We start from the raw sequence: 229728 nt of genomic DNA, 5'->3' as shown, positions 1-229728 counted from the left end.
GAGGTCGCCCTTGGCGTCCTTGTTGGCGACGATCCTGGGGTGTTCGGCGAGCCGCACCATGGTGTCCGTGTTGATCGGGACGCCGCTGCGGCCGGGGATGTCGTAGAGCATCACGGGCAGGTCGGTGGCGTCCGCGATCGCGGTGAAGTGGCGCAGCAGGCCCTCCTGCGGGGGCTTGCTGTAGTACGGCGTCACCGCGAGCAGGCCGTGCGCGCCGGCGTCCTGCGCGGCGCGGGCCAGCTCAAGGCTGTGCCGGGTGTCGTTGGTGCCGGCTCCGGCCACGACGAAGGCCCGGTCGCCGACAGCTTCGACCACGGCGCGGACCAGTTGGGCTTTCTCCGCATCGCTGGTGGTCGGGGACTCTCCGGTGGTGCCGTTGACGACGAGGCCGTCGTTACCGGCGTCCACCAGGTGGGCGGCGAGCCGCTGCGCGCCGTCGAGATCGAGAGCGCCATCCGCCGTGAACGGCGTGACCATGGCGGTCAGCACCCGCCCGAAGGGGGTCTGCGGTGTGGAAGTCGGAGCCATGGGTCCCACGCTACTCGTAGGGCGCCGTGGGGTGCTCCTCTGGGGAGCGGGGAGGTGGACTCCGGCACTGCCTGCTCGGGGGTTCAAGCAGTGCCGGGTCCGTTTGTTCAGCGTAGATGAACTTCTCAAAATGCCGCAATCCGGACACTTCGGACGGGTATTGCGGTGGTCGGCGTCCCGTCCGTCGTGGCGATGTCGGCGTGCCCTGCGAGAGCGGGGTCCTTACGGGGCAATGCGGCCGTTCGCATTGAAGGCGGCGTAGGTGAGGGGCATGAGCTTGGCCCAGTGGGCCTCCATCTGCTCGCCCACCATCTCGATCTCGCGCTGCGGGAAGGACGGGACCTTCGCCTGCTCGTGCTGGGTGCGCAGCCCGAGGAAGTGCATCAGGGAGCGGGCGTTGCAGGTGGCGTACATCGAGGAGTAGAGGCCGACGGGGAGGACCGCGCGGGCCACCTCGCGGGCCACACCCGCGGCGAGCATCTCCTGGTACGCGGCGTACGCCTGGCGGTAGGAGTCCTCCATCACGCGGCCGGTGAGCTCGGACTGCGCCGGAGTGCCCTCGACGAACTCGTACTTGCCGGGGCGGCCCTGCTGGACCAGCTTGCGGGACTCACCGGGGACGTAGAAGACCGGCTCCAGCTGGCGGTAGCGGCCGGACTCCTCGTTGTACGACCAGCCGACGCGGTGGCGCATGAACTCGCGGAAGACGAAGATCGGGGCGCTGATGAAGAACGTCATGGAGTTGTGCTCGAACGGGCTGCCGTGCCGGTCCCGCATCAGGAAGTTGATCAGGCCCTTGGAGCGCTCCGGGTCCTTGGTCAGCTCGTCGAGGGACTGCTCGCCGGCCGTCGAGACCCGGGCCGCCCACAGCACATCGCTGTCTGCTGCGCTGCGCTTGACCAGCTCGACCGTCACCTCGCTGCGGAAGCTGACGGGGGCGCTCTCAGCGCTGTCGGGGGTGTGGGACACCGGCGGTTCCTTCCGTTCGATCCTCGTGCGCGCCAAGCCTACGGCCCGCCACTGACAGCCGAGGAAATGGCGGCTGATGCCGCGTTAGCGGCAAAACGGACAAACGTTGACCCCGACTGCGGGGCGGCGGGCGGCAGTTGATATTTTTCACAGAAGTAACGGAAAACGGGCACCAAACGGACGCCTCACACGTCTCTACCTGTGACAGTGCCCACTTCGAGGTTCCAAGGAGAGCCCCCTCATGTTCCGCCGGCGAGAGCCCGTCCCGTTCGCCTTCGTTGCCGAGGCAGACCGGTTCCGCAGCAATGTCACTCCCCCGCCGCGTCCGCGTCCTTCGCGTACGCAGCTCGTCGGCCAGTTCCTGATCACCCTCACCGTGGTGGGTGGCCTGACGGGTTCCCTGCTGTTCGGCCTGCCCGCCCTCCAGCAGGACACCTCCGGCGCGACCGGGGTGCACCAGTCCGAGGCCGCGCACCGCTGACCGGGCGGGCGGGGCGGGCCACCGGGTGGTTCCGCTCCGCCGCTCCCGATAGCCTCACCGCTCACAGCTTCCGTCGGCATGCCCTGCGTGCTGACCAGCCCCGAGTGAGGACCAGCCGTGCCCCTGCCCTTCCTGACGGCCGACCGCGCCCTCCAGGCCGACGGCCGCGCGGATCCCGTACCCCCGTCGGATCTCGGCCCCGACCATTGGCGCCGTCCCTACCGCCCCGGACCGTGGCGGGTGGGGACGGCGGCCGTGTTTCTGCTGCTCGCCTCGTTCGTGCTGCTCTCGGCGCTGATCATCGCGCTGGCCGGGGCGCCGGTCGGGGCGGCGGTGTGTGCGGCGGTGGGGCTGTTGGTGATCGCGCTGGCGCTGCGGCTGGTGCGGGTCGGGATCTGGGTGAGCGCCCAGGGTCTGCGGCAGGTGAACCTGCTGCGGACCACGACCCTGCCGTGGTCCGCGGTCGCCGCGGTCCGCACCGTCCAACAGCCGGTGCGCTGGCTGGGGTTGCCGCGGACGGTGCAGGGCCAGGCGCTGCGCGTGGACCGGGCGTCCGGCGAGCCGCTGCGCGCGGTGGTGACCGACCACAGCGGGGACTTCCTCGGCCGCGCGGAGACGTTCGAGAGCGCCGTCGACGCGCTGGAGGCGTGGGCGGCGGAGTACCGGTAGGGCCTTAAGGGGTGGGGGAACGGATCCCGTAGGGGATGCGAGGCCCCCGCCGCCAGGCAACCGCGCCTCGGCCGTCCCCGTCGCCGCACCCGCCCGAGCAACCTCAACCTCAACCTCAACCGCCCGGCCCCGTACGGCAGTTGTGTACGGGGCCGGGCGGTCGGGGTTGCGGGGCCCGCTGGTCAGGTGGTGTGGGCGGGGAGGGGGCGGCCGTCGTGCAGGGCGATGGCGCGTTGCATGGCCTTGCGGGCGCGGGGGGTGTCCCGGGCGTCCCGGTAGGCGACGGCGAGGCGGAACCAGGTGCGCCAGTCGTCGGGGGCCTCCTCGGTCTCGGCCTGGCGGCGGGCGAAGGCCGCGTCCGCCGCGTCCCGGTCGATCCGGCCGCCGGGGGTGCGCGCGAGGTCCTCGTCGGGCAGGCCACCCTCCGCCGCCAGTTCCTGGGCCAGCCGGTTCGCGTCGCGGGCGAAGCGGGTGTTGGCCCACAGGAACCAGCCGCCCAGGAACGGCAGGACGAAGGCCACCGCGCCCATGCCCATCGCCGCCGGTTCGCCGGTCAGCAGGAGGAGCACGCCCTCCATCGCCACCACGCCGAAGACGAGCACCAGCACGGTGGCGAGGAAGACGTAGGTGATCTTTCCGCCCATGGTCAGTCCAGGTCGAGGAAGTTCTCCAGGCCCATCGTCAGGCCCGGAGCGGACACCACGCGGCGCACGCCGAGCAGGATGCCCGGCATGAAGCTGCTGTGGTGGAGGGAGTCGTGGCGGATGGTGAGGGTCTCGCCCACCCCGCCGAGCAGCACCTCCTGGTGGGCCAGGAGGCCGCGCAGCCGGACCGAGTGGACCGGGACGCCGTCCACGTCCGCGCCGCGGGCGCCGTCCAGCGCGGTGCTGGTGGCGTCCGGCTGGGGCGGGCAACCGGCCGCCGCGCGGGCCTCGGCGATCAGCCGGGCGGTGCGGGCGGCGGTGCCGGACGGCGCGTCCGCCTTGTTCGGGTGGTGCAGCTCGACGATCTCCGCGGACTCGAAGAAGCGGGCCGCCTGCTGCGCGAACCGCATGGTGAGGACCGCACCGATGGAGAAGTTCGGGGCGATCAGCACGCCCGCGCCGGGGGCGGCGTCGAGCCAGCTGCGCAGGCGCGCGAGGCGCTCCTCGGTCCAGCCGGTGGTGCCGACCACGCCGTGGATCCCGTGCCGCAGGCAGAAGTCGAGGTTGTCCATCACCGCGTCGGGGGTGGTGAGTTCCACCGCGACCTGGGCGCCGGTCTCGACCAGCGTCTCCAGCTTGTCGCCGCGGCCCAGGGCCGCGACCAGCTCCATGTCGTCGGCGGCCTCGACGGCCCGGACGGCCTCGGAGCCGATGCGCCCCTTGGCTCCGAGGACGGCCACGCGCAGCTTGCTCATCGAATCTCCGCTCTCTTTCGTGGTGGGGCTGCCCGCCGACACCGCCTAGGCGACGGCGTCGTCCAGGCGGGCCGCCTGCCGGTCCTTCAGGGGGCCGATGACGGACAGCGAGGGGCGTGCGCCCAGGACATCACGGGCCACCGCGCGGACCTCGTCCGGGGTCACCGCCGATATCCGGGCCAGCACCTCGTCGACCGACATGTGCTCGCCCCAGCACAGTTCGCTCTTGCCGAGCCGGTGCATCAGGGCGCCGGTGTCCTCCAGGCCGAGGACCGTGGAGCCGCGCAACTGACCGATCGCGCGCCGGATCTCGTCGTCGGTGAGGCCCTCGGACGCCACCGTGTCGAGCTCGTCGCGGCAGATCTTGAGCACGTCGTGCACCTGGTTGGGCCGGCAGCCGGCGTAGACGCCGAACAGGCCGCAGTCGGCGAAGCCCGAGGTGAAGGAGTACACGCTGTAGGCCAGGCCGCGCTTCTCGCGGACCTCCTGGAAGAGACGGGAGCTCATCCCGCCGCCCAGGGCGGTGTTCAGCACGCCCATCGCCCAACGCCGGTCGTCGTTGCGGGACATGCCGGGCATGCCCAGGACCACGTGGGCCTGTTCGGTCCGGCGGTTGAGCAGTTCGACCCGGCCGGCGGTGCGCAGCGGGCGGTGGCCGCCGCGCGGGGCGAGCGGGGCGGCCTCCGGGCGGCCCAGCGCGCCGGCCCGCTCGAAGGCCCGGCGCACCAGCCGGACGACCTTGGCGTGGTCGACGTTGCCGGCGGCGGTGACGACCAGGTGGGTCGGGTCGTAGTGCTTCTTGTAGAAGCGGCGGATGCGGTCGGGGGTGAGCGCGTTGACGGTGTCGACGGTGCCCAGGACCGGGCGGCCCAGCGGGGTGTCGCCGAGCATGGTGTGCGCGAACAGGTCGTGCACGCAGTCGCCGGGGTCGTCCTCGGTCATCGCGATCTCTTCGAGGATCACCCCGCGCTCGGCGTCCACGTCCGCGGCCTCGATCAGCGAGCCGGTGAGCATGTCGCACACCACGTCGATGGCGAGCGGCAGATCGGTGTCGAGCACCCGCGCGTAGTAGCAGGTGTACTCCTTCGCCGTGAAGGCGTTCATCTCGCCGCCGACCGCGTCGACGGCGGCCGAGATGTCCAGGGCGGAGCGGCGCTCGGTGCCCTTGAAGAGCAGGTGCTCCAGGTAGTGGGTGGCACCGTTCAGGGACGGCGTCTCGTCGCGGGAGCCGACGTGCGCCCAGATCCCGAAGGTGACCGAACGGACGGTGGGCAGCGTCTCGGTGACCACGCGCAGGCCACCGGGGAGGGTGGTGCGGCGGACCGTGCCGGCCCCCGCGGTGCCCTTCAGAAGCGTTTGGGTACGGGCGACGGCCCGCCCCTCAGAGGAGGTGCGGGCCGTCGTCGCGTGCGTGCGGGACGTCACTTGGCGGCGTCGTCCTTCGTGTCGTCCTTGGCGGCGTCCTCGTCCTCGATCACGGGGATCAGGGAGAGCTTGCCGCGCTGGTCGATCTCGGCGATCTCGACCTGGACCTTGGCGCCCACGCCGAGCACGTCCTCGACGTTCTCGACGCGCTTGCCGCCGGCCAGCTTGCGGATCTGCGAGATGTGCAGCAGGCCGTCCTTGCCCGGGAGCAGGGACACGAACGCACCGAAGGTGGTCGTCTTGACGACGGTGCCCAGGTAGCGCTCGCCGACCTCCGGCATGGTCGGGTTGGCGATGCCGTTGATCGTGGCGCGGGCGGCCTCGGCGGCCGGGCCGTCGGCGGCACCGATGTAGATGGTGCCGTCGTCCTCGATCGTGATGTCGGCGCCGGTGTCCTCCTGGATCTGGTTGATCATCTTGCCCTTGGGGCCGATGACCTCACCGATCTTGTCCACCGGGATCTTGACGGTGATGATCCGCGGCGCGTTCGGCGACATCTCGTCCGGGACGTCGATGGCCTCGTTCATCACGTCGAGGATGTGCAGGCGGGCGTCGCGGGCCTGCTTCAGCGCGGCGGCCAGGACCGAGGCGGGGATGCCGTCGAGCTTGGTGTCGAGCTGGAGCGCGGTGACGAACTGCTTGGTGCCGGCGACCTTGAAGTCCATGTCACCGAAGGCGTCCTCCGCACCGAGGATGTCGGTGAGGGCGACGTAGTGGGTCTTGCCGTCGATCTCCTGGGAGATCAGGCCCATGGCGATGCCGGCGACCGGGGCCTTGAGCGGCACACCGGCGTTCAGCAGCGACATCGTCGAGGCGCAGACCGAGCCCATGGACGTCGAGCCGTTGGAGCCCAGCGCCTCGGAGACCTGGCGGATCGCGTAGGGGAACTCCTCGCGCGTCGGCAGCACCGGCGCGATGGCGCGCTCGGCGAGCGCACCGTGGCCGATCTCGCGGCGCTTGGGCGAGCCCACGCGGCCGGTCTCACCGACGGAGAACGGCGGGAAGTTGTAGTTGTGCATGTAGCGCTTGCGGGTCACCGGGGAGAGGGTGTCCAGCTGCTGCTCCATGCGGAGCATGTTGAGGGTGGTGACGCCCAGGATCTGGGTCTCGCCACGCTCGAACAGCGCGGAGCCGTGCACCCGCGGGATCGCCTCGACCTCGGCGGCGAGCGTACGGATGTCCGTGACGCCGCGGCCGTCGATGCGCTTCTTCTCCTTGATGACGCGCTCGCGGACCAGGGACTTGGTCAGCGCGCGGTACGCGGCGGAGATCTCCTTCTCGCGGCCCTCGAAGTCCGGGAGGAGCTTCTCGGCGGCGAGCGCCTTGACGCGGTCCAGCTCGGCCTCGCGCTCCTGCTTGCCGGCGATGGTGAGCGCCTGGGCGAGCTCGCCCTTGACGGCCTTGGTGAGCGCCTCCAGGACGTCGTCCTGGAAGTCGAGGAAGATCGGGAACTCGCCGACCGGCTTGGCGGCCTTGGCGGCCAGGTCCGACTGGGCCTTGCACAGGACCTTGATGAACGGCTTGGCGGCCTCCAGGCCGGCCGCGACGACCTCTTCGGTCGGGGCCTCGGCGCCGCCCTTGACCAGCTCGATGGTCTTCTCGGTGGCCTCGGCCTCGACCATCATGATCGCGACGTCGCCGTCGGGCAGCACCCGGCCGGCCACGACCATGTCGAAGACCGCGTCCTCCAGCTCGGTGTGGGTCGGGAACGCCACCCACTGGCCGTTGATCAGGGCGACGCGGGTGCCGCCGACGGGGCCAGAGAAGGGCAGGCCGGCCAGCTGCGTGGAGCAGGAGGCGGCGTTGATGGCGACCACGTCGTAGAGGTGGTCGGGGTTGAGCGCCATGACCGTCTCGACGATCTGGATCTCGTTGCGCAGGCCCTTCTTGAAGGACGGACGCAGCGGCCGGTCGATGAGGCGGCAGGTGAGGATGGCGTCCTCGGAGGGGCGGCCCTCACGGCGGAAGAAGGAGCCGGGGATCTTCCCGGCTGCGTACATCCGCTCCTCGACGTCGACGGTCAGCGGGAAGAAGTCCAGCTGGTCCTTCGGCTGCTTGGAGGCGGTGGTGGCCGACAGCACCATGGTGTCGTCGTCCAGGTACGCGACGGCGGAGCCGGCGGCCTGCTTGGCCAGGCGGCCCGTCTCGAAGCGGATGGTGCGGGTGCCGAACGAACCGTTGTCGATAACGGCCTCGGCGTAGTGGGTCTCGTTCTCCACCAGGAATATCTCCTCGTCTGCGTCCGCTGCCCGTGTGGCAGGGGACCGTCTTCGGTGGAGCGCCGGTGCGGGCCGGTCTTCGATCGAAGCACCCGGAGTGCTGCCTCATGGGGTGACCACGGGCGGTCCGGGGGCCACTACCGAGGACCGGCGGCCAAAGGGCGCTCTACCGCGTTCGCTTTTGCGATATGGCACCAGACTACAAAGCATCCGTCCACCATGCGGTGGTACCGGTGTCCGGTGCGTACGGCAAAGGGAGCGGCCCCCGGCGGGAACCGCTCCCTCTACGGCGTCTTACTTGGCGCCCGCCGCGCCGCGGCGGATGCCCAGGCGCTCGACCAGCGCGCGGAAGCGCGTGATGTCCTTCTTCGCCAGGTACTGCAGCAGGCGGCGGCGCTGGCCGACGAGCAGCAGCAGACCACGGCGGGAGTGGTGGTCGTGCTTGTGGGTCTTGAGGTGCTCGGTCAGGTCCGAGATGCGGCGGGAGAGCAGCGCGACCTGGACCTCGGGGGAGCCGGTGTCACCCTCCTTGGTGGCGAACTCGGCAATGATCTGCTTCTTCGTGGCGACGTCGAGCGACATCCGTACTCCTTGGGGTTCCGGTCCACGAGCGCCCCTGGAATTACTACACAGGGAATCTTCGATTACTCCAGTGGACCGTCACACAGCGTACCAGCTGGCGACGGCCCCCCGACCGGGTGGTCGAGGGGCCGCCGTGGGGTCCGATGTCGCGGCTAGTTGCCGGTCAGGCCGCGGACGGTGCTGTAGACGTTCAGCACCGCCAGGCACAGCGGCACCAGGGACAGCAGGACCAGGCCGTCGAAGATGTCGAAGATCCGGCCCCAGAAGGGGGTGACGCCCTTCTTCGGGACGATCAGTCCGACGCCGACGAGGATGGCCGCGCCCACCGCGATGCTGCTGGAGAACCAGACGGTGCGGACGTTCAGCGGGCCGGAGTCCTGGAAGCGCTCCAGGTTGACGAAGATGTCCATCGGCGGGTGCAGCGCGATGCCCAGGACGAGCAGCACGATGGTGAGGATGCCGGCGATGGTCAGGCAGGCGACCTGCGCGGTGTAGTCGAAGAGCCGGGCGCGCAGCATGATCGTGATGCCCGCGGCGAGCGCCATGACCTGGGCCCAGACGTTGTCCGAGAAGCCGAGGACGACGCCGGCGGAGCCGACGACGAGGGCGGAGCAGCCGGCGACCAGGCCCAGCAGCAGCTCGTGGCCGCGCTTGGCCTGGTTGCCGATCTTCACGAAGTCGACGGACTCGGCCTCGGAGCCGCTCTCCAGGGCGCCCTTGGCGATCTGGTCGGGCGACTGGTAGCCGATCGGGAGTCGGGCGAAGCGCGCGGAGAGGCTGGGCAGCCAGGCCACCAGGGCGATGGAGACCACGGCGGTGACCGCGGCGACCTCGATCGGGGCGGCGTCGGTGAGGATCGCGGCGAAGACCGAGAGGGTGCCGATGGCGGAGAGGAACGCGGCCGCGACGAAGGGGGCGTCACCACGCGGCAGCATGACCACCAGGAGCACGGACGCGATCAGTACGGTCACGCAGCCGACGAGCAGGTGGAGCCGGCCGGGGCCGCCGCCCGTATCGACGGGGAAGATGCCGGAGCCGGCGATGAGCAGGTGCGGCAGCGACGCCAACCCCAGCGCGATCGAGGAGGCGTGGTCGTCGTAGACCCGGGCGCGGACGCCGGACAGGGCGACCAGGACGACGCCGACCACGCCGGCGATGATGCCGGGCAGCCGGTGCATGTCGCGGTTGACCGGGTTCGAGAACCACAGCGCGAACGCCATCATCACCAGCAGCAGCACGCCGGCGCTGAGGCCGACGACCCGCATCAGGTCATCGCTCCAGCGGCTGCGGTTCTGCTTGACCGCGGAGGCGATGGCGTCCGAGACGTCGTCGAAGACGGGCAGCGGGAGCGACTCCGCGAACGGCTTCAGCAGCAGCAGGTCGCCGTCGAGGATCTGCTGCTGCGCGAGCGACTGCCCGGCGTCGAGGACGGTGCCGTCGCGCCGTACGAGGTGGTACCCGGTCGGGGCGCCCTCGGCCTGGGACTGCCCGGAGAGCCGCAGGATCTCCGGGTAGATATCGACGAGTGCCACGTCCTCCGGCAGCGCCACGTCGATCCGTGCGTCCGGCGCGGCGACAGTGACCCGGCAAAAGCCGGTGCCAGTGCTCGTGCTCACCTGGCGGTTCCCCCTATCCGTTGGGCGTTTTGTCGCGTCGCGCGCCCTATATATAAGGCCGTCCGTACGGGGCTGTGGCGCGCTCGCGGGGCGTCAGCGTACCGTCCGATCGGGGCACTGCCCCACCCACCCCTTGACTTGACGCCTAACAGTAGGATCAACGCCTGCGTCGGGCCAAGGACTTGGCTCGGGGGACCGTCGAATCCAACGGGGGCGGTCCGAGACTGCGAGATGCATGAAGGACTGATGCCTCGGTGAGCGTTGTCATCGTCAAGCGCCCGCCCCGCGCGCTTCCACCTGAAGTCCCCTCGGAGGAGGTGGTACTTGAGGCACCTCCGGAACTCCCCCGACAGGGAGAGCCGGAGAGTCTGCTGATGACCTTCATGCCCATGATGGGCATGGCGTCTTCGGCGGGCTTCCTGTTCATGGGGAAACAGCCGTTCATGATGGTCATGGGCGGCTTCATGGTTGCTGCCACGCTGTCGATGGCGATCATGCAGATCGTCAAGTCCCGCCAGGGGCCTTCCGGACAGATGCTCCAGGAGCGCCAGGACTACCTCAAGTACCTTGCGCAGAAGCGGAAAGAGGTGCGCCGCACCGCGCGCAGGCAGCGGGACGCGCAGCTGTTCACCCATCCCGACCCGAGCCAGTTGTGGTCCGTGGTCGCCGAGGGCAAGCGGGTGTGGGAGCGCCGGGTGAACGACCCGGACTTCGCCCAAGTGCGCCTGGGATTGGGGCCGCAGCAGCTCGGCACGCCGCTGCGCGCACCGGAGACCGCGCCGGTCGATGAGCTGGAGCCGCTGACCGCGCACGCGATGAAGGAGTTCCTCGACAAGCACGGCCATCTGGAGAACCTCCCGTTGGCGGTGTCGCTGCGCGCCTTCTACCACCTGACCGTCTCAGGTGACCCGGACACCGTCTACGGCGCCTCCCGCGCCATCATCGCCCAGTTGTGCACCCTGCACTCGCCCGAGGACCTGGTGGTGGCCGTCGTTGCCGCGCCGGGTGCGCAGGCCGAGTGGGAGTGGACGAAGTGGCTGCCGCAGGTCCAGGACAAGACCACCGACGGCGCCGGCACCCGCCGGCTGGTGGTCTCGGACCTCGGTGAGATCGAGGAGTTGCTGGCGGACGAGCTGGAGGGCCGCGGGCGGTTCAACCCGCAGGGCCAGCCGGTGACCGACACCCCGCACGTCGTCATCGTGCTGGACGGCGGCGACGTCCCGATGGACTCGGTGATCGCCGGGGCCGAGGGCCTCCAGGGCGTCACCATCCTGGAGATCGTGCCGGGCGACCTCGACGAGATCCGCGGCGGCCTGGCCGTGCAGGTGTGGCCGGAGAAGCTGGTGCTGGAGTCCGCGAGCGGCGCGGTCTACCACGGCGTGTGCGACACCCTGTCGATCGCCGAAGCGGAGGCGCTGGCCCGGCAGTTGGCCCCCCTGCGGGCCGGTGCGGGGGCGGACGGCGAGGAACCGCTGCTGTCCGCACTGGACTTCACCGACCTGCTCAACATCGGCGACGCCGGCACGCTGGACGTCTCGCGCACCTGGCGTCCCCGGACGCTGGCCGAGCGGCTGCGGGTGCCGATCGGTGTCGACCGCGACGGCCAGCCGGTCATGCTGGACATCAAGGAAGCCTCGCAGCAGGGCATGGGTCCGCACGGCCTGTGTGTCGGCGCGACCGGTTCCGGTAAGTCCGAGGTGCTGCGCACCCTGGTGCTCGCGCTCGCGGTCACGCACTCCTCGGAGACCCTGAACTTCATCCTCGCCGACTTCAAGGGTGGCGCCACCTTCACGGGCATGGCGGACATGCCGCACGTCGCGGCGGTCATCACCAACCTCGGCGAGGACGTCACCCTGATCGACCGCATGCGCGACTCGATCACCGGTGAACTCCAGCGCCGTCAGGAGCTGCTGCGCTCGGCGGGCAACTACGCCAACATCACCGACTACGAGAAGGCGCGGGCCGCCGGCGCCCCGCTGGACCCGCTGCCGTCGCTGGTGATGATCATCGACGAGTTCTCCGAACTCCTCGCCGCCAAGCCCGACTTCATCGAGATGTTCATCCAGATCGGCCGCATCGGCCGGTCCATGGGTGTGCACATGCTGCTCGCCTCGCAGCGTCTGGAAGAGGGCAAGCTGCGCGGTCTGGACACCTTCCTCTCCTACCGCCTGGGTCTGCGCACCTTCTCGGCCGCCGAGTCGCGCACCGCGATCGGTGTGCCGGACGCCTACCACCTGCCGAACGTCCCCGGCTCCGGCATCCTGAAGTACGACACCGAGACGATGGTCCAGTTCAAGGCCGCCTACGTCTCCGGCACGTACCGGGGGCCGAACGGCGGCGGGCGCGCCGGCGGTGGCGGTGGCGGGTCGAACCGGCTGCCGGTGCCGTTCACCGCGGCCCCGGTCATCGAGCAGATCATCGAGGACCCGACCCCGATCGAGCCGGACCCCAACGAGGTCGACGACGCGCTGGCCGACACCGTCCTGGACGTCATGGTCCAGCGGATGCAGGGGCAGGGCCCGCCGGCCCACCAGGTGTGGCTGCCGCCGCTGGAGGAGCCGCCCACGGTCAACCAGTTGCTGCCGGCCCTGGCCGTCACCCCCGAACGGGGCGTGCACGCACCGGAGTACACCGCGCTGGGCAAGCTGGTGGTGCCGGTCGCGCTGGTGGACAAGCCGTTCGAGCAGCGGCGTGACGTGATGTACCTGGACTTCTCCGCCGGTGCCGGTCACGGCCTGGTCGTCGGTGGTCCGCAGTCCGGCAAGTCGACCCTGATCCGGTCCACGATCGCCGGGTTCGCGCTCACCCACACCCCGGCCGAAGTGCAGTTCTACTGCCTGGACTTCGGCGGCGGCGGCATGCTGAGCATGGAGGGCCTGGCGCACGTCGGCGGGGTCGCCTCGCGACTGGACGCGGAGAAGGTCCGCCGCACAGTCGCCGAGGTCACCGGCATCCTCAACGAGCGCGAGGAGTTCTTCCGCTCCAACAACATCGACTCCATCGCGACCTACCGCCAGCGGCGGGCCGCGGGCGCCTTCCCCGACCAGAAGTGGGGCGACGTCTTCCTCATCATCGATGGTTGGGGCACGTTCAAGACCGACTACGAGCAGCTCGACCCGGTGATCCTGGACATCGCCGGCCGGGGTCTCGGCTTCGGTGTCCACCTGGTCATCGGCGCCTCCCGCTACACCGAGGTCCGTCCCGCCCTGCGCGACCAGCTCCTCAACCGCGTCGAGCTGCGCCTGGGTGACCCGATGGAGTCGGAGTTCGACCGCAAGCGCGCGGAGAACGTCCCGATGGGCAAGCCGGGCCGCGGTCTCTCCCCGGACAAGCTGGACTTCCTGGCCGCGCTGCCGCGCCTGGACGGCATGCAGGACCCGGAGACCCTCAGCGACGGCGTCGCCAACCTGGTGCAGACGGTCAACGAGCACTGGCAGGGCGAGCACGCCCCCAAGGTGCGGATGCTGCCGACCATGCTGCACGCCTCCGACCTGCCCCGGGGCGGCGACTACCCGGAGCACGGCATCGCGATCGGCGTCGACGAGACCACGCTGTCCCCGGCGTTCATCGACTTCGAGACCGACCCGCTGCTGGTCATCTACGGCGAGAGCGAGTCCGGCAAGTCCTCGCTGCTGCGCCTGCTGACCAAGCAGATCGCGGAGCGGTACGCGTCCGACAAGGCGCTGATGGTGGTCTCCGACTACCGGCGCGCGCTGCTCGGCGAGCTCCCCGACTCGCACGTGTACAAGTACTGTGCCGCGGGGCCGCAGTTGCAGGAGGTCATCTCCGGGCTGGCCGGTTCGCTGGGCCGGCGGATGCCGGGCCCGGACGTCACGCCGGAGCAGCTGCGCAACCGCAGCTGGTACGACCTGCCGGACGCGTTCGTGATCGTCGACGACTACGACCTGGTGGCGACCAGCAGCGGCAACCCGCTGCAACCGCTGCTGGAGTACCTGCCGTTCGCCCGTGACCTGGGTCTGCGCCTGATCCTGGCGCGCAGCTCCTCGGGTGCCGGCCGGTCCTCGTTCGAGCCGGTCATGCAGCGCTCCAAGGAGCTCGGCGCGCAGGGCCTGATCCTGTCCGCCGACCCGGCCGAGGGCCCGCTGATGGGCAACGTCAAGGGTCAGCAACTGACGCCGGGACGAGGCATGTTCATCACGCGCAAGCGCGGTGCGCAGCTGGTCCAGACGGGCTTCCTGCCGTTGAGCGGGCAGTGACCGGGGGCCGGTAGACCGGTATAGCCGGTCGTCGTGACCGGTGGCCTGTGGCCCGTATGACGGCGGTGGGGCGCCCCTCTTGGGAGGGGCGCCCCACCGGTGTTTTGTACGCGGGTGACTTGTGCGCGGGTGTGTGGTGCCTGTGTGTGCGGTGTCTGTGTGCGGTGTCTTATGTGCGGTGTCCGTGTGTACCGCTTCGGGTCAGCCGAAGGCGCCGTGTTGGGTGACGTCGGGGCCGGGGGCCTTGTCGGCGCTCTGCTCCCCGACCTTGTCGGTGGCCGGGGTCTGCTTCTCCTCGGCCGGCTTCTCCCCGGCCTTCTCCCCCGCCTTCTGCTGCGGCGCGGTGGCCTTCGTCTCCTGCTGCTCCGCGTCGCGCTGCGCCTCGGCCGGGTTCGTGCGAACGCCCTTGGCCAGGCCCTCGCCGCCGCGCGTCGCGGCCTCGCCGTCCCGGGGCGTCCCGAACGGGTCGGGCCCGTGGGCGGCCGAGGACGACTCCCACTGGTGCCGCAGCTGCGGCGCCTGGCTCTGACCGCCCCCGCCGCCGCCCCGACCGCGCTTGCCGAGCGCGCCGCCGAGCCCGTTGGCGAGCTGACCCAACGCCATGAAGCCGTAGGCGACTTGGGGGCCGGACGACTGGCCGCCGCCCTGCTGCGCGGCGCCCGTGGCGGCGGCGTCGTGGCTGTCGTCGGCGCCGCCGGTGTGGTGGGTGGCGGCCGCGCTGTCCAGGTCGGCCGCGGCCAGTTCGAAGGCCGGCAGGGAGTCGTCGACGGACCGCTTGAGCTGGTGCCACTCGGCGGCGAACGCCTCACCGGCCGGGCCGTGCCAGTCGGCCGCGGCGGCGGTGCCGACGTGCCGGTCGAGGTCGCGGACCAGCCCGTCCAGGTGCTTGCCCATGTCCCGCCAGCCGGCCGCCGCCTCGTGCAGCGCGTGGGGATTGCGTCGTGGTTCGGTCACTTGACGCTCCGCATCATCTCGACCAGCTCGTCCTCGGCCGCCTGCGCGTTGGCGGCGGTCTCCTTGATGTCGCTGCCAACCTCGGCCAGCCGCTGCTGGAGCTGCGCCAGCGCGCGCTCGGCCTCCTCGAACAGCTCGCGGTGCGGCCGGGCCTCCTCGTCGCTGCCGAAACCGTCGCGCAGCGCCTCCGCGTCCGCGCGCCGTCTGAATGCGTCCAGTTGCCGGCTCAGTTCTTCCGCACGGATCTCAAAGGTCGTACCGAGCTTGTGCAACGCCTCGGTACTGAGCCGGACTTCATCGGACATCATTTCTCCCCGAATTGAATGACAGCGACCTGCTGAACATCGCCTCAGGTCTAGCACACCCGCAATACCCGTGAAGCCCCGCGCGGAACGGATTCCGGGCGCGCGCGAAGCGACCCCGGAGCAATATGCGGCAATAGCGACAACCCTGCCTTGACGACCCGTTCACATCCGTCATTACACTCGGGACGCCGGTACAGCACGCGCGGTTGCTGTGCCACCACGTACAAGGGGGCAGTGATGAGCAATGAGCGGCAGATCCAGGACGAGGATCTGATGGATGTCGCCCATGACCAGGAGCAGGCGCACCGGCTGCGGAAGGCGCTGAAGGTGCTCGCGGAGAACCCCAATGTGGGTGGCAAGCTCCAGGAGATGGCCAAGGAGGTGCTCTCGGGCCGGATGGGCATGAAGGAGGCCATCGAGACGCCCGGTTACATGGACGCGCTGGGCGACCGGATGAGCCAGATCCGGCGGGCGGCCGAGAACCAGACGGCGGAGGAGCGGGAGGCGTCCCACGCCAAGTTCGTCGAGTGGCAGAAGAAGCAGGAAGAGGAGGAGGACCGCGAGCGCGCCGAGCGCGACGGCCCCAGCCTCAACCTCGTCACCGGCCCGCGCCGGGGTGCCACCGGCCGCGGCCACCGCTGAGGCCCGCGGGCGACCAGGACGATCCGCCCCCGTCGGGCCGGCGCGCGAGGCGACCGGCGCGGTGGGGGCGGACGGTTTTCCGCCGTGATCACCAACGCCCTGATCATCAAACACCGTGATCACCAATCGCCGTGATCACCCGCTCTGCCCGCAATCACTCTGTCCGCAATCATCCGGATTTCGCGCCCAGTTCGGGGGCGAGGTTCGGCATACGACGTGACGTTCGGCATCCCGCACCTGAGAGGTGCGTCAAATCCCCGCTGGGGGATCACGTTCCGAATAGCGCCTCATAGCGCGTCGGCAAACGCTCCGGCGCGCAAACGCACGACACCGCCGCCGGCGCCGCGACCGTCCGGAATTTGCAAATCGGGAATAGCGGAACCAAGAGGACTTAAAGGTGGTTCAGCAGGGTCAACGGGATCAAGAGGCGTAAGGCGGTTAGGGCGAGTATCGCTCCCGTCCCCCGACTCGGCTCCACTCCACTCCCACCCGCTCCACCGGCAACACCCCACTCCACACCGGTTTCTGCCCCACCCGCCGGCCCGGATTCTGTCCCGGTTCCGGAACAGCCACCCCTCGGCCGTCCCACCCACCCGACCCGGATCATAGGATCTAGCCAGTACACGCACGGATCCACGGAAGTGGAAGGCGGGATCAATGGGGGACGAGCCAGTCATGAACTCCTCGGCCGAAGCTGCCGGCAAGACGGACCACTACGTGCCCCACCCGTTCATCGGCGGCCGCACCGCGGTCCTCCGCGCGCTCGCCGCCTGGCGCATGCGGTGGCCGGGCGCCCCGCGCGTCGTCGTGCTCACCGGCAATCCGGGCAGCGGGCGTTCCCGCCTGGTCCTGGGCTTCCTGATGATGTGCGACCCGGACTACCGCAAGCAGCTCCCGCTGGACGACATGGACCCGGCGACGGTCCCACCGGACCTCCCGGCCCCGGCGGTGCCCGACCCGCGGGGCCGCACGGCCGCGCAGACGCTGTGGCTCCTCGCCGACCATTTCGGCCTGGCGGCCGGCCGCGCGGCGGACGTCTTCCCCGAACTCGCCGCCCGCGAGGAGCCGTTGACGGTCGTCGTACCGGACGTGGACCTCGCCGGCCCGGTGCGCGCCGCCGACGAGCCGACGCGCCTGGTGCGCGAGGTCCTCGCCCCGCTCGCCGCGACCCCGACGGTCCACCTGCTCGCCGACGTCCCCCGCGAACTCGCCGCCGAGCTGGCCGGTGCGCTGCCGTCCGGTCAGGTGCAGGTGATCGACCTCGACGAGCCCGAGTGGGCCGACCCCGAGGGCCTGGTCCTGCACGCCGAGACCGCGCTCACGCCGGAGGCGGGCGCCCCCGAGCTGCCGTTCACCACCGACCCGGCCGCCCGTAGGGAGCTGGCCCGGGCGTTGGCCCAACGGGCGAACGGCAGCCGGCTCACCCTCCATCTGGCCACGCGCGCACTGTTCACCCACTCCGAGGGTTTCGACTCCGAGGGTTTCGACCCGACCGACCCTGCCGACCTGGCCCAACTGCCCGGCAGCGTCGGCGAGGTGCTCGATCTGCACGCCCGCCGCCTCGGCTCCGACGGGTCGACGCTCCGGCAGATGCTGGCCCCCCTCGCGTTCGCCGAGGGCGACGGGCTTCCGGTCCACCTGTGGCACCCGTTGGCGAACGCCGTCACGGGGCGCGACATGGGCCAGGTGCTCGCCGAGGGGATGCTGCTCGCCGCCCCGTTCGTGGAGCCGGTGGAACACCCGGCGGACGCGGACTCGGATGTGGACGCGGGCGCGGACTCTGATGCGGGCGCGGGCGCGGACTCTGATGCGGGCGCGGACTTCGCTCCCGCCGCCGCCCCGACCCGCACGCTGATCCGCCTGACGCACCCGGCCCTCGCCGCCGAGATCCGCTCCGGCATCCCCGACCCCCGGGGCGCCCAGACCAGGATCGCCATGGCGCTACTGGAGGCGGTCCCCCAGCAGGACTGGTCCCGGGCCGACCCCTACGTCCGCGACCACCTGGCCGCGCACACCCTCGACGCCGGGCTGCTCCCCCAACTCCTCACCGACCCGGGCCTGTTCACCTATGCCGACCCGGTAACGCTGCGCACCGCCATGGAGGCCGTGCCGCTCGACCAACTGGGCGCGCCGGCCCGCACCTACCTGCGCACCGCGCCGCTGTTCACCCGCTCCGAGGCCCCGGCCGAGATGCGGGCCGCGCTGCTGGAGACCGCGTTCGTCGAGGACGACCTGCCGGCGTACGCCGAGGCGCTGCACGGCCTGAACCTGGCCCTGCCGTGGCGCACCCTGTGGAGCCTGCCGATCCAGGGCGTCGCCTCGGTGACGACCGGCTACCTCCCGCCCCAGGAGCCGACGACGCCCGACGAGGCCCAACCGAACGCCCCCCGTCCCGTCGCCGCGCTGATCGTCCCCGCCGGTACCCCGGGCTCCCGCCCGCTGCCGACCCCGACGACACCTCCGGCCCCGGAGGACGCACCGGCCCCGACCGACACTCCGGCCCCGGCGGACGCCTCGGAAGCACCAGACGCATCCGTCCCCTCCGACACCACCACTACCGCCCCCGTCGCCCTCCTCCTCCACGATCTGCTCCGCCCCGGCTACGTCGAGGCCGACCCCGCCCAGGTGTTGGGCCCGTCGGAGGAGCAGCGGGCGGCGGCCCGGTACGGCATCAGTCGCGGTGCCGACTACCTGCGGGTGTGGTCCAGGGACGGCGGCGAGGTGGTCACCGCGCTGCTCTCCGACTCCCCGTTCCAGGACGCCGACCTCTCGTCGGAGGGCATCCTGCTCGCGGCCACGGCCCGCGGCGTGACGGCCCGCCAACTCCTCGCCCCGGCCCCCACCTCCCCCTCAACAGAGGCCCCAGAGGCCACAGAAGCAACCGGGTCCACCGGAACCACCGAGGCTTCCCCCATTCCCGCCCAACCCACCGCGTCCCCCGACGCCGCCGCTGCCACCGGCAGCGCCCACGGCCCCGAAGGAGACCCCTCGTGAACACCCAGGCACCGGCCGACGCCGCCGCCCAGCCGCCGGTCACCGGGCCCGGCAACACCGCCGTGGCGACCTACGTCGACCCGTCCACCGGCGAGGAGAGCAGCCTCGCCAAGGTCTCCCGGCCCGGCCTGCCGCCCGCCGAGTACCAACTCCACGACGAGCTACGGCGGTTGGGCGTCGACGGGGCCTCGGTCCGCGCGGTCCACACCGACCTGCGCCCGACGATGCTGCCCGGCGGTTACACCGGCGACTTCGTCCTACGGGCCTTCCCCAACGCCGCGTTCTCCTGCACCGCGGAGTACGGCATCCGCCCCGAGGAGCGCGCCGCGGGCATCGCCGACCTGCTCGGGCACATCCAGACCATGCACCAGCTCGCCGGCCGCCCGGCGCCGCCCGCGCCGCACCGCGCGCCCGTCCCGCAGGCCGTCGCCCCCGCGCCGCCGCTGTCCCCCGCGGACCTCGGCGCGCACCTGGCCGAGGTCTTCGGCCCCGACGGCATCCGCCGCCCCGACGCCGAGGCGCTGGCCGCCACCACGCTCCCCGAGGACACCCAGACCACCCTCACCGAGGCCGGCCTCCCCACCCGCGTCCCCTACTTCTTCACCGCGGACGCCCCCGAAACCCCGCCGGCCGGCGGCCTGTTCACCGACGTCGCCACCCACCTCCGGGAATCCGGCACCGACGCCCGACCGGAAACCCTCGACATCCTCACCGGATACGTCCGCCTCGGCACCGACGGCCTCTACACCCTCGCCGTCCAGTGCACCGCCCCGGAAGACGACCCGAGCCAGCTCGGCACCGTCTGGGCGATCCAACCCGGCACCGGCGGCGCCCGCTTCGTCAACCGCTCCCTCGCCGCCTACCTCCGCTCCCTCGCCCTCCTCGTCACCACCCGCCAACAACTCCCGCCCCTCGACCCCTACGCCTCAGGCGCCACCCTCGCCACCTTCCAGGAACACCTCATCTCCCTGGACACCTGGTCCCTAGACAACCCCGACAACTGGTGGTCCCTGGTGACCGAGCAGATGTGGCACGGGGTGTTCTGACTGCCCTGCGCCGACGCAGTTTGCTCAAGCCGGCGCGGGTCGAGACGACCCGCGCCGGCTTGAGGACTGGCCCCCGGGGGAGGAAGGGCCCTACCCCTCCTTCTGCATCTGTTCGGTGAAGGTCTTCGACAGCTTGCTCAGCGTGGCGTCGACGGCGTCCCGCTTGCCGCTCCCGAGGTAGTCCACCGTGCCGACGAAGGAGCCCTCGCGGAGCACGACCCCCTGGTCGTCCTGGCTCGCCCCCTTGGCGCCCACGAACGCCACGCTCTCGGACCCGAACGTCTCGCCGTTCAGGATCCGGTACTTGGACGAGTGGCTCTCGATGTAGGTCTTCCACTTCCGGAAGGCCTTCTTGGCCGCGGTGTCATTGTGGTAGAGGACCGCGTCGAAGACAGCCCGCTTGCTCCGGTCACCGTTCCCGTACGCGACATGGCCGTCCGCCACGGCGCTCGTGCACCAGCCCGAGGGCCGGTCCGCGGTGGATCTGCACTTCTTGGCAGGCACCGTGCTGGACGGCTTGTTGGTGAGGTTCCTGAGCTCCGTCGGCATGCTCCCACTCGGCGGCAGGACGCTCTCGGCCGTCTGCTTCGCGCTCGTCCCGCACCCCGCCAGGGCGAAGGACATGGCAAGTACCACGGCTCCGAACCCCTGCGCCTTCTGACGCCCACCGAACCACACAGCAACTCCTCGGATCTCGACACACCGGTTTCACTTGTATCAGGAGGGGATGACACCGCCGCGGCCGTCCGTGGTTCCGCTCCCTGTGCGCCCGGGCATTCGGGGGCAGTTCTCCCCGCCCACATCCGTACCCCGGCTCAAGCCTCTTAGGGCAGCAGCAACCAGTCCGCCGCCAAGGCCGCGGTCAGCCCGATGCCCAGCAGCCAACTCCCCAGTCGGGTACGCCCGTTACGCGCGAGTTCGATGACGACGCCGCAGAGTATGAGCGCCGCCCCGTACACCCCGACGACCAATACCGACCCGCGGGACGCCAACCGCAGCACGAGCAACACCGCCATCGCGGCCATCATCACCGAGGCCAACGCGACCCGTAGGACGCGCGCTTGACGGGGCGTCAGTTCACTTCGGCGCCCGCCTTCGCCCTCCGCCTCGCACCCGCCCTCCGGGAGTGCCTGATCGCGCCGATCGGGCTGATCACTGTCGGTCGCGTCGGGTATGTCCATGAACGGAAATGCTACGGGACGCCATGCAGCCCCTTGCTGCGACTTCGCCGCCAAACGTCAGTATCGCCACCGTCCCCGCCCCGGGCGATACGACCGGACGCTCGCATACACCCCGTCCCCACCCCACGCATCAACCTGACGGCGAAGGACGAATGCGTAGAAGCCATGGATGACTGCCACACGGCGCCCCCGTCCGCCACTTCAAGATGCAGAAGCAAAAAATCCGCCCCTTATTCACATATCAGTTGCCCCAACCCAGAATACCGACCCACTGTCACGTTTTCTGACGGGCGTACAGATAGTGTTAAGGTCCACCGAGCGGTAGTGACAACTCGCCTACCATCACTGCGCTTTCAGGGGGACTGATACGAGCATGGGTATGAACAATGACGGCTTTCGCGCTGACCCAGCAGAGCTCAGAAGCGGCGCATCAGACATTCTGAAGTGCTTGGAGCCGGCCAGGGATATCGAGTTTGGCGATCTGAACGACAGCTTTGAGAGCTCGGATCAAGGAGACGTAGTCCTCAGCGGGAAGTTTGAAAAGTTCTGCGATACCTGGGACGTGGCCCACGTGACACTTGAGGACCGCTCGGAGGAAGCCGCGTCGAAGCTCAAGACGCTGGCCCAGAACTACGAGCAGGCGGACGCCTTCGCGGAGGGGCGCTTGGACCCGTTCGGTGTTCGCCAGTAGGGGCGGGGGAAAGACATGGCAGCAGAGCTGGGCGAGACAACGGATCCCAAGCAGCTCATTCCCGGGGACGCGGGGACCTTGGAAGAGGTCGCGGGGGCGCTGAGGAAGCACTCCGGGAAATTCGAGGATGTCGGGAACAGACTGGGCGCCGTCCGCATTCCCGGCTGGTCCGGGAAGGCCAGCAACGAGTTCTGGGACAGCTTCTCCGGCGAGAAAAAACAGTGGCTCTACGCATCCGACGCGATGTCCGACGCGGCTGCGGCAGTCAGCAAGTACGCCACGGCACTCACCACTGCGCAGCAACAGGCCGCAGAGGCAATCGAGCTATGGGCCGCCGGCGCCGAAGCCCCGGCCCAAACGACGTTGCAGAACGCCCGCCAGTACCTGCGGGAGGAGGGTGAAGCTGCCGGTAAGAAGCTGGAGGAGCTGGCCGGCGGAGGTTCCAACGCACCGGACTGGCTGGTGAAGGCGGGCAAAACCGCCGAGCAGCAGAAGGAGTCCGGGAAGTCCACTCGGGAATGGAAGAAGTGGCACGAATCCGATCCGCTGGGCGACCCCCAACGGGATCAGAGGCGGAACAAACACCGAACCTTCGGCCAGCGTCCCGACGAGCGCTCAGGCGGCAAGTCCTGGGAAGCCAAGCTGTGGGAGCGGAAGGGCGATGCGAAGGTATGGGGCGCCGAGGCCAGCGGTGAGACGCAGGTCGGAGACGGAAAGGCGTCCGGAAAGGTCGGCCTCGATCTCCTCGGAGCGGAGGGCTCCATCGGCGGCTCCGTCAAGGACGGCAACCTCGAAGCCAAACTCAGCGGTTCCGCCTACCTTGCCAAGGCATCCGCGGAAGGCAGCTACGAGAACGGCGCCTTTACCGCCAAGGCAGAAGGCTCGGCATTCGCGGGTGCTGAAGCGTCGACAACAGCGTCCGTGGGCAAGAGCGGCGCGCACCTGGGCGCTGAGGCATTCGCAGGTGCCAAGGCGACAGGAAGCGCCCACGCGGACCTCGGCGGTATCGGAGCTGGTGTCAACGGCGAGGCATGGGCTGGAGTCGGCGCCCAGGCCAAGGTGGATGCCGGAATGAAGGACGGCAAGTTCGTCATCGGTGGCTCGGTGGGTGTCGGACTCGGTATCGGTGGCAAGGTCGGCGGACAGATCGAGATCGACCCGGGCAAGGTCGTGGACACGGCCAGCGATGTGGCAGACGCGCTTGGCGACGGCATTGAAGCGGTTGGTGACGGCTTGGAATCGCTCAATCCCTTCGGATGACGTTAGCCTCGAACCTTGCACACTAGGGAGTTGATCCACAATGGCGACCACGCTGCCGGTGAAGATTGAGTTTTCACTGCCGGAGGGCTGGCAGTCGGCGCCCCCCGATGAGGTAGGCGCCCCCGGGGCGGCATTTGTCGCGCTCCACCCTGAGTCGAGGGAGGGGTTTACCGCGAATATCACGATCGCCGGCACGTTGCAGGACGAAACCGACCTGGTGACGATCGCCGAAGAGTCCGTGCAACGACTGCGCGAGGCAGCGACGGTGAATATCGCCGAGCGAAAGCAAGTGGGAAACCCAGCAGCGCCCGCGTTGACGCAAACGCTGCGCATCTCCACCTCGCTGCGCGGGCGGCTCCTGGATTTGATCCAAAGCCAGGTCTACCTGGTCATGCAGGATGTGCACGACCCGACCCAACGGGCGGTGATCGAGATTGCCTTGACGGCCAAGCCGACCCAACTCGATCTGGTCGCGGAGGACTTCAAGGACTTCGTACGGTCTCTTCGCCCGGCGGATCCAGCCGAGGCGTGAAATCTCACGCGGCTTGACCTCATGGGTGAGCCCCTCGCTGACACCGCATAGGCGAGGGGCTCACCCATGAACCATGCGTCACCCGGGTCGGCCTTCAGTGTGCATCGGCAGGCGATCCAAGACGTCACACAGATAGTTCAGCTTCGCTTCGACCTGTTCCACTCGAAGCCTTCCCCTGTACGAGGTCGCGAGGATGTTCTGATCGAGCCGAAGTGGCTCGTGTTGGGCACGAGGGTCGGAGACGAGGAAGTGCGCCAACCCCCCGGACAGGACCTGCCGCGCAAACTCCTCGTCGTGACCGATGACACGAAACGCCTCGTCGAATTCCGGGTCGCCCAGCTTCACCACTTTGCTACCACCGAACAAACGGACCTCCGTAGTATCCAGTGGACGGCGCCGCTTGATCGTCGTGTAAGGCACTGCCATCGGCAGTTCCAGCTCGAACGTCGCATTAATCAATGTCGAGTTCGGACCGTCCGCATTGACTGAGCGGTGACGCCGTTCGAAGCAGCGGAAGGAGCGCCCACGGAACGTGCCGGTTATGAAGTCATGCGCATCGGAGTCATACACCTTCACCTCTTCTGCTGCTTTCCCAGTGAAGTAACGCCCGTTCTTACTCTTCGCGGAATCCGCGTAGCGCCATCCTCGCTGCTTCGCGAACCGGACAAGTTCCTTCAACTGCTCCTTGTTTCGCCCCTCTTTCCTGCTCTTCCACCAACTCCAGCCAACGAGGCCAAAGATGATGGCCCCGAACAGGTACGCGCCAAGTTCAATGAGTACTGCCCATACACCATCGATCACGCTGCACGAGTATGGCGCATTGCAGAACGCGATGCACCACCCGGAGAACCGCCTCTGCGGTTACCTTGCGCAAGCCCCGAAGACTCTGCTGGCGAACTTGACGGCCTCACACAACTGGGCACAGCCCTGGGCGACTTGGTCTGACAGCACCAGGCCAAGTCGCCCAGCGGGTGGAGGAGCAGACGGCTGGGCCGCGGCTTCGACAGTGAACGCCGTTGACGCCACCGCTCCTTATCCTGGACCGTGTATCCGGACGCTGGCACACAACTTGCCCACCTCACACCCACACATCGGCCACGCCAGCCACCCTCATCATCCCAAAACTAACTGATTTCACGAGTATCCACTAAAGCCCCAGACCAGCCCAATTCGCCAAAAAACCAGCGCCGTTACCCCTCGCCCCAGGGCCGACGGCGACCGCATCGGTCGCCTTGACATGCCTCCACACGGATCGCCTAATGTGAGACCGTTAGGCGTGACGAGCAGGGTGCGGAGTGCACCTGAAACACGGGGGCGATGATGGCCGGCCAGGAATTTGACGTAGATCCGGACGTCCTGCGGACGCAGGGAAACGCTTTTGTCCAGATCGGCAACGATTTCACCAAGGCGTCGAAGAAACTTCAGGACGACCTGAAGGCCATGGAAAGCCCTTGGAAGGATTGCGACTTCGGCGATCTCTTCGACACGATCTACGTCCCCGTCCGGGACGGCATGTTCACGTCGATGGACTCCCTCGGTGAGCGCCTCCAAGGCATCGGCCACAACCTCGACACCATGGCCCGTTCGTACACCGAGTCCGATGAGCAGGGCATCCACACCATCAGCGCGGCCGGCCGCCCGCAGATCTGACGCACCCCCGCCTCCACTCTCTCCATCCCAGTAACAATCGACTACCACCGCGCGGGGGACAAACACCGTGGCATTGACACTGCCAAGCGAGGTCAGTTGGGTGCTGAACCTCCTCGGCTACGACTGGCCGGGCGCCGACGAGGACAAGCTCCACGAATGCGCCCAGATCTGGCGCAACTTCGCCGAATCGGTAAACCAGACCCAAGAGCAGGGCTCGCTGGCAGCCAATCAGGTCGTCTCCGCCAACTCCGGTGACGCCATTGAAGGCTTCACCAAGGAATGGGGCGCATTCGGTGGTGGCGGCGCCGGCGGCAGCTCCGGGGACCACTATCTCCGTGACGCCGCGGAGGCCGCCGGGATCATCGCCGACGCGTTCGACGCGGCGGCCATCGCCGTGGTCGCCGGCAAGATCGCGGTCATCGTCCAACTCGTCATGCTGGCCGCCGAAATCATCGCGGCACAGGCCGCCGCTCCCTTCACTTTCGGGACGTCCGAAATCGCCGCCGCCGGCGCCACCCAGGCGACCCGCCTGATCGTTCGTCAGATCCTCGACAAGATCAAGCGCGAGGTCATGCAGGCGGCGACCAAGGCCATGGAACACGCCACCATGGACGCCATCAAGAAGTTGGCGAAGAAGGCGGTCTCCAAGGAGGCCCGCAAGGTCGTCACCGACTACGCCAAGAAGCAGGTCAAGGAAACGGTCAAGGACACCGTCAAGGAAAAGGTCGTCGACGCGGCCAAGGAGAAGGCCAAAGAAGCCGGCAAGGAGATGGGCCAGAACATCGCCCAGCAGACCATCGAAACCCACTTCGGTGAACGCGATGGCATCAAGCTGGACGAAACCGCCGACATCGCAAAGGACAAGGCCGGCGAATACGTCAAGGGCGTCAAGGAGGGTGCGGACGATCTCACCAACCCCAAGACGTATACCGATCACGCCCGGAAGGACCTCACCGACCGCGGCCTGAACGAGACCCAGAAGCAGGTCGACGCCCGGACCGGCGGTGCCGCCACCCGTCACCAGGGAGCCACCGACGCCGTCAAGGAAAAGGTCAAGGGCAGCGTCGAAGACGTCTTCGGCTGAGCCCCCGCCACTCCCGCAGAGCCGCTGCATCCCGACCGCCCTGGCCGGTGACGCAGCGGTTCTGTCGTCGTTTCGGGCCAACTCCGCCTGGATCGGGGCGACTTCTCTCGCGTCACTCAGTCCCCCCCGGCCGCGCCGACCTCGACGAGAGGCCCCCGCCCAGCCGGTCTCCGCGGGCGACGCGGAATCAGAGTGCACCGCCCACCCTGGACGCCTCAGGCACAGCGCGAAATCCCGCCCCTGGATTCTCAGCGGAAGCCCCCTACTTCCTCCCCTCCCCCAGTGTTAAGCAGGAGCAGGTGGCGGCCCCTGCGCCTGGCGCCAGCCCCGTCGTGCCGGAGGACTCCCGCCTCGCGCTGATGGCGCCGCCCACCGGGCCCTCACAGCCCGGCAACCCTTTCGGCTGACCGCCCCCTCGGATGGCACGGTCGGCGCGGGCAGTCATGCGCCCGGGCCGGCGGACTTCCTCAGTCCACCGTCCTCCTCGGCCCCTTCAGTGCCCGGCCGCACCCACCGCAGCGACGTACTCCGCCCACACGGTCTTCCCCGGGCCACCCGGCCGCGGAAGAACGCCCCAGCGGTCCGCGAGGCTCCCGACGATCAGCAGCCCGCGACCGCTCTCCGCGAGCACACCGCGCTCCTCCACCCCGGCCTCGCCCTCTCCGCCCGAGCCGACGACGGGCAGCCGCTCGCTTCGGGTGTCGGACACCTCGACGCGGAAGCGGACGGCGCCGCCAGCGCGGGTCACCGTCAGGCACAGCGCGAAGTCCCGTCCCGGGACGTGGCCGTGCCGTACGGCGTTGGCGGTGAGTTCTCCGACGAGGGCGGTCACGGCCTCGTTGATCTCGCCGTCGTAGGGATACCCCCACTCGTCGAGCCGGTGCGACGTCAGACGGCGGGCCAACCGGGCGCCGCGCGGTGTGGAGGTGAAGCGCATCGCGAACTCGCCCACCCCGGCGTGGGTTTCGCGGATTCGGGAAGATACCCCGGAAGAGCGGACTGTGCTGTTCATGGGCCCAACCCTCCCGTCACGGACCTACCTTTGACGAGGAGTGATGCGCTGACCACGGTGCGTTGTACGTACCGGGAGGCGCGGGTACGCGGCGGGAGTCAGCCCCGGGAAGGCAACGGACATGGACAACGGCGGCCGGCAGACGGACGACGAGGAACAGGCGGAGCACGAGCCCGAGTCGGGCATCCTGCGGGTGTTCGGACGCCAACTCAAGCGCCTACGGGAATGGGCGGGCATGGAACGCACCGAATTCGGCGCGCGGATGGGCTACTCCCCCTCCACCATCGCCTCCTACGAGCAGGGGCGGCGCATTCCACCGCCCGAGTTCATCGACGAGGCGGACGAGGTGCTGGACGCCCGCGGCGTCCTCGTGGAAATGAAGGAGGAGGTGGCGCGGGCCCGGTATCCGGCGTTCTTTCGGGATGCGGCGCGGTTGGAGAGCCAGGCGGTCGAGTTGCACGTGTACGCGACTCAGGCCGTGCCCGGGCTTTTGCAGACGGAGGAGTACGCGCGGGCGGTGTTCGGAATGATGCGGCCACCCCTGGACGAGGAGATCCTCGAACAGCGCGTGGCAGGACGCCTCGCGCGGCAAGAGATCTTCGTCCGTCGCCCGGCCCCCCTGTTCAGCTTTGTGATCGATGAGTCCGTGCTGCTGCGCCCCATCGGTGGACGGGAGGTACTCCGCGGCCAGTTGGAGCAGATCCTGCTCATCGGCCAGAAGAGCACCGTCGAGATCCAGGTCATGCCGCTGAGCCGAGAAGAGAACTCGGGGTTGGCCGGCCCCTTCACCTTGATCGAGACCAAGGAGGGGCACAGGATCGCGTACGTGGAAGTGCAGAACGTGAGCCGTCTCCGCACAGACCGACGTTCGGTCCGGGCTCTTGAGAACAAGTACGGGATCCTTCGTGCTCAGGCCCTCACGCCCAGCGAATCACTGACCTACATCGAGAAGGTGCTGAAAGCGACATGAACGCCGACATCACTGCGCAAGGCCCGTACCCGTTGTCATGGTTCAAGAGCAGCTACAGCAGCGAAGAAGGCGGTGAATGCATCGAGGTCGCGTCTGGTGCCACCACAGTGCACATCCGCGACTCCAAAGACGTGACGCGGTCGGCGCTGGCCGTGCGGCCCGCCGCCTGGACGGCCTTCGTCAACTCCGCCATAGTTCAGGCAACTTGAGCGAGACAAACGAATTGGGGTCCGCGGCCCAAAGGCCGCGGACCCCAATCCATTTCCGCTACTTCTTGCTTGCGCTAGCTCCGAGCCCTACTGACCGGGCGGCTGCGTGGGCGGACCCTGCGGGTAGGAGCCGGGCGCACCGGGCTGCTGCTGGTACGGCATCTGCTGGTTCGGCATGTAGCCGCCGGGCCCACCAGGACCGCCGAAGCCACCCGGGCCACCGGGGGGCGGACCGTTACGACGGTTCTTCTTGGCCACCAACACCACCACCAGGACGATGGCCAGGATCACGATCACGACGACGGCGATGAGAATGAGGAAGGGGGCGCTCAGCCCCTTGTGGCTCGCGATCTTCACGCCGCCAGTGTCGCCGGCCGCGTTGCTGGGGTCGGAGGACGGGCCGGACGAGCCACCGCTCAGCGCGGGGAACGGGCCGTCCTTGGAGCCGGCGGGAACGTCCTTGGTCAGGGCGCTGAGCGGGTTGATCGAGCCGTAGCCGTAGTGCTGGTCCGGCAGCGAGATGCCTTGCTGGTCGGACGGGAGGCTGGCCGTCTTGATGAGGCGGTTCGCGATCTGGCCGGCAGTCAGGTCCGGGAACTTGGCCCGGAGAAGGGCGGCGGCGCCGGAGACATAGGCGGTGGAGTCAGAAGTACCGTCGGCCAGGCGGTACTTGCCGTGGATGTCCTCCACAGGACTGGCGGACCTGATGTTCACGCCCGGTGCAGTCAGCTTGACGTTGGGGCCGTAGTTGGACTTTTGCCAGATGCGGCCCTGATTGTCCACCGCCCCCACGGTGAGCACTTCTGGAAGCGAACCCGGGTTGCCGAGATTTGCACTTCCTTCGTTGCCTGACGCAGCAACCAAGAGCACGTCATGCTTTCGCGCATAATCGATGGCTGATTTCTCGTCAGGCGTGAAATCACCATCGAAGCCGAAAGACATGTTCACAACTTTTGCACCGTTGTCTACGGCATATCGGAGCGCCTGGGCATATGTCCCCGTACCTCCCCCTATCGGTGCCGCATTAGAGTCAGGAATCCGCATTCCAACAGGAAGAATTTTGGCGTCAGGCGCTAGACCCTTAACGCCATCGTTTCCTCCTGCGCCATGCCCATGCCCAGCGATGAGCGAAGCCATGGCTGTCCCGTGTGCGAGCTTCCCGTCCGGGTGATCGGCTGTTCCTCCGGCGTACAGGTTCTTGCCTGGCAGCACATTTCCCTGAAGGTCGGCGTGGCTTCCGTCCACGGGCTCATCGATGACTGCAACAGTCACCCCCTTGCCCGTCGAGACCTTCCAGATCGACTCAGCGTCGAGCTTTTGCAACGGCCACTGTTCGTTTCTGATTTGGTCTGCCGAAGCAACCGGCGCGGTGCCGAAGAGCAGCGCTCCCGCCACTACCGCGCCGCCCACCGCACGCAGCGTCCGCGTGAAGCTCATGCCATTACACCTTCCTCACAGAACTGGGGCCCGCAGCCCGAGAGCTGCGGGCCCCAAGCATGTCTGCCGATTGCTTGTCCGGCCGTTCCTACTCGATGACCCGGGGAGCCACATTACGCTCCGGCGTCCAGGTCTCCTCGTCCTCCACAAGGTAGTCGGGGCGGTTTCCGTTCTGGCCCTCGCCCTTCCCCTTGCCGCCGTGGGCACCATGGGCGCCGCCCATCATGCCCGCCGGACGCCGTCCGCCGCTGCCGGAGTTGGTACCGGCCGCAGCGCCACCACGGCTACGGTGCAGGCCCGAACCTCCCTGGGCTCCGCCACCGCTGGCCTTGCCGCCGGTCGCGCCGACGATCCCGCCCTTCTGCCGCGCCATAGCGCCGCCGGCGCCGCCAGCCCCGCCGGCACCCTTTCCGGCGCCCTTCCCGGCACCTCCGGCGTGCGCGCCGCCCATGCCTCCCGGCATGCCGGGGCGACCAGTGCCGGTGCCGCCGGGGCCGCTCTTCACACCGCCCGTGCCACCGGGGCCATTCTTCACGCCGCCCGTGCCACCGGGGCCGCCCTTCAGGCCACCCGTGCCACCGGGGCCACCCTTCACGCCTTGCAGGCCGCGAGGAACGCCACCGGGCATACCGCCGCCGGGAATACCCGGCATGCCGCCGCCGGGGCCACCGCCACCGGGCACGTGAAGGTTGCCGCCGCCGGGGCCACCGCCCATACCCGGGCCTGGGCCGCCCGCGTTGGGGATTTTGACCCCAGTGCCACCGTTGAGGCCGTCCAGCCCGGTCTTCACATCGGGCGTGTGGGGCTTCATCGAGCCCAGCCCGCCGCTGATGCCCTGCTGGTCCGGCATCTTGGGCGTCTCGGGCATCTTGGGGGCGGACTTCATGCCACGCGTGGGGATCTTGAGACCACCGCCGCCGGCGCCCCCACCACCGCCCAGGCCACCGCCGGTAGGCATGGGCATGGGCATACCGCCCAGATCCTTCTGATCGGGCTTCTCGCGGTGCTCGTCGTCTCGGAAATCCCCTCCACGCCCCGCCCCCGGCTTCTGCAACCCAGTAGCCCGCGCCCGATAAGCCGTCCCCAAGGTCTCCATCGCCACCGCGGCCTCAAGCCGCTTCTTCTGGTGGCCGGACAAGTTGTCCTTGTTCGCCTCAAGGATGCCGCTGGTGCTGGCGCCCGACTTCAGCGCCTTGTTCAGGTCGTCGTCGTCGATCTGGTCCGACCAGGGCATCTCGCCCCAGACGTCATCGCTCCAGTTCCAACCGTCGTCGACCGGAGTGACCTTGTCGATGGCCTTCTGGAGGTCGTCGGCCGTCGCGCCCATGATCTTCGCCGTATGAACGGCGAACGGCGCGCCGTTCTGGAAGTTCTCGACGATGTCCTGGGCCTTCTTCTGGAAGCGGTTGGCCGCTTCGCCGTGCCAGGACTCCATCACCTTGTTCACCGCGTCGGTGAACCGCTTCTGAATGCCGCCCTTGCCGTCCTCGCCGACCAAGTCGTCGTGCAGGCCCTGCCAGTTGTTCGCCACGTCCCGGACCGTCTGGACGCTGGCACCGTCCAGCATCTTCTTCAGTCCGTCGAGATCGTTCAGATTGAACTTGGTGTAGAACCTGGTGTCCACGTACCGATCCGTGGGCACGCCGCCCGTGTCTCCGCTCACCCCTCGGCCCCCTTCTCCTTCACCTAACCGTCAACGCCATCAACACAGTTGTCATTGCCGCAGTGTCATCGCCGCAGTTGTCCTCACTGCAGTGTCATCACCGCAGTCATGCAGTCATGCAGTCATCATCACCGCAGTGATCAGTGATGAATCTTGTTGCGCTGCTCGGCGTCGTCGTAGGCTTCCTTCGTCTTCTTGGACTTCTGACCGAACTCGTCGATCAGATCCGTGATCTTCTTGACGATCTGTTCCTGGATGTACTGCTGCATTTCGGTGTGAGCCTTGTGCAGGTCATTCTGCTCACCGAACGAGTTCCCCAGGGCCTTGGGCGGCAGATACGTCTGGTTCTTGGCCCGGTTGTTCGGACCGCCCATGTCCTTCAGGATCTGGTTGAGCTCCTTGACCAGCTGGTCGAGGGCGTCCAGGTCAACGCCGTATTCCTCTTTAGCCATGCTCGGCCTCCCCGTGTGATGTCAGTCCGGTCTTGCGGCGCCAGTCGCGTAGCGCGACCGAGGAGCCCACGACCGCGGCGACGGCAAGGAGGCCGCCGCCGACGATGTAGATGGCGATGCGGGCGCGTCGCTGCTCGGTGGTTTCTCCGAGGGTGGCGACGGCCGGCAAGATGGTGGAACCGTCGGCCACGCCCTTGAACTTGTCGGGCGTGGGCGCGGCGGTGGGCCGGGTGTCGTCGTTCAGGGCGGCCATCGGATTGACCACGCCCCAGCCGATGTTGTTGTCCCGGCCCCTGCGGACGCGGTCGGCGGTCTGCTCCAGGTGCCAGATGATCTGCTGCGGGCCCCACTTCTCCTTGTCGCTCTTGTGCTTGGCCATCAGGAGCGCGGCGGCACCCGTGGCGTACGGAGCGGAGAAGCTGGTGCCCTGGTCGACGCAGTTGCCGCCGAGCGGGACGGTGGAGACCATGTCGACGCCGGGAGCGGCGATGCCGACGAAGGGCCCGGGCTGGGAGAAGGCCGCGCGCTCGTTGTTGCGGTCGGAGGCGGCAACGGCCATCACGTTGTCGAACTCGTCGCTGAACGCGGCGGGGTAGATGTTCTTCTCCGCGCCGCTGGCGCCGCTGTTGCCGGCCGAGGCGACGATCAGGATGCCGGCGTCCTGGGCCCGCTTGACCGCGGCCTTGAGCTTGGGCAGCAGCGACTCGCTGGCCGCGGTGCCCTGCGAGATGTTGATGATGTCGACCTTGGCCGCGACCGCGTCGTCGATGGCGGTGGCGAGGGTGTCGGCGGTGCCCGCCTGCTCGTCGCTGGTCTGCTGGAACGGGAGGACCTTGGCCTCGGGGGCCAGGCCGTAGAAGCCGGAGCCCACGCGGGGGCGGGCGGCGATGATGCCGGCGACCTTGGTGCCGTGGCCGACCTTGTCCTGGGTCGGCTTGCCGTTGACGTAGCTCTTGCCGGGGCCCTCGATGGCGTCCTGGAGCTGCTTGTTGCCCGCGTCGACGCCGGTGTCGATGACGGCGACCCGGATGCCCCCGCCCTTGTTGCCGCCCGCCCACATCTGGCTGTTGATCAGGCGCTGGAGGGACCAGGGGGTCTCTTTGATGTCGCTGGTGCCGAACTTGCACTCGCCGCTCTGCAGCGGGACGTTCCCGTCGTCCGCGACTGCCGGCGGGGCGGCGACGCAGGACAGGCCGGCGACGCAGGCCGCGGTGACCAGTGCGCCCGTCGCGCGGCGGCGGTGCCCGGCTCGTAGACCAATGGCGCGAGATCCCACGGGTTGTCTGCTCTCCCTAGGTGGGTGGGGATGGGGCGGGGCGAGGGGTGGTGGGAACGAACAGGGGCGCGGGGACGGGCAGTTGGGGGTATGGACGGCCGAAGGGCGAGCGCACTGGTGCAGCGCGCTCGCCCTCTTTGACCACTGTGCGAGCCGTCGGGGGCTGCTCAGCCGTGTGCCGTCCGTGCTGCGTCCTCGCGCGGGGCGAGGTCAGCCGCCCCAGATGCTGGCGTTCTTGCTCTCGGTGCTCTGGTAGTTCTGCGCGGCGGTGTCGAGAGCCTTGGCGATGGCCTCCAGCGTCTGCTGGAGGTGCGCGGCGCGCTGGTCCCACTCGCGCTGGCGGGCCTGGTAGCCCTCCTGCGCGGCACCTTCCCAGCTGGACGCGATCCGCTTGACGCCGGACTCAAGGTCGTCCAGCTGCTGGCGGATGTTGTTCGCGGTGTTGCGCACGTCTTGGCTTGCCTGGCTGATCGTCTGGAAATTGACGAGGATCTGGCCGGACATGGGGTCTCCTCAGGAGTTGTTGCTGACTAGTCGATTCACTTCAGCCGTGGCGAGGCTCCGCACCGGCACTGACCGGTGGGCCTGACCACGGCGGTTGGGCGAGTGCGCCGGGGTCAGCGGCGCGGCCCCATCATCCGAACGGGGAAGCCTGGGCGGTGACGTGCGTAATCGACTGAGCCTGCTCTTCTTCGGAGGAGCTGTAGTTGCCCGTGGTCTGGTCGATCGCTTCCTTGATCTCGGCCAGCAGCTGGTTGATGCGGTTGGCGTCCTCGTTCACCTGCGACTGGAGCTGGTGGTAGGAGGAGGCCGCCTGACCCTTCCAGCCCGAGGTGATGGTGTCGACGACCTGCTGCAGACGCTGGATCTCGCCCTTAATCGCCTGGTTCACCGAGTCGATTTTGCCGCTGAACGCGACCATCTCCTCGTGAGTGGTTGTGAACTGACCAGCCATGGTCAACGTCCCCCATGAGACTCGTACGTCGGCCGCGCGGCGCCGGCGAGGGCAGTGCGCGGGTGGCATCTCCTGCTGACGCCCCCTGCCACATTACCTACTCCACACGCCTGTTCCCAACAGGGGTGCGGCCGTTGTGACGGGATCACAACAATGTCAACTGGGCGTCGAGAAAACGCCGTTCAGGGGAAACGGACAGATGGGGCGGTTTCCGGCAAGCGGTAGTGAAGGTTCCGGGGAGAGGTAGGGGCGAGATGGAGCGGTTCCGGAGGAGACGCGGAATCGCCGACTCCCCTGTGACGCAAGGGATTTGGGCACGGCGACGTGAGGAGCGGAGCGCCCCGTGACGGGCGAGGCCGCGCCCGGCCCGCGAACGGGTGCCGGGCGCGGCCTCGAAGCGCGCCAGATTGGCCGTGGACGACCCCTCGGTGGGGGCGCGGACGGTCAGGAAGCCTGCGGCTGCTTGGCGCTGTTGACGTCCAGGGACGGGCCGGCGGAGAGCAGCTTGGACCACGCCTCCGGGAGGAGCGGCGGGTGCGCGTCCTTGTAGCCGAGGTGGATCTGCGCCTGGTCCTGCTCCTGCTTGTCGCTACCGGCCTTGTTGGCGGAGTCGTTGTTCCGCGGGACCGAGTAGCGCAGGCCGGTGTCGGTGACCAGGAAGAGGCTGCCGGAGGTCGCCGCGGGGGTGGCCGCCTGCTGGTAGAGCAGGCCGCTGCCGGGGGTGACGTAGGCGGAGGCACCGGGGGCGATCTGGGCCGGGTAGTCCTTGCCGACCCAAGTGCTCATGTCCGGAATGCCGTTGGGGAAGCCCAGCTTGTCGACGCCCGGGTACTTGCTGTTGGTCCCCTTGTAGACGCTGCACGAGACGCCGTCCTGGGTGGGGGTGGTCATTCCGCCGGTCTGGGAGCCGTGCGAGAAGTCGTTGGCCGCGGTGACCGTCTCCTTGGGCCACGGGTTGTCCAGGTCCGTGCCCAGGACCTTGCCGTAGAAGGTGACCGCGTGGCCGGTGGAGTCCGTCTGGGGGCTCACGCTGCCGGTGGCGACGTTCACCGGCTGGAGCGCCTTGCCCGGGGAGCCGGTCACCTTCTCGCCGTTGGGGCCCTGCTCCAGGAGGTTGGCCACGAAGTTGCTGACCTGCTGGACGCCGCTCTTGAGGACCACGTACTTCACGCCGTCGCCGACCTGGAGGATCGAGCCGACCTTCCGCGCCTCCGCGGGGATCGCCGAGTTGGAGACCGGCTCACCGGCGCCGTCCACCTTCGGCATGCTGATCGGGAACGGGCTCTTGACCAGCGTGTTCATGAACTCCGCCGAGACCTTCTGCGGTTCGGCCTGGGAGCCGAAGACGATCCGGCGCAGCGCGCGGTCGGCCTCGGTGTCGACGTGCTTGGTGTTGGTCTTGGCCTCCATGAGGGCCTGCGTCTCGTCGGCGATCATCTGGAACGCGAAGCCGTTCTGGTCCACCAGCCACTTCACGCCGTCCGGGTCCTCGACGTACAGCGCCTGGTGGAGGTCGAGCTTGCCCTTCTTGGGGTTGTTGACCTTGTCCAGATCCTTGCCCGCGAGGACGAACACCGCCTGCTGCGACTTGTTGTTGGTGCCGCTGCCGGGACGGTCGCACACCGCCCACGTCTTGGGCTTGTCCACGTCGCCCGCGGTGGGCAGCCGGTCCGGGGCGTAGGGAATGCCGATCGCCGCGCCGCGCGGCACCTTTCCGCTGTCCAGTTCCTCTTCCTTGACCTTGACGACGTGAAACTTGCTCGGGTCGACAAGGAGCCTGGCGGAGGCCAGATTCAGAACGGGATGCAGCAGATTCTTCTGATTGCCTTTGCCGTCCTTATTGGGCAGGACGACATAGCGCGTGGTGGATTGATCCCCAACGAGGACATTTCCCCCTACCTGATCCCAACCCTCCGGTGCGGCCGGCTGGATAATGCCCCACGCGCCGAACCCCACGACCATCACGATCCCCATCACCACGCTGGGCAACACCGCCTTCAGGGGCTTGGGCGCGCTCTCGATCGAGCCGTTCGGCAGCGGCTTCAGGAATGCCGCATTCGTACGCTTTCGCGCAAACGAATACGCATTCAGCTCGTCCCGACGTGATGCCATTGTCGCTTTCTCTCCCCGCCTGTTGGATCCACATCGACCGCCCCCGGCACTCACGCCGTAGCGCCCTCTACTATGCCGTGTATCGATCGAGCCGTACCGTACGGGTGTCACCTTCCGACGCACCAGTCCGAGCGACGACCGATACGCCTAAGGCACACACCAGTAGAGGAGCAGGCCGGGGGATGTCCAGCGCCACCAGGGCTCGACGCCGCAACGGGCGGCAACAGCAGCAACAGCCTTCCGCTGCACCGCAGTACGCGGAAAACGAGGGCCAAAACGGTACAGCTCCGGGCAGGAGAGAGGGCGCTTCCGGACCGGTGTCGCCCCGGCTGCGCCAACAGGCCGGAACCATCGGCGGCGTCCGCGTCCAACAACTGGCCATCATCGAACTCGCCGCCGCGCTGGTGCTGGTGGGCCTGGCGGCGCACAACCCGGTCGTGCTGACCGTGGCCGCGGTGGTGGCGGCCGTCCTGGTCGTCTTCGCGCTCGGCCGACGCCGCCGGATCCCGCTCCCCGAGTGGATCATCACCGTGCGCGCGATGAACCGCCGCTCCAAGCAGACGAGCGAAAACCTCACCGCCACCCAGGGCGTGGACCCCGCCTTCGCCCCGGTGGTGGAGTGCGATCCGGCGCTGCGCACCTACGAGTACACCGACAACGAGCAGCGCGCGGTCGGCTTCGTCGGCGACGGCACCTTCCTGACCGCCCTGGTCCAGGTCGACGCCCGCGACGAACCGCTGCGCCCGCAGCGCGGCAGCCACATGGTGCCGTTGGAGCTGCTGCACACCGCGTTGGACGTCGAGGACATCCACCTGGAGTCGGTGCAGTTCGTCCAGTACACCCAGCCCGCTCCGGCGCCGCACCTGCCCGAGCAGGCCGTCGCCGCGCGCTCCTACGCGCCGCTCCAGGCCCAGTCTCAGACCCCCGCCGTCCAACTCACCTGGATCGCCCTGAAGTTGGACCCGGAGCTGTGCGCAGAGGCGATCGAGGCCCGCGGTGGCGGCATGGGCGGCGCCCAGCGCTCCCTGCTGCGCGCCGCCGACCAGCTCGTCAGCCGGCTCACCGCGCGCGGCGTGCGCGCCAAGGTGCTCGACGAGCGCGAGGTGGTGGCCGCGGTCGGCACCGCGGTGTGCGTCAGCCCGCGGGCCGCGAACGGCGCGATGGGCCGGGACGGCCGGGCCGCCCGCCGCACCCAGGAGACCACCCGCGCGCTGCGCTGCGACGACCGCTGGCACTCCACCTACTGGATCGGCCGGTGGCCCCAACTGGGCTGCGGTGGCGCCCCGTTGGCCGCCATCACCCAGCTGCTGACCAGCACCCGCGCGATGGCCAGCACCTTCGCGCTGACCGCCACGCACGGCGGCGGCCGGATGCCGGCGATCTCCGGCTACGTCCGGCTGTCGACCCGCAGCGACAACGAACTCTCCGCCGCCCAGGACGAGTTGGAGCGCCGCTCCGGCTCGGTCAAGGTCGGACTGGTCCGGCTCGACCGCGAGCAGCTGCCCGGCCTGCTGGCCACGCTTCCCCTCGGAGGTACCCGCTGATGGGCACTCCCACGTACCAGCCCCGCGTCAACGTCACCAGCGACGGCTGGCGCAACCCGACGAACCAGGGCGTCTCCGGCGGCCGGCTCTCGCACCAGCCGCGCCCGGACGAGGAGCAGTCCGGCCCCAACGGGCCCACCCCGCGGCCCGGTTACGGGCTGCGCGGCCCGCGGCGCAACCCGCACGTGCTGACGCCGGAGTCGCTGGCCGCGCTGACCCTGCCGGTCGGCGACGACGGCGTCATCATCGGCATCGACCCGCAGAACCAGCCCGCCGTGCTGAGCCTGCTGCGCCCGGCGCCGATGGAGGTCGCGCTGGTCGGCAGCATGTGGATGGCGCAGGTGCTGGCGCTGCGCACGGTCGCCGCCGGCGCCCGGGTCGCGGTGGAGACCGCCCGCCCGCCGGCCTGGGGGCAGATGGCACAGGCCGCCGGCGGCGGTCAGCAGTGCGTCTCGGTCTTCGACGTGCGCCAGATCGCCCCGCAGGGGCCGTCGGTTTCCAGCCCCGTGCTGGTCGTCCGCGACATGGGCGCGCGCCCCCCGCGCAACCAACTCGCGCCGAGCCCCTGGCAGACCGTGCTGACGGTGCTGCCGTTCCTCGGGCCGCGCTCGCCGCAGATGCTCAGCCGGGTCGACCTGGTGGGCCTCCAGCGGCTGTCGCCCGAGGAGGCGGAGGTTGTGACGCGGATCATGCGGCTGCCGGAGAACGTCGGCGCGGTACTGCCGACGCTCAGCGACAACGCCATGTTGTGGTGCCGGCGGGACGGCGGCCACCAGTTCGTCATGACCCAGCCGACGGAGGCGGAGACCAACCTGCTGGGCGGCCCGCGCCGCATGGACTGACCGCGCACGCCGGCCGGTTGTCCGCACGGGCGCCTTGGGCGCCGGTCGCGGGACCGGCCGCCGGGCACGAGCGACGGGCGCATCCAGCGGGGTGCGCCCGTCGCTCGTGCCGAGCGGGCTTGAAGACGACATGGCATCGACTGCCGTTATGGGCCGACTGTTGATTAGGCTGTGGGGAGAGCCGCACGAGCACATCACCTCGGCAGTGCACGACGGCAGTCGATACGGGGATGGAGAGTTGAGCAGTGGTGGCGCAACCCCGGGTGGCGTGCTCCGACTTCCGTGATATCCGATCGATCCGCCTGTATCCGGTCCTGCCGTTCAGGTGCGTTGCAGTAGACCAGGAGGCACAGTGAAGGACCAGGAGGCTTTCCGCCCGGACGGGAACGATCCTGACGACGACCAGTCCGAGTTCGACCTGACCGGCGAGTTCAAGATCGATTTCGCGGCTCCGGCCTGGTACGGCAGCAACGACACCAGTGGCGGCGCGGGCGGTGCGGCCCCCTCCGGGGCGCCGGCCGCCGGCGCCCCGACCGCGGGCCCGTCGCCGACCGGCCAACCGTCGTCCGGCCCCGCGCAGGGCGTGCCGCAGCAGGCCGCGCCCGGCCCGGCCCCGGCCCCCGGTTTCCCGACGCTGCGCCCACAGGACGGGACCAACGCCGGCACGCCGACGGACGGGTCGACGCCCCCCAGTGCCTCCGGGAGCGGCCCGACCGCGGACGCCAACGAGGGCGGCAACATCCGTTCCGGCAACGGCCCGGACCCCTCCGCCGACCTCTGGGGCGACGACGATGACGCGGAGCCGGCGCCCGAGCCGCAGTCCGCCGCGGCACCGCAGCCGGAGGCCGCGCCCAACACCCCCGCGGACGGCGCCACAAGCCCCGCAGGACAGCCCGCGCCGGCTCCCGGGCCGGAGACCTCCGCCCCGGCCGCCGCGGCGGCCACACCGCCCGCACAGCCCGTCCAGGGCCAGCCGCAGCAGGCCCAACAGCCCGCCCCGCAGGCCCCGCAGCAGCCCAACCCGCAGGCGCAGCAGCCCCAGCAGCAGCCCCAGCCTCAGCAGCAGGGCACGCACCCGCAGGGCACCCCCGCCCAGGGTGTGCCGCAGCAGGGCGTCGCCCCCCAGGGGATGCCTCCGCAGCAGGGCGCACCGCAGGGCATGCCGCAGCAGGGCGCGCCCTGGGCCGGCGCCGAGGGCCAGCAGCCGGGCGTGCCCGCCCAGGGCGCCCCCGCGCAGGGTGGACTGCCGCCGCTGCCGCCGGAGTTCCAGCCCGCCGACCCGCGGATGGCGCAGCAGCAGGCCGGCCAGCAGCAGCCGGCCGCTCCGCAGCAGCAGGCCCACCCGCAGGCTCAGCCGCAGCAGGGCTACCCCCAGCAGCCGCAGCAGCCCCAGCAGCAGGGCTACCCGCAGCAGCCCCAACAGCCCCAGCAGCAGGGCGGATACGGCTACCCGCAGCCCGCCTACGGCTACCCCCAACAGGCCCAGCCACAGCCCCAGCAGGCCCCGCAACAGCCCAACCCCCAGGCACAGCAGCCCGCTTACGGCTACCCGCAGCAGGGTTACCCGCAACAGCAGCCCCAGCCCCAGCCCCAACAGCAGGGCTACCCCCAGCAGCCCCAACAGCCCCAGCAGCAGCCCCAGCCGGGCCAGCAACAGCAGCTCCCGGGCCAGCAGTTCGGCGACCCCAACGCCGCGGCCAACTACGCCCAGTACTCCCAGCCGGGCCAGCAACAGCCGCAGCGTGCCACCCCCGGTGCCCCGCTCGGCTACAGCGCCGCCGTCGAGCTGACCTCCGACCGCCTGCTGCGCAACCAACCCAAGAAGCGCAAGCCGGGTGCCAACGCCCAGCCGTCCAAGTTCAAGTTGGGCGCGAAGAAGGAGATGGAGGAGCGGCAGCGCAAGCTGGAGCTGATCCGCACGCCGGTGCTCTCCTGCTACCGGATCGCGGTCATCAGCCTCAAGGGCGGCGTCGGCAAGACCACGACCACCACCGCGCTCGGCGCCACCCTCGCCTCCGAACGCCAGGACAAGATCCTGGCGATCGACGCCAACCCGGACGCCGGCACCCTCGGCCGCCGGGTCCGCCGCGAGACCGGTGCCACCATCCGCGACCTCGTGCAGGCCATCCCGCACCTGCACAGCTACATGGACATCCGCCGGTTCACCTCGCAGGCCCCCTCGGGCCTGGAGATCCTCGCCAACGACGTCGACCCGGCCGTCTCGACGACCTTCAACGACGAGGACTACCGGCGCGCGATCGACATCCTCGGCAAGCAGTACCCGGTCATCCTCACCGACTCGGGCACCGGCCTCCTCTACAGCGCGATGCGCGGAGTCCTGGACCTCGCCGACCAGTTGATCATCATCTCCACCCCGTCCGTGGACGGTGCGAGCAGCGCCAGCACCACCCTGGACTGGCTCTCCGCGCACGGCTACGCCGACTTGGTGCAGCGCGGCATCACGGTCATCTCCGGGGTCCGCGAGACCGGCAAGATGATCAAGATCGAGGACATCGTGTCGCACTTCGAGACCCGCTGCCGCGGCGTCGTCGTGGTGCCCTTCGACGAGCACCTCGCCGCCGGCGCCGAGGTCGACCTCGACATGATGCGGCCCAAGACCCGCGAGGCGTACTTCAACCTCTCCGCCCTGGTCGCCGAGGACTTCGCGCGCCAGCAGCAGGCGCAGGGGATGTACGCGCAGGCGCAGATGGGCCAGCAGCAGCCGATGGCCGGCGACCCGTACGCGCAGCAGCAGGACCCGTACGCGCAAGCGCAGTACGCCCAGCAGGCCCAGCAGCAGCCCCCGCAGCAGGGCCAGCCGCCGGCCGGCTACCCGCCGCAGCAGGGCGGTTGGCAGCAGCCGCAGGCCCAGCCGCCCGCCGGCTGGCAGCAGCAACAGCCCGCCCCGGACGCGCCGTTGCCGGAGCAGGGCGGCTGGACGCAGCAGCCGCCCCCGCAGTAGGCGGGTGCGAACGAAGGGGCGGGGCCCGGCAGTTGATGCCGGGCCCCGCCCCTTTGACGCGTCGGTGTCCCCGCCACGGGCGGGCCGCGCTACGCCAGCCCCGACTCCGCGATCAGCCCGCGGGCCTGCTTCACGTCCACCGCCATCCGCTCCAACAGCGCGTCCAGCGTGTCGAACTTCTCCTGGCCCCGGATGTAGGCGAGGAAGTCCACCGCGACGTGCAGCCCGTACAGATCGAGCCCGACCCGGTCGATGGCGTACGCCTCGACCGTGCGCACCTTGCCGTCGAACTGCGGGTTGGTGCCGACCGAGACGGCCGCCGGCATCGCCTCGCCCTCGACGTGCAGCAGGCCGGCGTAGACCCCGTCGGCCGGGATCGCGGTGTGCGGCAGGGTCTCCACGTTGGCCGTGGGGAAGCCCAGTTCGCGGCCGCGCTGCGCCCCGCGTACGACCACGCCCTCGACCCGGTGCGGCCGCCCCAGGACCTCCCGCGCGCCCGCCACGTCGCCCTCGGCGACCAGCCGGCGCACGAGCGTGGACGAGAACGGCACGCCGCCGCCCGCGCTACCGCGCTCGACGAGGTCGATGACCTCCACCGTGTAGTCGTAGGTCCGGCCGAGCTCGGCGAGGATCTCGACGGTGCCCTTCGCCTTGTGCCCGAAGCGGAAGTTCGGTCCCTCCACGACGAGTTGCGCGTGCAACTTGTCGACCAGCACCTTCACCACGAAGTCGGCGGGCGCCAGTTGGGAGAACTCCTTCGTGAACGGCAGCACCAGCACCGCGTCCACGCCCAGCTTGGCCATCAGCTCGGCCCGCCGGTGGTGCGGCGCCAGCAGCGGCGGATGGGTGCCGGGGCGGACCACCTCGCTCGGGTGCGGGTCGAAGGTGACGACCACGGCCGGAATGCCCAGCTCGCGGGCGCGGGCCACCGCCCGCCCGATGATCAGTTGGTGGCCGCGGTGCACTCCGTCGTACGAGCCGATGGTGACGACGCTGCGTCCCCAACCCTCGGGGATGTCCTCCAAGCCACGCCAGCGCTGCACTCTGCCCGCTCCTCGCCCGAACTCTTGTCCGTCCACTGCGCCATTTCGGCATGGCGCAGGACTAAGACTGCCATGCCGGGAGCACGGCTTCGCGCGAAGGGGGGCCTGGCCGCTGTCGCATCGGCCACCCCGCGGCGCCGTCCGGGCCCCGTCCGCCGCGCGCAGCGCTCCCCACCGGGTCGTGCAGCGGCGGTCGCCCCCACCACGCAGGGCCGCTCCCCCGCCGCGCCCCGACCCTCCGCACCGCCGCCGGCTCGTCCTCGGCGAGCGCGTCCAGCAGCTCCACGGCCCGGGGGTGCGCGGTGCCGGCCAGTGTCTCGACGAGGGCGTCCAGGGCCCGGGTGCGATGGGTGTGCAGCAGCGCCTGCGCGGCGTCCGCGACGGTGATCACGCGCGGCGCCCCGGGCGCCGTCCGCAGCGGCCGGACGTCGTCGAACCAGCCGCACAGCAGCGGCTGGATCCGCTCCGGGTCGGCCTTGAGCAGCTCGGCCACGAGGTCCAGGAAGCGGGCGGGGGGAAGCTCCGGGCCCCCGGGGCGGAACGCTTCTGCGCCCGCCGCACACGAGGCCCCGCCCGCCCCGACCGGCCACTCCCGCGCGTCCACCCACCCGTCAGCGGCCCCGGCGTCGGCGGCGTGCACCCGCACCCGCGGCGGCCGGGCGAAGGACCGCGACGCCGTGGCCGCCCCGGCCGCGCGCGGCCCGTCCGCCGGCAGCAGCCGGCGCAGCAGCGCCATCCGGTCCCCCGCCGCCAGCGCCAGGCACCGCCAGAACACCGGCCCGAAGACCGCCAGCCCGGTGGCCGCGAAACCCCCCGCCGCGGCCGACCGCTCGGTGATCCGGTCGGCGAGCAGCCGCAGCACGCCCAGATACGGGGTGGCGTCCGGAACCCCCAGCAACACCCCGCTCAATCGACCGGCGGCCCCGCCCCCGTGGCCCGCCCCGGGAGCCGTCGCCGCCCACACCAACTCCCGCCACTGCGCGCCGAGATGTCCGTCCCCACCGGTCTCGCCCGCCACCCCGCACGCAGGGCCGTCAACGTCCAGCACCACCATCGCGATCCTCCCCACCGGTCACTGTCCGTGCTCAACGGCGACGACGGTAGACAGACAGTGATCGCCACAACAGGGTGATCGGCAAACGCGCCCCCATGCACGCCGGTGATTCACTCCGAGCGCCTGCTCGCTGGGGTGAATCACCGGTCCGTGCTGGACAGAGAGTCAAGGAGGGGGATGGTGGAGCGCGGGCCGAGGGCCCGAAGCCCGTCCGCGCGGCCCGCGTTCCACCACCTCACCCGGACGTCCCTAAAGCCTGTCCGCCGGGGCAGGACCTAGGCGAAGACCGCCAGGCTCTTGGCCCGCCCCCCCTGGTTCTCCACCAGCGCCAGGAACGTCCCGTCCGGCCCGAAGGCCGCCACGGGCCCCTCGCCCTCGAAGGACGGCATCGGAATCCGCGCCCCGTTGAGCAGCTGCCGGCTCTGCGCCTCGGTGACGTCCCAGCAGGTGAACGCGGCGGCCGCCGCGGCCCCGAGCGGCATGATCGGCACCCCGCCGCCCTCCGGGTCGTCCACGGCCGCCTGGAGCTCCTCCAGCGTCCGCGCCCGGTCCAGCTTGTACGGGCCGACCCGGGTCCGGCGCAGCGCCGTCAGATGGCCGCCGACGCCGAGCCCGGCGCCCAGGTCGCGGGCGAGCGCCCGGATGTAGGTACCCGAGGAACAGACGACGGAGACCAGCAGATCGGTCACCGGGGTGCCGTCCTCGGCCTCGGTCTCGTGCACCGAGTGCACCAGGAACGAGGAGACCGTCACCGGCCGGGCCGGGATCTCCACGTCCTCGCCGTCCAGCACCCGCTTGTAGGAGCGCTTGCCGTCGATCTTGATGGCGCTGACCTTGGACGGCACCTGCATGATCGCGCCGCTGAGCTTGGCGACCTCCGCGTCGATGTCCGCGCGGGCCAGGCCGTGCGCCGCCTTGGAGCCGGTGAACTCGCCCTCGGCGTCGTCGGTGACCGTGGTCTGGCCCAGCCGGACCGTGCCGACGTACTCCTTCTCCGTCAACGCGAGGTGCCCCAGCAGCTTGGTGGCCCGCTCCAGGCCGAGGACCAGCACGCCGGTCGCCATCGGGTCCAACGTGCCGGCGTGCCCGACCCGGCGGGTGCGGGCCATCCCGCGCATCTTCGCCACGACGTCGTGCGAAGTGAAGCCGGAGGGCTTGTCGACGATGACAAGACCCCCCGGCTTGTTGCTCTGCCGCTTCATTCTGCCGCTGCGCCCTCGTCGTCCTCGTCCTCGCCCGGCTTGCGGTACGGGTCCGCCTCACCGGCGTACGCGGCGCCCGAGGACGCCTCGCGCACCTTGGCGTCCGAGGCCCGCGCCCGGTCGAGGAGGTCCTCGATCGTCTTGGCGTTCTCCGGCAGCGCGTCCGCGACGAAGGTCAGCGTCGGCGTGAACTTGGTGCCGGCCGCGGCACCCACCGCGGAACGGAGCACGCCCTTGGCGCTCTCCAACCCGGCGGCGGCGCTGGCCCGGTCCTCGTCGTCGCCGTAGACCGTGTAGAAGACCGTCGCCTCCCGCAGGTCGCCGGTGACCCGGGTGTCGGTGATGGTCACATGCGTGCCGAGCCGCGGGTCCTTGATTCCACGCTGCAGCTTCTGGGCGACCACCTCCCGGATGAGGTCCGCCAGCTTCTTCGCCCGCGCATTGTCGGCCACTGGTCCGTCTCCTTCTTTTTCCACAATTGTGCTTCCACCGACGATGGCCCGCCCGATCGCGCGGGTTCAGTCATCGTCGCCGTGCAGCCGCCGGCGTACGGACAGCAGCTCCACTTCGGGCCGTGCGGCGACCAGTCGCTCACAGCGGTCCATGACGTCGGTCAGATGCCCGGCGTCCCCGGACACCACCGCCAGGCCGATGGTGGCCCTGCGGTACAGGTCCTGGTCCCCCACCTCGGCGACGCTCACCGCGAACTTGCGGTGCAGCTCGGCGACGATCGGGCGGACGACGGAGCGCTTCTCCTTCAGCGACCGTACGTCGCCGAGAAGCAGGTCGAAGGACAGTGTCCCTACGTACATGCAAGACGGGTAAAGCCACCCGCGGGGCCTTGGAGGGCACGCCCCCGGCACGCGCCGGAGCCGTACGTGTCATGCGAAACCGTACACGGAACGGCCGGGGCCGATCGACGGAAATTCCCGCCGACCGGCCCCGGTCCGCCCACCGCACGTCCACCGGGAACGGTGGCCGCGCGACGGGCGGAAAGTCGCCCGCCCGTCGCCCGGACCACCACCCCGGATGGTCCGCGCTACGCGCGGGCTGTCGCCCGCATCAGGTGCGCGGCTTCTCCCGCATCTCGTAGGTCGCGATGACGTCGTCGACCTTGATGTCGTTGAAGTTGCCGAGGTTGATACCGCCCTCGAACCCTTCGCGGATCTCGGTGACGTCGTCCTTGAAGCGACGCAGGCCGTCGATGTTGAGGTTCTCCGCGATGACCTTGCCGTCGCGGACCAGGCGGGCCTTGGTGTTCCGCCGAACCTCGCCGGAGCGGATGAGAACACCCGCGATGTTGCCCAGCTTGGACGACTTGAAGACCTCGCGGATCTCCGCCGTACCGAGCTCGACCTCCTCGTACTCCGGCTTGAGCATGCCCTTGAGGGCCGCCTCGATCTCCTCGATCGCCTGGTAGATGACCGAGTAGTACCGGACGTCGACGCCCTCGCGCTCGGCCATCTGCGTCGCGCGGCCCTCGGCCCGGACGTTGAAGCCGATGACGATCGCGTCGGAGCCGGACGCCAGGTTGATGTCGGACTCCGTGACCGCACCGACGCCGCGGTGCAGCACCCGGATGTCGACCTCTTCGCCGACGTCGAGCTGGAGCAGCGACGACTCCAGGGCCTCGACCGAACCGGACGCGTCGCCCTTGATGATGAGGTTGAGCTGCTGGACCTCGCCGGCCTTGAGCACCTTGTCCAGGTCCTCCAGGGACACCCGACGGGTGCGCTTGGCGAAGGCCGCGTTGCGCTCGCGCGCCGCGCGCTTCTCGGCGATCTGACGGGCCGTGCGGTCCTCGTCGACGACCAGGAAGTTGTCGCCGGCGCCCGGGACGTTGGTCAGACCCAGGACCAGGACGGGGGTCGACGGACCCGCTTCCTCGACGTGGTTGCCCTTGTCGTCGAGCATCGCGCGAACCCGGCCGTAGGCGTCGCCGACGACCATCGTCTCGCCGACGCGGAGGGTACCGCGCTGGACGAGGACGGTGGCCACGGCACCACGGCCGCGGTCGAGGTGGGCCTCGATCGCGATGCCCTGGGCGTCCTGGTCGGGGTTGGCCCGCAGGTCGAGGGCGGCGTCCGCGGTGAGGACGACGGCCTCAAGCAGCTGCTCGATGTTGGTGCCCTGGCGCGCGGAGATGTCGACGAACATGGTGTCGCCGCCGTACTCCTCGGCCACCAGGCCGTACTCGGTCAGCTGACCGCGCACCTTGGTCGGGTCGGCGCCCTCGACGTCGATCTTGTTGACCGCGACCACGATCGGCACCTCGGCCGCCTTGGCGTGGTTCAGCGCCTCGATCGTCTGCGGCATCACGCCGTCGTTGGCCGCCACCACGAGGATCGCGATGTCGGTCGACTTGGCACCACGGGCACGCATGGCGGTGAACGCCTCGTGACCCGGGGTGTCGATGAAGGTGATGCGACGCTCTTCGTCGTTGACCTCGGTCGCGACCTGGTAGGCACCGATGTGCTGGGTGATGCCACCGGCCTCGCCCGCGACCACGTTGGTCTTGCGGATCGCGTCCAGCAGGCGGGTCTTACCGTGGTCGACGTGACCCATGACGGTCACCACCGGCGGACGGGCCGCCAGCATCTCCTCGCCGCCCTCGTTCTCACCGAACTCGATGTCGAAGGACTCCAGGAGCTCGCGGTCCTCCTCCTCCGGGCTGACGATCTCGACGGTGTAGTTCATCTCGTCGGCGAGCAGCTGGAGCGTCTCGTCGGAGACGGACTGGGTCGCGGTGACCATCTCGCCCAGGTTCAGCATGACCTGGACCAGCGACGCCGGGTTGGCGTTGATCTTCTCCGCGAAGTCGGTCAGCGAGGCACCGCGCGAGAGGCGAACGGTCTGACCGTTGCCGCGCGGCAGCATGATGCCGCCCACCGACGGGGCCTGCATGGCCTCGTACTCCTGGCGACGCTGCCGCTTCGACTTACGACCACGACGCGCCGGACCGCCGGGGCGACCGAACGCACCCTGCGTGCCACCACGGCCACCGGGACCACCCGGACGACCGCCGAAGCCCGGACGACCGCCGAAGCCGCCGCCACCACCGGGACCGCCGCCACCGGGACGACCGGCGAAACCGCCGCCGCCACCCGGACGACCGCCGCCACCACCACCGGGACGACCGGCGAAGCCGCCGCCACCGGGACGACCGCCACCGCCGCCGGGACGACCGGCGCCACCGGGACGACCGCCGCCGCCGGGGCCCGGACGCGGGCCGGCAGCCGGACGCTGCGGCATCATGCCCGGGTTCGGACGGTTACCGCCACCGGGACGCGGGCCGGCGCCACCGGCCGCGCCACCCTGCGGGCGCGGCATGGAGCCGGGAGTCGGACGCGGGCCACCCTGGCCCTGCGGACGGGGACCACCCTGGCCGCCGCCCTGCGGACGCGGGCCGGGCTGACCGGGACGCGGGGCGCCACCGGGCCGCGGGGCCTGCGGACGGGCCATGCCCGTCGAACCACCGGACGTGAAGGGGTTGTTGCCCGGACGCGGACCGGACGGACGGGGCCCGCCGGGACGCTGACCCTGACCACCGGGACGCGGGGCACGCTCGCCACGCTGCTGGCCCTGGCCGGGGCCGCCCTGACGGCCACTGGGACGCGGACCCGGGGTGGCACCCGGGCGCGGGCCCGGCTGCGCGGCGGGCGCCGGCGACGGCGGGGCCTGGAACTCCGGCTGCGCGGGCGCGGCCGGACCGGGCTTGGGCGCCGCCGGGCGGGCCGCCGGGGTCGGCCGCGGGCCCGGGGTGGGGCCGGCAGCAGGCTTGGGGGCCTCCGGGGCAGCGGGCGCCGCGGGGGCGGCAGGCGCCTCCGGGGCGGCCGGTGCCGCGGGGCCCGGCTTGGGGGCGCCCGGCTTCGGGGCAGCCGGACGGGCCGCCTGCGCCGGAGAGGGCGCGGACGGCTTCGCGGGGGCCGACTTACGCGGCGCCGCGGGCTTGCCGGCGGAACGACCGCCGCCGCTGCCCGCCTGGAAAGCGTCGGTCAGCTTGCGAACAACCGGCGCCTCGATCGTCGAGGACGCCGAACGGACGAATTCACCAAGTTCTTGGAGCTTGGCCATGACGACCTTGCTCTCAACGCCGAACTCCTTGGCGAGTTCGTAAACCCGGACCTTAGCCACTTCGCTCCTTCTAGGTCCGGGGTGTCCACCGGACCGTCGCTACTTCATGGGCGTACTCATCGCGTACTCATCGAGTGCTCATCGCAATCTCGACCTACTTCCGACTCGCGAGGTACCTGACCGCACGGTTTTCCGTGCGCTGTGCATTTCCTGCTGTGCCTTATTGCCATCGCGGCTGCTCAACGCGCGCCCCCTTCGATGAACCGGCGCAACTCCGCCGTCTCGAACGGGCCACGGCCCCGGTAGGCCCGGGGGAACGCCCGACGGCGAACCGCCAGGTCGAGGCAGACCAGTGTCCGGTGCACATAAGCACCCCGGCCGGGCAGCGTACCGCGAGGATCGGGGACGCACTCGCCCTCGATCACCACGATGCGCAGCAAATCGCCCTTGGCCGCTCGCTCCCGGCACCCCAGACAAGTGCGCTCAGGGCATGCGCGGGCATGCGTCCGGCCAGACACTGCTTAAGTCTACCTCCCCACAGCGGCTCCACCCCGATGGGGTAAAGCCCGATCCCTGCTCAAGAATTCCCCGCGGGGCGGTGCGGCACCACTCTTTTTCGTCCGCCGCCGCCCCGCGCGCTGCCCGGTGGGCTCAGCCCTGCTCCGCCGCCACGTGCTCGGTGTCCGGGCGGATGTCGATCCGCCAGCCGGTGAGCCGGGCCGCGAGCCGGGCGTTCTGCCCTTCCTTGCCGATGGCCAGCGACAGCTGGTAGTCGGGGACCGTCACCCGCGCCGAGCGCGCGTTCAGGTCCACCACCTCGACCTTGCTGACCCGGGCCGGCGACAGCGCGTTCGCCACCAGCTCGGCCGGGTCGTCGGACCAGTCCACGATGTCGATCTTCTCGCCGTTGAGCTCGGCCATCACGGCCCGCACCCGGCCGCCCATCGGACCGATGCACGCGCCCTTGGCGTTCAGCCCCGAACGCGTCGACCGCACCGCGATCTTCGTCCGGTGCCCCGCCTCCCGCGCGATGGCGGCGATCTCCACGGACCCGTCCGCGATCTCCGGCACCTCCATGGCGAACAGCTTCTTCACCAGATTGGGGTGCGTGCGCGACAGGGTCACCGAGGGGCCCCGGACGCCCTTGACGACGCGGACCACGTAGGACCGCAGCCGCGTGCCGTGCGTGTACTCCTCGCCCGGGACCTGCTCCTGCACCGGCAGGATGGCCTCCAGCCGACCGATGTCGACCAGGACGTTCTTGGGGTCCTTGCCCTGCTGGACGACGCCGGTGACGACATCGCCCTCACGCCCGGCGTACTCGCCGAACGTGACCTCCTCCTCGGCGTCCCGCAGCCGCTGCAGGATGACCTGCTTGGCGGTGGTCGCCGCGATCCGCCCGAAGCCGGACGGGGTGTCGTCGAACTCGCGCGGCTCGGCACCCTCCTCCAGGTCCTCCGGGTCCTCCTTCGCCCACACCGTCACGTGCCCGGTGTTGCGGTTCAGCTCCACCCGCGCCCGGCGGCGGCTGCCCTCGGTGCGGTGGTACGCAATGAGGAGGGCCGACTCGATCGCCTCGACCAGCAGGTCGAACGAGATCTCCTTCTCCCGCACCAGACCCCGCAGGGCACTCATGTCGATGTCCACGGCTACGCCTCCTCCTTGTTCTCGTCGATCTTCTCGTCCTGCTGCGTGTCCTTCTCGTCCTGCGGCGCTTCACGCTTGGCAGGTCGCGCGGACTTGGGGTTGAACTCCAGCTCGATCCGCGCCTTGGCGATCTCCTCGAACGCGACCCGGCGCTCGGTCGGCTTCCGCCCCTTGACGCCCGGCACCTCAAGATCCAGGCCGGTGTCGTCCATGGCGATGATCCGCGCCACCAGGTCGCCGCCCTCATGGAGGCGGGCCTTGATCAGTCGGCCGACGGCGCGGCGGTAGTGCCGCGGCTCGGTCAGCGGCCGGTCGGCGCCCGGCGAGGACACCTCAAGGGTGTACGGGGCGCCGCCCATGGCATCGGTGTCGTCCAGGACCTGCGACGCCTCGCGGCTCAGCTCGGCGCACTCGTCCAACTGGACGCCCTCATCGGAATCGACCACGATCCTCAGCACCCGACTCTTGCCGGCCGGTGTCACCTCGATCTCTTCCAGATCCAGGTCTCGCGCGGCGACGAGCGGTTCAAGCAGTCCGCGCAGCCTCTCGCTCTGGGTGGTGCTCATCCGGGTGACTCCTCGGCCGCGTGTGCTGTTGTGGGTAGGTCGCGTGTCGGGTCAAAGCCTATCGGTTCCGGCGGGGTACTGACGATTCGGTGGGCGGTCACGGATACCCTCGCCTGCGGTGATCACTACGGAAGACCCCGGGAAGTGCAACGTGCCGAAAGTGGCGCTCACACGCAGAACGACCCTGCTGGCCGGCGCCGCCCTGGGAGGTGCGGCACTGCTCTCCGGATGCGCCGACGCCGCCGGTCCTAACCCCCGCGCCGCCGAACGCCTCCGCAAACGGGCCGCGCACGACAGCGCAACGCTCCTCGCCCGCTACGACGCGACGCTCTCGGCGCACCCCGCCCTGGCCCCCCGCCTGCGCCCCCTGCGCGCCGAAGTCGCCCGCCACACCGAGGCGTTCACGCCCAAGCCCCCCTCCCCCGCCCCGGGCGGCACCCCCCGCGTACCCACCGACGAACGCGAAGCCCGCACCACCCTGGCCGACGCGGAACGCACCCTCTCCGACACCCGCACCAAGGCACTGCTCTCCGCACCTCCCGAACTGGCCCGCCTCCTGGCCTCGGTAGCCGCCGCCGGCGCGGCCCACGCCTACCTCCTGACGCAGGAAGGGCAACCCAGTTCAAGCTGACCGGCACCCCGGACCGCACCCGGCAACGGACACAAACCAACCCGTTCGCGTAGCCGTCCGGCACCGAGATGACGGGTCAGCCGCCCACGGCGCCGGGTCGGAGGGGATGTCCCGAGGTGCGTCCGCGGGATCCGGAGCAAACACCCGGGCATTCCTCAACTGACAGACCAGAGGCGCCCGCACCGAGGACGCACCCCGGGACAGCCCCCTCCGCCCGTAGGCGAAGCGGCCCCAGCCACCCCACCACCGAGAGAGAACCACGATGGCGACGACCACGAGCAAAGACGCGCCACGCGAGGAACTGGGCGCGACCCAGGCCGCGTTGGCGGCCGAACACGCCGCCGTCTACGGCTACGGCGTGGTCGGCGGCCGGATCGGAACCGACCGCCGCCCCGAGGCGCAGAGCGCCTACGACGCGCACCGCGCCCGCCGCGACGCCCTGCGCCGCACCGTACGGGAGCTCGGCGGCGCCCCCCAAGCGGCGGCCGCCGCCTACGAGTTGCCGTTCCCGGTGCCGGACGCGGCCGCCGCCGCGCGCCTGGCGGCGGAGCTGGAGGACCGGGTGGCGGCCGTCTACGCGGACCTGGTGCGGGCCGCCGACGGCGCGCACCGCAAGGACGCCGCGGCCGCGCTCCGCGAGGCGGCGGTGCGCGCGGTTCGGTGGCGCGGCAGCGGCGTAGCCTTCCCTGGGCTCGTGGAACGGGCCGCGGCACCCGCCCCGTCGGGCGCCGCGAGCACCCCCGCCGACGCGCTGTAGGCGCACCAACGCGCCGCGACCGCGACGCCCGACGAACGACCGGCCGCCCCACGGCCACTCCCCCACGCAAAGGACAGCTCAGGCATGGCAACGGCACCCATCGAACCCCCGCAGAGGCTGCGGAGTGCGCTCGGCGGCGATCAGGAGGGCCCCCTAGGGGCCTGGCTGGCGGCGCTCCCGGCGCTGGTTCAGGAGCGGTTGGAGGCATGGCAGCTCACCCTAGAGCGGGTGCACGCACCGGGCGGCCGCAGCAGCCTGGTGGCGTTGGTGCGGCAGGAGGACGGGACCCCGGCGGCGTTGAAGTTCCCGGTGCCGGGCCGGGCCGCCACGCAGGAGGCTGCGGCGCTGCGGGTGTGGGACGGCTGGGGCGCGGTGCGACTGCTGCGGGCCGACGAGGCGAGCGGCGCGCTGCTGCTGGAGCGGTTGCAGGGGTCGGTGTCACTGCGGTCGCTGCCGGAGGCCAAGGCGCTGCTGGAGGCGGCCGGCACGGTGCGCCGGCTGTGGGTGGCGCCGCCGGCGGGGCATCCGTTCGCAACGGTGGCGGAGCGGACCGCGCAGGACGCCGAGCGGCTGCCGGCGGCCGCGGCGGCGACCGACGCCGGCCCGTTGGTGGACGAGGCGCTGGAGTTGGGCCGGTCGCTGCCGGACGGGGCCACGGAGGAGTACGTCCTGCACGGCGCGTTCCGGCAGGGGAAGGTGCTGGCCGGGGAGCGGGCGCCGTGGCTGACGGTGGGCCCGTCGCCGCTGGTCGGCGAGCGGGCGTACGACCTGGCGCGGCTGGTGCTGGACCGCTTCGAGGACCTGCTGGCCGGTTCCGGGGCGGCCGCGGTGGCCCGGCGGCGGGTGGCGAAGCTGGCCGACTCGCTGGAGGTGGACCGGGAGCGGCTGCGCGACTGGACGCTGTACCGGGCGGTGCGCGCGGGCGTACGGGAGTCGGTGGCCGGCGACCGCCGGCGCGGCGAGTCGCTGCTGGAGTTCGCGGCGTACCTGTAGCCGGGACGGATTCCGCGACCCGCGGGGGCGCATCCGAACGGGAACGGGCCGGCGGGGCGGATGCCCGGCCGGCCCGTTCGCCGCGTGCGGTTAGGCGCCGAGGCGGGCGACGGCCTCGGCGACCGTCAGCTCCTCGCGCTCGCCGGTGCGCCGGTCCTTGACCTCGACGATGCCCTCGCCGGCGCGGCGGCCGGCGACGACGATGGTCGGCACGCCGATCAGCTCGGCGTCGGTGAACTTCACGCCGGGCGAGACCCCGGGACGGTCGTCGACCAGCACCCGCAGCCCGGCGGCACCGAGCTGCGCGCCGATCTCCAGGGCGAGTTCGGTCTGCTTGGCCTTGCCGGCGGCGACGACGTGGACGTCGGCGGGGGCCACCTCACGCGGCCAGCACAGGCCCTGGTCGTCGGCGTGCTGCTCGGCGAGCGCGGCGACGGCGCGGGAGACGCCGATGCCGTACGAGCCCATGGTCACCCGGACCGGCTTGCCGTTCTGGCCGAGCACGTCGAGCTGGAAGGCGTCGGCGTACTTGCGGCCGAGCTGGAAGATGTGGCCGATCTCGATGGCGCGGTCCAGCTTGAGGCCGGTGCCGCACTTCGGGCAGGGGTCGCCCTCCTGCACCACGACGACGTCGACGTACTCGTCGACCTCGAAGTCGCGGCCGGCGACGACGTTCTTGGCGTGCACGCCCTCCTTGTTGGCGCCGGTGATCCAGGAGGTGCCGGGGGCGACCCGCGGGTCGGCGAGGTACTTCACCTTCTCCAGGCCCTGCGGCCCGACGTAGCCGCGGACCAGGTCCGCGCGGCCGACGAAGTCCTCGGCGGTCACCAACTCGACGGCGGCCGGCGCGAAGTGCGTCTCGACCTTGTCCATGTCGACCTCGCGGTCGCCGGGGACGCCCACCGCCACGATCTCGCCGTCGACCTTCACCAGGAGGTTCTTCAGGGTGGCGGAGGCCGGCACGCCGAGGTGCGCGGCGAGCGTCTCGATGGTGGGGGTGTCCGGGGTCGGGATCTCCTCCAACGCGGGCGCGTCGGCCGCGTCCACCGGCTTCAGGACGTAGTTGATCGCCTCGGTGTTGGCGGCGTAGTCGCAGCTCGGGCAGTCGGCGAAGGTGTCCTCACCGGCCGCGGCGGGGGCCAGGAACTCCTCGGACTTGGAGCCGCCCATGGCGCCGGCGATGGCGGCGCAGATGCGGTAGTCCAGGCCGAGGCGCTCGAAGATCCGCTGGTAGGCCGCGCGGTGCAGGGCGTACGCCTCGTCCAGGCCCTCGTCGGCGGCGTCGAAGGAGTAGGAGTCCTTCATCTGGAACTCGCGGCCGCGCAGGATGCCGGCGCGCGGACGGGCCTCGTCGCGGTACTTGGTCTGGATCTGGTAGAGGATCACCGGCAGGTCCTTGTAGGACGTGCACTGGTCCTTCACCAGCTGCGTGAAGATCTCCTCGTGGGTGGGGCCGAGGAGGTAGTCACCGCCCCTGCGGTCCTTCAGGCGGAACAGTTCGGCGCCGTACTCCTCCCAGCGACCGGTGGCCTCGTAGGGCTCCTTGGGCAGCAGGGCGGGCAGCAGAACCTCCTGGCCGCCGATGGCGTCCATCTCCTCGCGCACGATCCGCTCGACGTTGGCGAGAACCTTCTTGCCGAGCGGCAGCCAGGACCAGACACCGGCGGCGGTGCGGCGCACATAGCCGGCGCGCACCAGGAGCTTGTGGCTGAGCACCTCGGCGTCGGCCGGGTCGTCGCGCAGTGTCTTGATCATCAAGCGGGACATGCGCTGGACCTGTGCGGCGTTGGCCATGGGAGTTTCTCCTGCGTAAGAAAGGTGACTCCCTGGAGGTTAGCTGGCGGGGTGTGTCCCACGGAAATGGCCGGGTTCCCACGTTGTTGGCTTTCCCGCCGTGGCGCCTGCGGCGGGCCGAGCCGCTGCGCGGGGCTGTTGGGTGCGGTGACGGGCCTCCGGGGTGGGGTGCCCGGACTGCTTCGCTTTACGTCCGGACACCCTGCCCCTCCGGCCCGTCACCTCCCGTGGGTGGGTGAATTGGGTTGGTGGGGGCGGGCGTTCGGGAGTGGTGTGCCGGTTACGGGCGCTTCAGGGGGAGGGGGGCGCCCATGACCGCGTAGGGGGTGGGGGCGCTGGGGAAGAGGACGCGGCGGGCGATGTCCTGGTAGCCGAGGGAGCGGTAGAGGCCGCGGGCGGGGCTTTCGGTGTCGATGGCGGAGAGGATGCTGCGGGGTTCGGCGGCCTCGTCGGTGATGCGGGTGATCAGGGAGCGGCCGATGCCGTGGCCCTGGTAGGCGGGGTGGACGTGCAGCTCGGTGATGACGAAGGAGTCGTCGAGCCAGTGGTCCAGGCCCTGGCAGCGCAGATAGGGCTCGACGACGGTGGACCACCAGTGGGTGCGGTCGTTGGGCATGCCGTAGACGAAGCCGACGAGGCGGCCGGCGGGGGTGGTGGCGCCGAGGGCACGGGCACCTCGGCAGCCGAGGTGGCGCAGCACGATGTGGCGGCGGACGGCGATCTCGTCGTCGGTGAGGCCGAAGGCGAGGGCTTGCACGGCTAGCGCGTCATCCACGCGGGCAGCGAGATCAAGGGGGCCGACCGCGACGTCATCCATGCTCGGAGCGTACAAGGCGGCGGCTCAGAAAAGTACGCTCATGAATGCGCCGACCTCCTCGAAGCCGACCCGTCGATAGGCGGCGCGGGCGGCGGCGTTGTAGTCGTTGACGTAGAGGCTGACTACGGGGGCGACGTCGCTGAGGGCGTAGCGGAGCACGGCGGCCATGCCGGTCTCGGACAGGCCCTGGCCGCGGTGCGCGGGGTCGACCCAGACGCCCTGGATCTGGCAGGCGTGCGGGGTGGCGGCGCCGATCTCGGCCTTGAAGACGACCTTGCCGTCCTCGATGCGGGCGAACGAGCGGCCGGCGCCGACGAGTTCGGCGACCCGGGCCTGGTAGAGGAGTCCGCCGTCGCCGGCGAGCGGCGAGATGCCGACCTCCTCGGTGAACATCGCCACGCAGGCCGGCATGATCAGGTCGAGCTCGTCCTTGCGGATCCGTCGGACGCGGGGGTCGGGGGCGACCTCGGCGGACGGGGCGCGGGTGACCATCAGCGGCTGGTGGGCGCGGATCTCGCGGGCCGGGCCCCAGTGGGGTTCCAGCAGTGACCAGAGTTCAGCGGTGGGGCCGGCGGGGCCGACGATGGAGGAGCAGCGGCGGCCCTGGCGGCGGGCGCGTTCGGCGAAGCCGCGGACGGCCTCGGGGGTGGCGCAGACCGGGACGAGGTTGGCGCCGGCGTAGCAGAGGGACTCCAGTCGGCCGCCGACGTACCAGCCCCACATCTCCCCGCCGAGCCGCCAGGGGTCGAGACCGGCGACCTGGACCCGGGCGGCGACGAAGGCGTTGGCGACCGGTTCACGGTCCAGGACCGTGAGAGCCTCATCGAGCTCTCCCGGTTCGAGGACCTTGATGGTGGTGGTCGTCAGCACGTGTCGGAAAGCCTCACCGTGGGGGCCTGGGAGGCCAGGCGGAGCGGGTCCTGGCACTGTACCTCCACCGGGCCAGACGCACTTGGGCTCCCCGGGACGGACCTGCGAAGACCCCGCGGGGGCGGGGTGGGACCGGTCGCTCGCGGGGCTCTGCGTGCGCTCGTACGGTCTGGTACGCGGCTCGTACGGGTCGGTGCGCGACGTGTACGGGTCGCGGTGCGCGGCTCGTACCGGTGGGCGTGCGGCTCGTACCGGTCGACGCGGTGCTGGTGGGGATCGGCGGCCGGCTCGTACGGGGCGACGAGCGGCTCGTGCGCAGGGGTGCCCGGCGCGCACGTTTCAGTGCGCGGCTCGTACCGATCGGTGCGCGGGTGCGTGGGCCAGCGGGCGGTGTGCGGGGCCGTTGATCGGTGCATCACCGCGCTGGGCCGCGGATCGGTGCGCGGGCGCGTGAGGCAGTGCGCCGGCCGGAGCGGGAATACCGCTCCGGCCGGGCCGCGTTGTGGCCCCGCAGGGGGTGCCGGCGTCCCCTACGGGATCTGTTCCCCCTGCCCTAAGGGTCAGCCCGCGGCGGTGACGACCGGCTCGCCGGAGGCGATGCCGTCGGCCTCCATCTGCGCGGCGATCTTCATGGCCTCTTCGATGAGGGTCTCGACGATCTTGGACTCGGGGACGGTCTTGATGACCTCGCCCTTGACGAAGATCTGGCCCTTGCCGTTGCCGGAGGCGACGCCGAGGTCGGCCTCGCGGGCCTCGCCGGGGCCGTTGACGACGCAGCCCATGACGGCGACGCGGAGCGGGACCTCCATGCCCTCCAGGCCCGCGGTGACCTCGTCGGCCAGCTTGTAGACGTCGACCTGGGCGCGGCCGCAGGACGGGCAGGAGACGATCTCCAGGCGGCGCGGGCGGAGGTTCATCGACTCCAGGATCTGGATGCCGACCTTGACCTCTTCGACCGGCGGCGCGGAGAGCGAGACCCGGATGGTGTCGCCGATGCCCTCGCTGAGCAGCGCCCCGAAGGCGACCGCGGACTTGATGGTGCCCTGGAAGGCCGGGCCGGCCTCCGTGACGCCGAGGTGGAGCGGGTAGTCGCTCTGGGCGGCGAGCTGGCGGTAGGCGTTGACCATCACGACCGGGTCGTTGTGCTTGACCGAGATCTTGATGTCGCGGAAGCCGTGCTCCTCGAAGAGGGACGCCTCCCACAGGGCGGACTCGACGAGCGCCTCGGGGGTGGCCTTGCCGTACTTCTGGAGCAGGCGCCGGTCCAGGGAGCCGGCGTTGACGCCGATCCGGATTGGGGTGCCGGCGTCGGAGGCCGCCTTGGCGATCTCCTTGACCTTGTCGTCGAACTGCTTGATGTTGCCCGGATTGACCCGGACCGCGGCGCAGCCGGCGTCGATGGCGGCGAAGACGTACTTCGGCTGGAAGTGGATGTCGGCGATGACCGGGATCTGCGACTTCTTGGCGATCACGGACAGCGCGTCGGCGTCGTCCTGGGTGGGACAGGCGACCCGGACGATCTGGCAGCCGGAGGCGGTCAGTTCGGCGATCTGCTGGAGCGTGGCGCCGATGTCGGAGGTCCGGGTCGTCGTCATCGACTGCACCGAGACCGGTGCGTCTCCGCCCACGGCAACCGTACCGACCTGGATCTTGCGGCTGACGCGGCGGTCGGCCAGCTTGGTCGGTACGTCCGGCATTCCCAGTGCGATGGCAGTCATCTGGCGAGCAACCCCAAGGTGATGGATCAAGGCCCGGATTCGGCGGGCTTCCGGTCATCGAGCCTACGGCACCCATATCGTCCGAGGCACATCGAACCCATAGGCCCCTCGAAAGGGGGCGGCCAGGCACGCCCATACGGTGGCGGCGTGCCTGGCCCGGGTTGTGCGGCCGTGTGGCCCCCTTGCGGCCTAGGTGAGCTTCACCGGGTTCACCACGTCGGCGACCAGCACCAGCAGGGTGAAGCAGACGAAGATCCCGGCGACGACGTAGGCGACCGGCATCAGCTTGGCGACGTCGAAGGGGCCGGGGTCGGGGCGCCGGACGACCTTGGCGAAGGCGCGGCGGAGCGACTCCCACAGGGCGCCGGCGATGTGGCCGCCGTCCAGCGGCAGCAGCGGCAGCATGTTGAACAGGAACAGCGAGAGGTTGAAGCCGGCGACCAGCAGGAGCATGGTCGCCACCCGCTGCTCCGGCGGGATGTGCAGCGAGAAGACCTCGCCGCCGACCCGGGCCGCGCCGACCACGCCCATCGGGGAGTCCTGCTTGCGCTCGGCGCCGTTGAAGGCGGCGTTCCACAGGTCGGGAACCTTGCCGGGGAGGCGGACCAGGGATTCCACGCCCTGGCCGACCATGCTGCCCATGCGGTCGACGGACTGCGAGAAGGTCTGCGGGACGACGCCGCTGGCCGGGGTGAAGCCGAGGAAGCCGGCGGTGACGAACTCGCCGGGGACGTAGCCGCCGTGGCCGTCGGTCTTGGCGACCTTGTTCTCGATGAGGTCGGCGTGCAGCGTCACCTTGGTGCCGTGCCGCTCGACGACCAGGGTCGCCCGGCCGGTGGTCCGGCGGATCTGGTCCTGGAGGGTGCCCCAGTCGGGGACGGCGTGGCCGTTGAACGTGAGGATCTTGTCGCCGGCGCGGAGGCCGGCCGCCTTGGCCGGGGAGTCCTTGGCGCCGGACGGGCACTTGTCGGTCTGTGCGGAGGCCGCGATGACGCAGTCGGAGACCGAGCCGACCTGGGTGGTCTGGGTGTTGATGCCGAAGCCCATCAGCACGCCCATGAAGATCACCACGGCCAGGACCAGGTTCATGAACGGCCCGGCGAACATCACGATGACGCGCTTCCAGGGCTTGCGGGTGTAGAACAGCCGCTTCTCGTCGCCGGGTTGGAGCTCCTCGAAGGCGGCCTCGCGGGCGTCCTCGATCATGCCGCGGAACGGGGAGGTGGACCGGGCCTGCAACTTCCCGTCGTCGCCGGGCGGGAACATCCCGATCATGCGGATGTAGCCGCCCAGCGGGACCGCCTTGATGCCGTACTCGGTGTCGCCCTTCTTGCGGGAGAAGAGCGTCGGCCCGAAGCCCACCATGTACTGCGGCACGCGGATGCCGAACATCTTGGCCGTGGAGAGGTGGCCGAGCTCGTGCCAGGCGATGGAGAACAGCAGGCCGACGACGAAGACGACTATGCCGAGGATGGTCATCCAGGTCGTCATGCGCGAGCCTCCGATGGGGTGCGTGCCGCCGCGGCGGCCAGTTCGCGGGCGCGGGCGCGCGCCCATTTCTCGGCCTGCAGGACGTCCGCAACGGTCAGGGAGGTTCCGCCGCCGTCCTGGGTCTGCTTCGTCACCACTCCGGATGCCAGCCCTTCGTCGACCACTGCGGCGACGGTATCCACAATCCCTGTGAACGGCAGCCCGCCGGTGAGGAACGCCTCGACGCACTCCTCGTTGGCGGCGTTGAAGACGGCGGGGGCGGTGCCGCCCAGTGCGCCGACCCGGCAGGCCAGCGGGACGGACGGGAAGGCGTCCGCGTCGAGCGGGAAGAACTCCCAGCTCTGTGCGGTCGTCCAGTCGATGCCGGGGGCGGCGTCGGCGATCCGCTCGGGCCAGCCGATGCCGAGCGCGATCGGCATCCGCATGTCGGGCGGGCTGGCCTGGGCGAGGGTGGAGCCGTCGGTGAACTCCACCATCGAGTGGACGTAGGACTGCGGGTGGACGACGACCTCGATGCGGTCGAAGGGGACGTCGAAGAGCAGGTGCGCCTCGATGACCTCCAGGCCCTTGTTGACCAGGGTCGCGGAGTTGATGGTGACGACCGGGCCCATGGACCAGGTGGGGTGGGCCAGGGCCTGTTCGGGGGTGACGCCGGTCAGTTCGCGGCGGGTGCGGCCGCGGAACGGGCCGCCGGAGGCGGTGACCACCAGCTTGCGGACCTCGGCGCGGGTGCCGCCGGTCAGCGCCTGGAAGAGCGCGGAGTGCTCGGAGTCGACGGGGATGATCTGGCCGGGCTTGGCGACGGCCTTGACCAGGGGGCCGCCGACGATCAGCGATTCCTTGTTGGCGAGGGCCAGCGCCCGGCCGGCCTTCAGGGCGGCGAGGGTGGGGGCGAGGCCGATGGAGCCGGTGATGCCGTTGAGGACGGTGTGGCAGTCAAAGGCGGCGAGTTCGGTGGCGGCGTCGGGGCCGGCCAGGATCTGTGGCAGCGGCTCGCCGGTGCCGTAGCGGGCGGCCAGCGCCTCGCGCAGCGCCGGCACCGTCTCCTCGCGCGAGACCGCGACGGTGCCGACCCGCAGCCGGTGCGCCTGCTCGGCGAGCAGGTCCACCCGGCCGCCGGCCGCGGCGAGCGCGGTGACCTGGAACCGGCCGGGGTTGCGCAACACGATGTCGATGGCCTGGGTGCCGATCGAACCGGTCGAGCCGAGGATCACGATCTCCCGCGGGCCCCCGGAGTCGCCGGCGGCCGGCTCGAAGCGCAGGTGCGGGTGGGCGAGGCTGTCCGTCATGTGGTCCATTGTGGCCGGTCGGCGCGGTACCCCGGCCACCGAGGGCGTCCGCACCTCGTACGGGCGACGCACGGGCCGCCCGTACGAGGCCGGTGCGCTCTACCGGAACGGGCGGCGGGCGTTGTCCTTGGTGCTGCGGCCGGGGGTGGCGTCGGCGATCCAGGCGCCGTCGCCGCTGGGGTCGATGACGCCCTCTTCCAGCCAGGTGTAGCTGCCGTCGAGGACGCCGGAGACGACCTTGCGGTCCAGTTCGTCGGTGTTGGTCCACAGACGGTGGAACAGTTCCTCGACGCGGATGCGGGCCTGGCGGCAGAAGGCGTCGGCGAGTTGGTGGGCCTCGCGGCCGTGGTCGCCGGTGATCCGCAGGTGCTCGGCCCGTACGCAGGCGGCGCTCATCGCGAAGAGTTCGGCGCCGATGTCGACGACCCGGCCGAGGAAGCCCTGCTTGGTCTCCATCTTCCCCTGCCAGCGCGACATCGCGTAGAAGGTGGACCGGGCCAGCTTGCGGGAGGTCCGCTCGACGTACCGCAGGTGGCCGGCCAGTTCGCCGAACTCCTGGTAGGTGCGCGGGAGTTGGCCGGGTCCGGCGACCAGCTTGGGCAGCCAGCGGGCGTAGAAGCCGCCGGCCTTGGCCGCCGCCTTGCCCTTGTCGCTCAGGGACTTGTCGGGGTCGATGAGGTCGCCGGCGACGGAGAGGTGGGCGTCGACGGCCTCCCGGGCGATCAGCAGGTGCATGATCTCGGTGGAGCCCTCGAAGATCCGGTTGATGCGCATGTCGCGCAGCATCTGCTCGGCGGGGACGGCGCGTTCACCGCGGGCGGCGAGCGACTCGGCGGTCTCGAAGCCGCGGCCGCCGCGGATCTGGACGAGATCGTCGGCCATCCGCCAGCCCATCTCGGAGCCGTAGAGCTTGGCGAGGGCGGCCTCGATGCGGATGTCGTTGCGGTTCTCGTCGGCCATCTGGGAGGCGAGGTCGACGACCGCCTCCAGGGCGAAGGTGGTGGCGGCGATGAAGGAGATCTTGGCGCCGACCGCCTCGTGCTTGGCGATCGGGCGGCCCCACTGCTCGCGGGCGCCGGACCACTCGCGGGCGATCTTCAGGCACCACTTGCCGGTGCCGGCGCACATCGCGGGCAGCGAGAGCCGGCCGGTGTTGAGCGTGGTCAGGGCGATCTTCAGGCCGGCGCCTTCGGGGCCGATGCGGTTGGCGGCCGGGACCCGTACCTGGTGGAAGCGGGTGACGCCGTTCTCCAGGCCCCGCAGGCCCATGAAGGCGTTGCGGTTCTCGACGGTGATGCCGGGGGCGTCGGCCTCGACGACGAAGGCGGTGATGCCGCCCTTGTGCCCCTCGGAGGCGGGGACCCTGGCCATCACCACCAGCAGGTCGGCGACCACGCCGTTGGTGGTCCACAGCTTCACGCCGTCGAGAACGTAGTTCTCGCCGTCGGGCACCGCGGTGGTGGCCAGGCGGGCGGGGTCGGAGCCCACGTCGGGCTCGGTGAGCAGGAAGGCCGAGATGTCCGTGCGGGCCAGCCGCGGCAGGAACGTCTCCTTCTGCTCCTGGGTGCCGAAGAGCTTCAGCGGCTGCGGTACGCCGATCGACTGATGCGCGGAGAGCAGCGCGCCGATCGCCGGGCTGGCCGAGCCGACCAGGGCGAGGGCGCGGTTGTAGTAGACCTGGGTGAGGCCGAGGCCGCCGTACTTCGGGTCGATCTTCATGCCCAGGGCGCCCAGTTCCTTCAGGCCGCGGACGGTCTCGTCCGGGATGCGGCCCTCGCGTTCGATCCGGGCGCCGTCGACCTCGGTCTCGCAGAACTCCCGCAGCGTGGCGAGGAACTTCTCGCCGCGCCGGACGTCGTCCACCGCGGGGGTGGGGTGCGGATGGATGAGGTCGAGCCGGAAGCGCCCCAGGAACAGTTCCTTGGCGAAGCTGGGCTTGCGCCAGTCCTGCTCGCGGGCCGCCTCGGCGACCCGACGGGCTTCGCGCTCGGAAACGTTGCGGATGGACGGAGCGGTCATCAGGAGCTCACCTCGCCGCGGTTCGGGAGTCTGCCGGCGGGCCGGTCGGCCGCCGGGCAGTGCTACTTGTGACAAGTACCCGATCCGCGCGGGTTGCACCAGCGGAGCGGAGCCCGGGGGCAGGGGGTCGCCGTGGCCGGAAACGAGCGGTCGTGGGGGTGTCGTGCCGGCCCTGGGGAGGGTGTCGCGTACCGCGCTGGTTGTAGGCGCGGGGTGGCGCCACCCCCAACGGCAGGGCCCCGCATCCGCCTCGGTCAGGAGGGACCGGGGCGGAGCGGGGCCATAGCGTCTAGAGGTCCGACCCGGCGTGGGGGAAGCGCCGGGTGGTGGGGACGCGGCGCGCTCCGGAAACAGGGGGCCGGAGCGCGCCGCGTGGGAGGAGGCCGGCGCTCAAGGGGAGTGCGCCGGCCTCGACCTGGCGGGCGGTACGGCCCCAGGATGGCCGTCGCTGTCCACCGGGCCAGGCCGGTCCGAGGGGCGGCGGGCCGGTGCGCCTGGCCCGTCCGCCCCCGGGATCGCCAGTGGTCTACAGGTCCAGTCCGGTGAGGACCAGGACGCGCTCGTAGGTGTAGTCGTCCATGGCGTAGCGGACGCCCTCGCGGCCGACGCCGGACTGCTTGACGCCGCCGTAGGGCATCTGGTCGGCGCGGTAGGACGGCACGTCGCCGACGATCACGCCGCCGACCTCCAGGGCCCGGTGGGCGCGGAAGGCGGTCTGGGTGTCGTGGGTGAACACGCCTACCTGGAGGCCGAACTTGGAGTCGTTGACGGCTGCGAACGCCGCGTCGACGCCGTCGACCTTCTGGAGGGTGAGGACCGGGCCGAAGACCTCCTCGGTGGCGAGGGTCGCGCCGGCCGGCACGTCCTCCAGCACGGTCGGCGCGTAGGCGGCGCCGTCGCGCTTGCCACCGGCGAGCAGCTTGGCGCCGCGCTCGACGGCGTCGTCGACCCAGGACTCCACGCGCTTGGCGGCGTCCTCGCTGACCAGCGGGCCGACCTCGGTGGCGTCGTCGGACGGGTCGCCGGTGACCTGGGCCTCGACGGCCGCGACGACCTTGGGGACCAGCCGGTCGTAGACCGAGGCGTCGGCGATGACCCGCTGGACGGAGATGCAGGACTGGCCGCCCTGGTAGTTGGCGAAGGTGGCGATGCGCTGGGCCGCCCAGTCCAGGTCCTGCTCGGACGACCAGTCGGGCAGGACGACGGCGGCGCCGTTGCCGCCGAGCTCCAGGGTGCAGTGCTTGCGGGGCACCGAGTCGAGGATGGCGTAGCCGACCTTGTCGGAGCCGGTGAAGGAGATGACCGGCAGCCGCTCGTCCTGGACGAGGGCCGTCATGCGGTCGTTGGGGACCGGGAGGATCGACCAGGAGCCGGCGGGCAGGTCGGTGTCGGCCAGCAGCTCGCCGAGGATCAGGCCGGAGAGCGGGGTGGCCGGGGCCGGCTTGAGGAGGATCGGGACGCCGGCGGCGATGGCCGGGGCGATCTTGTGGGCGCAGAGGTTCAGCGGGAAGTTGAACGGCGCGATGCCCAGGACGGTGCCGCGGGGGAAGCGGCGGGTCAGCGCGAGCCGGCCGGCGCCGCCGGCGTCGGTGTCCAGGCGCTGGGCCTCGCCGCCGTTGAAGCGGCGGGCCTCCTCGGCTGCGAAGCGGAACACCGAGATGGCCCGGCCGACCTCTCCGCGGGCCCACTTCATGGGCTTGCCGTTCTCCGCGGAGATCAGCCGGGCGATCTCCTCGGTGCGCTCCACCAGACCGCGCACCACGTGGTCGAGGGCGGCGGCCCGCACGTGGGCGGGGGTCGCGGCGAGCTCGTCCTGGACCGCGACGGAGGCGGCGATGGCCTCCTCGACCTGGGCCTCGGTGGGGACGCTCACCGTGCCGACGAGACGGCCGTCCCAGGGAGAGGTGACGTCGAAGGTGGCCTCGCCGGTGGCCTCGCGGCCGGCGAGCCAGAAGGCGGTGGGGGCTGCAGCAGTGTTCGGCACAGTGGATCCCGGCCCTTCGTGGTGGTGGGTGGTGCGCGCGCAGCTCGGGGAGCGGCTTGGCGTAGGACTCTGCTGCCCACCGTAGGGGTGCGGGGGCCCGCTGACGCTTGTCCGAAGCGGCGTAATCCGTCGGGGCGCCTCTCCGTGGTGGAGTCCGGCGGGTGTTGACGGCACGCCGGTTCGCTGCCGGCCGCATCGGGCGGGCGTGTCCCGATACGTCGAGGGGTCCGTGGCCCTCCTCTACTCCCCCGGCTGGGTCGACGTTGCCTTCAGGGCCAGCCACAGCTCCATGCGGACGTCCGGGTCGTCCAGCGAGCGGCCCAGGATCTCCTCCACCCGCCGCATCCGGTAGCGCAGGGTGTGGCGGTGCACGCCCAGGTCGGCGGCGGCCGCGTCCCACTGGCCGTGCCGGGCCAGCCAGGCGCGCAGGGACGCCACCAGGTCGCCGCGGCCGGTCGCGTCGTGTTCGCGCAGCGCCCGCAACAGCCCGTCGGCGAAGGCGCGTACGGCGTCGTCGGCGAGCAGCGGGAGCACCGAGCCGGCGGCCACGTCCTCGTGCTCGACCAGGGCGCGGCCGCGGCGGCGGGCGACGGAGAGGGCCTGTTCGGCCTGCCGGTAGGCGTGCGCCGCGGCCATCGGGCCGGTGGGTGCGGAGAGGCCGATGGCCAGTGACTCGGCCTGTGGTTCCCGGCCGGTGCCGGGTCGGGCGGACCGGCCGCGCGCCCGCGGCTGCGCGCCGAGCCGGGCCTCGGTCGCCGCGGCGAACGCGGTGCAGGCGTCCGCGGCCGCGCCCCCGTCGGCGACCAGCACGATCAGCCGGCCGCCGTCCGGCACGGCGAGCAGCGCCTCACCGGTGCGGGCGGCGGCCGACTCCATGGCGTCGGCGAGCGCCTCCAGGACGGGCGTGGCGGCGGCGCCTCGGGGGCCTGTCGGTGCCGACGGGGTGGCGGGCTTGGGGGCGGTCGGCTGGTCGTCGGCGGGCACCGGCTCGGCCACCAGCACCCGGAACGGGGCGTCCAGGAGTCCTCCGTAGAGCCGGCCGGAGACCGTCCGGGCGTGGTCCGGCTCGCCGGCCAGCAGCATCTTCAACACCGCGGCGCCGAGCCGCTGTTCGGCGTCCTGGAGCGCCCGGGACCGCTCGGTGGTCAGGGTGAGCAGCGCGACGGCCGAGTGCACCGCGTACCGCTCGGCGGTGCCGAGCGGGGCGCCGGTCCCCACGGCGAGCACGCCGCGCGAGCGCCGCCCGGTGCCCAGCGACTGCAGCTCCACCCGGTCGTCGCCCTCGGCGTCGCTGACGACGGCGCTGGCCGGCGCGGGCCGCTCCCGGAGCCGCGCCACGTCCTCGGCGAGCCGGGCCGCGCGCCGGGCGGCCCACTCGGGGGCAGCCGCCACCACCGCGCCGGACGCGTCGTAGAGCGCCGCCCAGCCGCTGAGGTGCGCCGCGAGCCGGCCCAGCAGCTCGGCCGGGCCCTCGGCCCCGAGCGCGGCCCGGGTCAGTTCGCGCTGGGCCTCGAAGCCGGCGGTCACCGCGCGGTACTGGTCGGCCGCGACGGCCGCCGAGACCGCCTTGCTGATCGCGATGAACGGCGTCCGGCGGGGCACCCCGAGCAGCGGCAGGCGGTGCCGGCGCGCCGCCTCGACCAACGCCTCCGGCGCCGCCTCGTAGTTCACCCCGACCGCGAACCCGAGCCCGACGACGCCGGCGCCGGCGACCCGCCGCACATAGCGGTCCGCGGCCTGTGGATCCTCCGCGTCTAGCTTCAGCGCGGTGATCAGCAGCAGCTCGCCGCCCTCCATATAGGGCACCGGGTCGATCAGCTCGCTGGCGTGCGCCCAGCGCACGGGGACGTCCAGCCGGTCCTCGCCCGCGAGCACGGCCAGCTTGAGCGCGGTGTGGTTGACCAGCGAGGCGAGGGTGTGCGGCATGGGACCTTCGGGGGCTTGGGCGGACGGCACGACCCCGACCGGCGGCCGGGTCCTCAAGCCGGCCTCCCGCCGACCTCCGCCGATCGTCCGCGCCGCCCGTATGAACGGCGGGCGTGTGCACCGCCCTGTATGAACGGCTGGTCTCGATTCTGCCTCAACGGAGGGTTTGCGGAACACTCCCCGATCGGGGCCCGCGCCCGCCGCTACGCCCGGAGGTCGACGAGGACCGGTGGGGCGTGCTCGCCGTCGACCGTGGTCACCGACAGCACCGCGTGGCCGGCCGGGAGCGCGTTCGCAAGGTCGGAGGCGGACCAGCGTTCGCGTTCGACGGTGCGGACGGTGATCGCCTTGGAGGTGGCGGCCTTGCCGGTGACCAGCTGGCGGACGAGGTGGAACGCCTTCATCCCGGCGCCGTGCGCGATGATTTGACGATCCGTCACGTCACGGGTCTCCACCCACTCCTTGCCCCACACCTCGGCGAACGGCGCCCCGTCCCAGGGCGTGACGCCCGCGAACGCCATCCGGCAGCCCACCGAACCGAGCAGTGCGCTGCGCAGCCCCTCGGGGACGTCGTCCAGGGAGCGCAGGGTCAGTACGGCCCCGGCGTTGGCCGAGCGCAGCCGCTGGAGGCCGCGCAGCGCCTCCGCGGTGATGGTGTGCGCGGCCTCGTCGAGGACCAGGCAGGCGAACAGCGAGCGGTCGGTGCGGGCCACCGCGCACTCGGTGAACTGGGCCAGGACCAGCCGGGCGAGAATCCGGGACGCCTCGGCGTGACCGCGTTCGGGGAGCTCGATACGGACCCGGAGGGGGTGGTCCAGGGAGCGCAGCGAGACCTGGCGGGTGGCTCCCGTGGGGTCGAAGAAGGCGGCGAAGGCGGGGCGGTCGAGCAGCGCGATGCGGTCCGCGAGGAGCAGCGCGACGTCGCCGGGGCGCTGCGACTGGCGGGCGCGGGCGTCGAGTTCGCGCAGCAGGGTGACATCGCCGGTCGCCTCCAGGGCGGTGCGCAGCGCGGCGACCGCCTGCGGCGCACCGTCCAGCAGCTCACGGAGCTCGGGCACGGTCGGGAAGCGGCCGTGGGCGGCGCGGAACGGGCCGAGCAGTTGGGCCAGGGCGGTCGCCGCGCGCCGGCTGTCGCCGCCGGGGAGCTGCTCGGCGAGGTCGCCGACCAGCGCCTCGGCGAGGATGCCGGCCGCCTCGTCGGGGTCGGTGGTGCCGCCGTAGAGGTCGAGGTCGCACGCCGGGTCGGGGCGGCCGATGCGGACCACCACGTCGAAGGCGTCGTCGGGGCCGAGCGCGGAGCCGGCCGGGCCGACGGCGACGACCGCGCACTGCCCGGCCAGCGCCTGGAGGCACATCGCCTCCACCACCGGGCGCACCAGGTGGGTGGTCTTGCCGCTGCCCGCCGGGCCGACGGCCAGCAGCGAGGTGCCCAGCACCCGGGGCTCCAACGCACAGCCGGTGCCGCGGTGTTGGTACGGATTGCGCGGGTGGTCGGCGGCGGTGCCGATCCGGACCTGGTGGGCGAGCAGGTCGTGCTGCGCGGTGCGGCGGGCCAGGTCGCGCTGGCCGGAGGGGTGGGCACAGGCCGCGGCGCCGTGCCGCAGGACGGTGTCGGTGAAGGAGGCCAGGGAGTTCCGCCCGGAGCGCACCGAGCGCCAGGCGCGCCCGATCCGGGCCACGTCCACATCGTTCATCGCGCCGGCGCGGGCCTCGGCGGCGAGCCGGTCGGCGGCGTCCGGGGCGCCCTGCGCGCGGAGTTCGGGCCACTGCGCGGGGTCGGTGGCGGGTTCGGCCTTGGGGGTGGGGGGGTGGGTGCGGAGGTGGCGGACCAAGGGGCCTGCGAGCCGACGGATCAGCTCGGGCCAGCGGCCGAGGCGGCCGAAGACGAACGCGATCCCGAGGATCCACAGTCCGTAGTAGGCGTTGCTGAGCACCAGGTACGCCGTGTGGTCCCCGGCCGTTTTCGCCGCCGCCCATGAGTCCGGCCGCAGGAGTTGGAGAGGCCAGTACCAGTACGGGCCGAGATAGCCGTTCCATAGCAACGACCACAGCAGCCATCCGCACAGGAACGAGACGATCGCCCCACTGATCAGCTGCCGGGCCGGCACCTGATCGGGCTCCTTCTGTGGGCGCGGCCGATGCCCATACGTCCACACCCCCGGCGGGGCCGCCGGCCGGGCGGTGCGCAGCCAGTTCAGCAGCGGCGGCTGCGGACCGGCGGGGCCGGCGGTCCGGGGCGGAAGGGTGGGCCGTGGCGGCGTCCGCGGCGCGGACGGTCGTGGTACCGCCGGATCGGGGCGTCGCTCCCCGGACGGCGGGGGTGCGGCGGTGTGCTGTGCGTCCTGCGTGCCCTCGGTGTCCATCGGGTGCCCCTTGTCCCCCTTGAGACGTGGCCTGCCGCGGCGGTGTGCCGGCCTGTCGGTGTCATGCCCGCGCGGGCGCGCCGTCCTCCGGCGTGCCGCCGCTAATTTACTGGCCGCCGGCCGCGGCTATGTCCGGTGCGGACAACGCAACACGCGCACTTCTCCCGAACGGAACATGCCAGACCCGCGCCACCGCCCCTAACCTGCGAGAACAACACCCCTGAACGTCCGCGTTCCACCCCCAGGAGACTGCCATGACCGAACTGTCCGGAGGCCCCGCCCTCCCCCAGGAGCGTCGCGTCGTCACCGCGATCCCCGGCCCCAAGTCCCAGGAGCTGTGGGCCCGTAAGCAGAACACCGTGGCCGCCGGGGTCGGCGCCGTGCTGCCCGTCTTCGTCAAGCGCGCGGGCGGTGGGGTCCTGGAGGACGTGGACGGCAACTCCCTGATCGACTTCGGCTCCGGCATCGCGGTGACCTCGGTCGGCAACAGCGCGGAGGCCGTGGTCCGTCGGGCCACCGCGCAGCTCGCCGACTTCACCCACACCTGTGCGATGGTGACGCCGTACGAGCCGTACATCGAGGTCTGTGAGCTGCTGGCCGAGCTGACGCCGGGCGACCACGACAAGAAGTCGGCACTGTTCAACTCCGGTGCGGAGGCGGTCGAGAACGCCGTCAAGATCGCCCGCGCGTACACCAAGCGCCAGGCGGTCGTCGTCTTCGACCACGGCTACCACGGCCGCACGAACCTGACGATGGCGCTGACCGCGAAGAACATGCCGTACAAGCACGGCTTCGGCCCGTTCGCGCCCGAGGTCTACCGGGTGCCGGTGGCCTACCCCTACCGCTGGCTGACCGGCCCGGAGAACTGCGCGCAGGAGGCCGCCGAGCAGGCCATCACGCAGATCACCAAGCAGATCGGCGCGGAGAACGTCGCGGCGATCATCATCGAGCCGGTGCTCGGCGAGGGCGGTTTCATCGAGCCGGCGAAGGGCTTCCTGCCCGCCATCGCGAACTTCGCGAAGGAGAACGGCATCGTCTTCGTGGCGGACGAGATCCAGTCCGGTTTCTGCCGTACGGGCCAGTGGTTCGCGTGCGAGGACGAGGGCGTGGTGCCCGACCTGATCACGACGGCGAAGGGCATCGCGGGCGGTCTGCCGCTGGCGGCGGTGACCGGCCGCGCCGAGATCATGGACGCCGCGCACTCCGGCGGCCTGGGCGGCACCTACGGCGGCAACCCGGTGGCCTGCGCCGCCGCGATCGGCTCCATCGAGACCATGCGCGAGCTGGACCTGAACGCCAAGGCCAAGCGCATCGAGGAGGTCATGAAGGGCCGTCTGACCGCGATCCAGGAGAAGTTCGACATCATCGGCGAGGTCCGCGGCCGCGGCGCGATGATCGCCATCGAGCTGGTCAAGTCCGGTTCGAAGGACCCGAACCCGGAGGCCACCTCGGCGCTCGCCAAGGCGTGCCACCAGGAGGGTCTGCTGGTGCTGACGACCGGCACGTTCGGCAACGTGCTGCGCTTCCTGCCGCCGCTGGTCATCGGCGAGGACCTGCTCAACGAGGGGCTGGACATCCTGGAGGGGGCGTTCGGCGCGCTCTGATCGGGGACCGACTTCCGGGTGCGGCCCGGGGCGCGGCGCGGCCGTGTCCCGGGCCGCACCGCGTGCGCTGGGGAGGCGGTCACGGTCGTCCCGTTCAGCGCCGGACGGGGCTCATCTAGGCTGCCGCGGGGGCGCGTTGAGGGGGCGCCGGGGGCGCGTGAAGAAGATGTGCGAGGGCAATGGCGGGCGCGTGATGCGGCTTACGGGGCGCGCTTCCGGTGTCGTACGGTCTCTCCAGATGAGAGAAACACCCGCCCGCAAGGGACTGCGGGTGATGCCCGGTCGGTGCTCCCCGGCTTCGACCTGGCCGTGCCTCGCGCACACCACCGGGACCCCTGGCACGAGGGGCTCCGGGAATCCTCACCGATCGGATGTCCGCGCGCCCCAGACCCCCCGGGGCGCGCGGAACACCGGTCCATGCGGCCGCTCCTGGACTACCCCCCTGTTCCGGAGCGGCCGCTCTCTTTTTTGGTTGGATGGGTCGGGTTGGGTTGAGTTGGGTGGATTCGTTGGACGCGTGGGCGTCGCGCGCGCGTGACAAGCGGGCGTGGTGCGCGGGGTGTTGGGGGTGGTGGGTGTGTCGGGTGTGAAGCGACGGTCCTGGGGGCGGGCGTTCGGCCGGGCCTTCGGGCGGCGGTACGCGCTGGTCGCGCTGTGCAGTGCGCTGGTCTTCGGGTGGGCGGGCTGGCAGGTGGCGGCCCATGGGGCGGTGCGCGGGTTCGACGAGCGGCTGGGCCGCGACGTGGCGGCGAGCGCCGCTCCCGGGCCGCTCGCCCAGTTCTTCGCCGATCTCGGCAACACGGCCGTGGCGCTACCGGTGTTGGTGGCCGCGGCGGGATGGGCGTGGTGGCGGACGCGGCGCGGGGCGCGCGCGGAGTCGGGCGGCGCGGGCCGCAGCGGCCGGGCGTGGGTGCCGCCGGTCGCCGCCCTGGGGGCGCTCGCCGCGGTGCCGGCGCTGGTCGTCCCGTTCAAGGCGTGGCTGGACCGGCCCGGGCCGCCGCGGATGGCCGCGGTGCACGAGGGCTTCTTCCCCTCGGGACACGGGGCGACCGCGGCCGTCGCGTACGGGCTGGTGGCGCTGCTGCTGCTCCGGGCGTACGCGGTGCGGCGCGGGCCGTCCGGCAAGGCCGCGGCCCCCGTCGCGCGGGTGGTCGCGGCGGGGGCCGGGCTGCTCAATGCGGGCGTCGGGCTGGGGCTGGTGCGCCAGGGGTACCACTGGCCGCTGGACGTGCTCGGCGGCTGGTGTCTGGCGGGGGTGTTGTTGCCCCTGTGGTGCGCGGTGTGCGACCGGTGGGGCGGGTGGGACGTGTAGGCCGTCTCCCCCGCGGCCTCAAGTCCTGCCCGTTCCCGATGAGTTGCCAGGGCCTACCCGGCCCTGACCTACCGGACAGGCGCTAGCCGCCGTACCCGCCGCTCACGGCACGTTGATCGGGTCGACGAACGTGCCCGGGTGGGTGGCCCCGGACTGGTCCAGGATGGCGCCGCCCCAGGGCCACTGGAGCTGGAAGTGCTTCTTCTCGTTCGGCGGGGTGATCAGCACCTGACCGGGCTCGACCTTCTTGTCGTCGGCGCGGGTGGTGGGCAGCAGGCTGATGTTGAACGAGGTGTGCGCGTTCGGCTTCAGCACCTTGGGCTGCGCCGCCTTGGTCGAGCGTCGCAGGTCCCAGGTGGTGCCGTCGGTGCCCTTGATCTGGACGCCGGGGAAGCCGGAGATGCGGCAGGGGGCGCCGCTGATGTTCTTCAGCCAGACCGCGGCGATCTGCTGCTGGTCGCTCTTCATGTCCGGGCGGCCGCCGCCGTCCGAGCCCCAGCCGGCCTGCATCCCGTCGGTGGTGCAGCGGGCGATCTCCTTGCCGGAGCCGCCCTGTTGGCCGCCGTTGACGGCCGCCGCGCCGCCGGAGCCGTGCGAGGCGTCGGGGGCCGCGCCGTCCGCACCGCCGGTCGAATCGCCGGAGCCCTGCGAGCCGGTGCTCCCCTGTGCGCCGGAGTCCGCGGCGGAGACGGAGGCGGCGGGGGCGGCGTCGGTACCACCGGTTCCGTTGCAGGCCGTGAGGCCGAACGCGGCGGCGGTGAGCAGCCCGGCGACGGCGGCGGTGCGGCCGTGGCGGAGCGTGGTGCGGTGCGACATGGGGTCCCCCTCGAAGATCGGCTGTGCGGTGTGGTGTTCCGTTCGCGGTCACCACTCTCCACGCGGGCGCTGTTGATCGACTAACGGTTCACTAACAGTCGTGCGGGCCCGGACTAGTTGGTCCGGGCCCGTGCGCTCACTCCCCCCGGTCGCGGGCCGCCACCGCCGCGTGCAGCGCCAGTTCCAGCGCGACGGGATCGGTGAGCGTGCCGGTGCCGTCCGGCGGGACCAGCCAGCGCACCCCGCCGGTCGCCCGGCCGGGATACGGCACCACGATCCAGGTGCCGCGGCCGGCGCCGCGGACCCCGGTGCCCAGCCAGTGGGCGACGGTCCCCGCCGGGACGAAGAAGCCCGTGCGGGCGTCCCGGAAGTCGGAGAGCACCGGGCCGGGGCGACCCCGGTCCCGGGCCAGCACGTCCACCGCCGGGCGACCCAGCCGGCCCTCGACGATCAGGACGTCCCAGCATCGGCCGGCCTCCAACAGCGCCACCCCGAGCGGGTTGCGCTCCCATGCGCGGCGGCAGGCATCGGGGTCCGGCGCGGCCGACACCAGCCAGTCCACTGCGGCGTTCGCCCCCGTTGCGGTCATCTTCCCCTCCCCTTTCCCGGCCCGGACGGGCCGTGTCACCCAGGGGAGAAGGGGGCGCGCGGTGATCCTTACGCGGGTCCGCGGGGAAATTTCCGCGGACGCCGGACAGACGCGGGGCAGGCGCCGGGCAGGCGCGCTCCGCACGGACCCGGAGCGGACGTGGCCGCAACCGCCGCGGGGCGGGCGGCCGTTGCGGACCACCCGCCCCGACGGGCGCTCCCGGTGGATCAGCTGTCGAAGCCCAACCCCACCGCGTCCATGGCCTTCAGCCACAGGTTGCGCCGGCCGCCGTTCTCGTCGGCGCGGGTCATCGACCACTGGGTGACGCCGATGCCCAACGAGCGCACCGGCTCGGGCGGGAACGGCAGCGGCTTGGTCCGCACCATCTCCAGCTCGGTCCGCTCGGTGCGCTCCCCCGCCAGCAGGTCGAGCATCACCTCCGCGCCGAAGCGGGAGGCGCCGACCCCTAGGCCGGTGAAGCCGAGCGCATAGGCGGCCCGGCCGCCGTGGGCGGTGCCGAAGAACGCCGAGAAGCGGGAGCAGGTGTCGATGGCGCCGCCCCAGGTGTGGGTGAAGCGGAGCCCCTCCAACTGCGGGAAGCAGGTGAAGAAGTGCTGCGCCAACGTGCGGAAGGTGGGCGGGTGTTGGTCGTACTCGGCGCGTACGCCGCCGCCGTAGCGGTAGACGATGTCGTAGCCGCCCCACAGGATGCGGTTGTCGGCGGTGAGGCGGAAGTAGTGGAAGTGGTTGGCGCTGTCGCTGAGGCCGGGGCGGTTCTTCCAGCCGATGGCGGCGAGTTGCTGCTCGCTGAGCGGTTCGGTCATCAGGGCGTAGTCGTAGACCGGCACGACGTACGGGCGGATCCGCTTGACCGGTGACGGGAAGGCGTTGGTGGCCAGCGCCGCCTGGCGGGCGAAGACCCGGCCGTAGGGGGTGCGCAGGGCGATCCCCGGTCCGCGCGAGGAGAGTTGGGTGCCGGGGGTGTGCTCGTAGATGCGCACGCCGGCGGCGAGGCAGGCCCGTTTCAGGCCCCAGGCGAGCTTGGCCGGGTGCAGCATGGCGACGCCGCTGCGGTCCCACAGGCCGGCGAGGAAGGTGGGCGAGTCGACCTCGGCGCGCACCGCGTCGCGGTCGAGGAACTCCGGTCCGGTCAGGCCCAGTTGCTCGGCCTGCTCGGCCGTCTCGCGGAGTTCGTCGACCTGGTGCGGGGCGGTGGCGACGTCGATCTCGCCGGTGCGCTCGAAGTCGCAGTCGATGCCGTGGCGGGCGACCGCGTCCTCGATGGCGTCGAGGTTACGGGCGCCGAGCTCCTCCAGTTTGGCCAGTTCGTCGGGCCATCGGGCCAGCCCGTTGCCGAGACCGTGGGTGAGGGAGGCGGCACAGAAGCCGCCGTTGCGGCCGGAGGCGGCCCAGCCGACCTCCTGGCCCTCGACGAGGACGACATCGCGCTGCGGAGCGCGCTCCTTGGCGATCAGCGCGGTCCACAGTCCGGAGTACCCCCCGCCGACGACCAGCAGGTCGCACGTCTCGTCGCCGACGAGGGCGGGCTCGGCGGCCGGCCGGGCCGGGTCCGCCAGCCAGAACGGCGTGGGGGCGGCGTCGGCCAGGGCATGGATGGGGGCGGCGGCCCCCGAGGTCTTCATGGCAGCTCGTGCCATGGTTCTCAGCTCCTCTAGCTGCATTTAGCTGCATTCAGCTTTATTTGGCTGTACTTGGCTGCACTTAACCGTGTTTGTCGTGCTTGCGACGGGAGCCGACCAACTGGCCGACGAGCACGCACACGACGGCGACCAGGAACATCGCCGTACCGATGACATTGATCTGAACGGGCGTGCCCCGCTGTGCCGATCCCCAGACGAACATGGGAAAGGTCACGGTGGAGCCGGCGTTGAAGTTGGTGATGATGAAGTCGTCGAAGGAGAGCGCGAAGGAGAGCAGGGCGCCGGCGGCGATGCCGGGCGCGGCGATCGGCAGCGTGACCCGCAGGAAGGTCTGCACCGGGGTGGCGTAGAGGTCCTGGGCGGCCTGTTCCAGCCGCGGGTCCATGCTCATCACGCGCGCCTTGACGGCGGTGACGACGAAGCTCAGGCAGAACATGATGTGCGCGATGAGGATCGTCCAGAAGCCGAACTGGATGCCCATGTTGAGGAAGAGGGTGGCCAGGGAGGCGGCCATCACGACCTCGGGCATCGCCATCGGCAGGAAGATCAGGGTGTTGACGCCGGCCCGGGCGCGGAAGCGGTAGCGGGCCAGCGCGAACGCGATCATGGTGCCGAGGACAGTCGCGCCGACCGTCGCCCAGAGGGCTATCTGAAGGCTCAGCGCGAGCGAACCGCACATGTCGGCGACGCCGCACGGGTCACTCCAGGCGTCGGTGGAGAACCGCGTCCACTGGTAGTTGAAGCGGCCGTTGGGCTTGTTGAAGGAGAAGACCATCACCACGACGTTGGGCAGGACCAGGTAGGCCAGCGTGGCCAGTCCCGCCAGGGTGACGAGGTGGCGGCGCAGCCAGCGCAGGCCCGGGACGGTGCCGCGCCGGGGTGCTCGCGGGGTGGACGGGGTGGTGGCCGCGCGCTGCGCGGTGGTGTCGGTGGCCGCCATCAGACCAGGTCCTCCGTCCCGGACTTGCGGATGTAGAGCGTGACCATGGCGAGGATGGCCGCCATGAGGATGAAGGAGAGCGCGGCGGCGGTCGGGTAGTCCAGCACCCGCAGGAACTGCGACTGGATCACGTTGCCGATCATCTTCTGGTCGGTGGAGCCCAGCAGTTCGGCGTTGATGTAGTCGCCGGCGGCGGGGATGAAGGTCAGCAGGGTGCCGGCGACCACACCGGGCATGGACAGCGGGAAGGTGACCCGACGGAAGGTGGTGGCCGGGCGGGCGTAGAGGTCGCCGGCGGCCTCGTGCAGCCGCGGGTCGATGCGCTCCAGCGAGGTGTACAGGGGCAGCACCATGAACGGCAGGAAGTTGTAGGTCAGTCCGCAGACCACGGCCAGGGGGGTGGCCAGCACCCGGTGCCCCTCGGTGAGGCCCAGGGCGTTGGTGAGGTCCAGGACGTGCAGCGCGTTGAGGGTGCCGACCACCGGGCCGCCGTCGGCCAGGATCGTCTTCCAGGCCAGCGTGCGGATCAGGAAGCTGGTGAAGAACGGGGCGATGACCAGGATCATCACCACGTTCCGCCAGCGGCCGGCCTTGAAGGCGATCAGATAGGCCAGCGGGTAACCCAGCAGCAGGCAGAGCGCGGTGGCGACCGCCGCGTAGCCGACCGAGCGCACGAACTGCGGCCAGTACGCGGCCAGCGCGTCCCAGTAGGTGACGAAGCGCCAGGTGAGCTTGAAGCCCTCTTCGAGGGAGCCGGTCTGGAGCGAGGTGGACGCCTGGTACACCAACGGGGCGGCGAAGAAGACGACCAGCCAGAGGATGCCGGGCAGCAGCAGCCAGTAGGGGACCAGCCGCTTGCGGGTCGGGGGCTTGCGCAGTGGCGGCGCCCCGTCCTCGGCCTGCTCCTCTGGTGGGGCGGCGGTGGCGGTCATGCGGCCTCCTCGTCGAGGTCCGCGCCGGCGGTGATGTCCTGGTCCGCGTCGAGCCCGAAGGTGTGGTCCGGGTTCCAGTGCAGGACGACGTCGGCGCCGGGGACCAGGCGGCCGTCCCGCCCGATGTTCTGCTCGTAGACGGCGAGTTCGCCGATCCCGGGGACGTCGACGACGTACTGGGTGGAGACGCCGATGAAGCTGGCGTCCCTGACCCGGCCGGTGAGCCGGTTGTGTCCTTCGGGGACCGCGTCGGCGTCGTCGGCGTGCGCCAGGGCGACCTTCTCGGGGCGGATGCCGGCCAGCACCCTCTCGCCGGTGCGGGCCGTGGTGCTACATCGGCGGGCGGGCAGCCGGAGGGTGGCGGTGCCGGTCGTGAGGCGGAGCTGGGCGCCGCCCGCCTCGGCGACCTCGGCCGCGATGAGGTTGGAGGTGCCCAGGAAGTTGGCGACGAAGGTGGTGCCGGGGTTCTCGTACAACTCGGCGGGGGCGCCGAGTTGTTCGACCCGGCCGCCGTTCATCACGGCCACGGTGTCGGCCATCGTCATGGCCTCCTCCTGGTCGTGGGTGACGTGCACGAAGGTGATGCCGACCTCGGTCTGGATGCGCTTGAGCTCCAGCTGCATCTGGCGGCGCAGCTTGAGGTCGAGGGCGCCCAACGGCTCGTCCAGCAGCAGCACTTGGGGGTGGTTGATCAGCGCGCGGGCGACCGCGACCCGCTGCTGCTGGCCGCCGGAGAGCTGCTGCGGCTTGCGGCGCGCCATCGGCCCCAGCTGGACCAGGTCGAGCATCTCCTCGACCTGCTTCTTCACCGACTTGATGCCGCGTCGGCGCAGCCCGAAGGCGACGTTCTCGTAGATGTCCAGGTGCGGGAAGAGCGCGTAGTTCTGGAAGACGGTGTTGACCTGGCGCTTGTAGGGCGGCAGGGCGGTGACGTCCGCGCCGGAGAGTTCGACGGTCCCGGTGGTGGGCTCCTCCAGGCCGGCGATCATGCGCAGGGTGGTGGTCTTTCCGCAGCCGGAGGCGCCCAGCAGCGCGAAGAACGACCCGGCGGGGATGGTGAGATCGAGCGGGTGGACGGCGGTGAAGGAGCCGTAGGTCTTGCTGATCCGGTGCAGGCGGACGTCGCCGCCGCTGCTTTGGGGGGTCGCGGTACTGGTCATGTGGTCGTCCCGTGGGTCGGAAAGGGGGGAGAACGGGTCGGGCGGCCCGGTGCGCGGGCCGGGCGCCGAAGCGACCGGCTCAGGCGCCGGTGAGGTCGGAGAACTTCTGGTTGAACACCCGGTTCTCCTGGGGGTTCAGGGCGCGGAAGGAGTGGGACCTCGCGGTCATCTCCGCGTCCGGCAGGATCAGCGGGTTGGCCGCCAACTCCGGGGCGATCCTGGCGAGTTCCGCGCGCACCCCGTCGACGGGGCAGGCGTAGTTGATGTACGCGGCGAGCCGGGCCGCCACCTTCGGCTCGTAGAAGTAGTCGATGAGCCGTTCGGCGTTGCCCTTGTGGCGGGCCCTGCTGGGCACCATCAGGTTGTCGGTCGACGTCATGTAGCCGGCCCGGGGGACGGTGTACCGGATGCGGGGGTTGTCGCGTTGGAGCTGGACGATGTCGCCGGCCCAGGCGACGCACGCGGCGAGGTCGCCCTTGTCCAGGTCGGTGGTGTAGTCGTTGCCGGTGAAGCGGCGGATCTGCCCGGTGTCGACGCCCTTTTGGAGCCGGGCGAGGGCGGCGTCGAAGTCGTCGGCGGTGACGTCCTCGGGGCGCTTGCCCATGTCGAGCAGGGTGAGCCCGACGGTGTCGCGCATCTCGGAGAGGAAGCCGACCCGCCCCTTGAGCCGGGGGTCGTCCAGGAGTTGGCTGATCGAGGTGACGCTCCGGCCGCCGGTGGCCTCGGTGTTGTAGGCGATGAGCGCGGGGATGCTCTGCCAGACGTAGGAGTGCCGGCGGCCCGGGTCCCAGGTGGGGTTGCGGAACTGCACGGCCAGGTTGGCGCTGGCGTGCGGCAGTTGGTCCCGGTCGAGCGGCTGGATCCAGCCCAGGGAGATCATCCGGGCGCACATCCAGTCGGTGAGCACGATCAGATCGCGGCCGGTGTCCTGCCCGTTGGCCAACTGCGCCTGGATCTTGCCGAAGAATTCGTCGTTGTCGTTGATGTCCTCGGTGTACGTCACGGCGATGCCGGTGCGCCGCTGGAAGGCGTCCAGCGTGGGGTGGCGGCGGCCGTCGTCGCTGGCGTCCATGTACTGCGTCCAGTTGGAGAAGTGCAGGCGCCGCTCCCCCGCGGAGTGGTCCACGCTCAGCGCGGCGTCGGTGCGGCCGGCGGGGGCGATCCCGCAGGCCGACAGGGCGGCGGCGGGGCCGACCACGGCCGCCAGGGCGCCGCCGGCGCGCAGCAGCGAGCGGCGGGTGAGGGCGAGCCGGCCGGTGGTCAGGCTGCGGCGCAGGGCGGTGAGTTCGGCCGCGGACACGGGCGCCGGGGGCGCGGGCTGCTCGGGGTGCTCCATGCGCTGGCCTTTCAGGGTGTGGCCGGCGTGCGGCCGGTGGTGGCGGTGGTGCGGCCCCGGCCGCGGGCGGTGGGGCGCCCGCGGCCGGGGCGCCTTGGTGGGCAGGGTCAGGCGGGGTCAGGCGCGGTCCCCGAAGATCGTCCGGTGCCAGTCCTTCCTGGCCACCCCGGTGTTGTCGTACATCACGTGCTTGACCTGGGTGTACTCCTCGAAGGAGTACGCCGACATGTCCTTGCCGAAGCCGGACGCCTTGGCGCCGCCGTGCGGCATCTCGCTGATGATCGGGATGTGGTCGTTGACCCAGACGCAGCCGGCGTTGAGCTCGCGGGTGGCCCGGCCGGTGCGGTAGACGTCCCGGCTCCAGGCGGAGGCGGCCAGCCCGTAGGGGGTGTCGTTGGCGAGCGCGAGGCCCTCGTCGTCGCCGTCGAAGGGCAGCACGACCAGTACCGGGCCGAAGATCTCGGACTGTACGACCTCGCTGTCCTGGGCGGCGCCGGTGATCAGCGTGGGCCGGTAGTACGCGCCCTTGGCCAACTCCCCCTGGGGCGCCTCGCCACCGGTGACGACGGTGGCGTAGCCGCGGGCCCGCTCGACGAAGGCGGCCACCCGGTCCCGCTGGGCGTGCGAGATCAGCGGCCCGAGGTCGGTGGACTCCTCGAACGGGTCGCCCAGCCGCACGGTCGCCATCAGGTCGGCCACCCCGCTCACGAACGCGTCGTAGAGCGGCCGTTGGACGTAGGCGCGGGTGGCGGCGGTGCAGTCCTGCCCGCTGTTGATCAGGGCGCCGGCGACCGCGCCGTGCACGGCGGCCTCCAGGTCGGCGTCGTCGAAGACCACGAACGGGGCCTTGCCGCCGAGTTCGAGGTGGATCCGCTTGACGGTCCCGGTGGCGATCTCGGCGACCCGCTTGCCGACGGCGGTGGAGCCGGTGAAGGAGGTCATCGCGACGTCGGGGTGGCCGACGAGGCGCTCACCGGCGTCCCGGCCGGCGCCGGAGACGATGTTGAGCACACCGTCGGGCAGTCCGGCGCGCTGCGCGGCCCGCGCGAACAGCAGCGAGGTCAGCGGGGTGATCTCGGCGGGCTTGAGGACGATCGTGTTGCCCGCGGCGATGGCCGGCAGCACCTTCCAGGCGGCCATCTGGAGCGGGTAGTTCCAGGGGGCGATCGAGCCGACCACGCCGATCGGTTCCCGGCGGATCACGGAGGTGTGGTCGCCGCTGTATTCGCCGGCCGCCTTCCCCTCCAAGTGGCGGGCGGCGCCGGCGAAGAACGCGGCGTTGTCGACGCTGCCCGGAACGTCGAACTCCCGGCTGAGCTTGATCGGCTTTCCGCAGTTCAGGGATTCCGCGGCGGCGAGCTCCTCGGCGTCCTCGGCGAGCGCCGCCGCGAAGCGGTGCAGGACCTCGGAACGCTCACCGGGCGTGGCCCCGGCCCAGCCCGGGAAGGCCCGCGCGGCGGCCGCCACCGCGGCGTCCACGTCGGCGGTGGCGGCGAGTTCGTACCGCAGGACGGTCTCGCCGGTGGCCGGGTCCACAACGTCCTGCGTACGGCCGGAAGTTCCGCTGCGCAGACCCCCGGCGATGAATTGCGCCCCCTCGGCGAATCGCTCGGCCGCTTCGAATCGCTGGAACCGTTGATCCATCGTGCTCTCCTCCGCCGGGCCCGCAAGGCCGCTCAGCCGCACTGCCAGGCGTAGCTATTTCCGGAATCGATGGCCGATCCTGACAGAGCGGAAGGCAACCAACAAGTGATTCCGTTGTTGCCTTTTGGTTACGCAACGAATTCTGCGAATTCGGTGGCGAAAAACCCCGACACGTTGTCAGTGCCCGCTGACAGAATCCCGGCATGATGCACAACGGTCCGGGGACAGCCCCGGCAAGCACCGCCGACCGCGGCGCGGACGGGCCGCGCACGGTCGAGGAGTTGACCGCGCTCGCCGCCACCGGCCAGCGGATGCAGTACCTCACCTTCTGGGGCCACCGCCCGCCCCGCGACGGCGGCATCGGGGCGAGCTGCCTCAGCCAGTGGTGGCCCGCCCCCTTCACCGTCGACGGCGTCCGGTACGCCACCGCGGAGCACTGGATGATGGCCGGCAAGGCCCGGCTGTTCGGCGACGCCGAGGCGGAGCGGCGAGTGCTCGCCGCCGGCCACCCCGAGCAGGCCAAGGACGCCGGCCGGACGGTCACCGGCTTCGACGAGGCGGTCTGGCGGCGGCGCCGCTTCGCCCTGGTCGTCGAGGGCAGCCGGCACAAGTTCGGCCAGGACCCCCGGCTCCGGGAGTTCCTGCTGGGCACCGGCTCCCGCGTCCTCGTGGAGGCCAGCCCCGTGGACCGCATATGGGGCATCGGCCTCGCCGCCGACGACGACCGCGCCGCGGACCCGGCCCGCTGGCGCGGGCTGAACCTCCTGGGCTTCGCGCTGATGGCGGCCCGCCAGCAGTTGGCCGAGGCGGACGGCACCGCCGCCGACGACCGCTGACGCCCGGGCGGCCGCCCGGCCCCGCCCCCACCGCCCCGGGCCCGCCCCGCCCCCGTCCTACGATGGCCGGATCGCATCCACCGCCGAGCCCACCTCACCAGGAGGAACGTTGTCCGACCTCGACGCCTTCATCGCGGGCCTGCCCAAGGCAGAGCTGCACGTCCACCACGTCGGCTCGGCCTCCCCCCGCATCGTCTCCGAACTCGCCGCCCGGCACCCGGACTCCGCGGTGCCCAGCGACCCCGAGGCGCTCGCCGACTACTTCACCTTCCGCGACTTCGCCCACTTCATCGAGGTCTACCTCTCCGTCGTGGACCTCATCCGCGACGCCGAGGACGTCCGGCTGCTGACGTACGAGGTCGCCCGCGACATGGCCCGCCAGCAGATCCGCTACGCCGAGCTGACGCTGACCCCGTTCAGCTCCACCCGCCGCGGCATCCCCGACGCCGCCTACGTCGAGGCCATCGAGGACGCCCGGAAGGCCGCCGAGACGGAGCTGGGCGTGGTGCTGCGCTGGTGCTTCGACATCCCCGGCGAGGCCGGCCTGGAGGCCGCCGAGGAGACCGCCCGGATCGCCTGCGACCTCCAGCCCGAGGGCCTGGTCTCGTTCGGCCTCGGCGGCCCCGAAATCGGCGTCCCCCGGCCCCAGTTCAAGCCGTACTTCGACCGCGCCCTCGCCGTCGGGCTGCGCTCCGTCCCGCACGCCGGCGAGACCACCGGCCCCGGCACCATCTGGGACGCCCTGACCGCGCTGCGCGCCGAGCGGATCGGCCACGGCACCAGCGCCACCCAGGACCCGAAGCTGCTGGCCCATCTCGCCGAGCACCGCATCCCGTTGGAGGTCTGCCCGACGTCCAACATCGCCACCCGCGCGGTCGCCACCCTGGAGGAGCACCCGCTCAAGGAGATGGTCGACGCCGGCGTCCTGGTCACCATCAACAGCGACGACCCCCCGATGTTCGGCACCGACCTCAACACCGAATACGCCGTCGCCGCCCGCCTGTTGGACCTGGACACCGCCGGTCTGACCGCCCTCGCCAAGAACGCCGTCACCGCCTCGTTCATGGACGACGCGGCCAAGTCCCGGCTCTCGGCCGAGATCGACGCGTACGCGGCCGGGTGGCGCGGCTAGGGCTGTCCGATGGGTCAGGGGGCGGAGCGGCCCTGGTCGAGCTGCCGACGCCCCGTGCGGCCACCCGCCGTTCGACCGGGCGGCCGCACGGAGCCCGGAGCGCACGCGTCGACGCCCCGGCCCCCTCCGCTCCCTCCCCCTACAACCCCACGATCCCGTTCCACGCCTTGGCGAACTCGACGCGCTCCTTCGCCGTGATGTCCCGCGCGATGGCCAGCCGCTTGCGCAGCGCCGCATCGGGGAAGATCAGCGGGTCCTCGGCCAGTTGGGCCCGTTCCTTGTCCTTGGACGCGGCCAGGACCTCCCGCGCGGCCGGCACCGGGCAGACGTAGTTGACCCAGGCGGCGAGCTCGGCCGCGACCTCCGGCTGGTAGTAGTAGTCGATCAACCGCTCGGCGTTCCGCTTGTGGGCCGCAAGGTTGGGGATCATCATGCTCTCCGCCCACAGCTCCGCGCCCTCTTGGGGCACCACGAACTCGATGTCCGGGTTGTCCGCCTTGAGTTGGATGACGTCGCCGGAGTACGCCTGCGCGGCGAGCACATCGCCGGAGTCCAGGTCCTTGATGTAGTCGTTGCCGGTGAACCGGCGGATCTGCCCCTTGCGGACCTGCGCGCGCACCTGGTCGATCATCCGGTGGAAGTCGTCGGCGATCCAACGGGTGATGTCCACGCCGTTGCCCTGGAGCAGCATCGCGAACGCCTCGTCCAGCCCGGCCAGCAGCGTGACCCGGCCCCGCAGGTCGTCCTTCCACAGGTCGGCGGTGTGCCGGATCTCCCGGCCCAGCTTCCGACGGTTGTAGGCGATGCCGGTGATGCCGGACTGCCAGGGGACGGAGTGCCGCCGGCCGGGGTCGAAGTGCGGGCCGCGCAGCAGCGGATCGAGGTTCCTGGCGACGTTCGGCTGGGCCCCGCGGTCCATCGTCTCGACCCAGCCCAGCCGGACGTACCGGGCGCACATCCAGTCGCTGATGACGATCAGGTCCCGCCCGGTGGGCTGGTGGTTCATCAGCGCGGGGCTGATCTTGCCGAAGAACTCGTCGTTGTCGTTGATCTCCTCGGTGTACGTCACCGAGATCCCGGTGCGCTTCTGGAACGCGTCCAGCGTGGGGCGGCGCCGCTTGTCGTGGTCGTCGACGTCGATGTAGAGCGGCCAGTTGGCGAAGACCAGCTTGTGCTCGCGGGCGGAGCGGTCCGGGGCCTCGCGGTCGGCGGCCTCGACGTAGGCCGGCGGCACGCCGCATCCCGTCATGGCGGCCAGCGCCCCGGTCACACCGATTCCACCCATGCCCCGAAGCAGCGAACGCCGCGAAAGATCAGCCATGGCGAGCACTCTCACGCGTCGCGGGCGAAGGCGGCAAGAGACAGAGCGTCGGTTGCCGGGCCTCCGCCCGCGACGGTGTGTCGAGCGTTCCGGGTCGCTCGACGGCGCGAACCCCCTTACGGGGACGGCCGGTTCAGCCGTCCAGCGAGGTCATCACGTGCTTGATCCGGGTGTAGTCGTCGAAGCCGTAGGCCGACAGGTCCTTGCCGTAGCCGGACTTCTTGAAGCCGCCGTGCGGCATCTCGGCGACCAGCGGGATGTGGGTGTTGATCCACACGCAGCCGAAGTCGAGGACCTTGGACATCCGCATCGCGCGGGCGTGGTCCTTGGTCCACACCGAGGACGCCAGGGCGTACTCGACGCCGTTGGCCCACTGGACCGCCTGCTCCTCGTCGACGAACGACTGGACGGTGATCACCGGGCCGAAGACCTCGTGCTGGACGATCTCGTCGTCCTGCTTCAGGCCCGAGACGACGGTCGGGGCGAAGAAGTAGCCCTGCTCGCCGACCTGTTCGCCGCCGGCCTCGATCTTGGCGTGCGCGGGCAGCCGCTCGATGAAGCCCTTGACCTGCGCCAGCTGGTTGGCGTTGTTCAGCGGGCCGTAGAGCACGTCCTCGTCGTCGACCGCGCCGGTCTTGGTCTCCGAGGCGGCCTTGGCCAGCGCCGCGACGAACTCGTCGTGGATGGACTCCTGGACGAGCACCCGGGTGGCGGCCGTACAGTCCTGGCCAGCGTTGAAGTAGCCGGCCATCGCGATGTCCTCGACGGCCTTGGGGATGTCGGTGTCCTCGAAGACCACGACCGGGGCCTTGCCGCCGAGCTCCAGGTGGACCCGCTTGAGGTCCTTGGACGCGGACTCGGCCACCTGCATGCCGGCGCGCACCGAGCCGGTGATCGACGCCATCGCCGGGGTCTTGTGCTCGACCATCAGCCGGCCAGTCTCCCGGTCGCCGCAGACGACGTTGAACACGCCGCGGGGGTGACCGAGTTCGTCCAGGACGCTGCCGATGATCTCGGCGATCAGCACCGTGGAGGCGGGGGTGGTGTCGGAGGGCTTGAGGACCACGGTGTTGCCCGCGGCCAGCGCCGGGGCGAACTTCCAAACGGCCATCATCATCGGGTAGTTCCACGGCGCGACCTGGGCGCAGACGCCGACCGGCTCGCGGCGGATGATGGAGGTGAAGCCGTCCATGTACTCGCCGGCCGAGCGGCCCTCCAGCATCCGGGCGGCACCCGCGAAGAAGCGGATCTGGTCCACCATCGGCGGGATCTCCTCGGAGCGCACGAGGGCGATCGGCTTGCCGCAGTTCTCGGACTCAGCGGCGATCAGCTCCTCGGCGCGCTCCTCGAAGCGGTCGGCGACCTTGAGCAGGACCTTCTGGCGCTCGGCCGGGATCAGGTCGCGCCAGGCGGGGAAGGCGGCCTCGGCGGCGGCCATGGCCGCGTCCACGTCCGCGGCGCCGGAGAGGGGAGCGGTGGCGTACGCCGCACCCGTCGCCGGGTTGACCACCTCCGTGGTCCGGCCGTCGGCGGCGTCCCGGAACTCCCCGTCGATGTAGTTGCGCAGACGACGCAGTGCGGTGGTCACTGTGCGCCCCCTTCAGTCAGTGTCAGATGTCCGGTGGTTGCGCTCCCACACTAGCCGCGCGGACCACGTTTTCAACACACCCACACCCTTCGAACAACGGAATCAGTGAAATCTCTGTCGATCGACAACTGATTTCATTGATTCAGGGTTGCCATACCGTCGAACCTCGTGCACAGTGAAGGACGTGGCGCCCCGTAATAGCAGTCATGACAGAACCGGCACCCCGTCGATCGACTCCGTCTCCCTGGCGATCATCGAGCAGCTCCAGGAAGACGGGCGCCGTCCGTACGCCGCGATCGGCAAGGCCGTCGGCCTGTCCGAGGCGGCGGTACGTCAGCGCGTACAGAAGCTGCTCGACCAAGGCGTGATGCAGATCGTCGCGGTCACCGACCCCCTCACGGTCGGTTTCCGCCGGCAGGCAATGGTCGGCATCAACGTCGAGGGCGACCTCGACCCCGTGGCCGACGCCCTGACGACCATGGAGGAAGTCGAATACGTCGTCATGACCGCAGGCTCCTTCGATCTCCTCATCGAGATCGTCTGCGAGGACGACGACCACCTTCTGGAAATGATCAACAAGCGGATCCGCACGCTTCCCGGCGTCCGATCCACCGAGAGCTTCGTGTACCTCAAGCTCCGGAAGCAGACCTACACCTGGGGAACGAGATAGCAATGAGCGCGGACCTCTCCAAGACGGCGTACGACCACCTGTGGATGCACTTCACCCGCATGTCGTCGTACGAGAACGCCCCCGTGCCCACGATCGTGCGCGGCGAGGGCACCAACATCTACGACGACAAGGGCAAGCGCTACATCGACGGCCTCGCCGGCCTGTTCGTGGTCAACGCCGGCCACGGCCGGGTCGAGCTCGCCGAGACCGCCTACAAGCAGGCCCAGGAACTGGCCTTCTTCCCGGTGTGGTCCTACGCCCACCCCAAGGCCGTGGAGCTGGCCGAGCGCCTGGCGCACTACGCGCCGGGCGACCTCAACAAGGTCTTCTTCACCACCGGTGGCGGCGAGGCCGTCGAGACCGCCTGGAAGCTGGCCAAGCAGTACTTCAAGCTCGTCGGCAAGCCAACCAAGCACAAGGTCATATCCCGCGCGGTCGCCTACCACGGCACCCCGCAGGGCGCCCTGTCGATCACCGGTCTGCCGGGCCTGAAGGCCCCCTTCGAGCCGCTGGTCCCCGGCGCGCACAAGGTCCCCAACACCAACATCTACCGCGCCCCGCTCTTCGGCGACGACCCCGAGGCGTTCGGCCGCTGGGCCGCCGACCAGATCGAGCAGCAGATCCTCTTCGAGGGCCCGGAGACCGTCGCCGCCGTCTTCCTGGAGCCGGTCCAGAACGCCGGTGGCTGCTTCCCGCCGCCCCCCGGCTACTTCCAGCGGGTCCGCGAGATCTGCGACCAGTACGACGTGCTGCTCGTCTCCGACGAGGTCATCTGCGCCTTCGGCCGCCTCGGCACCATGTTCGCCTGCGACAAGTTCGACTACGTCCCGGACATGATCACCTGCGCCAAGGGCATGACCTCGGGCTACTCCCCGATCGGCGCCTGCATCATCTCCGACCGCCTCGCCGAGCCGTTCTACAAGGGCGACAACACCTTCCTGCACGGCTACACCTTCGGCGGCCACCCGGTCTCCTCGGCCGTGGCGCTGGCGAACTTCGACATCTTCGAGCGCGAGGGCCTCAACAAGCACGTCCTCGACAACGAGGGCAAGTTCCTGAGCACCCTCCAGAAGCTGCACGACCTGCCGATCGTCGGCGACGTCCGCGGAAACGGCTACTTCTACGGCATCGAGCTCGTCAAGGACAAGACCACCAAGGAGTCCTTCAACGACGAGGAGACCGAGCGCGTCCTCTACGGCTTCCTCTCCAAGGCGCTGTACGACAACGGCCTCTACTGCCGCGCCGACGACCGTGGCGACCCGGTCATCCAGCTCGCCCCGCCGCTCATCGCCGACCAGCCGGTCTTCGACGAGATCGAGCAGATCCTGCGCTCCGTCCTCACCGAGGCCTGGTCCAAGCTCTGATCACGGCACCCCCTCCTGGTCCGCTGGGAGACAACTGAACATCCAACGGCCCGGATTCACTCGTCCCCCACCCATACGAGTGATTCTGGGCCGTTGTGGCTGCCGAGCCACAAATGACCGGGGACCCGATTCCTTACCGTGCTGGTGACCGATACCCTCCGTGTTCGTTCCCCCGGCCGGCGGAACGACCAGCGAACCAGCGAGAGGTGTGCAGATGGTGGCCCCGCCTGACAACGACGTTCTCTGGGCCCGCGGCCTGCACCACATGCACGGCTCCACCGCCGCCCTGACCGGCGTCTCGCTCGGCGTGCACGAGGGCGAGATCCTCGCCGTCACCGGCCCTCGCGGCAGCGGCAAGACCACACTCCTGAAATGCCTTTCCGGCCAACTCGTCCCGACCGAGGGCGAGATCTGGTTCAACGGCGCCCCCGTACACACCCTCTCCTCCCCCAGCCGCGAACGGCTGCGTCTCGACCGGTTCGGCTGGATCGACACCAAGCCCCACCTCGTCCCCGAACTCACCTGCTGGGAGAACGCCGCCCTCCCCCTCCTGCTACGCGGCACGCGTCACCGCGAGGCCAAACACACCGCCATCGAATGGCTGGAACGCCTCGACGTCGGCATGTGCGCCCGCCACCGCCCCGCCCGGCTCGACCAGACCCAGCGCCAACGCGTCGCCATCGCCCGTGCGTTGGCCGCCGCCCCGCAGCTGCTCTTCGCGGACGAACCGACCGCCCCGCTGCACAGCGCCGACGGCACCCAAGTGCTGCGCACCCTGACCACCGCGGCCCGCTCGCACCACATCACCGTGGTCCTGGCGACCTACGATCCCCAGGTCGCCGCGCTCGCCGACCGGACCCTCACCCTCTTCGACGGCCGCCGCTCCGGCGCCGTCCCCGAGGCCACCGGCGCCCCCGATGAGGAAAGCAGGGCAGCGTGCTCGCTCTCCGTCTAGCCCGTGGCACTCACCCCCTCGTCCTGCTGCGCCGACTCTTCGTCGCCGCCGCGGCGGCCGGCACCGGCTTCCTGGTGCTGGGCGCCCTCGGTCACGCCGCCGCCCACCCCGACGCGGCCGGCGACTCCCTGGCCCGACTCCTGTGGTGCGCCGTCCCGCTCGCGGCCACCACACAACTCGCGGTGTCCGTGGCCCGCACCGACCCCGCCGCCCGCCTCCAACGGGGCATGACCGCCGCCGGTCTGGGCCCGCTGCGTCTCACCCTGCTTGCCGCGACCTCGACCGCACTCTCCTGCCTCCTCGGCATCCTCCTCTCCCTCGCCGCCTTCCTGTCCCTCCGCAGCAACCTCGGCGGCATCAGCGCCGGTGCTGGCGCCGGCTCCCCGTCCGTCGACGCCGGCCTGCTCGGCGCCGGCCACCCCGTGCCGCTGGTCGGCGCCCTCATGCTGCTGTCCGTGATCCCACTGACCGCCGCCACGGCCACCGCCTTCTCTCTCCGCCCCCGCACCGAACCGGGCGCCCTCGACCTCGCGCTCCCCGCCGCCACCGCAGCCCCCTCCGGTCTCCCCTGGGGCGTCGCCCTGACCGCCGCCGGCCTGGCCATCGAGGCATACACCAGCCCCGCCGCCGGCACCCCCGGCGGGCTGTTGCCCCTCCCCGGCCGACTGTTCGTCAGCCCGCCGGGCGTGCTGATCGGTTGGGCCCTCGCCGCCTTCGGCCTGGTGCTGGCCGGCCCTGGCCTGGTGTACCTCTCCGGACAGCTGCTGTGCGCGGGCCGCCCCGGCGCGCTGCGGCTGCTCTCCGGTCGCGTACTCCAAGAGGAGTCCCACCGCCTGGGCCGCCCGATCGGCGTCCTCTGCGCGGTCGCCTCCGCCGGCTATGCCGCCACCGCGGTGTACGAAGCCGCCCCTTCCCGTCCGCTCGGCCCCTTCACCGCCGTCGGCGCGACGGTCATCCTCGCCTGCGTCAGCGCCAGCGCGCTCACCGCCGCCTGGGAATCCCGGACCGCCCGCGCCCACACCACGGCGGCCCTGCGCCGGCTCGGCGCCTCCGCCTCCGTCTTCCACCGCGCGACGGCCCTGCGCACGCTGGCCCTGCTCCTCGTCCTCGGCCCCCTGACATGGACCGTCGCCGAAATGGCCACCCTCCCGCTGGTGCGCTGAGCCGGGAGCGCGGCCCGATACGGCGAGGTGGTGGGCCTCGGCGGTGGCTGAGGCGGAGGCGGTGCGCGCGAAGCGGGCAGAGCGGGGACCGGGCTTGGTCCCGTTCTCGGCCACAGCCCCGGTCTCGATCTCGGCTCCGGTCTCGATCTCGGTCTATTGGGTTCTGGGGAGTTGGGCGATGTTGACGGGGTGCGATTTGACGCATGGAGTGCCGACCATGTGGTTCGACGCTTGAGTGCCTGCGGGATGGGCGGGGATGCGAACTGAGCCGCTGTCATGGGGACCAAGGTGATGCGTGCTGACGCGGTGGGCGCGGATGCGACGGGCGCCGAGGGATCGCGTTGCAACGTGGTGGTGTCGGGTTCGTTGGATTCGGATGCGTCGGCATCCGGTAGAGGGGGCTGTCGCGCGTTGAGCAATGCCGCATTGAGCCTTGGGGTGTTGGGCTCGGGCGCGCTTGGGTTTGGGTTTGGGTTTGGCTCATTGGCCTCCGGAACGTTGAGCGTAGATGGCTTGGCCGCTGGCACATGGGGTGTGCCGAGGGCGGTCAGCTGCGAGTTCGTTGAGCTCGGAGTTGCCAGCCCCCGGGGTTCGCGGCGGCGCTCCTTGGCCGGCGAGGCGTTGCAGGCTAGTGCCGAGGGGTGGGGTGTCGAAGCCGGGGCGAGCTGAAGTCCCTTGCGGCATAGGGGCGTTCTTCTGTCGCTCCGCGCTTCTGAGGCAGTGCAGGTTCTCGGCGGTGGCACGTTGTGACGGGGGCGGGTCGGGGCTCGGCGGGTTCGATCATTGGAATTGAGCCCGTTGACTGGCTCGCTCTGGTCGATCGGCTCCTTGATGTAGTTGCTGTGGTGGTCATGGTCGCGGTCGTTGCAGCAGGGGATCTGACACGGTCGTGACCGAGCCCGGCTCGTCTGACGACCGTCGGTGTGGGCAGCGTCCGGTGCCGAGCAGGCGCCCAGGTCCGGGGTCGTTGGGGGAGCACCGGATCGCGGCGGGACCATGCGGCCGCGCGGGGCAGGGCCGCTGTCAGGCGGCGACGAGGCAGGCGTCAGCGGGCGAGCGCAGTGACCTCGACCTCTATTCGCCACTCCGGTTGGGCCAGCGACGACACTTCGAGCAGGGTGTCCGCAGGGTAGGGCTCGGAGAGGAACTCCTCGCGCAGCGCGATGACATGGCGGAGCTCAGCCGCCATGTTCGTGACGAAGATACCGACCTTCACCACATCGGCGAGCGAGGAACCGGCCTCGACGAGGACCCGCTCGACGTTCGCGAACGCCTGCCGCCCCTGGGCCAGGAAGTCATCCGAGACCGTCCGCCCCTGCTCGTCAATTCCCGCCTGCCCGGACACATGGATCAGCCCGCCGGCCTTGATGGCCTGCGAAATCTTGTACGGCTCGTACCAGTCCGGCGTGGTGGAGACGCGCTGGATTCCTCGCGCACTTCCCGCATCTACAACTCCGGTCGACGACATGACAGTCCCCTTAGATTCTCCATGTGCATACATCTCTTGCATGCACATACATAAGTTTCAGGTGCATGTACGCTGCTGTCAAGGGCCAGTGGAAAACGCCTCGAAAGATGCCGGGAAGGAACGTCGGAGATGGCGGACGACGGAAGAAAGCGGAAGAGGATGGATGCGGAGCACTGGGACCGGTTCGGGGCGCTGCACACCCGCGTCGAGCAGGAACTGGCGAAGGCCCTGCAACAGCACCACCAGCTCGGGCTGTCCGAGTACCGTGCGCTGGCCCGCCTGGTGGAGTCGGAGGACGGCGAGTTGCGGATGCAGGAGCTCGCCGATCTGATCGGCCTCAATCAGAGTTCGGTGAGCCGACTGGCCTCGCGGCTGGAATCGTCCGGCCTGACCCGCCGGGACTTGTGCCCCGACGACCGGCGCGGCGTCTACAGCGTGATCACCGATGAGGGCCGGGAGGTACAGAGCAAGGCGCGCCCGACGTATGACAGCGCGCTGAGCGCCGCCCTCGACTCCGCGGCCGAAGACGGCCTGCTCGGGCCCCTGGTGAAGTCCCTGCGGCCCTAACATGGTGGACGTGCAGCCCCATGCAGAGCACCCGGCCCACCTCGGTCCCTGCCAACGCCGCCAAGAGATCGGTTCACTCGCGGAGTTCGACCAGGCTGCCGCATCCGGCAGCCTCGCCGGATACCGCCTCCGGTCCCTCGATCTGACGACCCGTACGTTCGCGCTGCTGGCCACGGACACCACGGATTCCGTCTTCCTCGGCTGCGAGATGGAACCGGACGCCGCCGCGAAGGTGCGCGCCAGCGGCGCCTTGATCTTCCCACCCGTGCCGGGCCTGCCGTTCGATCCCTATCACCGCACCCTCTACGCACCGGGCGACCTCTTCTCGGGCCTGCTCGAAGCCGGCTACGACGCCACTCCTGATGCGCGTACGTATCGCTGGTTCCAGGAGACCAAGGCGGCCGGCGAGGTGGTCGCCAGCATGCTGCGGAGCATCCACGACGACGCCATCTCGGACGCCTTGGACGACCATCTCGCCGGTGCACGCGTGGTGGGCATCCTGGGCGGGCACGCCGTGGCACGTGGTTCCGACGCCTACGTGGGTGCGGCCAGGCTCGGGCGCCGCCTCAGCCGCGACGGCCTGACCGTCGCTACCGGTGGTGGCCCCGGCGCGATGGAAGCGGCGAACCTCGGGGCGTACACCGCTCCCCACGACGACGCAGCGCTGGACGAGGCACTGGAACTCCTCTCCAAAACACCGCACTTCAGGCCCTCGGTCACGGATTGGGCGCGCACCGCCGTCGAAGTGCTCCGGAGCCGACCCAACGGTGGCCCCTCGGTCGCCATGCCCACCTGGTTCTACGGGCACGAGCCACCGAACGCCTTCGCAACCCATATCGCGAAGTACTTCGTCAACGCGCTGCGCGAGGAGGGCCTGTTGGCCCGGGCGAACGCCGGCGTGGTGTTCCTGCCGGGTGCGGCCGGCACCGTGCAAGAGGTCTTCGACGCCGCAACCTTGAACTACTACCGGCCGCACGGTGAGCCGACGCCCATGGTGCTGGTGAACCGTCGCCATTGGACCGAGGCGCTGCCGGCTTGGCCGTTGCTCCGGACGCTGGCCACCGGCCACCCGATGGCCGCCAAGATCGCTCTGGTCGATTCCGTGGACGACGCCCCGGCGGCATTGGCCCGCCTCGCCGCTGAGGGCAAAGACGCCGACGGCAGGTCGTGAACTCACTCGTCGGAGGTGATCTCTTCGTCGACGTGCTCTTGACGGGCGTGCGGAAGAGCGGCAGGGCGAGGGAGGGCCGCAGACGGGACGGCTCGTCGTCGTGGACGTCATCGCTCTCCAGAGAGCTCATGCACGGACCGACGACCGCGTACGGCCTGGCCCACCCCATGCGCCGGGACCAACCGGAGGTCCGACTCGTCGGCCCCTCCACCATTGCGATCCCCACCCCACTCCGCGTGACCGCACAGCCGACGGAAGAACTTTTTGCCCGTCGAGGCAACTCACCTCCCGAAATGCGCGTCTGCCAGGCCAGGTAATGAACAGGTAATGCAGCGCGCGAACGGAGCTCTCGGTGATCATCGGCCTTCTGACGGCCACGGCGGCATCCGCCTGCTACGGCACGGGTTCGGTCCTGCAGGCGGTGGGCTCGCGCAAGTCCGCTCGTCAGGAGGCGGCGAAGGCATCCAGCAGCGCCCTTACCCAGCACGGCGGTCCGAGTCTTTCTTCGACCGCCAAGGCGGCCGTGACCTGGGAATTCATGCTCGGCACCGTGCTGGACTTCATAGGTTTCGGGCTGGGCGCGCTCGCGGCGCGGATGCTGCCGCTGTTCCTTTCGCAGACCGTGATCAGCGCGAACCTGGTGATCACGGCCGTGCTGAGCATCAAGCTTCTGAACATCCGACTCACCCGTCCCGAGTGGGCCTCCATCGCCGTGGTCTGCTCGGCGCTGGTGCTGCTGGCCACCGCCGCCGGACCGGAGGGCAGTGGTCATACGCCGATCAGCACCCACTGGTGGCTGCTGATCGCCTCGATCGTGATCATCGGGGGCGGAACCCTGCTCGTACGGATGCTTGGCGGGCGAGCTGCGATCCTCGCGGGTCTGCTGTCCGGCCTGGGCTTCGGCGCGCTCGGCGTCGGCGTGCGCGTGTTGAACGGTGTGGATCCGTTCCATCTGCCGTCCCTTCTCGGCGATCCTGCGTTCTACGCGATCCTGGTCGCGGGCATCGGCGGGATGTACCTCCACACCGTCGCCCTGCAGATCGGTTCGGTGAACGGCGCCACGGCGGCGCTGGTGGTGGGCGAGACCGTCGTGCCCGGAATCCTCGGGGTGCTGTGGCTGGGGGACTCCTCCCGTCCGGGCTTCGCGTGGATGGCGATCCTCGGATTTGTGGTCGCGGTGGCCGGAGCCGTGGCGGTTGCCTGGTTCGGCGAACCGGAGTTGGCCCCAGAGTCGGATACCGAGCGAGCAACGGGTCCGGAGCACGAGCCGGGTGACGCGGAGATGCCCGGGAAGGAACGGGGACGCCTCGCAGGCCAGGCATCCGGCTCGGCTGGATCAGGCGGGTAGGACGGGTTCGCAGGGGCGGCGAGCTGGGGCTCGCCTGCGGAGGGCACGCATCGCGCGGGGCTTTGAGGCCAAAACCGTCGCTGCCATACGGACCCGCGCCCGCGGGGCCGCGGTCATCCGCCATCGTGCATTCGTCAACGGTCCCCCACCGAACACCGCGTGCGGCAGCCCGAAGAACCCGTGCCTCCCCACACGCGCCCCACACCCACGCCTCAAGGCGTCTACGCCCGCGGCGTCCGTCGCCCGGGCCTCGCTGCGCACTCGCGACGCCCACCGGTTCGTCAGGCGACATCAAGTTCATTGATTTTCCGGTCAGTTGCTTCTTCATGACGCTCCCTTCCTTGCCTTGATCACGAGGCTATGGAAGGCCGGATCATGGAGCGTCAAACGAGCAACCGAACTTCGACGTCAACCCGTGGCATGACATCGTCGCCATGGATCAAACCGTGCGGCGACGCCGGCACCACCGCGAGCCGAAAAGATAGCGGCATGAGCACTTCTCTCCGGCAGCGGTTACGCGCATGGATCGCGTTGCCCCTCTATCCCTGGCTCTCCGGCGGGGCCCTCACGGCGTTAGCGGCCGTGGAACTCGTCGTGGTGCCGCGACACTCGGCGGTGATCGCGTTCTGCGTGCTGCTGTCTGCGGCGGCGCTGTCATGGCGTCGTGCGCACCCGGCCTCGGCAGCCGTTTCGGCCGTCGCGGTCCTGGTGAGCTTCGCGGTCGGATCGGACCTCTCTTTTGCGGCGGCCGTCAGCGGCCTGCTGGCGTGCTACACCCTCGGTCGTCACCGAGTCGCACACCCGGCGCTGGTCGTCGGCGGCGGTTCGGCGCTGTCCCTGGCGGTGAATGCCTGGCACATCGTCTCCTGGCACCCGCGGTCGCACTCCGTCGACCTGTTCGCCGAGTGGTTCGTGCTGACCCTGGCGACACTGGCCGCGGTGTCGATGGGCGATGCGGTACGCGCGCGCGAAGAGACACGGCGGGAACGGTCGGCCGCGCAGGCCGGGACCCTGGCGATGGAGAAGCGGCAGGCCGCCGAGGCCGAACGGGCGGCGATCGCCCGCGAGTTGCACGATGTGGTGTCGCACTCGGTCTCGGAGATCGCGGTGCAGGCGGAGAGCGCGACGTACACCACGCCGGATCTGTCACCGCAGGCCCACGACCACTTCCAGCAGATCGCGGCGTCCGCCCGCGCGTCGATGGCGGAGCTGCGTCGACTGTCAGGCGTGCTGCGCACGGGCCCCGAGGACCACGCCGGCACGGCACCGCAGCCAACCCTGGACGCACTGGGTGAGCTGATAGCACAACACCGCTCGGTCGGCGGCGAGGTGGAACTGCGGATCAACGGCGACCGGGGCGAACTGCCCACGTCCTGCGAGTTGTCCGCGTACCGCATCGTGCAGGAGGGGCTGACCAATGTGCGCCGGCATGCGCCGGGAGCCCATGCGTGGGTGGAGATCGGTTACCGGCCCGATCGGTTGGCGGTGCGGATCGCCGACGACGGGCCGGGCTCGCCGGGCGTGGTCCACAACGGTCATGGCCTGGCCGGCATGCAGGAGCGGGCGGTGTTGCTCGGTGGGACGTTGACCGCCGGGCCGGGCCCGGACGGTGGCTTTCTCGTAGAGGCGGAACTCCCGTGGTGATCCGAGCAATCGTGGCCGACGACCAGGCCATCGTCCGTACCGGGTTCGTCAACCTCCTGGCCACCCAGGACGACATCGAAGTGGTGGGCGAGGCGGAGGACGGTACCCAGGCGGTCCGGATCGCCGCGGAACGGCGCCCAGATTTAGCGCTGTTGGACATCCGGATGCCGCACAAGAACGGCATCGAGGCCGCGCGGGAGATCACCCAGGCATCGCGTGGTGCCACCAAGGCGTTGATGCTGACGACGTTCGGTCTCGACGAGTACGTCTATGACGCGCTCGCGGCCGGGGCCAGTGGCTTTCTGCTCAAGGACACCACGTTCCCCGAACTCCTGCATGCCGTACGGGTGGTGGCGGAGGGCAATGCGCTGCTGGCGCCCGAACTGACCAAGCGGCTGATCGGGGAGTTCGTCAAGCAGCGGTCGGCGCCGGTTCCGGTGCGCACGGTGCAGGAGCTGACCGACCGTGAGGTGGAGGTGCTCATCCACATCGCCCAGGGGCTGTCCAACACGGAGATCGCCACACGGCTGACGATCACCGATCACACCGTCAAGACCCACATCAACCGGCTCTTCACAAAGATGGGCCTCCGTGACCGCGCCCAGGCGGTGATCCTCGCCTATGAGCTGGGGCTGGTCGTCCCGCAGGGCCGACGCCCCGCCCCTACCCCGCGCGTCTAGCGGCGCACGGCAAGAAAGGAGCGAGCCATGGCACAACTTCGGTACGCGGCACGGCTATTCCGCCGTGGCGTCCAGCACCACCACGTCCTCGGCGGCAAAGGAGATCCCCACCCGCTCTCCCGTCTCCGGCGCCTGGCTCAGTGGGCAGGCCGCTTCCACCTGCGGCGCGCCCGCCGGCTGAAGCAGCAGCGCCACGTGCGTGCCGCGGAACGTGCGGGCCGCGACCAGACAGGGCAGCCCGTCCTCCGGGGAGGTCAGCCGGACGCCGGCCGGGCGCACGAGCAGCCGGCAGGGCCCGTCCGAAGTGCCCTCCGGAACCGGCACTTTGCCCCACGGGGTGACGGCCGACCCGCCCTGCACGGTGGCCTCGACCACGTTGTCGAAGCCGAGGAAGCGGGCGACGAACGCGTTGGCGGGCCGCTGCCAGACGTCCAGAGGGGTACCGCTCTGGGCGATCCGGCCGTCCCGCATCACCACGACCCGGTCAGCGAGCGCGAACGCCTCGCCCTGGTCGTGGGTAACGGCCAGCACGGTCGTCCCCAACTCACGGAAGAGCCGCCGCAGTTCGACGACCAGTCGCTCCCGCAGCCCCCGGTCAAGCTGCCCCAGCGGCTCGTCCAACATCAGCAGCCGCGGGCTCGGTGCGAGCGCGCGAGCCAGCGCGACCCGCTGCTGTTCACCACCGGACAGGGAGGACACGGCCCGGCCCTGTGCCCCCGGCAGGCCGACGAGGTCCAGCAGTTCCGCGACCGTGCGCTCCTGCTCGGCGCGCGAGGAGCGCCGCATCCGCAGCCCGAAGGCCACGTTTCCCGCAACGTCGCGCTGCGGAAAGAGCTGGTGGTCCTGGAACATCAACCCGACACCGCGCCGGTGCGTGGGCACCCCCGTCTGGTCTCGGCCTTCCAGCAACACCGCACCCGCGTCGGTGCGTTGCAGCCCGGCGACCACCCGCAGCAGGGTGGACTTGCCGCTTCCGCTGGGCCCGAGGACGCAGACGGTTTCGTGCGCCGCGACGTCCAGGTCGACCGCGTCGAGCGCGGGGGCCGCACCGGGCGCGCCGAAGCGGACGGTGACGCCGTCCAGCCGCAGCATCTGCGATGTCGTGGTCCCGGTCTGTGCCGTCATCTAGAACTCCCCGGAGTGGTCGATGGCGCTGCCCCCGGTCGAGCCGGTCCGCGGCTGGAGACGGATCCGTTCCAGGGCCAGCAGGGCGCCCGCGCACACCACCATCAACATGGTCGAAAGAGCCATCGCCTGGCCGTAGTTGAACTCCCCGGCCCGGCCCAGCAGTCGCGCCACGGCCACCGGCAGGGTCGGCTGGTCGGGCCGCGCGATGAACACGGTCGCGCCGAACTCGCCGAGCGAGACGGCGAAGGCGAAGCCCGCCGCGATGAGCACGGCTCGTCGCACCATCGGCAGGTCCACCTCGCGCCAGACCCGCCAGGGCGAGGCGCCGAGGACGGCCGCCGCCTCCCGCAGCCGGCCGTCGACCGCCCGCAGGACGGGCAGCATGGTGCGGACCACGAACGGCACGCCCACCAGGGCCTGGGCGAGTGGCACCAGCCACCACGATTCCCGCAGGTCCAGCGGCGGCTTGTCGAGGGTGATCAGGAAGCCGAAGCCGACGGTCACGGCGGAGACGCCGAGCGGCAGCATCAGCAGCCCGTCGAAGCCGCGCAACAGCCGGGTGATCATCGGAGTGCGTCCCGAAGGGCCGGCCGCCGGCCGGGAGCGGGTGAGTGCGGCCGCCGCCAGGCCGCCGATCAGCAGGGCGATCGCGGTGGCCGCGGCGCCGTAGGCGAGGGAGTTCCAGAGGGCGTCGAGGGGGGCGACGGCGAAGGTGCTGTCGGCGGACGCGGCGGAGTGCAACGTCTCGTAGAAGACCAGCCCGTAGCCGTGGGGCCCGGCGAAGGACCGCTCGACGAGCACGGCCAAGGGCAGGACGAGCAGCACGGCGATGACGGCGAGCGTGCTCCAGAGCAGCGCCCACTGGCCGCGGCCCTGCGGCCGGCGGGCGGTGCGGGAGGCATCGACGAGCCGCAGGGTCGATTCGCGACGCCGCACGGTCCAGGCGTGCAGCCCCAACAGGCCCAGTACGGCGGCGAACTGGACGAGGGTCAGCACGGCGGCGGTGGGCAGATCCAGGAAGTCGGCGGTCTGCCGGTAGATCTCCACCTCCAGCGTGGAGAAGGTGGGCCCGCCCAGGATCTGTACGACGCCGAAGGAGGTGAAGGTGAAGAGGAACACCATCAGCGCCGCGGCGGCCACGGCCGGTCTCAGCGCGGGCAGCGTCACCCTCCGCCAGGCCGCGAACCGTCCGGCTCCCAGGACCCGGGCCGCTTCCTCCTGGCGCGGGTCGAGTTGGGCCCAGAGCCCTCCGACGGTGCGGACGACGACCGCGTAGTTGAAGAAGACGTGCGCGAGCAGGATCGCCCACACCGAGGTGTCCAGCCGGACGCCCCACAGGTTGTCCAGCAGTCCGCCCCGGCCGACCAACGCCAGGAAGGCCGAGCCGACGACGACGGTGGGCAGGACGAAGGGCACCGCGACCACCGCCCGCAGCAGTTGTTTGCCGGGGAAGTCGAAGCGGGCGAAGACGTATGCGCTGGGCAGCGCGACCAGCAGCGTCAGCGCCGTCGAGGCGGCCGCCTGCCAGACGGTGAACCACAGCACATGGAGGACGTCCGGGTCGCCCAGCACGGCGGCGAACCGGCCGAACTGCCACTGTCCGCCGTCCTTCAGCCCGCGCCCGACGATCACGGCGACCGGATAGGCGAAGAACAGCGCGAAGAAGGCGAGCGGCAGGGCCATCAGACCGAGCCGCACCGCCGTGCCGCGCGCGGGCCTCCTGGGGCGGGCGGGGGCTACTTCAGAACGAGCGAGGACCACTGCTTGACCCACTGGTCACGGTTCTTGGTGATCGTTGCCGGGGCGAGCGTCGCCGGCTTGTCGATCGCGGTGCCGTAGCGGGTGAACAGTTCCGGCACCTTGGCGTCCTTGCGCGCCGGGTTGACGAACATCTGCAGCGGCATGTCCTCCTGGAACTTCTTCGACAGGAGGAAGTCGAGCAGCGCCTTGCCGCCCTTCTCGTTCTTGGCGCCCTTGAGCAGACCGCCGAATTCGATCTGCCGGAAGCAGGTGCCGGTCGCGACGCCGGTCGGGGCCTCCTTGGGCGCGGGGTTCTTGCCCATCACCTCGGCGGGTGGGCTGGAGGCGTAGGAGACCACCAGTGGCTTGTCGCCCTTGCCCTTGCCGGCTGCGGAACCCGAGAAGCGCTCGTTGTACGCCTGCTCCCAACTGTCCACGACCTCGACGCCGTTGGCCTTGAGCTTCTTCCAGTAGTCCGGCCAGCCGGCCTCGCCGTGGGTGGCGATGGTGCCGAGTTGGAAGGCGAGTCCCGGAGAGGAGGTGGCGGAGTTCTCGGTGACCAGCAGGTTCTTGTACTCCGGCTTGAGCAGGTCGTCGAAGCTCTGTGGCGGCGCCAGCTTGTGCTGGGTGAAGTAGGCGCGGTCGTAGTTGACGCAGGTGTCGCCGTAGTCGAGGGGCGTGACGCGGTGGGCGTCCTTGTCGAGTTGGAGGTCGGCCGGGACGTTCTCCAGGCCCTGGGCCTTGTACGGAGTGAAGAGGCCGGCGTTCAGGCCGCGCGAGAGCAGGGTGTTGTCGATGCCGAAGAAGACGTCGCCCTGCGGGTTGTCCTTGGCCAGGATCGCCTGGTTGACGGCCTTGCCCGCGTCCCCGCCCCTGAGCACCTTGACCTTGTAGCCGGTCTCCTTCTCGAAGGCGGCCAGCACGGATTTGGAGGCGTTGAACGAGTCATGGCTGACGAGCGTGACGGTCTTGGCGTCCGCGCCGCCGCCGGAGCCGCCGCACCCGGCGAGTGCGGTCATGCCGGCCGCCGCGGCGAGCGCTGCCGCGGTGATCCTGCTGGTGGTGCTCACTGAGTTCCTCCTGGCTGGCCAGGAAGAGACGCGGCCCCGCCCGGTGTCCACTGCGCTTTGCGTCGATGACGCTCGGCAGCGAACGGTGGGCGGGGCGCAACAGCATGAGTGACGACCGAACTTCCTACCCGGAATGACCCGGGCGAGGTTCAAGGGTCTGCGGGCGCCGTAGGGCTACGACGCGTCCGCACTCTCAGCGCTGTGGCGCTCCCCTGTCGGAATGTATGTGCGTTTTTTTCCACGCCACCGTACCAGCGGGGGCTCAGCGTTCCGAGGCCGCCAGCTGACCGCAGGCGCCGTCGATCTCCTGGCCCCGGGTGTCCCGGACGGTCACGGGCACGCCGTGCGCCTCAATGGCCCGTACGAACGCCGCCTCGTCCTCGGGCCGCGAGGCGGTCCACTTCGAGCCCGGCGTCGGATTGAGCGGAATGAGGTTGACATGGACCCGCTTGTTCTTGAGCAGGCGCCCCAGCAGGTCACCGCGCCATGCCTGGTCGTTGATGTCGCGGATCAGTGCGTACTCGATCGAGACCCGGCGGCCGGACTTCTCGGCGTACTCCCAGGCCGCGTCCAGCACTTCGCGGACCTTCCAGCGGGTGTTGACCGGCACGAGGGTGTCGCGCAGCTCGTCGTCGGGCGCGTGCAGCGAGACCGCGAGCCGGCACTTGAAGCCCTCGTCGGCGAACCGCAGCATCGCCGGGACCAGTCCGACGGTGGAGACGGTGATGCCGCGCTGGGAGAGGCCCAGGCCGTCGGGCTCGGGGTCGGTGAGCCGCCGGATAGCGCCGACCACGCGCTTGTAGTTGGCGAGCGGCTCGCCCATGCCCATGAAGACGATGTTGGACAGCCGCGCCGGGCCGCCGGGAACCTCGCCGTCGCGCAGCGCCCGCATCCCGTCGACGATCTGGTGCACGATCTCCGCGGTGGTCAGGTTGCGGTCCAGCCCGGCCTGACCGGTGGCACAGAACGGGCAGTTCATGCCGCAGCCGGCCTGCGAGGAGATGCACATGGTGACCCGGTCCAGGTAGCGCATCAGCACGGACTCGACGAGGGTGCCGTCGTGCAGCCGCCACAGCGTCTTGCGGGTGGCGTCGTCGTCGCACGAGATGTGTCGCACCACCGACATCAGGTCCGGGAGCAGTTCCGCGGCCAGCTTCTCGCGCGCCGCCGCGGGGATGTCGGTCCACTGCGCCGGGTCGTGCGCGTAGCGGGCGAAGTAGTGCTGCGACAACTGCTTGGCGCGGAACGGCTTCTCACCGATCGCGGCCACCGCCTCGCGGCGCTCGGCCGGGCTGAGGTCGGCGAGGTGCCGTGGGGGCTTCTTGGCGCCGCGGGGGGCGACAAACGTCAGTTCTCCCGGGGCCGGGCGTGCCATGGGCGGAAACTCCTCTGTGCGACGAGGCCGGACGGCTTCCGCCGACGCGGAGCCAGGGGCCGGCCGGGGCCGGAACCAGGGGACCTCACGGATCATCCCCGCGGTCGCGGGAACGGGAAGGGCGCGCCGCGAACGAGCGGCGCGCCCTCCAAGGGTAACCGGCGGCGGTCAGCCCGCTCCCACGAAGATCACGAACAGCAGCCAGACCACCGGCGCGGTCGGCAGCAGCGAGTCCAGCCGGTCCATGATCCCGCCGTGGCCGGGCAGCAGGGTGCCCATGTCCTTGATGCCCAGATCCCGCTTGATCATGGATTCGCCGAGGTCGCCCAGGGTCGCGCTGACCGCGACCGCCAGGCCGAGCAGCAGCCCCTCCCACCAGGCGCCGCCCTTGATCAGGAACTGCATGCACAGCGCGCCCGCCACCATCGCGAAGAGCACCGCACCGACGAGTCCCTCGCGGGTCTTACCCGGGCTGATCCGCGGCGCCAGCTTCTTCTTCCCGAAGCGCCAACCAATCGCGTAGGCACCGGTGTCGCTGACGACCGTCAGCAGCAGGAACGTCAGCACCCGCTGCGGCCCATCGTCCGCGGCCGCCAGCATCAGGGCCACGAACGTCGCCAGGAACGGGACGTAGAACGCCGCGAAGACCCCGGCCGTGACGTCCCGGAGGTAGTTCTGCGGCGCCTCCGTCATCCGCCAGACCAGGACGGCGAGCGCGGTGAGCGACATCGCCACCCACGCCCCCTCGGCACCGCGCACATACCCTGCGATCACCATGGCGGTGCCGCCGACCGCGAGCGGAACCAGCGGCACCCGGATGTCCTTGCGCTCCGCCAGCCGCGAGGTCAGTTCCCACAGGCCCACGACGACGGCGAGCGCTATGACACCGATGAACACCGGCTTGTAGACGAAGAGCGAGGCGAGGATCACCGCGCCGAGTCCGACGCCGACCCCTATGGCAGCGCGCAGATTGCGCCCCGCGCTCTTCTTCTGCGGTTTCACTGGGTCACGGTCGGACCCGGGGAGCGAGGTGGGCATGGGCTCCTGCGGCCTGTCGTCGCGGAACAGGGGGCCGCTCAGCCGAGCAGCCCCCCGGTCGTCCAGGTTGTCCTGGTCATCCCGGACGTCCCGATGGTCGTCCTGGTGTCCGCCCGGCTCGGGCACGATGGGCATGGGCCGAGTCTGCGCCGCGCCGCCCCTGCCGTGCACGGGACCCGCCGGGACGGGGGGCGCCGCCCCGCGCAGCGAGGCGGCCGATCCGTGATCGGGCGGTCCCCAGTGTCCGGCGCCGACCGGGGTCCCCCAGGATGACTCGTTCATCAGACCTCTAGGAGCTCGGATTCCTTGTGCTTGAGGAGCTCGTCCACCTGCGCGACGTACTTCGCGGTGGTGTCGTCGAGCTCCTTCTCGGCCCGACGCACCTCGTCCTCGCCCGACTCCTTGTCCTTGACGAGCTTGTCGAGCGACTCCTTGGCCTTGCGCCGCACACTGCGGATCGAGATCTTCGAGTCCTCGGCCTTGTTCTTGGCGACCTTGATGAACTCGCGCCGGCGCTCCTCGGTGAGCTCCGGGAAGTTCACGCGGATGATGTTGCCGTCGTTGCTCGGGTTGACGCCGAGGTCCGAATCGCGGATCGCCTGCTCGATGTTGCGCAGCGCGCTCTTGTCGAACGGGGTCACCACGGCCATCCGCGGTTCCGGCACCGAGAACGACGCCAGCTGATTGATGGGCGTCATGGCGCCGTAGTAGTCCGCCACGATCTTGTTGAACATCGCCGGGTGCGCACGCCCGGTGCGGATCGCGGCGAAGTCCTCCTTGGCGACCACGACGGCCTTCTCCATCTTCTCCTCGGCTTCGAGGAGGATCTCTTCGATCACCACTTGCTCCTGGTCTTATCGGTAAGAAGCAGAGCCTCGCCCCTGCCGCGCGTCTTCTCCTGCACGGTGTCCGACCGGCAGGCGGTTGTCCATCCCCGTACCGAGGGTCTTCCCACGACCGGGGGTTGCCGCCCGTACGGGCCGACACCCGTACGGAATCAGGCAGTTGAGGCCGTCAGGCCCGGGTGTTCTGATCGCTGACGAGCGTGCCGATCTTCTCACCCTTCACCGCACGCGCGATGTTCCCCTCGGCCAGCAGCTCGAACACGAGGATCGGGAGCTTGTTGTCCCGGCACAGCGTGATGGCGGTGGCGTCGGCAACCTTCAGGTCGCGGGTGATGACCTCGCCGTATTCGAGGGCGTCGAACTTGACCGCGTCCGGGTTCTTCTTGGGGTCGGAGTCGTAGACGCCGTCCACGCCGTTCTTCCCCATCAGCATGGCCTCGGCGTCGATCTCCAGGGCGCGCTGAGCGGCGGTGGTGTCGGTGGAGAAGTACGGCATGCCCATACCGGCACCGAAGATGACAACGCGCCCCTTCTCCAGGTGGCGCACCGCGCGCAGCGGAATGTACGGCTCCGCGACCTGCCCCATGGTGATCGCCGTCTGGACCCGGGAGTCGATGCCCTCCTTCTCCAGGAAGTCCTGGAGGGCCAGGCAGTTCATGACCGTACCGAGCATGCCCATGTAGTCGGAGCGGGCCCGGTCCATGCCACGCTGCTGGAGTTCGGCACCGCGGAAGAAGTTGCCGCCGCCGATCACGATGGCGATCTCATAACCGTCACGGACCACCGCGGCGATCTCGCGGGCGATGGCGTGCACGACATCGGGGTCCACACCGAGTCCGCCGCCACCGGCGAACGCCTCGCCCGACAGCTTCAGAAGGAAGCGTCGCTTACCGGCTTTGTGGGTGTCTGCGCCGTCGGCACCGTGATTCATTGAGCTCTCCTCGTGCACATACGAAGAAGGCCATTGCCGTGGGTCTTGGTCAGATCCCTGTCCGGCAATGGCCTCCTCGTCACATCTGCGGCCGACCGATGAGCGGCCGACTGCGTACGACCCTAGCGGGGCCGTAGGTCATTCGCTGCCTCGCGGCAGGCTCAGATGCCGACCTTGATGCGCGCGAAGCGCTTCAGGGTGACGCCGGCCTCCTGGAGAACCTTCTCCACGGACTTCTTGTTGTCGAGCGCGTACGGCTGGCCGAGCAGCGTCGCGTCCTTGAAGAAGCCGTTGAGGCGACCCTCGACGATCTTCGGCAGCGCGGCCTCGGGCTTGCCCTCGGCGCGGGTGGTCTCCTCGGCGACGCGGCGCTCGGCCTCGACGACCTCGGCCGGCACGTCGTCCTTGGAGAGGTACTTCGGGGCGAACGCGGCGATGTGCTGCGCAATGCCCTTGGCAACCTCGGCGTTGTCCTTGTCGAGCTCGACCAGAACACCGATCTGGTGCGGCAGGTCGGGCATCGTGCGGTGCATGTACGCCGACACGTAGCCGTCGGAGAACTGCGCGAAGCGGTCCAGGACGATCTTCTCGCCGAGGTTCGCGTTGGCCTCGTCGACGTACGCCTGGACGGTCTTGCCGGCCTCGATCTCGGAGGCGAGCAGGGCCTCAAGGTCCGCCGGGTTGGTCTTGGCGACGTGCGCGGCCAGAGCGTTGGCGACGGCCTGGAACTTCTCGCCCTTGGCGACGAAGTCGGTCTCGCACTTGAGTTCAAGGATCAGACCGGAGGTGTTGTCGTCGGCGATCAGGGAGACCACAGCGCCGTTCTCGGCGGAGCGGCCCTCGCGCTTGGCGACGCCCTTCTGGCCCTTGACGCGCAGGACCTCGACGGCCTTGTCGACGTTGCCCTCGGCCTCATCCAGGGCCTTCTTGCAGTCCATCATGCCGGCGCCGGTGAGCTCGCGGAGCTTCTTGACGTCAGCGGCGGTGTAGTTCGCCATGGTCTGTGAATCTCTTCTCGAAATCGCGAAAGTCGAAAGATCTACGGGTGGACGGCGGGGGCGGCGCTTGTGGCGCCCTCCCCCGCCGTCAACCAACCAGTCTGAGAGGTCAGCCCTGCTCGGCCGGCTTCTCGGCCTCGGCGGGCTTCTCGGCCTCGGCGGCCGGGGCCTCGGCCTTGGCGGCCTCGTCGTCGGACTTCTTGTCGCCTTCGAGCAGGTCGCGCTCCCACTCGGCCAGCGGCTCGCCGGCCTTCTCGCCCGGCTTCTGGTCGCCGGTCGCGGCACCGGAGCGGGCGATCAGGCCCTCGGCGACGGCGTCGGCGATCACGCGGGTGAGCAGGGTGACGGAGCGGATCGCGTCGTCGTTACCCGGGATCTTGTAGTCGACCTCGTCCGGGTCGCAGTTGGTGTCGAGGATCGCGACAACCGGGATGTTGAGCTTGCGCGCCTCGCCGACGGCGATGTGCTCCTTCTTGGTGTCCACGATCCAGACGGCGCTGGGCACCTTCTGCATCTCGCGGATACCACCGAGGGTCTTCTCCAGCTTGGCCTTCTCGCGGGAGAGGACCAGGAGCTCCTTCTTGGTGAGGCCGGAGGCGGCCACGTCCTCGAAGTCGATCTGCTCAAGCTCCTTGAGGCGCTGCAGACGCTTGTAGACGGTCGAGAAGTTGGTCAGCATGCCGCCGAGCCAGCGCTGGTTCACGTAGGGCATGCCCACGCGGGTCGCCTGCTCAGCAATGGCCTCCTGGGCCTGCTTCTTCGTACCGACGAACATCACCGAGCCGCCGTGGGCGACGGTCTCCTTGACGAACTCGTAGGCGCGGTCGATGTACGACAGCGACTGGAGCAGGTCGATGATGTAGATGCCGTTGCGCTCCGTGAAGATGAAACGCTTCATCTTCGGGTTCCAGCGGCGGGTCTGGTGCCCGAAGTGGACGCCGCTCTCCAGCAGCTCCCGCATCGTGACGACGGCCATGGCCGTACTCCTTGTTTTCTCGGTTCCACCGCGACCGGCTGATCGCAGTGCCTGACGCCCCGACGCGCCTGCCTGGGGAGGAACCGGGTGGAACCTTCCGAGGACCGAGGAGCGCGGCCGACGTGCTGCCCGAACGGGACTGCTGCACTGGCGGCGGGGCGTGCGAAGTCGACCCGGTGACCCGGATCGCCATCAGAAGTGTACGGGACGGGCGATGCACCAGGCGACACGCACCATTTCGCGCCCCTTCAAGGTGACGCCGATATCCACAACCCCCCTTCCGTCCACAGCTTTTGACCAAGATCCCCGCGCCGGCCCCGCATCCGCCATCGTCAAAACATGCGACGACTCACCGATCCGACCAACCGGCGGCTCCACGCCACGCCCCCACTTTCCCGACGACGCAACGTGACCCACCCACGACGCTCCGCCCACCCGCAAAGGCCCAACGTCGAACTACGGCAACTCCCTGGGCGCGGAGGCTCACCGGGCTTTCGCCGTAACCAGCAGGTCCGCCACGGACCGCCTGCGGACCAGGCGCTTGGGGTGTCCCCGGCCAGGGAGCACCCAACCAAGAGAGTGCGACCACCTATCGAGTCCGCGCCCCTTGTTGCGTCTTCTGTCTCCGTGTCCGTGTCCGCGCCTGTGTCCGTGGCGGGTTCGGGACGGACATCAGTTGAGGGGCTGAGCCCGGGGCCGGGGCCGGGCCCGGGTTCAGCGTCAGCTCCGGAGCCAGCTCCCACTCCAACTCACGGATTCGCCTCGGCATCGACTCAAAAACCGAGCCGAGATCGCGTCGGGGTGCAACCCTCAAGCCTGAGCCACCAAGGCGGCAGCCGACGCCCGCTCCTTCCGTTGCTCCGTCCGCTCACGCTGTGCGCTCTGCGCGCTGTGTGTGCTCTGTGCTTATGCGTACTGTGCGTCGGGGCGTCCGTAGAAGCGATCGGTACGGCTGGAGTGGCCGACGCAGCGTCGCCGATGACCACCGCGCCACCTCCCCTGACCAAGGCCGGAGCGAAGCTGGCTGCCCGACCGGCAGCTTCGACGGCGGACCGCTCCTGGCCAGTCGACGGCCCCGGCGGGGCACCGCCCACAGTGCTGCGCGGCTGGGAGCCACCTCCAACCCCCTGGGCCGCAGGACACAGAGGCGTCGACCTGGCAGCGCCCACGGGCGCAGTCGTCAAAGCTGCTGCGCCTGGACAGATCACATTCGCCGGTACCGTCGCCGGCCGCGGCGTCCTCACCATCGAGGTGTCCGACTCGGGCCACCCACCGTTACACACCACCTACGAACCGGTCCGCGCCTCCGCCCACAAGGGCCAACAGGTCGCCGCCGGCCAGCCCGTCGGTGTTCTGGAAGGCGGCCCCTACCACTGCCGCGCCCCATGTCTCCATTGGGGCCTACTACGTGGCACGACCTATCTGAACCCACTCTCGCTACTGCCACCGGCCATACTCCACGGCGCCCACTCACGCCTGCTCCCGATCTTCGGCATCCCCGAACCCAACGCCGTACCGGAGGCCGGACCGCCCCGTCCACATCGTGAACAACCGGCCCTCACCACTCATGGAGGCACGAACACATCGGCGGACGCTACTGGTGCAGCCTTGCTCGGCGCTCTCGCCCTCGCCGGCGCCGCCCTGTGGGCCTTGGGCCGCCTCCGCGGATCCACAGAGAGGAAGGAACGAGTTACGCGGCGCGGCGCTGCCTCGTGCACTGGCAGCGGGAAGCGGCGGTTGGGCCTCGTACAGCGTGACGGAGGGCGGAAACCGTGGAGAGCGAAACGCACGTAGGGAGACACGTAGGGAGAGAGAAGTTGCAGGGCGAGTTCAGCGCGAGACGCTCCGACCGATACAGAGATGCGCTGCCCCGTACAGCCCTGTTGAGCCTGCCGACGCCGGCCACTCAACGCTGCAGAGCTAGCCCAACACGCGACGCTCCTGCGGGCTGCGGGCTGCGGGCTGCGGGCTGCGGGCTGCGGGCTGCGGGCTGCGGGCTGCGGGCTGCGGGCTGCGGGCTGCGGGCTGCGGGCGAACGACCAGTTGGGGGAGGTGGAGGAGGCGGGGGGGAGGCGGGGGGCTCAGAAGCTCGGGAGCGAGCCACCCCTCCCCCACGCCCATCCCCCAGCCACAGCCACAGCGACCTCACCGTCCCACTAGAAGCCCCCGCCCCACACCGGAGTTCAGCCGCGCACCCCGTTGAGGGCCATTGCCACCGCCGCCTCCGTGATCTCTTCCGGGTTCTCGGCGGCGCCGAGTTCGATGCGGCGGACCGCGGCGTCGACGACTCCCTGGAGCAGCATCGCGGCGAGGCGGGGCTGTGCGTGACCAAGGGTGGCCAGCGCATAGACGATCATGGCGATCAGTCCGCCGTGCGCCGCGCGGATCTTCTCCCGTGCGCCCGCGTCGAGTTCACCGGCGGAGATGGCAACGACGGCGCGGTGACGGCGGTCGCCGACCAGGGCGAGTTGCCGGCGCACATACGCCTCGACCTTCCCTTCGGGCGTCTCGGCGCTCTCCATTGCCGACTCGACCTCCGCGGCCCACACGGGAAAGTCGACGGCGCACAGTTCTTCGACGACAGCCGCGCGGGAGCGGAAGTACTCGTATACGGAGGAGCGCGCGAGTCCTGTGCGCTCGGCGAGGGCGGGGAAGGTCAGCGCCTCCGTTCCGCCCTCGGACAGCAGTGTGCGGGCGGCGTCCAAGAGGGCGCCGCGCTGCATCGTCCGGTGCTCGGCCACCGAGGCCGCTCGAATCCTGGGCACGTCACCACTGTACGGATGGCGTCCTCGTCGCGGCACTCCGCATCGCGACACGGATCGTTGTGACGCGGGTCATCAGCACATCGATGCGGGCGCGAGGTCGCAACTTCCCCTCCCGACCCTTACACCCCTCCTTCCGGGCCACTGCCTCGCTTGGTTGGGAAGCGGCCCCCGGACAGGGACAGCGCCCGCAGCCGCCAAGCTCCCCACCTCAACGCGCCGCCACAAACCACTTGCACCCAGCCAGCCCGACCCACCACGGCCCAAGATCCGGCGAACAATCCAGTAGCCCCATGAACCTGCGATCCCCGAAGCCCCGCGCCCGTACGACGGACCGTCGCTCACCCGCCCCATCCCGGACGCTCGCCCGCTCTCAACGCCCGACGTCCGCCAGCTTCGCGCGGAGCTGGAGTACGGACTTGGTGTGGATCTGGCTGACCCTGCTCTCGGTGACACCAAGCACGTTGCCGATCTCGGCGAGGGTGAGGCCCTCGTAGTAGTAGAGGGTGACCACGGTCTTTTCGCGGTCGGGCAGGGTGTTGATGGCGCGAGCCAGCAGCCGCCGCAGTTCGCGGTCCTCGGCGATCTCGACCGGGTTCTCGGCGGCGGTGTCCTCCAGGGTGTCCATCAGGCTCAGGCGCTCCCCGCCCTCGCCTCCGACGTGGAGGAGCTCTTCCAACGCGACGACGTTCGCCAGGGACAGCTGGCTGAAGACGCCGTGGAGTTCTTCGAGCGGGATGCCCATCTCGTCGGCGACCTCCGCCTCGGTCGGGGTGCGACGCAGCTGCGCTTCGAGGGTGGCGTAGGCACGTTCCACGGCCCGGGCCTTCTGGCGTACGGATCGTGGGATCCAGTCCAGGGCGCGTAGTTCGTCGATCATCGCGCCGCGGATGCGGGTGATGGCGTACGTCTCGAACTTGATGGAGCGTTCGGGCTCGAACTTCTCGATGGCATCGATGAGTCCGAAGACTCCGGAGGAGACGAAGTCGGCCTGCTCGACGTTGGGCGGCAGTCCGACGCTGACGCGGCCGGCGACATATTTGACCAGCGGCGAGTAGTGCAGGATCAGTTGTTCCCGCAGGCGTCCGTCGCCTGACGCCTTGTAGGAGCGCCACAGCTCGTCGAGCGAGGTGGGCGGGGCGGGGCGCACGCTGCCGCGCGCGGCGGGTGGTGCTGCCGCGCGGTCAGACCCGGAGGTGTGCTGGGGCATTCGTCGCCTTGAGCCGTTCTGCCGAGACGGGGGTGGATGGATGTATGAGGCTTGAACTGTCGTGAGCGTAGCGTGACCGCGGCGTCGCGGTGTGCGAGGAAGGCAGGTTGGGTGTGCGCAGATACGTTCCGCTGCCCGCACCCCAGGGTTACTTTGCGCGACACGGCGGCACTCGGACGGAGCGCCGGAGGCGCGTGCGCCGGGAGTGCGCCCCTGGGGAGCGGTGGGGGCGGGCGAGGTGGTGCAACGGGCGGAATCCTTTGCGTGCGCCGTGTCGTATCGCGGGCGTCCAACGGGCCTGCCGCATACGCCGAAGCACGGCAAATCTGGCTTCTGCGGTCATTCCCCTCACCCTTTCACCCGTTCGCGCCAGGTCAAGTACCGCCTCGCCGGGAACCTTCGGTCGAGTTGGCCCGTCGCACCAACTCCCAGCTCTCACCGCACCTTTGAACGAATCCGAGGGCGTGGAGCTCGAAGAGCTTGCCCTGGGTGAGATCGCGAGGCGTGCCCGACTCCCGGGCCAAGTGGGCGGCATCGGCGCCGCCACGTGCGGGTACGGCTTCGAGCACCCGGAGGGCGACCGGGTCCAACAGATCGCGGGCGAGCGTCGGGCCGCGGCGCTCGGGGGCCAGCTCACCGATGCTGCCGACGAGTTCGATGACCTCGTCGGCGTCGGTGACCACCGCCGCCTCGCCGCGCAGGAGTTGGTGCACCCCGGCGGAGAGCCCGCTGGTGATCGGCCCTGGCATGCCCATCGTGAAGCGTCCGAGATCCAACGCTCGTCGGGCGGTGACCAGTGATCCGCTGCGGAGTTCGGCCTCCACGACTACGGTGCCGCGGGTCAGGGCGGCGATGACGCGGTTGCGTTGGACGAAGCGGCTCCGGGTGGGATGGTCTCCCGGTGGCAACTCGGCGATGACCAGCCCCTGTTCGGCGATCCGGTCGATCAACTCGGTGTGTCCGCGCGGATAAGGGTGGTCGATGCCCGAGGCGAGCACGGCGATGGTCGGGCCGTCCGCGGCGAGCGCGCCGCGATGGGCAGCGCCGTCCACGCCGTACGCCGCTCCGGAGACGATGGTCCAGCCGCGTTCGGCGAGCCCCGCGCCGAGGGTGGTGGCGAGGTGGGCGCCGTAGTCGGTGCAGGCCCGCGCTCCGACCACGGCGACCGAGCGGAGCGCCCAGATCCGTAAGTTGGCCGCGCCGCGCGCCCAGAGGCCGATGGGCCGGGCGTCGCCGAGGTCGTCCAGTTGACTGGGCCATTCCTCGTCGCCCGGGCAGATGAAGCGCCCGCCGAGCGCGGCGACGGCGGCGAGGTCGGCGGCGGGGCGGGCTCGCGCCGCGCGCAGCCGGAGGCCCGCGAACTTGGTCGGGCTGGCGCCGACGGGTGGGGGCGCATCCTCTTCGGACAGCGCGTGCCAGAGGGCGACGGGGCCCAGCTCGCGCAGCCAGCGGCCGGCGGTTTCGTCACCCGGTTCGAGAATCCGGGTGAGCGCGGCGCGGGCGGCTCGCTGCGGTTCGTAGCTTCGGGAAGCTGCGGATGCGGTACGGGGAGCGGCGCGCTTCCGGGCGGCCCCAGCGGGCAGCGCACGGGGCGGCCCGCCGGACGCCCCACCGGAACGGCCTGGTTTTGCCAGGGCATTGTGGGTGGGGCACCGCTTGCTGCGCCCCACGACCGGTTCTGGCCTCATCCCGGCGCCGGATTCTGGCTCCGCTCCAGGCCCCGAACTCGCTCCCGATACGGGCTCCTCCCCCGTCCCATTCGTGACGAAGCCCCATTCGTCGACGGTGTTCATCGCTCCTCCCCGCCATCCACCGGGCGGACGAGAGCGATCCGCGGCCTGTGATCCTGCGTCTTCTTGAGCCTCTCCCCCTGGGCCGTTCGCAACGGTCGCCCCGTCCTGGGCACTGCCGTCGCCGGCTGCTCCGCTCCCGTCCTCATCGCGCTCGTCCCCGTCCCACTGGTCTCCGGCTCCGTCCTCGCCCCCGGTTGCCCCTCCGACGCGGCAACCGGGGTCCGTTCCGTCCCTGCCGTTGGCTGCACGTCGGTATCGACGCACAGGCTCGCCCCGGTAGCAGTGGACGCTCTCGCTCCGCCGCCCGTGCCGGCGCGCGCCGTCGTGCCCGCCTGGGTCGTGACGGCCCCGCGCCGTACGCCCGTGCGGAGCTCCAGCGCCCAGTTGACGTCCTCTTTGGTCGGGCGGTCGCGGCCCGCGAGGTCGGCGGCGGTCCAGGCGACGCGGAGGACCCGGTCGAGCCCACGGGCCGTCAAGAGGCCGCATTCCAGGTCGCGTTCGGCCTGGTTGAGCGCGCCGTGGTGTACGGGCCAGCGGGTCCGCAGTTCGTGCCCCGGCACCTCGCTGTTGGTCTGCCAGGGTGTGTCGGCGAAGCGGGCCGCTGCGCGTTCGCGGGCGGCGCGGACGCGTTCGGCGACGGTGGCGGTGGATTCGGCGCTGCGGCCGAGGGTGATCAGTTCGGCGCGGGCGACCGGCTCCACGGCGATCCGGAGATCGATGCGGTCCATCAACGGTCCCGAGAGCCGGGCGCGGTACCTACGGATCGAGGAAGGTCGGCATTCGCAGCCGCCGGCGGTGGTGCCGTGCCGCCCGCAGGGGCATGGGTTGGCCGCAAGGGCGAGCAGGAACCGCGCGGGCATCCGCATCATTCCGCCGGCGCGGGCCACCACGACATGGCCGGATTCGAGTGGTTGGCGAAGCGCGTCCAGGACCCGCGGGCTGCATTCGGCCGCTTCGTCGACGAACAGTACGCCGTGGTGGGCGAGGGATACCGCCCCTGGGCGAGGCAGGCCGGTCCCGCCGCCGACCAGGGAGGCCATGGTGGCGGAGTGATGCGGGGCGCAGTAGGGCGGGCGGTGGACCAGAGGCTGTCCGGGCGGAAGGGTGCCGGCGACCGAGTGGACGGCGGTGACCTCCAGGGATTCCTTGGGTGTCAGGGCTGGCAGTAGCCCCGGGAGCCGCTCGGCGAGCATGGTTTTGCCGGCGCCCGGTGGGCCCTTGAAGAAGATGTGGTGGCGCCCGGCGGCGGCCACTTCGAGGGCGCGTCGAGCGTTGTGCTGACCCGCGACGTCGGCGAGATCGGGGGTGTGTTCGCTGGACGGCAGGCCGGCGGTGACGCCGTTGCCGGGCATGACGAGCCCGGCGAGGAGCGGGTCGGGGCGGCCTTCGGCGAGGGGGTTGTCCTCTTCGGGGACCGGTTCGTCGGTGAGCACGGCGATGAGTTGCCGCAGGCTGCGGATGCCGAGGACGGCGACGCCGGGGACGAGCGAGGCTTCGGCGACGGTCTGTTCCGGCACGACGACCTGGCGGTAGCCGGCCTCGGCGGCGGCAAGCACGGCCGGCAGCACGCCGCGGACGGGGCGGACCCGGCCGTCGAGACCAAGCTCGCCGATCATCATGAGGTCGGTGAGCTCGCGGGGATCGAGTCGCTCGGCGGCGCCGAGGACCGCGCAGGCCACGGCGAGGTCGAAGCCGCTGCCGCTCTTGGGGACGGATGCCGGGCTGAGGCCGACGGTGAGCTTCTTCTGCGGCCACTCGGCCCCGGAGTTGACCACCGCGGCGCGGACCCGGTCCCTGGACTCGACCAGGGACTTGTCGGGCAGTCCGACCAGGGTGAACGCGGCCACGCCGGGCTCCAGATCGGCCTGGACCTCGACGACCACGCCCTCGACGCCGACCAGCGCCACGGAGCAGGTGCGGGCGAATCCCATCACGCCACCCCCCGTACGTGCTCGACCACGGGGGCACCGCGGGCGGGCAGGAGGACACCGACGACATCGATACGGACACCACCGGGCGGCGGGCCACCGTGCCGCTCCATCCAGCGCTCGGCGAGCAGCCGCAGCCGGGCGGTCTTCTCGGGCCGGACCGCCGCCATGGGGTGCTCGTACCAGCTCGCCCGGCGGGTCTTGACCTCGCAGACGACCAGTGCGTCACCGTCGGCGGCGACGATGTCGATCTCTCCGTCGCGGCAGCGCCAGTTGCGGTCGAGGATCCGCATCCCGGCTTCGAGCAGCCGCCGGACGGCCAGGTCCTCGCCGTAGCGACCGAGGGCATTGCGCGGCGTCATCGGGGCGGCCGGTTGCGCGGGCTTCTGCGCCGCTGCCGAAGGCGCCCCCACCGTGGGGGCTGTCGAGGCTTCAGGCAGGGCCCGCCCCGCGGGGCCCGTCGGGGAACGGCCATCGGGCCGTCCTCCGGGCTCGCGGGCTAACCCGTGGCCTCCATGGCCTCCGCTCCCCGACCGCCGAGAGGGGCTGCTGGGAGCGCTGTCCCCCTCTCCCGGTGCGCCCTCTTGGCGCCTGGGGTTGTCGACCTTTCCGTCGTTCCCGGCGTCTGCTGCGTCCACGGCCTGCTGGCCGGCGTGCATGGCGTTCATGCGGTACCACCTCCGGCACCGACTGTGACGCCTCCGCTCAGATCTATTGGATCTTGGTGGATAACCGCCCGGCTGTGGATATCTCCGTCACCCGCCGAGGCGGCGCGCGTAGCCACCCGGCCCCTCAGCCACCTACATCAGGCCACCCCGGGAGCCGCTTCTCAGCTTCCGGGAAGATCCAGATCGCTCTTGTTGAGCTCCTCGATGTTCACGTCCTTGAACGTGAGTACCCGCACCTGCTTGACGAACCGGGCCGGTCGATACATGTCCCAGACCCAGGCGTCGGCCATCGAGACCTCGAAGAACACCTCACCCTGAACGGAGTGCACCTGCATCTCGTAGTCGTTGGTGAGGTAGAAGCGACGCTCGGTCTCGATCACGTATTTGAACAGCCCGACGACGTCTCGGTACTCCCGGTAGAGCTTCAGCTCCATCTCGGTCTCGTACTTTTCGAGGTCCTCGGCGCTCATGGCAGATCCCCTTCAGCCGTGCGTCCCCCTATTGTGCGTCAGACCCTCTCGGTCTCCAGGAGCACCGGCGCACTCGGGGGCCCTTCGTCGAGCAGTGTGCGCAGCAGCTCGGCGAGTCTGGTCGGATACACCGTCTCATGCGACGCCGACAGTTCCTCCGCGGTCCACCACCTCAATCCGGAGACGCTGCGTCGTTCCAGGTCCGTGTGGCCCGCGGTGTCGGTGGTGGTCCGGTCGGTCCGTGCCAGGTAGTACCACTCGTCCTGTTCCCAGCGTCGCCCGTCGAAGGGGAAGGCGCAGCGGCGCTTCCACAGCAGCGGGCCGAGGGTGGCCCCGGTGATGCCGGTCTCCTCGGCGAGCTCGCGCAGGGCCGCCTCCGCGCGGGTCTCGGCGCCCTCCAGACCGCCGCCGGGGGTGAACCACCAGGTCTCGGACGGGCTGTCCGGTTCGAAGCCGTGCAGCAACAGGATCCGGTCGTTCGGATCGAGCAGTACGACGCGGGAGACCTGGCGCACCCCAGCGGACTCCGCGGCGACAACAACCTCAGTGGTCAGGGGCTCCGCATCCACCTCACCATCACCAGCCACCCGCTCCGCCCCCGGCTTCAACTCCTGCTCCCGCTCACCCACGTCCGCGCCCCTTCCGTCGCACGATCGGCCCGTATGCCGCTCCTCCAAGGATGAGCACAGCCCCGGCGACGACCGCCAGGACGATGGGCGAGAGCGGTCCCGGTTGCGAGGTGCCTCCCGGAAGGGCGGCGAAGCCCTCGGGGCGCTGGAGCATGCCTACGCTGCCGAGCGGCCAGGCGCGGGCGTCGACCCGGGCGGCGACGGCGCTGCGCGGCACGGAGCCGTGATCGCCGTCGGTGAGGTGGACGCGGGAGTCGAGGGAGTCGTTGCGATGATCGCCGAGGAGGAAGAGCTGGTCAGTGGGGACGGTGGCCCGGAATCCGACGGGCGAGGCGGGGCCGCTGCCCTGGAGATACGGTTCTTCGACGGGGGTCCCGTTGACCGTGAGTTGGCCCTTCTTGGTGCAGCAGGCGACCGTGTCGCCACCGATGCCGACGACCCGCTTGACCATCGGCACGTCGCTCCAGGTGCTGTCCTTGAAGACGACGACGTCACCGCGGCGTATCTCCGAGCCGTCGACCTTCTCGGCGAGGACCCGGGCGCCGGCGGCGATGGTGGGCGACATCGAGTCGGTGGGCACGGTGTACGGGCGGTAGATCAGCGCACCCCACACGAAGCCGCCCAGGAAGAGCACACAGCCAACGGCCACGGCCAGACCGGACAGGATGCTGCCCGTGGTCCGGCCGCGGCCGTCCGTCGATCGTTCCGTAGTGCCGCTCATCCCAGCGCTCCTGCCCCGCGGGGCGGGCCCGCGTCGAAGATCCGGGACGGCACCTTACCTGGGGTTACGCGCTGCGGTCAGCCTCCTGCGGCGCCAGATGACGAGCGGTACCGCGCCGGCGAGCCCCATGGCGGCCGGAGCCGCACCCATTGCCTTGTTGATCCCGGACTGGTCGAAGGTGTCCGGTACGGGGAGGGTTGCCCAGCGGTTGATCGGCCAGGCGATGGTGAAGGCGCGACCGACGACCTCGGACTCGGAGACCGTCCCGTTGCCGGGGAGGTTCTGGTGGTAGCGGGAGTCGAGGGAGTCGTCCCGGTGGTCACCCATGACCCAGATCCGCCCCTTGGGGACGTGGATCGGGCCGAACGGGCGGTCACCGCACGGGGTGGCGTTGGGGAAGATGTAGGAATCCTCCTTGAGGGCCTTGCCGTTGACCTTCACGGGGCCGGTGCCCTGGCACTCGACGGTGTCACCGCCGACCGCGATGACGCGCTTGATCAGGTCCTTCTCCTCGGCCGACGGCATCAGCCCGATGAAGCTGAGGACCTTCTGCACGGGGTTGGGCTGCGGGGTGGGGGTCTCGTTGAGCCAGCCGCCCGGGTCGTGGAAGACGACGACCTCGCCGCGCTGCGGCTTGGAGCCGAACCACGGCGTCAGCTTGTCGACCAGCACCCGGTCTCCGCGCTGGAGGGTGTCCTGCATCGAGTCGGACGGGATCGAGAACGCCTGCACCAGGAACGTCTTGATCAACAGTGCGAGGAGCAGGGCGATGCCGATGAGGATCGGCAGTTCCTTCCAGAAGGCACGCGGCTTCTTGCCTTTGGTCACGCTGCCGATCGCCTCCTCGTCGGCCGCTGTGTCCGACTGCTTCGATAGGTCGGTCCGCGGCTGGCCCGGCGCGGACCCGCCTGACTGGGCCTGTGGCTGATGTACGGAACTCGCCGCCTGCGACGTGGACTCACCGCGCCCCGCCGGCTCTTCGGGCTCTTCGGTTCCGGACCGCGCGCCGACCGCCAAGTCCCCCACATCCACTCCTCACTCCGCGCTGTCGCCCGCCCGTCAACCGGTGCAGGCCCACCACTCCCATAACGAGCGGGAGTTCCGCAGGGGTCGGGAGTACGGTCAAACTGTCGGGTGACACCCTATGCGCTGCACCCGCCGCCGACGCCCTCGCACCCGGCGCGTCGTGCACCGCAGCGAAGATGTCCCGCTCTTCGAGGAACCGCCAGTGGCCGAACGGCCAGGCGATGACCACCGCGCGGCCGACGACGTTGTCCTCGGAAACGGTGCCGTGGTACGGCTCGTCCAAGTGGTACCGCGAATCCGCGGAGTTGGAGCGGTGATCCCCCATCACGAAGATCCGCCCGGTGGGGACGTTCACGGTGAACTTCAGCTCGGAGGGCGGGTTTCCGGGGTGCACATAGGGCTCGGTGAGCGGGGTGCCGTTGACGGTGACCCGGCCCTGCTTGTCGCAGCAACGGACGGTGTCGCCGCCGACCGCGATCACACGCTTGATGAGGTCCTGCTCGTTGGCGGACGGCAGCAGTCCGATGAAGGTCATGACGTCCTTGATCGGGCCGGGGTTGCCGGTGGGCTGGTTCTGCTCGCCCTTGAGCCAGCCGCCGGGGTCCTTGAAGACGACGACGTCGCCGCGGTGCGGCTTGGCGCCGAACCACGGGGTGAGCTTGTCGACCAGCACCCGGTCGCCGATCTTGATCGTCTGCTCCATGGAGCCGGACGGGATCACGAACGCCTGCACCAGGAACGTCTTCAGGACCAGCGCGATGGCCAGCGCCACCCCGATGAGGATCGGGATTTCCTTGAGGTAGGAGCGGCGTCTGCGGCGCTTGATGCGCTTGGCCTGCCGGCGTCGCTCGGCCCGCCCGCCGGTCGCCCGACGGGATCCCGGTGCCGCGCCGGCGATCTCCCCCTCGCCACCGGGCGCCCCGTTGGCCTCCGGGCCCGGCGCGACGGTGCTGCGCTCCCCGTGGCGGGGACGTCCGTGGCTACCCATGGGGGCCTGCCGGGGCCGGTATACGGGCGAAGGCCCCAGGGGTGTCGAGGGCGCGCCAGCGGCTGAACGGCCAGGTGATCAGGGCGGCGCGGCCGATGACCTTGTCCACCGGTATCGTGCCGCCGCCCGGTTCGCCGAGGTGGTCACGGGAGTCGCTGGAGCGGGCCCGGTGGTCGCCCATGACCCACAGCCGGCCCGGGGGCACCACGATGTCGAAGGGGACGGCGGAGGGCGCGTCCCCGGGATGGAGATACCCCTCGGTCACCGGCTCACCGTTCACATTGATCCGCCCCCGTTTGTCGCAGCAGGTCACCCGGTCCCCGCCGACGCCGATGACGCGCTTGACGTAGTCGGTGTCGTCGGACCGGGCCAGGCCCAGCGCCGCGCCCGCCGTGCGCAGCAGTCCCGTGACGGGATTCTCCCCCTGCTCCCTGTGAACGAAAGATCCCGTGCCGTCGAAGACGACGACGTCGCCGCGGTGCGGGGTGGCGCCGAACCGGTACGCCAGCTTGTTGACCAGGACCCGGTCACCGACCCGGAGGGTGTTCTCCATGGAGGTGCTGGGGATCAGGAACGGCTGCGCGACGAAGGTGCTGAGCAGGAACAGGAACGCCAGGCACAGCGCGAAGAGGGTGATCGGCCGGTGCCGCAGCTCACCGATACGGGCCCGGAAACGCGCGGAGCGCGACCGCCGCTCCGACCCCTGGGCGGGGTCGGGAGTGGGGTCGCGCTCCGTGAGCTGTGCGTCGGTGTCCATGAGGCCCAGAGCCTATCCGGCCGGGCCCGGACGCCGGTCGCGAGCGTGGCCTCGCGGTGCACCGGAGCTGGTCGTCGCCGCTCCGGTGCGGCGGGCTCAGCGCTCGCGCTTCTCCTTGATCTTGGCGGCCTTGCCGCGCAGCTCGCGGAGGTAGTACAGCTTGGCGCGGCGAACGTCACCGCGGGTGACGACCTCGATCTTCTCGACGATCGGGGTGTGCACCGGGAAGGTGCGCTCGACGCCGACCGAGAAGCTGACCTTGCGGACCGTGAAGGTCTCGCGCACGCCGGCGCCCTGGCGGCGGATGACAACGCCCTTGAACTGCTGCACACGAGAGCGGTTGCCCTCGATGACGCGGACGTGGACGTTGACGGTGTCACCCGGGCGGAAGGCCGGGATGTCGCTGCGCAGCGCCGCGGAGTCGACGGAGTCGAGGAGGTTCATGACCCACTGCTTTCTTCGCCAATGCCACAGGTCATCAGCGGAATGATCGGAAAGGTTGGTTCGCTGCCGGTCACCGGGCGGACGTCGTTCCCCCTGTGGCAGGGGCGCACGCCGGGCGCGGACAGCAGCGGCTCATTCTTCCACGGCCTGGTTCGTCCGCCCAAATCGGCCGTCCTCGCGCTCGGCCCAGCCCAATATGGAGAGCATCTCCCGGTCCTTCTTGTCGAAGGCGGCGGGGTCGGCGCGCTCGATCAGATCGGGGCGGTTGAGGTCGGTACGGCGGAACGCCTCGTCCCGGCGCCACCGGGCGATCTTGCCGTGATGGCCGCTGACCAGCACCTCCGGAATGGCGCGACCGCGCCACTCCGGGGGCTTGGTGTAGACGGGGCCCTCCAGGAGGTCGGCCATCGCCCCGGGGGCGAAGGAGTCGTCCTGGTGGGAGGCGGCGTTGCCGAGGACGCCAGGCAGCAGCCGGGCCACCGCCTCGACCATGACCAGCACCGGCGCCTCGCCGCCGGCCAGGACGTAGTCGCCGATGGAGACCTCGCGGACGTCCAGGCGGTCGCCGTACTCCTCGATGACGCGGCGGTCGATGCCCTCGTAGCGGGCCGGAGTGAACACCAGCCAGGGCTTGGCGGAGAGTTCGACGGCGAGCTGCTGGGTGAACGGGACGCCGCTGGGCGTCGGGACGACCAGGACCGGCTCGCCCTCGCCGGACGCCAGGATGTCGTCGAGCGCCTCGCCCCAGGGTTCGGGCTTCATGACCATGCCGGGGCCGCCACCGTAGGGGGTGTCGTCGACGGTGTGGTGCTTGTCGTGCGTGTACTCCCGCAGGTCGTGGATGCGCACGTCGAGTTGTCCGCGGGCGCGGGCCTTGCCGACCAGCGAGACGTTCAGCGGTTCGAGGTACTCGGGGAAGATCGTGACGACGTCGAGCCGCATCAGCTGTCCTCGCGGTTGGAGGCGATCTCGGCCTGGGCGTCGTCGAGGAGTCCCGGCGGCGGGTCGATGATCGCGCGCTGCTCCTCCAGGTCGATCTCGGGCACGATCTCGGCGACGAACGGGATCATCACCTCGCTGCCGTCGGGCCGCGCCACGATCAGCAGGTCCTGGTAGGGCAGGTGGGACACCTCGGTGATCCGGCCGACGGCGGTGCCGTCCCGGGTGACGACATCGAGGTCGATCAGCTGGTGGTCGTAGAACTCCTCGGGATCCTCGGGGAGTTCCTCGGGGTCCACCTCGGCGATCAGCAAGGTGTTGCGCAGCGCCTCGGCGGCGGTGCGGTCCGCGACACCGTCGAAGCGCAGCAGCAGCCGGCCGCTGTGGACCCGGCCGGTGGCGATGGTCAGCGGCCCGGCGGACGACGGGTCGGTGGCCAGGACGGCGCCCGGGGCGAGCCGGAGCTCCGGCTCGTCGGTGCGCACCTCTACGGTGACCTCGCCCTTGATGCCGTGGGCGCGGCCGATCCGGGCGACTACCAGCTGCACTGTTCTCCCCTTTGCGGCTAAACCGCCGCCGCTTTCGCGGATGTGGTCGAGGAACGCGGGGGTTCCCCCATTGATGGTGACGGTGGTGGATCCGATGCGGGTGACCGTGGATCCCATGGCGCCGTGATTCCACGGTGGCATACGAGCACGGGCCGGGGACGACCCGAAGGCCCTCCCCGGCCCGAGCCGGTGTTCAACTTGATCAGCGAACTTGGTCAACGTCGACAAGGTCGACGCGGATGCCCCGGCCGCCGATCGCGCCCACGACGGTCCGCAGTGCACGGGCGGTGCGGCCGTTGCGGCCGATCACCTTGCCGAGGTCGTCGGGGTGGACCCGGACCTCCAGCACCCGCCCGCGGCGCAGGGTGCGCGAGGCTACCTGCACGTCGTCGGGGTTGTCGACGATGCCCTTGACGAGGTGCTCAAGGGCCTCCTCAAGCACGCTCAGTCCTCGGTGGACTCGGAGGTGGACTCGGCCGCGGCCTCGTCCGCCTTCTTGTCGGCCTTCTTCGCCTTCGGGGTGATGGCCTCACCCTTCGGCTCGTCACCGGAAGCCTTGGCGGCGGCCTCGAAGAGGGCGCTCTTGTCGGCCTTCGGCTCGGCAACCTTCATCGGCGCCGGGGCCGGCAGGCCCTTGAACTTCTGCCAGTCGCCGGTGACCTTGAGGATGGCCATCACGGGCTCGGTCGGCTGGGCGCCGACGCTCAGCCAGTACTGCGCACGCTCCGAGTCGACCTCGATGCGGGAGGGGTTCTGCACCGGGTGGTACAGGCCGATCTCCTCGATGGCACGACCGTCCCGGCGGGTGCGGGAGTCGGCGACGACGATGCGGTAGTGAGGCGAACGGATCTTGCCCAGACGCTTCAGCTTGATCTTGACTGCCACTGGAGTGGGGTCTCCTGGTCTTGACGTGGTGGGGCACAACGAGATGCCACGTGGGGTTGCGGTACTCGGGGCCCCGATGGACGCGTCAGTCGGAGGAGAGAGGGGTCCTATGCGACTGTCGAGTACAGCTGGCAATTGTGCCACACGCCCGGAGGTCAGCCGACCGCGGCCACCTCGGGGATGCGGAAGGGCTTACCGCAGCCACCGCAGACGATCGGCGCCTGGGCCAACACGGACGGAACGACCCGGACATTGCGCCCGCAGTCGCAGACAGCCTTGACGCGGACGCCGCCCCCGGAGGAGCCGTGCCGGGCGGCCGGCCCGCGGAAGCTGCGGGCGGTGTCGGTGGCGGTGGCGGCGCTGTGGGCCTTGAGGGCTCTGGCGAGCCGCTCGATGGTGGGGCGATAGCGGCGTCTGGCCTCGGGGTTGAGCGTGACCAGCGAGAAGCCGCTGCTGGGATGCGGCTCGTCGGTGTGGTCCAGCCCCAACTCCTCGGCGATCGCCAGGAACCTGCGGTTGTGATAGCGGCCTGCCCGGGAGGTGTCGCGGATGCCGCGGGCGGCGGCGATGCCGTGGACTGCCTCGTGGAGCAGCCGTTCAAAGGAGAGCTCGGCGCCACAGGCGGACGAGGACTCTCCGATCAGGGATTCGGGCGCGGCCAGGTCCGGCAGCTCGGGGTGGTGCCGTTGAATGTCGGCCCAGGCGAGCGCCAGCTCGGCGGCGAGAACAGGCGGTGTCGTGCTCACGTCGTGACAACGAGCCGGAGTCGTCCGGTGTTCCGATTCCGGGGCATCCCAAATAATTTGCACGTACCGGTCAGTTTCTGGGCAGGAGGCGTGGCCCGTGCGCGGTACGCCGATCTGCACAGAAGGCGCCCTGCGGGTGGCAAGCCGGTACGTAGGGCGCGTACCCTCGCGTACTCCACATGGCGTACGCCGATCGCACCTCGGGACCGGAGCCCGCACCGATGTTACCGACGGTACGAAATGCCGTGGGAGCCGGTCCGTCTCCTCCACGGTAGGGCCGCGGTATCCGTCGCCCCGAGGCGGGTCCGGCGGGCGGGGCCGGCGCGCGAACGGCGCTGCCGTGGCGGGACCGCGGGCCTCGGGGCACCCTGGAACGGCGCTCCGGGAGTGCACGGCCCGGCGCACGCAGGGGCGCGCGGGAGCCAATCCCCGGCGCACCCCCTGGACGCCCGGTCGGTTGCGCAGTTGTCTGGTTCGCAGGGGGCGCAACGCTCGGAAACACGGGGGCGGACGGTACTGATCAGCTTCGGGTTCTCGGCGAATAGGGGCGCTATCGATGTCACCCACGCTCGTGCGGCACCAGCTTGCGAACACCGGGTACCTCCCCAGCACCGGCCCGGCCGCGCCGGCCGGCACCCGCGCCCGCGCCCGTGACTGGGCGGAGATCCAGGAACGGATGCTGGTCCCCCTGTACGAGGCCGCGTACGACCGGCTGGGCATCGGGCCCGGCACCCGGCTGCTGGGGCTGGGCTGCGGTTCCGGGCTGGCCCTGCTGCTCGCGGCGGCGCGCGGGGCGCAGGTCAGCGGCGTCGACGCGGACGAGTGCCGGCTGGAGCTCGCGCGCGAGCGGCTCACGCCGGACGGAATGCCGGAGGTCACCCGGCTGGTCAGCGGCGGGCTGGCGGACGCCGCGCCGACGGACGCGGCGTTCACCGTGATCACGGCGTTCCATCCGGTGGGCTGCGGCGGGGCGCAGGAGGTGGCCGGGGCGCTGACCGCGGCGGCGGCGATGGCCGAGCGCGGCAGCGCGGTGGTGCTGGGCGGCTGGGGCCCGGTGGAGCGGTGCGCGGCGGCCGGGGTGCTGGGTGTGGCGCGGCGGCTGACCGAACCCGCGGCGGGCCTGGGCGCCGGCTGGCGGCCGGCCGGGCGGGACGACCTGGAGGAACTGGCGGGCCGGGCGGGGCTGCGGCCCGACGGATCGGGCCGGGTGGCCTGCCCGTTCGGGTACGCGGACATGACGAGCGCGGTGCGCGGGATGCTGTCGACCGGGCTGTTCGACGCGGCGCTGGAGGCGGCCGGGCCGCGTCAGGTGGAGAAGGAGCTGACCGAAGCGCTCCAGTCGTACCAGCGGGCGGACGGGACGGTCTGGATGGCGAACGTCTTCCGGTATCTGATCGCGCGCACCCGTTAGACGGGACCCAGGAGCGCAACGACGAGCCCCCGACCGCCGAGAGGTGGCCGGGGGCTCGCTTCAGTTCCGTCGCGTCACTTCATGAACTTCTTGAACTCTTCCGGGAGTTCGAAGTTCTGCGGGTCCTGGTCGCCCTGCGGCAGGCCGAGCGGGTTGCCGGCCGCGGCCGCCTCGCGGCGCGCCGCCGCGGCCTCCTCGTCGGCCTTGCGCTTCATCGGGTTACCGCTCTTGCGCTTGCCCTTGGCCTGCTTGATCTGCTTCTTCTTCCGGGCGGCGCCGCCACCCATGCCCGGCATGCCCGGCATCCCGGGCATCCCGCCGCCCTGCGCCATCCGCGACATCATCTTGCGGGCCTCGAAGAACCGCTCGATGAGGTTCTTGACCATGCTGACGTCGACGCCGGAACCCCGGGCGATACGGGCCCGGCGGGACCCGTTGATGATGGTCGGGTCCTGGCGCTCGGTCGGCGTCATCGACTTGATGATCGCGGCGGTGCGGTCGACCTCGCGCTCGTCAAGGTTGTTGATCTGGTCCTTCATCTGCGCCATGCCGGGCAGCATGCCGAGCAGCTTGGAGATCGAGCCCATCTTCCGGACCTGCTCCATCTGGGCCAGGAAGTCGTCGAGGGTGAACTCCTTGGGGCCCTTCGCCAGCTTGGCCGCCATCTTCTCGGCCTCTTGCTGGCTGAAGGTCTGCTCGGCCTTCTCGATGAGCGAGAGCATGTCGCCCATGCCGAGGATGCGGGACGCCATGCGGTCCGGGTGGAACGCGTCGAAGTCGTCCAGCTTCTCGCCGTTGGAGGCGAACATGATCTGCTTGCCGGTGACGTGCGCGATGGAGAGCGCGGCACCACCGCGGGCGTCGCCGTCCAGCTTGGAGAGCACCACGCCGTCGAAACCGACGCCGTCGCGGAACGCCTCGGCGGTGTTGACCGCGTCCTGACCGATCATCGCGTCGACGACGAAGAGGACCTCGTCCGGGCTGACCGCGTCCCGGATGTCCGCGGCCTGCTGCATCATCTCGGCGTCGATACCGAGGCGGCCGGCGGTGTCGACGATGACCACGTCGTACTGCTTGCCGCGGGCGTGCTCGATGGAGTCCTTGGCGACCTGGACCGGATCGCCGACGCCGTTGCCCGGCTCGGGACCGTAGAAGGCGACGCCGGCGCGCTCGGAGACGACCTGGAGCTGGTTGACGGCGTTGGGGCGCTGGAGGTCGCAGGCGACCAGCAGCGGCGAGTGGCCCTGGGTCTTGAGCCAGCGGCCGAGCTTGCCGGCGAGGGTGGTCTTACCGGCGCCCTGGAGGCCGGCGAGCATGATCACCGTCGGGGGCTGCTTGGCCAGCCGGAGGCGCCGGGTCTCGCCGCCGAGGATGCCGACGAGCTCCTCGTTGACGATCTTGATGACCTGCTGGGCCGGGTTCAGCGCCTGGCTGACCTCGGCGCCCAGCGCGCGCTCCTTGACCTGCTTGATGAAGGCCCGGACGACCGGCAGCGCGACGTCCGCTTCCAGCAGGGCGATCCGGATCTCGCGCGCGGTGGCATCGATGTCCGCCTCGCTCAGGCGGCCCTTGCCCCGGAGGTTTTTGAAAGTACTCGCCAAGCGGTCGGAAAGCGTATCGAACACGGCGGTCGTCGATCCTCGGGGTCGGGGGCTAAGGTCCAGTCGGGTTCTAGGGTATCCGGCCGTGCAAGCGATCCCGTCCCTGCCCGAGGGGAGCGGTTTCCGTAGGGGGCGGGCGAACGGATCCCGTAGGGGTCAGCGGCGCCCCTTGCGGGCCACAACGCGGGGGCGACGGAGGGTATTCCCGGGAGCACGTTACGCGGTCGAGTCATCGGGTCCTGGAGAGCGGGCGGTGAGCCTCGAAAGGCGGGAGCCGAGCACCCCGGAGGGCGGGGGCTGGGTCCCGGAGAGGGACGGTCGGCATCTAATTGGCCTCTAGGGGACGGGAGTTGGGCCCCGGAAGGGCAGCACTCCGGGCCTTGGAGGGCGGGGGCTGAGCCCTGGAGGGCAGGGGGCGAGCCCTGGAGGAAAGTGATCGGCCCCTGGGGGCGGTGTGGGGGCGGTGTCCGGGCGCGAGACAACGGAGCCCGGCCTCTGGAGACGAGACGGTCGGGCTCTGAGGGGCGCGGGTTGGGCACCGGCGAGAGGGCACTCCGGTTCTTAGAGGGGCGGGGCCGGCCCTGAGACGGCGAGGGTCGGACCCCTGGGGCAACAACGCTCGCCGGAGACGGGAGAGCGGGAGCCCGGCCCTGAGGAGAGAGGCGAGACGGTCAGACTCCAGGGAACGGCGGCGGGCCCCAGCGAGGCAGCGCTCCGGGCCCTCGGAGGCAGGGGCGAGCCCTGGAGGGTGGTGCTCCGGGCCCCGTTGGAGAGCGGTAGGCGGGCGGGCGACTGGGGGCAGTGCCTGCGCCCGAAGGGGCGGGAACTGAGGCTTGGGGAGCGGTAGTTGACCCCTAGGGGGCAGGGGGTGGGGACTGGAGGGCGGACTCCACGGTCTGGGCGACCTTGGTGGCCGTGGGGTCGGTGAGCGGGGTGCCGTCGGGGTCGGTGACGTAGAAGGCGTCGACCGCGTTGGCGCCGAGGGTGCTGATGTGGGCGCTGCGCACGCTGACGCCGGCCGCGTCCAGGGCCCGGCCGATCCGGTGCAGCAGCCCGTGCGCGTCCTGGGCGCGGACCTCGATGACGGTGGCGGTGCGGGAGCTGCCGGCGGCGACGGTGACGCTCGGCGGCGGGGCTAGGGCGGCGCGGGAGCGGCGGGCGTAGGCGCGTTCGCGCTCGGCGAGGCGGGCGGGGATGTCCAGGGAGCCGTCGAGGGCCCGGACGAGGTCGACGCGGAGCCGGGCGGCCTCGGGCAGCGAGCCGTACTCGGCCGCCACCCGCCAGCTCAGCAGCAGCACCGGGCCGCAGCCGAGGGGGTCGAGGGTGCGCAGGTCGGCGGAGCGGACGGTGAGGCGGTGCAGGGCCAGCACGCCGGCGGAGGCGGGGAGCACGCCGGGCGGAACGGCCGTCGCGGAGGGCTGGCCGGGCAACGGGCGGGCGGGGACGGCGATGAGGAGTTCCACGCCGACCGGTTCCGGGCCGGTCGCGCCCGGGGCGTCGGCGGCGTCCGGCGGCCCGCCCTCGGGGCGGGTGCGCAGGGTCAGCTCCGGGCCGCCGGTGCGCTGCGCCTCGATGGCCAGGCGTTCCTGTTCGGCGGTGGGGGCGTCGGTGTCGCGCGGGTCCGGCGCGGGGGCGCCGGCGAGCCGGTCGGCGACGCGTCGGACGAGGCCGGCGACGAGCCCGGCGCGCCAGGAGCTCCAGGCCGCCGGCCCGGTGGCGAGCGCGTCGGCCTCGGTGAGGGCGTGCAGCAGTTCCAGGGTGCCGGGGCTGCCGACGGCCTCGGCGACCGCGTCGACGGTCTCCGGGTCGTCCAGGTCGCGCCGGGTGGCGGTCTCGACGAGCAGCAGGTGGTGGCGGACCAGGGCGGCGATCACCGCGGTGTCGCCGGGGCCGAAGCCGAGCCGGGTGGCCATGTCGCGGGCGATGGTCTCGCCGGCCACCGCGTGGTCGCCGGGCCAGCCCTTGCCGATGTCGTGCAGCAGTGCGGCGACCAGGAGGAGGTCGGGGCGGTGCACCCGGCGGGTCAGCGCGGCGGCCCGGACCGCGGTCTCGATCAAGTGGCGGTCCACGGTCCAGGTGTGCACGGGGTTGCGCTGGGGGCGGCAGCGGACCCGCTCCCAGTCGGGCAGCAGACCGGCGATGACGCCCTCGGCCTCCAGGGCCTCCCATACGGGCACGGTGGGCGCGCCGGCGCCGAGGAGGGTGACCAGTTGTTCCCGGGCCTCGGCGGGCCAGGGCACCGGCAGCGGCGCGCCGGCCTGGGCGGCGGTGCAGCGGCGGATGGCGTGGGTGGCCAGCGGGAGCCCGGCCTGGGCGGCGGCGGCCGCGGCGCGCAGCAGCAGCACCGGGTCGCGTTCGGGGCGGGCGGTGCGGGCCAGTACCGCCTCGCCGTCGAGTTCGACGACGCCGTCGGCGAGCGGCGAGCGTTCGCCGCGGGCGCCGCCGCGGCCGGCCAACAGCCCGCGCAGCGCCGGTTTGACGGACCGGGCACGCAGCACCCGGCCGACCTCGCGCCAGGTGACGTCGGCGGCGTAGGCGATGGTGCGGGCGGATTCGTAGGTGCGGCGGAGCAGGGCGTCCGCGTCGAGCAGGCCGAGGGCGCCGGCGACCTGGTCCTGGTCCTGGAGGGAGAGGCGGTCGGTGGCGCGCCCGGTGGTGCGGTGCAGGGCGTCCCGGGTATCCAGGAGCGCGGTGCGGGCGGCCTCCAGTCCGTCGCGGGGGGCGTCGGCGAGCCAGGAGGCGGCGATGGCCCGTAGGGCGGTGGCGTCGCGCAGGCCGCCGTGGGCCTCCTTGAGGTCGGGTTCGAGGAGGTACTGGAGCTCGCCGTGGCGGGCGGCGCGCTCGCGGCAGAGCTCGCGGAGCTCCGGCAGTCGTCGGGGGGCGCTCTCGCGCCAGTCGGCGTAGGCGGCGGTGCGGACCGCGGCGGTCAGTTCGGGGTCGCCGGCGAGGTGGCGGGCGTCGAGCAGGCCGAGTTGCACCTTGAGGTCGTCGCGGGCCGCGCGGCGGGCCTCGGCGGGGGTGCGGACGGAGTGGTCGAGGTCCAGGCCGAGGTCCCATACGGGGTACCAGAGGCGGTCGGCGAGGGCGGCGAGGTCGGCGGTGGCGGCCCGGCCGTCGTGCAGCAGCACCAGGTCGAGGTCGCTGCGCGGGGAGAGTTCGCCGCGGCCGTAGCCGCCGACGGCGACCAGTGCGGTGCCGGTGGCGGCCGCGTCGTGGCCCGTAGGGGCGAGCGCGCCGGCCAGGAGGGCGGCGAGCCAGTCGTCGGTGAGGTGGGCCAGGGTGGCCCGGCGGTCGGGTCCTGTGGGGGTGTCGTCCTGGAGGAGCCGCAGCCGGGCGGCGGGGTAGTCGCCGCCCGGGCGGGCGGTGGCGGCGGGGTCTGCGGTCTCGACGCGCTCGATCAACTCGGTTTCTCCTCGGTCGTGTTGTCCCCCGCGGCACTCCGGTCGTCCCCCGCCGCCCGCCTCCGGCGGCTCACAGCGCGTCGGGTCCGCGCTCCCCGGTCCGCACCCGTACGGCCTCCTCGACGGGCACGCTCCACACCTTCCCGTCGCCGATCTTGCCGGTGCGGGCGGCCTTGACGACGACCTCCACCAACTCCTCGGCCTCCGCGTCCTCGACGAGCACCTCGATGCGGATCTTGGGCACCAGGTCGACGGTGTACTCGGCGCCCCGGTACACCTCGGTGTGCCCGCGCTGTCGTCCGTAGCCGCTGGCCTCCGTGACGGTCAGGCCGTGCACCCCGAACGCCTGGAGGGCGTCCTTCACTTCGTCGAGCCGGTGCGGCTTGATTACTGCCGTGATGAGCTTCACGCGTCCACCTTCTTGGTCGGGGCTTCGCCCAGTGCCGTGGTCCTGCGGGCCGTGGTGCCGCCGCCCGCGCCGGCGAAGTCGTAGGCGGTCTCGGCGTGTGCGGCCTGGTCGACGCCGGTGATCTCCTCGTCCTCGCCGACCCGGAAGCCCATCACCAGGTCGACGGCCTTGGCAAGGACGTAGGAGACGACCAGCGAGTACAGCAGGACGCAGACCACGCCGACGGTCTGCTTGCCGAGTTGGGCGAAGCCGCCCCCGTAGAGGAGGCCCTTGGCCTGGCTCTGCACGCCGCCGGTGGCGAACACTCCGACCAGCAGCGAGCCGACGATGCCGCCGACGAGGTGGACGCCGATCACGTCGAGGGAATCGTCGTATCCGAAGCGGTACTTGAGGCCGACGGCCATCGCGCACAGCACCCCGGCGATCACGCCGAGCGCGATCGCGCCGAGCGGGCTGACCGCGCCGCACGCGGGGGTGATGGCCACCAGGCCGGCGACCGCGCCGGAGGCCGCTCCGAGGGTGGTGAACGAGCCGTGCCGGAGCTTTTCGTAGCCGAGCCAGCCGAGCATCGCGGCGCCGGTGGCGACCTGGGTGTTGACGAAGGCGACCGCGGCGACGCCGTCGTCGTTGTTGAGCCAGGAGCCGGCGTTGAAGCCGAACCAGCCGAACCACAGCAGGCCGGCGCCGAGCATCACCAGCGGCAGGCTGTGCGGCCGCATCGGGTCCTTCTTGAAGCCGATGCGCTTGCCGACGACGAGGATCACGCCGAGCGCCGCGGCGCCGGCGTTGATGTGCACGGCGGTGCCGCCGGCGAAGTCGATGACGCCCAGTTTGAACAGCCAGCCGCCGTCGGCCCACACCCAGTGCGCGACCGGGAAGTAGACGACGGTGACCCACAGGGCGATGAAGAGCGCCCAGGCGGTGAACTTCACCCGGTCGGCGAGGGCGCCGCTGATCAGCGCGGGGGTGAGCACCGCGAACATCAGCTGGAAGACGGCGAAGACGTAGATCGGGATGGTGCTGGTGCCCCACAGCTGGGTCAGGCCGATGTGGCCGAGGCCGGCGAAGTCGCCGTTCCAGCCGATGACGCCGCCGGCGTCGGTGCCGAAGGCCAGCCCGAAGCCGTAGAGCACCCACAGGAGGGTGACGATGCCGAGGCTGATGAAGCTCATCATCAGCATGTTCAGCACGCTCTTGACCCGGACCATGCCGCCGTAGAAGAAGGCCAGGCCGGGGGTCATCAGCATCACCAGGGCGGAGCAGATGAGCATGAACCCGGTGTTGGCGGGGCTGAGCGTGGCCTTTTCCGCCAGGCCGTCTGCGAGCGAAAGGATGCCTGGGGGCATCGGCGTCTCCTCGTCGTCGATGCGGCCCGTGCGGGTGGTGGGGGTGGGCCGGCTTCGCGATGAGGGTGTCGCGGCGCCGTTTCGGCCAAACATTGTCGGTGTTTCACCGGGGTGACGAAGTGGTCCGCCGTGTTACGCCCCGATGAACTCCCCGTTCACCGCGGGCGGTCGGCTCAGCCGGCGACGGCGGTCTCCGGGAGCTGCCGGCAGAGCTCGTCGCTGAGCTCGACGACCTCGCCGACGGTGCCGAATTCCCGCAGGGCGGTGTCCACCGTCTTGCGCAGCCGGTTGTTGACCCGCTCGGAGCGGACCTGCCGGGCGAACGGTATCGCCTGCTGGGCCATCTCGGCGCACCGCTCCGGCTCCTTCTGGAGCAGGTGGACGGTGGCCATGCCGATGAGGTTGAGCGCGTAGGAGCGCTGGTGCTCGGGGTCCTTGGCGAACAGCTCGACGGCGCGCCGCATGACCGGCTCGGCGAGCGAGGCGTAGGTGGGGCTGCGGCCGGCGACGTAGGCGAGGTCGCGGTAGGAGTGGGCGTTCTCGGCGTTGAGTTCGGCCTCGGAGAAGAAGCGGATCCAGTCCGGATCGGGTTCGTCTGCGGTGATGTCGGAGAAGGTGTCCTCGGCCATCCGCACCGCGCGCTTGACCTTGCTGGGCTGGCCCATGCCGGCGTAGGCCCGGGCCTCCATCGCATACAACATCGCCTGGGTGCGGGGGGTGGCGGTCTCCCGGCTGCCGTACTGGGCGAGGTGGACGAGCTCCAGCGCGTCGTCGGGCCGGCCGAGGTGGATCATCTGCCGGCTCATGTTGGAGAGGATGTACGAGCCGAGCGGGCGGTCGCCGGCCTCCTTGGAGGCGTGCAGCGCGAGGACGAAGTACTTCTGGGCGGTGGGCTGGAGGCCGACGTCGTAGCTCATCCAGCCGGCCAGCTCGGCGAGTTCGGCGGCGACCTTGAACAACCGCCGGGCGATTTCGGGCGGCTGGGGCTCCTGGAGCAGGTCGGTGACCTCGTGGAGCTGGCCGACCACCGCCTTGCGCCGCAGGCCGCCGCCGCACTGCGCGTCCCACTGCCGGAACATCGCGGTGGTCGCCTCCAGCAGCTCCAGCTCGGGGCGGGAGAGCCGGGCCGGGCGGCGGGGCCGCTCGGTGTGCGCACCGGGCTCGCCCGGGGCGGCGGGCACCGGCACCAGCCAGCGCTGCATCGGCTCGATCAGGGAGGGGCCGGCGGCGAGCGCGAGCGAGGTGCCCAGGAAGCCGCGGCGCGCCAGCATCAGGTCGCTGCGGGTGAACTCGCTGATGAGGTTGACGGTTTGGGGCCCGGCCCAGGGGAGGTCCACGCCGGAGACGGAGGGCGACTGGTGCGCGGAGCGCAGCCCCAGCTCCTCGATGCCGACCACACAGCCGAAGCGTTCGGAGAAGAGTTCGGAGAGGATCCGCGGGATGGGTTCCCGGGGTTGCTCGCCGTCGAGCCAACGGCGCACGCGGGAGGTGTCGGTGCTGATGTGGTGGGCGCCCATCTGGCGCGCTCGACGGTTCACCTGCCGCGCCAACTCGCCCTTGGACCAGCCACTGCGCAGGAACCACGACCCCAACTGCGCGTTGGGACGCTTGACGGCGTCGGTGCCGTCCGTGCTGGTGGAGCCGGCGGTGCCGTCCGTGCCGCCCACAGGAACGCCCCCATTCCGATAGCGCTTGTCCGCGAACCACCCACAGGATGCCGCCTGTTGCGGCCCCTGTTCCGCGGTACATCTACCCGACCGCGGAATCCGGCCACACCTGCGACCTTCGCCCCTCACGCGTTGCCACGGGCATACGCGTACGAATGTTGCCCTGCGGGTTCGTGCACCGAAAGTAATCCTACGATCACGCCCGTCGGGAGGGCGATTGCAGAAACGCCACCATTCGCCACCCCTTTGAATGAACTCCCCGGCCCCCTCTCGCGATTGACTTGACACAGGTCGTCCGGGCGCGGGCGGAGCGGTGCACGCGAGGGCGTGCGGACCGAGCCGCGCCACCCGGCGCGTGACGGCACACCACCGGCACCGCAATGCGCCGACGGAGCGTGAACAGCAGCGTGAAGAACCGTCTCCTCGTCAACTCGCCGACTCGTCACCACTTACCAGCACCACCCGTTGGAGGGGGAATGGGTTTCACGATCGGCGGCATCCGGGACCTCCGTTCCGGCTCGCGCCGTCGCGTCCGCTCCGCCGAAGGCACCGCGGCGGCGGAGTACACCGGACTGTGGGGCTGGGACGTCGTCCCCGGGGCGCGCGCGGTGCGGGCCGGCGGCCGGACGGTGTGCTCGTGCGGGGCCGCCAACTGCCCCTCCCCGGGCGCCCATCCGCTCTCCTTCGCCCGCGGGGTGCCGGCCGGCGCCACGCTGGAGAAGGCGGTCGCCGCCTGGGCGGAGACGCCGGGCGCCGCGGTGCTGCTCCCGGTGGGCCGGTCCTTCGACGTCCTGGACGTGCCACAGGAGGCGGGCCGGGGCGCGCTGGTGCGGCTGGAGCGGATGGGGCTGCCGCTGGGGCCGGTGGCCGCCACGCCCACCGGGCGCGCGCTGTTCTTCGTCGCCCCGGGGGCGGCCGAGGAACTGCCCGATCTGCTCTACCGCATGGGGTGGGACGACGCGGATCTGGATCTGCGCCCGTTGGGCCCCGGCGACCACGTCACCGCGCCGCCGTCCGACCTCGGCGGCCGGGGGCCGATGCGTTGGCTGCGCCCGCCGGTCCTGGACACCGCCGGCTGCCCGCCGCAGGCCCGGCTGCTGCTGGGCGCGCTGGCGTATGTGTGCAACCGGGCGTCGGGCGGCCGGGCGGCCGCCGGTGCGGTGGTGTCCGGCCTGCCGGGGCGCTGAGCGGGGGCGCGTCGTGGCGGTACGGGGCGCGCGGCGGGCGGGCCCGGCCTGCGCCGCCCTCTCCCGCGCCGCGCGGCCGCATTGGCCGGATGTGATCGCCGACGTCAGCCGCCCGCCGCTTGGCTTGATCCGAACGCTCGGTGCGGGGCTCCCGTTGGCCCGGGCCCCGATGTCCTACGGGAACGGCGGCGGCCCCCGGTACCCGTCGTCCACGGGTACCGGGGGCCGCCGCCGTCGCGCCGTGTCGCCGTCAGTCGATCAGCGCGTCCACGAACGCCTCGGGCTCGAACGGCGCCAGGTCGTCCGGGCCCTCGCCCAGGCCGACCAGCTTGACCGGGACGCCCAGTTCGCGCTGGACGGCGATGATGATGCCGCCCTTGGCGGTGCCGTCCAGCTTGGTGAGCACCACACCGGTGATGTCCACGACCTCGGCGAAGACCCGCGCCTGGACGAGGCCGTTCTGGCCGGTGGTGGCGTCCAGGACGAGCAGCACCTCGCCGACCGGGCCGTGCTTCTCGACGACCCGCTTGACCTTGCCGAGCTCGTCCATCAGCCCGGTCTTGGTGTGCAGCCGGCCGGCGGTGTCGATCAGCACGACATCGGCGGACTCGGCGATGCCCTCCTTGACGGCATCGAAGGCGATCGACGCCGGGTCGCCGCCCTCGGGACCGCGGACCGTACGGGCGCCGACCCGCTCGCCCCAGGTCTGGAGCTGGTCGGCGGCGGCGGCGCGGAAGGTGTCGGCCGCGCCGAGCACCACGGACTTGCCGTCGGCCACCAGGACGCGGGCCAGCTTGCCGGTGGTGGTGGTCTTGCCGGTGCCGTTGACGCCGACGACCATCACCACGCCGGGGATCTCGTCGCCGCCGTTGCCGACGGCGCCGTCGGTGTGCACGGAGCGGTCGACGTCGGTGCCGATGAGGGTGAGCAGCTCCTCGCGGAGCAGCTTGCGGAGCTCCTCGGGGCTGCGGGTGCCCAGGACCTTGACCCGCTCGCGGAGCCGCTCGACCAGTTCCTGGGTGGGGGTGACGCCGACGTCGGCGGTGAGGAGGGTGTCCTCGATCTCCTCCCAGGTGTCCTCGTCGAGGTGTTCCCTCGACAGCAGGGTCAACAGGCCCTTGCCGAGGGTGTTCTGGGAGCGGGCGAGCCGGGCGCGCAGCCGCACCAGGCGGCCGGCGGTCGGCTCGGGGACCTCGACGGCGGGGGCGGCAGGCGCCTCCGGCTCGGCGGGCGGCGCCTCGGCCTCGGCCACGGGGGCCTCGGCCGTGGGCAACTCGACTTCTTCGATGGTGCGACGTTCCTCGTCGCGGGGGGTCTCGGCCTCCTCGCCGACCTGCGGTTCGACGGGGGGCGCGGTGACGGAGGGCTTGGGGGCGGCCGGCGGCGGCAGCTTCTTCTTGCGGCCGGTGACGACCAGCCCGCTGATCGCGCCGAGCACGACCACGGCGATGACTACGGCAAGGATGACGGTTTCCATAACCCCTCCAGTATCAGCCACACCCCGCCGCGGATAGCCGCACGCGCCCGGGGGCCCGTCCCGGTTGCCGGCGGGGTTCCCTCAACTCCCGCGCGCCCTGGGTGATCCCGGTCGGGAACTGGCCTCAGGACTCCCTGCGTTCCCCGGTGCGCCAGCGCTCCAGGGTGGGGTCCCGGTCGGATTCGTACATCCCCGATCCCCGGCAGTGGCGGCACTCGCCGGCCCGCTGGACGGTCTCGTACGGGCCGCGGAACGGGTCGACGCCGGGGGCGTAGGCCAGGGCCTGGGACACATAGCCGGTGCCCTGGCACCACTGGCATGTCTTGGCGGGCACATCGGCCTCCTGGGCGGGTTCGCTGTCGTTCATTGAGTTCACCTTGCACCAATTCCGTCGCGCCATGCCCCGAGGGGCGGGATCCCGCCGCCCGATGACAGCGCACCCGCGCTCAAACGAGACGTACGTCTCTCCGACGGGCCCCGGGCAGGGGCCGGGAGCCGGCCGGCGCCGGGCGAAGGCAGCGGTCAGGGCGTCCCCTGCGTCTCGTATGTCCTGATCACGGGGGTGTGACTGGATTCATCGACAGCCACCGCGCCCCCGTGCGATCGTCAAGGAGTCCAAGCGGACGGATCGAAAGAACTTGGAACAAAGTACGATGGTCGACGGCTGAGCAACGCGCGTAGAGTCCTGGCAACCACTTTTCTGGCCAGGCACCACAGCCGCTGCCTGCACCTCCTCTCCCGGGGGTGCCACCCAGACCCCCGCACGGAGACAGCTGCACCCATGGGCACCAGCACCACGTCTGCATCCACGTCCACTTCCGACGCCGACGGCGCCGTTGAGACCCGCGGCATCGAGCCCGTTCCGGATCACGAACGCCGGGGGCGGGTCCGGGAGCTCTTCCCGACCTGGGTGGCGGCCAACATCAGCGTGCTGCTGCTCACCATGGGCGCCTCCCTGGTGATCAACAACGCCCTGAACTTCTGGCAGGTGCTGATCGTCGCCGCGATCGCCGCGACGATCTCCTTCGGGATCGTCGGCCTGCTGTCGGTCTCCGGGAAGTGGGGCGGCGCGCCGGGCGCGATGCTCTCCCGGGCCGCCTTCGGCGTACGCGGCAACTACTTCCCCGGCGCGATCCTCTGGGTCGCCCGCTTCGGCTGGGAGACGATCAACGCGGTCAGCGGCGCCTACGCGATCCTGACCGTGCTCCGCCTGGTGTTCGGCATCCAGACCAACAACGTCCTGGTCGTGGTGACCCTGTTGGGCTTCGTCGCCTGCACCTTCCTGATCAGCGGGATGGGCCGCAAGGCGCTCAACGTCTGCAACAAGTACTCCACGTACCTCTTCAGCCTCATCAGCGTCGTCGTCCTGATCTACCTGATCGTCGAGATGCCGTGGGGGGCGATCTTCGCCAAGTCGCCGGGCAGCGGCGCGATGATGATCGCGGGCATCGGCACCATCGCGGCCGGCGGCATCAGTTGGGTGCCCACCGGCCCGGACTTCGCGCGCTACCTGCCGCACTCCGCCTCCGGCAAGAAGATCGTCGGCACCACCGTCTCGGGCGCGGCCCTGGTACTGGTCCCGATGGTGGTCATGGGCGGCGTGATGGCTGTCTCCAAGCCGGAGTTGGCCAACCAGAACACCGACCCGATGTCCTTCCTGGGCCAGGTGCTCCCGTCGGCCATCGCGATCCCGTACCTGATCACCGCGCTGATCGGCATGATGCTGATCAACAGCCTGTCGATGTACTCCGCTGGCTTCACCGCGCAGACCATGGGCGTCAAGCTGCCGCGCGCCCTGGCGGTCAGCATCAACGCCGCGATCAGCCTGATCGGCGGGCTGTTCATGATGCTGGTGGCCAAGGACTTCGTGGGCCAGTTCATCGCCTTCCTGACGCTGCTCGCGGTCTCCTTCTCCGCCTGGATCGGCGTCTACGGCATCGACATGGCCCGCCGCCGCAAGAAGGCGGTCCGCTACCACGCGCCGAGCCTGATGAACATCGACCGCACCAGCCGCTACTGGTACAAGGGCGGCTTCTGCTGGCAGGCCATGACGGCCTGGGGCGTCGCCCTGCTGGCCGGCCTGTCGTTCACCAAGGTCCAGTGGTTCACCGGCCCGCTGGCCGACACCTGGATCGGCCAGAACGGCCTGGGCTGGGCGGCCACCATCCTGATCGCCGCGGTGGTCTTCGCGGCGCTGCCGGCCGCCCGCGAGAACGTCACCCCGGAGGCGGCCCCCGCCGCGGACGCCGACGAGGAGCGGCCGGCCGTCGAGGTCGGCTGACCGGCGGCCGGATACCGCCCCTCCCCCTGGCGAACTGACGTATCGTCAGTTACGGTCCCCTTCGCCACCTGCTCTGGCGAAGGGGACCCGTCATGTCCGCCGGTTCTGCCGCACCCACCACGGTCCTGCGCTTCAACCTCGCCGGCCCACCGGCCGCGCCGGGCGACCTCCGTGCCCGCTATCGGGCCGCCGTCGAGATGGCCCGGTACGCCGACGACCACGGCCTGACCATGGTCCAGACCGAGGAGCACCACGCCACCGACAACGGCTGGATGCCGGCCCCGCTCGCCTTCGCGGGCGCCGTCCTCGGCGCCACCCGCCGGATCGGCGTCACCATCTCGGCCCTGCTCACGCCGCTGCACGACCCGCTGCGGCTGGCCGAGGACCTCGCCGTGCTCGACCTGCTCGGCGGCGGCCGGCTGATCACCGTCGCCGGCCTCGGCTACCGGCCCGAGGAGTACGCGGCGCACGGCAAGGAGTGGCGCGAGCGCGGCGCCCTTCAAGACGAGGTGCTCCGGGCGCTGTTGGACGCCTGGACCGGCGAACCGTTCCGCTACCGGGGGCGCACCGTCCAGGTCACCCCGCGCCCGTTTTCCCGACCCCACCCGCCACTGCTCATCGGGGGCGCCTCGCGGCCCGCGGCCCGACGGGCGGCCCGCCTGGGGCTGCCGCTCTTCCCCAGCGCCCATCTGCCGGAGCTGGAGCGCTACTACCACGAGCAGTGCGCCGCGGCCGGCACGACCGGCTGGGTGCTCCAACCACCGCCGCGCACCTGCCTGTTGCACCTCTCCGAGAACCCGGATCGCAGTTGGGCCGAGCACGGCGACCACCTGCTGTACGAGGCGCGGCGGTACGCGGCCTGGCAGCCCGCCGGGAACCACTCCGCGGTGCGCTCCCGCGCGCGGGACACCGCGGCCCTGCGTGCCGAGGGCGTCTACCGGATACTCACTCCGGACGACTGTCTGCGACTGGCCCAAGAGGACGGTGCCCAGGGGACGTTGATCCTGCATCCGCTGTGCGGCGGCATGCCGGTCGAGGAGGGTTGGCGGTCGCTGCGGCTGTTCGCGGAGCGGGTCGCGCCACGGCTGGCGGGCTGAGCCGGGGCGGCCCGCGGGCGCGACGCGGTCGATTGTCAGTGCCGGGTGTCACGATCGGTGCATGAGCTTCTTCGACGGTCTGCCCGCGTCCGCCCCACCCTCCGAACCCCCGCCGGACACCCTGGAGTTGGGCCCGTACGTGCCCGGTGACGACGAGGAGTTCGCGCCCGCCCACTGGTTCGTCCCGGCGCAGCTCCCGCAGGTCGCCGAAGCCGGCGCGGGCCCCGACGCGCGGATCCTGCTCACCGGCTGGGAGGTGTGGCCGGGGTCGGTGACGATGCGGCTGTCGGTCTTCCTGCGGCGCCTTGGCCCCGGCGGCCCGCCCGCGCCGCACGGCCACCCGGGCGACGGGGCGCTGCGCTGCGGGCTGCTGCTGGCCGACGGGCGGAAGGTCACCACCCTGGACGGCGCGCCCTGGCCGCTGGCCGAGCGGCGCGGTCCGACCCTGCGGATGAGCGGCGGCTCCGGCGGCGCCTTCCACTACCAACTGGAGCTGCACCTCTCGCAGTTGCCGCCGGCCGGCGTCACCCAGCTGGTGATCGAGTGGCCGGACCAGCAGGTGCCCGAGACGGTCACGGTCCTCGACGCCGGGCCGCTGCGGGCGGCGGCCGGCGGGGTGGTGGAGGTCTGGCCGGACGCCGCGCCGCCGGCACAGCGTGCGGAATCGCGGGGGTTCCGCACGCTCGCCGCGGGCCCGGCCGCGCTCATGGCCCGGCCTGCCGAGCCGGAGCCGCGTGTGCAGGTCCCTGCCGCTGCGCCCGAACCGGCGCGCGGCGACTGGGAGTTCCTGTCCCCGCCCCAGTGGCGGGACACCGCCCTGGTGCTGGCCCGCCTGGCGCACGGCGCCGACCCGACCGCCCTGGCCCCCGGCTCCCCGGAGACCCCGCTGCACCTGGCCGCCGCCCACGGCTCCCCCGAGGCCGTCGCCGCGCTCCTGGAGTACGGCGCGGCGGTGGACGCCCCGGACGAGCAGGGATGCACCCCGCTGTGGGGCGCCGTCTGTCACGGTGCCGCGGGGGCCGCCGAGGTGCTGCTCCGGGCCGGCGCGGACGCCTGGCGCCCACAGCTCGGCGGCCGCTCCCCCGGCCGGCTGGCGCTGACCTGCGCGCTGGCCCCGCTGTTCGCCGGCCTGCCGGGCGCGGTGCCGCTGACGCCCGAGGAGCGCGCCGCCGTGCGGGACGCGGACGAGCGCGCGGCGGTCTTCCGCGGGGTGCGCGCCGAGGGCAGCTCGGTCGCGTTCGTGGCCGGCGTCGACGAGGCGGAGGCGGTCCGTCGGCTGGGCGCTCCCGCCGACGGCCCGGCGTGGGCGCCGCCCCCCGGGGCGGATCCGTCCGCCCCGGAATCCTGGGGCCTCGATCCCTACGGCGCCGGCGCCCACCGCGCGGTGGGGGTGACGGGCGTGCCCGGCGGCTGCGTCCTGCTCCAGCCGGCGTCCTACGTGCTGAGCACCGACCCGCTGCTGGCCGCGCTCTCCCCGGGCGCCACCGCGTACGGCCTCTACGTCAGCCCCAAGGGCGGCACGTTCGGCACCCTCGCCCGCGACGGCCGCACCGAACGGTCCGAGGAGCTCGGCCTCCCGCCGCTCGACGAGGCGCCCGAGGGCCACTGGACCCACCGCTTCTGGAGCCGCTCCCTGCCGGACGACCTCTACGACGCGAGCGCGCTGGCCTACGCCTCCGCCGCGGCCGGTCTGCGCGTGCCGACCCCGCAGCCCGTGACCGGCCCGCCCCGCCGCTGGGTGGAGATACCCGCCGACAGCCAGCTCCTGGCGTAGGCGGGCGGGTCCGGCGTGCCCGGCGCGAAAACACCGCTGCCCCGACTCGGGTGAGTCGGGGCAGCGGCGAGGACTGAGGAGAGGGCTGGCGGGGGGTTAGCCCATCTCCTCCAACGCCTTGCCCTTGGTCTCCTTCACGAACTTGAGCACGAAGGGGATCGAGAGCAGGGCGAAGACCGCGTAGATCACGTAGGTGCCGGACAGGTTCCAGTCGGAGAGGCTGGGGAAGCTGGCCGTGATCGCCCAGTTGGCGATCCACTGCGCGGAGGCGGCGACGCCCAGCGCGGCAGCGCGGATCTTGTTCGGGAACATCTCGCCGAGGAAGACCCAGACCACGACGCCCCAGGAGAGCGCGAAGAAGAGGACGAAGCCGTGCGCGGCGATCAGCGCCACGGTGCCCTCGGCCGCCGGCAGGGTGCCGGCCGCGGTCTTGGCGGAGAAGGCCCAGGCTTCCAGGGCCAGCGCGATGGCCATACCGGCGGAGCCGATCAGCGCCAGCGGACGGCGACCGATCCGGTCCACGAAGATCATCGCGATCACGGTGCCGATGATGTTGATGATCGAGGTGGTGAAGCTGTAGAAGAACGAGCTCTCCGGGTTGATGCCGACCGACTGCCACAGCGTCGAGGAGTAGTAGAAGGCGACGTTGATGCCGACGAGCTGCTGGAAGACGGAGAGCCCGATGCCGACCCAGACGATCGGCAGGAAGCCGCCCTTGCCACCGAGCAGGTCCTTGAAGGTCGACTTGTGCTCGCGGCGCATCGCGTCCTGGATCTCGACGATCCGGGCGTCGAGGTCCACGGCGTGCCCCTCGACCTCGGCGAGCACCTCCTTGGCGCGGTCGGCCTTGCCGATGGAGATCAGGAAGCGCGGCGACTCGGGGATCGCGAAGGAGAGCAGGCCGTAGAGGACGGCGGGGACGACCATCACGCCGAGCATCCACTGCCAGGCTTCCAGGCCGGCGATGGTGCCGCGCTGCTGGCCGTGGGCGAGGTTGAGGATGCCCCAGTTGACGAGCTGGGAGACGGCGATGCCGACGACGATCGCGGCCTGCTGGAAGGAGCCGAGCCGGCCGCGGTAGGCGGGCGGCGAGACCTCGGCGATATAGGCCGGGCCGATGACCGAGGCCATGCCGATCGCGATGCCGCCCAGGACGCGCCACATCGCCAGGTCCCACAGGGCGAACGGCAGCGCGGAGCCGATGGCACTGATGGTGAACAGCACCGAGGCGATCTGCATGACCCGGATCCGGCCGATCCGGTCGGCGATCCGGCCGGCGGTGGCGGCGCCGATCGCGCAGCCGATCAGGGCGATGGCGATCACCTGCGCGAGGACGGCGGACCCGACGTCGTAGCGGCTGCGGATCGCCTCGACGGCGCCGTTGATGACGGAGCTGTCATAGCCGAAGAGAAAGCCGCCCATCGCGGCAGCCGCGGTGATGAAGATGACATGGCCGAGGTGGTCCGGCTGGGCCTTGCGGCCTTCCGGGACCGTCGGCTGCGCGGTGCTGGTCAACGTGAACTCCAGTGGCCCGGCTGCGCTGCCGGGCGTAGGGGGCTGGCCCTACAAGTGGTGCACACGTTGGGGGTACCCACCACTTGAAGGTAAAAGCAACGTTGCAGAGACTATGCCTTTAAGTTTCGAAGTCAATACCCGAAACCTGACGTCTTCCTCACCCGTCCAGCGCAGCCTCCATTCAAGTTCTGAATTGATCTTGAGAAGGCGAAGACAGGCAGGCGGAGAAGGCCCGTTGGGGATCTGTCGCCGGCCCTGGCCCGGCGGGCTCAGTGCAGCCGCTGGCTGATCACCTTCGAGACGCCGTCACCCTGCATCGAGACGCCGTAGAGCGCGTCGGCGACCTCCATCGTCCGCTTCTGGTGCGTGATCACGATGAGCTGGGAACTCTCCTGGAGCTCCGCCATGATCCGGATCAGCCGCTGGAGATTGGTGTCGTCCAGCGCCGCCTCCACCTCGTCCATCACGTAGAACGGGCTGGGCCGCGCCTTGAAGATCGACACCAGCAGCGCCACCGCGGTCAGTGAGCGCTCCCCGCCCGACAGCAGCGAGAGCCGCTTGACCTTCTTCCCCGGCGGGCGCGCCTCCACGTCCACCCCGGTCGCCAGCATGTCGTCCGGGTTCGTCAGCACCAACCGCCCCTCGCCGCCCGGGAAGAGGCGCGCGAAGACGCCCTCGAACTCCCGGGCGGTGTCGCGGTACGCCTCGGTGAAGACCTGCTCGACCCGCTCGTCGACCTCCTTGACCACCCGCAGCAGATCGGCCCGGGTCTTCTTCAGGTCTTCAAGCTGCTCGCTGAGGAACCGGTGCCGCTCCTCCAGCGCCGCGAACTCCTCCAGCGCCAGCGGGTTCACCTTCCCGAGCTGCTGGTACGCCCGCTCGGCGGCCCGCAGTCGCTTCTCCTGCTCGGCCCGCACGTACGGCACCGGCAGGTTCCGCGGGTGCATGGGGTCCTCGGGCAGCGTCTCGCCCTCGGCCGGCGGGGACGGCGGGACCGGCTGGTCGGGCCCGTACTCCGCCGTCAGCGCGGCCGGTTCCACCCCCAGCTCCTCCAGCGCCCGCCCCTCCAACTGCTCGATCCGCAGCCGCTTCTCCGCGCCCAACACCTCGCCGCGGTGCACCGAGTCGGTCAGCTTGTCCAACTCGGTCGCCAGCCCGCGGCCCTGCTCACGCGCGCCCGCCAGCGCCCGCTCCCGCTCGTCCTTGGCCCGTTCCGCGGCAGCCCGCTCCTCCTCGGCCCGGACCACCGACACCTCGATGTGCGCCAGCAGTTGACCCGCGCCCGAGGCCACCGCCCCGGCCACCGCCGCCTCATGACGCAGCCGCGCGCGCCGCCGCTCGGCCCGCGCCCGCGCCTCGCGCTCCGCCCGCGCCGCCCGGTCCAGCCCGTCCGCCCGCCCGGCGAGCGCCTTGACCCGCTCCTCGTGCGTACGCGCCTGGAGCCGGGCCTCCATCTCGGTCTGCCGGGCATTGGCCCCATCGGCGGCCAACCGGTCGCGCACCGAAGCGTCCGGCTCCTCGTCGGCCGCGCCCGGGGCCTCCTCGGCCGCGGCGAGCCGGGCGGCCAGTTCCTCCGCCTCCTCGGTGGCCCGCGCCAGCGCCTCCTCGGCCCGGGCGGCGGCCGCGGCGGACCGTTCCGCCTCCCCCGCGGCGGCCCGCGCCTGCCCGGCCAGCCGCCCCAAGTCCCCGGCGACCTTCGACTTCTCCCGGTCGGCCGCGCGCCGCCGGGCGTCCAACTCCTCGACCCGCGCGGCGCATTCGGCCCGCCGCCGCTCCGCATCCCGCCGCGCCTCGGTCAGTTCGTCACAGCGCGCCGCCAGCTCGGTGAGTTCCGCGGCCGCCTCGTCGACCGACGCCTGGACCTCCAGCAGGCTCGGCGCCCCCGCCGAACCGCCCTGCGCGAAGTGCGCCCCCAGCAGATCGCCCTCCGCGGTGACGGCGGTCAGCTCCGGCCGCGCCGCCACCACCTCCTCGGCCTCCGCCAACGTCCCGACCACCACCACGTCCCGCAGCAGCCGGGCCACCGAACCGGTCAACTCCCGTGGCCCGCTGACCAGTTCCGTAGCGGGCACCGGCCCGCCACCCGCCCCCGGCGCCGGAGCGACGCCGCCCCCACCGGCCCCACCGGACGCCTCGCCCCCACCGGCCCGCTCGACGGCCTCCACCGCCGCCACGGCCTCCACTTCCTCCCGCGCCCGGGCCGGCGCCGGCACCCGCGCCGGCCGGCTGCCTGCCAACACCAGCGCCGCCCGCCCCGCGTCCTCCGCGCGCAGCAGCCGCAGCGCCGCCGCGGCCGCGGCCGGGTCGGTGACCGCGACCGCATCCGCCGCGGCGCCCAGCGCGGCCGCCACCGGGACCTCGAACCCGGGCGTGACGGTGAGCAGTTCGGCCGCCGGCCCGAGCAGCCCGCTGATCCGATCCCCGGCGGCCAGCAGCGCACCGGTGCCGTCCTTGCGGCGCAGCCCGAGGGCGAGCGCATCGTGCCGGGCGGCGGTCGCGGCGCGCTCCCGCTCGGCCGCGGTCAGCGCCTCCCGCGCCGCGCTCAGCGCGGCCTCCGCCTCGGCCGACTCCCGCCGGGCCGCCTCGTACCGACCGGCGATCTCCTCGTCGTCCGCGTCCAGCCCGTCCACCTCGGCCCTGCGCTGCTCGTACTCCTCCTGCGCCGCGACCGCCCGGGACTGCGCGGCGTCCCGGGCCTCGGCCAGCCGCTCGATCTCGGCCCGCGCCGAGGCGGCCCGACCGCGGGCGGCGGTGACCTGGCCGCTGAGCCGGGCCAGCCCCTCGCGCCGGTCGGCCAACGCCCGGGCGGCATCCCGCAACCGCCGCTCCTCCTCGGCCAACTGCCGCTCCAGCGCGGTCCGGTGCTCCACAGTGTCCTCAAGCGCCCGGCTCGCCGCCTCCAGCCCGGCCGTCAACTCCGCCTCCTGCTCGCGGATCCGGGCGGCCTCCCGCTCCAACTCCTCGGGGTCCCGGCCACGCCGCTCCTCCGGCGGAGCCGCCGCCGCACTCCGCACCCGGGCCTCGGCCAGCGACACCGTGCCGCGCACCCGCTCGGCGAGCTGCGACAGCTCGTACCAAGTCTGCTGCGCCCGCTGCACCCGCGGCGCCAACGCCCGGACCTCCGCCTCCAACGCCGCCTCGCGCTGCTGCGCCGTCCGAAGCCGCGCCTCCACGGCCTCCTTACGCTCCTTCAGCGCCGCCTCGTCCGCGATCTCGGCGGCCAGCGCCCGACGCAGCGTGACGAGGTCATCGGCGAGCAACCGCAGCCGGGCGTCGCGCAGATCGGCCTGGATCACGGCGGCCCGCCGGGCGACCGCGGCCTGCCGCCCGAGCGGCTTGAGCTGCCGCCGCAGCTCGTCGGTGAGGTCCTGCACGCGGGCGAGATTGGCCTTCATCGCGTCCAGCTTCCGCAGCGCCTTCTCCTTGCGCTTACGGTGCTTGAGCACGCCGGCGGCCTCCTCGATGAACGCCCTGCGGCCCATCGGATCGGCGTGCAGCACGGAGTCGAGCTGCCCCTGGCCGACGATCACATGCATCTCGCGGCCGATACCGGAATCCGAGAGGAGTTCCTGGATATCCAGCAACCGGCAGGTGTCGCCATTGATCTGGTACTCGCTGCCGCCGTTGCGGAACATGGTCCGGGTCAGGGTGACTTCGGCGTATTCGATGGGCAGGGCGCCGTCGGAATTGTCGATCGTCAGCGACACCTCGGCGCGACCGAGCGGCGGCCGCCCGGTCGTCCCGGCGAAGATGACGTCCTCCATCTTCCCGCCGCGCAGCGATTTGGCCCCCTGCTCCCCCATCACCCATGACAACGCGTCCACGACATTGGACTTGCCGGAACCGTTGGGCCCCACGACGCAGGTGATGCCCGGTTCGAACCGCAGCGTCGTGGCGGAGGCGAAGGACTTGAAGCCTCGCAGGGTCAGACTCTTCAGATGCACGTCTTTGAACGATACCGGCCGCCCCGCGCGCCCCCTCCGCAACATTCCGACGACCGTACGGCCCCCGGGTATCCGCCGCCGTTCACCCCCGGTTTCCCCGGACCGGAGAACGCATCGGTTTCACCGGGTAAAGGGAGGGGCACATCATGCGGTAAGGACGACACCGAGGGGCTGGGGAAACACCGCGCGACGGAAGTGACCGAAGGGGCACGAGATGCCCTGACGGCCGGAGAGAAAAGCCCGACCAAGACGGAATTGCCCAAGGGGCGAAACGACGGGGGAAATGACGAAGGGACGCCGAAGCGTCCCTTGCAGATCTTGAGAAGAGCGGTGCCTCAAGCGGCTGGCGTGCAGCCCGTCCGGCCCTGGTCTGGGGTCAGGTGAGCGCGGGCTCCGCCTGGGGTACGTCGATGTCGAGCACCGAGTCGTCGCGACGCGCGGCAGCGGAGAGCATGTCATTCTCGGCCTGCATCCGAATGAGTTCGGATTCGAGGTCCTGGACGCGCTGCTGAAGCCGTCGCATCTCGGCGAGGACTCGGGGGTCGGAGCCGCCGACGTAACCGAGAAGCGCCTTTGCCATGATGGATGGTCCTCCACAATGAGTGACCGACCGAAGCGGTGTGGGTCGTGAGGGATTCGCACCCGCGGTGCTTGTCATTCTCCAGGTGTACTCAATGCCAAACAGCTAAGGTGCGCGGGGATTCCAGAGTCTCACCAAACGGATGGAGGGTCAACACGATCACGCCCCGTATCCTCGGGCACCCGTGAGTGCGCGGCCACCGTGACAGGGCGCGCCACTCGCCAGAAAGGTCCCGCGGGGCGTGGAGATCATCCGTACAGCGGCAGCCTTCCACGGGTCGGCCGAGTTGGCAACCACCAGCGCTTATCTCCTGTAAGCAGCTCACGGAAGCGCACCGGCGGGAGCGCCGGAAGAGGCCGCGGGGACGGGCCCGGGTGGCCCCGTCAGCGGATCTCGAAGCCGTCGTAACCGCCCCGCGGCGTGGCCCAAATCTCAGTGACGCCGGCGACCGCCCCGGGCGTGTCCCCGGTGCGGAGCCACTCCAGCAGCTGCTCGCAACGGTCCTTCGTGCCCTCCGCGACGACCTGGACGCGGCCGTCGCCGAGATTGACCGCGAAGCCGATGAGTCCGCCGATGCGCAGCGCGTTCGCCCGGGTGAACCAACGGAACCCGACCTCTTGGACCCGTCCGCGTACCCACGCGGTCATGCGCACCTGCTCGTTCATGTGTGCACGTTAACCGGCCAATTGCTCAGCAAGCACATCCGCCCCTTGCGTCATGGCGTACAGTCCCCCGACAGCGAGGACTCACTCCTTCGAGTGAGTTGTTTTGACGCGGGACGGAAGGAACCTCTGCGGATGGGTCGCCATCGACGCTCTGCTCCCCACGCTTTAGAAGCCGTTCGTACGGGGCCTGTTGACGGGTCGACGGACGCGCCGGCGGGGCGGCGCGGGCACCGGGCGGCGCCCCGCCGGAGCACGCCGGTGCGCACCGGGCTGCTCGGCGCCTCCGCGGCGGTGGCGATGGGCGCGGTGGCGGTGACGTCCGGATTCGTGCCCGGCGGCGGGCGGTTCGAGGTGAGCGGCGGCGGCCGCCCCGACCGGATCCGCGCCGATGCGCCGTCGGACGCCGTGCCGCAGGAGAGCGCCGCCGCACCGACGGCCGGCCTCCCGGCCCCGACGGGCCGGAACAGCGGCGGGGCGACCGCGTCCCGGGGCGCCGGGCGGACCGTCCCGGCCTCCTCCCCCGCGTCCCCCAGCGCCGCCCCGTCCGCATCCTCCTCCGCGTCCCGGGGTGCCGCCTCCCCCGCCCCGGAGGGCACCGACCGGCCGACCGCGCGGCCCACCGACGGGCCGACCACCGCGGCGCCCCGACCGTCCGCGTCGCCCAGCGTCCGCCCGACCGCAGCCGGGAGCACCGAGTCCGCGGCCGAGGCCGAGGTGGTCCGGCTGGTCAATCAGGAGCGGGCCCGGGCGGGCTGCTCGCCGGTGACCGCCAGCGACCAACTGGCCGGTCTGGCCCAGCGGTTCAGCGACGACATGGCGCGGCGCGGCTTCTTCGGGCACACCGACCCGGACGGCCACACGCCCTGGGACCGGGCCCGCGCGCAGGGCATAGCGGACGTGGGCGGGGAGAACATCGCCCGGGGCCAGGCCGATGCGCGGTCGGTGATGGACACCTGGATGAGCAGCCCCGGACACCGGGCCAACATCCTCAACTGCGAGTACACGACCCTCGGCGTCGGCGCCCACTTCGGCCCGGGCGGGCCGTGGTGGGCCCAGGAGTTCGGCTTCTGATCGCCAAGGAGCCGCCCGGGCCCGCTCTTCGCTAGCTCGGCCGGGGCGGGCGTTGGCAGCGCGGGCAGAAGTAGCTGGACCGGTTCATCCAGGGTCGGCGGCGGATCGGGGTGCCGCAGCGGCGGCAGGGCTCGTCCTCGCGTCCGTAGGCGTCCAGGGAGCGCTCGAAGTAGCCGGACTCGCCGTTGACGTTGACGTAGAGGCTGTCGAAGCTGGTGCCGCCGACGGCCAGCGCGGCGGTCATCACGTCCCGTACGTGCCCGAGCAGTTCGGCGGTGCGGGGGCGGGTGAGGGTGGCGGTCGGCCGGTCGTAGTGGAGCTTGGCGCGCCACAGCGCCTCGTCGGCGTAGATGTTGCCGACGCCGCTGATCAGGGTCTGGTCGAGGAGCGCGCGCTTGATCGTGGTGCGGCGGCGGCGCAGCGCGTCGTGGAAGGCGGCGTCGTCGAAGGCCGGGTCGAGCGGGTCGCGGGCGATGTGCGCGATGACGTCGGGGAGCAGGTCGGGGTCGCCGGGCACGGTGTCGTGCAGCGAGAGGCCGCCGAAGGTGCGTTGGTCGATGAAGCGCAGCTCGGTGCCGGCGGCCTCGGCGGGGACCTCGGTGTCGGTGTCGGCGAAGCGGATCCGGATCCGCAGGTGCTTCTCGTCGGGGGCGTCCTGCGGCTGGACCAGCAGTTGGCCACTCATGCCGAGGTGGGCGAGGATCGCCAGGCCGTGGGTGACGTCGGGGGTGACGATCGGGGCGATGCCCTCGGCGGCGCTCTGTACGGTCGGGCCGCCGCCGGTCACCGGGAGCCAGAGGTACTTGCCGCGCCGACGGGCCGGGCCGATGCGCAGCCCGGTCAGCCGGGCGGCGAAGTCGTCCGCGCCGGCGGGGTGCCGGCGGACCGCGCGCGGGTGGCGGACCTCGACGGTGTCGATGGTGCGGCCGCTGACCCAGCGCGCAAGGCCGCGCCGGACGACCTCGACCTCGGGCAACTCGGGCACGGGCACTCCTCACGCTCGTCGGGACGGAGTCAGGGACCCACGGCGGAGTCACCGGACTTCCGGAAAGGCTCGTGGAAAAGCTTCTGACCCCGCCCGGGGCGGCCGACCGGGCCGTCCGGGAGGGGTCAGAAGCGGATGTTTCAGTGTGCCGGCGACGGGGTGTCGCCCGAAGCCTGAGCCGGGTCGACGCCGTCCGGCGCCTTCCCCGCCGCCTCGTCCGCCGCGGCGCGGATCGCGCGCCACGCGGACTCGGCCGCCTGCTGCTCGGCTTCCTTCTTGCTGCGGCCGGTGCCGGTGCCGTACGAGACACCACCGACGCGGGCGGCAGCAGTAAAGGTCTTCTCGTGGTCCGGGCCGGTCTCGGTGACCAGGTATTCCGGGACACCGAGGCCCTCGGTCGCGGTGAGCTCCTGGAGACTGGTCTTCCAGTCGAGGCCGGCGCCCAGACTGGAGGACTTCTCGATGAGCGGGTCGAAGAGCCGGTGTACCAGCTCGCCGGCCGCGTCGAGGCCCTGGTCGAGATAGACCGCGCCGATCACCGCTTCGAGGGTGTCGGCGAGGATGCTGGCCTTGTCCCGGCCGCCCGTGCCCTCTTCGCCCCGTCCGAGGCGGATGAAGGCGCCGAGGTCGAGGCCGCGGCCCACCTCGGCGAGCGCCCGCGAGTTGACCACCGCGGCCCGCAGCTTGGCCAGTTGGCCTTCCGGCAGGTCCGGGTGGATGCGGTACAGCGTGTCCGTGACCACCAGGCCGAGCACCGAATCCCCGAGGAATTCGAGTCGCTCGTTGGTGGGCAGACCGCCGTTCTCGTAGGCGTACGAGCGGTGCGTCAGTGCACGCACCAGAAGGGCGGACTCAAGTGTGTACCCGAGCCGCCCTTCCAGAAGCGAGAGGGACGAGGCCGTGTCCGTCGGTGCCGTGTCGTCGCCGCGCTTGCGGGGTGACGCATGGCCGTCTTCTGCCTTCTTCGGGCTAGACACAGTGCCTGTCACCAGCCGCTCAGACCGCGATGACCTGGCGCTTGTTGTAGGTGCCGCAGCTCGGGCACGCGATGTGCTGCTGCTTCGGCTCCTGGCAGCGCTCGCACGCAACCAGGGTGGGGACCGCAGCCTTCCACTGCGACCGGCGGTGGCGCGTGTTGCTGCGCGACATCTTCCGCTTCGGAACAGCCACGGCTACTTCTCCTGAGGTTCATCCCCGCCGTCGCGGGGTTCATTGTCCTTCTCGCGGCCCTGGTTGGACTCGACGAGTTCCTGCAGTGCCGCCCAGCGCATGTCGACGGCGTCGTGGTGGTGGTCCGGGTCGTCCGCCAGCCGCGCCCCACACTCGGAGCACAGGCCAGGGCAGTCCTCCCGGCACACCGGCTGCAGCGGCAGTGCGAGCACCACCGCGTCCCGCAGCACGGGTTCGAGGTCGAACAGATCGTCCTCGATGTAGAACGTGTCCTCCTCGTCCTCGGCGTCGTCGTCGGACGCGGTGGTCCGGGCGTCGGCGTCGGGGTAGGCGAACAGCTCCTGGAAATCCGCTTCGAGCACTCGCTCCAGCGGCTCCAGACACCTTACGCACTCCCCCTTCACGGTCGCACGGGCGGTACCCGTAACGAGCACCCCGTCCATGACCGCTTCCAGGCGGAGGTCGAGCTCGACCGGCGCGCCCTGGGGCGCTCCGATGACCTCGTTGCCGAGGTCCGCGGGGGCCTCGACGGAGCGGGAGAGCCGCTTGAGCGTGCCGGGACGACGCCCCAGCTCGCGCGTGTCGAACACGAGCGGGGAACGATGGTCGAGGCGGGGGCCCAAGGACTTTCCTGCTTTCTCGTACTGCGCTAATCCGTTGTCCGCGGCCGGGGTCCGGCGTGCGGGCAGCGTTGATCGCGGGCATACACGCGACCGAACAGTCAGGATACTGGACGGCCCCCGTTAGGCCCAATCCGCACCTGCGCTTCCCGGCCGCGCAGCCGTGCGCACCAGGACGGGGCCGGGTCATGGCCCGTCGGGCAGGACCTAGTGGCGACGCTCCTCGTACTGTCGCAGCTGGTCGAGGTTGATCAGGCTGGTGTCGAAGAGGCTGGTCTCGTCTAGGGCATCGGACTGGGGCCCGGGAGCCTGCTGGGCCTGCTGGGCCTGCTGGGCCTGCTGGGCCTGCTGGGCCTGCTGGGGCACCTGTGGCTGCTGGTAGCCGGCGGCGTCGTAGCCCTGCTGCGGGATCTGGGCGGCCGGCTGCTGGACCTGCTGCCAGTCATAGCCGTACGGGTCCGGTTGCTGAGCGTAGGAGAGCTGCTCGGGCTGCTGGTAGGCGTAGTCGGTCGGCTGTTGGTAGGCGGCGACCTGGTCGTAGTAGGCGGGCTGCGGCTCCTGGGGCAGCGGCTGCGGGTCGCTCTGGGCGGGGGCGACGCCGGCCAGGCCCGCGAGGTAGTCCGCGTCGGCCTGCGGCGGGGCGGCGGACTGCGGGTCGCCCTGCGCGGCGAGGTGGGCGCCGAGCTCGTCGATCGCGCGGGCGCCCTGGAGCTTGTCCCGACCGCGGCCGACCGCCTCCAGGGTCTTGGTCAACACGGCCTGGAACGCGCCGAATTTGGCGTCCACGTACGCGTCGGCGCGCTGGGTGAGGGTCGCGGGATCGGCGCTGCGCTCGGGGGCCTCGGTGTCCTCGTAGCCCTGCTCGTCCAGGCCCGGGCCGTGGCCGAGCAGCTTCTCCCGGCCGCGGTCGACGGCGCCGATGGTCTTGGTGAGCACGACCTCGAAGTTGGCCAGCTTGCTGTCGACGTAGTCGTCGGCCTGGGCGCGGATCTCCTCGGCCTCGGCGCGCGCCTCGGCCAGGAGCCGGTCCGCCTCTTCCTGAGCCTGCCGGACCACCTCGGTGTCGGAGATCAGCGAACCGCGGTGGCTGTGCGCGGACTCGATGATCCGCTCGGCCTCGGCTCGCGCCTCCTCCACCATCTGCTCGCGCCCGCCGAGCAGTTCCTGCGCCTGCGCCAGGGAACCGGGCAACGCGGTGCGCACTTCCTCCAGCAGGGCGAGCAGTTCGGCGCGGTTGACCACGCACGAGGCCGACATGGGCACGGACCGGGCGTTGCCGACGGCCTGGACGATGTCGTCGAGCTTCTTCTGGACGTCCACCTTGGACTCGCCACTCTCTGCAGGATCGGAAGGACGGAACGGGACGACTGTACGGCCAGAATCCCCCGCCCCGACACCTCCTGACGATCCGTCAGGAATGTGCCGGTCCTACCGCACCGGACGGTGGGTCATGCCTTGTTACGGAGCCGTTCGGTCAGCGCCGTAAGGACGAACGGCGGGACCAGGTGGGAGACGTCACCGCCCCAGGCCGCGACCTCCTTGACCAGACTGGAGGAGAGGAAGCTGTAGGTGGGGTTGGTGGGCACGAAGAGCGTCTCCACCCCGGAGAGGCCGTTGTTCATCTGGGCCATCTGGAGCTCGTAGTCGAAGTCGCTGACCGCGCGCAGGCCCTTGACGATGGCGGGGATGTCGCGCTGCTTGCAGAAGTCGACGAGCAGGCCGTGGAACGCCTCGACCTCGACGTTGCCGAACTCGGCGGTGGCCCGCCTGATGAGGTCGATCCGCTCCTCGACCGTGAACAGGCCCTGCTTGGACTTGTTGATCATGACGGCGACATGGACGACGTCGTACAGCTTGGAGGCCCGGGCGATGATGTCCAAGTGCCCGTTGGTGATGGGGTCGAAGGACCCCGGACAGACGGCGCGGCGCAACTTCGTCTCCTCGCTCTCCGGTCCGTTCATGACACGGTTGCTGACGTCGATTCGGCTGACACCGAAGCGGCGCGACCGTACCAAAGCGTCCCCTCGCCGTAGCGACGGGCCTTGATCGCTTCGAATCCGTCCGGCCAGGCGAACGCACCGCCCCGGGTACTCCGTTCCACGGTGACGAGTGCCTCCTCCGCAAGCCACCCCTGACCACGGAGTGTGAGCAGGATCTCGCGGAGGTCGTCGTCGCTGATCGCGTACGGCGGATCCAGGAAGACGACGTCGTAGGGGGCGTGGGGGGCCGGGGTCGCGGCGATCTGCTCGGCCTTGCCGGGGCGCACCTCGACGCCGGGGAGGCCGACCGCCTTGACGTTCTCCCGGATGGTGCGGACCGCGCGGGCGTCGGCCTCGACCAGCAGGACGTGCGCGGCGCCTCGGGAGAGCGCCTCCAGGCCGACCGCGCCGGAACCGCCGTAGAGGTCGAGCACCCGGGCGCCGGCCAACGGGCCGTCGAGCGACTCCCAGGTGGAGAACATCCCCTCCCGCGCGCGGTCGGAGGTCGGGCGGGTGCCGTTGCCCGGTGGTACGGCGAGGCGGCGGCCGCCGGCGGCGCCGGCGATCACGCGGGTCATGGGCCCGTCCTTACGTTGAACGTGGTCGGAAGAGGGGCGGGCGCCCGGCCGGGCTCCGCTCTCCCACGATATGTCCGTCCTCTACGCGGCGGGACCGCCCCCGGTGCCGGCCGCCCGTGATCGTTCTCACGGGGCGGGCCGCGACCGGGCGGGGGCGTGCGGCGGGGTGCGGCGTCAGCCCTTGTCCAGATATTGCTCCCGTTCCTCGTCCAGCAGGGCGGACAGCGCGGTCCGCAGTTCGGGACAGCCGGTCAGCTCGGGGTCGGCGGTGACCAGGGCGGTGGCCTCCTCGCGGGCGGCCGCGATGACCTCCTCGTCGTCGATGACCGCGAGCATCCGCAGCGAGGAGCGGACGCCGGACTGCGCCTGGCCGAGGACGTCGCCCTCGCGGCGCTGTTCGAGGTCGATGCGGGAGAGCTCGAAGCCGTCGAGGGTGCCGGCGACCGCGGCGAGCCGGGCGCGGGCCGGGCTGGCCTCGGGCATCTCGCTGACCAGCAGGCACAGTCCGGGGGCCGAGCCGCGGCCCACCCGGCCGCGGAGCTGGTGAAGCTGGGAGACGCCGAAGCGGTCCGCGTCCATGATCACCATGGCGGTGGCGTTGGGGACGTTGACCCCGACCTCGATGACGGTGGTGGCGACCAGGACGTCCAACTCACCGGCGGCGAAGCGGCGCATCACCTCGTCCTTGTCGTCGGGGGCCATCCGGCCGTGCAGCACCGCGACCCGCAACCCGGCGAGCGGGCCCTTCTGCAACTGCTCGGCGATGTCCAACACCGCCAGCGGGGGGCGCTTCTCGGCCAGATCCTCCGGCGAACTCGCCTCCGGGGACGCCTCCTTGGGCTTCTTCCCCTTGGCGGGCTTCTCCTTGGCCGCCTTCCCCTTGGGCGCGGACTCGTCCTCGTCGTCGCCGATCCGCGGGCAGACCACATACGCCTGGTGGCCGGCGGCCACCTCCTCCCGGACCCGCTCCCAGGCCCGGGCGAGGAAGTGCGGCTTGTCCTTGGCCGGCACCACGTGGCTGGCGATCGGCGACCGTCCGGCGGGGAGTTGGTCCAGTACCGAGGTCTCCAGATCGCCGAAGACCGTCATGGCGACCGTCCGCGGGATCGGCGTCGCCGTCATCACCAGCAGGTGCGGCGGCTGCTTGCCCTTGGAGCGCAGGGCGTCGCGCTGCTCGACGCCGAAGCGGTGCTGCTCGTCGACGACGACCAGGCCGAGGTCGTGGAACTGCACCACGTCCTCGATCAGGGCGTGCGTGCCGATGACGATGCCGGCCTCGCCGGTGACCAGGTCGAGCAGCGCCTGGCGGCGGGCCGCGGCCCCCATCGAGCCGGTCAGCAGCACCACTTTGGTGCCCTTCTCGGCGCCGCCGAGCATCCCGCCCTCGGCCAGATCGCCCATCATCTCCGTGATGGAGCGGTGGTGTTGCTGGGCCAACACCTCGGTGGGCGCGAGCATCGCCGCCTGGCCGCCGCTGTCGACGACGCCGAGCATGGCGCGCAGCGCGACCATGGTGTTGTGCGTGACCGTGAAGTGGTCGGTCACATAGGCGCGCGAGGGATGCGCGACGCTGATGCACTGGACGGGCCGGCGGCCGACGTGCTCGACGGCGGTGACCGCGCGCTCGTGGCCCGCCCCGTCCTCCGGGAGCGTCAACGCGACCTCGACGCGGCCGTCGTCGACGGGGGTCGTGCGGGCGGTGCCGCCCAGCGAGCGCGCCAGCCAGGCGACATCGGCGGCCAGCGGGGCCGGGGCGGCGCGCAGGGTGCCGTCGGTGCCGCGCCGCTCACCGCCGGCGTCCAACAGGCCGTGCAGCAGCGCCCGGCGGCCCTTGACGGGGGCGTTGCGGTACGCGTCGGGGACGGTGTGGCCCATCGGGCCGCTGCCGCCGGCACCCAGCGTCCGGCCCAACGCGTAGGGCTCCAGGGGGCGGTGGCCGCCGTCGTCGAGGTCCACCGGGGTGGCCGGGGCGATCGACCACCGGGGGCGGCCGTCCTCGTCCAGCAGGGCGGACCGCAGCTCGCGGGTGGTCAGCACCCGCTCGCCGGTGGTGCGCGAGGAGACGATCCACAGGTGCTCGTCGTCGCACTCGATCGCGCTGCCGTCGGCGAGCACCAGTCGCCACACCTCCCGCTCGCCCTGCGGGAACACCCCGTCCACCAGAGCGATCTCCCCACTGGGCACGACCACTTCGGTGCCCGGCGCCATCTCGCCCATGGGGCGAAAGCCGCGCGGGGTGAGCACCAGGGCATCCAGCGGCTGGGCCTTGCCGGAGCCGACCTCGCCCTGGAGCAGCCGGTGCATCGGGTGCTCCGTCGCCAGGTCGTCGAAGATCTCCCGGCTGACCTTCGACTGACCCTCGGTGAGGGTGAACGGCAGCCGGGCGTCGAACGCGTCGAGGATCCCGCCGGGGCTCAACCGCCTGGGCACGGCGGGGAGTTGGGTCTCGGCGAGGCGGCGGCGGGCCAGCGCGACCTGGAGGACGAACGCCTCGTCCCACTTCAGCCGGGCGCGGGCGTCGGCGATGTCGGCCTTGGTGCCGGGGCGGTGGATCTTCAGCAGCGCCTCGGCGAGCGGGACCAGTCCGCGGCCCTCGCGCAGCGCCGGGGGCAACGGGTCGACGGCGTCCTGGGCGCTGGGCAGCACCGCGTCGACCGCCTTGGCGATCTTCCAGGAGGCCATCTGCTGGCACGCCGGATAGATCGGCATGAGCTGGTTGGCGAACGCGTCGACGGCATCGCTGTCGGCGTCCTGGTCGAGGAGGGCGTATTCCGGGTGGGCCAGCTGGAGTTTGCGGTTGAAGACCGAGACCTTGCCGGCGAACATCGCGCGCCGGCCCGGCAACAGCTCCTTGTGTGGCTTGTGGATGCCCTTGCCGAAGAAGACCAGCTGGAGCCGGCCGCTGCCGTCGGTGAGGGTGACCTCCAGGCGCTGCCCGCGGCCGTGGTTGAACGTCAGCACGCGGGCGTCGGCGACCCGGGCGACGACCGTGACGTGCTCGTCCAACGGCAGGTCGGAGAGGCGGGTCAGCTCACCGCGCTCGGCATAGCGGCGCGGATAGTGGTGCAGCAGATCGCCGACCGTCTCCAGGCCGAGGTGCTCGGCCAGCACCTTCGCGGTGGTGCCGCCGAGGATTTTCTTCAGGGGTTCATCGAGCGCTGCCACGCGTTCCATTGCACACCACGCCACTGACAACGAGCCACCACCGCCGCTTTCCGCGGCCGGGAATTCCGGGCCGGGAGATATCCGGGACACGGATTTCGACGCGGTATCGGGGCGTGTATCGGGACGCGTATCGAGGCGTTCGCTATTCCACGCCGATCAGCAGCGGCGCCGCGTATTCGCCGCCTTCGTAGACGACCGTGTCCACCGCGAGGTGGCGCTCCCGGACGTGCCGTTCCAGGTGTGCGGCGAGCTCGTCGGGGATGTCCGCGCCGAGGACGAGGGTGACCAGTTCGCCGCCCGCGGAGAGCATCCGGTCCAGCACCGTCGTCGCGGTGCGGGCGAGGTCGGGCCCGATCACCGCGACGTCGCCGTCGATCAGGCCGAGCACGTCCCCGGCCTGGCAGACCCCGGCCATCGTCCAGGAGCGGTGCTCGGCGACGGCCAGTTCGGCGTAGCGGGTGGCGCCGGCCGCTGCGGTCATCGCGACCATGTCCTGGTCGAAGCTGCGGCCCGGCTCGTGGACCGCCAGCGCCGCGAGGCCCTGCACGGCGGAGCGGGTCGGGATCAGCGCGACCCGGATGCCCTCGGCCCGGGCCTGCTCGGCCGCGGCCGCCGCGGTGTGCCGCAGCTCGGGGTCGTTGGGCAGCAGCATCACCTCGCGGGCGCGGGCCTGCCGGATCGCCTGGACCAACTCGCCGCTGGCGGGCGGCTCCCCGGGGCGGACGGTCACTGGGGTCGCGCCGGCCTCCGCACACAGCCCGGCCAGCCCGACGCCGGGGACCACCGCGACCACGGCCCGGGCCGCCAGCTCCGGCTCCTTGGCCCGGGGGGCGGCGCCGAAGTGGGTGATCCGGACCCGGTACGGCCGGCCGGCCTCGATGCCGGCCTCCACCGCGGCCCCCGCGTCGTCGACGTGGACGTGGACGTTCCACAGCCCGTCCCCGCCGACCACCACCAACGAGTCCCCGAGCCGGTCGAGCCGGCCGCGCAGCTCGGCCACCTCCGCGTCCCCGGCCTCCAACAGGTAGATCACCTCGAAGGCGGGGCCGCCGGCGTGCGGGTCGGTGCAGCCGTCCCGGACCACCGCATCGCAACCGCTGGCCAACGGGAGCGCCCCACCGGCCCGTACGGCGACGGGGGCGGCGCCGACCTCCCCGGACAGCGCGTCGGCGAGCGCGCCCAACAGGGCCACCAGTCCACAGCCGCCGGCATCCACCACCCCCGCGCTGCCCAGCACCGCGAGCTGCCCGGGGGTGGCCCGCAGCGCCTCGGCGGCGCCCTCGTAGGCGGCCCGTGCGAGCGCGGCGGGCCCGTCGGCGGGGCGCTCGGCGGCGTCGGCGGCGGCCGTCGCCACGGTCAGCACGGTGCCCTCCACGGGGTGCGCCACCGCCTCGTACGCCGCCGTCGCGGCCCGCCGCAGCGCCGCGCGCAGGGCGTCCGCGGCGCCGCCACCGTCGGCCGGGGCGGTGGCCAACACCTGGGCCATCCCGCGCAGTAGCTGCGCCAGGATGGTGCCGGAGTTGCCGCGCGCCCCGATGAGGGCGCCGTGCGCCATGGCGCCGACGGCGTCCGCGAGACCGGGTTCGGTGCCGGCGGAGGCATGGCCGTCGAAGGCGGCCTCGACCGCGCGGGCGGCCGACTCCAGCGTCAGATAGAGATTGGTGCCGGTGTCCCCGTCGGCGACCGGGTAGACGTTGATCGCGTCGATCCGCTCGCGTTCCCGTCCGAGCGCCTCCAGGGCCAGACCGCACCAGGTGCGGACCGCGGCGGCGTCGAGCGGGTTTGGCACATCGTCCTCCTGGGTCGCGGGATGCACCCGCACAGTAGCCGCGGTCGGGGCGGGAGGCCGGGGCGGGGGCCGGAGGCTACGTGGTAGTTTCGTCCTGCAGGAGCGGCCGTTGTATGCTGCTCCGGTTGCCCGATGAAAATCGGGCCATTCCTCTCCTGTCGGCGTCGGCACGGCTATGCACTCGACCCGCCAGGTTTCCCGTAAGTGCATCTGAAGTCTTTGGAGTGACCCGTGGCTGCCAACTGCGACGTCTGCGGCAAGGGGCCGGGCTTCGGCAAGAGTGTCTCGCACTCGCATCGCCGCACCAACCGTCGTTGGAACCCCAACATCCAGACGGTGCGTGCAGTGATCGGGCGCACGCCGAAGAAGCTGAACGCCTGCACCTCGTGCATCAAGGCCGGCAAGGTCTCGCGCTGACGCCTTAGCCGCAGCGCAGCCCCGCCGGTTGCTTAGGAAGCCGGTCCACCGTCAGGTGGGCCGGCTTCTTGCCATTGGTCTGGGGCAGCCGTGAGCCCGCCGGGGACTGCCGTGCGTCCGGGGCCCGGCGCGCTCAGCGGGTGCGCAGCCGCCAGCCGTGGTCGACCGGTCCGATGCCCGCGCCCAGTCGGAAGCCGGCCGCGATCGCGCCGGTGACGTACTCCTTCGCCGCCGCGGCGGCCTGCGGGACGGTGTCCCCCTGGGCGAGCCGGGCCGCGAGGGCGCTGGCGAGGGTGCAGCCGGTGCCGTGGGTGTGCCGGTTGTCGTGACGGGGAGCGCGCAGCCAGTGCTCCTCGACGCCGTCGGTGAGCAGGTCCACGGCGGCACCCGCGGCATCGGCCGCATCGGCCGGCAGGTGGCCGCCCTTGATGAGCACCCAGCGCGGCCCGAAGGCCAAGATCGCGTCGGCGGCCCGCCGCATCCCGTCCGCCGTGGTGACCCGCACGCCGGTGAGCTGGGCGACCTCGTCGAGGTTGGGGGTGGCGACGGTCGCGGTCGGCAGCAGCTTGGTGCGGACCGCGTCCAGGGCGGAGGCGGCCAGCAGCGCGTCGCCGTGCTTGGAGATGCCGACGGGGTCGACGACCACCGGGGCGGTGAGGCCGGCGAGCAGCTCCGCGACGGTCGTGACGAGCGCGGCCGAGGACAGCATCCCGGTCTTGACGGCCTGCACGCCGATGTCGTCGACGACGCTGCGGAACTGGGCCCGCACCGCCTCGGCGGGCAGCTCCCAGGCGCCCTGGACGCCCAGGGAGTTCTGCGCGGTGACCGCGGTCAGCACGCTCATGCCGTGGGTGCCCAGCGCCAGCATCGTCTTCAGGTCAGCCTGGATGCCGGCACCGCCGCCGGAGTCGGAGCCGGCGACGGTCAGCACGCGGGGTGGTGTCTCCATGCCGCGAATCTACTCGGCGTCCCCGTTCTCGCCGAAGTGGTCCCAACCGGCCTTGGCCCAGGGGGCGCCGTCCACCGTCACCTGGGGCAGCGCCGAGGGGTTGAGGACCTCGCCGATCACCTTCCAACGGGCGGGCAGCTTCACGTCGGACGGGAAGGTGGCGACGATGGCGTGGTCCTCGCCGCCGTTGAGGACCCACTGCATCGGGTCCACGCCGACCGCGGTGCCGATGTCGGACATCTGCGAGGGGATGTCGATCATGGCCGACCGCAGGTCGATGCGGACCTTGCTGGCGTCGGCGATGTGCCCGAGGTCGGCGACGAGCCCGTCGCTGACGTCGGTCATGGCGGTGGCGCCGAGCGCGGCCGCGGCCGGGCCCGCGTGGTACGGGGGTTCGGGGCGGCGGTGCGCCTCCACGAAGGCGCGCGGGGAGCGGAAGCCGCGGGTGAGCACCGCGTGGCCGGCGGCGGACCAGCCGAGCCAGCCGGTCACCGCGACCACGTCACCGGGCTGGGCACCGGCCCGGGTGACCGGCTCCTGGTTGCGCAGGTCGCCGAGGGCGGTGATGGCGACGGTGATGGTGTCGCCGCGGACCACGTCCCCGCCGACCACCGCGGCGCCGGCCACCTGGCACTCGTCGCGCAGCCCGTCCATCAGCTCGGTCGCCCAGGTCGCGGGGAGTTCGGCGGGGACGACCAGGCCGAGCAGGATCGCGGTGGGCACCGCGCCCATCGCCGCGATGTCGGCGAGGTTCTGCGCGGCGGCCTTGCGGCCGACGTCGTAGGCGGTCGACCAGTCGCGACGGAAGTGCCGGCCTTCGAGGAGAATGTCGGTACTGGCGACGACCCTGCGATCCGGCGCGGTGACCACCGCGGCGTCATCCCCAGGCCCGATCCGTACGGCGGGGGTGGAGGTGAGCCGGGAGGTGAGCTCTCTGATAAGCCCGAACTCCCCCAGCTCGCCCACGGTGCCCTTCATGCTGTTGCCCTTCCGATGTGTACGGACGGTCCGTACGTGGCTGACGACGGCGCCGCACCGACCGCGTTCACCGCGCGGGTCTCCCCGCTCCGCTCGGTGACGCGGTACCGTGGCGTCCCTTCTTCCCACATGATCCTCGTAGCCGCCCTGGAGGTTCCGTGGTACAGGCTTACATCCTGATCCAGACCGAGGTCGGCCGGGCCTCGGCGGTGGCGGAGGTCATCGCGAAGCTGCCCGGCGTGCTCCAGGCCGAGGACGTGACCGGACCCTACGACGTCATCGTGCGCGCCCAGGCGGACACCGTCGACGAACTGGGTCGCATGGTGGTCGCGAAGGTCCAGCAAGTGGAAGGCATCACGCGGACGCTCACCTGCCCGGTGGTCCATCTCTAGCTCCCCCGTATGCTCGGCCGGGTGATACGCGCCCCACGCCGGTACCTGGCCGTCCTGCCCCTGCTCGCCGTTGTCAGTGCGGTCGCGGGGTGCTCGTCTGCCCCGGAGGTCGCGGCGCCCGCCCCCACGGGCGAAGCCGCACGGGCCTGCCGGGCGCTCCACCAGGACCTGCCGCGGACCGTCGACGGGCTCACGCGGGGTACCGCCGAGCCGGTCTCGGACTTCACTGCCATATGGGGCGATCCTGCCGTGGAGCTGCGCTGCGGGGTGCCCCAGCCGGAGGTGCTCAGGCACGGAAGTGAACATTACAACCCCAACCCCGACTCCGCGGAAGTCGACGGCGTCCAGTGGCTCTTCGAGAAGCAGGACGACGGCTACCGCTTCACGACGGTGCTGCGGAAGGTCTACGTCGAGGTGACGGTGCCGGGGAAGTACGCCCCGGAAGTCAACGTCCTCCCGGACCTCGCGAACGCGGTGCGGCGAAGCATTCCGGCCGGCGTGTAGTCGACGCTGGCGGGTAACCAGCGTCCGACGGGAGGCCGGTGCCCGACGGTGGCCAACCCGACGACTGGGCTCCGGAGCACTGGACCCGCCGGCGCGGGGCCGATGGACCGGTGTGAGCCAACTCGCCGGACGCACCGGGCACTTCGGCAGCCGGCAGTCAGCAGTCAGCAGTCACCAGGAAGCCAAGACGCCCGACGCACCGCACGCACCGACGGGCGACTGCCACGCGGACGGGCGGCCACTGCACGGGACGAGCGACCGCCGCACCGACGGGCGACCGCCGCGACGGCGTGGGCCGGCGGGCCGGTGCGTGGTGGACGCCCGGGAATACCCGCCCGCCCCACACGCGTTGAGGCCCCGCAGGGGGCGCGCCCATCCCCTAGGGGATCTGTTCGCCCGCCCCCAACGCCCCGCTCAGCGCAGCCCCGTTGAGCGGCGCAGGGCGGCCTGGAGGAGCCGGTCGATGAGTTCCGGGTAGCTGACGCCGCTCTCCTGCCACATCCGCGGGTACATCGAGATGGGCGTGAAACCGGGCAGTGTGTTGATCTCGTTGATCACGAACTCGCCGTCGTCCAGCAGGAAGAAGTCCGCCCGGACCAGTCCCTCGCAGGACGCCGCCTCGAATGCCTCGACGGCCAACTCCCGGACGCGGGCGGTCTGCTCGTCGGTCAGCGGCGCCGGCACGATGCCGGCGGCCGAGTCGATGTACTTGGCCTCGAAGTCGTAGAAGTCGTGCGCGGTGACCGGCGGGATCTCGGCCGGCGCGCTGGCCCGCGGGCCGTCCTCGAACTCCAGCACCCCGCACTCGATCTCGCGGCCGCGCAGCAGCGACTCCACGATGATCTTGGGGTCGTGGCGCCGCGCCTCCTCGATCGCCTCGTCCAGCCCGGCGAGGTCGTCGACCTTGCTGATGCCCATGGACGAGCCGGCCCGCGCCGGCTTCACGAACAGCGGCCAGCCGTGCTCACCGGCGAAGTCCACGATCTTCTTGCGGGCCCCGGCGCCCTTTTCTCCGTTCGGAGCGGTCTGCTCCCACTCACGGGGGCGGATGACCACGTACGGGCCGACCGGCAGCCCGAAGGAGGCGAACACCCGCTTCATGTAGTCCTTGTCCTGGCCGACGGCCGAGGCGAGCACCCCGGAGCCGACGTAGGGCACCCCGGACAGCTCCAGCAGGCCCTGGAGGGTGCCGTCCTCGCCGTACGGGCCGTGCAGCACGGGGAAGACGACGTCGACCTCACCGAGGACCTTGGGGACCGATCCCGGCTCGCTGTAGACGACCTCGCGGCTGGTGGGGTCGGCGGAGAGCACCACCGTGCCGTCGCCGCCCTCGGCGAGCTCGGCCACGCTGGGCAGCCGCCGGTCCGTGATCGCCATCCGCGCGGGGTCGTCGGCGGTCAGCGCCCAGCGGCCGTCGGTCGTGATGCCGATGGGCAGCACGTCGTACTTGTCGCGGTCGATGGCGGCCAGCACGGCTCCGGCGGTGACCACGGAGATGGCGTGCTCGGAGCTGCGGCCGCCGAACACGACGGCGACGCGGGGCTTGTGGGAGGTGGTCTCGCTGCTCATATCGGCTTGAGGGTACCTGCTGGTAGCGGTTGCGGCGGCGCGGCGGGGCGGGAGGTGCCGCCGCGCAGCGGCGTCGTCGAGGGGCGGTGGCACCGGGTGGGCGCTCAGTGCCGCTCCGGTTTGGCGCTGCGGGACATCAGCTGCTTGAGGGCCACCAGCGGCGGCTTCCCCTCGTGGACGATCTCCACCACGGTCTCGGTGAGCGGCATGTCGACGCCGTACTTGCGGGCCAGATCCAGCACGGATTCACAGGACTTGACGCCCTCGGCGGTCTGCTTGGTGACCGCGATGGTCTCCGCCAGGGACATGCCCCGGCCGAGGTTGGTGCCGAAGGTGTTGTTGCGGGAGAGCGGCGAGGAGCAGGTGGCGACGAGGTCGCCCATGCCCGCCAGGCCCGCGAAGGTGTGCGCGTCGGCGCCCATGGCCAGTCCGAGCCGGGTGGTCTCGGCCAATCCCCGGGTGATCAGGGACGCCTTGGCGTTGTCGCCCAGGCCCATGCCGGTGGCAATGCCGACCGCGAGGGCGATGACGTTCTTGACCGCGCCGCCCAGTTCGCAACCCACCACGTCGGTGTTGGTGTACGGGCGGAAGTACGCGGTGTGGCAAGCGGTCTGGAGGCGGCGGGCGACGTCCTCGTCGGCGCAGGCGACCACGGCCGCGGCGGGCTGCTTCGCGGCAACTTCCTTGGCGAGGTTGGGCCCGGTCAACACCGCGACGCGTTCCGCGGGGACCTTGGCGACCTCCTCGATGACCTCGCTCATGCGCTTGGCGGTGCCCAGCTCAACTCCCTTCATCAGGGAGACCAGAACGGTGTCGGAGGGCAACAGGGGCGCCCACTCGGCAAGGTTGGCGCGCAGCGTCTGGGAGGGCACGGCAAGGACGGTGAAGTCCGCGCCGCGGGCGGCCTCGGCCGGATCGGTGGTGGCCCGTACGCCCGCGGGGAGTTCGACGCCCGGCAGGTAGTCCGGGTTGGTGCGGCCGGTGTTGATGGCGTCAACGAGGGCCGCTCTGCGCCCCCACAGGGTCACCTCGCATCCCGCGTCGGCGAGCACCATCGCGAATGCGGTGCCCCAGGACCCCGTGCCGAAGACGGCGCAGCGCGTCACTTGCCTTCATCCTCCTGTGCCTGTCGGGTGCTTCGGGTGGTGTGCGTGGGGACGGCCGGTGCGGCGGACTCGGCCGCTTCCAGGACGGCGTCGTCGGTACGGGCCGCCTCGGCGGCCTTCGCGGCCCGCGCGGCCTCGCGGGCGGCCCGCCGTTCCCTGGCGATTTCCTTGCGGTAGTCGAAGGGTTCGGCCGGCGCGGCTTCGCCGCGGATTCCGGCCAGTTCGACGGTGATGGCCGCCATGATCTTCTCGGTGACGGCGCGCAGCACCTCGGCGGTGGGCTCCTGGTCGTAGAACTCGCTGAGGTCCACCGGCGGACCGGCCTTGACGCGCAGCGTCTTGCGCGGGAGGAGCCGGAGCTTCTTCTCCTTCGCGTACGGCGGCATCGCCTCGTTGGCGCCCCACTGGGCGACGGGGATGACCGGTGCCTTGGTCAGCAGCGCGACCCGGGCGGCGCCGGTCTTGCCCTGCATGGGCCACAGCGCGGGGTCGCGGGTGAGGGTGCCCTCCGGGTAGAAGGCGACGCATTCGCCCTTCTCGATGGCGTTCACGGCGGCCCGGAAGGCGGTGGCGGCGTCGGTGGTTTCCCGGTAGACGGGGATCTGTCCGGTGCCGCGCATCACCATGCCGACAAAGCCGCTCTTGAAGAGCCCGGCCTTGGCGAGGAATCGCGGGACCCGCCCGGTGTTGTACTGATAGTGCGCATAGGAGAGCGGATCAAGATACGAGTTGTGGTTGACCGCGGTAATAAAACCGCCGTCGGCCGGAATGTGCTCCATTCCCCGCCAGTCCCGCTTGAACAGAACCAAGAGCGGCGGTTTGCAGATGACCGCGGCCAAGCGGTACCAGAAGCCGATTCTGCGGCGGGACACTGGGACACCCTCCTTGTGGGACCTGCGAAGCTGCTGCGAGCCGGCAGCCGCACAAGTGTCGCCCCGCGTACCCGCTATGTCGAGAACACCGTAACCCCGTCGCTGAAGGAAAGGCCCGGCGGCAGGTGAGAATGATCCCGATGCGAAGAGACGGAGCGGATGTGCGCTGGAGCCTCGTTGTGCCGCTGAAACCGCTGGTGCGGGCCAAGAGCAGGCTCTCCGAAGCCGCCGGTGAGGAGTTCCGGCCGCGGTTGGCGCTGGCATTCGCACTGGACACCGTGGCTGCCGCGCTGGCCTGCGCGGACGTGCGGGATGTGGCGGTTGTCACGGACGATCCAGTGGCCGGGGAGCACTTGACGGCGTTGGGGGCGCGCATTGTGCCGGACGCTCCGGCCAACGGGCTGAATGCCGCACTGGCCCACGGTGCGGCCGTGGTAAGGGCGCACCGACCCGATGCTCCGGTCGCCGCGCTGAACGCCGATCTGCCGGCGCTCCGCCCGGCTGAGCTGGCGATGGTCCTCCATTCCGCCGCGCTTTTTCCCCGCGCATTTCTCGCGGATGCGGCGGATATCGGGACAACGCTTCTGTCCGCGACTTCCGGTACGGAATTGGACCCGGCTTTCGGCGGCGCCTCGCGGGCCCGCCACCTGGCGTCCGGTGCCCGGGAGATCCTCGCGCCGGACGTGCCGTCGGTGCGCCGGGACGTGGACACCGGCGACGATCTGCGGGCCGCGCTGGCGCTGGGCGTGGGCCCGCACACCGCCCGGCAGGCCCCGCGGGTGCCGGGCTGGGCCGCGTGGGCGGGCGTCGGCGCCATTCCGGGCCCTCGTGACGTCCCGGTGGCCGCGGACGGCGCGGACGCCCCGGGTGCGGTCGTGCCGCCGCTCAGAGCGTCTGGAGCGTGACGAGGACGATCCGCCGGTCGGCACCCTCGCCGGTGACCTCGATCCGCACGCGTTGACCGGGCCGCAGCAGGAGCAGGCCGCCCGCGTCGAAGGCCGCCGCGTCGAAGGGCAGCGGGGTCCCGTCGTCCAGCAGCACGCTGCCGGCGCGGGTCGTCTCGTCGTAGGTGTACGCGGTGGCCTGCATGGGGCCAGCGTAGACGGGGTGTTGACGGATCACGCACCGCGGGCCGGGCTCCCCGAAGGGAGACCGGCCCGGCGCCTGGCGTTGCGTTGCCGCCGCTTCAATTACCGCTTGCGAGCAGTGGTCTTCTTGGCGGTGGTCTTGCGCGCCGTGGTCTTCTTGGCCGGAGCCTTCTTCGCCGTGGCCTTCTTGGCGGGCGCGGTCTTCTTCGCCGTGGCCTTCTTGGCGGTGGTCTTCTTCGCCGTGGCCTTCTTCGCCGTCGTCTTCTTCGCCGGCGCGGCCTTCTTGGCGGTGGCCTTCTTGGCGGTCGTCTTCTTCGCCGTGGCCTTCTTCGCCGCCGCCTTCTTCGCCGGCGCGGCCTTCTTGGCCGCGGCCTTCTTGGCGGCGGCCTTCTTCGCCGCGGCCTTCTTCACGGTGGGCTTGGCGCCGGTCAGGCTGCCCTTGGGCGCCTTCTTGACGGCCACTTCACCACCCTTGGGGAGCTTCTTCGAGCCGCTCACCAGGTCCTTGAAGCCCTGGCCCGCACGGAAGCGGGGCACCGAGGTCTTCTTGACCCGCACGCGCTCCCCGGTCTGCGGGTTGCGGGCGTAACGGGCCGGGCGGTCGACCTTCTCGAACGAGCCGAATCCGGTGACCGAAACGCGGTCGCCGGAGACAACTGCCCGGACGATTGCGTCCAGTACGGCGTCCACCGCGTCCGCGGCGTTCTGGCGGCCGCCGACCTTGTCGGCAATGGCTTCTACGAGCTGCGCCTTGTTCACGTCTTCCCCTTCGGAGACATTGCTGGAACGAAAGTTTCCAAGCCTTTTCGCACGTTAGGCAGATATATACCGCAAATCAAACACGAAACGGGCTAATCACCCTTGTGCCGCAACGGACTCGACCTTCACGGACTTCCGTCGGCATGCACATCTTCGGGATAACGACCTTCGTCAAGGTCGTGCATGAACCACTCCAGACGCCTTGCCGCGTCCGCAAGATCGTGTTTAGCCGCGGCCGTGATGACGAGCAGCTTCCGGGTCAGCGCCATCCGTACGCCCTCCGGGACTTGCAGTGTCCGCACTCTTGCGTGTGCGTCCTTGAGTCGGTCGGCGACGGAACCGTAGAGCTTGAGTTGGTCGTCGCGTTCCATGCGCTAATTGTGCCATCTGCGGCGAGTTGTCGCTTCACGGGGCCTCAACACCGGCCTCGACACGGCGATGCGCCCCCCGCCAACTGCACAGGGGGCGCATCGTACGCAATAAGCCTTTGAGCCATAAAACCCGAGGTCAGACCTTGATGGTACGCGGTTTGAACACGGGCCTGTTGGCCTCGTAAGCCGCGATCGAAGACTCCTCCCGAAGGGTGAGGCTGATGTCGTCCAGACCCTCCAGGAGTCGCCAACGGGCGTTCTCATCCAGGGTGAAGCCGGCGGTGACACCCTCGGCGCGGACCTCGCGTGCGACCAGGTCGACCGTGACTTCGGCGGTGGGGTTGGACTCCACCAACTGCTGCAGCCGGTCCACGGTCTCCTGCGGCAGGACCACCGTCAGCAGGCCATTCTTCAGGGAGTTGCCCCGGAAGATGTCCGCGAAGCGGGACGAGATGACGGCCCTGAAACCGTAGTTCTGCAGTGCCCAGACCGCGTGTTCGCGGGAGGAGCCGGTGCCGAAGTCGGGGCCGGCCACCAGGACCGTCGCGCCCTTGTACGCCTCCTGGTTGAGGACGAACTCCGGGTCCTTGCGCCACGCTTCGAACAGGCCGTCCTCGAAGCCGTCCCGGGTGACCTTCTTCAGCCAGTGGGCCGGGATGATCTGGTCGGTGTCGACGTTGCTGCGGCGCAGCGGAACGGCCCGGCCGGTGTGGGTGGTGAAAGCTTCCATGGTGTTCAAACTCCCGCGGGCGTGGCGGCGGTGGCGTCGGACAGGTCGGCCGGCGAGGCCAGGTGGCCGAGAACCGCCGTTGCGGCGGCGACCTGGGGCGAAACGAGGTGCGTGCGACCGCCCTTGCCCTGCCGGCCCTCGAAGTTGCGGTTGGAGGTGGACGCGGAGCGCTCACCGGGCGCCAACTGGTCCGGATTCATGCCCAGACACATCGAGCAACCGGCGTGCCGCCATTCGGCGCCGGCGGCCGTGAACACCTTGTCCAGGCCCTCCTCGACGGCCTGGAGGGCGACCCGGACCGAGCCGGGGACCACCAGCATCCGTACGCCGTCGGCGACTTTGCGCTCCTTGAGGATCGCGGCGGCCGAGCGCAGGTCCTCGATACGGCCGTTGGTGCACGAACCTACGAAGACGGTGTCGACGGAGATCTCGCGCAGCGGCTGACCCGCCGTCAACCCCATGTATTCCAGGGCCTTTTCGGCGGCGAACCGCTCCGAGGGGTCCTCGTACGAAGCCGGGTCGGGGACGCGTGCCGAAAGCGGCGCGCCCTGGCCGGGGTTGGTGCCCCAGGTGACGAACGGGGCCAGCGATGCGGCGTCGATGACGACCTCGGCGTCGAAGACCGCGTCGTCGTCGGTGCGCAGCGTCCGCCAGTACGCCACCGCGGCGTCCCAGTCCGCGCCCTGCGGGGCGTGGTCGCGGCCCTGGAGGTAGTCAAAGGTGGTCCGGTCGGGGGCAATCATGCCGGCCCGGGCACCCGCCTCGATCGACATGTTGCAGATGGTCATCCGGGCTTCCATCGACAGCTTCTCGATGGCCGAGCCGCGGTATTCGATGACGTAGCCCTGGCCGCCGCCGGTGCCGATTTCGGCGATGATCGCCAGGATCAGGTCCTTGGCGGTGACGCCGTCGGGCAGTTCGCCGTCGACGGTGATGGCCATGGTCTTGAACGGGGCCATCGGCAGCGTCTGGGTCGCCAGGACGTGCTCGACCTGACTGGTGCCGATGCCGAACGCCAGCGCGCCGAACGCGCCGTGGGTGGAGGTGTGGCTGTCACCGCAGACCACGGTGGTGCCGGGCTGGGTCAGTCCCAACTGCGGTCCCACGACGTGGACAACGCCCTGCTCGACGTCGCCCAGCGGGTGCAGCCGGACGCCGAACTCCGCGCAGTTCTTGCGCAGGGTCTCCAACTGCGTGCGGGAGACCGGGTCCGCGATCGGCTTGTCGATGTCGAGCGTGGGGGTGTTGTGGTCCTCGGTGGCGAGGGTCAGGTCCGTGCGCCGGACCGTGCGACCGGCCTTGCGGAGACCGTCGAACGCCTGCGGGCTGGTGACCTCGTGCAGCAGGTGCAGATCGATGAAGAGGAGGTCGGGCTCGCCTTCCGCGCGCCGGACGACGTGGTCGTCCCAGACCTTCTCCGCAAGTGTCCGTCCCATCGCTTTCCCTCCGGCCGGCCGCAGTGCCGGCCTTGCTCGTGTGTGCGCGGTGACCCGCGAATCTCCCCTGGCGGGCCTGACGCCGGGCCCTGGTCGGGGGCCGCAGCTACAGAGTGACGACTTCGCTGGAAAATTGAACTTGCGTTTCACACTGTGAGACGCGAGTATCGTTGCATGGACAACTCTAGCGGCGTCGGCGTTCTCGACAAGGCGGCTCTGGTTTTGAGCGCTCTGGAGTCCGGTCCGGCCACCCTCGCCGGGCTGGTCGCGGCGACCGGGCTCGCACGACCCACGGCCCACCGGCTGGCCGTGGCACTGGAACACCACCGGATGGTGGCGAGGGACATGCAGGGCCGGTTCATCCTCGGCCCGCGGCTCTCCGAACTGGCCGCGGCGGCCGGCGAGGACCGCCTCCTGGCCACCGCCGGCCCGGTGCTCACGCATCTACGGGACGTGACGGGCGAGAGCGCCCAGCTCTACCGCCGGCAGGGCGACATGCGGATCTGCGTGGCCGCGGCGGAGCGGCTGTCCGGACTGCGGGACACCGTACCGGTGGGCTCCACGCTGACCATGAAGGCCGGTTCGTCGGCCCAGATCCTGATGGCCTGGGAGGAGCCGGAGCGGCTGCACCGCGGCCTCCAGGGCGCCCGCTTCACCGCCACCGCGCTCTCCGGCGTACGGCGCCGCGGCTGGGCCCAGTCGATCGGCGAGCGGGAGCCGGGCGTGGCCTCGGTCTCGGCGCCCGTCCGCGGCCCCTCGAACCGCGTGGTGGCCGCCGTCTCGGTCTCCGGCCCGATCGAGCGGCTGACCCGCCACCCGGGCCGGATGCACGCCCAGGCGGTCATCGACGCCGCCGCCCGCCTCTCCGAGGGCCTGCGCCGCAACGGCGGTTGAGCCCTCACCGGCCGGCCCCGCTCCCCCGCGACGGCCGGCCGGCGTGCCCCGGGCCCGCGCCGAACGCCGCCCCAATTCCCCACGCCGCACGGACAGTTGCGCCAAAAACCGAAGCCGACTGCCAACTCCCCCGCATCGCAGGGCAGTTGACCAACGCCGCCCCCAAGACGCAGAAAAGGCCCTCCGCTTGAAAGCGAAGGGCCTTTCCCTGTGACGTACCCCCGACCGGATTCGAACCGGCGCTACCGCCTTGAGAGGGCGGCGTGCTAGGCCGCTACACAACGGGGGCCTTGCAGATGCTGTGTTTCATTCAAAGCTTCTGCGAGCTGGCCTACCTGGACTCGAACCAAGACTAACTGAACCAGAATCAGTCGTGCTGCCAATTACACCATAGGCCATGGTGGTGTAGACCAGTACCCCCGACCGGATTCGAACCGGCGCTACCGCCTTGAGAGGGCGGCGTGCTAGGCCGCTACACAACGGGGGCCCTAGCGATCCTGCGTGAGTGACAGTGGGTGCGACCCGGACTGCCTCCCCGAGAAGGATCTGTACCCCCGACCGGATTCGAACCGGCGCTACCGCCTTGAGAGGGCGGCGTGCTAGGCCGCTACACAACGGGGGCCTTGCAGATGAGCTCTGCGAGCTGGCCTACCTGGACTCGAACCAAGACTAACTGAACCAGAATCAGTCGTGCTGCCAATTACACCATAGGCCATCAAAGCGCAACCCCCGGAGCCGGGGGCTTCTCCTTGATCTGCGCTTTCCGGTCCGGGCCTTTCGGCCCTCTCGGGCGGCGCAGGAAGAACATTACCTGATCGTGGGGGGTGCTCCAAAACCGATAAGCCCGCGCACCAGCTCGGGGAGCTCGGCCAGCCCGCGGATGCGGTGCACGCCCGGTGGCGGCGGCTCGTTGGTGTCCGCGCGGTCCAGCCATACGGGCACCAGACCGGCGTCCCGGGCGCCCAGACCGTCGAGGTCGAGGCGGTCGCCGACGTAGAGCACGTCGGTCGGGGGCAGTGCGAGGGCGGCGCAGGCCGCGGCGAACGCCTCCGGGGCGGGCTTGGCGTGGCCCAGGGCGTCGGCGCACAGGACCGCCTCGAAGTGCTCCCGGATGCCCAGGGTCGTCAGCTTGCGCTCCTGGCTGGCGGTCGAGGAGTTGGAGAGCATCGCCTGGCGGACCAGGGGGGCCAGCGCCTCCAGGGCCGGCACGGAGTCCGGGAACAGCCGCCAGGCGGCCTCGTACTGGGTGACGTAGCGGCCGAACCAGGCGTCGGCCTCCGCGTCGCTGAGCGGGGTGCCCAGGAACGTGCGGGCGCGGGCCCTGCGGTGTTCCTGGAAGCCCAGTTCGCCGGCGAGGAAGCGGGCGAACTCGGCCTCCATGACCGCGCGCCAGCGGGCCAGGGCGGTCTCCTCGCCGCCGTACGCGGCCAGCAGCCCCTCGGTGCGCAGGTGTCTCAGGACGCCGGCGCGGTCGGAACCGGTGTAGTCGAAGAGGGTGTCGTCGAGGTCCCAGAGGACGGCACGCAGGGGCATGGTGGGAATCTTGCGTCCGGTGGGCGGGGCGGGCAAGGGGGAACTGCGGCGGGGGGACGCGAACGGGCCCGGAAGCGCGGTGGCTTCCAGGCCCGTGGGCCCCGTGGGGTGTGGCCAGTCAGCCGGCCAGCTTGGCCAGGGCCGCGTCGACGCGGGCGAGCGTGCGCTCCTTGCCGAGGATCTCCAGGGACTCGAAGAGCGGCAGGCCGACGGTGCGGCCGGTGACGGCGACCCGGACCGGGGCCTGGGCCTTGCCCAGCTTGAGGCCGTGCTGCTCGCCGGCGGCGAGGACGGCCTCCTTGAGCGGCTCGGGGCCGGACGTCCAGTCGGCGGCGGCCAAGTTGGCGCGGGCGGTGGTGAGCAGGGCCACCGGGTCGCCCTTCATGGCCTTCGTCCAGGACGCCTCGTCCTCGACCGGCTCCTTGCGGAAGAGGAAGTCGACGTTGGCGGTGATGTCCGAGAGGACGGTGAGGCGGGTCTGGGCGTGCGGGGCGATGGCCTCCCACGCGGCCCGGTCGAAGTCCTCGGGCTCCCAGTTGGCGAACGGGGCGGTCAGCCAGGGCTCGCAGGCCGCGATGAAGTCCTTCAACTCCAGCCGGCGGATGTGCTCGGCGTTGATCGCCTCGGCCTTCTTGAGGTCGAAGCGGGCCGGGTTGGCGTTGACGTCCGCGATGTCGAACTTCTCGATCATCTCGGGGATGGTGAAGACGTCCTGGTCCGCGGAGAACGACCAGCCCAGCAGGGAGAGGTAGTTGAGCAGGCCCTCGGGGAGGAAGCCGCGCTCGCGGTAGAGGTTGAGGTTGGCCTGCGGGTCGCGCTTGGAGAGCTTCTTGTTGCCCTCGCCCATGACGTAGGGCAGGTGGCCGAACTCCGGGACGGCGGAGGCGATGTCGAGCTCGATCAGGGCCCGGTAGAGGGCGATCTGACGGGGGGTGGAGGAGAGCAGGTCCTCGCCGCGCAGGACGTGGGTGATCCCCATCAGGGCGTCGTCGACCGGGTTGACCAGGGTGTACAGCGGTGCGCCGTTGGCGCGGACGATGCCGTAGTCCGGGACGTTCTCCGGGGTGAAGGTCAGCTCGCCGCGGACCAGGTCGGTGAAGGTGATCGGCTCGTCGGGCATCCGGAAGCGGATGATCGAGGTGCGACCCTCGGCCTCGTAGGCGGCCTTCTGCTCGGCGGTCAGCTCGCGGCAAGTGCCGTCGTAGCCGGAGGGCTTGCCGGCCTTGCGGGCGGCGTCGCGGCGGGCGTCGAGCTCCTCGGTGGTGCAGTAGCACGGGTAGGCGTGGCCGGCGGCGAGCAGCTTCAGCGCGACGTCCTTGTAGAGGTCCATCCGCTGCGACTGACGGTAGGGCTCGTGGGGGCCGCCGACCTCGGGGCCCTCGTCCCAGTCGAAGCCGAGCCAGTGGAACGAGTCCAGCAGCTGGTTGTAGGACTCCTCGGAGTCGCGGGCCGCGTCGGTGTCCTCGATCCGGAAGACCAGCTGGCCGCCGGTGTGGCGCGCGTAGGCCCAGTTGAACAGGGCGGTGCGGACCAGGCCGACGTGGGGGTTGCCGGTTGGGGAGGGACAGAAACGTACGCGGACGGGGGTTCCGGGGGTCGCGTTAGCCACGCTTGATCACCTTGTTGGTGAGAGTGCCGATGCCTTCGATGGTGACGGCGACCGTGTCGCCGACGTTGAGCGGGCCGACCCCGGCCGGGGTGCCCGTGAGGACGACGTCGCCGGGGAGCAGCGTCATCGCCTCGGTGATGTGCACGATCAGGTCCTCGATCGGGCGGACCATGTCGCTGGTGCGGCCGAGTTGGCGCTGTTCGCCGTTGACGGTGCACTGGATGGTCAGGCCCGCGGCGACCGCCGCCGGGTCCAGGTCCGTCTCGATCCAGGGACCGAGCGGGCAGGAGCCGTCGAAGCCCTTGGCCCGGGCCCACTGCTTCTCGGTGCGCTGGACGTCGCGCGCGGTGACGTCGTTGGCGCAGGTGTAGCCGAGGATGACGTCGGCCACCCGCTCGCGGGGCACCTCGCGGCACATCCGGCCGATGACGACGGCGAGTTCGGCCTCGTGGTGCACCTCCTGGGAGAAGGAGGGGTAGGCGAGCGGGTCGCCGGGGCCGATCACCGAGGTCGACGGCTTGAAGAAGGTGACCGGGGTCTCGGGGACCTCGTTGCCCAGTTCGGCGGCGTGCTCGGCGTAGTTGCGCCCCACGCCGACGACCTTGTTGGGGAGGACCGGGGGCAACAGGCGGACCTTGTCGAGGGGGACCTTCTGGCCCGAGCGCTCGAATTCCGCGAACGGATGTCCTTTGATGACGTCGAGTTCGTCCCCTTCGAGGACCCCGAAACCGACGGTGCCGTCGATGGAGAATCTGGCGATGCGCACGGGTTGCCGCTGCCCCTCATGATCACTGGCCGGAGTTGACACTCCAGGCTATCGCGGGGACCTGGGCGGGCCGCCGCCCATTTAGGCCGGGACGTCCTGCTTCGGGAGGTCGTTGAGGACGGTGCGGCGGGGGTTGGCGGTCTGGCGGGGCAGTTCGACGGTGTGCTCCTGCGTCTCCGGGGCGTCGAGCTCGTCGGCGTCCTTGAGGTGGGCCAGGGTGGTGCGCCGCGGGTTGGCTATGTTGCGGAACATCATCGTCGTCTTCACTGCGGTATGCCTCGCGTCGGGTCGGGAGATTGCTGGCAAGAGTTGCGAACGTTGCATTTCTGCGCGTTGTCGTTTTGCGCAACTGTGTAAAGCGTCAGGCTAAGCGCGCTATTCCCTGCGGATCCGCGGGAAACTCGGCGATCTTCCTGTGAGTTTCCTCACGGAGGGTGTGACATATGCCGCATTTCCCATGATCAACATCCATGGTCGAAACGGACATTGGCGGATTGAACCGCACGTTCCGCTCCTGATCACCGCACCTGGGACAGGGGGCGAGGGTGGCCGACTCGCGGACATAAGTCCGAATTCGACGGTGGCGTCTTCTACCGGTCGTAACGCATTCCATACATTGCGTCACCCATGTCACAGCGACCCACTCCGCCCTTGTTGGAGATCCTGCACTGTGCTGGAATTCCACGGACCGCCGCACATTTCCGCCGGCGCGCAGGGCGCGAAGAAGCGCCGCGCGGTGGCGCCGCCCTCTCGGCCAGAGGGGACGGCACACCGGTCATCACGACCGCCTTGGGGGCTTCGCGGTCCCCTCCGACTCGACACCGTCCTGCCGTCTCGCGGTGGGACGCCTGGTCCAGAGGTTGCGACGCTAGTGCAGGGACGTTTCAAGAGGGATGGCAACGCTGCGGCGGACCCGGAGCTGCGCGGTGAGACAGACCGCAGTCAGACGCCGGGCGAGGACGCCGCGGACGGCGGCAAGCCCAAGAACGGCCCCAGCGGGCCCGGCAGTCGAATAGCGCTGCGCAACTGGCGCATCAGCACCCGCCTGGTTTCCCTGCTGGCCCTTCCCGTCGTCGCCGCGACGACTCTGGGTGCCCTGCGCGTCAACACCGAGCTGGAAAACATGGACCAGCTCTCCAAGATGCAGCTGCTGACGCAGATGACGCGGCAGGCCACCGAGTTGGCCGACGCGCTGCAGGCGGAGCGGGACAAGTCGGCCGGTCCGCTGGCCGGCAGCGGCAACGTCAAGGACGACGCCAACGTGGTCGCCCCGCGCGAGGCCACCAACCGCGCCAAGGTCTCCTTCAACCAGGCCACCGACGACATCAAGGGCGACGACGCCACGATGGCCGGTGTCCGGGCGACCATCCTGGAGATCGGCCGCCAGCTCAACACCCTCAACGAGATCCGCGCCAACGCCTACAAGGACGACAACAACGTCGCGCGGACCGTCAACGCCTACAACCAGCTGATCACGTCCCTGCTGGACCTCTCGCAGGACATGGCGCAGGCCACCAGCAACCCGGAGATGATCCGCTCCACCCGTGCCCTGGCCGCGTTCTCGTCGGCCAAGGAGTACGCGTCGATCCAGCGCGCCCTGGTCAGTGCCGGCCTGGCGCACTCCGGCGGCCCGCAGCTGTCCGCCAACGACCGGCAGGCCGGCCGCACCGCCGAGGACGACGAGAAGGCCGCCCGGGACCGCTTCTCGCAGATCTACAGCGGCAACGCCGGCTCGCTCACCAGCGGCCTGGACGGCCACAATGACGAGATCAAGGCCGCCTCCGCGTTCGCGCACCGCGTCTTCGCCACCGGCGGCGGCATCCGCAGCCAGGACTACAAGTACCTGGACTGGTACGACTCCGACACCGTCAAGATCGACGAGATGTCGCGCATCGAGGACACCCTGCTGTCCGAGATGGACCAGAAGGCACGCGAGCTGCGCAACACCGCGACCCAGGACGCCATCCTCAACGGTGCGGTGATCCTGCTGGTCCTCGGCGTCTCGCTGGTCGGCGCGTTCGTCGTGGCCCGCTCCATGGTCCGCTCGCTGCGCCGCCTTCAGGACACCGCGCAGCGGGTCTCCCAGGACCGGCTGCCCGAACTGGTCAAGCAGCTCTCGGAGTCGGACCCGCAGGACGTCGACACCTCCGTCGAGTCGGTCGGTGTGCACAGCCGGGACGAGATCGGCCGGGTGGCCGCGGCCTTCGACGAGGTGCACCGCGAGGCGGTCCGGCTGGCGTCCGAGCAGGCGCTGCTGCGGGGCAACGTCAACGCGATGTTCACCAACCTCTCGCGCCGCTCCCAGGGTCTGATTCAGCGTCAGCTCTCGCTGATCTCCGAACTGGAGTCCCGTGAGGCCGACCCGGACCAGCTCTCCTCGCTCTTCAAGCTGGACCACCTCGCGACCCGTATGCGCCGAAACGGCGAGAACCTCCTGGTCCTCGCCGGTGAGGAGCCGGGCCGCCGGTGGACCCGCCCGGTCCCGCTGGTCGACGTGCTCCGCGCCGCCGCGTCCGAGGTGGAGCAGTACGAGCGGATCGAGCTGAACGCGGTCCCGCAGACCGAGGTCGCCGGCCGGGTCGTCAACGACCTGGTGCACCTCCTCGCCGAGCTGCTGGAGAACGCCACCTCGTTCTCCTCGCCGCAGACCAAGGTCAAGGTGACCGGTCACGCGCTGCCCGACGGCCGCGTCCTGGTCGAGATCCACGACACCGGCATCGGCCTCTCCCCCGAGGACCTGTCGGCGATCAACGAGCGGCTGGCCAGCCCGCCGACCGTGGACGTCTCGGTCTCCCGGCGGATGGGTCTGTTCGTGGTCGGCCGGCTGTCGCTGCGGCACGGCATCCGCATCCAGCTGCGGCCCTCCGACTCCGGCGGCACCACCGCCCTGGTCATGCTGCCGGTCGACGTCGCCCAGGGCGGCAAGAAGCCGGCGCCGAGCACCGCCAAGAGCCCCTCGGAGGGCGGTGGAACGCCCACCAGCCGGCTCGCCGGGCTCCAGCCGCGCGGCCAAGTCGGCTCCGGTCCCGGTGGGCGGCCCCCGCTGCCCGGCCGCGGTGGCCCCGGTGGTGCCCCCAACGCCTTCGGTGCGCCGGCGCCCGGCGGGCGCAGCACCGCGCCGTCCGCCCCGGCGGCCGGCGGCGAGGCCCGCCCGGCCGGCGACGGCTCCCGGCCCGCGCTGCCGGTGCGCGGCGCGGACGCGGGCCGCGGCGCCGAGGAGGCCCGCACCCCGACCGTGGCCCCGCCCGCCGGCCTGCCCCCGCGCGAGGAGCGCCCGCAGCTGCCGACCCGGCAGTCGGGCCCGGCGGCCGAACTCCCGGGCGGCGGCGCCGGATCGGCCCCCGCCGACCCCGCGCGGCCGGACGACGCGCCACTGGGCGTGCGCCGGGACCGCGGCGCCAACGACGACTGGCCGCTGGCGCCCCGCGAGGCCCAGGACCACCCGCGCGGCCACGAGGAGCCGGAGACCACCGACCCCTTCCAGCGGTCCGCACCGGCCGCCGGCCCCGGCGACACCGCCGCGTTCCCCCGGCCCGACTTCGGCGGACCGCGGCCGGGCGGGGCACAGGGCGCGCAGCCGAACGACGCCCCGGCCGCCGCTGGCCCCGAGCCGACCCGCGCGGCCGGCGGGCCCGGCGACACCGGGCAGTTCCCGCAACCCGACGCGCACACCGGCCAGTTCGCGCGGCCCGAGCAGGACACCGGGCAGCACCCGCGCCCCGACGCCGACACCGGGCAGTTCGACGCCGGTCCGTTCGACGCCGGCCGGGTGGAGACCACCGGGCAGTTCCCGCACCCCGAGAGCGAGCCGGCCGAGCCGACCGGTCGGGCGCCGCGGCCTCAAGCCGGTCGGTCCCCGGCGGCCGAAGGCCCGCTCGGCGGCGACCCGTTGCGCGACCCGCTCGACGGCGACCCCGGCGACGGCGCCGGCGACATCCGCACCCCGATCTTCGACACCATCGAGTCCAACTGGTTCAACACCCCGGCCGCGGCGGCCGCAGGTGTGCCGCCGCTGCCGCGCCGCGGCGCCCCCGAGGACGGCGGCACGCCGGACGGCGGCACGCCGGCCGACGGTGCCCGCCCGGGCGCCCCGGCCGACGCGAACGCGCAGTGGCGGACCTCGCCGAACGACGAGGTGTGGCGGCAGGCCGAGCAGGTCCGCCAGCCGGCCTCGGGCGGGGTCACCACGTCCGGGCTGCCCCGTCGGGTGCCGCGCGCCAACCTGGTCGCCGGCACCGCGCAGCAGCAGCCCCCGCAGGGCGGTCCGCAGGTCTCCCGCGCACCCAGTGACGTGCGCGGCCGGCTGACCAATCTCCGTCGGGGCATCCAACAGGGCCGGCAGGCCGGGACGTCGTCCACCGGCACCCACGGCACTGTCGATCCCACTCACCAGCAGGAGCGTTAGTTGAGTCCGATGAGCCAGGCGGCGCAGAATCTGAACTGGTTGATCACCAACTTCGTGGAGAACACCCCCGGGGTGTCCCACACGGTGGTGGTCTCCGCGGACGGACTGCTCCTCGCGATGTCCGAGGGTTTCCCCCGTGACCGTGCCGATCAACTGGCGGCGGTGGCCTCCGGGTTGACGTCGCTGACCTCCGGCGCGTCCCGCATCTTCGAGGGCGGGACCGTCAACCAGACCGTGGTGGAGATGGAGCGCGGCTTCCTCTTCATCATGTCGATCTCCGACGGATCGTCGCTGGCCGTACTGGCGCACCCCGAGTGCGACATCGGCCTCGTCGGTTACGAGATGGCCCTGTTGGTCGACCGCGCGGGCACCGTCCTGACGCCCGACCTGCGGGCAGAACTGCAGGGCAGCCTGCTGAACTGAGTGCCCGCGGCGTCCGCAGCGCCGCACCGCACCCGGTGACCCCTCATCCATCCGAGCCGCACCCCCCACCGGCCCAACCCGACGACCGACTTGTTGTCCCGTCCGGAGGACCCATGACCCCGCCACCCGCCACTTCCGGCCCGTACGGTGCCTACAGCTCAGCGCCGTACGGGAGCGAAGGTGACCAGCCGTTGGTGCGCCCGTACGCCATGACCGGAGGCCGGACCCGGCCGCGCTACCAGCTCGCCATCGAGGCGCTGGTCAGCACCACGGCCGACCCGTCCCAACTCCCCGGTCTGCTGCCCGAGCACCAGCGGATCTGCCACCTGTGCCGCGAGGTGAAGTCGGTGGCGGAGGTCTCCGCGCTGCTGCACATCCCGCTCGGCGTGGCCCGGATTCTGGTGGCGGACCTGGCGGAGGCCGGGATGGTGGCGATCCACCAGCCGGGCGGCAGCGGCGAGGCGGGCGGCACGCCGGACGTGACGCTGTTGGAGAGGGTGCTCAGTGGACTTCGCAAGCTCTAGCGGTGCAGCCCGCTCCACCACCTCGGCGAAGATCGTGGTGGCGGGCGGCTTCGGCGTGGGCAAGACCACGTTCGTCGGGGCCGTCTCAGAGATCAACCCGCTGCGCACCGAAGCCGTGATGACCTCGGCGTCGGCCGGCATCGACGACCTCAGCCACGTCCAGGACAAGACGACCACGACCGTGGCGATGGACTTCGGCCGCATCACGCTGGACGAGGACCTGATCCTGTACCTCTTCGGTACGCCCGGTCAGGACCGCTTCTGGTTCATGTGGGACGACCTGGTCCGCGGCGCCATCGGCGCGGTCGTCCTGGTCGACACCCGCCGCCTCGCCGACTGCTTCCCGGCCGTCGACTACTTCGAGAACAGCGGCCTGCCCTTCGTCATCGCCCTCAACGGCTTTGAAGGGCACCAGCCGCACGGTCCTGACGAGGTGCGCGAGGCGCTCCAGATCGGCCCCGGGACCCCGATCATCACCACCGACGCCCGCCACCGCGCGGAGGCCAAGAGCGCGCTGATCACGCTCGTCGAACACGCGCTGATGGCCCGGCTGCGCTAGCCCCGGCCGTACGGCCCGCGCGTCATACGGCGCGGGCCGTACGGCAGTTGTTCCCGCGTGGGTGTCATCGGGGTTGCGGGCTGCCCGGGTTCGGTTCCCATACACCGCCGCAGTGATCTGTGTCCTTCGACACGCCCGTAAAGGGCTTCATAACGTTTCGACAGTGAATCGGCGCGCTTTCGACACCCCATGCGCATGACCGGCTTCGCTGCGCTCACATTTCTCCCGCCTTTTGCCGCGCCTCGCCCTTAACGCCCCTTTTATCTTGCGGTCTTCAAGGGTTGCTGGGGCTCCGCTCAGTGTTTGGAACGCACCGCCCTGACGTGCTGAAATTCGCTGAACTCCGGAGTAGTAACGCCCAGAAGAAACGGCACTGCGCGACCGTGCCGTCGCCGAGAGGTTGTTGGTCGAGTGAGGCGAAGCACGACGAGCCCCGAGCCGCAGGAACCGCGGCGGGGTAACTTCACGCCGCCGCCCCGCGGTGGTACTGCACCGGCCGCCGAAGCAACCGCGCCTCCCGCGGAAAAGCCGCAGGTCAGCGGCAGCAAGTACGCCCCGCGCAACTGGCGGGTGGCCACCCGGCTCAACGCCATCTTGCTGATCCCCGTCCTCGTCGGCCTGGTCTTCGGCGGGCTGCGGGTCAACAACTCTTTCGGCACCTGGCAGGACGCCCGGGACGCCGAGAACACCGCCAAGCTCGTTCGCGCCGCGCTTTCCTACAGCAACGCCCTCATCGACGAGCGGGACCGCACCGCCACCCCGCTGCTCAAGGGCCACAAGGACGACCCGGCCGTCCAGGAGGCGCGGGACGCCACCGACGCCGCCGGCAAGGCGTTCCACGAGGCCGCCAAGGACATCCCGGACAAGCCGGGCCTGAAGCGCCGGATGGCGCTCTTCCAGAAGACCGAGCCGAAGCTGGCGCAGCTCCGCCAGGCCGCCTTCACCAGCAAGCTCACCGGCGTGCAGACCGAAGAGGGCTACGTCGAGATCCAGCACCCGCTGATGGAGTTCGCCAACGAACTCGGCCTGGGCACCGGCAACATCACCTCCTACGGGCGCACCGTCTACGCCGTCTCGCTGGCGAAGGCCGCCGAGTCGTTGGAGCGTTCCATCGGCACCCACCTCCTGGTCGCCCCGGCGTCCCCGCAGGGCGGCAAGGAGCACAAGGCGCAGCTGACCGCGTTCGCCTCGTACCGCTACCTGGAGGGCATCGCCATCGGCGAGTACACCTCCGGCGGGACGCCCGAGGACGTGCAGCGGCTGAAGGACGACGCCGCCGGTCTCCAGCGGGCGGCGCAGGCCCAGATGGACCGGGCCAAGTCGCAGGCGGAGGCGGCCGGTCAGCAGTTCCGCACCCCGCCGTCCATGGACCAGATGTCCACCCTGATCGCCTCGGGCGCCGCGCCGGACGCGCTGGCCACCAAGGGCGTCACCCCGGACGCGTACTTCCGCGCCGCCACCGGCAAGTTCGACATGTACCGGTCCATCGAGAAGGACCTGGCGGACAAGGCGGTGAACGAGGCGGCGCAGATCTCCTCGGACGCCAAGTGGTCCATCTTCGTCGACTCCGGCATCGTGCTGGCCGCGCTGGCCGCCGCATTCATCGTGGCCGGGCTGATGGCCCGCCGGATGAGCCGCAACATGCAGGCGCTGCGCAACGCGGCGTTCGGCATCGCCGAGCAGCGGCTGCCGCTGCTGGTCGACCAGCTCTCGCGCACCGAGCCGGGCCGGGTCGACACCCGCGTGACGCCGATCCCGATCGCCACCACCGACGAGATCGGCGAGGTCGCCCGCGCCTTCGACCAGGTGCACCGCGAGGCGGTCCGGCTCGCCGCCGAGCAGGCGCTGCTGCGCGGCAACGTCAACGCGATCTTCACCAACCTCTCGCGCCGCAACCAGGGTCTGATCGAGCGTCAACTGGAGCTGATCACCGGCCTGGAGAACAACGAGGCCGACCCGGACCAGCTGGAGAACCTCTTCCGGCTCGACCACCTCGCCACCCGCATGCGCCGCAACGGCGAGAACCTCCTGATCCTCGCGGGCGAGGAGCCCGGCCGCCGCTGGAACCAACCGGTGCCGCTGATCGACGTGTTGCGCGCGGCCACCTCCGAGGTCGAGTCCTACGAGCGGATCGAGCTCAGCGGCGTCCCCGAGAGCGAGATCCACGGCACCGCGGTGACCGACCTGGTGCACCTGCTCTCCGAACTCCTGGAGAACGCCACCACGTTCTCCTCCCCGCAGACCAAGGTGCGGGTGGCCGCGACCCGGCTGCCCGACGGCCGGGTCATGATCGAGATCCACGACAAGGGCATCGGGCTGACCCCCGAGGACTTCGCGGACATCAACCACAAGCTGGCCAACCCGCCGAGCGTGGACGCCGCGGTCTCCCAGCGGATGGGCCTGTTCGTGGTCGGCCGGCTGGCCGACCGGCACGGCATCCGGGTCCAGTTGCGCCCCTCGGGCGAGCAGGCCGGCACCACGTCGCTGGTCATGCTGCCGGAGGCGATCACCCACGGCGGTGGCGGCGACGAGCAGTTCGACGACACCTTCACCGTCTCCCGGATCGTCCCCGAGCACCAGCAGACCGCCTACCAGGACGACGCCCGTACCGCGGCGGAGCTCGGCTTCGACGACGGCCTCCAGGGGCCCGCGGCGGAGTTGGACCCGGTGGGTCGCTCGCTGCTGCGCGAGGAGCGCCGCGCGGCCCTGGAGGCGCAGGCCGCCGCCGGGCAGTCCGGGCCCCAACAGGCCGACACCCGACCGCTGTTCCGCGACGAGGCGACCGACGGCTTCCGGCAGCACGCCGCACCGTATGCGGAGCCCGGCCAGCCGCTCTACGACGACCGCTCCTACGGTGGTGAGGCGTTCGCCGCCCCGAACCCGACGGAGACCACCGGCCAGTACCCGTACGCCCCGCAGGACCCCGGTCACGTGGACGGCTGGGCCCCGCAGGAGGCCGGCCGGGTCGACGGCTGGGCCCCGCAGGAAACCGGCCAGGTGAACGAGTGGGCCGAACCCGCCGCGCACCAGGGGTACTTCGGAACGGAAGCGGAATCTGACCGGAATCCAACTGCCGCTCCCGCGGATGCCTCTGAGCGCGTAACATTCGAGCGTCCCGGCCCCTCCGCGAGCACGGTCCAGTCGCTGACCGACGCCGGTCTTCCGCTGCGCGGAGCCGACTCACCGCAGGATCAGCAGCAGGCGGCACCGGAGAGCGGCCAGGACGACGGCTCCGCTTGGCGCAGCGAGAACGACGATCGCTGGCAGCGGGCGGGGCGACTGCGCCAGCCGTCGGCGGGCGGGGTCACCGCTTCCGGTCTTCCCCGGCGGGTGCCCAAGGCCAACTTGGTCGAGGGCACCGCGGAGCAGACCACGCAGGGCGGCCCCCAGGTCTCCCGCGCTCCGGAGGACGTCCGCGGCAGGCTGAGCAATCTGCGCCGCGGTGTCCAGCAGGGGCGCAGCGCCGGCACCGGCACGGACCCCTCCCCGGGGGTCCCCCAGAATGACCAACAGGGCTTCGGCCCCGGCAGCACCTACGATCAGGAGCGTTAGTGTGAGCCCGATGAGCCAGGCGGCGCAGAATCTGAACTGGTTGATCACCAACTTCGTGGAGAACACCCCCGGGGTGTCCCACACGGTCGTGGTCTCCGCGGACGGTCTCCTCCTCGCGATGTCCGAGGGCTTCCCCCGCGACCGCGCCGATCAACTGGCGGCGGTGGCCTCCGGGTTGACGTCGCTGACCTCCGGCGCGTCCCGCATCTTCGAGGGCGGGAGCGTCAACCAGACCGTGGTGGAGATGGAGCGCGGCTTCCTCTTCATCATGTCCGTCTCCGACGGATCGTCGCTGGCCGTGCTGGCGCACCCCGAGTGCGACATCGGCCTCGTCGGTTACGAGATGGCCCTGTTGGTCGACCGCGCGGGCACCGTCCTGACGCCCGACCTGCGGGCAGAACTGCAGGGCAGCCTTCTCAACTAGCAGACAGGCAGTGCGTTTCCCGCCACCGCACCATAGGGTTCGGTGGCGCGACCGGCGTCAGATAGGCAAGTTGGAGGAGGAAACGTGGCAACGCCCCCTAGCGGTTACCCGTATGGATCCGGACAGCAGTCCGGCCCCCAGGGCGAGACCCATCACAACCGCTTCAACTTCCCGTCTGCGCCCAGCCGCAGGCCGCAGCGCCCCGCTCAGCAGCAGGGCCCGTACCGCCCCCAGCCTTACGGGCCCCCGCCGACCGAGCCCTCGCCGTACGACCAGCCGCAGCCGCCGCGCATCCAGCCGGTGCAGCCGCCGCGGCCGGCGCCCGAGCCCGCCCCCACGGGCGGAGCGAGCAATCCGCTCGTGCGCCCGTACGCGATGACCGGGGGCCGGACCCGGCCGCGCTACCAGCTCGCGATCGAGGCGCTGGTCAGCACGACCGCGGATCCCGCGAAGCTGCAGGGCCAGTTGCCGGAGCACCAGCGCATCTGCCACCTCTGCCGCGAAATCAAATCGGTTGCCGAGATCTCGGCCCTCCTCTCCATCCCCCTCGGCGTCGCCCGGATCCTCGTCGCCGACCTGGCGGAGGCCGGACTCGTCGCCATCCATCAGCCCGGCGGGGACGAGACCGCCGGCGGACAGCCAGATGTGACACTGCTCGAAAGGGTGCTCAGTGGACTTCGCAAGCTCTAGCGGTGCAGCCCGCTCCACCACCTCGGCGAAGATCGTGGTGGCGGGCGGCTTCGGCGTGGGCAAGACCACGTTCGTCGGGGCCGTCTCAGAGATCAACCCGCTGCGCACCGAAGCCGTGATGACCTCCGCTTCGGCGGGCATCGACGACCTCACGCACGCACCGGACAAGACGACCACGACCGTGGCGATGGACTTCGGCCGCATCACCCTGGACCAGGACCTGATCCTGTACCTCTTCGGTACGCCCGGTCAGGACCGCTTCTGGTTCATGTGGGACGACCTGGTCCGCGGCGCCATCGGCGCGGTCGTCCTGGTCGACACCCGCCGCCTCGCCGACTGCTTCCCGGCCGTCGACTACTTCGAGAACAGCGGCCTGCCCTTCGTCATCGCCCTCAACGGCTTCGACGGGCACCAGCCCTACACGCCCGACGAGGTCCGTGAGGCGCTGCAGATCGGCCCGGACGCGCCGATCATCACCACCGACGCGCGGCACCGGAGCGAGGCCAAGAGCGCGCTGATCACGCTCGTGGAGCACGCGCTGATGGCCCGGCTGCGCTGACGGCCCGGTGCCGGCATCTGGCCGGCCCACGCGCCGAGTTGACGAAGGCCCCCGCACACCTGCCAGGTGCGGGGGCCTCGTCGTGTCGCCGGCCGGTCAGCGCAGGGTGCTGCCGACGGCGGTGAGCAGCAGCGCGAGCGAGACCGCGCCGGCGTCCGGGTGGCCGTAGCCGAGCGCCCCCATGCGGGCCGCGCGGCCGCGGGCCGGGGTGAGGTGGGCGGTGTCCGCGGCGGCCCGGGTGGCGGCCTCCGCGGCGGCCTGCCACGCCTTGGGCAGGCCCTCCGCGGCGCGGGCCCGCAGCTCGCGCCGGAACGGGTCCAGGGCGTCCAGCATGGTCTTCTCCCCCACGGCGGCGCCGCCGAGTTCGCCGACGGCCCGCTGAGCGGCGTCCACCGCGTCCGCGAGCAGCGCGGCGCCGCGGGCGTCCTCGGGGGCCCGGAGCAGAACGGCGCCGGTCTCGGCCAACAGGGCGCCGTACAGCGCCCCGGAGGCACCCCCGGAGGCGTCGGCCAGCGCCAGCCCGGCGGCGAGCAGCGCGGTCCCGGCCGACCGCGGGTCGTCGGCCGGCCCCGGCTCGGCCGTGGCGGCGGCCGCGGCGGCGGCCCGCAGCCCGCGGACGATGCCGATCCCGTGGTCCCCGTCGCCGGCCACCGCGTCCAGCCGCCCCAACTCCTCCTCGTTGGCCGCGACGAGCTCCAGCGCGGCATGCAACGCCGCCGCCACGGGCAGACCCCCACCGGGGGTTGTGCCGTCCCCTAGGGGCGCCGCGCCCCCCGCCCCTACGGGCCCGCCCACCACCGTGCCCGCGCTCGCCCCCGGCTCCTCCAGGTCCCCCGACTCCCCCGCCCCGTCGGCCCGTTGGTCGTCCTCGGGCCCGTACGCCCCGGGCAGGCTGCGGAACGCCGGGGTGTCGCAGGGCGCGTCGTAGAGGGCGGCCAGTTCGTCGTCGAGGGACATCAGCGACAGCGAGACCCCGGCCATGTCGAAGGAGGTCACGAACTCCCCCACCTCCGGCCGGAACGGGCGCAGACCGGCCGCCCGCAGCCGCCGGTTGACCTGCCGGTACACCACGAACATCTCCTCGCACTTGGTGCGCCCCAGCCCGTTGAGGAGCACCGCGACCCGGCCGTCCCCAACGGGCAGCTCCGGCAGCAGGTTTCCGACCAGCTCGTCGGCCAGCTCCGCAGCCGTGAGCTGTCGGGTGGTGCGCAGCCCCGGTTCGCCGTGGATGCCCATGCCCAGCTCGGTGGTGCCGCCGTTGACGGTGAACAGCGGCTCGGCCGCGCCCGGGAGGGTGCAGCCGGCGAACGCGGCGGCGAAGGTGCGGGTGTGGTCGTTGGCGCGGGCCGCGAGGTGGGCGACGGAGTCCAGGTCGTCGCCGCGCTCGGCGGCCGCGCCGGCGACCTTGAAGACGAAGAGGTCGCCGGCCACCCCGCGCCGGTCCCGGGACGGGTCGATCGGCTGGCCCTCCACCGGCGGCGGCCCGCTGGCCACGTCGTCGGTGACCAGCACCGTCCGGGTCGGCACGCCCTCGGCCGCGAGCCGCCGCGCGGCCAGCCCGAAGTGCATCACGTCGCCCGCGTAGTTGCCGTAGCTGAGCAGCACGCCGGCGCCGCCGTCCGCGGCCCGGACGGTGCGGTAGACCTGCTCGGCGCTGGGGCTGGCGAAGACGTCGCCGACCGCCGCGGCGTCCGCGAGCCCGGGCCCCACCAGCCCCGCGAAGGCCGGGTAGTGGCCGGAGCCGCCGCCGATGACGACCGCGACCTTGCCGGGGCGCGGCGCGTGGCGGCCGACGATGCCGAAGGCGCCCGGGACCCGGCGGACCGTGCGCGCATAGGCGTCGGCCAGCCCCTCCAGCCAGTCCTCGCGGAAGGTCTCCAGGTGGTGTCCGAGGCCGGCGGGTTCGGTCGTCATCAGGCACACTCCTTTGTTTCTGTCCCTGTTGGATTTAACACCCAGATCACAGATACGTCACCCTTGGCGGCCGAAACACCGCGCAATCCTGTGAGAATTGCCGCCAAGAAAACCCTGCATCACACCTTGCATGTGAACTTCACAGGATTCATGCTGCTCCCATCACACCCGCACCCGCCGGAGGCGTGCAATGGCAGCATCCCCTCTCCTCGACCGGATCGGCATCCCCAAGGCCCTGGTCTTCGGCTATCTCGGCGTGTTGCTGTTCATGGTCGGCGACGGGGTGGAGTCCGGCTTCATCGCGCCGTTCATGGCCGACCACGGCGCCGGCACCGAGGTCCGCGCCTCCTACGTCATCACCGCCTACGGCATCACCGTGATGCTCGCCTCCTGGCTCTCCGGCGCCCTCTCCGACCTGTGGGGCCCACGCCGGGTGATGCAACTGGGCCTGGCCGTCTGGATCGTCTTCGACGTCCTCTACCTCACCCTCGCCCTCGGCCCGCAGAACTACCCGCTGATGCTGGTCTTCTACGGCCTCCGCGGCTTCGGCTACCCGCTCTTCGCCTTCGGCTTCCTGGTCTGGATCACCGCCACCGCCCCCAAGGCCCGCATGGGCACCGCGGTCGGCTGGTTCTACGTCGCCTTCACCGGCGGCCTGCCCACCCTCGGCTCGCTCGTCGCCGGCGCCACCAACCCCTGGTTCGGCCCCTTCGGCACCCTCTGGATCGCCCTCGGCATCATCGCGCTGGGCGGCGCCTGCTGCCTCCTCGGCGTCCGCGAACGCACCGGCTTCGCCCGGCTCGCCCCGCCCGAGGTCAAGCCCGTCCAGTCCCTGGTCTCCAGCCTCGCCATCGCCTGGACCCACCCCAAGGTCGCCGTCGGCTGCGTCGTCCGCATCATCAACACCGCCCCGGAATTCGGCTTCCTGGTCTTCCTCCCGACCTTCTTCGGCAAGCAACTGGGCTTCGGCCAGGGCCGCTGGCTGACCCTGCTCGCCGTCATCTACGGCACCAACGTCTTCTGCAACCTGCTCTTCGGCGCCATCGGCGACAAGATCGGCTGGCGCCGCACCATCGCCACCTTCGGCGGCCTGGGCTGCGCGGTGACCACCCTCACCCTGTACTTCGTCCCCCTCGCCGTCGGCCCCCACTACTGGGTCGCCCTCCTCGTCGGCATGCTCTACGGCGTCACCCTGGCCGGCTTCGTCTCCATCTCCGCCCTCGTCCCGGCCCTCGCCCCCGACAACAAGGGCGGCGCCATGGCCCTCCTCAACCTCGGCGCCGGCGGCGCCGCCTTCGTCGGCCCCGCCATCGTCAGCCTCTTCCTCGCCCCCCTAGGCCCCGCCGGCGTAGTCCTCATCTTCGCCGCCCTCTACGGAGTAGCCGCCCTCCTCACCCTCTCCCTCAAACTCCCGGACAACCACACCACCCCCACCCCCCACACCAAGACCCCCACCGCAGCCACCCACGCCTGAACACCCCAAGCCAACCGGCGAGTTGAGCCAACGACGCAGCCTGACAGCCACCAGCCCGAGCCGGGCCCCACCGGCGAACAGCCACCAACACTCCCCGGCCCACGAGTTGACTCGGTGACGGACGCCCCACCGTCGGAGAGTCGGCAACGGCGCGGGCCGAAAACCAGCAGCCCGGCCGGGCCCACCGACGGAAAGTCGGCAACGGCACGGGCCGGAGGGGATGTCCCGGGGTGCGCCCGCAGGATCTGGAGCAAAGCCCCGGGCATTCCTCATCTACAGACCAGAGGCGCCCGCACCGAGGACGTACCCCGGGACAGCCCCTCCGGCCCCACCCACAACGAAAAGCCGCAAGACGCCAGCCCCCACCGGACAGAACCCGCAAAGCACCCGCCCCCACCAGGCGAACGCCAAAACAAAAACGGCGGCCCCCGCACCCACAAGGTGCGAGGGCCGCCACAGCACAACCGCTAGCGGCAGCGAGACATCACCGCTGCCAGCTGGTAGCCCCGTGGAACCCCATCTGCCGCTCCAACCGCCGCCACCGAGCGGCAGTGGTACGCGGCCGAACCGGCGCCGCCGGCTGATGCGCGGCACGGGCGAGCAGAACGGCGGTCAGGGCAGCGAGCTCCTCCTCGCTGGCCTGCCCCTTCTCGACGCGGATGGGCGCGTCGGCAACAGCACTGCTGGGAACGGCATTCACGACGATCTCGATTCTCCGTGACGGGATGAGCAGGAAGACTGGAAAGACGGGGAAGAACGGGCACCGCGCCCGCGACGAACACGCACGCGAACGCGGCCCCAACACCCCTTACTGCGGCGGATTACCGTGCTTGCGCGCCGGCAGATCCGCATGCTTCGTCCGCAGCATCTCCAGCGCCCGCACCAGCGTGTGCCGGGTCTCCGCCGGGTCGATGACGTCATCGACCAGACCGCGCTCGGCCGCGTAATACGGGTGCATCAGCTCGGACTTGTACTCCTTGACCATGCGGCTGCGCATCGCCTCGGAGTCATCCGCCTCGGCGATCTGCTTGCGGAAGATGACGTTGGCCGCGCCCTCCGCGCCCATCACCGCGATCTCGTTGGTCGGCCAGGCATACGTCAGGTCGGCCCCGATGGACTGCGAGTCCATCACGATGTAGGCACCGCCGTACGCCTTGCGCAGCACGATGGAGATCCGCGGCACGGTCGCGTTGCAGTACGCGTAGAGCAGCTTGGCGCCGTGGCGGATGATGCCGCCGTGCTCCTGGTCGACGCCGGGCAGGAAGCCGGGGACGTCGAGCAGCGTGACGATCGGGATGTTGAACGCGTCGCACATCTGGACGAAGCGGGCGGCCTTCTCGGACGCCTCGATGTCCAGGACGCCGGCCAGCGACTGCGGCTGGTTGGCGATGATGCCGACCACCCGGCCGTCGAAGCGGGCCAGCGCGCAGATGATGTTGGTGGCCCAGCGCTCGTGGACCTCCAGGTACTCGCCGTCGTCGACGATCTCCTCGATGACCTTGCGCATGTCGTACGGTCGGTTGCCGTCCGCCGGGACCAGGTCCAGCAGCGTGTCGCAGCTACGGTCGACCGGGTCCTCGCAGGCCACCACCGGCGGGTTCTCCCGGTTGTTGGCCGGCAGCAGCGACAGCAGGTAGCGGACCTCTTCGAGGCAGGTGACCTCGTCGTCGTAGGCGAAGTGCGCCACGCCGGAGGTCTCGGCGTGCACATCGGCGCCGCCCAGGCCGTTCTGGGTGATCTCCTCGCCCGTGACGGCCCGCACCACGTCCGGGCCAGTGATGAACATCTGGGAGGTGTCCCGGACCATGAAGACGAAGTCCGTGAGGGCCGGCGAGTAGGCGGCACCGCCGGCGCACGGGCCGAGCATGACGCTTATCTGCGGGATGACGCCGGACGCCTTGGTGTTGCGCTGGAAGATGCCGCCGTAGCCGGCGAGCGCGGAGACGCCCTCCTGGATGCGGGCGCCGGCGCCGTCGTTGAGCGACACCAGGGGCGCACCGGCCTGGATGGCCATGTCCATGATCTTGTGGATCTTGGTGGCGTGGGCCTCGCCCAGGGCGCCGCCGAAGATCCGGAAGTCGTGCGCGTAGACGAAGACGGTCCGGCCGTGGACCGTGCCCCAACCGGTGATGACACCGTCCGTGTACGGCTTCTTGGCCTCCAGGCCGAAGCCGGTGGCGCGATGCCGGCGGAGCGGCTCGACCTCGTTGAAGGAACCCTCGTCCAGCAGCAGGTCGATCCGCTCGCGGGCCGTCAGCTTGCCCTTGGCACGCTGCGCTTCGGTGGCTCGCTCGCTGGGGCCTCGCCGGACCTGCTCACGGATCGCGTGCAGTTCGGCGACGCGCCCGCGGGCGTCGTTGGCACCGGCGGGCACATCTTCGACAGTGGTCATGTATCGACGGTACGTGGGCGAGGCCCCGCACACCGATGTCGGTTTCGTACAACGTCGGGCGCGATTTCGTGGGCAGGCGGTACAGAACCACGCTGCACGCGGCCCGACTGCTGGGCTGTGGCGGGGTGGACGCGGTGTCCAGTGTCTGTGTGGTGCCGACAAACGACGCGCGGGCGATGTTGTGCCGGTCGGTGGTCGGCGGCGGCGCGGCGGCGATCAGCGCAGCAGCACGGTGCAGGTGTGGGTGGCGCAGGCGGTGCCGGGGGCCAGGCGCAGCCGCAGGGCGTCGCCGGTGGCCAGCACCTCGACCGCGTCGTCGTGGGCGAGCACCGCGCGGATGGGCCGGGACCAGGTGAGCTCCAGGGGCGCGCCGGTGCGCTCGGGGGCCGCGGCGCACAGGGTGGCGGTGCGGCCGGCCCGGCCGGGGGCGCGGCGGGTGCGGGTCAGGACGCTGGCCGGGCCGTCGGCGGTGAGCGGTCCGGCGGTGCCGGCGCGCCAGAAGCTGGCGGCGGTGACGCCGAGCGGGGCGACGGTGACGGCCTGCCGGTCGGCGTCGTTGGCGAGGACGGTCAGCCAGTGCCGGTCGGCGGCGCGGGCGGCGAGGGCGCGCTGGTCGGCGCCGGGCATCAGCAGGTAGGCGTAGCCGGCGCCGGTGGGGTCGGTGCCGTGGTCGTGCCAGAGGGTGAGGTAGCGGCGGGTGTACGGGTCGGTGGTGGAGGTGGTGTTGATGTCGGACCAGCGGCCGGTGCGGTCCTCGCGCAGGACGTGCAGCGGGGCGCCGCCGGGAAAGACCCAGCCGCCGTGGCCGGCAAGGTGGGCCCAGCGGGCACGGGGGAAGGTGGTGGTGCGGCCGGGGGCGGGTCGCTGGCGGACGCCGTCGACGGTGAGGGCGGCGGTGCCGCGGGCGCCGAGGTTGCGGTTGTCGACGACGGTCTCGGCCCGGACGCCGTCCCGGCAGGTGATGCCGGCGCCGAGGCAGACCACGCAGTCGGCGAGGGCGAACCAGGATTTCCGGGCGCGGAGGGTGGAGCCGAGGCCGCGGAGGTCCTGGCCGATCGCGGCGTAGCTGCCGTCGGTGGTGCCGCCGACCCAACGGGCCTCGGGCTTCGGCTCGCCCCAGGGGCCGCCCGCGTCGTCGGCCAGGTGCTTGGTGGAGACGGTGGTGCCGGGGAGGCGGTAGGGGTCGACGGTGGGCCAGAAGGCGTCGGTGTACTGGTCGCCGCAGCGGCCCGCGGGCCACCAGGAGAGCATGCCGGCGCCGGTGTGCCAGCCGCGCTTGTTCTCGCCGTTGCCGTTCTCGTAGTGGGCGATGCGGTCGGAGGCCATGGCCAGGCCGGCGGTCCAGCCGGGGCGGCGGTGCACGGCGCGGTCCATGGCGGGGAAGAGGCGGTGGCCGACGGGCTCGGGGGCGGCGGGGGCGGGGCCGGCGTCGACCGCGGCGAGGCGGGCGAGGTCGGCGACGGTGAACTGGCGGTCGGTGCGGACCGGCAGGGTGCGGTCGCGGGCGATGTGGCCCTTGATCAGGGCGTGCCAGCGGTCGCGTTCGGCGGCGCTCGCGGCCTCGGCGAGCAGGGCGATGGCGGCGAGCACGGCGTGGCCGTGGCGGTGGTCGCTGTGCAGGACGTGCCGCGGGTCGTTGCACAGGTAACCGCGGCTGATGGCACGGCCGTTGACGCTGTCCATCATCAACCCGTCGTGGAGCAGCGGCGCGTAGGCGTGCTCGACGCTGTCGTGGACGAGCTGTCGGTGGGGGTCGGTGATCTCCCAAGGGGAGCCGCCGAGCAGGGTGAAGAGCCGGCCGAGGCCGTCGAGGAGGACCGCGCCGTAGGTGCCGGAGTAGGCGACCCAGGTGTGTTGGACGAACGAGCCGTCGGCGTAGAGGCCGTCGCCGTGGGTGACGTGCGGGAAGACCGGGGAGAGCGCGTCACGGGCCAGGGCGATCTTGGCGGGGGCGCGGCCGAGGACGCCGCGGAGGGCGACGACGCGGCAGAGGTCGACGCGGTTGGCGCCTGTGCTGGTGCCGGTGTACGAGCCGAGGGCGCGGTCCGGGACGAAGTGGTCGACGGCGGCCAGGCAGCGGGCGCGCAGGGCGTCGCCGGCGCCGCCGGGGAGGTGTTCGTCGAGGACGGCGAGGGTGTCGAGGAGGAGTCTGGGGCTGCCGATCTGCCATTCCCACCAGTTGCCGTAGGGCGTGGTGGCGGGGTGGTAGACGGTGCGGTCGAGGTGGTCCAGACCGGTGCGGACGGCGGTGGCGAGGTCGGCGTCGCCGGTGTGGCCGGTGCCGGGCTGGGCGCAGGCCAGCGCCATGGTGGCGAGCCGGTCGTAGCTGCGGGTGAGGCCGGCGGGCGGGTCGTAGGGGCACTCCGGCCAGAGGGAGTCGGCGGTCGGGCGCATGGTCCGGTGGTAGCCGGCGGCGAGCTGGCCGGTCTCCTTGAGGGCACCGGCGTACGGGGCGGCGGTGGGGTCGTAGCCGGTGCCGAGGGTCAGGTCGCACCAGCGGCGGCGGAGGGTGGCGTAGGCGTCCCCGGCAGCGGGGGCGGCGTCGGCGGACCGGGCGGCGGTGAGGGTGAGGGCCAGGGCGCCGGCGGTGGTGGCGGTCAGGAATCCTCGGCGCGACCAGGCGGGCGGGGTGGCGGGCGACATGGTCGCTCCTCTCCGTGGCGTCAACTATGGTGTGGCGCTGCGCACTTGGGAGTTCCCGATGGTCTAGCACGGGCTCGAACGGGGCGGCAATGACCGCGCCGGGGACGGCCGGCGCCACTCGTGCGGGGGAGCCATCCACCGTGAAGGTTGAAAGTTAAACGAGATGCGGCTACCGTGAATCTCGTTGAACGTTAAACAAGAGCGGTTCAATGCCCCGCGGCGCGCATCCCCCGCCCGCGTCCACCCCCGAAGGAGGAGCCATGCCCCTGTTCCGCAAGCGCCCCGCCGCTGCCCCGACCGCGACCACCGCCGTCCTGGAGGTGGACCCCGCGCTGGCCGCCCTGACCGGCGACTACACCATCGACCCGGCGCACAGCAGCATCGGCTTCAGCGTCCGGCACGCCATGGTCACCAACGTCCGCGGCACGTTCGGCAGTTACGAGGGCGCGCTGCACCTCGACGGGTCCGCCCCGGCCCGCTCCACCGCCACCCTCGACGTCGCCATCGCCAGCGTCGACACCGGCATCGCCGACCGCGACGCCCACCTGCGCGGCGCGGACTTCTTCGACGCCGAGAACTTCCCGCGGATGACGTTCCGTTCCACCGCCGCCGAGGCGACCGGCGGCGACCGCTACCGGATCACCGGCGACCTGACCATCAAGGACGTCACCAGGCCGCTCACCATCGACCTGGAGTTCAACGGCGCGGCCACCGACGTCTACGGCGCCGAACGCGTCGGCTTCGAGGGCAGCGCCGAGATCCTGCGCTCGGAGTGGGGGCTGACCTGGAACGCGGCGCTGGAGACCGGCGGCGTGATGGTCAGCGACAAGGTCAAGCTGGTCTTCGACATCTCGGCGGTGCGGGCCGGGAGTTGAGCGGGGGCGCGGGGGCGGGCGAGTGACCTCCACCGCCCCGCCCCCACGGCCGCGGCGCTCCCCCGCGCCGCCGACGCTCACCCCTGCGGCTCGACCCCGGCGCGCAGCAACCCGTACGCATAGGCGTCGTCCAGCGCCTGCCAGGACGCCGCGATGACGTTCTCGGCGACGCCGACCGTGGACCACTCCCCGCGGCCGTCGCTGGTGGAGACCAGCACCCGGGTCGTCGAGCCGGTGCCCAACGCGCCCTCCAGGATGCGGACCTTGTAGTCCACCAACTCCATCGTGGCCAACTGCGGGTAGATCCGCTCCAGGGCCACCCGCAGCGCCCGGTCCAGCGCGTTGACCGGGCCGTTGCCCTCGGCCGTGGCGACGATCCGCTCGCCCTTGGCCCACAGCTTCACGGTGGCCTCGTTGGCGTGCGTGCCGTCGGGGCGGTCCTCGACGATCGCCCGCCAGGACTCCACGGTGAAGTAGCGCAGCGGCGTACCGCCCTCGCCCGCCCGCCGCAGCTCGTCGCGGAGCAACAGCTCGAACGACGCGTCGGCGGCCTCGTAGGTGTAGCCGGCCAGTTCGCGCTCCTTGACCCGCTCGACGACCCGGCCGACCAGCTCCCGGTCGTCGCTCAGGTCGATGCCGAGCTCCTTGCCCTTGAGCTCGATCGAGGCCCGGCCGGCCATGTCGGATACCAGCATCCGCATGGTGTTGCCGATCAGCGCGGGGTCGATGTGCTGGTAGAGGTCCGGGTCCACCTTGATCGCGGAGGCGTGCAGCCCGGCCTTGTGGGCGAACGCCGAAACCCCCACGTAGGGCTGGTGGGTGGAGGGCGTGAGGTTGACGACCTCGGCGATGGCGTGCGAGATCCGGGTGGTCTCGGCCAGCTTGCCGGGCGGCAGGACCGGGCGCCCGTACTTCAGCTCCAGGGCGGCGACGACCGGGAAGAGGTTGGAGTTGCCGACCCGCTCGCCGTAGCCGTTGGCGGTGCACTGGACGTGGGTGGCGCCGGCGTCGACCGCGGCCAGGGTGTTGGCGACCGCGCAGCCGGTGTCGTCCTGGGCGTGGATGCCGAGCCGGGCGCCGGTGTCCGCGAGGACGGTGCGGACCACCGCGGTCACCTGGGCCGGCAACATCCCGCCGTTGGTGTCGCAGAGCACCACGACGTCGGCGCCGGCCTGGTGCGCGGTGCGCACGACCGCCTTGGCGTAGTCCGGGTCCAGCGCGTAGCCGTCGAAGAAGTGCTCGCAGTCGAGGAAGACCCGGCGGCCCTGGGCGCGCAGGTGCGCGACGGTGTCCCGGACCATCGCGAGGTTCTCCTCGGGCGTGGTGCGCAGCGCCAGTTCCACGTGCCGGACGTGGGACTTGGCGACCAGGGTGATGACCGGGGCCCCCGAGTCCAGCAGCGCGGCGACCTGGGGGTCGTCCTCGACGCGGACGCCGGCCTTGCGGGTGGCGCCGAACGCGACCAACTGGGCGTGCCGGAAGTCGATCTCCGCGCGGGCGCGCGCGAAGAACTCGGTGTCCCGCGGGTTGGCGCCGGGCCAGCCGCCCTCGATGAAGCCGACGCCGTAGTCGTCCAGATGACGGGCGATGGTCAGCTTGTCGGCGACGGTCAGGTTGATGCCCTCGCGCTGGGCGCCGTCGCGGAGCGTGGTGTCGAATACGTGGAAGTCGTCGGGGACGGCGGCTTCGGGTACGTCCGTCATGCTGGTCAAGGCTCCTGTCGGATCTCGGTCTACCGGAATGCCCGGTTCCACCGTCCCTCCATGATCCCTCGCGCTGCGCCTCCGGTGAATGGGTGGGCCCCGGAAACGAAAAAACCCCTCGCGGGTGCGAGAGGTCTGCGCGCGGGTCTGGGACGACGATGGCCGCGCCGTACTCGGGTCGTACGGGGCGGTCACTGCGGACCGGCGCGCCTGCTGCCAATAATGGCGAACGAGAGCACGGGGGCAGTGTGGCACACCACCGCCCCCGGCACGTCGTCGTCTCAGGATGCGAGCACGCGCTCGCCGTCGCCGGACCCCTTGCCGGCCCGGCTCAGGTCGATGGTCCGGGTCTCCCGCATCGTCAGGTAGACGATCAGCGAGACCGCCGCGCAGCCGGTGACGTACCAGAAGAAGCCGGACTCGATGCCGCCGTTCTTGAACCACAGGGCGACGTACTCGGCCGTGCCGCCGAAGAGCGCGTTGGCGATGGCGTAGGGCAGCGCGACGCCCAGCGCGCGGATGCCGGTGGGGAACAACTCGGCCTTCACACAGGCGTTGATGGAGGTGTAGCCGGTGACGATGACCAGGGCCAGCAGCGAGAGGCCGAGCGCGGGCCAGAAGGAGCCGGCGTGCTTGAGCAGCGTCATGATCGGCACGGTCAGCAGGGTGGCGCCGACCGCGAAGGTGATCAGCAGCGGGCGGCGGCCGATCCGGTCCGACAGCTTGCCGGCCAGCGGCTGGAGGCACATGAAGAGGAACAGCGCGCAGAAGCTCACCAGGGAGGCGGTGGGCTTGGACAACCCCGCCGTACCGGAGAGGTACTTGGTGAGGTAGGTGGTGTACGTGTAGTACGCCACCGTGCCGCCCATGGTGAGGGCGATGACCAGGAACGCCTCGCGCTTGTGGGCCCACAGCGCCTTCATGGTGCCGCGGTCGGGGTCGGTGCGGGCCTGGTCGTCCTCGGCGTAGACCTCGGTCTCCAGCATGGTGCGGCGCAGGTAGAAGACGATGCCGGCGCCCAGCGCGCCGACGATGAACGGGATCCGCCAGGCCCAACTGTGCAGCGCCTGCTCGGACATGGTGCGCTGGAGGACGATCTGGAGGGCCAGGCCCAGAAGTTGGCCGGCGGTCATCGACACGTACTGGAAGCTGGAGGCGAAGCCGCGGCGCTCGGGCGCGGACGCCTCGGTGAGGTAGGTGGCGCTGGCCGCGTACTCGCCGCCGACCGAGAGGCCCTGGAGCATCCGGGCCACCAGCAGGACGGCGATGCCGCCGTAGCCGGCGACGGCGTAGGTGGGGGCGACGGCGATCAGGATGGCCGAGGCGGACATCAGGGTCACGGTCAGGGTGAGGGCGGCCTTGCGGCCCCGGCGGTCACCGACCCGGCCGAGCAGCCAGCCGCCGACCGGGCGCAGGAAGAAGCCGACGGCGAAGATCCCCATGGTGTTCATGAGGTTGGCGGTGTCGTTCCCCTTGGGGAAGAACGCGTCGGCGAAGTACACCGCGAAACTGGCGTAGACGAACCAGTCGAACCACTCGACCATGTTGCCGGCCGAGCCGACCCAGATCTTCTTCCATTGCTCTCGTCCCATAGCCGATCACGGTCGTCGAGAGCGGGCCCTTCGGCAAGGGCCGCGGCGGCAACGATCACGCCTACTTGCGTGCGTTGCGGTCACGGTGGCCGCGGCGCGGGCCACGTGCGGTGGCGGTCAGTCCCCGGGCGGGGTGAGCGCCTCGTCCAGGAAGTGCCGGACCTCGCGGCGCGCCCCGTCGCGGTCGGTGCCGGGCAGGCCGACGACGAGGTGGGTGCCGAAGCCGTCCAGCAGGGCGCGGGTGCGGGTGGCGAAGCGCTCCGCGTCGACGGGCCGGAACTCCCCCTTGGAGGCGCCCTCGACGAGCAGCGCCACCAGGTCGCGGTGCCAGGCCAGTTCGAGGTCGAGCTGGCGCTGGCGGGTCTCGTCGTCGGCGTTCTGGGAGCGGACCCAGACCTCCAGCCAGAGGGTCCAGCGCGGGTCGCGGTGACCCTCGGGGAGGTAGAGGTCGACCAGGGCGTCCAGCCGTTCGCGGGCGGAGACCCGGCGGGCGAGGGCGGCCCGGCGCTCGGCACCGAGCTGCTCCTCGCTCCACTGGAGGGTCTGGAGCAGCAGCTCGTCCTTGGTACCGAAGTAGTAGAGGATGTGGCCGCTGCTCATCCCGACCTCGCGGCCCAGTCCCGCCATGGTCAGCCGGTCCAGCCCCTCGGCGGCGATGGTGGCCATCGCCGCGGCCAGCACCTGCTCGCGCGGCTGGCTGAGCCGCCGCCGGGGACGGCGTACGGGACCGGGCACGGGGACCTCCGGGGTCGGGGCGGGTCTGGCGGGTCAGACCCTCGGTTGCTGCTGGGTGATGCAGTGGATGCCGCCACCCGCTGCGAAGATCGTACGGGCGTCGACCAGGGTGACATCGCGGCCGGGGAAGAGCCGGCTCAGGAGCGCGGCCGCCTCCTCGTCGCGCGGGTCGTCGAAGGCGCACAGGACGATGCCGCCGTTGCACTGGAGGTGGTTGAGGTAGGAGTAGTCGACCGGCTCGCCGTCCACCTCGACGACGGTGGGCGCCGGGACCTCCACGACCTCCAGCTGCCGGCCGCGGGCGTCGGTGGCGGCGCGCAGCAGCTTGCCGAGCTCGGTGCAGATGGCGTGGTCAGGGTGGTCGGGGTCGGGCTGGGTGTGCAGCATCACCACGCCGGGGCGGGCGAACGCGGCGACGATGTCCACGTGGCCGCGGGTGCCGAACTGGCCGTAGTCGGCGTACAGTCCGCGCGGCAGCCAGATGGCCTTGGTGGTGCCGAGGTGGGCGTGGATCTCCGCCTCTACCTCCTCCTTGCTGCGGCCGGGGTTGCGGCCCGGGTCGAGCTGGACGGTCTCGGTGAGCAGGACGGTGCCCTCGCCGTCGACGTGGATGCCGCCGCCCTCGTTGACCAGACCGGTGGCGTAGCGGCGGGCGCCGGCGAGGTCGGCGACGTGCCCGGCTATCTGCGCGTCGCGGTCCCAGGCGGCCCATTCCTGGGCGCCCCAGCCGTTGAACACCCAGTCGACGGCGGCCAGTTGACCGTTTCCGTCGGTGAGGAAGGTGGGGCCGATGTCGCGCATCCAGGCGTCGTCGAGGGGGCGTTCGACGAGGTCGATGCCGTCGCCGAGCAGCGCGCGGGCGCCGTCGAGTTGGCCGGGTCCGGCGACCACGGTGACCGGTTCGTACCGCCGGAGCGCGCGGGCGACCGCGGCCCAGGCGCGGCGGGCCTCGGCGAGCGACGCGTCACCCTCGGCACCGAAGGTGAAGTTGGGGCCGGGCCAGGCCATCCAGGTGCGCTCGTGCGGGGCCCACTCGGGGGGCATGCGGAAGCCGTCGGCGGCGGGGGTGTTCATACGGGTCCTCGGTCCTCGGGAGGTGCGCGGGGTCGCGGAGCTTGACGGGGGTGCGGGGCGGGCCGGTGGCCGGTGGTGTCAGAGGAAGTAGAGCCTGGACAGCGAGACGGTGTCGGCCGGTTCGGAGCGCATCGGATCGCCGTCGAGGGTGACCAGCCCGGTGCGCGGGTCGACCTGGACGTCGCCGACGCGGGCGTTGTGGATCAGGTCGCGGGGGCCGATGCCGCGGGTGCCGCGGACGGCGACCCGGCGCCGGCGGGTAGGCAGGGTGTCACCGCCCTGTTGGGCCGCCGCGCCGGCGACGAAGGCCACCGAGATCTCGGCCGGGGTGGCGCCGTGCGCCCCGAACTGCGGCCCCAGCACGAGGGGTTCGCAGGTGTCGGTGGCGGCGTTGGGGTCGCCGGTGACGCCGTAGGCGGGGAAGCCGGACTTGAGCACCAGCTGGGGCTTGGCGCCGAAGAACTGCGGCTGCCACAGCACCAGGTCGGCCATCTTGCCGACCTCGATGGACCCGACCTCGTGCGAAAGGCCGTGCGCGAGGGCGGGGTTGATGGTGAGTTTGGCGATGTAGCGCAGGACGCGGGCGTTGTCGTCGTGCGGGCCGTCGCCCTCGGTCGGGCCGAGTTCGGCCTTCATCTTGCCGGCCATCGCGAAGGTGCGGCGGACCGTCTCGCCGGCCCGGCCCATGCCCTGGGCGTCGGAGGAGGTGATCCCGATCGCCCCGAGGTCGTGCAGCACGTCCTCGGCGCCCATGGTGCCGGCCCGGATGCGGTCGCGGGCCATGGCGGCGTCGCCGGGCAGGTCGGTCTTGAGGTCGTGAACGGAGACGATCATCCCGTAGTGCTCGGCGACCGCGTCCCGCCCGAAGGGGAGGGTGGGGTTGGTGGAGGAGCCGATGACGTTGGGCACGCCGGCCATCTTCAGGACGTTGGGGACGTGTCCGCCGCCGCAGCCCTCGATGTGGAAGGCGTGGATGGTGCGGCCGTCCAGGACGCTCAGGGTGTCCTCGACGGTGAGGCATTCGTTGAGGCCGTCGCTGTGCAGGGCGACCTGGACGTCGTGGTCCTCGGCGACCCGCAGCGCGGTGTCCAGGGCGCGGGCGTGCGCGCCCATGTCCTCGTGGACCTTGAATCCCAGCGCGCCGCCCTCGGCCAGCGCCTCGACCAGCGGGGCCTGGTCGGAGGACGAACCGCGGCCCAGGAAGCCGATGTTGACCGGCCAGGCGTCGAAGGCGCCGAACGCATGGCCCAGCGCCCAGGGGGAGTTGACGCCGACGCCCCAGACCGGGCCGAACTCCTGGCCGATGATGGTGGTCACGCCGGAGGCCAGCGAGGCTTCCATCACCCGCGGGGAGAGCAGGTGGACGTGGGTGTCGATGGCGCCTGCGGTGGCGATCATGCCCTCGCCGGAGACGATCGAGGTGCCGGTGCCGACGACGACGTCGACGCCGTCGAGGGTGTCGGGGTTGCCGGCCCGACCGATGGCGTGGATGCGACCCTCGCGGATGCCGATGGAGGTCTTGCGGATACCCAGGACCGCGTCGATGACCAGGACGTTGCTGATCACCACGTCGCAGGTCTCGCGCACCGCGGCGGCCTTGAGGTGCAGCCCGTCGCGGGCGGTCTTGCCGAAGCCGGCCAGGAACTCCTCGCCGGGCTTCTGCGAGTCGGACTCCACCCGGACGACGAGCCCACAGTCGCCCAGGACGACCCGGTCGCCGGCGCGCGGACCGTGGACCGACGCGTACTCGTGGGGGTCGATGCTCCGGCTCATCCCTGCTCCTCTGCTCCCAAGTAGCCGCAGGCCGCGGCCCGTCGCAGCGCTTCGGCTCTGGCGCCGGGCGCATCGAGCGGGCCGTCCACCAGCCCGGCGAAGCCGATCGCGATCCGGTCGCCGCCGATCGGCACCAGCCCGACCTCGCTCGTCTGGCCCGGGTCGAACCGCACCGACGAGCCGGCCGGGACGCACAGCCGCATGCCGTAGGCGGCGCCGCGGTCGAACTCCAGCCGGGGGTTGGCCTCGAAGAAGTGGAAGTGCGACGTCACGCTGATCGGCACCGTCGCGGTGTTGCGGACCATGAGCGTCAGCGCGGGCTCGGGCTCCGGGTCGGCCGGACCGGGCAGCACGGCGCCGGGCGGCGGCGCGGCCTCGGCGTCGGGGGCGGTGCCGATCGGATCGGTGACCACCGCGAGCCGGGAGCCGTCGTCGAAGACGGCCTCCACATGCACCTCGGTGACGATGTCGGCCACCCCCGGCAGCACATCGTCGGGGCCCAGCACGCTGCGGGCCGCCTCGATGGCCTGCGCGAGGCGGCGCCCGTCCCGCGCCGCCTCGCAGACTGTGTCGGCGATCAACGCGGTCGCCTCGGGCACGTTCAGCCGCAGTCCGCGGGCCCGGCGGGCCCGTGCCAGTTCCGCCGCGCCGAACAGCAGCAGTCGGTCGCGTTCCGTGGGGGTGAGCCGCATCCGGTCCCTTCCTCCCGCTCGAATTGAGCGTCACTCTAACTCGGAATTAGTCATTCCGAAACCATTGACCTAGCCGGGAAGCGTGCTTCATATTGAGCGTCGCTCTAACGGATGGCTTGAACTGATCGCTCTTAGAGCATCACTCAAAAGAACTCGTCAGCGCGAGCCCCCGTTTCGTAGGCATCGCCGACGAACGCCCCACCCACCGACGGAGCACCGCACCAGCACCGCTTCGACCTCTCTCTTCCGGCCGCTCAGGGGAGCCCTCATGCCGATAGAACAACGCGGAGTCGACACCATCCCGGACGAGGAACGGACCAGTCGCCCGCGCGATCTGGTCTCCATCCTGCTCGGCTCGAACCTCGCGCTCGGCGTGGTGATCTTCGGCTGGCTGCCGGTCTCCTTCGGCCTCGGCTTCTGGGGCTCGGTCACCTCCCTCGCCGCCGGCACCCTGATCGGCGCGCTGCTGACCGCGCCGCTCGCCCTGGTCTCGCTGCGCAGCGCGACCAACCTCTCCACCTCCAGCGGCGCCTTCTTCGGCGTCCGCGGCCGGCTCATCGGCTCGGTGATCGGGCTGCTGCTCTCGCTCGGCTACACCGCGCTGACCCTGTGGGTCGGCGGCGACGCGATGGTCGACTGCCTGCACCGCCTCACCGGCCTGCCGGCCGACGGGGCGGCGTACACGCTCGTCTACGCGGTGCTGGCCGCGGCCACCGCCGTCGGCGCGGTCTACGGCTACAAGGTGCTGCTGCGGCTCAGCAAGGTGCTCTCGGTGGGCCTGACGCTCCTGCTGGTGGTCGGCCTCTTCGCCTACGCCCACCACTTCAGCACCGGCCCGGTGCCCGGCGTCCACTACGCGCTCGGCGGCTACTGGCAGACCTGGCTGCTCTCCGCGGTCTCCGCCGGCCTGAGCGGCCCGATCGCCTTCATCACCCTGCTCGGCGACTACAGCCGCTACATCTCCCCGCGCCGCCACACCTCCAAGGCGGTCTTCGGCGCCACCTACCTCGGGCTGGTGCTCGGCCTGCTGGTGCCGCAGCTCTTCGGCACGTTCAGCGCACTCGCGGTCGGCGCCGGCACCGACTACGCCGGCCCCCTGGTCGCCGGGGCACCCGCGTGGTACCTGGTGTTCCTGCTGCTCAACGCCTCGGCCGGATCGGCCGGCAACTCCGGGCTGATGCTCTACAGCATGGGCCTGGACCTGGACGCGATCCTGCCGCGCGCCACCCGCACCCAGGCCACCTACGTTGTCGCCGCGCTCTCCACCGCCCTGGTCTACGTCGGCCACTTCCTGTGGGACGCGCAGAACGCGATGACCTCCTTCGTCCTGCTGATGACCGCCATCGGCACACCGTGGGCGGTGATCACCGTGATCGGCTTCGTCCGCTGCCGCGGCGTCTACGACGCTCAGTCGCTCCAGGTCTACAACCGCGGCACGGTCGGCGGCGTGTACTGGTTCAGGGCCGGCTGGAACGTGCGGGCCGCCCTCGCCTGGGCGCTGGGATCCGCGGTCGGTCTGCTGGCCGTCGGCGCCCCCTACGAGGGGCCGCTGCTGCACCTCACCGGCGGGATCGACATGAGCTTCCTGCTGGCCGCCGCCACCGCCGCCGTCGCCTACCTCGCCCTGGTCGCCCGGCAGCCGCGCCCGGTGCCGCCGCTGCGCCCGGCCGCGACGGCGGCCGCCCAGGAGGCGCCCGCCGAGGTCGGCTGAGGCGCCCGCGCGGGCAGACGGCGAAGGCCGCCCCGGCGGGGAGCCGGGGCGGCCTCAACGTGTCCGAAAGACGCCGGCCGTCAGCCGATCCGGTGCCGCCAGCCGTGCGCGTCGGGGACCACCCCGCGCTGGATGTCCAGCAGCGCCTCGCGCAGCTTCAGCGTGACCTTGCCCGGCTCGCCGCCGGACTCGTGCCACTCGGCGCCCGCGCGCTTGACCGTGCCGACCGGGGTGATCACCGCGGCGGTGCCGCAGGCGAAGACCTCGGTGAGCGCGCCGCTGGCGGAGTCCTGCTGCCACTGGTCGCAGGAGATCCGGCCCTCCTCGGCCTCGTAGCCGAGGTCGCGGGCGACGGAGAGCAGCGAGTCGCGGGTGACGCCGGGCAGCAGCGAGCCGGTCAGGGTCGGGGTGACGATTTTGTCGCCGTAGACGAAGTAGAGGTTCATCCCGCCCAGTTCCTCGACCCAGGTGTGCTCCACGGCGTCGAGGTAGGCGACCTGGTCGCAGCCGCGGGCCGCGGCCTCGGCCTGGGCCAGCAGCGACGCGGCGTAGTTGCCGCCGGTCTTGGCGTCGCCCATGCCGCCGGGAACGGCCCGCACCCGGTCCTCGGACAGCCAGATGGAGACCGGCTTGACGCCGCCGGGGAAGTAGGCGCCGGCGGGCGAGGCGATGACGACGAAGAGGTACTCGTTGGCGGGCTTGACGCCCAGCCCCACCTCCGTGGCGATCATGAACGGGCGCAGGTAGAGCGACTCCTCGCCGCCGTGCGGCGGCACCCAGTCCTGGTCCTGCTGGACCAGCAGGTCACAGGCGGCCAGGAAGGTCTCGACCGGCAGCTCCGGCATCGCCAGCCGGCGGGCGGACGCCTGGAAGCGCCGGGCGTTGGCGTCCGGGCGGAAGGTGGCGACGCTGCCGTCGGGCTGGCGGTACGCCTTCAGCCCCTCGAAGATCTCCTGCGCGTAGTGCAGGACGTTGGTCGCCGGGTCCAGGGAGAGCGGGCCGTAGGGCACGAGCTGCCCGTCGTGCCAGCCGCGCCCCTCGGTCCACTTGATCGTCACCATGTGGTCGGTGAAGTACCGGCCGAAACCGGGGGCGGCGAGGATCTTCTCCCGCTCCGCCGCGGGCAGCGGATGCGCGGAGGGCTTGAGCTCGATGGTGGGCGTCGTCATGTATCCGTGTCCTTCGCTGCGTGGTCCGATACCGGGGGTACTCCCGCCCAGCGTGCGCTGGGGAGGATCACCGGCCCTCCGGCCGGGGGCGTTCCCCGCTCGCGGCACCGGTGCGGTGGGGAGCGACCGCACTCCGTCGCCCCGTGCCCGTACCGGTCGTTACTGGGACGTTTCGAGTGTCCGGCCGACGACCCCTCGTCCGATTATCGCGCGCGGGTGTCCGCTACTGGAACCGGTGTGCGCGGCCCGCGTAGATGGTGGCATCCGACCCGCCGATTGCCCAGACGGGCCGGGGCCGGGGTATGCGGACAGCGCCGGACCGTGGTCGGCCCGGCGCTGTCGGTACTGCTGGTGCGGCGGGCGTCAGCCCGCTACGCGCGCGGCGAGCGCGTCCCCGATCTGGTCGGTGGTGCGGGCCGTGCCGTCCCGGGCCTCCAGGTCGGCGGCGACCTCCGCCTCGATGCGGGCCGCCTGCGCGTCGAGGCCGAGGTGCCGCAGCAGCAGGGCGACGGAGAGGATCGTGGCGGTCGGGTCGGCCTTGCCGGTGCCCGCGATGTCCGGCGCGGAGCCGTGCACCGGCTCGAACATCGAGGGGAATTCCCCGGTGGGGTTGATGTTCCCCGAGGCGGCCAGTCCGATGCCGCCGGTGACGGCCGCGGCGAGGTCGGTGAGGATGTCGCCGAAGAGGTTGTCGGTGACGATCACGTCGAACCGCTCGGGCTGGGTGACGAGGAAGATCGTCGCCGCGTCGACGTGCAGGTAGTCGGTGGTGACCTCGGGGTACTCCTGGCCGACCCGGTCGAAGATGTTCTTCCACATGTGGCCGGCGTAGACCAGGACGTTGTTCTTGTGGACCAGCGTCAGCTTCTTGCGCGGGCGGGAGTTGGCCCGCTCGTAGGCGTCCCGGACCACGCGCTCCACGCCGTAGGCGGTGTTGACGCTGACCTCGGTGGCGACCTCGGCGGGGGTGCCGGTGCGCAGGCTGCCGCCGTTGCCGGTGTACGGGCCCTCGGTGCCCTCGCGGACGACGACGAAGTCGATCTCGGGGCGCCCGGCCAGCGGGCTCTCCGTGTTCGGGAAGAGCTTCGAGGGACGCAGGTTGACGAAGTGGTCGAAGGCGAAACGGAGTTTGAGCAGCAGCCCGCGCTCCAGGACGCCGGACGGCACCGAGGGGTCGCCGATCGCGCCGAGCAGGATCGCGTCGTGCTCCTTGAGCGCCGCCAGCTCCGCGTCCGGGAGGGTCTCGCCGGTGCGGTGCCAGCGCTTGGCCCCGAGGTCGTACTCCTTGGTTTCCAGCTTGACGTCCTGCGGGAGGACCGCGGTCAGGACCTTCAGGCCCTGCGCCACGACTTCCTGGCCGATTCCGTCACCGGGGATCACTGCGAGGCGAATGCTGCGAGACATGCCTGGACCCTACTCTTCGTCCCATTGATTGACACGTAACGTCCGACATGCGGACAGGGCGCACCGGCCGACGCCCAGCGGCCATCCGGCGTTCACTCCCGATCTCCCCCGCCGTCGGTCGGACTTGTCAGATTCGGCCGCATGACTGCACACCCCCGGGGGGAGCGCCCCCAGCCCTCGCACACCCCCCGCGTCGGCATACCCGAGCACCTCGCGGCCCGGATGACCATGCCCGAGCAGCACGAGTACCTGCGCGCCACGTTGACCCGCCGGGGCCTGCTGCGCAGCTCCGCGGCGGGCGCCGGCATGGTCGCCGGCGCCGGCCTGCTGACCGCACAGGCCGCCCCGGCCGCACACGCCGCGCAGCCCGCCGGCCCGACGCTGCTCTCCGCGCCCGCCACCGCCGCCGTCGACGGCCACCTCGTCGCCCCGTTCGGCCGCCACCTCGCCTTCGGCGCCGATCCGCGCAGCCAGATGCGGGTGTCCTGGCAGGTGCCGTTCGCGGTCAAGCGGCCGTTCCTGCGGGTCGGTTCGACCCCCTGGGACCTGGGCCGCAAGGTCCCGGCGGAGGTGCGCCACCTGCACACCCCGGCACTGACCGCCAAGCTGCCGGCGGTCGACCAGTTCTATCTGCACGCGGCCCTGGACGGCCTGCGCCCGGGCACCACCTACTACTACGGCGTCGGCCACGACGGCTTCGACCCCGCCGACCCGCGTCACTTCGGCACCGTCGGCACCTTCCGCACCGCACCGGCCCGCGCCGAGAAGTTCGTCTTCACCGCCTTCGGCGACCAGGGCGTCAGCTACCACGCGCTCGCCAACGACCAGTTGATCCTCGGTCAGAACCCGTCCTTCCACCTGCACGCGGGCGACATCTGCTATGCCGACCCGGACGGCCAGGGCTCCGAGCACGACACCTACGACGCCCGCACCTGGGACCAGTTCCTCGCCCAGACCGAGACGGTGGCCAAGTCGGTGCCGTGGATGGTGACCACCGGCAACCACGACATGGAGGCGTGGTACTCCCCCAACGGCTACGGCGGCCAGTCGGCCCGCTGGTCGCTGCCGACCAACGGCCCGGACCCCCAACACGCCCCCGGCGTCTACTCGTTCACCTACGGCAACGTCGCGGTGATCGCCCTGGACGCCAACGACGTCTCCTACGAGATCCCCGCCAACGCCGGCTACACACAAGGCCGGCAGACCCGCTGGCTGGACCGCCGGCTCGGCCAGCTCCGCGCCACCGACGGCATCGACTTCCTGGTGGTCTTCTTCCACCACTGCGCCTTCTCCACCACCAACTCGCACGCCTCGGAGGGCGGGGTCCGGGACGCCTGGCTGCCGCTCTTCGAGAAGCACCAGGTGGACCTGGTGATCAACGGCCACAACCACGTCTACGAGCGCACCGACGCCCTCAAGGGCGGCCGCGTGGCCAAGCGGGTCCCGGTCGGCGAGAGCGTCGACGCCGCGCACGAGGGCATCGTCTACGTCACGGCCGGCGGCGCCGGGAAGTCGCTGTACGACTTCCCCGTGCCCGACAGCTACGAGGGCCACGTCAAGGACCTCGACCACGTGGACACCTACCACTGGGCCAAGGGCGGGGCGAAGGCCAAGGAGAGCGTCGAGTGGTCCCGGGTCCGCTACACCGGCTACTCGTTCATCGCCGTCGAGGTCACCCCGGGCGCCCGGCCCAGGATGGCGGTCACCGCCCTCGCCGAGTCCGGTGAGCGCATCGACCACTTCGCGGTCACCCGCTCCCGCAGCCGACACTGACCGCCCGCAGCCACCGCGCGAAGGGGCGCCCGGGATCAACTCCCGGGCGCCCCTTCGCGCCTGAGCGGGGTCGGCGTGGATCAGTGACCGGTGGCGCCGCCGTTGTCGCGGCGGTCGAGTGCGCGCTGGAGGGCGGCCGCGGCGTTACGGCGGTCGGCGTCGTTGGTCTGACGGGAGGAGTGACGGGTCCTGCGGACGATGGTCTCGGCCATGCGCGTCTCCAATGCCAAAGCCCCGAGCTGAAGGGGTGCGTCGAAGAAGAGGGGTGGGTGGTGCAGGGGTGGCCAAAGGGGCGGGGGCCGCGGCACCGCAGGGGTCACCTGCGCTCGGCGCGCCGGGCCACATCCGCGTTCGCTGGATGGAGCGAAGCGTTCGGCTTCTACAAAGCTAGGCCAGCGCGGCCGTGCTGTCTGCACAATTACTTGGGCTTCCTACTATTTGAGACGGAAGCGACCCGGCAGCCGGGAACGCCGAGGGCCCGGCCCCCGAAAACGGGAGGCCGGGCCCTCGGTGCGCGTGGGCGTCAGCCCATGTGCGGGTACCGGTAGTCGGTCGGCGGGACCAGCGTCTCCTTGATGGAGCGGGTCGAGGTCCAGCGCATCAGGTTCTGCTTGGCGCCGGCCTTGTCGTTGGTGCCGGAGGCCCGGCCACCGCCGAACGGCTGCTGGCCGACGACGGCGCCGGTGGGCTTGTCGTTGATGTAGAAGTTGCCCGCGGCGAACCGCAGCCGCTCGCAGGTGGCGACGGCCGCGGCGCGGTCCTGGGCGATGACGGCGCCGGTCAGGCCGTAGGCCGAGGCGGACTCCATCTGGTCCAGCATCGCCTCGTAGCCGCCCTCGACCGAGTCGTCGTAGACGTAGACGCCGAGGATCGGGCCGAAGTACTCGTCCTTGAAGATCTCGTTCTCCGGGTCGGTGGAGACCAGGACCGTCGGGCGGACGAAGTAGCCCACGCTGTCGTCGTAGGTGCCGCCGGCCACGACCTCGACGGTCGGGTCGGCCTTGGCGCGGTCGATCGCCGCCTTGTTCTTGGCGAACGAGCGCTCGTCGATGACGGCACCCATGAAGTGCGCCAGGTCGGTGACGTCACCCATGGTCAGGGCGTCGACCTCGGCGGCGAACTCCTCCTTGAAGCCGGCGTTCCACAGCGAGGCCGGGACGTAGGCGCGGGAGGCCGCGGAGCACTTCTGGCCCTGGAACTCGTAGGCGCCGCGGGTCATGGCGGTCTTCAGCACGGCGCGGTCGGCCGAGGGGTGGGCGACGATGAAGTCCTTGCCGCCGGTCTCGCCGACCAGCCGCGGATAGGTCTTGTACTTCTCGATGTTGGTGCCGACCGTCTTCCAGAGGTACTGGAAGGTCTTGGTCGAGCCGGTGAAGTGGATGCCGGCCAGGTCGGGGTGGGTCAGGGCCACCTCGGAGACGTCCTTGCCGTCGCCGGTGACGAGGTTGATGACGCCGGGCGGCAGGCCGGCCTCCTCCAGCAGGCGCATCAGCAGCACCGCGGCGAAGGTCTGCGTCGGGGACGGCTTCCAGACCACCACGTTGCCCATCAGGGCGGGGGCGGTGGGGAGGTTGCCGGCGATCGCGGTGAAGTTGAAGGGCGTGATCGCGTAGACGAAGCCCTCCAAGGGGCGGTGGTCCGAGCGGTTCCACACGCCGGGGGCGTTCACCGGGGGCTGCTCGGCCAGGATCTGCCGCGCGAAGTGGACGTTGAAGCGCCAGAAGTCGACCAGCTCGCAGGGGGTGTCGATCTCGGCCTGCTGGGCGGTCTTGGACTGGCCGAGCATGGTGGCGGCGGCCATCGTCTCGCGCCAGGGGCCGGCGAGCAGGTCGGCGGCCTTGAGGATGATCGCGGCACGGTCGTCGAAGGACATCGCGCGCCAGGCGGGGGCGGCGGCCAGCGCGGCGTCCACCGCGTCCTGGGCGTCCTGGACGGTGGCGTTGGCATAGGTGCCCAGGCGGGCGGAGTGGTGGTGCGGCTGCACGACGTCGAAGCGCTCACCGCCGCCCATCCGGCGCTGACCGCCGATGGTCATCGGCAGCTCGATGGGGTTGCCGGCCAGCTCCTTGAGCTTGGCCTCCAGGCGGAAGCGCTCCGGGCTGCCCGGGGCGTAGCTGTGCACCGGCTCGTTCACCGGCACGGGGACCTGGGTCACAGCGTCCATGGTGGCCGTGTCTCCTTACGCTTGCGATCGTCGTTCGCGATCGTTTCGTTGTCGTACGTCGGTGTACGTCGGTCGTGCCGAGGCCACTGCCACGGCGGGTGTCCCGGAGGGCGGCGGTGAAGACGCCGCCCCCGGAGGTTTCCCCCACTTTCAGAATCCACCCATAGGCTCTCAAAAGGGATGGTAAATCTCGCCCCAAAAGTGCCGGTCAGTAGGGGTCAGCCGCGGGTGGCCAGCGACCTCAGGAAGAAGGCCAGGTTGGCGGGGCGCTCGGCGAGCCGGCGCATGAAGTAGCCGTACCAGTCCGTCCCGTACGGGATGTAGACCCGCATCCGGTGGCCCTCCTCCACCAGGCGCCGCTGCTCCGCCTCACGGATGCCGAACAGCATCTGGAACTCGTAGTCGGCGGGCTTGCGGCCGCTGCGGTGCGCCAGCTCCTGGGCGATGGCGACCATCCGCGGGTCGTGGGACCCGACCATCGGGTAGCCCTTCCCCGCCATCAGGATCTTCAGGCAGCGCACATAGGCCCGGTCGACCTCCCGCTTGCCCTGGAACGCGACCGTCGCGGGCTCCTTGTACGCGCCCTTGACCAGCCGCACCCGGGAGCCTTCCCCGGCCAGTGCGTGGCAGTCGTCCTCGGTGCGGAAGAGGTAGGACTGGAGCACCGCGCCGGTCTGCGGGAACCGCTCGCGCAGCGTGCCGAGGATCGCCAGGGTGGAGTCGACCGTGGTGTGGTCCTCCATGTCCAGCGTCACGGTGGTGCCGGCCTCGGCGGCCGCCTCGACGACCGGGGTGACATTGCGCAGCGCGAGGTCGTGCCCGCCGGGCAGCGCCTGCCCGAAGGCGGAGAGCTTCACCGACATCTCGGCCTTGGCGCCGAGCCCCAACTCCTTGAGCGCGACGGCCAACTGGAGGTAGGCGTCGCGGTTACGGCGCGCCTCGCTCGGGTCGGTGATGTCCTCGCCGAGGTAGTCGAGGGTGACCTCCATGCCGCGGGCGGCGAGGTTGCGCACCGCCGCCATCGATTCGTCCAGGTGCTCGCCGGCGACGAACCGGTCCACCACGGGACGGGTGACCGGAGCGGCCGCGACGACGCGTCGGATGCTGTCGCTGCGCGCGGCGGCGAGAAGCACGGGACCCAGCATGGGCACCTCCACGATTCAGGGTGACAAATGCCTAGGCGGGCGCCGATCGGCAGCACGCGGCGGCAAGATGAGCCACCTGAAATTTAAGGATCTCGCCACTTTCCGGCCATCGACAGCTGTCACGCCTTCGTGGCCGGCATCTCAGACAGATGTATGAGAATGAGAGGGAGGTGACGGCAGGGACAGGAGAGGGGCTGGGCAACGGTGCGCAGTGACTACCAGCAGCTGGTGGACGAGATCTCGGCGGCGCTCGGCGCGCCGGCGACCCTGGAGGACCGGGACTTCGGATTGATCGCCTTCGGAGCCCATGAGGGCGAGGACGACGAGGTCATGGACCCGGTGCGGACCCGCTCGATCCTCCAGCGGCGGTCCTCGGCGGCGGTGCGGGCGTGGTTCGAGGCGTTCGGGATCGCCCGGGCCACCTCCCCGCTGCGGATCCCGCCGGACCCGGCGGCCGGCGTGTTCAAAGGCCGGATCTGTCTCCCGGTGCGGCACCGGGGCGTGGTGCACGGCTACGTCTGGCTGCTGGACGACGGCCATCTGACCGACCTGGAGCTGGGCGGCCGCGACACCCCGCCGGACCCACGGATGGCGCAGGCCATGGAGAGCGCCGCCCGGATCGGCGCCCTGCTGGCCGAGGAGTCCCGGGCCGGCTCCGAACTCGCCGAGGTGCTCCGGGAGTTGCTCACCTCCCGTACGGACGGCAAGGCCGCGGCCGCGGCCGGTGCGTTGCGGGACGCCCTTCGGGACACCCTCCGCTTCTCCCCCGGCACCCCGCTCACCCTGGTCGCCGTCCTCCCCTGGGACACCACCGCCAGCGATGCGGCCCCGCTGCCGGCCCTGCCCGGACTGCTCGCGGCCTGTCCGCTGCCCGCGGCGGACGCCGGGACGCCGGACCGGTCGGGCCCGGGCACCGCGGAGCCCGTGCTGGCCGCGCTGGTCCGGCTGCGCCAGACCACCTCGCTCGCCCCGGCCCACACCGCCGCCGACCATCTGCTGCGCTCACCGCGGGCCGGCAGCGCGCCCGCCGCGGCCGGCCGGGCGGGGGCCCGCCCCACCCGGGGTGCGGCCGGAATCGGCGTCCCCACAAGGGAGTTGGCCGAGCTCCCGGACTCCTGGCGGCAGGCCCTGGACGCGGCCCGTGCGGCCCGCGCCGAGCCCCGGCTCAGCCCCGTCGCCGAGTGGACCGACCTCGGCGCCTACCGCCTGCTGACCGCCCTCCCGGCCGCCGCGCCCGACCCGGCCGTCGGCCCGCTGCTCGCCCCCGCGCACGCCGAACTCGCCCGCACCGTCGAGGCGTTCCTCGACTGCGCCGGCCAGGCCGGCCGCACCGCCCAACAGCTCGGCATCCACCGCCAGACGCTCTACTACCGCCTGGGCCGGGTCGAGAAGCTCACCGGGCTGGACCTCGACGAGGGCGCGGACCGGCTGCTGCTCCACATGGCGCTGAAGGCGGCCCGCTTGTGAGCTGACCGTGCGGCCGCCGTGCGGCGGGCGGCGGGGGATGCCTGGAGTGCCCCGGGATGGCACCTGTTGGCCATCTGACAGCCGCAAACCCTTTGTCCACAGGCCCTGTTGCCGGCCGCTACCGGCAAGTAGCGTGTGCGCCGATCGAGGGTGCCCGGCCGCCGGACCGGCTCGCGGGCCCCGTCGCCCACCGCCATGTGCGGCCACTCCAGGGGGATTTGATGCACGGGATGAACCGCCGCCAGTTCGTGTCGAGGGCGTCCGCCGCGGTGGCGGGCGCGGCGCTGTGGACGGCGGCCTCCTACGACCGGGCGCTGGCGGCCACCGCCGCGCGGGCCGTGCGGACCGGGGGCACCACGCTGGAGCAGGCCGCCCGGCCGACCGGCACCGGGGCGTACAAGAGGCTGGTGGCCGGGCCCGGTTGGCCGCTGGTGGTGCGCCGCGAGCTGGCCGCCGGCAGCGCCGGGCGGGACGACCGCCGGAGGGGCCTCGCCTCGTTCGTGCAGTTCACCGACCTGCATCTGGCGGACGTCGAGTCGCCGGTGCGGTTCGAGCATCTGGCCCACCTCATCGACAGCGCGCACCGCCCGCAGGAGGCGCTGACGGTGCGCGGCGCCGCCTCCCTCGTCGAGCGGGTCAACGCGGTGCGCCAAGGCCCGTACACCGGCCGGCCGTTCGGCCTGGTCATGGCCACCGGCGACAACACCGACAACCACGAGAAGATCGAGCTCGACTGGTATCTGACGGTGATGAGCGGCGGCCGAATCACCCCCAACAGCGGCGACCCCAAGCGCTACGAGGGCGTGCAGAACTCCGGCAACGCCGCGTACTGGAACCCGGAGTCCCCGATCCGGGACGCCTACAAGGCCAAGGGCCTGCCCGAGATACCGGGCTTCCTCTCCGGCGCCACCCGCCCGTTCACCGCGCCCGGCCTCTCCGTCCCCTGGTACACCACGGTCGGCAACCACGACGACAGCATCCAGGGCACCCTGCCCGACCTCGGCCTGTTGAACGCGCTCTACACCGGCGACCGCAAGCTGGAGGGCTGCGACGACGCCACCGCGGCCAAGCTGGCCGACGCCCTGCGCAACGACCCGGGCCGCGCCGCGACGCTGCTCGGCGCGCTGCTGGCCGGCGGCGGCGCGATCCGCAAGGTCACCCCGGACGAGCGGCGCCACCCGTTCACCCCGGCCGAGTTCGCCAGGGCCCACCTGGACCCGGCGCACACCGGCCCCGGCCCGGTGGGCCACGGCTTCACCTCCGACGCGGCGGCCAGCGGCCGGCTCTACTACACCCTCCCGCTCGCCGAGGGCGTCCTCGGCATCAGCCTGGACACCACCAACCGGGCCGGCTGGGCGGACGGTTCGCTCGGCACCGAGCAGTTGCACTGGCTGGAGTCGACGCTGAAGGCGCACAGCAGCCGCTGGTACGACGCCGACGGCCGGGTGGTGCGCGGCAGCGGGGGCGACGCGCTGATCGTGCTGTTCAGCCACCACACCAGCGCCACCATGGGCAATCTGCTGCCCGACCCCTACCGCCCGTTCGAGGGGCGACACGACGGCACGGCGCTGGTCGCCCTGTTGCAGCGGTTCCCCAACGTCGTCGCGTGGGTCAACGGCCACACCCACGAGAACCGCATCACCCCGCACGCGCACGCCGTTCCCGAGCGCGCCTTCTGGGAGATCAACACCGCCTCGCACGTGGACTATCCGCAGCACGCCCGGATCATCGAGCTGGCCGACAACGGCGACGGGACGCTCTCCCTGTTCACCACCCTGATCGAGTCCGCCGCCCCGTACGCCGCCTCCGCCACCGACACCTCGGACGCCGGACTCGCCGCCCTGTACCGCGAGTTGTCCTACAACGACCCCTACGCCACCCCGGACGCCAAGCTGGGCGCGCCCGCCGACCACAACACCGAGCTGCTGCTGGCCCGCCCGGGGAGGTGAGCCCCGCGCGGGCCGATCCGGCTCGGCGCCGCCGGTCCGGTTTTCAGCGCGTCCGGCCGGTGTCCGGTCCGCCGCGCTCGGTGCCCCGCCTGGTCTGGGTGCCGTCGTCGAACTCCAGCGTCTCCCTGCGGACTTCGGCGGTGACCTCGCGCTGCTCGGTGACCCGCTCGGTCTCCAGTCGGACCCGCTCGACCGGCACGGTCCGCTTGTTGATCACCGGCTGTTCCTCGTGCAGCACGACCTCGACCTGGCCCTCGCCGATCTGCGGCCCGCCGCGCCCGGCCCGTCGGTCCTCCTCGGTGATCTGCTCGCGGACCACCCGGACCTCCTCGTGGCTGACCGGCACGGTGCGGTGCACGTCCTCGGTGACCACGTGCTTGCGCAGATGGGCCCGGCCGGACTCGTGCTCCTCGGTGCCGATCTCGACCCGCTCCTCGGACAGCACGATCTCGGTGGTGCCCTCCGCCTCGCGGGCCGCGTCCGTCTCGTCCCGGCCGCGCGAGTGAGCCATCGGCCGCTGGGCGCCCGAAGTCCTCGCGTCGGTCAGCTTGTTGCGTTCGCCGCCGGCGCGGGTGCGGTGCTGGATCGGGGCGTCCGCCGCCGCCCGGCGCCGGATGTCGGCCGCGCCCGCGCTCTGCCCGCCGGTGGTCCCGCTGGTCACGGTCGGCCGGGACGAGGCGACGCCCGGCCCGGTGGTCCGCCCCACCGCGCCCGCGGCACCGGCCGCCCCCGCCGCGCCGGTCGTGCCCGTCGTATTGGTCGTGCCCGTCGTACCGGTCGTGCCCGTTGTGCCCGGCCGGATCAGCCCGTAGTGGCGGTAGAGCCGCTCCTCCTCGGAGGGGTCGAGGTGCCCCTCGGCGTCGATCCGCGGCGCGTCCTTGATCGTCTCCTTGGCGTGCGGGACGTGCAGTTCGTCGCCCAGCCGCCGGGCCCCGGCCAGCGGCACAAAGGTCTCCTTCATCCCGAACAACCCGGTCCGCACGGTGATCCACTCCGGCTCGTTGGTGGCGTCGTCGCGGTAGACCTGCTGGACGACGCCCACCTTCGCGCCCTCCGCGTCCACCACGTGCAGTCCGGTCAGACTCTGCGGAGTGCCACCCAGGGGTGCGTTCATGGCGTCCTGCCTCCTTCCGCGCGCACCTCCTCTGTGGGACACGCGCAGTTCCCATTGCGCGCCGCGAACGCCACCCCAGCGACTCGGGGAGCTCGGCGGCCACCGGTCCCGGCGGCCCCTCGACGCTGCTCAGGGGGCGTCCGCCAGCCGCCCTCCCTAGCCCAAACGAGTGAATGGTTGCGGGGGCAGCCAGCCCGCGCGCCCCGGCCGCCGCCTGCGTACGATGCCCGGCACGACCGCGGGCCCGGCCCCCGCTCGAAGCGGGGACCGGGCCCGTTGACCTGCGCGGAGCGCGGTGGCGTCAGTGGGTGAGGTTCACCGCGCGCACCGAGCTCGCGCCGATCTCGTCGGAGATCTCGGCCAGCACGTTCGCCGGAATGGTGTCGTCGACGGTCAGCACCACCATCGCCTCGCCGCCGACGTCGGCGCGGGAGACCTGCATGCCGCCGATGTTGATGCCCGCCTCGCCCAGGATCCGGCCGACGGTGCCGACCACGCCGGGGCGGTCGGTGTACCGCAGGAACGCCATGTGGTCGGCGAGCGCGAGGTCGATGGAGTGCTCCCCCACCGCGACGACCTTCTGGACGTTCTTGTGGCCGGCCAGGGTGCCGGAGATCGACACCTCCTCGCCGCCCGCGAGCGTGCCGCGGACGGTGACCACGTTGCGGTGCTCGGGCGACTCGCTGCTGGTGGTCAGCCGCACCTCGACGCCGCGCTCCTGCGCGAACAGCGGGGCGTTGACGTAGGACACCGTCTCGTCCACGACGTCCTCGAACACGCCCTTGAGCGCGGAGAGTTCGAGCACCTTCACGTCGTGCTGGGTGATCTCGCCGTACACCTCGACGTCGAGCCGCAGGGCGACCTCGCCGGCGAGCGCGGTGAAGATCCGGCCCAGCCGCTCGGCCAGCGGCAGCCCCGGCTTGACGTCCTCGGCGATCACGCCGCCCTGGACGTTGACCGCGTCCGGCACCAGCTCGCCGGCGAGCGCCAGCCGCACCGACTTGGCGACCGCGATGCCCGCCTTCTCCTGCGCCTCGCCCGTGGAGGCGCCGAGGTGCGGGGTGCACACGACCTGGTCGTAGGCGAACAGCGGGGAGTCGGTGCACGGTTCGACGGCGTACACGTCCAGGCCCGCGCCGGCGACCCGGCCCTCCTTGAGCGCGCTGGCCAGCGCCGCCTCGTCGACGATCCCGCCGCGGGCGGCGTTGACGATCCGGACGCTCGGCTTGACCTTGTGCAGCGCCTCGTCGCCGATCAGGCCGAGGGTCTCGGGGGTCTTGGGGAGGTGGACGGTGATGAAGTCCGAGACCTCCAGCAGCTCGTCCAGGGTCAGCAGCTTGACGCCCATCTGCGCGGCGCGGGCCGGCTGCACATAGGGGTCGTAGGCGACGACCTTCATGCCGAAGGCGGACATCCGCTGGGCGACCAGGACGCCGATCCGGCCGAGGCCGACCACGCCGAGGGTCTTCTCGCTGAGCTCGACGCCGGTGTACTTGCTGCGCTTCCACTCGCCGTTCTTCAGCGCGGTGTTGGCCTGCGGGATGTTGCGGGCGGTGGCGACCAGCAGGCCGCAGGCGAGCTCGGCGGCGGTGACGATGTTGGAGGTCGGGGCGTTGACGACCATCACGCCGGCCTTGGTGGCGGCGGAGACGTCGACGTTGTCCAGACCCACGCCGGCGCGCGCGATGACCTTCAGCTTCTTGGCGGCGGCGATCGCCTCGGCGTCGACCTTCGTCGCACTGCGCACGAGGATGGCGTCGACGTCGGTGATGGCGGGCAGCAGTTCGGCACGGTCGGCGCCGTTGCAGTGCCGGATCTCGAAGTCCGGGCCGAGGGCGTCGACGGTGGCCGGCGACAGTTCCTCGGCGATCAGTACAACGGGTTTACCGGGGTTGGCAGTGCTCACGTGGTCTTCAGTCCTCACTAGTCCTTCGCGGACGGCCGTCCCGACGGCCGAAGGCGGTGAAGGGGGAAAAGCCGCGTGGAAGACGCACGACGCTGTGAGCCTGACGCGCTTGTGACGAGCAGTGTAGTGGCGGGGCACGGAACGGTCTGTGCCGTTGCGTAAGGATCACCCATGCGTGGTTCTACGCGGTGGACAAGGCGGTGCGGGGGTGCGGCGGCATGCGGACGAGGGGGCCGCGAACGGTGTCGCGACCCCCTCGTCCGATGGCTCACGCCTCGTCGTCCACCCAGCTCATGAGCTTGCGCAGCTCCTTGCCTGTGGTCTCCAGCAGGTGGTTCTCGTCGGCCTTCTTGTACTCGTTGTACTTCGGCAGGCCGGCCTTGTACTCCGCCATCCAGTTGTTGGCGAAGGTGCCGTCCTGGATCTCGGCGAGCACCTTCTTCATCTCGGCCTTGGTGGCGTCGGTGATGATCCGCGGGCCGGTGACGTAGTCGCCCCACTCGGCGGTCTCGGAGATCGACCAGCGCATCTTCTCCAGGCCGCCCTCGTACATCAGGTCCACGATCAGCTTCAGCTCGTGGAGGCACTCGAAGTAGGCGATCTCCGGCTGGTAGCCCGCCTCGACGAGGGTCTCGAAGCCGGCCTTGACCAGGGCGGCGGCGCCGCCGCAGAGCACCGCCTGCTCACCGAACAGGTCGGTCTCGGTCTCCTCGGTGAAGGTGGTCTTGATGACGCCGGCGCGGGTGCCGCCGATGCCCTTGGCGTAGGAGAGCGCCAGGTCGAACGCCTTGCCGCTGGCGTCCTGCTCGACGGCGGCGATGCACGGAACGCCGCGGCCCTCCTCGTACTGACGGCGGACCAGGTGGCCCGGGCCCTTGGGGGCGACCATGCAGACGTCCACGCCGGCCGGGGCCTTGATGAAGCCGAAGCGGACGTTCAGGCCGTGGCCGAAGAACAGCGCGTCGCCGTCCTTGAGGTGGTCCTTGATGGACTCCTCGTAGACGTCGGCCTGGATCGGGTCCGGCACCAGGATCATGATGACGTCGGCCTCGGCGGCGGCCTCGGCGGGCGTCACCACGCGCAGGCCCTGCTCCTCGGCCTTGGCCTTCGACTTGGAGCCCTCGTGCAGACCGACGCGCACGTCGACGCCCGAGTCGCGCAGGGACAGCGCGTGGGCGTGACCCTGGCTTCCGTAGCCGATGACCGCCACCTTGCGGTTCTGGATGATGGACAGGTCGGCGTCGTCGTCGTAGAACAGCTCGGCCACTTCGGGTATCTCCTTGGTTCTCGCGGGTGCCCACACAGTATGTCGGGCGGTGTGGGGAAGGTTGGTTACGTCTCGCCATGCGGTCCGGTGGGGCCGCGGCGGACGGTGGGTCAGGCCGTGCGGTCCAGCGCGCGCAGCGAGCGGTCGGTGATGGACCGGGCGCCACGCCCTATCGCGATGGTGCCGGACTGCACCAGTTCCTTGATGCCGAACGGCTCCAGCATCCGGAGCATCGCCTCCAGCTTGTCGCTGGAGCCGGTGGCCTCGATCGTGACGGCTTCCGGGGAGACGTCCACCGTCTTGGCGCGGAAGAGCTGGACGATCTCGACGATCTGCGAGCGGGTCTCGTTGTCGGCGCGGACCTTCACCAGGACCAGCTCGCGCTGGATCGCCGAACCGGGCTCCAGCTCAACGATCTTGAGCACGTTGACCAGCTTGTTGAGCTGCTTGGTGACCTGCTCCAGCGGCAGCGACTCGACGCTGACCACGATGGTGATGCGGGAGATGTCGGGGTGCTCGGTGACGCCGACCGCCAACGAGTCGATGTTGAAGCCGCGGCGGGAGAACAGCGCGGCGATCCGGGCGAGGATGCCGGGGGTGTTCTCCACCAGGACGGAGAGCGTGTGCTTGGACATGTCGTCTTCTCTCTATCTTCCGTGCGTCCGTTGACGTCCTGGCTGTCAGTCGTCCTCGTTGTCGCCGAAGTCCGGGCGGACGCCCCGGGCGGCCATCACCTCGTCGTTGGAGGTGCCGGCGGCGACCATCGGCCACACCTGGGCGTCCTCGTGGACGATGAAGTCCACCACGACCGGGCGGTCGTTGATGGCGTTGGCCTCCTCGATGACCTTGTCCAGGTCGGCGGGGTCCTCGCAGCGCAGCGCGGCGCAGCCCATCGCCTCGGCCAGCTTGACGAAGTCCGGGACGCGGGTGCCGCGGGCTTCGGGGTTGATGTCCTCGGGGCCGGAGTGCAGCACGGTGTTGGAGTAGCGCTGGTTGTAGAAGAGGGTCTGCCACTGGCGGACCATGCCCAGCGCGCCGTTGTTGATGATCGCGACCTTGATCGGGATGTTGTTGAGCGCGCAGGTGACCAGTTCCTGGTTGGTCATCTGGAAGCAGCCGTCGCCGTCGATCGCCCAGACCGTGCGGTCCGGCTTGCCGGCCTTGGCACCCATCGCGGCGGGCACGGCGTAGCCCATGGTGCCGGCGCCGCCGGAGTTCAGCCACGTGGCGGGCTGCTCGTAGTCGATGAAGTGCGCGGCCCACATCTGGTGTTGGCCGACGCCGGCGGCGAAGATGGTGCCCTCCGGGGCGAGTTTGCCGACCCGCTCGATGACCTGCTGCGGGGAGAGGCTGCCGTCGTCGGGCAGCTCGTAGCCGAGCGGGTAGGTCTCGCGCCAGCGGTTGAGGTCCTTCCACCAGGCCGCGTATCCCGTGCGGGCGGCCTCGCCCTTGTGGCCGGCGTCGAACTCCGCCTGGACCGCGACGATCAGGTCGGCGATGACCTCGCGGGCGTCGCCGACGATCGGCACGTCCGCGGCGCGGTTCTTGCCGATCTCGGCGGGGTCGATGTCGGCGTGCACGACCTTGGCGCCCGGGGCGAAGGAGTCCAGCTTGCCGGTGACCCGGTCGTCGAAGCGGGCGCCGAGGGTGATCAGCAGGTCCGCCTTCTGGAGCGCGGCGACGGCGGTGACCGCACCGTGCATGCCCGGCATGCCCACGTGCTGGGGGTGGGTGTCGGGGAAGGCGCCCAGCGCCATCAGGGTGGTGGTGACCGGGGCGCCGGTCAGCTCGGCGAGCACCTTCAACTCGGCGGTGGCGCCGGCCTTGAGGACGCCGCCGCCGACGTAGAGGACCGGGCGCTTGGACTCGACGATCAGCCGGGCGGCCTCGCGGATCTGCTTGGCGTGCGGCTTGGTGACCGGGCGGTAGCCGGGCAGGTCGGTGTGGGGCGGCCAGACGAAGGTGGTCCGCGCCTGGAGGGCGTCCTTGGCGATGTCGACCAGGACCGGTCCGGGGCGGCCGGTGGAGGCGACGTGGAACGCCTCGGCGATCGTCTTGGGGATGTCGGCCGGGTCGGTGACCAGCCAGTTGTGCTTGGTGATCGGCATGGTGATGCCGCAGATGTCCGCCTCCTGGAAGGCGTCGGTGCCGATCGACTTGGAGGCGACCTGGCCGGTGATCGCGACCAGCGGGACGGAGTCCATGTGCGCGTCGGCGATCGGGGTGACGAGGTTGGTGGCGCCCGGCCCGGACGTCGCCATGCAGACCCCGACCTTGCCGGTGGCCTGGGCGTATCCGGTGGCGGCGTGCCCCGCGCCCTGCTCGTGCCGCACCAGCACGTGCCGCACCTTCGAGGAGTCCATCATCGGGTCGTAGGCGGGAAGGATCGCACCGCCGGGGATGCCGAACACGGTGTCGGCCCCGACCTCCTCCAGCGAACGAATGAGGGACTGCGCGCCCGTGACGTGCTCGACGGTCGCGGGCTGCTGCGATCCGCCGGAGTTACGGGTCCGCGGCTGCGGATGGTGGGCCCCGGTGGCCTGCTCGGTCATCTGCGTCTCTTCTCGAAGCTGAGGGTTTTTGACGGATTTGTGAGGTTGCGGTGCAACAAAAAACCCCTCGTGCCATGAGGCAAGCGAGGGGAGCGCGTCGGTGTGGTCAGCCGGGTTCGTCAGGGTCCCAGCGTTAGCCGACGCGCTTTCCAAGTACGAGAATTCGGGTGCGCATGGCACTGACCCTCCCCCTCACGTGCACTGAGTGTCAAGTGGGTGGGACAGAGGTCTCACTATTTGGGCGCAATGGCGGGTGGACCAGCGCATCCGCCCCCGCGACCGCCGCCCGCCGGGCCGGTCGGCTGCCGCTGAGCACCACCGCGCGGCCCTGGCCCGTGAGGTCCGGTACCGGGTAGCTGCCGCGGGTCAGCGCCCGGCGCAGCCGGGGTTCGTCCAGGGGACCGGAGAAGGCGAGGCCCATGCCGTGCGTGCACCCCATCGAGCGCAGCGCCAGCACCTGTTCGGGCAGGTCGACGCCCTCGGCGACCGAGCGCATGCCGAGGTCGGAGGCGATCCGCAGCAGCCCGGCGGTGATCTTGTGCTCCCGGGGGGACTCCACCACCCCGTCGATCAGCCCGCGGTCCAGCCGCAGCACGTCGATCGGGAGCCGGCGCAGCGCGCTCATCGCGGCGCACCCGCTGCCGAAGCCGTCCAGCGCGATCCGCACGCCGAGCCGGCGCAGCGCGACCAGCCGCCGCTCCAGGTCGTCGAGCGAAATCCGGGGGTCGCTCTCGGACAGCTCCAACACGAGGGCGCCGGAGGGCAGACCGTGCCGGGCGAGCAGCGCCTCGATGGCCTTGGGGGTCAGGGCGCGGTCCAGCAGCCGGCGGGCGGAGAGCCGGACCGCGACCGGGACCGGGTGGCCGGCGAGGTGTCGGGCGGCGGCCTGCGCGACCGCCTCCTCAAGCTGCCAGCGGCCCAACTCGGCGGCGCGCTCGCCGCCTTCGTCGGTGAGCCGACCGCGGTCGCCGACCCGGAGGAACTCGGCCGGGGTGAAGAATATGCCCTCGGCCGACCGCCACCGGGCGTGCGCGGCGACCGCGGTGATCTTGCCGCTGGCGAGCTCGACCACCGGCTGGTGCTGGAGCGCGAACTCGCCGTCCTGCAAGGCGGTCCGGAGCTTGCTGGCGAGCTCGGCGCGGTGCGCGACCTCGTCCTGCATCTGCGGGGCGTAGAGCTCGACCCGACCCTTGCCGGCCTGCTTGGCGCGGTACATCGCCAGGTCGGCGTTGCGCAGCAGGGCCGAGGGGCTGATGCCCGGCTCGGCGAAGGCGACGCCGATGCTGGCCGCGACCCGGACGTCCCGGCCGTCGATACGGTACGGCTCGGAGAGCCTCAGGCGCAGCCGGTCGGCGATCTCCAGGATGCGGAACTCCCGGGCCGCGGGGTCGCGGGTGCCGTCGCCGGTGATGAGCGCGGCGAACTCGTCGCCGCCGAGGCGGGCCGCTATGTCCCCGGCCCGCACCGACTCGGCGAGCCGCCGGGCTGCCTGGATCAGCAGTTCGTCGCCGGCCTGGTGGCCGATGGTGTCGTTGACCTGCTTGAAGCCGTCGAGGTCGATGTAGAGCACGGCGGTGTCGTGGTCGGTGGACCGGCGGCCGGTGACGGCCTTGGTGACCCGCTCGGTGAACAGCGCGCGGTTGGGCAGGTCGGTGAGCGCGTCGTGCGAGGCGTTGTGCTGGAGCTGGGCCTGGAGCCGGACGCGCTCGGTGACGTCGCGGGAGTTGAAGATCAGGCCGCCGTGGTGGCGGTTGACCGTGGACTCCACGTTCAACCATCCGTCACAGCCGCCGGCGCGCTGACCGCCGGCCCGGAAGCGGCACTCGATCCGGGTGGTCGGCTCGGCCTCGGGCGAGGCGGCGAGGAACCGGCGGACCTCGTGGACCACCCGTCCCAGGTCCTCGGGGTGGATCAGCGAGGCGAGTTCGGAGCCGACCAGCTCCTCGGCGTCCCGGCCGTAGACGCCGGCGGCGGCCGGGCTCACGTACCGCAGCACACCGGTCGGCGCGGCGATCATGATGACGTCGCTGGAGCCCTGGACCAGGGAGCGGAAGTGGTTCTCCTTCTGGGCGAGTTCCTGGGTGAGGGTGATGTTGTCGAGCAGCATGATGCCCTGCCGGACGACCAGGGCCAGCACGACCGTGCAGCCGGTGAAGAGCACCACGCGGTCGATGCGCCGGCCGTCCAGGACGTTGGTGAGGATGCCCAACGTGCAGACGGCGGCGGCCAGATACGGCGTCAGGGCGGCCAGCGAGCCCGCGATCGGGCGGCTGCCGGGCGTCTGCGGGCGGTTCAGCTGCCCGGTGGGGCCGGCGGGCGCGGTGGCGTCCGCGCCGGGCCGGCGGCCCACCCACGGGGCGTACGCGAAGAGCAGCGAGCCGGCGAACCAGCCGGCGTCCAGGATCTGGCCGGAGCGGTAGTGGTCGTGCAGCAGCGGGGAGCTGAACAGCGCGTCGCACAGCACCGTCAACGCCAGTGCGGCGATCGCGGTGTTGATCGCGGAGCGGTGCACGGACGAGCGCCGGAAGTGCAGCGCCAGGACCATGCTGACCAGGACGATGTCCAGCAGCGGATAGGCCAGCGAGAGCGCACCCTCCGCGACCGAGTGGCCGGTGAAGTGCGCGGTGTGCGCGAGCGCCAGGCTCCAGGAGAGGGTGAGCAGCGAGCCGGCGATCAGCCAGGCGTCGAGCCCGAGACAGACCCAACCGGCCCGGGTCACCGGCCGCTTGGCGAGCACCAGCAGGCCGACGATGGCCGGCGGCGCGAACAGCAGGAAGCAGAAGTCGGCCATCGACGGGCTGGGGACCGGGGCCTGTCGGACGACCTCGTAGTAGCCCCAGACGCCGTTGCCGAGCCCGGCCATCCCGGAGGAGACGGCGAACAGGACCCAGGCGGGGCGGAAGGGCGTGGCGTACCGGCGGGCGTAGAGACCGCAGGAGACGGCGGCGATCAGGGCGGCCAGGCTGAGCCCGAAGTCCCCCATGATCCCGGCCAGTCGCGGTGAGCCCCAGCCCATCGCGGAGCCGACGGCGTAGCCGCCGCAGACGACGGCCAGCACGATCTGCGGGACCGGGCTCGGGGTGCTGCCGGTCTGCGCGGGCGGACGGGACAGCATCGCCCCCGGGGCGCTCACTGTGCTCTTCCGTTCACCCGGGCCGGACCGCGTCGGGGTCGGTGCATGCGGGGCCCCGACGGCATTCCTGCGGGCGGTCGTGGATCGCGCATCTCGCGGATCATCCATCGGCAGTGCATCGCCCGTCGCCCCCCTCGGTTCCGGATCTTTCGTGTCGCGCCGTGACGATCCCGGCGCTTTCCCCGCTCGGACGATACACCAGACCGTCACTCAGGGACATAGCGCCTCTACGGAGCGTGACATCGAGGGGATTTGTAGATACAGAGAGCAGTCTTACGGACTCGTAGAGCGATCCACTTCGGATTCCGGTGCGGTGGCGACGACGTGCCGGACGGGCTCGCCGGCCGCGAAAAGTGCCAACTGGGCTTGCAGCAGCCGCTTCGCACGGGGCAGGAAGGCAGAACTGGGGCCCCCGACGTGTGGAGTGACGAGCAAGCCGGGAGCGCGCCACAGCGGATGGTCGGCGGGCAACGGTTCCGGATCGGTCACGTCGAGGGCGGCGCGCAGCCGCCCCGACTCCAGTTCGGCGAGGAGCGCGGCGGTGTCGACGACCGCTCCCCGGGCGATGTTCACCAGCAGTGCGCCGTCCTTCATCCGGGCCAGAAAATCACGTCCTACCAGGCCACGGGTGGCTTCGGTCAGCGGAGTTGCGAGGATGACGACATCCGCGGCGGGCAAGAGGGCGGACAGCTCAGACAGTGGATGCACCGGACCGCGCACGGTGTCACGTGCGGTGCGCGCGATGCGTGTGACCCGCGCGCATTCAAAAGGTGTGAGCCGGTCTTCGATGGCACGGCCGATCGAACCATAGCCCACAATGAGGACCGACTTGTCGGCGAGCGCAGGGCGGAACTCCGGCCGCCACGCGCCCACTTCCTGGGCCCGGACGAATTCCGGGATGCCGCGCAGCGCCGCCAACGTCAGCGTGAGCGCCAACTCCGCCGTGCTGGCGTCGTGCAGCCCGCGGGCGTTGCACAACTGGGCACCGGGCGGCATCCGGTCCAGCCCCGGAAGCAGGTTGTCGACCCCGGCCGTGAGGGTCTGCACCACCCGCACCCGGCTCATCCGCGCCAACGGACGCAGACAGACGTCGACCGGCTTCATGTACGGAACGGCGTAGAAGACGCAGCGGGCGGGGTCGGCGGGGTACTCGGGATCGGCGTCCCAATGGACGTAATTCAGCCCCTCCGGAAGGCCGTCGATCTCACCGGGCGGGATCGGGAGCCAGATGTCGCCGGGGGTGGAGTGCGGTTCTGCGGTTGCCATGGCCCGAGGCTATGCGAAGAGACGTTTGGTTCAGACGTTAGTTTGGTCTGGCCCTTGAACGGGGGCGAGGGGACGGAGGCACGACCAGGTGGAGCGCAGGACAATCGGCGCGGCGGCCTTGGAGGTGGGCGCGATCGGCCTCGGCTGCATGCCGATGAGCTGGGGGTACAGCGCGTCGCAGCGCAGCGGCGAGGGCTCGCTGCGGGCGCTGCACGCCGCGCTCGACCGGGGGTGCAGCCTGTTGGACACCGCGGACATGTACGGCCCGTTCACCAACGAGCTGTTGGTGGGACGGGTGCTCAAGGAACGCCGCGCGGACGCCTTCGTCTCCACCAAGTGCGGACTGCTCGCCGGCGACCAACACATCGTCGCCAACGGGCGGCCCGGCTACATCAAGCGCGCCTGCGACGCGTCGCTGCGCCGGCTCCAGACCGACCACATCGACCTCTACCAACTCCACCGCGCGGACCCCGAAGTACCCATCGAGGAGACCTGGGGGGCGATGGCGGAGCTGGTGGCGGCCGGCAAGGTGCGCTCCCTGGGGCTGTGCGCGGTGGGCGCCCGGGCCGCGCGGACCTGGCGCGGCCCGCGGGCGGCCCGGACCGGGCCCGACGGCCGGGCGTTTCGCCGCCCCGGCCTGCACGACGGCACCCTGCGCCAACTGGAGCGCATCCAGCAGGTGTTCCCGGTCAGCAGCGTGCAGGCCGAGCTGTCCGTCTGGGCCGCCGAGGCACTGCTCGAACTGCTCCCGTGGTGCGAGTCGCGCGGCGTGGGCTTCCTGGCCGCGATGCCGCTCGGCAACGGCTTCCTGACCGGCACCCTCACCCCCGGCCAGGGCTTCGAACCGGAGGACATACGGGCCCGACACCCGCGCTTCACCGCCGAGATGATGGCCGCCAACCAGCCGGTGGTGGCCGGCCTGCGCCGCGTGGGCGCGCGCCACGGGGCCACCCCCGGGCAGGTCGCACTCGCCTGGGCCCTCGCCCAGGGCCGCCACGTGGTCCCTATCCCGGGCACGAAGAAGGAACGGTGGGCGGCGCAAAACGCCAACGCGGCGGAGCTGGTATTGACCTCGGAGGATCTCCGGGAGATCGCCGCGTTGCCCGCGGCGCGGGACTCCTGGTACTAACCCGCACGTTGTCGGCCGGTCCGCTGCGCTTGGCTGGCATCCCACGTGGTTGGCTTTCCCGCCGTGCGGGTTGCTGTTGTTTGCGCCTTGCGGCGCTGGCGGTGCCGCTGCGCGGGGCGGGGCGAGTTGTGTCCGCTGCGCGGGGCTGTTGGGTGCGGTGACGGGCCTCCGGGGTGGGGGTGCCAGACTGCTTCGCTTTACGTCTGGCACCCCCACCCCTCCGGCCCCTCCCCACCCCGGGGGGGGGGGGAAAAAACGG

191 protein-coding genes, 5 tRNA genes, 1 pseudogene and 1 riboswitch (1 of these 198 only partly in view) are annotated in these 229728 nt (G+C 71.3%); of the genes and pseudogenes, 59 read left to right on the top strand and 138 right to left on the bottom strand.

The features are described from left to right. Both dapA and thyX read right to left on the bottom strand, forming a co-directional pair. A protein-coding gene (gene dapA / locus ACFVFQ_RS18645; RefSeq protein WP_274912897.1) for a 4-hydroxy-tetrahydrodipicolinate synthase crosses the window boundary here: on the bottom strand, positions 1-528 show its 5' portion. It extends 372 nt beyond the left edge of the window; only the first 528 of its 900 coding nucleotides appear in the window; its start codon is at positions 526-528; its stop codon lies beyond the left edge, outside the window. Between the two features lie 222 nt (positions 529-750). Then, positions 751-1497 (bottom strand): FAD-dependent thymidylate synthase, encoded by a 747-nt coding sequence (gene thyX, locus ACFVFQ_RS18640; RefSeq protein ID WP_383416823.1) that lies wholly within the window; start codon positions 1495-1497, stop codon positions 751-753. A 241-nt stretch (positions 1498-1738) separates the two neighbouring features. Here thyX and ACFVFQ_RS18635 point away from each other — a divergent pair, with 241 nt between their 5' ends. Continuing rightward, positions 1739-1978, top strand: coding sequence for a hypothetical protein (locus ACFVFQ_RS18635; RefSeq protein ID WP_383416820.1), 240 nt, complete (start codon positions 1739-1741; stop codon positions 1976-1978). 117 nt (positions 1979-2095) lie between these two features. Continuing rightward, entirely contained in the window at positions 2096-2647 is a 552-nt protein-coding gene (locus ACFVFQ_RS18630; RefSeq protein WP_383416817.1) for a PH domain-containing protein, read from the top strand. A gap of 182 nt (positions 2648-2829) precedes the next feature. Here the strand turns inward: ACFVFQ_RS18630 and ACFVFQ_RS18625 are convergent, their stop codons facing one another. From ACFVFQ_RS18625 to eccD, 6 genes are all read right to left on the bottom strand, one after another. Continuing rightward, the gene (locus ACFVFQ_RS18625; RefSeq protein WP_383416814.1) at positions 2830-3291 is read right to left on the bottom strand and encodes a hypothetical protein; all 462 of its coding nucleotides are present in this window, start codon (positions 3289-3291) and stop codon (positions 2830-2832) included. A gap of 2 nt (positions 3292-3293) precedes the next feature. Next, positions 3294-4046 (bottom strand): 4-hydroxy-tetrahydrodipicolinate reductase, encoded by a 753-nt coding sequence (dapB, locus tag ACFVFQ_RS18620; RefSeq protein ID WP_383416811.1) that lies wholly within the window; start codon positions 4044-4046, stop codon positions 3294-3296. A 45-nt stretch (positions 4047-4091) separates the two neighbouring features. Then, positions 4092-5471 (bottom strand): M16 family metallopeptidase, encoded by a 1380-nt coding sequence (locus ACFVFQ_RS18615; protein ID WP_383416808.1) that lies wholly within the window; start codon positions 5469-5471, stop codon positions 4092-4094. Further along, a complete protein-coding gene (locus tag ACFVFQ_RS18610) occupies positions 5468-7690 on the bottom strand; it encodes a polyribonucleotide nucleotidyltransferase (protein WP_383416805.1) in 2223 nt (740 codons plus the stop codon). Before ACFVFQ_RS18610 ends, ACFVFQ_RS18615 begins: the two co-directional genes overlap by 4 nt. Before the next feature lie 294 nt (positions 7691-7984). Further along, positions 7985-8272: a 30S ribosomal protein S15 gene (rpsO, locus tag ACFVFQ_RS18605; protein WP_383416802.1), complete on the bottom strand. Its 288-nt coding sequence runs from the start codon at positions 8270-8272 to the stop codon at positions 7985-7987. A 152-nt stretch (positions 8273-8424) separates the two neighbouring features. Beyond that, on the bottom strand, positions 8425-9888 hold the full coding sequence (gene eccD / locus ACFVFQ_RS18600) for a type VII secretion integral membrane protein EccD (protein ID WP_383416796.1): 1464 nt from the start codon (positions 9886-9888) through the stop codon (positions 8425-8427). A 254-nt stretch (positions 9889-10142) separates the two neighbouring features. Between eccD and eccCa the strand changes: the two genes are divergently transcribed. Next, complete coding sequence (eccCa, locus tag ACFVFQ_RS18595; protein WP_383416793.1) at positions 10143-14105, top strand: type VII secretion protein EccCa; 3963 nt, start codon at positions 10143-10145, stop codon at positions 14103-14105. Positions 14106-14306: 201 nt separating this feature from the next. Here eccCa and ACFVFQ_RS18590 read toward each other — a convergent pair whose 3' ends face one another. After that, positions 14307-15059: a WXG100 family type VII secretion target gene (locus ACFVFQ_RS18590; protein WP_383416790.1), complete on the bottom strand. Its 753-nt coding sequence runs from the start codon at positions 15057-15059 to the stop codon at positions 14307-14309. After that, positions 15056-15364: a hypothetical protein gene (locus tag ACFVFQ_RS18585; RefSeq protein WP_383416787.1), complete on the bottom strand. Its 309-nt coding sequence runs from the start codon at positions 15362-15364 to the stop codon at positions 15056-15058. The genes ACFVFQ_RS18590 and ACFVFQ_RS18585 overlap by 4 nt, the downstream gene beginning before the upstream one ends. A gap of 237 nt (positions 15365-15601) precedes the next feature. Here ACFVFQ_RS18585 and ACFVFQ_RS18580 point away from each other — a divergent pair, with 237 nt between their 5' ends. The 3 genes from ACFVFQ_RS18580 (at position 15602) to ACFVFQ_RS18570 (ending at position 20046) form a co-directional block, all read left to right on the top strand. Next, on the top strand, positions 15602-16006 hold the full coding sequence (locus ACFVFQ_RS18580; protein WP_383416784.1) for a hypothetical protein: 405 nt from the start codon (positions 15602-15604) through the stop codon (positions 16004-16006). A 657-nt stretch (positions 16007-16663) separates the two neighbouring features. After that, entirely contained in the window at positions 16664-19000 is a 2337-nt protein-coding gene (locus ACFVFQ_RS18575) for an ATP-binding protein (protein WP_383416781.1), read from the top strand. Further along, on the top strand, positions 18997-20046 hold the full coding sequence (locus ACFVFQ_RS18570) for an SUKH-4 family immunity protein (RefSeq protein ID WP_383416778.1): 1050 nt from the start codon (positions 18997-18999) through the stop codon (positions 20044-20046). Before ACFVFQ_RS18575 ends, ACFVFQ_RS18570 begins: the two co-directional genes overlap by 4 nt. A 90-nt stretch (positions 20047-20136) precedes the next feature. Here ACFVFQ_RS18570 and ACFVFQ_RS18565 read toward each other — a convergent pair whose 3' ends face one another. Continuing rightward, positions 20137-20670, bottom strand: coding sequence for a hypothetical protein (locus ACFVFQ_RS18565; protein ID WP_383416775.1), 534 nt, complete (start codon positions 20668-20670; stop codon positions 20137-20139). 200 nt (positions 20671-20870) lie between these two features. Beyond that, the gene (locus tag ACFVFQ_RS18560) at positions 20871-21227 is read right to left on the bottom strand and encodes a hypothetical protein (protein ID WP_383416772.1); all 357 of its coding nucleotides are present in this window, start codon (positions 21225-21227) and stop codon (positions 20871-20873) included. Between the two features lie 379 nt (positions 21228-21606). Here ACFVFQ_RS18560 and ACFVFQ_RS18555 point away from each other — a divergent pair, with 379 nt between their 5' ends. Genes ACFVFQ_RS18555 through ACFVFQ_RS18545 form a run of 3 tightly spaced genes read left to right on the top strand, consistent with a single transcriptional unit; the run spans position 21607 to position 23710 of the window. Continuing rightward, positions 21607-21918, top strand: coding sequence for a hypothetical protein (locus ACFVFQ_RS18555; RefSeq protein ID WP_383416767.1), 312 nt, complete (start codon positions 21607-21609; stop codon positions 21916-21918). Between the two features lie 15 nt (positions 21919-21933). Continuing rightward, positions 21934-23178, top strand: coding sequence for a putative T7SS-secreted protein (locus ACFVFQ_RS18550; RefSeq protein WP_383416764.1), 1245 nt, complete (start codon positions 21934-21936; stop codon positions 23176-23178). A 40-nt stretch (positions 23179-23218) separates the two neighbouring features. After that, positions 23219-23710, top strand: a complete 492-nt coding sequence (locus tag ACFVFQ_RS18545) for a hypothetical protein (RefSeq protein WP_383416761.1) — start codon at positions 23219-23221, stop codon at positions 23708-23710. A 78-nt stretch (positions 23711-23788) separates the two neighbouring features. On the opposite strand, the gene ACFVFQ_RS18540 is transcribed toward ACFVFQ_RS18545, so the two are convergent. After that, on the bottom strand, positions 23789-24511 hold the full coding sequence (locus ACFVFQ_RS18540; protein ID WP_383416758.1) for a hypothetical protein: 723 nt from the start codon (positions 24509-24511) through the stop codon (positions 23789-23791). A 519-nt stretch (positions 24512-25030) separates the two neighbouring features. On the opposite strand from ACFVFQ_RS18540, the gene ACFVFQ_RS18535 reads away from it, so the two are divergent. Together ACFVFQ_RS18535 and ACFVFQ_RS18530 are read left to right on the top strand one after the other, a co-directional pair. Beyond that, on the top strand, positions 25031-25360 hold the full coding sequence (locus ACFVFQ_RS18535) for a WXG100 family type VII secretion target (RefSeq protein WP_383416755.1): 330 nt from the start codon (positions 25031-25033) through the stop codon (positions 25358-25360). A gap of 67 nt (positions 25361-25427) precedes the next feature. After that, positions 25428-26444, top strand: coding sequence for a PE-PGRS family protein (locus ACFVFQ_RS18530; RefSeq protein ID WP_383416752.1), 1017 nt, complete (start codon positions 25428-25430; stop codon positions 26442-26444). Positions 26445-26937: 493 nt separating this feature from the next. On the opposite strand, the gene ACFVFQ_RS18525 is transcribed toward ACFVFQ_RS18530, so the two are convergent. Continuing rightward, on the bottom strand, positions 26938-27456 hold the full coding sequence (locus ACFVFQ_RS18525; RefSeq protein ID WP_383416749.1) for an ATP-binding protein: 519 nt from the start codon (positions 27454-27456) through the stop codon (positions 26938-26940). Between the two features lie 121 nt (positions 27457-27577). Here ACFVFQ_RS18525 and ACFVFQ_RS18520 point away from each other — a divergent pair, with 121 nt between their 5' ends. Together ACFVFQ_RS18520 and ACFVFQ_RS18515 are read left to right on the top strand one after the other, a co-directional pair. Next, positions 27578-28426 carry a helix-turn-helix domain-containing protein gene (locus tag ACFVFQ_RS18520; protein WP_383416746.1) on the top strand — a complete coding sequence of 283 codons (849 nt, stop codon included), beginning with the start codon at positions 27578-27580 and terminating at the stop codon, positions 28424-28426. After that, positions 28423-28635 carry a DUF397 domain-containing protein gene (locus ACFVFQ_RS18515; RefSeq protein WP_383416743.1) on the top strand — a complete coding sequence of 71 codons (213 nt, stop codon included), beginning with the start codon at positions 28423-28425 and terminating at the stop codon, positions 28633-28635. Before ACFVFQ_RS18520 ends, ACFVFQ_RS18515 begins: the two co-directional genes overlap by 4 nt. 87 nt (positions 28636-28722) lie before the next feature. Here ACFVFQ_RS18515 and ACFVFQ_RS18510 read toward each other — a convergent pair whose 3' ends face one another. The 7 genes from ACFVFQ_RS18510 to ACFVFQ_RS18480 form a co-directional block, all read right to left on the bottom strand. Then, a complete protein-coding gene (locus tag ACFVFQ_RS18510) occupies positions 28723-30072 on the bottom strand; it encodes a S8 family serine peptidase (protein ID WP_383416741.1) in 1350 nt (449 codons plus the stop codon). Between the two features lie 88 nt (positions 30073-30160). Continuing rightward, complete coding sequence (locus tag ACFVFQ_RS18505; RefSeq protein WP_383416738.1) at positions 30161-31696, bottom strand: hypothetical protein; 1536 nt, start codon at positions 31694-31696, stop codon at positions 30161-30163. Between the two features lie 179 nt (positions 31697-31875). Then, positions 31876-32187: a hypothetical protein gene (locus tag ACFVFQ_RS18500; protein ID WP_274912922.1), complete on the bottom strand. Its 312-nt coding sequence runs from the start codon at positions 32185-32187 to the stop codon at positions 31876-31878. Then, positions 32180-33463, bottom strand: coding sequence for a S8 family serine peptidase (locus ACFVFQ_RS18495; RefSeq protein ID WP_383416734.1), 1284 nt, complete (start codon positions 33461-33463; stop codon positions 32180-32182). Before ACFVFQ_RS18495 ends, ACFVFQ_RS18500 begins: the two co-directional genes overlap by 8 nt. Positions 33464-33673: 210 nt before the next feature. Next, positions 33674-33967: a WXG100 family type VII secretion target gene (locus ACFVFQ_RS18490; protein WP_383416731.1), complete on the bottom strand. Its 294-nt coding sequence runs from the start codon at positions 33965-33967 to the stop codon at positions 33674-33676. Positions 33968-34097: 130 nt separating this feature from the next. Continuing rightward, positions 34098-34418 (bottom strand): WXG100 family type VII secretion target, encoded by a 321-nt coding sequence (locus tag ACFVFQ_RS18485; RefSeq protein ID WP_383416728.1) that lies wholly within the window; start codon positions 34416-34418, stop codon positions 34098-34100. A gap of 444 nt (positions 34419-34862) precedes the next feature. Further along, positions 34863-36530 carry a type VII secretion protein EccB gene (locus ACFVFQ_RS18480; protein WP_383416725.1) on the bottom strand — a complete coding sequence of 556 codons (1668 nt, stop codon included), beginning with the start codon at positions 36528-36530 and terminating at the stop codon, positions 34863-34865. A 317-nt stretch (positions 36531-36847) separates the two neighbouring features. Between ACFVFQ_RS18480 and eccE the strand changes: the two genes are divergently transcribed. The 3 genes from eccE to ACFVFQ_RS18465 all read left to right on the top strand — a co-directional run bounded on the left by eccE (position 36848) and on the right by ACFVFQ_RS18465 (position 41878). Continuing rightward, entirely contained in the window at positions 36848-38074 is a 1227-nt protein-coding gene (gene eccE / locus ACFVFQ_RS18475; RefSeq protein WP_383416721.1) for a type VII secretion protein EccE, read from the top strand. Further along, a complete protein-coding gene (locus ACFVFQ_RS18470; RefSeq protein WP_383416718.1) occupies positions 38074-38916 on the top strand; it encodes a hypothetical protein in 843 nt (280 codons plus the stop codon). The genes eccE and ACFVFQ_RS18470 overlap by 1 nt, the downstream gene beginning before the upstream one ends. 352 nt (positions 38917-39268) lie before the next feature. Beyond that, the gene (locus tag ACFVFQ_RS18465) at positions 39269-41878 is read left to right on the top strand and encodes an SCO5717 family growth-regulating ATPase (RefSeq protein WP_383416713.1); all 2610 of its coding nucleotides are present in this window, start codon (positions 39269-39271) and stop codon (positions 41876-41878) included. 89 nt (positions 41879-41967) lie between these two features. Here the strand turns inward: ACFVFQ_RS18465 and ACFVFQ_RS18460 are convergent, their stop codons facing one another. From ACFVFQ_RS18460 to rimP, 9 genes are all read right to left on the bottom strand, one after another. Beyond that, entirely contained in the window at positions 41968-42921 is a 954-nt protein-coding gene (locus tag ACFVFQ_RS18460) for a bifunctional riboflavin kinase/FAD synthetase (protein WP_383416710.1), read from the bottom strand. A 61-nt stretch (positions 42922-42982) separates the two neighbouring features. Next, positions 42983-43975 carry a hypothetical protein gene (locus ACFVFQ_RS18455; protein WP_383416707.1) on the bottom strand — a complete coding sequence of 331 codons (993 nt, stop codon included), beginning with the start codon at positions 43973-43975 and terminating at the stop codon, positions 42983-42985. 275 nt (positions 43976-44250) lie between these two features. Further along, a complete protein-coding gene (truB, locus tag ACFVFQ_RS18450; RefSeq protein ID WP_383416704.1) occupies positions 44251-45177 on the bottom strand; it encodes a tRNA pseudouridine(55) synthase TruB in 927 nt (308 codons plus the stop codon). Beyond that, positions 45174-45629 carry a 30S ribosome-binding factor RbfA gene (gene rbfA, locus ACFVFQ_RS18445; RefSeq protein ID WP_274912932.1) on the bottom strand — a complete coding sequence of 152 codons (456 nt, stop codon included), beginning with the start codon at positions 45627-45629 and terminating at the stop codon, positions 45174-45176. The genes truB and rbfA overlap by 4 nt, the downstream gene beginning before the upstream one ends. 66 nt (positions 45630-45695) lie before the next feature. Further along, on the bottom strand, positions 45696-45989 hold the full coding sequence (locus tag ACFVFQ_RS18440; RefSeq protein ID WP_030071556.1) for a DUF503 domain-containing protein: 294 nt from the start codon (positions 45987-45989) through the stop codon (positions 45696-45698). 250 nt (positions 45990-46239) lie between these two features. Then, entirely contained in the window at positions 46240-49311 is a 3072-nt protein-coding gene (gene infB / locus ACFVFQ_RS18435; RefSeq protein ID WP_383416701.1) for a translation initiation factor IF-2, read from the bottom strand. A 179-nt stretch (positions 49312-49490) separates the two neighbouring features. Further along, positions 49491-49769: a YlxR family protein gene (locus tag ACFVFQ_RS18430; RefSeq protein ID WP_383416697.1), complete on the bottom strand. Its 279-nt coding sequence runs from the start codon at positions 49767-49769 to the stop codon at positions 49491-49493. A 133-nt stretch (positions 49770-49902) separates the two neighbouring features. Next, a complete protein-coding gene (nusA, locus tag ACFVFQ_RS18425; protein WP_383416694.1) occupies positions 49903-50898 on the bottom strand; it encodes a transcription termination factor NusA in 996 nt (331 codons plus the stop codon). A 2-nt stretch (positions 50899-50900) separates the two neighbouring features. Beyond that, the gene (gene rimP / locus ACFVFQ_RS18420; protein ID WP_383416691.1) at positions 50901-51464 is read right to left on the bottom strand and encodes a ribosome maturation factor RimP; all 564 of its coding nucleotides are present in this window, start codon (positions 51462-51464) and stop codon (positions 50901-50903) included. 160 nt (positions 51465-51624) lie between these two features. Here rimP and ACFVFQ_RS18415 point away from each other — a divergent pair, with 160 nt between their 5' ends. From ACFVFQ_RS18415 to ACFVFQ_RS18405, 3 genes are all read left to right on the top strand, one after another. After that, the gene (locus ACFVFQ_RS18415) at positions 51625-52095 is read left to right on the top strand and encodes a hypothetical protein (protein WP_383416688.1); all 471 of its coding nucleotides are present in this window, start codon (positions 51625-51627) and stop codon (positions 52093-52095) included. A 262-nt stretch (positions 52096-52357) separates the two neighbouring features. Then, a complete protein-coding gene (locus ACFVFQ_RS18410) occupies positions 52358-52852 on the top strand; it encodes a ferritin-like domain-containing protein (RefSeq protein WP_383416685.1) in 495 nt (164 codons plus the stop codon). Positions 52853-52936: 84 nt separating this feature from the next. Then, a complete protein-coding gene (locus ACFVFQ_RS18405) occupies positions 52937-53845 on the top strand; it encodes an aminoglycoside phosphotransferase family protein (protein WP_383416682.1) in 909 nt (302 codons plus the stop codon). Positions 53846-53935: 90 nt separating this feature from the next. Here ACFVFQ_RS18405 and ACFVFQ_RS18400 read toward each other — a convergent pair whose 3' ends face one another. From ACFVFQ_RS18400 to ACFVFQ_RS18355, 10 genes are all read right to left on the bottom strand, one after another. After that, positions 53936-55639, bottom strand: coding sequence for a proline--tRNA ligase (locus ACFVFQ_RS18400; protein WP_383416678.1), 1704 nt, complete (start codon positions 55637-55639; stop codon positions 53936-53938). Positions 55640-55919: 280 nt separating this feature from the next. Next, positions 55920-56456 carry a GNAT family N-acetyltransferase gene (locus tag ACFVFQ_RS18395; RefSeq protein WP_383416675.1) on the bottom strand — a complete coding sequence of 179 codons (537 nt, stop codon included), beginning with the start codon at positions 56454-56456 and terminating at the stop codon, positions 55920-55922. A gap of 24 nt (positions 56457-56480) precedes the next feature. Further along, positions 56481-57326, bottom strand: coding sequence for a GNAT family N-acetyltransferase (locus ACFVFQ_RS18390; protein ID WP_383416672.1), 846 nt, complete (start codon positions 57324-57326; stop codon positions 56481-56483). Between the two features lie 560 nt (positions 57327-57886). After that, positions 57887-59044, bottom strand: a complete 1158-nt coding sequence (ispG, locus tag ACFVFQ_RS18385; protein ID WP_383416669.1) for a flavodoxin-dependent (E)-4-hydroxy-3-methylbut-2-enyl-diphosphate synthase — start codon at positions 59042-59044, stop codon at positions 57887-57889. A 189-nt stretch (positions 59045-59233) separates the two neighbouring features. Beyond that, positions 59234-60535, bottom strand: coding sequence for a M50 family metallopeptidase (locus ACFVFQ_RS18380; RefSeq protein ID WP_383416666.1), 1302 nt, complete (start codon positions 60533-60535; stop codon positions 59234-59236). Then, positions 60532-61824 carry a 1-deoxy-D-xylulose-5-phosphate reductoisomerase gene (gene dxr, locus ACFVFQ_RS18375; RefSeq protein ID WP_383416663.1) on the bottom strand — a complete coding sequence of 431 codons (1293 nt, stop codon included), beginning with the start codon at positions 61822-61824 and terminating at the stop codon, positions 60532-60534. Before dxr ends, ACFVFQ_RS18380 begins: the two co-directional genes overlap by 4 nt. A 99-nt stretch (positions 61825-61923) precedes the next feature. Then, the gene (locus ACFVFQ_RS18370; RefSeq protein ID WP_383416660.1) at positions 61924-63843 is read right to left on the bottom strand and encodes an acyl-CoA dehydrogenase family protein; all 1920 of its coding nucleotides are present in this window, start codon (positions 63841-63843) and stop codon (positions 61924-61926) included. A 526-nt stretch (positions 63844-64369) separates the two neighbouring features. Continuing rightward, positions 64370-65827 (bottom strand): aldehyde dehydrogenase family protein, encoded by a 1458-nt coding sequence (locus tag ACFVFQ_RS18365; protein WP_383416657.1) that lies wholly within the window; start codon positions 65825-65827, stop codon positions 64370-64372. A gap of 240 nt (positions 65828-66067) precedes the next feature. Beyond that, the gene (locus ACFVFQ_RS18360) at positions 66068-67753 is read right to left on the bottom strand and encodes a PucR family transcriptional regulator (protein WP_383416654.1); all 1686 of its coding nucleotides are present in this window, start codon (positions 67751-67753) and stop codon (positions 66068-66070) included. Positions 67754-67956: 203 nt separating this feature from the next. Further along, a complete protein-coding gene (locus ACFVFQ_RS18355) occupies positions 67957-70116 on the bottom strand; it encodes an ATP-binding protein (protein WP_383416652.1) in 2160 nt (719 codons plus the stop codon). A gap of 254 nt (positions 70117-70370) precedes the next feature. On the opposite strand from ACFVFQ_RS18355, the gene gabT reads away from it, so the two are divergent. Beyond that, the gene (gene gabT, locus ACFVFQ_RS18350; protein ID WP_383416649.1) at positions 70371-71720 is read left to right on the top strand and encodes a 4-aminobutyrate--2-oxoglutarate transaminase; all 1350 of its coding nucleotides are present in this window, start codon (positions 70371-70373) and stop codon (positions 71718-71720) included. Between the two features lie 586 nt (positions 71721-72306). Beyond that, positions 72307-73032, top strand: coding sequence for a phosphatase PAP2 family protein (locus tag ACFVFQ_RS18345; RefSeq protein WP_383416646.1), 726 nt, complete (start codon positions 72307-72309; stop codon positions 73030-73032). A gap of 102 nt (positions 73033-73134) precedes the next feature. On the opposite strand, the gene ACFVFQ_RS18340 is transcribed toward ACFVFQ_RS18345, so the two are convergent. From ACFVFQ_RS18340 to ACFVFQ_RS18305, 8 genes are all read right to left on the bottom strand, one after another. Next, positions 73135-73848: a DUF4232 domain-containing protein gene (locus tag ACFVFQ_RS18340; RefSeq protein WP_383416644.1), complete on the bottom strand. Its 714-nt coding sequence runs from the start codon at positions 73846-73848 to the stop codon at positions 73135-73137. 136 nt (positions 73849-73984) lie between these two features. Continuing rightward, positions 73985-74437 (bottom strand): hypothetical protein, encoded by a 453-nt coding sequence (locus tag ACFVFQ_RS18335; RefSeq protein WP_383416641.1) that lies wholly within the window; start codon positions 74435-74437, stop codon positions 73985-73987. Positions 74438-74664: 227 nt separating this feature from the next. After that, on the bottom strand, positions 74665-76095 hold the full coding sequence (locus ACFVFQ_RS18330; RefSeq protein ID WP_383416636.1) for an NAD(P)/FAD-dependent oxidoreductase: 1431 nt from the start codon (positions 76093-76095) through the stop codon (positions 74665-74667). A 64-nt stretch (positions 76096-76159) separates the two neighbouring features. After that, the gene (locus ACFVFQ_RS18325) at positions 76160-77038 is read right to left on the bottom strand and encodes an ABC transporter permease (RefSeq protein WP_383416633.1); all 879 of its coding nucleotides are present in this window, start codon (positions 77036-77038) and stop codon (positions 76160-76162) included. After that, positions 77038-77970, bottom strand: a complete 933-nt coding sequence (locus tag ACFVFQ_RS18320; protein ID WP_383416630.1) for an ABC transporter permease — start codon at positions 77968-77970, stop codon at positions 77038-77040. Before ACFVFQ_RS18320 ends, ACFVFQ_RS18325 begins: the two co-directional genes overlap by 1 nt. Next, positions 77967-79130 carry an ABC transporter ATP-binding protein gene (locus ACFVFQ_RS18315; protein WP_383416627.1) on the bottom strand — a complete coding sequence of 388 codons (1164 nt, stop codon included), beginning with the start codon at positions 79128-79130 and terminating at the stop codon, positions 77967-77969. Before ACFVFQ_RS18315 ends, ACFVFQ_RS18320 begins: the two co-directional genes overlap by 4 nt. A gap of 79 nt (positions 79131-79209) precedes the next feature. After that, positions 79210-80466 (bottom strand): spermidine/putrescine ABC transporter substrate-binding protein, encoded by a 1257-nt coding sequence (locus tag ACFVFQ_RS18310; RefSeq protein ID WP_383416624.1) that lies wholly within the window; start codon positions 80464-80466, stop codon positions 79210-79212. Between the two features lie 117 nt (positions 80467-80583). Next, on the bottom strand, positions 80584-82110 hold the full coding sequence (locus tag ACFVFQ_RS18305) for a gamma-aminobutyraldehyde dehydrogenase (RefSeq protein ID WP_383416621.1): 1527 nt from the start codon (positions 82108-82110) through the stop codon (positions 80584-80586). Positions 82111-82313: 203 nt separating this feature from the next. Here ACFVFQ_RS18305 and ACFVFQ_RS18300 point away from each other — a divergent pair, with 203 nt between their 5' ends. After that, a complete protein-coding gene (locus ACFVFQ_RS18300; RefSeq protein WP_383416618.1) occupies positions 82314-82946 on the top strand; it encodes an NADAR family protein in 633 nt (210 codons plus the stop codon). 109 nt (positions 82947-83055) lie between these two features. Further along, a complete protein-coding gene (locus tag ACFVFQ_RS18295; protein ID WP_383416615.1) occupies positions 83056-84078 on the top strand; it encodes an adenosine deaminase in 1023 nt (340 codons plus the stop codon). A 139-nt stretch (positions 84079-84217) separates the two neighbouring features. Here the strand turns inward: ACFVFQ_RS18295 and ACFVFQ_RS18290 are convergent, their stop codons facing one another. Together ACFVFQ_RS18290 and ACFVFQ_RS18285 are read right to left on the bottom strand one after the other, a co-directional pair. After that, the gene (locus ACFVFQ_RS18290) at positions 84218-85399 is read right to left on the bottom strand and encodes a spermidine/putrescine ABC transporter substrate-binding protein (protein ID WP_383416612.1); all 1182 of its coding nucleotides are present in this window, start codon (positions 85397-85399) and stop codon (positions 84218-84220) included. A gap of 133 nt (positions 85400-85532) precedes the next feature. After that, positions 85533-86987, bottom strand: coding sequence for a gamma-aminobutyraldehyde dehydrogenase (locus ACFVFQ_RS18285; RefSeq protein ID WP_383416610.1), 1455 nt, complete (start codon positions 86985-86987; stop codon positions 85533-85535). A 175-nt stretch (positions 86988-87162) separates the two neighbouring features. On the opposite strand from ACFVFQ_RS18285, the gene ACFVFQ_RS18280 reads away from it, so the two are divergent. From ACFVFQ_RS18280 to ACFVFQ_RS18265, 4 genes are all read left to right on the top strand, one after another. Further along, positions 87163-87657 (top strand): Lrp/AsnC family transcriptional regulator, encoded by a 495-nt coding sequence (locus ACFVFQ_RS18280; protein ID WP_383416605.1) that lies wholly within the window; start codon positions 87163-87165, stop codon positions 87655-87657. A gap of 2 nt (positions 87658-87659) precedes the next feature. Next, complete coding sequence (locus ACFVFQ_RS18275) at positions 87660-89021, top strand: aspartate aminotransferase family protein (RefSeq protein WP_383416601.1); 1362 nt, start codon at positions 87660-87662, stop codon at positions 89019-89021. Positions 89022-89235: 214 nt separating this feature from the next. Then, complete coding sequence (locus ACFVFQ_RS18270; protein WP_383416599.1) at positions 89236-89976, top strand: ABC transporter ATP-binding protein; 741 nt, start codon at positions 89236-89238, stop codon at positions 89974-89976. Then, positions 89958-91139, top strand: a complete 1182-nt coding sequence (locus tag ACFVFQ_RS18265; RefSeq protein WP_383416596.1) for a hypothetical protein — start codon at positions 89958-89960, stop codon at positions 91137-91139. Before ACFVFQ_RS18270 ends, ACFVFQ_RS18265 begins: the two co-directional genes overlap by 19 nt. Before the next feature lie 1045 nt (positions 91140-92184). On the opposite strand, the gene ACFVFQ_RS18260 is transcribed toward ACFVFQ_RS18265, so the two are convergent. Further along, positions 92185-92607 (bottom strand): RidA family protein, encoded by a 423-nt coding sequence (locus tag ACFVFQ_RS18260; protein WP_383416593.1) that lies wholly within the window; start codon positions 92605-92607, stop codon positions 92185-92187. A gap of 159 nt (positions 92608-92766) precedes the next feature. On the opposite strand from ACFVFQ_RS18260, the gene ACFVFQ_RS18255 reads away from it, so the two are divergent. From ACFVFQ_RS18255 to ACFVFQ_RS18235, 5 genes are all read left to right on the top strand, one after another. Next, positions 92767-93174, top strand: coding sequence for a MarR family winged helix-turn-helix transcriptional regulator (locus ACFVFQ_RS18255; RefSeq protein WP_383416590.1), 408 nt, complete (start codon positions 92767-92769; stop codon positions 93172-93174). A gap of 1 nt (position 93175) precedes the next feature. Continuing rightward, positions 93176-94345 carry an LOG family protein gene (locus ACFVFQ_RS18250; protein ID WP_383416586.1) on the top strand — a complete coding sequence of 390 codons (1170 nt, stop codon included), beginning with the start codon at positions 93176-93178 and terminating at the stop codon, positions 94343-94345. Between the two features lie 352 nt (positions 94346-94697). Then, positions 94698-95693 carry a hypothetical protein gene (locus tag ACFVFQ_RS18245; protein WP_383416583.1) on the top strand — a complete coding sequence of 332 codons (996 nt, stop codon included), beginning with the start codon at positions 94698-94700 and terminating at the stop codon, positions 95691-95693. Between the two features lie 489 nt (positions 95694-96182). Next, positions 96183-97337: a sensor histidine kinase gene (locus ACFVFQ_RS18240; RefSeq protein ID WP_383416580.1), complete on the top strand. Its 1155-nt coding sequence runs from the start codon at positions 96183-96185 to the stop codon at positions 97335-97337. Further along, a complete protein-coding gene (locus ACFVFQ_RS18235; protein WP_383416577.1) occupies positions 97331-98017 on the top strand; it encodes a response regulator in 687 nt (228 codons plus the stop codon). The genes ACFVFQ_RS18240 and ACFVFQ_RS18235 overlap by 7 nt, the downstream gene beginning before the upstream one ends. Before the next feature lie 54 nt (positions 98018-98071). Here the strand turns inward: ACFVFQ_RS18235 and ACFVFQ_RS18230 are convergent, their stop codons facing one another. The 9 genes from ACFVFQ_RS18230 to rpsB form a co-directional block, all read right to left on the bottom strand. Continuing rightward, on the bottom strand, positions 98072-99142 hold the full coding sequence (locus ACFVFQ_RS18230; protein ID WP_383416574.1) for an ABC transporter ATP-binding protein: 1071 nt from the start codon (positions 99140-99142) through the stop codon (positions 98072-98074). Continuing rightward, positions 99143-100828: an ABC transporter permease gene (locus ACFVFQ_RS18225; protein ID WP_383416571.1), complete on the bottom strand. Its 1686-nt coding sequence runs from the start codon at positions 100826-100828 to the stop codon at positions 99143-99145. Between the two features lie 53 nt (positions 100829-100881). Then, complete coding sequence (locus tag ACFVFQ_RS18220) at positions 100882-101955, bottom strand: thiamine ABC transporter substrate binding subunit (RefSeq protein ID WP_383416568.1); 1074 nt, start codon at positions 101953-101955, stop codon at positions 100882-100884. Between the two features lie 103 nt (positions 101956-102058). Beyond that, a riboswitch (TPP riboswitch) is annotated at positions 102059-102179 on the bottom strand. A gap of 38 nt (positions 102180-102217) precedes the next feature. Continuing rightward, complete coding sequence (gene rlmN / locus ACFVFQ_RS18215) at positions 102218-103330, bottom strand: 23S rRNA (adenine(2503)-C(2))-methyltransferase RlmN (RefSeq protein ID WP_383416565.1); 1113 nt, start codon at positions 103328-103330, stop codon at positions 102218-102220. 168 nt (positions 103331-103498) lie between these two features. Further along, positions 103499-104650: a phosphatidate cytidylyltransferase gene (locus ACFVFQ_RS18210; RefSeq protein ID WP_383416562.1), complete on the bottom strand. Its 1152-nt coding sequence runs from the start codon at positions 104648-104650 to the stop codon at positions 103499-103501. After that, the gene (frr, locus tag ACFVFQ_RS18205; RefSeq protein WP_274912984.1) at positions 104650-105207 is read right to left on the bottom strand and encodes a ribosome recycling factor; all 558 of its coding nucleotides are present in this window, start codon (positions 105205-105207) and stop codon (positions 104650-104652) included. The genes ACFVFQ_RS18210 and frr overlap by 1 nt, the downstream gene beginning before the upstream one ends. Before the next feature lie 175 nt (positions 105208-105382). Further along, on the bottom strand, positions 105383-106144 hold the full coding sequence (pyrH, locus tag ACFVFQ_RS18200; RefSeq protein WP_383416559.1) for a UMP kinase: 762 nt from the start codon (positions 106142-106144) through the stop codon (positions 105383-105385). Positions 106145-106305: 161 nt separating this feature from the next. Continuing rightward, positions 106306-107142 carry a translation elongation factor Ts gene (tsf, locus tag ACFVFQ_RS18195; protein WP_383416556.1) on the bottom strand — a complete coding sequence of 279 codons (837 nt, stop codon included), beginning with the start codon at positions 107140-107142 and terminating at the stop codon, positions 106306-106308. Between the two features lie 109 nt (positions 107143-107251). Continuing rightward, on the bottom strand, positions 107252-108118 hold the full coding sequence (gene rpsB / locus ACFVFQ_RS18190; RefSeq protein ID WP_383416553.1) for a 30S ribosomal protein S2: 867 nt from the start codon (positions 108116-108118) through the stop codon (positions 107252-107254). Between the two features lie 339 nt (positions 108119-108457). On the opposite strand from rpsB, the gene ACFVFQ_RS18185 reads away from it, so the two are divergent. After that, positions 108458-109912: a murein hydrolase activator EnvC family protein gene (locus ACFVFQ_RS18185; RefSeq protein ID WP_383416550.1), complete on the top strand. Its 1455-nt coding sequence runs from the start codon at positions 108458-108460 to the stop codon at positions 109910-109912. Positions 109913-110301: 389 nt separating this feature from the next. Here the strand turns inward: ACFVFQ_RS18185 and ACFVFQ_RS18180 are convergent, their stop codons facing one another. From ACFVFQ_RS18180 to ACFVFQ_RS18100, 17 genes and pseudogenes are all read right to left on the bottom strand, one after another. Then, positions 110302-110841, bottom strand: coding sequence for a TetR/AcrR family transcriptional regulator (locus ACFVFQ_RS18180; protein ID WP_383416842.1), 540 nt, complete (start codon positions 110839-110841; stop codon positions 110302-110304). Positions 110842-111253: 412 nt separating this feature from the next. Continuing rightward, on the bottom strand, positions 111254-112090 hold the full coding sequence (gene whiG / locus ACFVFQ_RS18175) for an RNA polymerase sigma factor WhiG (RefSeq protein WP_383416547.1): 837 nt from the start codon (positions 112088-112090) through the stop codon (positions 111254-111256). A 374-nt stretch (positions 112091-112464) separates the two neighbouring features. Further along, positions 112465-113778 carry a DNA-processing protein DprA gene (dprA, locus tag ACFVFQ_RS18170; protein WP_383416544.1) on the bottom strand — a complete coding sequence of 438 codons (1314 nt, stop codon included), beginning with the start codon at positions 113776-113778 and terminating at the stop codon, positions 112465-112467. A 431-nt stretch (positions 113779-114209) separates the two neighbouring features. Next, positions 114210-115814: pseudogene (locus ACFVFQ_RS18165) on the bottom strand (YifB family Mg chelatase-like AAA ATPase); the annotation flags it as partial. Beyond that, a complete protein-coding gene (locus tag ACFVFQ_RS18160; RefSeq protein ID WP_383416541.1) occupies positions 115814-116173 on the bottom strand; it encodes a YraN family protein in 360 nt (119 codons plus the stop codon). The pseudogene ACFVFQ_RS18165 and the gene ACFVFQ_RS18160, both read right to left, overlap by 1 nt. Before the next feature lie 467 nt (positions 116174-116640). After that, positions 116641-116949 (bottom strand): DUF2469 domain-containing protein, encoded by a 309-nt coding sequence (locus tag ACFVFQ_RS18155; RefSeq protein ID WP_003980220.1) that lies wholly within the window; start codon positions 116947-116949, stop codon positions 116641-116643. A 38-nt stretch (positions 116950-116987) separates the two neighbouring features. Beyond that, positions 116988-117503, bottom strand: a complete 516-nt coding sequence (locus ACFVFQ_RS18150; RefSeq protein ID WP_383416839.1) for an NUDIX hydrolase — start codon at positions 117501-117503, stop codon at positions 116988-116990. Between the two features lie 67 nt (positions 117504-117570). Continuing rightward, on the bottom strand, positions 117571-118299 hold the full coding sequence (gene lepB / locus ACFVFQ_RS18145) for a signal peptidase I (RefSeq protein ID WP_383416537.1): 729 nt from the start codon (positions 118297-118299) through the stop codon (positions 117571-117573). A 54-nt stretch (positions 118300-118353) separates the two neighbouring features. Then, positions 118354-119136, bottom strand: a complete 783-nt coding sequence (gene lepB, locus ACFVFQ_RS18140; protein ID WP_383416836.1) for a signal peptidase I — start codon at positions 119134-119136, stop codon at positions 118354-118356. 121 nt (positions 119137-119257) lie between these two features. Continuing rightward, complete coding sequence (lepB, locus tag ACFVFQ_RS18135; RefSeq protein WP_383416534.1) at positions 119258-120313, bottom strand: signal peptidase I; 1056 nt, start codon at positions 120311-120313, stop codon at positions 119258-119260. Next, positions 120306-121070, bottom strand: a complete 765-nt coding sequence (lepB, locus tag ACFVFQ_RS18130) for a signal peptidase I (protein WP_383416531.1) — start codon at positions 121068-121070, stop codon at positions 120306-120308. The genes lepB (ACFVFQ_RS18135) and lepB (ACFVFQ_RS18130) overlap by 8 nt, the downstream gene beginning before the upstream one ends. Positions 121071-121166: 96 nt before the next feature. Beyond that, on the bottom strand, positions 121167-121514 hold the full coding sequence (rplS, locus tag ACFVFQ_RS18125) for a 50S ribosomal protein L19 (protein ID WP_274913000.1): 348 nt from the start codon (positions 121512-121514) through the stop codon (positions 121167-121169). A 132-nt stretch (positions 121515-121646) separates the two neighbouring features. Beyond that, complete coding sequence (trmD, locus tag ACFVFQ_RS18120) at positions 121647-122456, bottom strand: tRNA (guanosine(37)-N1)-methyltransferase TrmD (protein WP_383416527.1); 810 nt, start codon at positions 122454-122456, stop codon at positions 121647-121649. Continuing rightward, positions 122456-123001 carry a ribosome maturation factor RimM gene (rimM, locus tag ACFVFQ_RS18115; RefSeq protein WP_383416524.1) on the bottom strand — a complete coding sequence of 182 codons (546 nt, stop codon included), beginning with the start codon at positions 122999-123001 and terminating at the stop codon, positions 122456-122458. Before rimM ends, trmD begins: the two co-directional genes overlap by 1 nt. A 202-nt stretch (positions 123002-123203) precedes the next feature. Beyond that, complete coding sequence (locus ACFVFQ_RS18110) at positions 123204-123443, bottom strand: RNA-binding protein (RefSeq protein WP_003980229.1); 240 nt, start codon at positions 123441-123443, stop codon at positions 123204-123206. 2 nt (positions 123444-123445) lie between these two features. Beyond that, a complete protein-coding gene (gene rpsP, locus ACFVFQ_RS18105; RefSeq protein ID WP_274913004.1) occupies positions 123446-123886 on the bottom strand; it encodes a 30S ribosomal protein S16 in 441 nt (146 codons plus the stop codon). A gap of 155 nt (positions 123887-124041) precedes the next feature. Beyond that, entirely contained in the window at positions 124042-124632 is a 591-nt protein-coding gene (locus ACFVFQ_RS18100; RefSeq protein WP_274913006.1) for a hypothetical protein, read from the bottom strand. A gap of 556 nt (positions 124633-125188) precedes the next feature. On the opposite strand from ACFVFQ_RS18100, the gene ACFVFQ_RS18095 reads away from it, so the two are divergent. Then, positions 125189-126043: a methyltransferase domain-containing protein gene (locus tag ACFVFQ_RS18095; protein WP_383416520.1), complete on the top strand. Its 855-nt coding sequence runs from the start codon at positions 125189-125191 to the stop codon at positions 126041-126043. 74 nt (positions 126044-126117) lie between these two features. Here the strand turns inward: ACFVFQ_RS18095 and ffh are convergent, their stop codons facing one another. The 5 genes from ffh to ACFVFQ_RS18070 form a co-directional block, all read right to left on the bottom strand. After that, positions 126118-127668: a signal recognition particle protein gene (ffh, locus tag ACFVFQ_RS18090; protein ID WP_383416517.1), complete on the bottom strand. Its 1551-nt coding sequence runs from the start codon at positions 127666-127668 to the stop codon at positions 126118-126120. Between the two features lie 830 nt (positions 127669-128498). Beyond that, positions 128499-131045 carry a [protein-PII] uridylyltransferase gene (locus tag ACFVFQ_RS18085; RefSeq protein ID WP_383416515.1) on the bottom strand — a complete coding sequence of 849 codons (2547 nt, stop codon included), beginning with the start codon at positions 131043-131045 and terminating at the stop codon, positions 128499-128501. A 70-nt stretch (positions 131046-131115) separates the two neighbouring features. After that, the gene (locus tag ACFVFQ_RS18080; RefSeq protein ID WP_383416512.1) at positions 131116-131454 is read right to left on the bottom strand and encodes a P-II family nitrogen regulator; all 339 of its coding nucleotides are present in this window, start codon (positions 131452-131454) and stop codon (positions 131116-131118) included. After that, positions 131451-132800: an ammonium transporter gene (locus tag ACFVFQ_RS18075; RefSeq protein ID WP_383416509.1), complete on the bottom strand. Its 1350-nt coding sequence runs from the start codon at positions 132798-132800 to the stop codon at positions 131451-131453. The genes ACFVFQ_RS18080 and ACFVFQ_RS18075 overlap by 4 nt, the downstream gene beginning before the upstream one ends. Before the next feature lie 173 nt (positions 132801-132973). Continuing rightward, a complete protein-coding gene (locus ACFVFQ_RS18070; protein ID WP_383416506.1) occupies positions 132974-134467 on the bottom strand; it encodes a hypothetical protein in 1494 nt (497 codons plus the stop codon). Positions 134468-134943: 476 nt separating this feature from the next. On the opposite strand from ACFVFQ_RS18070, the gene ACFVFQ_RS18065 reads away from it, so the two are divergent. Then, on the top strand, positions 134944-135654 hold the full coding sequence (locus tag ACFVFQ_RS18065) for a bifunctional DNA primase/polymerase (protein WP_383416503.1): 711 nt from the start codon (positions 134944-134946) through the stop codon (positions 135652-135654). Positions 135655-135904: 250 nt separating this feature from the next. Here ACFVFQ_RS18065 and ftsY read toward each other — a convergent pair whose 3' ends face one another. Further along, positions 135905-137131: a signal recognition particle-docking protein FtsY gene (gene ftsY, locus ACFVFQ_RS18060; RefSeq protein WP_383416500.1), complete on the bottom strand. Its 1227-nt coding sequence runs from the start codon at positions 137129-137131 to the stop codon at positions 135905-135907. Positions 137132-137255: 124 nt separating this feature from the next. Next, positions 137256-137498, bottom strand: a complete 243-nt coding sequence (locus ACFVFQ_RS18055; RefSeq protein ID WP_383416498.1) for a hypothetical protein — start codon at positions 137496-137498, stop codon at positions 137256-137258. A gap of 414 nt (positions 137499-137912) precedes the next feature. On the opposite strand from ACFVFQ_RS18055, the gene ACFVFQ_RS18050 reads away from it, so the two are divergent. The 3 genes from ACFVFQ_RS18050 to ACFVFQ_RS18040 all read left to right on the top strand — a co-directional run bounded on the left by ACFVFQ_RS18050 (position 137913) and on the right by ACFVFQ_RS18040 (position 142283). Further along, positions 137913-139412: a purine-cytosine permease family protein gene (locus tag ACFVFQ_RS18050; RefSeq protein WP_383416495.1), complete on the top strand. Its 1500-nt coding sequence runs from the start codon at positions 137913-137915 to the stop codon at positions 139410-139412. 92 nt (positions 139413-139504) lie between these two features. Beyond that, positions 139505-140509: an LLM class flavin-dependent oxidoreductase gene (locus ACFVFQ_RS18045; protein WP_383416492.1), complete on the top strand. Its 1005-nt coding sequence runs from the start codon at positions 139505-139507 to the stop codon at positions 140507-140509. Between the two features lie 61 nt (positions 140510-140570). Further along, positions 140571-142283: an ankyrin repeat domain-containing protein gene (locus tag ACFVFQ_RS18040; RefSeq protein WP_383416489.1), complete on the top strand. Its 1713-nt coding sequence runs from the start codon at positions 140571-140573 to the stop codon at positions 142281-142283. A 96-nt stretch (positions 142284-142379) separates the two neighbouring features. On the opposite strand, the gene ACFVFQ_RS18035 is transcribed toward ACFVFQ_RS18040, so the two are convergent. The 4 genes from ACFVFQ_RS18035 to ACFVFQ_RS18020 form a co-directional block, all read right to left on the bottom strand. Then, entirely contained in the window at positions 142380-143798 is a 1419-nt protein-coding gene (locus ACFVFQ_RS18035) for a sugar porter family MFS transporter (RefSeq protein ID WP_383416486.1), read from the bottom strand. Positions 143799-144067: 269 nt separating this feature from the next. Then, positions 144068-147742 (bottom strand): chromosome segregation SMC family protein, encoded by a 3675-nt coding sequence (locus ACFVFQ_RS18030; RefSeq protein ID WP_383416482.1) that lies wholly within the window; start codon positions 147740-147742, stop codon positions 144068-144070. A 376-nt stretch (positions 147743-148118) separates the two neighbouring features. Next, positions 148119-148322 (bottom strand): hypothetical protein, encoded by a 204-nt coding sequence (locus tag ACFVFQ_RS18025; RefSeq protein ID WP_039632428.1) that lies wholly within the window; start codon positions 148320-148322, stop codon positions 148119-148121. Between the two features lie 383 nt (positions 148323-148705). Further along, a complete protein-coding gene (locus ACFVFQ_RS18020) occupies positions 148706-148987 on the bottom strand; it encodes an acylphosphatase (protein ID WP_376564081.1) in 282 nt (93 codons plus the stop codon). Between the two features lie 132 nt (positions 148988-149119). Here ACFVFQ_RS18020 and ACFVFQ_RS18015 point away from each other — a divergent pair, with 132 nt between their 5' ends. Further along, positions 149120-150058 (top strand): CAP domain-containing protein, encoded by a 939-nt coding sequence (locus ACFVFQ_RS18015; protein WP_383416477.1) that lies wholly within the window; start codon positions 149120-149122, stop codon positions 150056-150058. A 31-nt stretch (positions 150059-150089) separates the two neighbouring features. On the opposite strand, the gene mutM is transcribed toward ACFVFQ_RS18015, so the two are convergent. From mutM to ACFVFQ_RS17970, 9 genes are all read right to left on the bottom strand, one after another. After that, a complete protein-coding gene (mutM, locus tag ACFVFQ_RS18010; protein WP_383416474.1) occupies positions 150090-151043 on the bottom strand; it encodes a bifunctional DNA-formamidopyrimidine glycosylase/DNA-(apurinic or apyrimidinic site) lyase in 954 nt (317 codons plus the stop codon). 140 nt (positions 151044-151183) lie between these two features. Beyond that, positions 151184-152032 carry a ribonuclease III gene (gene rnc / locus ACFVFQ_RS18005; RefSeq protein ID WP_383416470.1) on the bottom strand — a complete coding sequence of 283 codons (849 nt, stop codon included), beginning with the start codon at positions 152030-152032 and terminating at the stop codon, positions 151184-151186. A 7-nt stretch (positions 152033-152039) separates the two neighbouring features. Next, on the bottom strand, positions 152040-152213 hold the full coding sequence (rpmF, locus tag ACFVFQ_RS18000; RefSeq protein ID WP_016578620.1) for a 50S ribosomal protein L32: 174 nt from the start codon (positions 152211-152213) through the stop codon (positions 152040-152042). A gap of 2 nt (positions 152214-152215) precedes the next feature. After that, positions 152216-152803: a YceD family protein gene (locus ACFVFQ_RS17995; RefSeq protein WP_383416465.1), complete on the bottom strand. Its 588-nt coding sequence runs from the start codon at positions 152801-152803 to the stop codon at positions 152216-152218. A 237-nt stretch (positions 152804-153040) separates the two neighbouring features. Continuing rightward, positions 153041-154153, bottom strand: a complete 1113-nt coding sequence (locus ACFVFQ_RS17990; RefSeq protein ID WP_383416462.1) for a cell division initiation protein — start codon at positions 154151-154153, stop codon at positions 153041-153043. A gap of 128 nt (positions 154154-154281) precedes the next feature. Continuing rightward, on the bottom strand, positions 154282-154794 hold the full coding sequence (gene coaD / locus ACFVFQ_RS17985; RefSeq protein WP_383416459.1) for a pantetheine-phosphate adenylyltransferase: 513 nt from the start codon (positions 154792-154794) through the stop codon (positions 154282-154284). After that, a complete protein-coding gene (gene rsmD / locus ACFVFQ_RS17980; RefSeq protein WP_383416456.1) occupies positions 154791-155390 on the bottom strand; it encodes a 16S rRNA (guanine(966)-N(2))-methyltransferase RsmD in 600 nt (199 codons plus the stop codon). The genes coaD and rsmD overlap by 4 nt, the downstream gene beginning before the upstream one ends. Positions 155391-155564: 174 nt before the next feature. Then, entirely contained in the window at positions 155565-158564 is a 3000-nt protein-coding gene (locus tag ACFVFQ_RS17975; RefSeq protein ID WP_383416451.1) for a helicase-related protein, read from the bottom strand. Between the two features lie 133 nt (positions 158565-158697). Continuing rightward, complete coding sequence (locus ACFVFQ_RS17970) at positions 158698-160344, bottom strand: DAK2 domain-containing protein (protein ID WP_383416448.1); 1647 nt, start codon at positions 160342-160344, stop codon at positions 158698-158700. 231 nt (positions 160345-160575) lie between these two features. On the opposite strand from ACFVFQ_RS17970, the gene rpmB reads away from it, so the two are divergent. After that, on the top strand, positions 160576-160761 hold the full coding sequence (gene rpmB / locus ACFVFQ_RS17965; RefSeq protein WP_006602870.1) for a 50S ribosomal protein L28: 186 nt from the start codon (positions 160576-160578) through the stop codon (positions 160759-160761). Between the two features lie 133 nt (positions 160762-160894). On the opposite strand, the gene thiD is transcribed toward rpmB, so the two are convergent. After that, on the bottom strand, positions 160895-161710 hold the full coding sequence (thiD, locus tag ACFVFQ_RS17960) for a bifunctional hydroxymethylpyrimidine kinase/phosphomethylpyrimidine kinase (protein WP_383416444.1): 816 nt from the start codon (positions 161708-161710) through the stop codon (positions 160895-160897). A 9-nt stretch (positions 161711-161719) separates the two neighbouring features. Next, on the bottom strand, positions 161720-162688 hold the full coding sequence (locus tag ACFVFQ_RS17955; RefSeq protein ID WP_383416441.1) for a thiamine-phosphate kinase: 969 nt from the start codon (positions 162686-162688) through the stop codon (positions 161720-161722). 158 nt (positions 162689-162846) lie between these two features. Between ACFVFQ_RS17955 and ACFVFQ_RS17950 the strand changes: the two genes are divergently transcribed. Both ACFVFQ_RS17950 and ACFVFQ_RS17945 read left to right on the top strand, forming a co-directional pair. After that, positions 162847-163080, top strand: a complete 234-nt coding sequence (locus ACFVFQ_RS17950; RefSeq protein ID WP_274913048.1) for an Lrp/AsnC family transcriptional regulator — start codon at positions 162847-162849, stop codon at positions 163078-163080. A 9-nt stretch (positions 163081-163089) separates the two neighbouring features. Further along, positions 163090-163584 carry a DUF3515 domain-containing protein gene (locus ACFVFQ_RS17945; protein WP_383416437.1) on the top strand — a complete coding sequence of 165 codons (495 nt, stop codon included), beginning with the start codon at positions 163090-163092 and terminating at the stop codon, positions 163582-163584. A 414-nt stretch (positions 163585-163998) separates the two neighbouring features. Here ACFVFQ_RS17945 and ACFVFQ_RS17940 read toward each other — a convergent pair whose 3' ends face one another. The 3 genes from ACFVFQ_RS17940 to ACFVFQ_RS17930 form a co-directional block, all read right to left on the bottom strand. Further along, positions 163999-165153 carry a D-alanine--D-alanine ligase family protein gene (locus ACFVFQ_RS17940; protein ID WP_383416434.1) on the bottom strand — a complete coding sequence of 385 codons (1155 nt, stop codon included), beginning with the start codon at positions 165151-165153 and terminating at the stop codon, positions 163999-164001. 104 nt (positions 165154-165257) lie between these two features. After that, positions 165258-166259: an NAD(P)H-dependent glycerol-3-phosphate dehydrogenase gene (locus tag ACFVFQ_RS17935; protein ID WP_383416431.1), complete on the bottom strand. Its 1002-nt coding sequence runs from the start codon at positions 166257-166259 to the stop codon at positions 165258-165260. Further along, positions 166256-167131, bottom strand: coding sequence for a lysophospholipid acyltransferase family protein (locus ACFVFQ_RS17930; RefSeq protein ID WP_383416428.1), 876 nt, complete (start codon positions 167129-167131; stop codon positions 166256-166258). The genes ACFVFQ_RS17935 and ACFVFQ_RS17930 overlap by 4 nt, the downstream gene beginning before the upstream one ends. Before the next feature lie 131 nt (positions 167132-167262). Here ACFVFQ_RS17930 and cofC point away from each other — a divergent pair, with 131 nt between their 5' ends. Then, positions 167263-168036 (top strand): 2-phospho-L-lactate guanylyltransferase, encoded by a 774-nt coding sequence (gene cofC / locus ACFVFQ_RS17925; RefSeq protein ID WP_383416425.1) that lies wholly within the window; start codon positions 167263-167265, stop codon positions 168034-168036. Here cofC and ACFVFQ_RS17920 read toward each other — a convergent pair. From ACFVFQ_RS17920 to leuC, 5 genes are all read right to left on the bottom strand, one after another. Then, positions 168017-168220, bottom strand: coding sequence for a hypothetical protein (locus ACFVFQ_RS17920; protein WP_274913055.1), 204 nt, complete (start codon positions 168218-168220; stop codon positions 168017-168019). The two genes, cofC and ACFVFQ_RS17920, sit on opposite strands and share 20 nt — an antisense overlap. Before the next feature lie 101 nt (positions 168221-168321). Further along, a complete protein-coding gene (locus tag ACFVFQ_RS17915) occupies positions 168322-168978 on the bottom strand; it encodes an HU family DNA-binding protein (protein WP_383416421.1) in 657 nt (218 codons plus the stop codon). A 125-nt stretch (positions 168979-169103) separates the two neighbouring features. Next, on the bottom strand, positions 169104-169349 hold the full coding sequence (locus ACFVFQ_RS17910; RefSeq protein WP_274913057.1) for a hypothetical protein: 246 nt from the start codon (positions 169347-169349) through the stop codon (positions 169104-169106). Positions 169350-169485: 136 nt separating this feature from the next. After that, positions 169486-170079 carry a 3-isopropylmalate dehydratase small subunit gene (leuD, locus tag ACFVFQ_RS17905; RefSeq protein ID WP_383416418.1) on the bottom strand — a complete coding sequence of 198 codons (594 nt, stop codon included), beginning with the start codon at positions 170077-170079 and terminating at the stop codon, positions 169486-169488. A 5-nt stretch (positions 170080-170084) separates the two neighbouring features. Further along, positions 170085-171515, bottom strand: a complete 1431-nt coding sequence (leuC, locus tag ACFVFQ_RS17900) for a 3-isopropylmalate dehydratase large subunit (protein ID WP_383416415.1) — start codon at positions 171513-171515, stop codon at positions 170085-170087. Positions 171516-171689: 174 nt separating this feature from the next. Here leuC and ndgR point away from each other — a divergent pair, with 174 nt between their 5' ends. Further along, positions 171690-172409 (top strand): IclR family transcriptional regulator NdgR, encoded by a 720-nt coding sequence (ndgR, locus tag ACFVFQ_RS17895; RefSeq protein ID WP_018541140.1) that lies wholly within the window; start codon positions 171690-171692, stop codon positions 172407-172409. 216 nt (positions 172410-172625) lie between these two features. Here the strand turns inward: ndgR and ACFVFQ_RS17890 are convergent. From ACFVFQ_RS17890 to ACFVFQ_RS17850, 9 genes are all read right to left on the bottom strand, one after another. Then, a tRNA-Glu gene (locus ACFVFQ_RS17890) sits at positions 172626-172698 on the bottom strand. A 37-nt stretch (positions 172699-172735) separates the two neighbouring features. Then, positions 172736-172807: transfer RNA gene (locus tag ACFVFQ_RS17885), tRNA-Gln, on the bottom strand. Positions 172808-172823: 16 nt separating this feature from the next. Then, positions 172824-172896 (bottom strand) — tRNA-Glu (locus tag ACFVFQ_RS17880). 62 nt (positions 172897-172958) lie between these two features. Next, positions 172959-173031, bottom strand: a tRNA-Glu gene (locus ACFVFQ_RS17875). Positions 173032-173052: 21 nt separating this feature from the next. Further along, positions 173053-173124 (bottom strand) — tRNA-Gln (locus ACFVFQ_RS17870). A gap of 92 nt (positions 173125-173216) precedes the next feature. Then, entirely contained in the window at positions 173217-173942 is a 726-nt protein-coding gene (locus ACFVFQ_RS17865) for an HAD family hydrolase (RefSeq protein WP_383416412.1), read from the bottom strand. A gap of 118 nt (positions 173943-174060) precedes the next feature. Then, positions 174061-175551, bottom strand: a complete 1491-nt coding sequence (gene gltX, locus ACFVFQ_RS17860; RefSeq protein WP_383416409.1) for a glutamate--tRNA ligase — start codon at positions 175549-175551, stop codon at positions 174061-174063. Beyond that, entirely contained in the window at positions 175544-176317 is a 774-nt protein-coding gene (locus ACFVFQ_RS17855) for a fumarylacetoacetate hydrolase family protein (RefSeq protein ID WP_383416406.1), read from the bottom strand. Before ACFVFQ_RS17855 ends, gltX begins: the two co-directional genes overlap by 8 nt. An 81-nt stretch (positions 176318-176398) precedes the next feature. After that, entirely contained in the window at positions 176399-176584 is a 186-nt protein-coding gene (locus tag ACFVFQ_RS17850) for a hypothetical protein (protein WP_383416403.1), read from the bottom strand. 604 nt (positions 176585-177188) lie between these two features. On the opposite strand from ACFVFQ_RS17850, the gene ACFVFQ_RS17845 reads away from it, so the two are divergent. From ACFVFQ_RS17845 to ACFVFQ_RS17810, 8 genes are all read left to right on the top strand, one after another. After that, a complete protein-coding gene (locus ACFVFQ_RS17845; RefSeq protein WP_383416400.1) occupies positions 177189-180722 on the top strand; it encodes a nitrate- and nitrite sensing domain-containing protein in 3534 nt (1177 codons plus the stop codon). A gap of 9 nt (positions 180723-180731) precedes the next feature. Further along, on the top strand, positions 180732-181145 hold the full coding sequence (locus ACFVFQ_RS17840) for a roadblock/LC7 domain-containing protein (RefSeq protein WP_383416833.1): 414 nt from the start codon (positions 180732-180734) through the stop codon (positions 181143-181145). A gap of 113 nt (positions 181146-181258) precedes the next feature. Then, the gene (locus ACFVFQ_RS17835; protein WP_016576235.1) at positions 181259-181669 is read left to right on the top strand and encodes a DUF742 domain-containing protein; all 411 of its coding nucleotides are present in this window, start codon (positions 181259-181261) and stop codon (positions 181667-181669) included. Beyond that, entirely contained in the window at positions 181650-182228 is a 579-nt protein-coding gene (locus ACFVFQ_RS17830) for an ATP/GTP-binding protein (RefSeq protein ID WP_383416397.1), read from the top strand. The genes ACFVFQ_RS17835 and ACFVFQ_RS17830 overlap by 20 nt, the downstream gene beginning before the upstream one ends. Before the next feature lie 411 nt (positions 182229-182639). Then, entirely contained in the window at positions 182640-185780 is a 3141-nt protein-coding gene (locus ACFVFQ_RS17825; RefSeq protein WP_383416394.1) for a nitrate- and nitrite sensing domain-containing protein, read from the top strand. Positions 185781-185790: 10 nt separating this feature from the next. Further along, positions 185791-186204: a roadblock/LC7 domain-containing protein gene (locus tag ACFVFQ_RS17820; RefSeq protein ID WP_018542541.1), complete on the top strand. Its 414-nt coding sequence runs from the start codon at positions 185791-185793 to the stop codon at positions 186202-186204. A gap of 84 nt (positions 186205-186288) precedes the next feature. Continuing rightward, positions 186289-186894 (top strand): DUF742 domain-containing protein, encoded by a 606-nt coding sequence (locus tag ACFVFQ_RS17815; RefSeq protein WP_383416391.1) that lies wholly within the window; start codon positions 186289-186291, stop codon positions 186892-186894. After that, positions 186875-187453, top strand: a complete 579-nt coding sequence (locus ACFVFQ_RS17810) for an ATP/GTP-binding protein (protein WP_073447656.1) — start codon at positions 186875-186877, stop codon at positions 187451-187453. Before ACFVFQ_RS17815 ends, ACFVFQ_RS17810 begins: the two co-directional genes overlap by 20 nt. 96 nt (positions 187454-187549) lie before the next feature. Here the strand turns inward: ACFVFQ_RS17810 and ACFVFQ_RS17805 are convergent, their stop codons facing one another. Beyond that, complete coding sequence (locus tag ACFVFQ_RS17805) at positions 187550-189367, bottom strand: dihydroxyacetone kinase family protein (protein WP_383416387.1); 1818 nt, start codon at positions 189365-189367, stop codon at positions 187550-187552. A 190-nt stretch (positions 189368-189557) separates the two neighbouring features. On the opposite strand from ACFVFQ_RS17805, the gene ACFVFQ_RS17800 reads away from it, so the two are divergent. Continuing rightward, on the top strand, positions 189558-190841 hold the full coding sequence (locus ACFVFQ_RS17800) for an MFS transporter (protein ID WP_383416384.1): 1284 nt from the start codon (positions 189558-189560) through the stop codon (positions 190839-190841). A gap of 484 nt (positions 190842-191325) precedes the next feature. Here the strand turns inward: ACFVFQ_RS17800 and ACFVFQ_RS17795 are convergent, their stop codons facing one another. The 3 genes from ACFVFQ_RS17795 to ACFVFQ_RS17785 all read right to left on the bottom strand — a co-directional run bounded on the left by ACFVFQ_RS17795 (position 191326) and on the right by ACFVFQ_RS17785 (position 195876). Further along, positions 191326-191541 carry an acyl-CoA carboxylase epsilon subunit gene (locus tag ACFVFQ_RS17795; protein WP_383416381.1) on the bottom strand — a complete coding sequence of 72 codons (216 nt, stop codon included), beginning with the start codon at positions 191539-191541 and terminating at the stop codon, positions 191326-191328. 108 nt (positions 191542-191649) lie between these two features. Further along, positions 191650-193233: an acyl-CoA carboxylase subunit beta gene (locus tag ACFVFQ_RS17790; protein WP_383416377.1), complete on the bottom strand. Its 1584-nt coding sequence runs from the start codon at positions 193231-193233 to the stop codon at positions 191650-191652. 216 nt (positions 193234-193449) lie between these two features. Further along, complete coding sequence (locus tag ACFVFQ_RS17785; RefSeq protein WP_383416375.1) at positions 193450-195876, bottom strand: polysaccharide lyase 8 family protein; 2427 nt, start codon at positions 195874-195876, stop codon at positions 193450-193452. Positions 195877-196136: 260 nt separating this feature from the next. Here ACFVFQ_RS17785 and ACFVFQ_RS17780 point away from each other — a divergent pair, with 260 nt between their 5' ends. After that, on the top strand, positions 196137-196751 hold the full coding sequence (locus tag ACFVFQ_RS17780; protein WP_383416372.1) for a YceI family protein: 615 nt from the start codon (positions 196137-196139) through the stop codon (positions 196749-196751). A 77-nt stretch (positions 196752-196828) separates the two neighbouring features. Here ACFVFQ_RS17780 and cimA read toward each other — a convergent pair whose 3' ends face one another. The 6 genes from cimA to ureA form a co-directional block, all read right to left on the bottom strand. Continuing rightward, on the bottom strand, positions 196829-198454 hold the full coding sequence (gene cimA, locus ACFVFQ_RS17775; RefSeq protein ID WP_383416369.1) for a citramalate synthase: 1626 nt from the start codon (positions 198452-198454) through the stop codon (positions 196829-196831). 281 nt (positions 198455-198735) lie between these two features. Further along, positions 198736-200046 (bottom strand): MFS transporter, encoded by a 1311-nt coding sequence (locus ACFVFQ_RS17770; RefSeq protein ID WP_383416366.1) that lies wholly within the window; start codon positions 200044-200046, stop codon positions 198736-198738. Positions 200047-200163: 117 nt separating this feature from the next. Continuing rightward, positions 200164-200781 (bottom strand): TetR/AcrR family transcriptional regulator, encoded by a 618-nt coding sequence (locus ACFVFQ_RS17765; protein WP_383416364.1) that lies wholly within the window; start codon positions 200779-200781, stop codon positions 200164-200166. A 33-nt stretch (positions 200782-200814) separates the two neighbouring features. Then, a complete protein-coding gene (locus tag ACFVFQ_RS17760) occupies positions 200815-201855 on the bottom strand; it encodes an agmatine/peptidylarginine deiminase (RefSeq protein WP_383416361.1) in 1041 nt (346 codons plus the stop codon). A 78-nt stretch (positions 201856-201933) separates the two neighbouring features. After that, the gene (locus tag ACFVFQ_RS17755) at positions 201934-203628 is read right to left on the bottom strand and encodes an urease subunit alpha (RefSeq protein ID WP_383416358.1); all 1695 of its coding nucleotides are present in this window, start codon (positions 203626-203628) and stop codon (positions 201934-201936) included. Further along, positions 203625-204320, bottom strand: a complete 696-nt coding sequence (ureA, locus tag ACFVFQ_RS17750) for an urease subunit gamma (protein WP_383416355.1) — start codon at positions 204318-204320, stop codon at positions 203625-203627. The genes ACFVFQ_RS17755 and ureA overlap by 4 nt, the downstream gene beginning before the upstream one ends. 268 nt (positions 204321-204588) lie before the next feature. On the opposite strand from ureA, the gene ACFVFQ_RS17745 reads away from it, so the two are divergent. After that, the gene (locus ACFVFQ_RS17745) at positions 204589-206031 is read left to right on the top strand and encodes a cytosine permease (RefSeq protein ID WP_383416352.1); all 1443 of its coding nucleotides are present in this window, start codon (positions 204589-204591) and stop codon (positions 206029-206031) included. 80 nt (positions 206032-206111) lie between these two features. On the opposite strand, the gene ACFVFQ_RS17740 is transcribed toward ACFVFQ_RS17745, so the two are convergent. Both ACFVFQ_RS17740 and ACFVFQ_RS17735 read right to left on the bottom strand, forming a co-directional pair. Continuing rightward, positions 206112-207200, bottom strand: a complete 1089-nt coding sequence (locus tag ACFVFQ_RS17740) for a branched-chain amino acid aminotransferase (protein WP_383416349.1) — start codon at positions 207198-207200, stop codon at positions 206112-206114. Positions 207201-207563: 363 nt separating this feature from the next. After that, a complete protein-coding gene (locus tag ACFVFQ_RS17735; RefSeq protein WP_383416345.1) occupies positions 207564-208604 on the bottom strand; it encodes a 3-isopropylmalate dehydrogenase in 1041 nt (346 codons plus the stop codon). A gap of 141 nt (positions 208605-208745) precedes the next feature. On the opposite strand from ACFVFQ_RS17735, the gene ACFVFQ_RS17730 reads away from it, so the two are divergent. After that, positions 208746-210377 (top strand): purple acid phosphatase family protein, encoded by a 1632-nt coding sequence (locus ACFVFQ_RS17730; RefSeq protein WP_383416342.1) that lies wholly within the window; start codon positions 208746-208748, stop codon positions 210375-210377. A gap of 80 nt (positions 210378-210457) precedes the next feature. Here the strand turns inward: ACFVFQ_RS17730 and ACFVFQ_RS17725 are convergent, their stop codons facing one another. From ACFVFQ_RS17725 to ACFVFQ_RS17715, 3 genes are all read right to left on the bottom strand, one after another. Next, on the bottom strand, positions 210458-210589 hold the full coding sequence (locus tag ACFVFQ_RS17725; protein ID WP_274913088.1) for a hypothetical protein: 132 nt from the start codon (positions 210587-210589) through the stop codon (positions 210458-210460). Between the two features lie 311 nt (positions 210590-210900). Beyond that, positions 210901-212541 (bottom strand): L-glutamate gamma-semialdehyde dehydrogenase, encoded by a 1641-nt coding sequence (gene pruA / locus ACFVFQ_RS17720; protein WP_383416339.1) that lies wholly within the window; start codon positions 212539-212541, stop codon positions 210901-210903. Positions 212542-212759: 218 nt separating this feature from the next. After that, a complete protein-coding gene (locus tag ACFVFQ_RS17715) occupies positions 212760-213686 on the bottom strand; it encodes a proline dehydrogenase family protein (protein WP_383416336.1) in 927 nt (308 codons plus the stop codon). Between the two features lie 204 nt (positions 213687-213890). On the opposite strand from ACFVFQ_RS17715, the gene ACFVFQ_RS17710 reads away from it, so the two are divergent. After that, the gene (locus tag ACFVFQ_RS17710) at positions 213891-215153 is read left to right on the top strand and encodes a PucR family transcriptional regulator (RefSeq protein WP_383416333.1); all 1263 of its coding nucleotides are present in this window, start codon (positions 213891-213893) and stop codon (positions 215151-215153) included. A 221-nt stretch (positions 215154-215374) separates the two neighbouring features. Beyond that, entirely contained in the window at positions 215375-217102 is a 1728-nt protein-coding gene (locus ACFVFQ_RS17705; protein WP_383416330.1) for a TIGR03767 family metallophosphoesterase, read from the top strand. A gap of 43 nt (positions 217103-217145) precedes the next feature. Here ACFVFQ_RS17705 and ACFVFQ_RS17700 read toward each other — a convergent pair whose 3' ends face one another. The 7 genes from ACFVFQ_RS17700 to ACFVFQ_RS17670 all read right to left on the bottom strand — a co-directional run bounded on the left by ACFVFQ_RS17700 (position 217146) and on the right by ACFVFQ_RS17670 (position 228340). Further along, entirely contained in the window at positions 217146-218216 is a 1071-nt protein-coding gene (locus tag ACFVFQ_RS17700; protein WP_383416327.1) for a DUF2382 domain-containing protein, read from the bottom strand. 301 nt (positions 218217-218517) lie between these two features. Beyond that, complete coding sequence (serA, locus tag ACFVFQ_RS17695) at positions 218518-220122, bottom strand: phosphoglycerate dehydrogenase (RefSeq protein WP_383416324.1); 1605 nt, start codon at positions 220120-220122, stop codon at positions 218518-218520. Positions 220123-220390: 268 nt separating this feature from the next. Then, complete coding sequence (ilvC, locus tag ACFVFQ_RS17690) at positions 220391-221389, bottom strand: ketol-acid reductoisomerase (RefSeq protein WP_383416321.1); 999 nt, start codon at positions 221387-221389, stop codon at positions 220391-220393. Positions 221390-221499: 110 nt separating this feature from the next. After that, positions 221500-222024: an acetolactate synthase small subunit gene (gene ilvN, locus ACFVFQ_RS17685; protein WP_274913099.1), complete on the bottom strand. Its 525-nt coding sequence runs from the start codon at positions 222022-222024 to the stop codon at positions 221500-221502. Positions 222025-222069: 45 nt separating this feature from the next. After that, positions 222070-223941: an acetolactate synthase large subunit gene (locus ACFVFQ_RS17680; protein WP_383416316.1), complete on the bottom strand. Its 1872-nt coding sequence runs from the start codon at positions 223939-223941 to the stop codon at positions 222070-222072. Positions 223942-224149: 208 nt separating this feature from the next. After that, positions 224150-227074, bottom strand: a complete 2925-nt coding sequence (locus ACFVFQ_RS17675) for a putative bifunctional diguanylate cyclase/phosphodiesterase (RefSeq protein WP_383416313.1) — start codon at positions 227072-227074, stop codon at positions 224150-224152. 273 nt (positions 227075-227347) lie between these two features. Beyond that, positions 227348-228340: a 2-hydroxyacid dehydrogenase gene (locus tag ACFVFQ_RS17670; RefSeq protein ID WP_383416309.1), complete on the bottom strand. Its 993-nt coding sequence runs from the start codon at positions 228338-228340 to the stop codon at positions 227348-227350. Positions 228341-228428: 88 nt separating this feature from the next. On the opposite strand from ACFVFQ_RS17670, the gene ACFVFQ_RS17665 reads away from it, so the two are divergent. Then, complete coding sequence (locus ACFVFQ_RS17665; RefSeq protein ID WP_383416302.1) at positions 228429-229469, top strand: aldo/keto reductase; 1041 nt, start codon at positions 228429-228431, stop codon at positions 229467-229469. Positions 229470-229728: the final 259 nt, after the last annotated feature.

The organism is Streptomyces sp. NPDC057743, assembly GCF_042798755.1.
Taxonomy (GTDB): Bacteria; Actinomycetota; Actinomycetes; order Streptomycetales; family Streptomycetaceae; genus Streptomyces.
Note: the sequence above shows the minus strand (reverse complement) of the source record. Positions and strands in the feature narration are given on the sequence as shown.

What these genes read in the sequence shown, in the direction of transcription:
- ACFVFQ_RS18635 (WP_383416820.1), top strand. Translation starts at nt 1,739, where the DNA reads ATGTTCCGCCGGCGAGAGCCCGTCCCGTTCGCCTTCGTTGCCGAGGCA.
- ACFVFQ_RS18625 (WP_383416814.1), bottom strand. Translation starts at nt 3,291, where the DNA reads ATGGGCGGAAAGATCACCTACGTCTTCCTCGCCACCGTGCTGGTGCTC.
- dapB (WP_383416811.1), bottom strand. Translation starts at nt 4,046, where the DNA reads ATGAGCAAGCTGCGCGTGGCCGTCCTCGGAGCCAAGGGGCGCATCGGC.
- rpsO (WP_383416802.1), bottom strand. Translation starts at nt 8,272, where the DNA reads ATGTCGCTCGACGTCGCCACGAAGAAGCAGATCATTGCCGAGTTCGCC.
- ACFVFQ_RS18585 (WP_383416787.1), bottom strand. Translation starts at nt 15,364, where the DNA reads ATGTCCGATGAAGTCCGGCTCAGTACCGAGGCGTTGCACAAGCTCGGT.
- ACFVFQ_RS18580 (WP_383416784.1), top strand. Translation starts at nt 15,602, where the DNA reads ATGAGCAATGAGCGGCAGATCCAGGACGAGGATCTGATGGATGTCGCC.
- ACFVFQ_RS18575 (WP_383416781.1), top strand. Translation starts at nt 16,664, where the DNA reads ATGGGGGACGAGCCAGTCATGAACTCCTCGGCCGAAGCTGCCGGCAAG.
- ACFVFQ_RS18565 (WP_383416775.1), bottom strand. Translation starts at nt 20,670, where the DNA reads ATGTCCTTCGCCCTGGCGGGGTGCGGGACGAGCGCGAAGCAGACGGCC.
- ACFVFQ_RS18560 (WP_383416772.1), bottom strand. Translation starts at nt 21,227, where the DNA reads ATGGACATACCCGACGCGACCGACAGTGATCAGCCCGATCGGCGCGAT.
- ACFVFQ_RS18555 (WP_383416767.1), top strand. Translation starts at nt 21,607, where the DNA reads ATGAACAATGACGGCTTTCGCGCTGACCCAGCAGAGCTCAGAAGCGGC.
- ACFVFQ_RS18550 (WP_383416764.1), top strand. Translation starts at nt 21,934, where the DNA reads ATGGCAGCAGAGCTGGGCGAGACAACGGATCCCAAGCAGCTCATTCCC.
- ACFVFQ_RS18545 (WP_383416761.1), top strand. Translation starts at nt 23,219, where the DNA reads ATGGCGACCACGCTGCCGGTGAAGATTGAGTTTTCACTGCCGGAGGGC.
- ACFVFQ_RS18535 (WP_383416755.1), top strand. Translation starts at nt 25,031, where the DNA reads ATGGCCGGCCAGGAATTTGACGTAGATCCGGACGTCCTGCGGACGCAG.
- ACFVFQ_RS18525 (WP_383416749.1), bottom strand. Translation starts at nt 27,456, where the DNA reads ATGAACAGCACAGTCCGCTCTTCCGGGGTATCTTCCCGAATCCGCGAA.
- ACFVFQ_RS18520 (WP_383416746.1), top strand. Translation starts at nt 27,578, where the DNA reads ATGGACAACGGCGGCCGGCAGACGGACGACGAGGAACAGGCGGAGCAC.
- ACFVFQ_RS18515 (WP_383416743.1), top strand. Translation starts at nt 28,423, where the DNA reads ATGAACGCCGACATCACTGCGCAAGGCCCGTACCCGTTGTCATGGTTC.
- ACFVFQ_RS18510 (WP_383416741.1), bottom strand. Translation starts at nt 30,072, where the DNA reads ATGAGCTTCACGCGGACGCTGCGTGCGGTGGGCGGCGCGGTAGTGGCG.
- ACFVFQ_RS18500 (WP_274912922.1), bottom strand. Translation starts at nt 32,187, where the DNA reads ATGGCTAAAGAGGAATACGGCGTTGACCTGGACGCCCTCGACCAGCTG.
- ACFVFQ_RS18490 (WP_383416731.1), bottom strand. Translation starts at nt 33,967, where the DNA reads ATGTCCGGCCAGATCCTCGTCAATTTCCAGACGATCAGCCAGGCAAGC.
- ACFVFQ_RS18485 (WP_383416728.1), bottom strand. Translation starts at nt 34,418, where the DNA reads ATGGCTGGTCAGTTCACAACCACTCACGAGGAGATGGTCGCGTTCAGC.
- ACFVFQ_RS18480 (WP_383416725.1), bottom strand. Translation starts at nt 36,530, where the DNA reads ATGGCATCACGTCGGGACGAGCTGAATGCGTATTCGTTTGCGCGAAAG.
- ACFVFQ_RS18470 (WP_383416718.1), top strand. Translation starts at nt 38,074, where the DNA reads ATGGGCACTCCCACGTACCAGCCCCGCGTCAACGTCACCAGCGACGGC.
- ACFVFQ_RS18455 (WP_383416707.1), bottom strand. Translation starts at nt 43,975, where the DNA reads ATGGTGGTGCTGGACGTTGACGGCCCTGCGTGCGGGGTGGCGGGCGAG.
- truB (WP_383416704.1), bottom strand. Translation starts at nt 45,177, where the DNA reads ATGAAGCGGCAGAGCAACAAGCCGGGGGGTCTTGTCATCGTCGACAAG.
- ACFVFQ_RS18440 (WP_030071556.1), bottom strand. Translation starts at nt 45,989, where the DNA reads ATGTACGTAGGGACACTGTCCTTCGACCTGCTTCTCGGCGACGTACGG.
- rimP (WP_383416691.1), bottom strand. Translation starts at nt 51,464, where the DNA reads ATGAGCACCACCCAGAGCGAGAGGCTGCGCGGACTGCTTGAACCGCTC.
- ACFVFQ_RS18410 (WP_383416685.1), top strand. Translation starts at nt 52,358, where the DNA reads ATGGCGACGACCACGAGCAAAGACGCGCCACGCGAGGAACTGGGCGCG.
- ACFVFQ_RS18405 (WP_383416682.1), top strand. Translation starts at nt 52,937, where the DNA reads ATGGCAACGGCACCCATCGAACCCCCGCAGAGGCTGCGGAGTGCGCTC.
- ACFVFQ_RS18400 (WP_383416678.1), bottom strand. Translation starts at nt 55,639, where the DNA reads ATGGCCAACGCCGCACAGGTCCAGCGCATGTCCCGCTTGATGATCAAG.
- ACFVFQ_RS18395 (WP_383416675.1), bottom strand. Translation starts at nt 56,456, where the DNA reads ATGGATGACGTCGCGGTCGGCCCCCTTGATCTCGCTGCCCGCGTGGAT.
- ispG (WP_383416669.1), bottom strand. Translation starts at nt 59,044, where the DNA reads ATGACTGCCATCGCACTGGGAATGCCGGACGTACCGACCAAGCTGGCC.
- ACFVFQ_RS18380 (WP_383416666.1), bottom strand. Translation starts at nt 60,535, where the DNA reads ATGACGACCTGGATGACCATCCTCGGCATAGTCGTCTTCGTCGTCGGC.
- dxr (WP_383416663.1), bottom strand. Translation starts at nt 61,824, where the DNA reads ATGACGGACAGCCTCGCCCACCCGCACCTGCGCTTCGAGCCGGCCGCC.
- ACFVFQ_RS18370 (WP_383416660.1), bottom strand. Translation starts at nt 63,843, where the DNA reads ATGACCGCTCCGTCCATCCGCAACGTTTCCGAGCGCGAAGCCCGTCGG.
- ACFVFQ_RS18360 (WP_383416654.1), bottom strand. Translation starts at nt 67,753, where the DNA reads ATGCCGCACACCCTCGCCTCGCTGGTCAACCACACCGCGCTCAAGCTG.
- ACFVFQ_RS18355 (WP_383416652.1), bottom strand. Translation starts at nt 70,116, where the DNA reads ATGGACACCGAGGGCACGCAGGACGCACAGCACACCGCCGCACCCCCG.
- gabT (WP_383416649.1), top strand. Translation starts at nt 70,371, where the DNA reads ATGACCGAACTGTCCGGAGGCCCCGCCCTCCCCCAGGAGCGTCGCGTC.
- ACFVFQ_RS18340 (WP_383416644.1), bottom strand. Translation starts at nt 73,848, where the DNA reads ATGTCGCACCGCACCACGCTCCGCCACGGCCGCACCGCCGCCGTCGCC.
- ACFVFQ_RS18335 (WP_383416641.1), bottom strand. Translation starts at nt 74,437, where the DNA reads ATGACCGCAACGGGGGCGAACGCCGCAGTGGACTGGCTGGTGTCGGCC.
- ACFVFQ_RS18330 (WP_383416636.1), bottom strand. Translation starts at nt 76,095, where the DNA reads ATGGCACGAGCTGCCATGAAGACCTCGGGGGCCGCCGCCCCCATCCAT.
- ACFVFQ_RS18325 (WP_383416633.1), bottom strand. Translation starts at nt 77,038, where the DNA reads ATGGCGGCCACCGACACCACCGCGCAGCGCGCGGCCACCACCCCGTCC.
- ACFVFQ_RS18320 (WP_383416630.1), bottom strand. Translation starts at nt 77,970, where the DNA reads ATGACCGCCACCGCCGCCCCACCAGAGGAGCAGGCCGAGGACGGGGCG.
- ACFVFQ_RS18315 (WP_383416627.1), bottom strand. Translation starts at nt 79,130, where the DNA reads ATGACCAGTACCGCGACCCCCCAAAGCAGCGGCGGCGACGTCCGCCTG.
- ACFVFQ_RS18310 (WP_383416624.1), bottom strand. Translation starts at nt 80,466, where the DNA reads ATGGAGCACCCCGAGCAGCCCGCGCCCCCGGCGCCCGTGTCCGCGGCC.
- ACFVFQ_RS18305 (WP_383416621.1), bottom strand. Translation starts at nt 82,110, where the DNA reads ATGGATCAACGGTTCCAGCGATTCGAAGCGGCCGAGCGATTCGCCGAG.
- ACFVFQ_RS18300 (WP_383416618.1), top strand. Translation starts at nt 82,314, where the DNA reads ATGATGCACAACGGTCCGGGGACAGCCCCGGCAAGCACCGCCGACCGC.
- ACFVFQ_RS18290 (WP_383416612.1), bottom strand. Translation starts at nt 85,399, where the DNA reads ATGGCTGATCTTTCGCGGCGTTCGCTGCTTCGGGGCATGGGTGGAATC.
- ACFVFQ_RS18275 (WP_383416601.1), top strand. Translation starts at nt 87,660, where the DNA reads ATGAGCGCGGACCTCTCCAAGACGGCGTACGACCACCTGTGGATGCAC.
- ACFVFQ_RS18270 (WP_383416599.1), top strand. Translation starts at nt 89,236, where the DNA reads ATGGTGGCCCCGCCTGACAACGACGTTCTCTGGGCCCGCGGCCTGCAC.
- ACFVFQ_RS18260 (WP_383416593.1), bottom strand. Translation starts at nt 92,607, where the DNA reads ATGTCGTCGACCGGAGTTGTAGATGCGGGAAGTGCGCGAGGAATCCAG.
- ACFVFQ_RS18255 (WP_383416590.1), top strand. Translation starts at nt 92,767, where the DNA reads ATGGATGCGGAGCACTGGGACCGGTTCGGGGCGCTGCACACCCGCGTC.
- ACFVFQ_RS18250 (WP_383416586.1), top strand. Translation starts at nt 93,176, where the DNA reads ATGGTGGACGTGCAGCCCCATGCAGAGCACCCGGCCCACCTCGGTCCC.
- ACFVFQ_RS18240 (WP_383416580.1), top strand. Translation starts at nt 96,183, where the DNA reads ATGAGCACTTCTCTCCGGCAGCGGTTACGCGCATGGATCGCGTTGCCC.
- ACFVFQ_RS18230 (WP_383416574.1), bottom strand. Translation starts at nt 99,142, where the DNA reads ATGACGGCACAGACCGGGACCACGACATCGCAGATGCTGCGGCTGGAC.
- ACFVFQ_RS18225 (WP_383416571.1), bottom strand. Translation starts at nt 100,828, where the DNA reads ATGGCCCTGCCGCTCGCCTTCTTCGCGCTGTTCTTCGCCTATCCGGTC.
- rlmN (WP_383416565.1), bottom strand. Translation starts at nt 103,330, where the DNA reads ATGGCACGCCCGGCCCCGGGAGAACTGACGTTTGTCGCCCCCCGCGGC.
- ACFVFQ_RS18210 (WP_383416562.1), bottom strand. Translation starts at nt 104,650, where the DNA reads ATGAACGAGTCATCCTGGGGGACCCCGGTCGGCGCCGGACACTGGGGA.
- pyrH (WP_383416559.1), bottom strand. Translation starts at nt 106,144, where the DNA reads ATGAATCACGGTGCCGACGGCGCAGACACCCACAAAGCCGGTAAGCGA.
- tsf (WP_383416556.1), bottom strand. Translation starts at nt 107,142, where the DNA reads ATGGCGAACTACACCGCCGCTGACGTCAAGAAGCTCCGCGAGCTCACC.
- rpsB (WP_383416553.1), bottom strand. Translation starts at nt 108,118, where the DNA reads ATGGCCGTCGTCACGATGCGGGAGCTGCTGGAGAGCGGCGTCCACTTC.
- ACFVFQ_RS18185 (WP_383416550.1), top strand. Translation starts at nt 108,458, where the DNA reads ATGCGACGACTCACCGATCCGACCAACCGGCGGCTCCACGCCACGCCC.
- ACFVFQ_RS18180 (WP_383416842.1), bottom strand. Translation starts at nt 110,841, where the DNA reads ATGCAGCGCGGCGCCCTCTTGGACGCCGCCCGCACACTGCTGTCCGAG.
- whiG (WP_383416547.1), bottom strand. Translation starts at nt 112,090, where the DNA reads ATGCCCCAGCACACCTCCGGGTCTGACCGCGCGGCAGCACCACCCGCC.
- dprA (WP_383416544.1), bottom strand. Translation starts at nt 113,778, where the DNA reads ATGAGGCCAGAACCGGTCGTGGGGCGCAGCAAGCGGTGCCCCACCCAC.
- ACFVFQ_RS18160 (WP_383416541.1), bottom strand. Translation starts at nt 116,173, where the DNA reads ATGACGCCGCGCAATGCCCTCGGTCGCTACGGCGAGGACCTGGCCGTC.
- ACFVFQ_RS18155 (WP_003980220.1), bottom strand. Translation starts at nt 116,949, where the DNA reads ATGAGCGCCGAGGACCTCGAAAAGTACGAGACCGAGATGGAGCTGAAG.
- lepB (WP_383416537.1), bottom strand. Translation starts at nt 118,299, where the DNA reads ATGAGCGGCACTACGGAACGATCGACGGACGGCCGCGGCCGGACCACG.
- lepB (WP_383416534.1), bottom strand. Translation starts at nt 120,313, where the DNA reads ATGGGTAGCCACGGACGTCCCCGCCACGGGGAGCGCAGCACCGTCGCG.
- lepB (WP_383416531.1), bottom strand. Translation starts at nt 121,070, where the DNA reads ATGGACACCGACGCACAGCTCACGGAGCGCGACCCCACTCCCGACCCC.
- rplS (WP_274913000.1), bottom strand. Translation starts at nt 121,514, where the DNA reads ATGAACCTCCTCGACTCCGTCGACTCCGCGGCGCTGCGCAGCGACATC.
- trmD (WP_383416527.1), bottom strand. Translation starts at nt 122,456, where the DNA reads ATGCGGCTCGACGTCGTCACGATCTTCCCCGAGTACCTCGAACCGCTG.
- ACFVFQ_RS18095 (WP_383416520.1), top strand. Translation starts at nt 125,189, where the DNA reads ATGTCACCCACGCTCGTGCGGCACCAGCTTGCGAACACCGGGTACCTC.
- ACFVFQ_RS18075 (WP_383416509.1), bottom strand. Translation starts at nt 132,800, where the DNA reads ATGCCCCCAGGCATCCTTTCGCTCGCAGACGGCCTGGCGGAAAAGGCC.
- ACFVFQ_RS18065 (WP_383416503.1), top strand. Translation starts at nt 134,944, where the DNA reads ATGGGTTTCACGATCGGCGGCATCCGGGACCTCCGTTCCGGCTCGCGC.
- ftsY (WP_383416500.1), bottom strand. Translation starts at nt 137,131, where the DNA reads ATGGAAACCGTCATCCTTGCCGTAGTCATCGCCGTGGTCGTGCTCGGC.
- ACFVFQ_RS18055 (WP_383416498.1), bottom strand. Translation starts at nt 137,498, where the DNA reads ATGAACGACAGCGAACCCGCCCAGGAGGCCGATGTGCCCGCCAAGACA.
- ACFVFQ_RS18050 (WP_383416495.1), top strand. Translation starts at nt 137,913, where the DNA reads ATGGGCACCAGCACCACGTCTGCATCCACGTCCACTTCCGACGCCGAC.
- ACFVFQ_RS18045 (WP_383416492.1), top strand. Translation starts at nt 139,505, where the DNA reads ATGTCCGCCGGTTCTGCCGCACCCACCACGGTCCTGCGCTTCAACCTC.
- ACFVFQ_RS18040 (WP_383416489.1), top strand. Translation starts at nt 140,571, where the DNA reads ATGAGCTTCTTCGACGGTCTGCCCGCGTCCGCCCCACCCTCCGAACCC.
- ACFVFQ_RS18025 (WP_039632428.1), bottom strand. Translation starts at nt 148,322, where the DNA reads ATGGCAAAGGCGCTTCTCGGTTACGTCGGCGGCTCCGACCCCCGAGTC.
- ACFVFQ_RS18020 (WP_376564081.1), bottom strand. Translation starts at nt 148,987, where the DNA reads ATGAACGAGCAGGTGCGCATGACCGCGTGGGTACGCGGACGGGTCCAA.
- ACFVFQ_RS18015 (WP_383416477.1), top strand. Translation starts at nt 149,120, where the DNA reads ATGGGTCGCCATCGACGCTCTGCTCCCCACGCTTTAGAAGCCGTTCGT.
- coaD (WP_383416459.1), bottom strand. Translation starts at nt 154,794, where the DNA reads ATGAACGGACCGGAGAGCGAGGAGACGAAGTTGCGCCGCGCCGTCTGT.
- rsmD (WP_383416456.1), bottom strand. Translation starts at nt 155,390, where the DNA reads ATGACCCGCGTGATCGCCGGCGCCGCCGGCGGCCGCCGCCTCGCCGTA.
- ACFVFQ_RS17975 (WP_383416451.1), bottom strand. Translation starts at nt 158,564, where the DNA reads ATGGAACGCGTGGCAGCGCTCGATGAACCCCTGAAGAAAATCCTCGGC.
- thiD (WP_383416444.1), bottom strand. Translation starts at nt 161,710, where the DNA reads ATGGAGACACCACCCCGCGTGCTGACCGTCGCCGGCTCCGACTCCGGC.
- ACFVFQ_RS17955 (WP_383416441.1), bottom strand. Translation starts at nt 162,688, where the DNA reads ATGAAGGGCACCGTGGGCGAGCTGGGGGAGTTCGGGCTTATCAGAGAG.
- ACFVFQ_RS17945 (WP_383416437.1), top strand. Translation starts at nt 163,090, where the DNA reads ATGCTCGGCCGGGTGATACGCGCCCCACGCCGGTACCTGGCCGTCCTG.
- ACFVFQ_RS17940 (WP_383416434.1), bottom strand. Translation starts at nt 165,153, where the DNA reads ATGAGCAGCGAGACCACCTCCCACAAGCCCCGCGTCGCCGTCGTGTTC.
- cofC (WP_383416425.1), top strand. Translation starts at nt 167,263, where the DNA reads ATGATCCCGATGCGAAGAGACGGAGCGGATGTGCGCTGGAGCCTCGTT.
- ACFVFQ_RS17920 (WP_274913055.1), bottom strand. Translation starts at nt 168,220, where the DNA reads ATGCAGGCCACCGCGTACACCTACGACGAGACGACCCGCGCCGGCAGC.
- ACFVFQ_RS17910 (WP_274913057.1), bottom strand. Translation starts at nt 169,349, where the DNA reads ATGGAACGCGACGACCAACTCAAGCTCTACGGTTCCGTCGCCGACCGA.
- leuD (WP_383416418.1), bottom strand. Translation starts at nt 170,079, where the DNA reads ATGGAAGCTTTCACCACCCACACCGGCCGGGCCGTTCCGCTGCGCCGC.
- leuC (WP_383416415.1), bottom strand. Translation starts at nt 171,515, where the DNA reads ATGGGACGGACACTTGCGGAGAAGGTCTGGGACGACCACGTCGTCCGG.
- ndgR (WP_018541140.1), top strand. Translation starts at nt 171,690, where the DNA reads ATGGACAACTCTAGCGGCGTCGGCGTTCTCGACAAGGCGGCTCTGGTT.
- ACFVFQ_RS17865 (WP_383416412.1), bottom strand. Translation starts at nt 173,942, where the DNA reads ATGCCCCTGCGTGCCGTCCTCTGGGACCTCGACGACACCCTCTTCGAC.
- ACFVFQ_RS17840 (WP_383416833.1), top strand. Translation starts at nt 180,732, where the DNA reads ATGAGCCAGGCGGCGCAGAATCTGAACTGGTTGATCACCAACTTCGTG.
- ACFVFQ_RS17835 (WP_016576235.1), top strand. Translation starts at nt 181,259, where the DNA reads ATGACCCCGCCACCCGCCACTTCCGGCCCGTACGGTGCCTACAGCTCA.
- ACFVFQ_RS17820 (WP_018542541.1), top strand. Translation starts at nt 185,791, where the DNA reads ATGAGCCAGGCGGCGCAGAATCTGAACTGGTTGATCACCAACTTCGTG.
- ACFVFQ_RS17805 (WP_383416387.1), bottom strand. Translation starts at nt 189,367, where the DNA reads ATGACGACCGAACCCGCCGGCCTCGGACACCACCTGGAGACCTTCCGC.
- ACFVFQ_RS17800 (WP_383416384.1), top strand. Translation starts at nt 189,558, where the DNA reads ATGGCAGCATCCCCTCTCCTCGACCGGATCGGCATCCCCAAGGCCCTG.
- ACFVFQ_RS17790 (WP_383416377.1), bottom strand. Translation starts at nt 193,233, where the DNA reads ATGACCACTGTCGAAGATGTGCCCGCCGGTGCCAACGACGCCCGCGGG.
- ACFVFQ_RS17785 (WP_383416375.1), bottom strand. Translation starts at nt 195,876, where the DNA reads ATGTCGCCCGCCACCCCGCCCGCCTGGTCGCGCCGAGGATTCCTGACC.
- ACFVFQ_RS17780 (WP_383416372.1), top strand. Translation starts at nt 196,137, where the DNA reads ATGCCCCTGTTCCGCAAGCGCCCCGCCGCTGCCCCGACCGCGACCACC.
- cimA (WP_383416369.1), bottom strand. Translation starts at nt 198,454, where the DNA reads ATGACGGACGTACCCGAAGCCGCCGTCCCCGACGACTTCCACGTATTC.
- ACFVFQ_RS17770 (WP_383416366.1), bottom strand. Translation starts at nt 200,046, where the DNA reads ATGGGACGAGAGCAATGGAAGAAGATCTGGGTCGGCTCGGCCGGCAAC.
- ACFVFQ_RS17760 (WP_383416361.1), bottom strand. Translation starts at nt 201,855, where the DNA reads ATGAACACCCCCGCCGCCGACGGCTTCCGCATGCCCCCCGAGTGGGCC.
- ACFVFQ_RS17755 (WP_383416358.1), bottom strand. Translation starts at nt 203,628, where the DNA reads ATGAGCCGGAGCATCGACCCCCACGAGTACGCGTCGGTCCACGGTCCG.
- ureA (WP_383416355.1), bottom strand. Translation starts at nt 204,320, where the DNA reads ATGCGGCTCACCCCCACGGAACGCGACCGACTGCTGCTGTTCGGCGCG.
- ACFVFQ_RS17745 (WP_383416352.1), top strand. Translation starts at nt 204,589, where the DNA reads ATGCCGATAGAACAACGCGGAGTCGACACCATCCCGGACGAGGAACGG.
- ACFVFQ_RS17740 (WP_383416349.1), bottom strand. Translation starts at nt 207,200, where the DNA reads ATGACGACGCCCACCATCGAGCTCAAGCCCTCCGCGCATCCGCTGCCC.
- ACFVFQ_RS17735 (WP_383416345.1), bottom strand. Translation starts at nt 208,604, where the DNA reads ATGTCTCGCAGCATTCGCCTCGCAGTGATCCCCGGTGACGGAATCGGC.
- ACFVFQ_RS17730 (WP_383416342.1), top strand. Translation starts at nt 208,746, where the DNA reads ATGACTGCACACCCCCGGGGGGAGCGCCCCCAGCCCTCGCACACCCCC.
- ACFVFQ_RS17725 (WP_274913088.1), bottom strand. Translation starts at nt 210,589, where the DNA reads ATGGCCGAGACCATCGTCCGCAGGACCCGTCACTCCTCCCGTCAGACC.
- pruA (WP_383416339.1), bottom strand. Translation starts at nt 212,541, where the DNA reads ATGGACGCTGTGACCCAGGTCCCCGTGCCGGTGAACGAGCCGGTGCAC.
- ACFVFQ_RS17715 (WP_383416336.1), bottom strand. Translation starts at nt 213,686, where the DNA reads ATGCTGGGTCCCGTGCTTCTCGCCGCCGCGCGCAGCGACAGCATCCGA.
- ACFVFQ_RS17705 (WP_383416330.1), top strand. Translation starts at nt 215,375, where the DNA reads ATGCACGGGATGAACCGCCGCCAGTTCGTGTCGAGGGCGTCCGCCGCG.
- ACFVFQ_RS17700 (WP_383416327.1), bottom strand. Translation starts at nt 218,216, where the DNA reads ATGAACGCACCCCTGGGTGGCACTCCGCAGAGTCTGACCGGACTGCAC.
- ilvN (WP_274913099.1), bottom strand. Translation starts at nt 222,024, where the DNA reads ATGTCCAAGCACACGCTCTCCGTCCTGGTGGAGAACACCCCCGGCATC.
- ACFVFQ_RS17680 (WP_383416316.1), bottom strand. Translation starts at nt 223,941, where the DNA reads ATGACCGAGCAGGCCACCGGGGCCCACCATCCGCAGCCGCGGACCCGT.
- ACFVFQ_RS17670 (WP_383416309.1), bottom strand. Translation starts at nt 228,340, where the DNA reads ATGGCAACCGCAGAACCGCACTCCACCCCCGGCGACATCTGGCTCCCG.